Origin of the sequence: Alkalilimnicola ehrlichii (assembly GCF_003399765.1) — a bacterium.
Classification (GTDB): Bacteria; Pseudomonadota; Gammaproteobacteria; order Nitrococcales; family AK92; genus AK92.
In genome coordinates, this window is record NZ_NFZV01000001.1 from 282,459 (window position 1) to 478,257 (window position 195,799).

Here is a 195,799-nt window from a genome sequence, read left to right on the forward strand (position 1 = left end):
GCCGCCTTGCACGTACCGGGCGGCGGCGAGTTGTCGCGCAAAGCCATTGACGATTACACCCAGTTTGTCGGTCGCTATGGCGCCAAGGGTCTGGCTTATATCAAGGTCAACGACCCGGCCGCCGGTCGCGACGGTTTGCAGTCGCCGATTCTCAAGTTCCTGCCGGATGCCGCTGTCGAAGGCATCCTCCAACGCACTGGCGCGAAAGCGGGTGACTTGATCTTCTTCGGCGCGGATAAAGCCAAAGTTGTTTGCGACGCGCTGGGGGCCTTACGAATCAGGCTCGGCCATGATTTGGGGCTGATTGAAGCCGGGTGGCGGCCGCTGTGGGTCGTCGACTTCCCGATGTTCGAGTACGACGAAGGCGACAAGCGTCTTTATGCGCTGCATCATCCGTTTACCGCGCCGCGTGTGGACGACTTGCAAGCGTTGGAGGCCAACCCGGAGCAAACCTTGTCGCGCGCTTACGACATGGTGTTGAACGGTACCGAGCTGGGTGGCGGTTCGGTGCGTATTCATCAGCCGGAGATGCAGCAAACGGTCTTCAAGCTCCTCGGAATCGACGAAGAGGAGGCGCGGGAGAAATTCGGCTTCTTGCTCGATGCTTTGGAGCATGGCGCGCCCCCGCATGGCGGGATCGCGTTCGGTCTCGATCGGTTGGTGATGCTGATGACCGGCTCGCAATCGATCCGCGACGTTATGGCTTTCCCTAAAACACAGGCGGCTAGCTGCTTGCTGACCGAAGCGCCGGCCCCGGTTGCCGACCTTCAGCTGAAGGAGCTTAACCTGCGTTTGCGCAAGTTACCTCAAGCCTAAGTTCCGCTCGTTCGGCTAAGGATTGAAGCGTGGTTTCAGTTCTTAGAAAAGCATTGTCTGACGGGAGCTGAGCATTTGCTCGGCTCCCGTTTGCTTTTGCTTCCTCGCATTACGATTACCCACTGCAAAGAGCGCTGCCGCCGGGCTGCCTTCCATGACGGCGTGACGTACTGTCGTGTATCAGACTTGTTACAGTTTTATGAAGCCATAAGTAATTCCTTACGCAGCAGCGGCTAAACCGCTGCCCTGGCGGCGAGGCGGTCCGCCCTGGATGGGCTGCCCTTGGCGAAGGAGCATGCCGTTTAACGACGGCCGTGAACAGTAGTGAGTAAGGAACGTGATATAGATAATCGTGCCGATAATCCGGGTGCGGTTATTGTCGATGGCCACGGGCATACCGATTTAGGTGTGATCCGGGCGCTCGGTAAGGCAGGTGTGCCGGTCTACTTGCTCTCCGATAAGCCGCAGACTGCTGCACGCTACTCGCGTTACGTTGAGCTTTTCAGCGATTTTCCAGCCGGTAATGCCGGCGAGTTGGAGAGGGTTAAGGCATTACGCGAGTTCGGGCGCCGATTCCGACACAAGCCGGTTTTGTTCAGCACGGGGGATAGCACCCTGATGCTGTTTTCCCGCCACCGGGCGGCGCTTGAGCATTATTACCGCCACCATTTAGCCGAGACTCAACTCGTCGAGCAGTTATACGACAAGCAATTATTCGCGCGTTTGGCGGGGCAGCTCCAGTTGCCGATACCCGCGACCGTGGCGCCGCGCAGTCGCGAGGATTTGGAGGCAGCACTCTGGGGAATGCGTTTCCCGGTCATCGTGAAGCCGGCAGAGAAGCGTTGCTGGGCGATTTATCCGCAAGTTGTCGAGCTGGTGGATGGGAATCCTAAGGGAGTGCGTATCGATACGCGCCGTCAGCTGCTGCGCTTCTACGATACGGTAACATCCTATAACAATCGCTTGATTATCCAGGAGTACATCGAAGGTCGCGATGAACTTTTGTACTCCCTGTACGCGTACATCGATCGCCGGCACCATGTTAAAGCTTGGGGCTTAAGCCAGAAGATTCGGACTAACCCGCCTCATCGGGGGGTAGCAACGTTCTCCGTCACGCGCACGGAGCGGGCGATTTGTCGCATGGGCCTGAGTGTGCTGAACACCTTAGGCGTGACCGGATTAGCCATTCTGCAGGTCAAATGGAGCGCACGGCATAACGATTACTTGCTGTTGGAGATCAATCCCAGGCACGGCACCTCCATCGGTTTGTACCCGAGCGCCGGTGTCAATCTACCTTATGTCGCTTACCGTGATAGCCTCTGTCATGCCTTGCCCGACCAGCCGGAGCAGCGAGAAGGCGTCCGTTGGGCGGATTGGGCGGGCGATATGAGGGCCTTGCGCTCTTACCAAGCATTGGGGGAATGGCGTTGGCCGGGTTTCTTGCGTAGTTACTTTGGGGCTCGGACCTATGCCGTGTTCGATTGGCGCGATCCGCTCCCCTGGGTTTTGCCATTATGGCAGCGGGTTCGCCGTAAATCGGCTAAACTCGCCCACCGTAAAGGAGGGTACGCGAAGTAACGGCTGTCGATGATGCTCCTGGCATCGCGACCGATGCACGGTTTTCCGTTTCTCTCCACCCGTTTTAACCGAAAGGTGATCGGCCGCTAGTAATACGGCCGGCTTTCACTGTGCTGTAACAAAAATGTCATAAAACTGTAGCCGGACTGTAATGCTGGGGCCTCACTCTGCGCAGCTCAAACGAGCCGATGAGGGGCTTTCCTGTTGCCAGCCGAACAGGTATCCGTCTTCTAAGGTGACTGCTGATTATGTCGCAAGCAAACTCTTCTCCCCCGCGAACGCCCGCGAAGGCATTTACTCGTAACCATGCCGGGCGGGAGGTGCCGGCTTGGTTACGCGGTATCTACGCGGGGCTTTGTCTCTACTTATTCTTGGCCGCTCTCAATGTAATGAGTTCGGGCCTGGGTACGTTCGGGGAGGCAAGCGATTTTCTAACCCGGGTTTTGCGTATGGCGAAAACCCGTTTATTGCCCTACTTGGCGCCGTATTGGTGACGATGATCGTACAGAGCTCATCGTTCACTTCGGCGCTGATCGTGACCCTGGTTGCGACCGGAGAGATGACTTTAGGCACGGCCGTGTTCGCCATCATGGGCGCGAATATCGGCACCGCGGTGACCGGCGTTATCGTCGCGTTGGCCAACTTGCGCATACGCAGCAACTTTCGTCGCTCGTTCACCGCGGCGTTGATGCACGACTTCTTCAATATCCTGACCGTTGCCATTTTGTTTCCGTTGGAATGGATTACCAGCGTATTCAATGAAGCGGGAAGAGGGGTGTTGACCCGGCTTGCCGCTTGGTTGGCGCAGGTGATCGGGCTGGAGGAAGTGCCGCGGCCGGATAGCCCCGTCAAGGTGATTACCGCCCCGGTGGTGAACGGCGTCGATTGGCTGGGTGCCGTCTTCATGCCGACGCCAGGCGCAGAGGGTATTTTTGTCGCCGCTGTCGGTCTGCTGCTGATGTTTGTGTCCTTAGTGCTGATGGTGAAGAACCTGCGCGGCGCTTTATTGCGGTACATGGACGGTTTGTTCAGCACCTATTTTTTCAAAAACGATGCGCGGGCTTATGGCATAGGCGTTATTTCCACCGTGTTGGTGCAGTCGAGCACGATTACCACCAGCCTGATGGTGCCGCTGGCGGGTGCGGGTATCGTGCGTATCCGTCGGGTCTTCCCCTTCATGATCGGCGCTAATCTCGGCACCACGGTGACCAGCGTGCTGGCCGCCACGGCTAACCCCGTGGCAGCGGCCATGACAGTTGCCCTCTTTCACGTTATTTTCAACCTCGTAGGGTCGGCGATCTGGTATCCGCTACGGCGCATCCCCATCATGACGGCTACTTGGTACGGTCGTTTGGCCGGGCGACAGCCCCGTTATGCGTTTATTTTCCTGTTCGCGGTGTTTGTGGTTATTCCATTGCTTGGGGTGGCGATCACCGAATTCATCATCGGCTTGCGCTGAGCGCGGCGCGCCAGGAGGTTTCCATGTTTAGAGAGCTTTATACCGCCCTGACTTCCGCGAATACCATCGAGCAAGCCTTCGCGGACCTGACAAAGATGCTCGAGAACGGCGCGTGGATGTTCGAGCGTGCCAATGAAGTGCTACACAGTACGGTGCCGGCCGAAGATGTGCGGCAACCGATCTATGACCGCGACCAAGCCATTAATGCCTTGGAACGGTCGATACGCCGTAAGGTATTGCGTCATCTGACCGTTAATCCGGGGCATGACGTTGCCATCTGCCTGGCGCTGATGAGCGTTGCCAAGGACGCCGAGCGCATTGGCGACTACTGTAAAAATGTGTTTGAAGTCGGTTACTTCTATACCGAAGGCTTTCATGTCGCCAAGTACCAAGTGCCGCTCGACGAGATGTCGGAGCAGGTCAGCGAAATGTTCGGCAAAGTTATCAAGGCAACGCGCAGCTCGGATGAGGATCAGGCGGAACAAGCGCTAGCGCGTGCCTTAAGGATTCGTAGCCGCTGCGATCAGCTGATCGAGGCGCTATTCCGCGATCAGAATCAGATTGAGTTCCACGAAGCCGTGGCTTACTCGTTACTGGCGCGCCATTACAAACGAGTAGCGGCTCATCTGGCCAATATCGCGACGGCCGTGCTAGGACAACTGGAAGACTTGGACTTCTACCCGCAAGAGGATGAGAAGTAAAGCGCTACGGCTTTTGCCGACCGAAGTGCTCGGAACCAACGACCAGCGGATTAAAAGACAGCGAGCTGGGTTGCGGTAAGTTTTTGTTAAGCAATGAAATCCGGCAGCTTCTCTGTCTAATAGAGAAGCTGCCGGTTAGCGTCGGGAAGCCTGTGTTTAGCGGGGGGAGTGCGGTAGTTTTAGACAGGCTTTTGCCGGTTTAAGGGCTTTACCCGTTGTACCTTACGGCGCTTTATGTAGATGTCGGTCGTGGTCTTGCGGGCGTGTGCCAGCAGGCCGTGGGCGTCCAGGCCGCGCTCGTCGGCGTCGGTGCCGGCCTTGGCGCGGATATCGTGTTCGGTGAAACGCTCCTTGATAATGCCTTCGGCCAGCGCTTTGCGCATGGCCCGCTGCCAGATGGAGCGAAAGCCGTCGCCGCTGTAGGGTTGGCCATGGCGGGTGCAGAATAAGTATTCGCTGTTCGATGGCCGAGGGAGGGCCTTAGCCATTTGCACGGCCAGGCGCAGATCGTCGTCCCATTCGATCACCACGCGTTTTCCCTGTTTGGCGGTTTGCTGGTAATGGATACCGTCCTCCTTGAGCTGGTCTAGCCGGGTCGCGAGGATCTCGCCTTGACGGCGGCCGGTGCAGTACTTGTAGAGGCAATAGGCTTGCAGTAGCGGCGAGGCCGACTGCATGAAGGCGGCCAGTTCTTCGTCTTCGATGTAGCGATCGCGGGCCGCTCGGTGATGCGCTTGACGCCGCGACAGGGGTTGTAGCGGAGTACGCCCCATTGCATCGCTTTGGTGAAGACGTGCGAGAGCAGCGCGCGCTCGCGGTTGGCGCGCACCGGCGCCGTCTGGCCGCGAATTTCTAGAAATTCGTACACGTGGCGCGGTTCGACGTCTTCCGGCTTCATGTCGCCGAAGAACACTCGCAGCGCTTTGATTTCACTTTTGTTGTCCTTGTAGGTGCGCGGCGCCTTACGCGGCGCGATCTCCAGCATGTAACGGTCGAAGAGGCTTTGCATGCGGGTCGCGGTAACAGGCGCCTCGACTAACTTGGCCCACTCGGCCATGGCGTCGGGCAGGTTGGCGCCCAGGCGGTGCCATTGGCCCGCCCGGTCGACGTAGTAGTAGGCCCCGTGCTTGAAGTAGACCCGGGGCGGTAGGTGCTTGTTCTTAGTTCGCGGTCTTCCCATGGGTGAAGTCCATTAGTGCTTTGACATTGGGTTGAGTGCGCGTCGGCCTAGCATCGCCGCCGAGGACTTTCTCGATGTGCGAGCGCAGGATGCGCGGCCGACCTTCGGCGTTGAGCGTGAACTTCACGCCGTTGCGCTCGAGCCAGCGAATCTGGGCCGACTGCCGTTTTCTTGCTGTGAGCTGGTAAAGTTCGTCGTCGCTTAGGAACAGGCTCATGGTCGTGCGGCTCCCCTGTTAGTCGTGCGGTTCGGTTTCGATCATCACGTCGGCGTTGAACTGCGTCCGTAGCGCCTGAAAGCCTGGCTCCGCGAGCAGCGCGGCCAGGGCCGGCTGCTGCTCGCGAATCTCCTGCCAGTGGGCGGCTTTCTCGGCCGGCTCCAGTTGGCTCAGGTTGAGCCAGGACGTCGGCCGGTAGCGGCCGATTGCGCCGGCGGGCAGCGGGCGCGGCCAATCGCGGATGTCGCCCATGTCAGCGCCGCTCCGCCATTTCCTGACAATCGACGCAGCGCTGAACGCCGGGCAGGGTTTGCCGGCGGCGCTCGGGGATGGGCTCGTCGCAGTCGATGCAGTGGGTGCGACTCGTGCCCTGGTAGCGGACGCGAGCGGCAATGCAGGCCTCGGTAAAGCGTTCGGTGTATTCGGTGGCGATGTCGATAGCTTTGGTCATTATTATGGTCTCCGGTAATCGTTATTGGTCGCTGCTGCGGCCGAGGTGGAGCTGCGCTTCCGGCATGTCGCGGCGGACGCGGTAGCTGCAGCGGTGAGCGTCGATGGCGCGTTGCAGGGCGTTTGTGGAGTCGAACACCAGGACCAGCGCGGCGCGGTGATGGACCCGCTCGCCGTCCTGGGTGACGACGGTCAGTTCGCCGGCGTCGTGCAGCGTGCCTTGGGGTAGCGGAGTGGTGTGCTGTCGTTTCTTTGCCATGGTTTTCTCGCTCTTGTTATGGCCACAGCGCGTAGCCTTGTTATTCGGTGCCCGGCCCTCGTCGGCCAGCCGTTGCGGGCCGAGCAGGCCGATATCGCGCAGTCGGCGGATCAGGCCGGTGCGGCTCATGTCCAAGCAACTGGCTGCTGTCTTGAGGCTGTCGGTGTGCCGGGCCATGGTTAGCTCCTGTTCTTTTCTTTTTCGAAGATCCAGCACTTGACCGTCCGACTGAGGAGGGTCGAGTGCACGGCGCGGTTGGATTCGATGAAGCGGCGGACCTTGCTGGTCTTCAGGTGCCGCTTGAGGTCGGTGGACGGTGGGACGCGCAGGCCGCGGGCAGTGGCCTCCGCCTCGAAGTGCTTGAGGTTGACGGCGATGAGCTGGCCGTCGCGGCCGTCCGGGTTGTAGTGGTTTAGCGTCGAGGCCTCCCGAAGGCCCTCGATGTAGTCGAAGGCGTCCCAGAACTCCTGTACGATCGGGTGGTCGGCATTGATGGCCTGCTGGCGCTCGCGGGCCATGTGCTCGAGGAGGGCGAAGGTGTCGACGATGGCTTCGCGCGGCAGTAGGTCCAGCCCGCCGGGGCCGAGTAACTGCACCATACCCATCAGTTGCCCGTGACACTTGGCGATGCGGTGCATGCGGATCTCGGGCAGCGCGGCGAGCCGCTCGATGTATTGCGGGGCGCGGTCGCAGAACAGCTCCAGCAAATGCTTCTCGGCAGTGATGGCATCCAGCAGGAAGCGGCTGAGGTGCTCGCTGCTTAGTCGTTCGAGTTGTTCGGCCACGGCGCGGGTGTCCGGGGTTTGGTATTCGCGGGTAAAGCGCAGGTGGACGATGCGCGAGAGGATCGCCTCGCTGGCGTTTACCGGCGCGTTCTGACTGATTGCGATGGTGCCGCGGAACGGCGGTTCGTAGGTGTCGTTGCCGGCATTCTTCATGCCGCGCGCGCGGATGGAGCGGCCGTTGTAGGCGGTCTTCAGCTCGTCCCAGTCGAACTGCCGCTGGCGCAGGCCGTCCTGCTCGCGGTCGGATTCGATGAGGACCACCGGCAGGTTGGAAACCTGGGCGAAGTTACGCGCCCGGGCGGGCAGCGTGGCTTTGCTCGGGTCGAAGCCTTCGTAATCGTTGCGGCCGACCAGCTTCCAGAGAAACTCGATCAGGGTGGATTTGCCGGCGCCCGCCTCGCCGACGATTTCCAGGAAGGGAAAGCTCTTCTGCTCGGCCCGGATCTGTTCGGCGAACAAACTGCCGAGCCAGAAGGCAGCGGCAATGACGCCACGGGCGCCGTATGCCTGCCAGACTAGCCGCGCCCAGTCGTCCCGATAGCCTTCGCGGCTCTCGTTGATCTGCAAGGGGGTAGATTGCGAGAGGCTCTTGAGCGCCGTCTTGCCGAGATCGAAATAATCCTCGCTGTTGAGCTTGTGTACTTTGCCGGACTGCACAGCGAGGTCGGCGAACACCCAGGCGCGGTGCTCTTTGCTGTAGCCGACGTAGTCGATGGTGGCGACGGTTTTGATAGCCGAGAGCTGGTCGCGCAGCAGTTTGTCGAGCTGCTGGCTGCTGCCGGTCCAGATGGCGCCAGGCGCGATGCCGAGCAGGCGCTTTTTGAACTCGGAGGCGCTGGCGAGTTGGTTGCCGCTGAAGGTGTTCTTGACCGCGGCGCCGTCGTGCGGGAAGTCGACCCGGAAGTAGTACCAGCTCTCGTCGGTGACGGTATTGGCCAGGTAGTAGAGCGCGGTGACGTTGCAGTTGGCGATCTCCGCGATCGCCCCGGCCTGCTTCAGCGCTTTCTCCCGCTGCTCGGGGGTTAGCGGTGCGTCTTCGTCGCCCGCGAGATCCTTGCGCGCCTTTTCGTATTTGTCCAGGTCGAGCTTGAACCAGAACAGGCGGTTCCGGTACGCGAACGGAAACTCGCGGCGCTCGTTGTGCTGGTACATGAGCAGTGCTTTGGAGCCGGCGTTCGGCGCGACGAGCAAGGCCCCGTGGTAACGGTACTCTTTGAGGTGGGCTTTGCTGAGTTCGCCGCGCTGGTGGCAGTCGTTCCAGTCGCGTTGGCCGCGCCCGGCCGCTGGAATCTGAGCGGCGGCGCAACGCCAGCCAGCCTCGCGCGCGCGTTTGACGTGCTTTAGGGTGTAGCGCCGGCCGGCGCGATCGCTATCCAAGGCCCACACCAGCAGAGGGCGTTCTTTGCCGGCGGCGGCACAGGCGTCGGCGAGCGTGTTGAGCGCGGCGTCGGGGTAGTTGCCACTGCTGATGCTGGAGACGGCAACGAGGTCGTGATGAGTCAGCGCGATGGCGTCGAAGATGCCTTCGGTGATCCAGATTTCCTCCGCCGCGGCGAGGTCGACGCCAGGCGGTTGCCACCAGTGGCCGGCGTAGTCGGTACCGAAGCCGACGTGAGCTTTCTTTCGGCCGAAGCGGTGCGGTTTGTCGATCAGTCGCTGCCAGTAGCCGTTTGCCAGCGGAAAGCGTACGGTGGCGGTGCCGATTCGTCGCTGCGGGTCGTAATAGCTTTCCTGCGTGTACCAGCCGGCGATACGCGGTAGGTCGAAGCCGCGGCCGTAGGCGAGATAGGCGTCGGCTACCGCCGTTGGGCTGATCGTATCGGTGCTGCCGGCTTGGCTATAGCGTTCGCTCCAATCGTCGAACAGATCGGGGAACAGCTCCTTGACGTGAAACTGGGCGCCGCAGTTGTTCTCCCGGCCGCACTTCACCATCCACGGCGCATCGGCGGCGACGAATAGCTCGCGCTTCTCGCACCGGGGGCAGCGGCCTTTGCGCAGGTAGCGGCCTTCTTGCTTGAATGCCAGGTCGTGCAGCAGGCGTTCGGTGATGTCGTGGTGCAACTGTCGGTTCATGCTGACGTTTTCTTGTTTTCGGTGTTATCAGGGTGCAGGAAGCCGCACCGGCCGCTTGGCGGCGGCAGTGGTCCTGTCGGCTGGTGGAAAACGCGGTTCGGTTAGCTGGTTTCGGGTGCGAGCTCGGCCAGCAGCTGCTTACGGACGCGTGGTGAGATCGGTAGCTGGATGGCCGGGTTGGGGTTGAGGCTCGGGCTGAGGGTTTGGGTGATCTCCAGCGCCAGCGTGCCGCGCCAACCGCAATCGGCGTTCTGACATTCGAGCACCGCCTTGCGGTAAATCGGTGTCATCGACTCGCTTTTGCGGATGCGTGCGAAGCTGCCGCAGTGCGGGCAGGCGAGTCGCGGGTTGTTGGCGCGTTCGGTGCTCACGTGTTATCTCCCCTTACCTAATTGCGGCGCCCGTGGGCGGCGTGAACGGTGTGAGCAACCGCGCGATAACAAAGAATGAGCGGTGCTCGCTATAAGCAAGGGCTTGAGTATCTTGAGTGAACACGGAATGCGTAATGCGGTAAGACGTGCACTCATAGTGTATTCTTCACTGTCATTGCCTTGCACAATCTAAGTATGAACTCGAATAGAGTTTGCAGTCAACTCTTTTTAAGTTTAACCCAGGTGGATACTTAATATGAGTTCCGATATCGATGCGGCGGAAGTGATAGCCCGGTTGATGAACGCGGTTGGTGTTCGTAGTGAACGTGAGCTTTCACGCTGGTTTGGCTATGGTTTGACCACGATAACGAGCAAACGCCAGCGTGGCAGCATCCCTTACGACGAGTGCTTGCGGTTAGCGATGGAGCGGGGTATCAGCCTGGATTGGTTGATCCTCGGGCGCGGTGAGCCGCCGGCCGATGTCGCTGCACCTTTCGAGCCGCTGGCCGATGTTGAGGAGATGGCGACGCGGGCGGAAGAGTTCGTCGATGTGCCCTTGTACGATCTGGAGGCAGCGGCCGGGGCCGGTCGCTTGTTCGACGAGGAGCGGATTAAACACGTTTTGCATTTCCGCCGCGATTGGTTGGCCAGTCAGGGGCTGTTCGTGAAGGACTTGGTAGCCCTGGAAGTGGCCGGCGATTCGATGGCCGATACGCTGAACGACCGCGATACGGTGCTCGTGAACCGGGCGCTGCGCAGCGGGGACGGCGTGTATCTATTGCGCATGGGCGAGGCCTTGCGGATTAAGCGGGTGCAGTGGCTAGCCGACGGCTCGCTGCGGCTCTCCAGCGACAACGATATGTACTCGCCGGAGACCATCCATCTGGAAAACTTGTCGCAGATAGAAATTATCGGCCACTGCCACTGGCGCGGCGGGCGAGTTTACTAGTACGCCTGCTAACGCGCGCGCGGTTTCAATTCGCCTGCTCCGCATCGAAGTCGGTGACGTAACCGGCGTCGTTCAACGTGTGCGTAACCCGGAGTGCAACCCAGGGTGTTTGGTCGACGGCCGCTTTGAAGCCGCGGGCCCTGATCGGCGTTTCCACCAGCAGTTGGGGGCGGCCGACGGCTAGCGTCATGGAAAACTCCGCCGTACCGCGCTGTAGGCGCTTAAGCTCCGAACGGGCCTCGGTCAAGGCCTCTTCTTCGCTGGCGAATATCGGGCGTAGCTCTTTGGCATTGGCCTCTTCGCCAACGAGTATTTCTTTCTGTTCGCCCTCGGCGAGATCGTTCCAATAAGCGCGAACGCCGGTGTAGCTGTTGCGGTCGGCTACGCTGTAGCTGTACTGGTCGCCGTCGTGCCGATGGATTTCGGCGGTGGGAAGAGGTGTGCCGCTCGCGGTGTGGCCGGTGCCGGCGGGAATAAAGAGCAGGTGATTTCCTTTCACGGTGACCAGGGCGTCGTGGTGGTGTGCCAGGTGGCTGAGGAAGTCCATATCGGATTGCGCGGTTTGATCGCGGTGCGGCACGGCTTCGTTGGCCAGCGAGTTCCCGATCACCGGCTCTAGGCCGTGCTCGGCGGCGATGGTGCGGACGATTTCCCCCAGTGTGGTTTCGTGCCAGCTCCGGCTTTTCTGGGTCGGCAGCGAGGTGCGCATGTTGACGCTGCGGGCACGGATGGATAACTGATCCGGGCTGCCCGAGTAGCTGATCTCATCGACGGTGAACATTCCCTTGTCGATAAGCCCTTCGTGTTCCCAACCGATAGCGACTTCAATGGCGGCGCCGCGGGGCGGTAGTTGTAGGGCGTTGTCGTGATCCGTCAAGGTCAGGTTCAGCGTGTCCGCCTCCAGCCCGCGGTTCTCGGTCAGGGTCAGCGAAATTAGCCTGCCGTTGACGGTCGGACCGATGTCGATGCCGTTTACCGTTAAGCGATAACTTGGTTTGAGGCCGTCGTCGCCTTGCGTCCGCATGATTAGACTCCGAGCGCTTTGCGTAAACGGTTGCGGGCCGAGGCCAATAGTTGCGTGGCGTCGGATAGCGTGTCGTCGCTCATATCGCCGAGCAGGTCGAGGCGGTCGTCGTCGACGCGTTCGAGCTCGACGCGGAACTCGATGCGTTGCGGCGCGCGTCGCGCAGGAAGGCGCTGGCGGTTTCCTCCACGCCGGTTATCGCCCATAAGCCGTAGATGTAGCCGGTGCCTTCGATCAGCGGCCAGGCTTTGCCTTGCTCGGCCATGATGCGCAGCAAATCCAGCGACGGCCGGCCGCCGGTGAACTCCGGTAGCTGCACGCCGTTAAGGGTGAGGGTGTCTTCGCCGGGGCCGAGATACTGGTAAACCGGCCGCTCCCCTACCCGTGCCTGACTGACGTGGCGCCAAGCGGTATGCCGTTGCAACTGCTGATAAGGCACGGTGGGGACGTCGAAAACAAACTGGCCGAGAGCCATCATCATGATCGCTTACTCCATATCGTAAAGCGCGCTGCGCCGACGGGCGGCTTTTTCGCGCTCGCGCAGGGCAAGTTGCCGGGCGACTTCGCGTCCGACTTCGTCGGCGGCCATGCCCGGTGCGGCGTAGATGTTGATCGTGACGTTATCGCCGGCTGCGGCGGCCACTCCGGAGAGGCTGCCGCCGAGCGGTGCGCGCTGATCGAACTGGACGCCGGCCGCCGCCGGCAGAGCGGATACGCCCAAGGCGATGCCGGTACTGATTTGCTTGACGCGTTTGCCGAAGCCGTCGATTTGCTTCAGCGGGCCGTGTTCCGAGCGTGCCAGGCCAAGCTGATAGCCGGCGAGCGTGTCCCGCCCGGCTTCGGCAAAAACACGAGAGGGCGATCGGATCTTTAGGCGATCCCTGAACCAGCCGGCGACGCGATCGCCAATGTTGGTGATGGCATCTTTTACCCGGCTGCCCATATCGAAGATGCCCTTAATCAGGCCTTGTAGCATTTGGCGGCCGAAGTCGGTGAACTGATCGGGGAGCTCAACCCCGAACCAGCTCATCACGCCGGAGAAAGCCTTGTAGAACAACGCGAGGGGGCTGAATTCGGTGATCAAGGTGATCAAGCCGTCCAACGCCATGCTGAAGCTGTCTTTCAGCCAGGCCCAGGCGGCGGCGCCGGCATTTTTAATGTTATCCCACAAAGCTGCGAAGAGCGGGCCGAGGGTTTCCCAATTGCGCCAGATGTAGATGGCAGCGCCCACGAGTACGGCAATGAGTGCGATGATCGGATGCCCCATCGCCAACCGCCCCAACCACAGTAAGGCTTTACCCACCGCCGGTAGCACGCGCTTAGCCAGGCTGGTGAAAGTCGTTATAGCGCCCTGACCATAAATACTAAGCGCCGTTAAGCTGTAGCGCAGGATGGCTAACTGGATCGAGACGGCCGCCGCAATCTGGACCAGCGTGCCGACCGCAACAACCATGCCGGCCAGGGTGGCGCCGGCTACCGCAATACCGCCAATGAGCTTGGGGTTCGCTTCGATCCATTCGCTGACCTGCTGCAACACCTCGGTAAGGCGTTGGAACAAGGATCGCATCGGGCCGTCGATGCTCTTTTGGATGCTGGTGCCGATGCCGTCCCAGGCTTGGCGTAGCTCCTCGAAATCCTGCTTGGCTTCCTCGCTGAGGAATTGACTGCCATAGGAAAAAGCGGCGAGGCCGACGTCCTTAATGGCCCCGCCGTGGCGGGAAATGGATTGGAGGCGCTTAAGCGTTTGCTCATGCTTTTTCTGCGCCCGCTCCAGTTCGTACTGTTGCGCGGTTTGCCGCGCTTGACGCGCTCGTTGCTGATCGGTGTGGCGGCCGACCGCGGGGTACAGGTCGTTTAACTGACGCAACTGTTCGCGGCCAGCTTTGACAGCCTGAGCCGTTGAATCGACGCCGTCCCGCAGCTGTTTGAGGGCTGCGGTTGCGTCGTCAACGCCCTCTAGCAGTATTTCAAGCTTGATGTTGCTGGCCATCAGTCCTCCACGCCGCTGCGCTTACGAGCGCGTTCGCGCCATTCCATCAGTTCGGAGAGAGACAGGGTGTCCATGAAATCCGGCTGCCAGTGAAACACGACAGCCAGATCCGCCATGGCATCGTCTACGCAGTAAGGTAGGCGTTGTCCGTCTTCTCCTGCTTGAGCAAAAAACTCACCACGATGCCTCCGCACTCGACCAGGTCGGCGGGGTCCATTTGCTGGACTTCGCGTTCCTGCACGGTCGGTTGGCTGATGCGCGGCAGCACTTTGGCCAGCGCGTTCACGTCCATCTGCAACAGCTCGACCAGGGCCAGGCCGCGCAGCTCGCCGGCACCGGGTTTACGCAAGGCAAGTTCGACGATGTCGCCGCCGTTGCGCGGGATCGGCGTTTGGAGCTTGACGGTGTTGGCGTTGCTTTGCGGCTTTTGGCCTTCCGCTGCCGACTCGTTAGCGAAGTTGTCTTGATTCATGGCAATGGCGTCCTCCGGAACGAGCGTGAATTACAGGCCAAGGGCCTGACGTTTGGCGGCCAGCATGTCTTCGCCGCGAACGTTGAAGACGTAGCCCGGCACGTCGATCTCGACGATCGTGTCGCCGTCGATGCTCAGCTTGTAATAGCTGCAGCTGGTAACGACCTTGATCTCGTTATCCTCGCCGTTCTTGGCCGTGCCCATCTCGATCTCGCGGTGGCGGCCGCGTACGACGAGCTCGACCGCAACGGTCTCATCGGTGTCGTCGCGCACGTAGGCGCCGGCAAAGCGCAGCATCGCACCGTCCAGATCGACCGGACCGTAGCCGTCGAAGATCTCGGCGATCAGGCCGCCGGCGGTCCACTCCATCTCGATCTTTTCCTGACCGAGGTCGATTTCGACCGTGCCGTCCATGCCGCCGCCGCTCCATTCTTCGACTTTGCGAGACAGCGTGGGGAGAACGACTTCGGCAATCTGGCCCTGCCAGTTGTTGCCGTCGCCGAACAAATTGAAGTTCTTGAGCTTTTTAGGAAGTGCCATGGGTCAATGCTCCTTACGCGGTCATCCGGCTGGCGAAGTCGACCAGGTAGCGGTCGGTGATGCGCTGACGGAAGGTGAGGTCTTCGAGCGGCGGGACCGGCGTGTAGTCGTAGTCGATGGTGAGCTTGCCGGCCTTGAGGGTCTCGGGGGTGTTGAGCGTCTCGTCGAGCCAGCAGCTGGCGCCGATCAGGTAGCCCGCGTTCACCATCTGGCGCAACGCTGCGTTGATGCCTTCGATGATGTCTTTGGCCAGGGAGGGGTGCAGGGGTTTGTCCACCGCCCACAGATGACCGCCAGCAACAGTGTCGGCAACGACTTGCGCGGTGCGGGTGTAGTTCTCGAAGGCGAACAGCGGGTCGTCGGAGCAGGTGCGCGAGCCCCAAAAGCGGTAACCGCCCGATTGGATCAAGGTGGTAACGTCGGCGGCGTTAAGATAGCCGGCGTCGGTGGCGGGATCTTGTAAGTCCCAATGCACGTCTTTATCGATACCGCTCACGCCGTCGACCGGCATGTTGGAGATCGTCTTGTGCCAACCGATCTGGTTGTCGAGCCGAGCCCGCAGGCCCAGTGCGCGGGCGACGGTGTAACCGGAGCCTTCGGCATTGGCCTCGGTGTCGAAGCTGACGAAATCCGGCCAGATCAGCATCAGCTCGCGAGCGCCGAAGTTGTCGCGGTAGGCGGCGGCGTCTTCCTTGGTTTCGCAGCCGAAGGCACTGGCGTAGGTAAAGGCACGCAGTTTTTGCGCGATGGCGACGGTTTCTGCTGTTACATGCTGGGAGTCCAGTTCCGGTACGCCCAGCAGCCGCGGCTTGACGCCGAAGCGTTGCTCGGCGGTGAGCAGTGCTTTCAAGCCGGTTTTCTTACCGTCTTCACGGACCGTGCCGATGATGTTGCTCTGGGTTTCTTCTTCGGTCTCGCCCTCGGCCACGCGGACGATGACGGTGGCCGGGGTGGCGTGAGCCGCAATGGCTTCCAGCGACCGAGTCAGCGTGCCGCCGGTGCCGGCTTTTGCCATGTCGGCGTACAGATCGGTGCTAAGGACCGGGGTATCGAGCGGGAAGCGCTCCGAATCGGCGTCATCGGCGGTACAGACAATGCCGATAACGGACGTCGAAACGGTGCGCAGCGGGCGTACGCCTTCGTTGATTTCGAGGACGCGAACGCCGTGGTGGTATCCAGTGGGCATGAGCAGCTCCTGATTCCTGTTTGGATGATCGACACCATAGTGACGTTTACTGTGCTGGGAGGGCAGCGAGGGCGGGTGTAAGGCGAGGATGGGACACAAGGCTATAAAAAACGCGAGGCCGTCAGGTTCGGCCTCGCGCTGATGGTGTGGCTGCAAATCGCTGATTTATTAGAGGTAGGCAGTTACCTCTTCCGGCTGGTCCGGCCAAACAACTTCGAGGGGTTCTTTAAACGCTTGCGGCACATCGCGTAGCGATTGGCGGTACTGTTTCACCGCTGCCTGCTGCGCGGGTGTCAGCGGCGCATCCGGTAGTACCATCCAGTCGGTTTCCCGCATGCGGTCGTCGCGCTCGGCGCGAATCCGCTCCCAGGAGTTGAGCCAGGCCTGTTCGGCTTGTTTGCGCTCCTGTTCTAGGCGGGCCTTTTCCGCGTTCCAGGCATCCAGACACTGTCCGACCAGATTGTCGGGGTCTTCGTAAACGTGTTTCCAGACATCGCGATAGTAGATGTCGGGTTGCCCATCTTGTGAGTGAACGGACCAAATTTCGTCGGGAAGAAAATCGAGATTGACGTGCAGGAAAACGCCATCGACCCCTACGGTATTGTCGTCTTTGATTGCGTCGAATCGCTGCATGGGGTAATCCTCAGAGTTTCATGATAAAGGCAAGTGCGTAGTAGGGCGGTCGAACATCGACGGTGTGGCTGTGATCGCCGTCGCTTTCGATGTCGTGGCTGTGGGAGCCGTTCGCCTGTATACCGCCGGTTAGGCCGTGGGCGTGGGGATTACCGTTGCCCCTGCTATTAATCGGGCTTGAACTTGATGTGACTGGGTCGGAGGACAGCCCGGCAACGCCGTTAAAGGTGGAGGAGGAGCCGCTGGTGTTCCTGCCTTGTAGAACGTGGTCATGACTTGGCATCTGCCCGATACTCAGCGGATGTCCGCTAACGCTGAACGTATTGCTATGACTATGTTCGCCTGCGCTGTTCGTGCCGCCGTGGTTGTGCGAGCCGTTCGTGCTGGTCGTCTTTTCGTTAGAACCGCTTTCGTCGCCGACGGGATAGTTTAGTCCAGCGGCGACGACGAACTTGTCGCGTAAGTCTGGCGTACCGTTATTGCCATCGCACAACACCCAACCTTCCGGAATTGCGTTTGCCGGGCCGTCGTACATGGCGATGAGACGTTGTGGGATCGCTTTTCTAATGGCAGCCTGTATCTGGTCGTCGACATAATCTTGTCGTGCAAAGATCATATCGGGGGTATCGTCGACTGTTACGGTGTTGGTGTTGCTGTAACGCACCAGGATACGGAGGTGCTGATCGGTATCGGCGCCTTCGCCTTCGACGGGCTTATAGCGCTCGGGCGTGGCGGCCACCACGATTAGATCGCCTTCGCTGTCGAACGCTGCAAATTCGCGGATATACCAGCCGCCGGCTGCGCGCGGGACTACTCCCTCGATAACGAAGACTTGGTCATCCGTTTCGCTGACATAGACGCGATTCAACGTGCCGCGCCAGACTTCGTGGGTCAGTGCCGTCCAGCTCGATTCCGGGGCGACGTAATTGCCGCCGCCGTCGCCGACGGCAAACTCAACCAGTTGCAGTTTCTGACCGTCGGCTTCGGCCTGGGCTAGCTTGGCGAGGCCAATATCGGTGAGGATTGCGTAGTACTGAGACATAATTTCTCCGCCAAATGGTTAACTTGGCATCGAATCGCCGCAATTGCGTCGATAAGTGCCAATCCCATGTTGATCGCTGTTGGCGGAGGAGAGCAGTCTCTGGCCGTGTAAGCGGCGAGGCTTACACTTTGGGGGCGGCGCGATGCGGTGCCGGGGGAGGCTGACTCAGCAAGCTTACACCGGTTGCTTCCGGTGTAAGCTATTGTCGATTAAAGATATCCCAGTACTACTTCCGGTTTTCCGGCCAAACTACCTCTAGAGGTGCGCTAAAGTGCTGTGGGATGTCCCGTAGCGCTTGCCGATAGATTTTTACCTCATCACGCTCGGAATCGGACAGCGGCGAGTCGGGGAAAATCATCCAGTCCGTCTCTGTGATTAGCGCGTTGCGCTCCTCCCGCACACGACCCCAGGAGTTGAGCCAGGCTTCCTCGGCAGTTTTTCGCTGCTGTTCTAAATGGGCAAGCTCGGCATCCCATGCAGCAACGCATTGCCCGACAAGATCGTCAGGGTCTTCGCTTTTGTGCTGCCATATATCGCGCAAGTAGATGTCTGGTTCGCCGTCCACGCTGTGGACAGACCAAACCTCTATAGGTAAAAAACTAAGATCGACGCTCAATGCAACACCGTCGACCGTGATCATATTGTCGTCTCGGATAGCAGTTAACTGACGCATGGCTAATACCAGATAATAAAGTTGGTTGCTTCGTATGGCTGTCGCACGTCTACCGTTGTGTTTTGTATGCCGCCCGTTAGGCCGTGCATGTGCGATTCGCTACCGCCTCTTGAGCTCGACATGACCGCCTGCTCGGTACGACTTGTAAATGATGTTGAGTCGTCACGGCCGCTCCGCCGCGGGCCGCTCCCTCTATCACGGTTTACCCAAGGCAGATCTCTTGCGCTCTCGTGGTCATGGCTGGGCATCTGGCCCAATCTTAGCGGATGCCCCGAAACGCTCAGATTGTTCGGGTGGCTATGGTCTCGCTGGTCATTGCCACCTTTATCGCCGACTTCGTACTGGTCGCCAGCGCCTACGGCAACTCGGTTACGCCGGTCAGGCACGTTAAACGTCGTTTCGCCATTGCCCTCACCGAATTTCGTGCCGACGATGTTAAATAGACGGTCGTATTCCGTACGGCTAACTGTGCGGCCGTCGCACCAAAGCGCTCCATCTGGGAGAAAATCGCCCGTCCATTCGCTTACCGTGCCAGGAATACCTCTCTCTGGTACAAGACTGTGCCCATTGACCTTCAAGCTCGGCACATCGAGCACTGGCCCCCCGTCGCCGTTGTCTTCGTATGCGGGAAGCTCACCGACCAACTTGCCAACGGCGCGAGTAGCGGCGTCCTTCAGTCCTAGATTGTCCCGCGCAGCTTCGGTGCTTGTTAGGTCGGCGAGGTTTTCCGAGATCCGGGCATGTCCGCTGTGTGGCGCTGCTGAATCGCGGTGCTGGGCGATCGCCTCCATGAGCTGGCTGTCTGCCGCGTCAACGTAGTCCTTGCGGGCTAGGATGGTATCCGGCGTGTCGTTGACGGAAACGGCATCGGCGTTGCTGTACCTAACCAGCACGCGAATATGCTGGTCTAAATTGGCGCCGTCGCCCTCTGCCGGTTTGAATCGTTCCGGCACGGCTGCAATGACAATTAGGTCGCCGTCGCTATCGAGTGCTCCAAACTCGCGGATGTACCAGCCGCCCACTTCCCGAGGCACGACACCTTCAATGGTGAAGACCTGCTCGTCAGTTTCGCTGACATAGACGCGATTCAACGTGCCGCGCCAGACTTCGTGGGTCAGTGCCGTCCAGCTCGATTCCGGCGCCACGTAATCGCCGCCGCCGTCGCCGACGGCAAAGTCGACCAGTTGCAGCTTTTGGCCGTCGGCTTCGGCCTGGGCCAGTTTGGCCAAGCCTACTTCAGTGAGGATTGCATAATACTGAGACATGACTACTCCGCTGGTGGGTAAACGCATAAGTCGTCGCCCAGGGTGATGGCGGCGCCGACGTAAGTTGCCCCGCAGACAGGCTGATAGAGGTTGACGACGTCCAATACTTGGGATTCCCGTGCGTAGCGACCGACGACGTCGTGGATGTACAGGTGTAAATCGTCGGGGATGGCGGAGTCGGTCAGTTCGATATCAAGCTCGTAATGATGCGGGGTATCGCCGATCTCCCACCATTCGCGCACCAGAATATCCATGCCCAAAGCGGCTAGTTCGCGCCGCAGCGAGCCGAGGGTGCCGCGGTAGCGGCGGGTTTCTAGCGCGGTTTTGATCACTCGCCGTTGGCGGGCGGTGGTCCAGTTGGAGTTCCAGCCTTCCACGCCCACTGCCCAGGCGAGCCAAGGTAGTAGCGAGGCCGGGCAGCGGTCGGGGTTCCACAGGCTGTCGACCTTCGCTAGGTCGAGTTCGCTGAGTTGGGCGTCGCTGGCTTCCAGCGCGCGCTCTAACCGCGTCGCGTTGGGTGGGAGCAAACTAGTCGTCATGGCCCACCTCAAGCTCGATTGCAGCACAGTAGGCGGCTTGCGTGAGGTCGCAGTGGATATCCTCGGCAGGGCTTTCCAGTTCGACGCGCTTGACGCCCTCGACGTAGAGACGTGCAAGTAGTGCGTCGCGCACGAGGTCGCGGCCTAGTACATGCATACGGCGCACGAATTGTTCGACGCGCTGACGGGCCGCGGCCTTCACGGTGGGCTCGTCGGCGCCCTCGAACAGGACCAAGCGCGCACGGGTGGTGTATTCGGTAACAATGGCCGGGCGCGTTTCGACCTTGTCGTTGAGCGGGCGGAGGTCTTCGTCGTTGACGCGGGCGTGGACGATATCGAGAAGTTCTTGGCTGGGAACGCCGTTGCCGTCGTGGCTTAGCACGGTGATTAATATTTCGCCGCCGTTGGGGCGAGTGCAGGAGGCGTCTTTTACTTGGCCGCTGGCCGAGCGGGCGTGGTAGACGTAGGCGGGGCGTGCGCCGGCCGTGCTATAGCTATCGCCGGCCATGAGAATGCGCTCGATGTAGGCGGCGTCGCTCTCGTAGGTCGGCGGGATCGGCGGATTGGCGTCCGGATCGCCTGCGTCGATGACTAATCGCGGCGTGCGATGGAAGGTGACGCCGAGATGGTCGAGGGTGCTGCCTTGGCTGTAGGCGAGCAAGAGCAATCGAGCGCGGTCGTTGAACTCCTGGCGTAGGATCATCTCGCGGTAGGCGCTTTCCTCCAACAGGCGCGTTGCCGGCTCGGATTCCCGGTTGAGGACGTCCGCAGCTTGGGGGTGGCGGCTAAGGAAAGCGGATTTACGCTGCGCGAGGATGTCTTCGTAATCCAGCTGTTCGACGATCTCCGGCGCCGGTAATTGGGATAGATCGATGCTCGACCGACTCATGCGGTTACTCCTGTCGGCAAGTTGAATTCAAGGCGTGCCCGTTCGGGGGTGCTGGTATCGAGGCGGACGATGTCGGCTTCGAGTACAACGGAGCTGGGGCGGGCGCTATTAACCAGGCGGACGATGCGCTCGACCCGAATTCTCGGTTCCCACCGAATCAACGCGGTTACTACGGCGCTGTAGGCCAGCATGAGCGTAACGTCGTTGAGCGGTTGGTCGATCAGCTCCGGCAGTAGCGAGCCGTAGTCGCGGCGCATGACGCGGGAACCGATCGGGGTGGTGAGAATATCGGTCACGCTCTGGCGGATGTGGTCGATACCGTCGATCGCGTGGCCGGTGTGCGCGTTCATGCCTGCCATGGTTTTACCCTCCCGCGAAGACGTTGGTGCTGCCTTGGGCGACGGCGGAGCCGCAGGCGATCGGATCGCCAATGCGTCCTAGCGGCAGGCGGTTGACGAATACGGTGCTACTGCCTTCGGCCAGTGCGGATTCGTGGGCGCTGTTGCCGCAGGCATGCTCTTCGAAGGCGTCTCCTACACGGAGAGCTGCCTTCCCATTAATGGTTACATCGCCGCTCCCGCTAGTGCTTTTTCGCGGCGGAAAGCAGCCTTCGCCTGTGCAGATGTCGCCTACTCGGCTAACGGCTGGCATCGATACGCTCCTTTAGTAAGTCCCGGTTGGCGTTGTATTGCTGCAGAATTTCGATCTCGTATTCGCCGCTGGCGCTAACCGGCTGGGGGCCGTTTGGTGTATTTCGGATGCCCGTCGCTGTTACGCTCAGTGTGTACTTGCGCTTATTGGTCGGGTCTGCCTCGAACTTGACGACCTCGGCGCCGAGGGGGACATCTTCCCACCTGTTTACGGTGATGGGCGTTGTCCCGTCCAGGTAGCGAATTGCCAGGATCGGGAAAAGGTCGGGCACGATGTCGGGCCAGCCGACGAACAGAAACCCGGGAGACGCGGTAACTTCGACACTGCTGGGAAGGGCTGGCGAAGAGGACCACTCCCAGCCTGTCCAGATATCCCACCCTTTGGCTTTTATGGCCTCAACGACACCGCTCTCCAGGTCGAACTCCCGTATCAATATGGCCCCGTTGGCTGGCTCTAGCTCCATCGTCATGGGTTCAGCTCCACGCGGTTGCCTTTGAGAACGAGGTTGCCGGCCGCTTCGATAGTGATGTCGCCGCCCGCCTGAATCTCGATCCGATCAACAGTTGCGATCGCCAGCGCTTTCTCAGCGTGGTCGTAGGTGACCGTGGTTCCGTCGGGAAACTCTCGCTTCCAGACGCTTGGATCAGTGGCCGGAGGCGGCGAGGCTTCGCTGTAAATGCCCGTTAGCACGATGGCCTGGCTAAGATCGCCGCCCGGCGATAGCAGGAGAACTTGCTCGCCGGCGGTGGGTGGATCCCAGTCCCGCGTGGTTCCGGCGCGCGCGCTTAACCACGGTAGCCAGCCGGTGAGGATGGCCCCGCTTTTGATGCGCGCCCGGGCGGTGGCGGTGTCCACTTCATGGACCGTTCCCAGCCGCACCAGGTTGTTTAGCAAGCGAAGTAGTTCGGCGACGTTGTTCATGCCGTCATGGTGACAATCTTCGCCGCGGACCGATAGCGACGGGCAGTGTAAGTAGCGAGCACTACCCGAGGCGTTTCAGCGGCCTACGCATCCTCCCTTTCGGTCGGGCCACGAAGGCAGATAGTCAGCTCGGCATCGTCGTTCATGGCCGGCGGCGGCTCCGGAATAACGTGGGTGACCTCCTGTTGTCCGCTCTCGTTGCTAGCGACGATGACGCGCTCGCTCAGGGTAACCGTCAGCGTCAGGTCGATGGCGTCGTCATTCAGCCTTGGGGCGTCGACCTCGATGCCGGTCTCTGCGGCGTGGCCGGGTTCGTGTGCATGTAGCCATTCAAGGAGTGGAATTACGAGAGAGTCGAGTGAGTCCGGATAATCGCTGACGGCGATCTGCACCGGGCAGCGCCAGAGGTGGGAGAGGTTACCGCCCTGCCAGTACTCGATACGGCCTTCCTCGATGGCGAGGCTGAGCTTTTCCGGGGCTTCCTCCAGGCTTGGTACAGTCGTGACGAGGTGTTGGCGTAATGCGGTTAGTTTTTCCATGGGGGCGGCTCCTGATGAATTTGCTGATGGCAGGCAATGACGGCATCCACTTTCGCGGCGCAGAGGGCCCAGGCGCTTTCGACTTCCTCAATCAACAGGTTGAGATCGCCGTTTGTCCGTGGGCTGCTGGCCGGTAGCTGGCAGGGCGTCGGTGTCGCGCAGGCGTTGACGATAAGCGTCGGCGCCGGTGAGGGCGGGGCGCTCGCGCAGCCGTATAACAGGCTCAGGCATAACAGCGTCGGCCCAAGCGCGAAGTTTCTCGTTTTCACTGTGTAGCCTCCGGATATGGCGGGTGCGGTCGGCAAGCTCGCGCTCCAGCCGCTGCTGTTCGGCCAGCTGCTCGGCGCGTTGTCGGGCATGCTCTGCTGCGAGCTGTTGTTGCCGTTCGAGGATCTCGTTGGCTTTGGTCAGCGCGGCTTGGGCGGTGTCGCGCTGTTGCATGGCTTGTTCTTGGCGGGCGCGGGCGGTGTCCAGCCGAAGGTTTTGGATGTGCAGCGCCAGCCCCAGAAGTGCGATAAGGGCAAGAGCGGCGAGCTTAGTTTTCATGCCGCACCTTCGCGTGCTGATAGCCCCGCGGGCAGCAAAGCGCATTCATGACGCGAGCCCTGCGGTCGAATGCCGTTCCCAGGCTTGTTGTAGGCGTAGGTCGTATTGGTTCTTCGCGTAGGCCGGGCCGTTATAGAGCCGGGCAAAGCGAGCCCAGTCCCGCCCGCGGAGGGCTTGCTGGAGGCCGTTATCGGTAGCGATAAAACGGATGAAAGCGTCGAGGTGTGCCTTGTCGTCGACTTCCATGGCTGCGCGAAAGGTCTCCGCGGCTTCGTAACCCAACCGTTGCCAATGAAATCCCATAATCTGAAAACGCCCCCAGCTTGCCGACTCGATTGCCGCTTGTCGGTGGATCGCTTCGGCCGCTGCGAGGCGTTGGTATTCGGCCGCGCCGCCGCGATAGCCCCCGGTGTGGGGCGAGATCAAGTCCGGGCGTTGTTGTTGATGCGGTTGCGGGTCGATGCCATGCGCCAGCAATCGCCGCCGAAAGATATGCCGCTCGAACAGGATTTGCGGTCGTCCGTCGGGAAGAAAGCCGTTGCCGCGGCTCTCGACTTCCGCCACGGCATGGATGGAAGCAATATCAACGCCAAGCCGTTCGGCAGCATCTCGGATCGCATGTTGTCGGTGGGTACGTTCTTCGTCTGCACTGGCGAGCGCGGCGCGCGTTTGCGGGCCGGCGATGCCGTCGACCGCTAAGCCCTCCCGCTGTTGATAAGCGCGTACGGTGGCTTCGGTTGCAGGGCCGAACCGACCGTCGACGGTCAGCGCAAAGCCTTGCGATTGTAGTTGACGTTGCAGATTCGCAACCGCGTCTCCCGAATCGCCACGGCGTAGCATCATGGTTTTAACCTCCCGAGTTTTGCGACATTGCCTCCGGCCCGGAAGGTCTGAAGGGCCAACAGGCCGAGCAGGAGCGTAGCGAGCCAGGGAAAGGCGTTCTGGCTCCAAATACCCCAGACGAGCTGGGTGGCGACGATCAGGTAAACGTCGATTAACAGCCAGGCGAGCAAGGCCCAGTGGAATCGGTAGCGGCGTTCGCCGCGTCGGAATAGCAATAAGCGTCCAGCTGCGGTAAGGCAGGCAAGAAGGGCGAGTAAGTTAGAGAACCACAGCGTCATGGCTCAATTCTTAGGTCGGAACCAACGGTTGATGTCGATCTGGTCGATACCGGCGATGATTTTGTTGCCCAGCCCGACGACGCCGGCTGAAAACACAAAGGCGCTGATTGCAGGCTCGTCGAAAATGTGTCCGAGCACAGCCGGGCCGCCTACGTAACCCATCGACAAGCTGATCGCCAGATAAAGCAGGCGGGTGGCGATACCGAGATCCTTCGCGCTCATTACAAACAACGTGGCTCCGGCGCAGGCGCCGATGAGCGTTCCGGCATCGATGCCCGGGAGTAAAGAGGCAACGGTTATCGCGCCGGCCGTTGTGCTAGCGATAGCGGTGGTGCTCGGTTCAGCCATTAGGCTTTCCTACCTTGTGTACGTGTCAATTCCACAGCGCTACGGTGGAACGCGTTGTGCGCGGTCGCTGTATGGGCAGCCGAACGCGCGTGCCGATGGGAAGCACGGGGCCGAGTTGGGCCAGCCCGGAGTTTGCTTCGAGCACGGCCTCGGTCACACCGGCGGTGTAGCCGTAGTGGCGCTGGCAGATCAGATCTACCGTGTCGCCTTGCTTGGCGATGGCGATATCCATCAGGTCGTCAACTCCCGAGTAATGCAGGCACGGCCGATAAAGTGCCGTCTCTGTTTGCAGCCGGATTGCTCAACAATGTCGAGGGACGTTACTAGAGTCGTTGTTTTATCGTTCGCGGCCAATCGGATAGCTGTGTAGGCGTGCGTGCTTACCTGGCAGGACGGTCGTCGAGGTAACCGCAGTAAGGTTGCGCGATAGCTTTCGTAAGTGTTTGAAAATGAGAGGGGGAGGGCTTACCTCGGCAAGGTAATGCCGAGTAAGGCGAAGGGTAAGTTGGCACTAAGTTATTGATGTTGTTGGCGGTGGTTGAGGTAGGCTCTTACTCTTGCGAAAGGTAAGAAGTTACCGTTTTCTTACCTAATGTTTACTTTTCTTCGCTTATTATTTTTCGCGTTATATTAACGGCTTATCTCCTGTTTGCCGGCGGCTTACCGGCATTACCTATTACCGCGATGGGCGGTTATTGCGGGCGGTGGAGGGCAATAGGCTTTGTCCGTGATCGCGAGATAGAAAAACGCATGCGACATGCTTCGAGCGAAGCGAATGGAGCGTTATTAGACAGGCAGGCTTATATAAGACAAAAGGGCTTAGCGCAAAGCGCTAAGCCCTTGAATTTGGTGGGCCGTGTTGGACTCGAACCAACGACCAGCGGATTAAAAGTCCGATGCTCTACCAACTGAGCTAACGGCCCAATCAAGGCGCAGAATAATACCCTAAACTTTCGCGGTAGTAAATCAGCTTTTGGTATTTTTTTCTGGTAAGGGGTCGGGTCGGCAATGCGGGCGGCGCGGAAGCCTTCTGCGCGCAGGCGGCAGGAGTCGCAGATACCGCAGGCGCGGCCGGCTTCGTCCGCTTGGTAGCAAGACACGGTCAATCCGTAGTCTACCCCAAGGCGAGCGCCCATGCGGATGATGTCGGCTTTCGATAAGTCCATCAGCGGTGCGCGTACGTGCAGTTGCTCTTCGCCTTCCACCGCCGCTTTGGTTGCTACGTTTGCCATCTGTTCAAAGGCTTTGATGAACGCCGGCCGGCAGTCCGGGTAGCCGGAGTAGTCGACCGCGTTGACGCCGATGAAGATATCCCAGGCGCCGATAACTTCCGCATAGCCCAGCGCCAGGGAGAGAAACACGGTGTTGCGTGCCGGTACGTAGGTGATCGGTATGCCCGGTTCTTGCTTATCGGGAACGGCGAGGTCGAGATCGGTCAGCGCCGATCCGCCGAACTCGCCAAGGCCGATGGATAATACGCGGTGTTCGACGGCGCCGAGATCGCTGGCAATGCGGCGGCAGGCGTCGAGTTCGGCTTTATGCCGTTGGCCGTAATCGAAGCTTAGTGCGTAGCAGTCAAAGCCTTGACTACGCGCGATGGCGAGCACGGTGGCAGAATCTAAGCCGCCGGAGAGAAGGATGACGGCGCGAGGTTTCGACATGAGGCAATGGTCTCCTGGTCAGCGTCCGGGTTGGTCGCCCCAAAGGAATTTGTGTAGCTGGATCTGAACCCGGACGGGAAGCCGGTCGGCGACGACCCAATCGGCGAGGTCGGTAGCCGAGAGATCGTTGAAGCTAGGGGAGAATAGCACTTCCCAGCGCTCGCTTAAGCGATGTTTGTCGAGTATCCGGCGCGCCCATTCGTAGTCTTCGCGGCTGCAGAGGACGAACTTGAGCTGATCGTGCGGCTGTAGATGTTCAAGATTCTGCCAGCGGTTGCGCTCGCATTCGCCGGAGCCGGGTGTTTTGATGTCGACGACCTTGACCACTCGCGGGTCGACATGGCTCACGTCAAGTGCGCCGCTGGTTTCCAGCGAGACCTCGTAACCGGCGTCGCAAAGACGACTGAGTAACGGAAGGCAGCCACGTTGAGCGAGCGGCTCGCCGCCGGTGACGGTGACGAAGCGCGGCCGATAGACGGCCACTGCGGCTTCGATCTCTTCAAACGTCATCCGCTCCCCGCCGTGGAACGCGTATTCGGAATCGCAGTAACCGCAGCGTAGCGGGCAGCCGGTGAGGCGCACGAAAACGGTGGGGAAGCCGATTGTCCGGCTTTCGCCTTGCAGAGAATGGAATATTTCGGTGATCCGCAAGGGCTTGTCGGCCGTCGCGGTTTGGCTGTTCGCGTACATAGCGGGGGAGTTTACCGCAATTAATGCGAATTCGCTTTAGCCGCCTATAAGAAAATGATGGAAGTCGCCCCGGCGTCGGTTAGCTTTCGTCCCGACGAATGCGCTGTAGGCGTTGCTCGGCCAAGGTGGCGGCCGTGGTATCCGGATACTGGCGTCTTACCGCTTCCAGGGTTTCCCGAGCCTGCTCAAGATTATTCTGCTCATGATAGATAAAGCCGATCTTCAGCTTGGCGTCGGGTTGTTTGTCATTATTCGGCAGTTCGTCGACGATGCGTTGAAAGTGGGGCAGTGCGTTGTCGAAATCGCGCACCACGTAGTAGGACTCGCCCAACCAATAGAGTGCGTTACCGGCAAAGCGACCCTCGGGGTAGTGTTCAAGAAAACTGACAAAGGCTTCCGCTGCTTCGTCGTAGCGACCGGCACGGAGGATGGAGAATGCTTCTTGGTAGGCGTCCCACTCTCTTTCCGGGTCGGCGGCGGTAACGCCGTTCTCGCCGTCAAGCAGGTTAGGGACGGGCACCGTACCCGTTGCAGGGGTTGAGGGTGTCCGTGCTGCCGTTTCGAGTTCGCGTAAACGCCGGTCGTTATCCTGAAAGAGATCGCGCTGGCGTTGCTTAAGTTCCTCCAGCTCGTACTGGACGACTTCTAGGTCGCCGCGTACGAGCCGGAGTTCTCTTTGTAGCTGTTCCATCTGATTGACCATGTCCGCCATAGCGCCGCTATTGACGATACGCTCTAAGCGATTCACGCGGTCCTCTAGCCGATCGTTGGCTTGCGCCGCGGCAACCGGAGTCGCCGCAAGGCCGAGGATGATGCAGTGACGTACAAATGTCTTCAGATGGTTAGCCATAGTTTAATTAACGGTTGGAGTAAACCAGTTCAGCGCGACGGTTCTGTGCCCAGGCTTCTTCGTTGCTGCCCAGGGCGACCGGCTCTTCTTCGCCGAAGCTAACGCTTTCGACTTGATTTTGCCCGACGCCGTTCAGGGTCAGAATGCGTACGGCAGCGTTAGCACGGCGCTCGCCCAGAGCCAGATTATACTCTTTCGAGCCGCGCTCGTCGGTATGACCTTCGACAACTACGCGCAGATCCGGGTTGTTTGCCAGGTGGCGAGCGTGAGCTTCGAGCAGCGCGATGTCGTCGCTGCTGAGTTCGCTGCTATCGAAGGCAAAGTAAACCACGCGGTTGGCCAACGGGCTGCTCGGGTCGTCCAGCGGATCGCCTTCGAGGGCTTCCGTGTCTTCCACAGCGCGTGCTTCGGTATCGGTGGTTTCTACCTCTTGGCGAGGTGCTTCGTCTTCGACCGTTTCGGTGGCAACGTCACCGGTCGTGCTACAACCGGCCAGTACCAGGAAAGACAGTGCGGCCAAGACAAGGGACAGGCGTTTCATCGTTATTGCTCCTAGTTCCTAACAAAGGGTCGTTGAACTTCTTGATGTACTAATAATTACAGAAAGTTAGCGGGGTGACCAGGATGGATTCTGTACCCGGTCGCCGAGTACCGGCAGACCGATGTTCGCGCGTCCATACAAGGACACCGTAGCTAACTGCGATTGTGCGCCGCGAATGCGGCTATAGACGATCATCTCCCCGTTCGGTGCGAAGCTGGGAGATTCGTCGTTACTGCCGTCGGTGAGAACGCGCAGTTCGCGCGTTCTCAAGTCCATCACGGCGATGCGGAAGCCGCCATCGTCCCGATGAACCATGGCCAGGCGCCGTCCATCGGGGGAGAGGGCGGGGCGAGCGTTGTACGAGCCTTCGAAGGTGACTCGCTGTACGCGACCGCCGTTGCTGGATACACGATAGATCTGCGGCGGTCCGCCTCGGTCGGAGGTGAAATACAGCGTTTTGCCGTCGGGCGACCAGGTCGGCTCGGTGTCGATAGCGGAGCTGTTTGTTATACGCGTCATGTCTCTTGTATCGACATCATAGACGTAAATATTAGGGCTGCCGTCGCGAGACAGGGTAAGCGCCAGGCGTTTGCCGTCGGGAGACCAAGCCGGCGCGCTATTAATGCCGCGGAAACTGGCAATTCGTTCCCGTTCGCCGGTAGCGACGGTTTGAATATAAACCGCCGATCTTCTGTTCTCTTCAAAGGAGACGTAAGCGATTTGCCGCCGGTCGGGCGACCAGGCCGGCGACATAATGGGTTGGCGCGAAGTCAAAACCGTTTCGGGATTATGGCCATCGGCATCCGCCAAAATGAGCTTGTGCCGACGGGTGTTATCGTCGCGATGGTCGACCTCGATGTAAGAAATACGCGTATTGAAGGCGCCGGGAACGCCGGTAAGCGCTTCATAGATGATATCGCTAATATTGTGTGCGAGTGGGCGCAGCGATTGGGGGCTGACGCGATAGCGGCGTCCGGCTACCCGGGCTTGCGTGTAAACATCCAGGAGTTCAAAGCGCAGTTCGTAACGGCCGTCGTCGGTTTCGCGAATGGCGCCGATGATAAGGTTGTCGATGCCTAAGGCTCGCCATTGCTGAAAACGGACATCCGATAGCTGGCTGGGGCGAGCGATGAGCTCGCGATTGCTTAAGGGCTCGAACTTTCCGCTACGGCGCAAGTTGGCACCGATGATCTCGGCGATATCGTGCGCGGGCTTGGCGCTACCTTCTTCAACTTGAAAGGGCACTACGGCGATAGGTACGGCGCGTTCGACACCGCCGGTGATATCGAGCATCAGTTGCCCTTGCGCGTTGCCGGTCAACGCATAGGCGACGACCAAAGCGGCAGCGATAAAGGCCCTGAGAAACCGGGGTTGTTTGCGTTGGTCCATCATGCGTCCGGAATAAACCTCAAGTTGAAGCTACGGAATTGCTCGAAACTGTCCTGGTCGCTGGGAACCGGCAACGGGCTGGCTCGCCGCACGGCGGTAACTGCCGAGCGGTCGAACGTCGTATTGCCGCTACTTTCCCGAATATCCACATCCAGTACTTCGCCATCCGGTGCCAAACGAATCGAAAGAATGGTCGTCAATCCGGTCGGCGTACCTGGCGGCCGCGTCCAGGCGCGGCGGATAGCGCTCTGAATCTCGGCGCCGTAACGTTGTCCCGCCTGCTCGACCCGGCGCTGGCGGGCTTCCGCTTCTATTCGTCGTTGCCGCTCGGCCTCTTCCCGGCGACGTTGTTCCTCTTCGGCCTGGCGGCGTTGTTCCTCTTCGAGTTGCCGTTGTCGTTCGGCCTCTTCCTGCCGCCGCCGTTCCTCTTCTTCTTGGCGGCGGCGCTCTTCCTCGAGCCGGCGTTGCTCTTCCTCTTCTTGGCGTCGACGTTCTGCTTCCTGTTGCCGACGTTGTTCGGCTTCCAAGCGTTCGCGCTCGCGTCGCTCCGCTTCCTGGCGCTGTTGTTCTTCGATCTGTCTTTGCCGTTCAAGTTCCGCCTGGCGTTGCCGTTCTGCTTCCTCTCGCTGGCGGCGGGCGGCTTCTTCGCGCTCGCGCTGGCGTTGCAGCTCCGCATCCCTAACGGCTTGCTCGCGTTGCCGCAAGCGATCCAGTTGCGCTTCGACTTGACGCTCGTCGACGCTCACCGCTTCGATGACCGGTTCCACTGCAAGCTCCGGGCCGTCAACCATCATTTCCGGTTGCCGTGGCTGAGTGTTGATGCCAACGAACAGCATTCCGCCTGCGACAAGGTGGATGGCAGCTGACCAGGCGATGTACTTAAAGTCCTCGCGCATGCGCGTTTCTACCCCCAGCCGGCGGCTGAGTCATCAAGCCTACCTTGGGTACGCCCGCCCGCTGAAGCTGCGACATGACGGCAATTACGCGGCCGTAGGCGACTTCGGTGTCGCCGCGCACCATGACGGGGGTTTCCGGTTGCCGCTCGATAGCTGCCGCTACTGCGGTTGCAAGCTCCTCCTCGGTAATCGGCTCCGGGTTCGCGATGCCGACACTAAAGGTGAACTCGCCGTTTGCATAAACATTAACGATCAGCGGTTCGATATCGTCTTGCGGTAGCGGTTCGGCGTTAACTTGAGGCAAATCGATTTCCACTGCCTGATAAAGCAGCGGCGCCGTGACCATAAAAATCACCAACAGCACGAGCATAACGTCGATGTAGGGCACGACGTTGATCTCCGACATGGGACGGCGACGGTTACGGCGATTGGGTGCTGGCGTTGCTGTAGGCACGGCTGTTCCTCGCTACGTCGCTCAGTTTTCGTTGCCGCTAGGGCTGTTCTGCGAATGGCGGTGCAGAATACCGGTGAACTCTTCGATGAAAAGGTCGTACCGGTTGCCCAGGCGCTCGATGCGATTGGCGTAGTAGTTGTAGGCGATGACAGCCGGAATAGCCGCGAACAGCCCGAGCGCGGTGGCGATCAAAGCCTCGGCAATACCCGGTGCGACGGTCGCTAATGTGGCTTGCTGCATTTGGCCGAGCGCGAGAAAGGAGTTCATGATGCCCCATACGGTGCCGAATAAGCCGATGTAGGGGGAGACGGAGCCGACGGTGGCGAGAAAAGGCAGTTGCTGTTCTTGGCCGTCCAGTTCGCGAGAAAGGCTCACCCGCATAGCGCGCTGCGAGGCTTCTATCATTGCTTCGGGGGCGATGCCGGGTTGTTTTCGAGCGCGGGTAAACTCTTTAAAACCGGCACGGAAGATTCGCTCCATGCCACCGCCTTGTTCGTCGGATTGTTCGCCTTGCGCATAAATTTCCGCCAAATTGCCGCCGGACCAAAAGCGATCCTCGAACTGATCGGCGCCTTGACCGGCTTTTTGAAGTGCGTTCCGTTTGGCAAAAATGACCGCCCAAGAGGTCACCGAGGCCAATAGCAATACCAGCATAACGAGCTGTACTACGATGCTGGCGTCTAGGATCAGGCGGGTGATAGACATATCAACCGACATTCTGAATCTCCATTTTGATCGTGTCGGGAAGTGGAACCGGCTTCATTCGGTTAGCGTCGATACAGGCGACTTTCACGATTGCATGCACTAATTCTTCCGGTTTTGTCTCCGACCGCCGAGTAATACGTTGAGAAAATACCAGGCTCGCATGGCGCGGGCGTTCAACCTCGGTTACAACGTCGAGTTCGTCGTTGAACAGGGCCGGTTTCTTGTAATCGACCTCGATAGAACGGACCGCGAATAAGACCTGAAGTTCCTGGCGCAGTTGATCTTGTTCAAAACCAAGGTTGCGCAACCACTCGGTGCGCGCCCGTTCCATAAACTTCAGATAGTTTGCGTGGTAAACGATGCCCCCGCTATCCGTATCTTCGTAATAGACACGAATAGGCCAAATGAACTTACTCACAGTCTTTTACCCTCGTCGGCTTGGCTCGCTTCCTTGCCGGTTAACGTCCGTCACGGCGAACAAGGTTAGTGCGCCGTCGACGTGCGAGCAAGCAGAGTATTCAGAAAACGCGGGACTCCTCCTGAGTTTCGAACAGCGAGATAAGTCGGCGTTGTCTTTTAAAAAACAATGGCTATTCATAGCGCAGGGTTTTGCCGCATGCACCAGAGTCGTACAGACGCAAGGGGATTATTCAATATCGCCTTAACGATCTCACGATGTGGTTCGACGAGGTGTGGGCTGGTTGGCAAAAGTGGGGTGCGTTTCCTACCTTTAGTAATGGTTCTTACCGGATAACGAGCTTAAAAGCTCGCGCGGCATAAATTCCTTCATAGGGCCAGGCATTGATTTTGTGCTGTATTCCGTCGTTTTTCTCGCCTCGCAAATTCCGCTTTGAGCGGAAAAAAGAACCCCCGGGGGGCGGAGGGTTCTTCGGACGACAGTCCATGTCAACAATGGATACCTGTGGATAGTCCATACACATGTTCGGCATCCTTCCTTGGATGCCTGGAGGCGCCTTCCGTGGCACCCCCAAAACACTGTTTACTCTGGCTCGGCGCCTGCGGGCGCCTGGTCGTCCTGTTTTGCCGCCCATTGCTCGTATTCCGCACGATCCAGGCGACCATCCTGGTTTCTGTCTATCTCATCGAATTGACGGCTGATTTCGGCATGTTGCGCAGCCTCTTCGCGGGTTATGATGCCGTCGCCATCCTGGTCGACTTCCGCAAAAGGCGGCGCTTGCGCGAAGCTTGGGTTAGCTAGCGCTAATAATGCCGCGCCTAGCACCAGCTTCAGCCTCATCGCTCCTCCTTGAGATTGCGACTCTTAGTGAGTGCGGCACCGAGTCCCTGGCACCGCGTACAGAAGAGTATTAGCAAGGGCTGTGCCAGTTTTTGGTTATGCAATGAAAACAGTCGCTTGCAATTTGCTGACTCTGCACGGTCGATGTGAGACCTGGATTTGGTTGGCAGAACTGTCGCCAAATAGAGACAGGGTTGACGTGGATCGCTTGTAAGTATTTGTAAATAAATGATTCGTCAGTGTCGCCAATTTAAAACGTGCTAATGTGGTAAGGCCTTGGGCTGTGCGTGAATGCAGGAGGAAAAGGTTGTCTGGTGGGGTGTTTCGGGTTTGTCGCCCCGGGCAATCGATCAATCTGGTTAGCCGATTTCCGGAAGCTTATGCGACGGGACTGTGCAAGAAAAACTTGACCCCTCTAAGGGCGGTAGAGGGGTGCTCTTCAAGGTTCGACTTGCTTATAAAGGCTCGGGTTTAGTTCGTGCCGGTTGAGTAGCTTATAAAACTCGGTCCGGTTGCGTTTAGCTAAGCGGGCGGCTTGGCTCACGTTGCCTTGGGTAATCTGTAGCAGCTTAATCAGGTATTCGCGCTCGAAGTCTCGTCGAGCATCGGCGAATGCCGGTAGGTCGGAGGTGTCTCCGCGCAAGGCGCGTTGTACTAACGCATCGGTAATGATTGGCGTTGTGGTTAGGATGACGGCTTGTTCTACGAGGTTGTACAGCTGCCGGATATTGCCAGGCCAGGGGGCGCTGACCAAACGCTCCATCGCGTCGGTGGCAAAGCCGGTTACCCGTTTCTCGTACTTATCGGATAGCTGTGCGATGAAGTGGTTGACCAAGACCGGTATATCTTCGCGCCGCTCGGCAAGGGAAGGCAGTTCTAGCGAAACGACGTTCAGCCGGTAATAAAGGTCTTCGCGAAAGCGCCCCGCATTCATTTCTTCTTCGAGGTCGCGATGGGTGGCGGAGATGATGCGTACGTCTACCGGCACCGGTCGTGTGTCGCCTACCGGGCGAACTTGGCGTTCTTGTAAAACGCGCAGCAGCTTGACCTGGAGCGACAGCGGCATATCGCCGATTTCATCCAAAAACAAGGTGCCGCCGTCGGCAGACTTTACTAAGCCTTCATAGTCTTTGGTTGCGCCCGTGAACGCGCCTTTGCGATGGCCGAAAAGCTCCGATTCCAGTAGCGATTCCGGAATCGCGCCGCAGTTGACGGCAACGAACGGCTGACCTACGCGCGGGCTGGCGTTATGTACGGCCTTTGCTAGGAGCTCCTTGCCGGTGCCGGATTCGCCGTGAATAAAAACGCTGGCCTCGCTGGCTGCGACCATGCGGGCGCGGCTAAGAACCTCGTTCATTTGAGGGTTGCGGGTGATGATGTGGGCTCGCCATTCATCGTCGCCGTTTTCTTCGCCGCTGCCGCCGGATACTTCAAGCGCGCTCTCGACTTGTTTGAGCAGCGCTTGACTGTCGAACGGTTTGGTCAGAAAACTGAAGACACCGCGTTTAGTCGCGTCGACCGCATCGGGAATAGAGCCGTGGGCGGTTAAGATGATGACCGGGAGCAAGGGGTATAGGCCCCGAATCTGCTCAAACAGGCCCAAGCCATCCATGCCTCCCATTCGCAGGTCGGTAATCACCAAAGCGGGTCGTATGGCCGGTATGCTGGCTAAGGCCTGCTCCCCGCTACCCGCGGTTTCTACCCGATACCCCGCGGCTTGCAGCCGGATGGAGAGCAGTCGTAGGAGGTCGGGGTCGTCGTCGACGATGAGAATGGTCTTGTCCGTCATGATATCAGTCATCCATTGGTATCCTGCGATCCCTGCCCTGGAGGCTGCGTTCGATGGCTTTTAAACCATCGAGTTGGCGGCGAAGCTCCAGGTTTTCCCGATTTCTCTTTTCCAGTTCTTCCGCCATCAGCCCTATAGCGGCTACTTGCTCTCGGCGTGCGGTCAGTAGTTGATCGATAAACCGGGCAAATTCCTCAATGCCGGTAGGTTGCCGCTCTTCCTCGTCAAAGCAAGGCTTGAGTAAGTTTTCTGTGTTTTCGGCGGACTCTACCAGTTGCGCCACCGCCAGATGTAACAATGTGCTGTTACAGGTAGTGTTGTCCAAGTCCGCCCGCAACCGTCGCAGCTCCGTTTCGCGCTCGGTGGCGGACATGGCGTTTACTCGCTGGTGATACTCCATTAGCTCGGTGACCTCGCGGTGACCGGAGGGGCGTCCGACGTCGATGAGCGAACGTGCCCAGCCTGTCTCGGATTCGCCGCTGCCTCTGGAGGAGGGCAATGTCTCGCAAGCCGAGAGGCTCAGCAGGAGTAGGGGCAGAAGGCCCAGCTTGATTGCTATCCATTTATTCATGTCGTTTGCAGCTGCTCTACCGTGCTGGGAAGCTGTACTACGAGGCGTGCACCTTGGCCGTCGTGCTCGACGGTCCGAATGCTGCCATCGTGGGCGTTGATATACTCGCGCGCGATCGACAGACCTAGGCCGGAGCCTTTGACGTAACCTTCCGGAGGTAGCCGGCCCTGGTAAAAGGCGTCGAAGATGCGTTCCTTGTCGTCTCCCTCTATACCCGGCCCTTCGTCGGTCACGGCAAGCTCCACGGTATCGTTCCGCCGCGATAGCTCAAGCTGGATCTTGCCGCCCGGAGGCGAGTATTTGATTGCGTTCGATAGCAAATTGTCGACCACGGTCGCAAGTTTCTCACGATCGCCGACGACGTGTATGTCACCCACCTCGCACTCGAGGCGAACATGTTTGGCGAGCAGGGCGGGCTTATGATTCTGCCCGACTTCTTCAATGACTTCACGTAAGTTGACATGATCAAGGTTCAGAGCCGGGCTATGGGACTGCGCGGTTCCGAAGTTTAGCAGATCTTCGATAAGACCCTGAAGTTGTCGTGCATTAGATCGCAAAATCTGGGCAATTTCCGCTTGTTGGTCGTTCAGCGGGCCCACGATGCGGTCGCTGATGAGGTCGACGCTTTCGCGAATCGCTGTCAACGGCGTCTTCAACTCGTGCGACATGTGCTGTAAAAAGCGGGTCTTCTGGTTTTCCAGGTCGCGTAAGCGCTGCCTCAGCCAATCCAGTCGTTTACCCACGTGTTGTAGATCTAACGGGCCGGATACCTGAATGCGCTGTTCGAAGTTGCCGGCGCCAAGGTGGCGGATAGCTTGATGTACTTGGCGGATCGGTCGGGATATGAGCGTGGTAAAGACGCCTACCGATACCAGTGTCAGCGGAATGAGGGTGAATGCCAGTGCCACCAGTAGGCGCTGTGCTTCGCCTCCCGTTTCCTGCATGATCTGAACCTCTTGATCGATCAATTGGTTGCTATCCGCAAGGATGGCTTGAGCCAGCTCGTTGAGTTGATCGAATCCGGCAGCGATTTCCTCCCCGAGGCTATCGGCGTCGGTATCGGTGGTAAGAATCTGGTGAGCCAGTTGTTGCTCGGCGGCGATAAACGTGTCGACCAGCCGCCGATGAGGACTGTCCCGCGTTAACTCATGAAGTTTCGTTACCGTCGATTGCAGCTCTCGGCGGGTACTGTGGTAGGCATCAAGCAGTGCTTGGTCCTGGAGCAGGAGGTACTGGCGTCCGCGCCGCTCCATGGTAATGACTTGTTGCGTCAGTATTCGGCTGTCCTGGGTGGCTTGGACGGCTTTGTAGACCGCGTTCTGGCTTTGGTCCAGCAGCCGGTCCATATAGATGCCCGCCAGTCCCAATGCAAGGAGCAATGGAAGGGCTACTACGGCAAAGCCATAGAGAATCAGTCGCAGTGTCGATTTTGGGTAATACCGCGCCATTCCGTGAGCTCCGGTTTCTTGCTGATGCCGAGTCGGCCAGCGAATCGTGAGCGCCCTTCAATTGCCGGGCGTGTACCAGGCCGTCAGGCCTAACAGGGTGCCGCTTGCCTTTCTAGGCTTTCTCAGCATGTCAATGGTTAAACCGTTTCTGGCTAGGCCTTATTTGTCGTGAAACAGGTCGTTGATTCCGCCGGCTTGGTCCCGCGTCGGTGGCGTTAGACCAAAATGCAGATAAGTGTTACGTGTCGCGACACGCCCTCTTGGCGTTCGCATCAAATAACCTTGCTGAATTAAATAGGGTTCGAGTACGTCTTCGATGGTGCCCCGTTCTTCCCCGATGGCTGCTGCTAAGTTATCGAGGCCCACCGGGCCGCCGTCGAACTTTTCGATAATCGTCAGCAGCAGGCGACGATCTTGTATATCGAAGCCGCTGGTGTCGACATTGAACAAATCCATGGCGAGATTGGCGACCTCGCCCGTAATAATGCCCTCTGCTTTGACTTCGGCATAATCCCGAACGCGGCGCAGTAAGCGGTTGGCAATCCGTGGCGTACCGCGTGAACGGCGGGCGATTTCGAACGCGCCGCCTGGTTCGATGGCAAGGCCCAGCAAATGAGCCGAGCGGCTGACAATAGCCGCGAGATCCTCGACCGAATAATATTCCAGTCGCTGAGTAATGCCGAACCGATCCCGTAGCGGAGATGTGAGCAGGCCGGCGCGGGTCGTTGCCCCAACCAGCGTAAAGGGTGCCAGATCGAGCTTTATCGAGCGAGCCGCGGGGCCTTCTCCGATCAGGATGTCGATCTTGCAGTCTTCCATCGCCGGGTAAAGCACTTCCTCAACGACAGGGCTCAGGCGATGGATTTCATCGACGAATAGCACGTCGTTAGGTTCTAAATTCGTCAGCAAGGCCGCCAAGTCGCCGGGGCGCTCCAAAACAGGCCCGGACGTTTGCCGAAGATTGACGCCCATTTCGTAGGCAATGATGTTGGCCAGGGTCGTCTTGCCAAGCCCTGGGGGGCCGAAAATGAGCACGTGATCGAGTGCTTCGGAACGTTGCCGCGCCGCGTGGATGAAAATCTCCATCTGCTCTCGCACAACCGGCTGACCGGCATAATCGGCCAGCGATTTCGGCCGAATTGCGCGGTCCACGGCGGCATCCTCCGACGATGCTTGGCTCGCGACCAAACGGTCTGGTTCTATCATGGCAACACTCGCGTTTCGGGCAACACAGAACAATTCCCTTGGGGGAGTTGTCGGCAGTCTATCGCGATTACGGGCCTGTTGCCGGAATCCGCCGCCTCGTTAGGACGAACAGACGGCCTGCACTCCAAATTAACCTTATTATTTTAGCGCTTTCTGCAAAGCCAAACGTATGATTTGTTCACTACTCAGCCCTTCTTGCTTGATATCGCCCGCTAAGCGGCTGGCTTCGGCAGGTTTGTAACCTAGCGCAACCAAAGCGCTAATCGCCTCGCTGGTGGGGTTGTCACCGGTAACGGCTACTTGTCCGCCGGTCGGCAAGACGGTACTGGGCGCGGGCGAAAACTCGCCGATTTTGTCGCGCATTTCAATGAGCAGACGTTCGGCCGTTTTTTGCCGATCCCCGGGAGGCGCGTGAGGGCTTGTGCATCCTCCAGCTCGACGCAGCGGATAAAGTCTTCGGCGCGAATGCCGGATAGAATCGCCAGGGCCAGTTTCGGCCCTACGCCGCTGACTTTGATGAGGCTTCGAAACAGGCTGCGCTCGCGCTCGCTATTAAAACCATATAGCTTGTGGGCATCTTCCTTGATCGCTAAATGGGTCAGTAGCGTGACGGTTTCTCCCACCGGCGGAAGTTCAAAGATGGTCTGCATCGGCGCTTCGACTTCGTAGCCGACGCCTTGTACGTCCACCAGCAATAGTGGCGGTTGCTTCTCGATCAGTGTACCGCGCAGTCTTCCTATCATCGTGACCTCGTAAAGCTGGAGAGTCGGTTATCCATTACCGAGCGATGACTATGGCAGAGCGCAATGGCCAGCGCATCCGAGGCATCGACTTGTAAGTTGCCGTTCAGCCGTAGCAATGCCCGCACCATGTATTGCACCTGGTCTTTGCCCGCACCGCCGCCGCCGACAACGGCCTGCTTGATCTCGCGAGGCGTATATTCCGCCACCGGTAACCCAGCTACCACGCAAGCGCATATAGCCGCCCCCCGCGCCTGTCCGAGTTTCAGTGCGGAGTTCGGGTTGCGGTGAACAAACACTTCCTCGATAGCAGACTGTTCCGGTTGGTACGCATGTAATAACTCGGACAGTTGCTCGTAGATTTGTTTAAGCCGTTCGGGAAAAGCTTTTCCTTCCGTGCGAATGGTGCCGCTGGTGACGTAGCGGGGAGTGCCGCTAGACACGTCTATGATGCCGTAACCCGTGATGCGCGAGCCCGGATCGATGCCAAGAATGCGTTGCATGTCGATGACGCCAAGGCGTTGCTTCTACAAGCTTAGCTCTGAGCGTACGCCTCCTCGCTGATCTCGGCGTTGGAATAGACGTTTTGCACATCGTCCAAGTCTTCCAACATCTCCAGCAAACGTAATGTCTTCACCGCATCGTCGCCATCCACGTCGACCGTGTTGTCCGGCCGCATGGTTACTTCGGACTCAACCGCTTCGAGCCCGGCAGCCTCCAATGCATCCTTCACCGTGTGATAGTCGCCGGGTCCGGTTAACACCTCAAGCGAGCCGTCTTCATGATTGACGATATCTTCCGCGCCGGCCTCCAGAGCGACTTCCATAACGCGATCTTCGTCGCTACCCGGCGCGAAGGTGAAAACACCGGTCTCTTTAAACAAATAAGCGACGCAACCGTCGGTACCCAGGTTACCGCCGCACTTGCTGAACGCATGGCGTACTTCGCTGACGGTGCGGTTACGATTATCCGTCATGCAATCGACTAATACGGCAGTCCCGCCGGGGCCATAGCCCTCGTAACGAATCTGTTCGTAGTTGACGCTGGAGTCGAGGCCTGCGCCGCGTTTGATCGCGCGCTCCAGATTGTCCTTCGGCATGTTCATACCGAAAGCCTTATCGATGGCCAGCCGGAGCCGCGGGTTGGTGCTCGGATCGGGTCCGCCCATACGAGCCGCTACCGTCACCTCTCGGATGAGCTTGGTAAAGATCTTGCCGCGCTTGGCATCTTGGGCCTTTTTGCGATGTTGAATATTGGCCCACTTGCTGTGACCCGCCATAAGTTCGGACACCTCCGTATCAATTCCGGATGCGCCTTTCCTACAGCCGAAAAGGCGCGGACAATCGGTTAGCAGTGCGTAGCTTAGCATGGCGTCCGACAGGACGGGCACAACGCATCGTATTGCGACGGCCTTCGCCGCCCGACTTCCCTCAGAGATAGCGGTTCAGCGTCATGGTCGAACGCCGGCCTATATCCCCCTTGTGCGCTTCAAGCCAAGCGTCGGCTTGCTGTCGGCCCAAATCGCGCAAATGCAGCAGGAAGGACCAGTCGGCATTGATGCGGCTCGTGCGCCCCATGCCCTCGATGACCCCTTCGGTTTCCAAGTGGTGCAAACGGTAGCGAACGGGCAAGAGCCCTAACCGGGAACGGCGAATGGGGAAGCAGCCGGGAGGCCCTTCTAAAGCGGCAAGCACCTGCAACTCGTTGAGGAGGTTCGCATTGAAGGCGATCTCGTTGCTGCGATCGACGATCTCTTGCAGTCGTGTCGGGACTCGGCCGCGCCAGAGAGGCTCTAGCTGAACCAATAACAGATCGCGGCTGCGGCACTCCCGCATCAGGGGTAAAAGAGGGGGGTTTGCGGTATAACCGCCATCCCAATAGTGCGCCTCCTCGATGCGTATAGCATGAAAGAGCAGCGGTAGGCAGGCCGAGGCCAGAACCGCGTCGACGCTAAGCTCATGAGTGCGAAAAAGTTTGAGCATTCCGCTTTGCACATTGGTCGCCGCAATGAATAGTTTGATGCGCTTGTTGTTACGGAGCCGTTCGAAATCGACATGCGATTCGAGTAGGCGGCGAAGCGGATTAAAGCCCGTGGGGTTGAGTTGATAGGGGGAGGCCATCTTGGTCAGTGCCGAGAGCATGATATAGGCGGGGGACCAGTCTCGGTTCCAGCCGTGTATTAAGTACTCCAGCGGTCCGGCCTGTAATGGCCCCATGCGGGCAGTATTGCTCACCGCTCGCCAATAACCGTGGAGCGCGGTTTTGGCGCCGACGCGGCCGCCGTTGAGCCAGCCGCTGGCTAGCACTACCGCATTCATTGCGCCGGCGCTGGTGCCGCTTAAGCCGTCGAGCACCAGCCACTCCTCTTCCAGTAAACGATCCAGAACGCCCCAGGTAAATGCACCATGGGCGCCACCCCCCTGTAGCGCAAGATTAAGGTGCGCCGTCTTGGGGCGAGTGAAACGTCGAATTCGTCGCCAGGCCCGCCAGCGCCGAAAGATGCTGCGGCCGGTCGTATTTGCTGTATTACGCACTGTTATTAACCCGTTTCGCCGGTCCTGGGAGCGTATGCTATTGTTCCTGGCAGATATAGCGTCAACCAGTGATCGACAGCACAGAATGAAAATAAGCTCTTCCATCGCTCCCGCCGTTTTGGAGCATCTCATCCCGTTGCGGGAGCTAACGGCCGAGGCACTGGAGGCGCTGGCGCAGGAGGCCGAGGTCGAAGAGTATCCTGCCGACAGCGTTATCTTTCGCCAAGGCGAGCGCGATCGCTGGACGCGCTATCTGCTCTCCGGGTCACTGATGCTAACCGGTGGCGATGCTGGTCATCGGACCTTGCTCGGGACGGGAGACTTCGGCGTCGCTGTAGAGCCTATCGGTCTTCGGGATGTGCACGACGAAAACGCCATAACTAGCACGCCCGCGCGTGTTTTGCGTCTACCCAGTGCTCGAATTCGGCAGCTGCTGGCGGATTGCCGCTTACCCGAGTATCGGGTGGAGGCAGTGGCCGAGGAGGAGGCGCCGACCGGTGTCCAATTGTTTTATCGTCTCTTCGAGGACTTGCGGGAAGACCGCTTATCTTTGCCGAGTATGCCGGATATCGCGCTGCGGGTTCGGGAAGCGGTCAAGGAAGAAGACATCGCCGCCGGCGAGTTGGCGCGGATTATTCAGAACGATCCAGCCGTTGCCGCTCGCGTTGTACGTGCCGCCAATGCCGCAGCCTATGCCGGGCAAGCCCAGGTCGATAGTTTGACCGCCGCGATTCTCCGGTTAGGTCATAAGGTTACTCGCGACTTAGTTACCGCTGTCACCCTGCGCGAAGTGTTCCATAGCGTTAACCCGATGCTGAACAAGCGTATGCTGGAGCTGTGGCGGCACAGCACGCTGGTGGCTGCAACGAGTGCCGTGTTGGCGCGTAAGCTGGCGGGCTTTGCCTCCGAGCGTGCGCTGCTGGCGGGGCTGGTGCACGATATTGGCGTCGTACCGATGTTGGCGCATGCCGGCTCCTACCCCAAGCTGGTGCGAAATCCGGCGTTGCTGGAGGCAACGCTTCGCGAGTTTCGCGGGCAAGTTGGTGGTATGATTTTGCGCCGCTGGGGCTTCTCGGAGTCGCTGGCGGCGGTACCTGTTTACGCCGAAGACTGGTGGCGGGCCCATCATGGCGCGCCGGACTATGCCGATCTTGTGATGGCGGCTCAATTGCAAACGGCCGCGGCGGGTTAGGCGACCTGCCTCGCCTGGTCGAAACGCCAGTATATCGGCGTTTGGGCCTAGACCGTTTAGGTGTTACCGATGCCGCGCCTATTCTGGACGAAGCCCGCAAGGAAATTGCCGAAATACAACAAGCGCTGCTCGGTTAGGGCAGTCGTCGCGGGTCACGTTACGCTTCCTTATGCTCGTGCAACAACGTTCTCTACCTTATTACCCCGATGGTGCCCCCTTGTTCGCCGCTTTACGGCAAGCGTTGCCGTGGGCCATATGGTTAGACAGTCACGGTTCCAAGAGTAACTTAGCGCGATACGATATTTTTGTTGCTGCGCCTGCTTCTACCTTAGTGACAGCGAACGCTTGTACCACGATCAGCTCCGGTTCCGAGCGTTGGCAAACACGGACAGATCCGCTCGCGGTGCTGGCCGAGCGTTTGGCTGAGCGACGGCATGTACCGCTACCTGGCGTACCTTTCCTCGGCGGCGCGGTCGGTTACTTCGGTTACGATTTGGGGATGCGATTAGAGGGTGTGGCGGATGCTCGCCCAGGGGGGCTATGCCCGATATGGCGGTTGGGCTCTACGATTGGGCGATTATCACGGACCACCGCGAGCAATGTACTTATTGGATCGGCGAGCGCGAGGAAGATTTCCCCGCGCGGGCGCTCGCTGCGGCCGCTCTCCCTCTTGCAGCGCCTTCCTTCGACAGCGCCGCTCAATGGCGGTTGAAACCCGGGGTGGACGATTACCGTGCGGCTTTTGCCAAGGTGCAGGAGTATATACTCGCCGGGGACTGTTATCAGGTTAACCTCGCTAGGCCCTTTCGTATCGAGGCGGACTGGGAGCCGTGGGCTACATACCGATGGCTGCGTGAATTGAGCCCAGCACCGTTTGGCGCTTATTTGGACTTGCCGTTTGGACAGATTCTTAGCAATTCGCCGGAGCGTTTCGTCGAGTTACGGGAAGGGCAGGTCGAGACGCGCCCGATTAAGGGCACGCGTCCGCGTCGGTCTGACCCGGAGCAGGATCGCTATGAGCGCGAAGCGCTGGCGGCGAGCCTGAAAGACCGGGCGGAAAACGTAATGATTGTCGATTTGCTGCGCAACGACTTAGGTAAGACCTGCCTTAGCGGCAGTATTAAAGTTGAGGAATTGTGCAGTTTGGAAAGCTACGCCAGTGTCCATCACCTGGTAAGCAGTGTGCGCGGGCGGTTGCCGCCGGAGAAGAACGCCGCCGATTTATTGCGAGGGTGTTTGCCCGGCGGTTCGATTACGGGGGCGCCGAAGCGAAGGGCCATGGAGATCATCCAAGAGCTGGAGCCGGAGCGGCGCGGTGTCTATTGCGGTGCGATCGGTTATTTAGGCTACGATGGCGGGATGGATACCAACATCGCGATTCGCACCTTGGTCAGGCAAGCTAACCAGTGGACGTACTGGGCAGGCGGTGGCATCGTCGCGGATTCGACGGCCGAGGCCGAGTTCGAGGAGCTGTATCATAAAGCGGCCGCCTGCCTACGCTTATTTAAGCTATAGCGCAGCACGGAACGGCGCTATTTCCCGCCGTTTTAGCTAAGCGCCTCCCGCCAAAAGACGTGTTAAGGCTTCCAGGTGCTCTTGTTCGCGCAAGCAGTCCTTGCCGATTCGCTGTAATCGGTGGGTAGATAGCTCAGGAAAAGCGCTGTTATCGGGGCGGACGAGAAACTCCGCTTCAACCCACGTCACGCTTAGTCGTATAAGCTGGACCAACCGCTTATGCGGCCCTTGGTAGTCAGGGTCTCGGAAGGCGCCGACTACCGTTACCACCGCTTCCGGCAATTGCCATTCCCGCAATAAAAGGTGGCCCGCGGCATGGTGATCGTAGCCTAACTCGTCGTGGCAATGTTGGCTTAGCGAGCGCTCGGGGTAGCGTCTATGAGCGCTGAAGACCCGAGACATCGCCTCCGGCTCAACGCACACCAGCAGCAGCATGCCGATGTTGTGCAGCAATCCTGCGAGGTAGGCCGCATCGGCATCCGGCCCGAGCGCCACCTCGCGACCGAGGCGGGTTGCGGTGAACGCCGCCGATACGGCGTTACGCCAGTATTGCTCGGCATGGAACGAGGGGCATTTTGTGGGGTCGAATTGTTGTGCAAGCAGTGTGGAAACCGCCATAACGCGAACGCGATTCAAGCCTAGCCGGGTAATAGCCTCCTCCAGCGAGTAGGTTGGGCGTTGCTGAGCAAAATAAGCCGAGTTCGCCATGGCAATGACCCGGGCGGTGACGCTCGGCTCTTGCCCAAGTGCCGCTGCCACATGGCTGATGCTGGGCTCATGATTGTTGATCTTCAGCAATATCTCGTGCGCAACATAAGGCAGAGCTGGGAGGGTTACGAGCTGAGTAGGCGCCGATTGCGACATGGCGACGAGTTCCATTGCTAACCTAGATCAATCGCCATAGTAGCTTAGTTGCAGCGGTTGAGGCGAGCTAGTACGCCTTTAGGCAACTCTACGCCTAGAGACGGAGTAGTCGTTATGCCGCCATGGCTTGACTCGACAGCCACGAGTGCCTATCTTGCGGTGTCCGGTTTTGTTGTGGTTCTGCAAAAAAGCATTTTCTTCAATGGGTTGGCGGGTATCTGAGAGGATGCTTTCGCTGCGCGAAAAAGCGCAACAGTGCATTAGAACCGATCGAAGGGCGGTGAGTCTTTTGTAGCTTTCGACACGTCGGGGAGATCGAGAGCGCGGCACGATTCTCTCGCCTGCGTCTGAGCGCCGAGGGCTACAGTAGCGGTGTATTGGCGGCACGATCGTTTTTGCTCTCTGGTGGAGAGAGCCCGATAGGATGTATTGTGCACCATGGCAGCATGTTGAAAAATCTCCCCTGTGTTTTTGCGGCTTGCCGTCCCGTGGGTATCCGGCCGAGATACGCTTTATCGAGCAAGCGCCGAGGGGTTTGCTTGAGGTGCGGCACATCCCTGCCAGGCAGAGAGGGGCAAGAGAGTTATTCAGTATTATCCCCCAGTGGAGGAATGGTCGAATGAGCGACGTTCGAATTATTAAAAAGTATCCCAACCGTCGTCTCTACGACACGGCTATCAGCAGCTACATAACGCTGGCCGATGTGAAGGCTTTGGTTATTGACGGGGTAGATTTCCAGGTCATCGACGCAAAAACCAAGGGTGATCTAACACGTAGTATTTTGTTGCAGATCATCAGCGAAGAGGAAGAGGGTGGCGAGCCGATCTTTAGCAGCGATTTGTTAGCGCGGATTATCCGCTCTTACGGCGGCGCCGAGCAGGATATGCTCACCAGCTATCTGGAAAAGAGCATGGAGCTTTGGGTCGAACAGCAGCGCGTATTCCGCGAACGCACGCGTACCCTGATGGATAACAACCCCATTAGCATGCTGACGCAGTTTGCCGAGCACAATCTCGCGATGTGGCAAGCGATGAGCGGCATGGGGACGGAGGACCGAAGTCGTAAAGGCGGTGCTGGAAGCAAGCCTTCTTCGCCCTCAGGCGATAAGCCTGGGCAGGAAGGAAAGGACAACGAATAATATTCGAACCGCGCGGGGAGAGAAAAGCTTGTTTACGTTTTAGCGAGATTGCCCTTTGGTTGAGCGGCTGTCGTCATTGGCAACGGTTAAGCGCGGTGTGCTGCGGGCGATTGAAATGGCAGGCAGGAGCCGCCAGGAGGGCAAAACAGCGCCAATCGCTACAGACGACAGCAGGCGTGACGTAGGCCAGTAGACTGTCTCCTCCTAAAAGGCAAAGAGCCAAACAAACGCCGTCCCACACCGTTTGTTTCAGCGACATGGACGTCTGCTGGAAAGCCATGCCGACAAAGCCCCCGTAACGATACGCCATGGTCGCTTTACGTTGCGCCAAGCCCTCGGCAGTCTTGTCGAGACGGAGGCCGCAAGCGGCTTTTGTACCTGCTCTTCCGCATAAATTCTTGCCCGAGACGCAACGGCCAAACATACCCCTTTGTAAACAAAAGAGTAATTTGTCTCTCGCTCTTAAGGTGACAGTAGTCTCATTTTTTTCTCCAGGTTGTTGACAGCGTGTAAGACCCCTACCTATGATGCTGCCAGTGCATGCTGCGGTGCAGCGTTAGAGTCTGCTATTTAGCGGTGAATGAATCGCGTCAGCTCGGTCTTACCGGGAATGCTCTTGATCGGTGGTAGAGATTGACGAAGCGATGATCTCTTGCACCCTCAACTATCTGATAGAGGACAAGCTTATGGCGAAGCGAGTAGCTTTAGTTACCGGCGGTAACGGTGGTATCGGTACCGAGATCTGCAAACAGTTGGCGGCGGCTGGCTACACCGTAGTAACGACGTGTGTCGACGCGGAGAAAGAGAATATCGCCGATTGGCAAGCAGAACGCCGTAAAGAAGGCTACGAGATCGGCTACGTAGAAGCGAACGTTGCGGACTTCGACGCCTGTGCTGCCATGGCAAAGCAGGTCGAAAGCGAGTACGGCAGTGTTGACGTGCTAGTTAACGCTGCCGGCATTACGCGGGATAGCTTCTTGCACAAAATGGACCGCAGTAACTGGGAAGCGGTTATTAGCGTTAACCTCAACAGCGCCTTTAACGTCACGCGCCAGTTCATCGATAGCATGCGCGCGCGGGGTTTTGGCCGCATCGTGAATATTTCCTCGGTGAACGGCCAAACCGGACAGTTCGGGCAAGCCAACTACTCTGCTGCTAAGGCCGGCCTGCACGGGTTTAGCATGGCGATTGCGAAAGAAGGCGCTCGGAAGGGCATCACGGCCAACACGGTATCGCCTGGATACATCCAGACTGCTATGACGGATGCAATACCGGAAGAGGTTCGTAACAGCATCGTGGCACAGGTGCCGACGGGGCGGATGGGGCAGCCGGAGGAAGTTGCGCGTGTCGTGGTGTTTTTGGCGGCTGATGAGTCCGGTTACATCAACGGCGCGAATATTCCTGTGAACGGGGCCTTGTTCTGTAGCTTCTAAGCATTTTTCCGCGCCAGCGAGCGTTACCCAAAAGCCGCGCCGTATAGCGCGGCTTTTGTATTTTTATGTCTTATGACCAAAGGTCTGTATTAGCCGCCAGCGCTATGTTTGGCAGCCCTACCGGCGGTCTCCTGCCTGTTAAAACATTCCTGCGAAGCATAACCGCCATCGCCAAAGCACGATACCCTTCCGATCGCTACCTCTCGTTGTGTCGGTTGAGCGGGGCGTTTCAGATATCTTGCTGATCTAAGCCGTGCAATCGAGCTTGTGAAAAAGTGTTTATAAGGTTGGGCTGATGGCGTAGGAAAGTGCTGGCAGGAGGTTGACAGATGGACAGATCGGTCTTACTATGTTGCATAGCAGCAAGAGAAGGGCAAAAAATGGGAGACCATTTTTGGACTCCCCGGCAGGTTTGGCGCTCTTCTTATTGTTGTCGGTCGTTAGTTTTTCTGGCTCCTTTTGGGAGCAGGAGCGCTTGCTTTAAGGGCTTCTTGTTATTGTTGAGTAGACCCTCTTCTCCTCCTGGTGGTGCCTATTCTAGATGCGGTACCACCTTTTTGCCCCTCTTTCTCAGAGGGGTTTTTCTCTCCTCCGAAGCATTGTCCGATGACAGCGTTAAGCTTCGATAGTTCCGCATTGTAGCCCTCTGAACCGGCTTGGCAAGAACTTTCGTTGCTGCGACGCAGCAGTTGGCGCTGATAAGTGCTTTTTGTGAAAGAGGTTTTCGCTATGCGGACAAATGCTGCGCCGCAGCGCGAAAAGTGTGATGCTTTTCTCTGTGGTCTAGCCTCGCGGCAGAAGGTTAAGTAGGTAATGCATCTTCTTAGCCGTGTTTGTGTAACCACTCGCTTAAGGCTGGAAAAAGGCTGCGTTGGGCGCGACCGCTAATAAAAACGCTGAGATGACCGCCGGGGAATTCCAATTCGCTGTAGTCGGCTGTATCGACAAAGTTGGCAAGCGCCCGAGCGGAGGCTGGAGGAATAAGGTGGTCGGCCGCTGCGTAAACGTTGAAGACCGGCATGTTCAGCGCGCGCAAATCGATGGCCTGACGGCCGAGCTTCAAGTTGCCGTTGACAAGCTTGTTAGCTTGATAGAAGTCTCGCGCAAATTGGCGGTAGGCTTCGCCCGGATGATCCGGGCTGTCGTACATCCATTGCTCCATTCGCAGAAACTCGGCAAGCGCTGTGTGGTTATCGGCTAGGGCCGCCAGTTCTACATAGCGCTGGGACAAGAGCCGAAACGGTTTCAAGCTGACATATACCGAATTAAGCAGGTCGGCGGGAACGTTGCCGAAGCAGTCAACGACGCTATCGGGGTCGGCATGTTTTGCCAGTCGTGTCAGCACGCTATTGCCCGCGTGGAAATCCACAGGCGTAACGAGGGTCGTCAGGCTATTGACCTTTTCGGGCCAAAGTGCGGTAAAGCATAGGGAAAACGTGCCGCCTTGGCAGACGCCGAGCATGTTAATCGTATCTACAGCATGGCGCCGGCGAATCCAATCGACGCAACGCCGCAGATAACCGTCGATATAGTCTTCCAGCGTGAGAAAACGATCGATGGGCTCCGGGTTGCCCCAGTCCAGCAAATAAACCGGTATGCCTGCGTCGCACAGGTGGCGGATCATCGAACGTTGTTCGGATAAATCGAGAATATAGGGCCGATTAACGAAAGAGTAGACAATCAGCAAAGGCTTACAACGAATGTTCCTGTCGGTTGCCGGATAATAGTAGAGGCTGAGAGCGTCTTCTTGATAGACCGCTTCGCGTGGGGTGGCGCCTACACTGACCGGTTGTAGCTTTGCCGCTTGCTGAAGCGCCTTGGCGAGATCGTTGCCGAGCGCGGCAAGTTCGTTGTTCCAGTGCTGTAGCGGATCTCCTTGCCGGCTCATTCATGTTCCTCGTTATCGGCCTGTGCTCGTTTTAAGTTCTGGAGTTCTTGCCGTAACGCTTGAACCTCATTCTTGAGTGCAAGAAATTCGTCCGCTGCCACATGCTCCGCACATGCGTGTTGCTGCCGACGGATCTCGTGCAGTCGGCGTTGTGTGCTTAGCATATCGGTCCGGGTAGGTAAGCCTAAGAGCTTTAGTACGCCTTCCAGACTGTCCTGGGTGTGACGAATCAGTCGCGCCGTAGCATGGCTCAAGCGGCCAAGGCTGCGGGTGTACTCCTCGCTAAAAACATACTCTTCGTAAACGCTTTCCGTTGCCTCTAGCCAGGCCGAATAAACTTCTTGTATACCCGCTGGTTTTGGGTCTTGCTCAAGACGCGTTTTGCCAGCCGCAAGCACTCGTTCGCCAAGCTGTTGTAACAAGGCCAGGTAGTCTTGCTGAGCGGCGAGGTATTCCTGCGCGGCTTTGTTGGCATCCGCCGTTTTTTGTTGATTGTGCTGTAACGGGCCCAGATAGGGCAGTGCGAAGGGCGGAATGACTCCAGGTGCGAATAGCCCTTGCAAGGGGTTTGTGGCTTGGTCGCCGTTGTTCAGCATATGTAGCAGGGCGATCAGCGGATGCTGCTGTTGCCGCAGTTGTTCGAGTACGGCATCGAAGTGCTGTTTTGCTTCTTCCAGCAGGTGTTGAGGGTCTTCGTTTTCCTTTGCCGCGAATGCCGAGCTAAAGCGGGCGCAATCGGCAAGCAGCCGCCAGCTGTGCTCGATGGCCTTTGCACCAAGCGCAGCAAAGTCACGGTATTGTGTTTGCCTGGAGTCGCCGCTGTCCAATTCCTCACCTCGCCGTAACGCCTTGCCGGCTTAGCCTTTAGGAAACACTGAGCAAAGTGCTTTACCCACGGGGGCAGGGGATGGTTCAGCGTTTCCTTAGTTGTCGTTCTGACTGTGCGTATTCGTACAGGACGCCAATTCTAGCATTTAGGCTTACTATCGGCGTATAAATCGTGTTCTATAATTAGGGGCTTTTTCTTGAGCGCGCGATACCGCCGCCAAGAGATTTATCCGGCCTGTCCTTAATCGAAGCTTTGCCGTTGCCGAATGGCCGTTTCTATTTCGCGCGCCCGAGCAGAGGCTCTGGCCGCTAAATGCGAGCCTGCGTCAGCGCGTGCTTCCGCCTGCCGTAATTGGGTAAGCGCGGACCGTAACTCGCCTTCTTGATAATAGTGCTCGGCCATTGCCATATGTGCTTCGGCAGTGTTGCCCGCTTCGCTAGCAGCCCGCGCCAAACGCCAATAATAGCCTGGGATGCTGCCGGCAGCCGGTAGGCCGCGGTTAAGTAATCGCTGGGCTTCGCTAGCGTCGCCGGTACTAATAAGCGCTTCGGCGTAGCGCAAACGGGCTGCTTCGTGGTTAGGATATAGCGATGTAACCTCTTCAAAGAGTTCTTTACTGCGCTCAACCTCGCCCACCTCTAATGTCACGGCGGCTAGGGCAACCATGTAAATCGGCTCGTCGGGGTAGGCTTCGAGCAGTTCTTCAAAGAGTGCTTGGGCTTTCTCCGGTTGCCCGTCCGCTTGTAGCGCGAGGGCGAGTCCGTAACGGTACGCAGGGTGGGTGCCGTTGCGTTCTATGGCGCGGCGGAAACGGTTTACCGCCTGGTCGGGGCGGCGGCTATTGATGACCTGCAAGCGCGCCTGCATGAGTTCGAATTCGCCGGTTTCGAACACGTCAATGTCTTGCCGGTTGCTCAACACCCGGGCGCGCGATGCGGTATCGGAGATACGGCCTTCGGTCAGGGGGTGTGTGCTCAGCCATTCGGGCGGTTGATTTCGGTACTGAGTGGCTTGCGCTAGACGTTCGAAAAAACGAGGCATACCCATTGGGTCGAAGCCGGCGGCTGCTAGAATTCGGATGCCGACGCGGTCGGCCTCATACTCGTGTTCGCGGGAAAAACCGAGCTGCTGCTGGATAGAGCCGGCCATGCCAGCCATGGCCGCAGCGCTACCTGCTTGTGGATCTTGACTGGCAAGAATCAGCGACGCTAGAAGCATGGCGGTGGTGCGTAAGTTGATTCGTTGCGACTCAGCGAACCCTCGTGCCAAATGGCGCTGCGTGACGTGGGCGATTTCATGAGCTACGACGCCAGCCAGTTCGCTTTCCGACCGAGCGGCGAGGATTAAGCCGGTATTGATCCCAATGTAGCCGCCCGGCATCGCAAACGCGTTAATGGCCGAATTGTCGACGACAAAGAAGTGAAACTCCTGTTCAGGGGAATCGCTATGGGAAGCCAGGCGGTGGCCGAGGTCACGAATGTAGGCGTTGACTTCGGGGTCCTCCAACAGGTTGAGGTTGCGCCGGATTTCGCGCATGAGCTGCTTGCCAAGTTCTCGCTCCTGGCTTTGCGACAGGTACTGCTCGGTCGGGTCGCCGATGGTAGGTAACCGCGGCTGTTCGGTCGCCATTAGAGGCGAGATCAATACTACCGAAATCAGTAGAGCGGCGGTAACTAAATGCTTCAAAACGACCGACCTCATTGGACAGTAACTACTTTGTTAGAAATTTATTCACTGATTCCTTATGACCATAGCGGCCGGAAGCAGGTTCCTCATTGAGCGTTTCGATGGAGACGCCTGCGAATGCATACGGTAACCTACCTCTGCGCCGCGAGGATACAACAGGGTTGTTTAGTGCTTTCTTAAATTGAACATCTTGTTAATGCTGGTGTCTTTATTCAGGATGGCCACTCGTACAGACCCAGTGTGGCAGTGGCATGCCGAACGATTACCAGGCCCTTCTGTAAACTGCGATCTTTTTCACTGAACCGCTTGTTTAAAGGGCAAGGGGGGCTCCTTAACGTGCAGGCTGTCTATTGAGTCATGGGTGAACGCCTCTGCTTAAGGTGATTCTTATGCAATCGGCGGTATCGCTACAACAAGGGCGTGGGGTTTCCCAAGGGATATCGGAAGCGGACAAAACATGCTGATTATCCGTAGATGGTTTAACAGGTATTTCAATAATCCGCAGGCTGTTGGCCTAGCCATCGTGTTGTTGCTGGGTTTTGGCATCATCATCTTCTTTGGCCGAATGTTAGCGCCAGTGCTGGCGAGCTTGGTGCTCGCTTACTTGCTTGAAGGCCTGGTAAGGAAGATGGAGCGTTGGGGGTTGCCGCGGTTAACGGCGGTGGCGCTTGTATTTACCCTATTCTTTGCGGCGCTAATACTGATTCTGTTTGCTCTATTGCCGATTTTGACGCGCCAGACTGCGCAGTTGGTGGAGCAGATCCCGTCTATCGTAGCGGCCGGTCAAGAGCTGTTGATGCGTTTGCCTCAAGAATACCCCGCGTGGTTTTCGGAAGAGGAAATTAAAGCCATTTTGCAGACCTTGCGTAGCGAGCTGATGGATTTCGGGCAGCGTATTCTGGCTTCTCTATCGCTGCAATCGGTGGTCGTTCTCATTACTTTCCTCGTCTATCTGGTCCTTGTGCCTTTCTTGATATTTTTCTTCTTGAAAGACAAAGAAGTCCTGGTCAGTTGGTTTGCCGGTTACCTGCCTCGCGAAAGGACGCTGGCCGCTAGCGTTTGGCGAGAGGTCGATCAGCAGATCGGTAACTACATTCGCGGCAAGTTCATCGAGATCTTTATTGTCTGGCTGGTAACGTATGCCACCTTCGCCATTATGGGCTTGCAATTTGCTATGTTGCTGGCCGTGATGGTCGGTTTGTCGGTTATCGTGCCCTACGTGGGGGCGGCTGTGGTGACCTTGCCGATTGCTGCCGTGGCTTACTTCCAATTCGGCCTTGGGAGTCAGTTCGTCTACATCATGGTGGCCTATGCCATTATCCAAGCGCTGGACGGCAATGTGCTGGTGCCGATTTTGTTCTCGGAAGTGGTGGACCTGCACCCAGTTGCCATAATCATCGCTATTTTGGTTTTTGGCGGTATTTGGGGGTTCTGGGGCGTGTTCTTTGCAATTCCTCTGGCCACGCTGACGCAAGCTATCTTAAAGGCTTTCGCCAGTTTGCCGGATGAGACCGAGATGCAGGACACCGCGTAAACAGTTCGTGCTCGTCTCGGTTGATTGTTAGCCTGCTAGCTAATAGGATGCTATTAGAACTCTAGTGGGTGATCCGCCATGTCCGAAAGCCGCTCTGACTCCTTTGGTGTAGCTCTGCATGAAACCGCTCGTGCCTGGCGTTTGAAACTCGACCAGCGGTTACGCCCGCTGGGCCTGAGCCAAGCCAAGTGGCGGACGATTCTTATCGTTTCGCGTGAGGCTGGAGGGCTTACCCAGAAGGAACTTGCCGAACGTTTAGGCGTTGAAGGGCCGACGCTGGTGCGCTTGCTCGATCGACTCGCTGCCGATGGGTGGGTTGAGCGGCAGGATTGCCCTAATGATCGGCGTAGTAAACGTGTCGTTCTGCGAGAACGGGCAAAAGAGGGATTGCGCCAAATCGAAGAGGTGGCTGCAAGTCTTCGTCATGAGCTTCTGGAAGGTATCCCCGAGCAGGACCTGTTGCGCTGTATCGACCTCTTGGAGCGAATTAAAGCGCGCGCGGAGTCCTTGGAGTGAGCGAGCAAGAACCTGTTACTCGGCGGCGTTTAGGGCGTCGCGGTAAGCTGATTATCGCTATCGTGTTGAGTTTGCCGTTGATCGGCTACGGTGCCCATTGGGGCTACCAGCGAATGACGCATGTTCATACCTTAGATGCGCAGGTTGAAGCGGGAATGATCACGCTCAGCTCCCGCGTGCCGGGGTGGGTCACGGAGCTCGCGCTCGTGCGCGGCGACCGTGTCGAGCAGGGCCAAGTATTGGCCCTGCTGGATGCGCGCGATGCAAAGCTGAAGCTGGAGGCTTTAGTGGCGCGGCAAGCGGCATTGGCGGCCGAGATCGAAGAGCTGGATGCGCGCATCCAGCTAGTAGCGGCCCAAGCCGCCAGCCGTTATGCGAGAGCGCAGGCGCGCTTGGAGGTCTTGGAGGCTGAGCGCGCTACTCGGGCGGCGCGGTTGCGGCAAGCCGAGCGAGAGCATGCGCGCATCCAGCCGATGGCGAACGACGGCTTGATATCCGCCCAATCCCTGGACGAAGCGGTTGATCGCCTGACCGAGGCGAGAGAGGGCTTTCGCCGTGCGGAGGCCGAGTTGCGCGCTGCGCAAGCGGATATCGATGAAGCTGAAGCTTCGCTTTTAGAGCCGGAAACTTTGCAGCGTCGCCGCCAAGTGTTAAGTGCGCGCTTGCAGGAGTTGGATGCCGAGCGCAGGCGCCAGGCCTTGGAGGTGGAAGATCGGGTTATCCGTAGTCCGATCGACGGCGTAATCGATAAGGTCTTCGTCGAGCCGGGCGAATACGTCGCATCCGGCCAGAATCTCATCATGTTGCACAGCCCAGGGCAGGTGTGGGTCGAGGCCCGCGTCAAAGAAACCCATTTGGCGCCGGTGCGCGAAGGGCAGCCGGTGCGTATCCGCGTCGATGCGTTTCCTGGGCAACGTTTTTCCGGTCGGGTCGAGCGGGTCGCAAGCGCGGCAACCAATCAGTTTGCCCTGTTACCGAATCCTAATCCCAGCGGCAATTTCACCAAAATCACCCAACGCATTCCGGTGCGGATTGCATTTGACGAGCCGGACGAGCGGCTGGCACCCGGCATGATGGTCGAGGTGTACATTGACGTCCGGCGCTGAGCCCTTTTTCGACCGTTACGGGCCAGCCTACAAGTGGCTGGCAACTATAACGGTAATGTTGGGCACTTTGTCGATGGTGCTGGCCTCGACCATCGTCAATGTCGCCATACCCGACATTATGGGCTCCTTCGGCATGGATCAGTCGCAGGCACAATGGCTGGCGACCGGTTTTCTCGCGGCTATGACAGCTACCATGTTGGCCAACGCGTGGGCCGTCGAGTCTTTCGGTCAGCGCGGCACCTACATTGCGGCGATGGTCGTTTTTATCGTTGCCAGTATCATTGGCGGTATCGCACCTAACGAATACGTGCTGATCTTCTCGCGCGTGGTGCAGGGGGCGATGGCGGGAATTATCCAGCCGCTCGCCATGATCACGATTTTCCAGGTGTTTCCGGAGGAGGAGCGTGGCCGCGGCATGGGGATCTACGGCTTGGGCGTTATTATCGGCCCGGCCTTGGGGCCCGCGCTCGGCGGCGTGCTGGTGGACATCTTTTCTTGGCGCGCCGTGTTTTTCATCGCGCTGCCTTCCTGCCTGCTGGCCGTGTTTATGGGATTGCTCTTCTTGCCGGAACGGCTTGGGAGCGGGCGCCGACCGAACTTCGATTGGACAGGCTTTGCGTTGTTGACGGTGGCGCTTACAAGTTTGCTGTGGGCCTTCTCCAACGGGCAGCGCTTGGGTTGGAGCAGCGGTTTGATTTTGTTCTTGCTCTGGGGCGGCGTGGCGGCTGCGGTGGCGTTCGTTTTTGGCAGTTGCATAATCCCAAGCCATTATTGAATCTGCGTGTATACACCTCGTACGGTTTTGTCTGCGGGTCATTGCTTTCCTTTGCGCTCGGTGCGGCGTTGTTCGGTACGACGTATCTGATTCCCTTGTTCGTGCAGGAGGTTCAGGGGTTCACGGCAACCTGGGCAGGCCTAGTCATTATGCCCGCGGGCTTGGTCATGGCGGCCATTTTTCCGCTTGCGGGCTATTTGAGCGACCGTGCACCCGCGCATCAGCCTATTATCGCCGGGCTGTTGTTCCTCGCCTTGTCCTGTTTTCTGATGGCGCGCGCCGATGTTAACGCCGGTTTCTGGCTATTGGCTTTCTGGATCGTGTTGAGCCGTTTAGGCTTGGGCTTGATGATGCCTCCGATCGGTGCCGGTTCGTTGCGTACGCTGCCGATGCCGATGTTGCCGCAAGGCTCGGGCGCGATTAATTTCGCACGCCAACTCGGCGGTGCATTTGGCGTTAATTTAATGTCGGTGGCATTAGCGCGTCGTACCGAGTTTCATACCGAGGCTCTAGCCCAGGAAGTGACGGCCGCAAGCCGTATTGGTCAGGACGCTTTGACGCAGCTGGAGGCCATTTATGCCCGTACGGGTGTGCCGGAAACCTTGCAACCGGCAGCGGCATTGGAGTTTCTCGGCCGGATGATCCATTTGCAGGGTTATACCCGAGGCTTTCAAGACACGTTTATCATCCTCGGGTTCGTGTTCGTGCTGGCGTTGTTGCCAGCCTGGTTGATGGGGAAAGCGCCCCGGGCGCCCGCCCGCGGCTAATGCCGATAAGCGGCACGCTTTCCGATAATTAGTAGAAGGGGAGAGGCGATGAGCGAACAGAAACAACCGACCGTGTTGATCGTCGGTAGCGGGGCGATTGGCAGCTTTTACGGTGCGATTCTTCACCGGGCGGGGGCGGCCGTATCCGTGGTCAGCCGTTCGGACTACGAGGTGGTCCGCAGCCGCGGCTTTCAGATGAGCAGTCCTCTCGGCGATTTGTCGTATCGTCCGGCGTCGGTTCTGCCGTCGGTGGAAGCGTGCGAAGCGGCTCCCGATTATCTTGTCTTGTCGGTAAAAGTCTTGGACGACGTAGATCGGGCAGGTCTTATTCGGCGGCCGTCGGGCCGGACACGGCGATCGTGCTCATCGAAAACGGTATCGAAATCGAGCCTGAACTGAGAGCAGCGTTCCCCGCTAATCCGCTGATCAGTGGCTTGGCTTTTGTCGGTGTCAGTCGCGTCGCGCCAGGTGTTATCGAGCATAAGGCGTACGGGCAGCTGGTTTTGGGCGATTATCCCGCCGGTATCGGCGCGGCGGCGAAACGGTTCGGCGACATGCTCAACGCCGGTGGGTGGATGCTAAAGTGACCGCCGAGGTGGTTACCGAGCGCTGGCGCAAAGCCGTATGGAATGCCGCCTTCAACCCCTTGTCGGTGCTTGCCGGCGGTGCCGACACGCAGACAATGCTGCATGCCGAGGGCGGCGAGAGGTTTCTGCGCCATGTGATGGAGGAGGTGTGCGCTGTAGCAGCCGCGGCAGGCCATCCTTTACCGGCGGAGCTGCCGGAAAAGAGCTTGGCCGGAACGCATAGAATGCCCGCTTATAAAAACAGTATGGCGTTGGATTACCTAAACGGTCGTCCGATGGAGTTGGAGGCTATTCTCGGTAATGTGGTCCGGGAGGCCGAGCGTTACAACGTTGAGGTGCCGCGTCTAGAGACAGTCTACCGGGCTATGAAATGCTGATCGATCAAAAGCGCAAAGACGCAGGGCAATAGTTCTAAAGTCTCTTGCGCCGCCCGGATTCGCTGACCGGGCGGCGCAAGGAAAGTGTGCGGTCAGTCCTTGTAGCTTGGGTCCTTGCGGTCGAGTAGCCGGGTTAACGCCGGCCAGGAAACTTTGCTAGCCATCGGTAGGCCGTCGGACTGCTGGCGAGTGGTCTTAAGGGCTGCATCGGTCGGCATGTGTAACTCGGCGTTGCCGGCCGCTTGCGCTGCAACTTGTATCTCGCAGGCCTTTATCAAAAAGTACGTCATGATGAAGGCTTCCGGTATAGTGCGCCCTAAGGTCAGCGTACCGTGGTTGCGCAGCAGCATGATGCTTTTATCGCCCAAATCGCGGATTAAGCGCTCCCGTTCGTCAAGATTCAGCGCCACGCCTTCGTATTCGTGGTACGCCACATGCTTGTGCACCAGCATCGCTGTCTGGCTGATCGGTAACAAGCCTTCCTTTTGCGCCGATACGGCAACAGCCGGCGCGTAATGTAAGTGAATGACGGCGCCGGCGTCCTCGCGCGCCATGTGGACGGCGCTGTGAATGGTGAATCCTGCCGGATTAACGCGTTTAGTTTCGCCTGCATCGACAACCTGGCTGTCCTGATCGACTTTGACTAGCGATGAGGCGGTTATCTCTTCGAAGAGATAACCGAAGGGGTTGATGAGGAAGTGATGCTCTGGACCGGGCACGCGTGCCGATAAGTGCGTGAACACCATATCGTCCCAGCCGAAGTGTGCAACTAAACGATAGGCTGCGGCCAGTTCGACGCGGGCTTGCCATTCTTCAGGGCTCACCCGCTCTTTCATCGGTACCATGCTCAGTTCGGCATTTGCGCTCATGTCTCACTCCCCTTTATTAGCTTGCTTTGAAATCGTTAGCAGGCTATTTATTAGATATGTATCAAACTAGCGGAAGCGGCATGGCCCTGCAAGGTCAGAGGCCGCAAATCAGCTACTGGCTGATGTCCAGGATCAGTTTGCCGCAATGGCTGTTCGAGGCCATTACCGCATGTGCTCCGGGGGCGTCGCTAAACGGGTGAACCGCGGCGATGTCGGGTCGCAAGCGGCCGCGTTCGAACAGCGGCAGCAGTTCGTCGATAAAACGCTGAGCGATGCGAATCCGCTCCTCAAGCGGCTGACTGCGCATGGTGAATGCCCTGAGCGTCAATCTGCGGCGCAGTACGTGGCCGAAGTCGACCTGATCTTCTCGGCCGCTCATGAGGCCGATAATAATCACCCGCCCGTCGTTACGGACGCACTCGAGGGTTTGGTTCATGCGGCCGCCGCCGCCGAGCATGTCGAACACGACCGCTACGCCTTCGCCGCCAGTGGCTTGTTTTACGGCCTCGACGAAGTCGTCTCGACCGTCGACGATGCCGGCCGCCAGTCCTTGCGCTTGGGCCAGTTTCTCTTCCGAGCGACTGCTGCCGATTGCCGTACCTCCCAATGCGTGTACCAATTGCGCACCGGCCAAACCGACGCCGGAGCTTACCGGCTGAATCAGGCAGGCTTGGCCGGGCTTCAAGTCGCCTTCGATAAAAATCGCCCGGTAGGCGGTCATGAACGCCTCCGGAATCGCTGCGGCACTGGTGAGTGCCATACCCTCCGGAACCGGGATCGCTTCTCGCTCCTGGACGGTGACGTACTCGGCGTAAGCCGCTCCGGGCACCAGACCCATTACCCGATCGCCAACGCGCCGGTGTTGAACGCCGCTGCCAACCGCTTCGACGACCCCGGCATATTCCAAGCCGGGAATCTTCGGATTGGTGCCGGGCGGGGGCGGGTAGAGCCCTTTTACCTGCAGCAGATCGGCGCGATTGATTCCCACGGCGGCGACGCGAATGAGGAGTTCGCTGGGGCCGGGGATAGGGCGTTCGGCGTCGCCCAAGCGAAGCGCGTTGAAACCGTCAGAATTCGTCTCGATAAGCCATGCGCGCATGACATCCTCCCGTTATGGCTGGAATCCACCGGCGCTCGTTTAATTCGTTCGTCTTATCGACGAGAGAGCGCCCCAAGATAGAGAGCAGCGTTTCTTATGAATACACGTCTACGTTACCCGTTTCCGGAGCCGCCTGCGCCGCTGCAAACCATTTTGGTCGCGCCGGGGGTACATTGGCTACGTTTACCGTTACCGTTCGCCCTCGATCATATCAATCTCTGGCTGCTTGAGGACGATAACGGCGAATGGACTTTGGTCGATTGTGGGATAGGCTTGGACGATGTTAAAGCATTATGGCGGCGTTTGTTCGACGAAGTCCTGGCGGGTAAGCCGCTAAAACGTATTATCGTGACGCATTATCATCCGGACCACATCGGTTTAGCCGACTGGCTAAGTCAGCACTTCGCGGCGCCGGTGCTGATGACCGCGGGGGAGCATGCGATGGCTTGTTCCATCCACCGCCGCAACGGGGACGAGAGCGGTGAGCGGATCGCCGAACTTTTTCTGGCTCACGGGCTGGATGCCGAGCGTGCCGAACAGCTCCGCCGACGGGGGAATCCTTATCGTAAGGTTGTGTCAGCCATACCCACGCCCGCCCAGATTCTGCATGACGGCGACCGCCTTCGCATCGGTGCGGAGGAGTGGCAAGTTGTCGTCGGGCGCGGCCACGCGCCGGAGCACGCTTGCTTGTATTGCGAGCGCTTGGGGGTTTTGATCTCCGGCGATCAAATCCTGCCCCGTATTTCGAGCAACGTCAGTTTTCGTCCCGGTGAGGAAGGAGCCAACCCGCTTGCCGATTTTCTCGATTCCTTGGATAAGCTTATGAGCTTGCCGGCTAGGACGCGCGTGTTACCGTCGCATAACTTGGTTTTCGAGGGCTTGCATGAGCGGGCACAGGAGCTTAAAGCGCACCATGCCGAACAGCTTGCCAAGCTCGAAGCGGCTTGTCGCGAACCGCGCGCGGCGGCCGATGTGCTAGCGGTGATGTTTGAGCGCGAACTCGATACCCACTCCTTATTATTCGCAATGGGCGAGGCAATCGCCCATTTGCATTACCTGGAGCTTGCTGGCCGCCTTGAGCGCGAGCGCGGCGCCGATGGGGTCAATCGCTACTGTCAGGTCGCCGCTGTACCTGAATAACGCCAGCCTGTTCGAGACGATCAAGTGCGGCCTCATCGAGCTTAAGAAGTCGCTGTAGAGTACTCTGAGTGTGCTCGCCGAGCGTTGGGGCCGCGCTGTCGGCTTGGATCGGCGTTGCCGAATAACGGATCGGGTTGGCGACACCCGGTACGCTACGGCCGTCCGCCCGCCGTTGCGTTTGCTGTAAGCCGCGGGCTTGCACTTGCGGGTCGGCGAACACTTCGGACAGATCGTTAATAGGCCCGCAGGGTACGCCGACGGCTTCTAAATCGCTTAACCATGCCGCCCGCGGGCGTTGCTGGAAGACTTCCTCAAGCTGCGGAATCAGCTCGTCGCGACGGGCAACACGGTCGGCATTGCGCGCGTAACGCTCATCCTCCGCAAGCTCTGGACAGCCGGCGACTTGGCAGAACCGGCGGAATTGATCGTCGTTGCCGACGGCAAGGATTAAATGGCCGTCGGCAGCCGGAAAGGCTTGATAAGGAACGATGTTGGGGTGCGCGTTGCCTAGGCGCCGAGGCACTTGGCCGGAGACGAGATAATTCATGGCTTGATTGGCCAGCGTCGCAACCTGGACGTCTAACAAGGCTAAGTCGATGTGCTGGCCTGCGCCGGTTGCATCGCGGTGACGCAGAGCGCCGAGGACAGCAACGGCTGCATACATACCGGTGAAGACGTCGGTAATTGCCACCCCGACTTTCATCGGCTCGCTACCGGGGCTGCCGTCAGGTTGGCCGGTCACGCTCATCATGCCGCCCAAGGCTTGAATCAATAAATCGTAACCGGCGCGATCGCGATAGGGGCCGCTTTGGCCGAAACCGGTAATCGAGCAGTAGATCAGGCCGGGGTAGTCCTGGCGGAGTTGTTCGTACCCTAAGCCATAACGCGAGAGGGTGCCGACTTTGAAGTTCTCCAGCACAATATCGCATTCGCCGGCCAAGCGACGGACGAGCGATTGCCCTTGCTCGGTGGCGATGTCGATAGCGACCGATTGTTTGCCGCGGTTGCAGCCGTGATAGTAAGCCGCTTCGCCCTCGTCGACGAAAGGCGGCCCCCAGCTCCGGGTATCGTCGCCGCGCTCGGGTCGCTCGACTTTAATGACTTCGGCGCCGAGGTCCGCAAGCAACTGTCCAGCCCAAGGGCCGGCTAGGATGCGGGAGAGATCGAGGACACGGATACCGTTGAGGACGCCGGACATAAGCAACATTGCTCCACATGCGCAAAACAGAAGTTGCTTATTGTTGCACGAAGCATGGCGAGTGTTGAGGGAGGTTGCCGGCGGCTTCGCCGCCGGCGAGCGTGCGCTTAGAAGTAGTAAGTTGCACCGATTTGGCTGGATATGCCGTGCTGTTCGAGCTCGGTACCGTTATCGATATCCAAGTAACGGTAGCCTACCTCGAGATTCAGGCCGATTTCCGGAGCGTTCGCCAAGCGGTACTCGAAGCCGGCCAGCGGCATGACGCTAAAGCCGTCCAGGTCGTTCCAGTCTTCATACGCGGCTTCCAGGCCGACGTAGAAACGGCTATTAGGATTGACGATGGGTGCGTACATGACTTTACCGCCGAAGCGGATGACTTCATCGTCGCCGCCTTCTTCCTGACTGCCGTAGTAGCCGAACACGCCGAAACCAAGTTGCTCGTTCTGCCAGCCGCGAAGCTCGATGGCAGACAGGCGACCGTCGTCGAGCAACGGGTCGGCGAGTTGGTATTGAGCGCCAATGCCTAACTCTAGGTCTTGTGCGCTCACGGTAGCCGGTACCGCCAGGGCGGCGGCAAGGCCCAGGGAGCCGAGTACAGCAGAGGGTTTGCGAATGACGTTCAACATGGATGCCTCCTATCCTTAGGGTTACTTATTCAGGCATTGCACCGCACCAAACTCGGCGCGATTATTCGGTCGTTCGCTAGGTAAAGTGGCCGTTTGGCTGTCGCTTGGCCGGCGAACCGTTGCTGATCAGCATACCGGACGGACAGGTCTGTTCGCAACAGGATCATGAACTAATATCCGAGTCTACGGACAAACTTAAGAGTCAAGCGTGTATATAACTCCGCTCCGCGGCACCGGGAGCTTACAGGCGCTGTTACTGCCGCGTTCGCCGGACTCATTATCCGCGCACTTCGATCAGTTATTCGATATGGTTATGAGCGGTTGACTCGTTAAGGACGGACGATAAGCAGTGACCAACCCGATAAAACCAGGCGTACGATCCGACGCCGGGGCGGCGGCGGTGTGCCCGGAGGGGGACTGGACGCTGTCCCACTATGTACATCTCTCTCGCCTTATCGATACGCTCAGCCTAAACGAAGCGTGTCCTGTCGATTTGCGCCAGCTCGGCCGTTTGGACACGGCTGGTGCCGCTTTGCTGGTCAGGGCCTTAGGCCGCCGACGTTTAATACAAGCGGTGGAGGATTGTGCGGAGCTGCCGGCCGAACAGCGCGATCTTTTATTAACGCTTAGCTCCGTACTGGAGAAGGAGGAGGGGAGCGTTCCCGACCGTCGTCGTCAGGTGCCGGGGCTGGCCGCTATTGTCCAATTGGGGCGGAGCGTTGAGAACGGCGTACGGCAAAGCATAGGCCTCCTGAGCTTTATCGGTTTACTGCTGGTCAGTGCCTGCCGCGCACAAGCTTGGCGTCCGGCGCCGTTGGTTAATCAGATAGAGCAAACGGGATTGCGGGCGATTCCGATTATCGTCGTACTGACTTTCGCCGTTGGGACGGTCGTCGCCTTCTTGGGCGCTTCCGTTCTCGTCGAGTTCGGCGCAACGATCTACATTGTCGATTTGATTGGTTACGCCATGCTCCGCGAGTTTGGCGTCTTGCTGGCGGCCATCGTATTAGCCGGGCGGACGGCGAGTGCCTTTACCGTTCAGTTGGGTTCGATGAAGGCTAACGAAGAACTCGATGCAATGCGGGCCCAGGGGCTTGATCCGGTAGCCCGGCTCGTGGTGCCGAGGTTGATTGCGCTTGTGCTGGTTTTGCCGTTGCTGAGTTTTATTGCGACGCTTGCGGGTTTAGCAGGGGGTGCCGTGGTTGCGGTCTTCGTCTTGGATATCAGCCTTCCGCAGTTTCTTGCCATGCTAAACGAAATCCCGCCAGAGAATTACTGGGTCGGCTTGTTGAAAGCGCCGCTGTTCGCGTTAGTGATAGCCGCTATCGGTTGTCGCGAAGGGCTGAAGGCAGGGGCGAGTGCCCAGTCGGTGGGCGAACATACCACCTCGAGTGTCGTGCAGTCGATATTTGCCGTGATTCTATTGGATGCCGTGGCGGCATTGTTCTTCATGGAGGTCGGCTGGTGAGTCAGGGGGCGACAGTACTGACGCTACAAGAGCCGGTTGTGCAAGTTCGTGGGCTGACGACGCGGTTCGGTACCAATGTTATTCATGACGGGCTTAACCTTGATATCCGGCCAGGCGAGATCCTCGGCGTTGTTGGTGGTTCGGGCACCGGCAAATCGGTCTTGCTGCGGACTATCATCGGTTTGCTCCAACCGGCGGCCGGCGACATTCGCGTCTTGGGGCGGCGGATCAAGCCGAACGGGGAGCGGCATGGCCTAGCGCAGCGGATGGGCGTTCTTTTTCAGCAAGGCGCCCTGTACTCGTCGCTCACCGTGCTTGAGAATGTCGCGCTGGTACTGGTCGAGCACGCGAAGCTGCCGCGTCGGGAAGCCGAGCATCTGGCGGCGGTTAAGATCGCCCTGGTAGGTTTGCCGAGCATCGCCGGGGAGCGGTACCCTGCCGAGCTGTCGGGCGGAATGATCAAGCGCGCCGCCTTGGCGCGGGCGTTAGCATTGGACCCAGAGGTGTTGTTTCTCGACGAGCCCACGGCAGGGCTCGACCCTATTAGCGCTGCCGAGTTCGACCAGTTGTTGTTGACGTTACGTAACGCACTTGGGTTGACCGTCATGCTAGTGACCCACGATTTAGACACCTTGTACGCCACCTGCGACCGCGTTGCCGTATTGGCTAATAAGCGCGTGTTGACGGTGGGCCCGATAAACGACGTGGCGCAGACTAACGATGCTTGGGTGCAGGCTTATTTCCAGGGGCCGCGGGCGCGGGCCGCGAGAGGGGACGTATAGATGGAGAGTCACGCTCGCTATTTTCTCATTGGCTTGTTCGCGCTGGCGGGTTTGGCGGGAATTTTGGCGTTTGGCTGGTGGCTGGCAGGGCCTGGCGGCGAACGGGACCAGGTCTACTACGACGTTGTGTTTGCGCAGGAAGTCACCGGCCTAACGGTTGGCAGCAGTGTGCAGTACAACGGCATACAGGTCGGACAGGTCGTGCGTTTGGGCTTCGATCCTAACGATCCGACTCGTGTTGTCGCACGTATTCGGGTGGGGCGCGATACTCCGTTACGGGAATCGACCCGGGCCCAGCTGGGCGCTGCAAGCCTCGTAACCGGTAGTGCCTACGTGCGCCTCATTGGTGATACGGCGAGCGGGCGGTCGATTGTCCCGGACGGTCCGGAAGACGTGCCGCTGATTATTGCCGAGCAATCGCCGCTTTCCAAACTACAGTCGGAAGGCGAGGCGATGTTGTCCGCGTTAACGGCATTAACGCGCCAAGCTAATGAATTCTTATCGTCCGAAAATGCCGAGCGCCTGGGGGCGACTTTACAGAATTTGGAACAGGCGACGGCCTCGCTTGCCCGGTATGAAGAGCAGTTATTGCCGGAAGTGAAAGATACCCTGAACTCCTTGCATACCTCGGCTTCGGCCTTGGAGTCGCTCTTGTTGCAGAACCAGCCGGCCTTGGAAAGCGGACTGCGGGGTATGGAAGACCTGGAACTGACCATGCGCGAGTTCCAACGGACCTTGGCTTCTTTCCGTCGCCTAAGCCGTCAACTGGAAGAAGAACCTAGCCGCGTGCTCGGGCGTGGCGAGCACATCCGTGGAGTGCCGCATGAAGATCAGTAGAGCCAAGCGGTTGGTCGGTCTCGTTGCGACGAGCAGCGTAATGGCGTTAAGCGCCTGTAACGTATTGCCGCAGGCGACGCCAGTCGATGTTTACCGTTTACCGCCAGCGGCTATTGTGTCGCCGCCCGAGCAAGCTCGTATCGATTGGTCGTTAAGAGTTGCCCGACCCCAGGCTATCGACCTCCTGAACAGCTCCCGTATTGCCGTCGCCGACGGCACTCGCCTGAACGTATACGAGAGTGCGCGTTGGAGCGCTTCGGCAACCGAGTTATGGCGCGACCATGTGCTGGACGTGTTTCAGCAGGATGGACGATTTGCCGAGGTGAGTAGCGATGAAGAAGGCGTGCGCGCCGACTATGAGCTAACCGGCATTCTGCGCGCGTTTTACAGTGAACGTACGGCGGAAGGGCGAGAGGCGGTAATCGTCGTCGATGCGCGGCTCGTCGATCTTGCCCAGCGCCGGACTGTCCAGGCGCAGCGCTTCGAAGTGCGAGAGCAAGCGGCTGATGGGCGGCTTTCGAGTGTGGTCGATGCTTTTGGCGAGGCGGCCGATCGGTTGGCGTTGGAGTTGCTTGATTGGACTTTGGGGGCTGCGATGTTGCAGCGCACAACCTATTAACCACCGTCGATAACAATCAACAATAGGCCGCCCAATATAAAGTCTGAACGCAATAAAATGGCTACTCCGCTAAGGCACAAAGAGCCATAAAAAAGGGGCGCTGTGCGCCCCCTTCTCGTGTTTCGTAAAGCGGAGAATGTTCTATTACAGAACTTTCTCCAGCTCCTGCGACAGTTCCGGCACTGCCTCGAACAGATCAGCGACCAAGCCGTAGTCGGCCACTTCGAAGATCGGAGCTTCTTCGTCTTTGTTGATGGCAACAATGACTTTGGAGCCTTCCATACCGGCCAAGTGCTGAATCGCGCCGGAGATGCCCACCGCGATGTACAGATCCGGAGCGACGATCTTACCGGTCTGGCCGACCTGGTAGTCGTTCGGCACGAAGCCGGCGTCGACCGCAGCGCGGGAAGCGCCAACCGCAGCGCCGAGCTTGTCGGCTACGTCTTCCAGCAGTTTGAAATTGTCGCCGTTCTGCATGCCGCGACCGCCGGAGATAATGATGCGGGCGCTGGTCAGCTCCGGACGCTCGGAAACGGTCAGCTGCTGATCGACGAAACGAACATTGCTCGGTACTTCCGCCGCGTCGACGTTAGCGACGTCCGCGCTGCCACCTTCCGCTTCGGCACGCTCGAAAGCGGTGCCGCGAACAGTGATGACTTTTACGCTGTCGCTGGACTGAACCGTCGCCAGCGCGTTACCGGCGTAGATCGGCCGTACGAAAGTGTCTTCGGAAACGATGCCGGTGATGTCGGAAATCTGCTGTACGTCGAGGCGAGCCGCGACACGGGGCAGCAGGTTCTTGCCGAAGGTGGTCGCCGGCGCCAGCACGTGCGTGGCACCTTCGGCTTCGCGTACGACCAGCGGCGTCAGCGCTTCGGCCGTCGGGTGTTCGTAAGCAGCGTCGTCGGCAACCAGCACTTTGCTGACACCGGCAACGTTAGCTGCCTGTTGACCCACTTCGGCAACATCCTTACCAGCCACCAGGACGGTGATGTCGCCACCCAGCTGTTTGGCAGCGCCAAGGGTTGCCAGGGTGCTGCCGGCCAGTTGGCCATTCAGATGTTCGGCAATGACGAGAACGCTCATTTAGATCACCTTCGCTTCGTTGCGGAGCTTCTCGACCAGCTCCTGAACGCTTCCAACCTTGGCGCCGCCCTTACGCTTCGGCGGCTCCTCGACTTTTACGACCTTCAGGCGATGCGCGGTGTCAACGCCGAGATCGCCCGGAGTCAAGGTGTCGAGCGGTTTCTTCTTCGCCTTCATGATGTTCGGCAGCTTCGCATAGCGCGGCTCGTTCAGACGAAGGTCGGTGGTGATGACCGCCGGCATGTTCAGAGCCAAGGTTTCGGCGCCGCCGTCGATTTCGCGGGTAACCGACACTTCCGAATCGCCCAGCTCGACCTTGGAAGCAAAGGTGCCTTGCGGCCAGCCAAGTAACTCGCCCAGCATCTGACCGGTTTGGTTGCTGTCGTCGTCGATGGCCTGCTTGCCGAGAATGAGGAGGTCTGGACTCTCTTTCTCAACCACAGCCTTGAGCAGTTTTGCAACCGTCAGCGGCTCGAGGTCAGGATCGGCTTCAACCAGGATGCCCCGATCGCCACCCATCGCCAGCCCCGTACGGATGGTTTCCTGAGCCTGGCTGGGGCCGATGGAAACGACGACGACCTCGTCGGCCTTGCCAGCTTCCTTGATGCGTACCGCCTCTTCCAAAGCGATTTCATCGAAAGGGTTCATGGACATTTTGACGTTGGCGGTTTCGACACCGGTCTGGTCCGCCTTAACGCGGATCCGGACGTTGTAGTCGACGACCCGCTTTACCGCGACCAATATCTTCATGCTCTAAGCCCTATTGGTTGGTGTTTCATTGTATGTTTCACTATACGGAATAGTGTTTCGCAAACACGGACGGCAGGATAGGCATGGGCCTTGCCGGCTGTCAAGGCTACCTCAAACGAGCGTTTCGTTCAGCAGAAATTGTAAATTTTTTGCCGTTCAACAAAATTTTCGGGGATTCTAAACCCCTACTACTCCTGCTAAGAAAGCCCTTAACCTTCCCATGTCGCGCCTTGCGGGCAAGCCGCAAAGGGCGCGGCGGGGTAAGCGAAGGCGGCAGCGTTTCCCTAACTCCAGCGTCCGAGGAAGGGGAACCATACCATTAACAGCAGCAAGCAGCCGATAACAAACAGCCCGTTCCAGCGATAGCCGACCGTATAGGGCGATGTGTTGAGCAGGCGACCGACGATGAGCATCGCCGCGGTAATTGGCGATGACACCATCGATAGCGACCATCCCGCCATGAGTGCCGTTGCCAGGAGTGCCGGGGGTAAGCCTAGTGCCGCCGGGTCGGCTAATAAGGTTGCCAGGACGGTGACGCTGACAATCGGGTTTAAGCCGATTTGTGCGGCTAATACGATGACCAAGGTGACGGCGAAGGCAAGCCAGGGCCCTTTCATCCCGCTTTCGTATAATGCGGCGGCAATGGTCTCGACCGGCAATAGTTGGCCCAGTAATACGCCGAGAAATCCGGCGCCGCCGAGCACGACGATTTCCCCACGCATGCCGGGAAAGATACGGTCGGCGCGCCGGGCGATACTTAGCCCGGCTCGGCGAACGCCGGAGCCGCCGCCGAGCCGCCGTCGTTGCAAGGCGAGCCAAATCAATGCCGATAAGGGTGCGGAGAAAATGACGGCGACCGGTAGTTGTACGGCCATCAAATAAGCCAATAGGAATGTTAGTGCGACGATACCCGCGACGAGCGTGCAGAACGCAATCAATGGGCGCGGGCTTAGGCGGATGCGCTCCGGCGCAAGCCCTTTGAGGTGTTTCGGGGCCGCCAAGCGGTCGAGTAGCCAACCGAGCACGAACATAAGCGCTGCGGTAGCAAAGGCGTAAGGTGCGATGGCAAACCAGGTCAGCTGCGGCAGGGCGGAAAGAATAACCGCTAGACTGATACCGAGCGGAGAGATCAGCGGGACCATCGCGAAGCCGCGTAGCATGGCGACGAACATGCGCCGTCGGCGCGCTTGCCAGACCGCTTGGTGGCCGCCGGCGGCTGCTAGTGTGTTGCCCCGAAGGCTCATCACGCCCAGCAGGTTAAGCACCCCGATGTTGAGAATAATGCCGAACAGGCCCGATCCAGTCGATAGCGTCAGGTAGCGGCGCTGGGGTGGCTGTTGTATCAGGTATTGTCCGCACTGGCGCATCAGGGGCGAATCTTCGGCTGCTACTCGCAACAAGCCAAGGCAGGCGAGAAAGGCGCCCAGAAAAGCGAATCGGTCCAATGCTTCGATCAATGCCTCGCTGGGGGCATCGGCTAACGACACGGTCAGCAGGGCGAGCACAATGCCGAACAGAATAACGCCCTTGGCCATCGTCGCTTGGCGTCGCCATTCCGCCACGACATAAACGATCATGCCGACGCGCGCTACCCATGCCAGCGCATCGGAACCGGAGGCAAGACCGAATAAGATGGCGAGGATGACGGCGGGTAAGGCCCAGGCCCAGACGCGACCCAGCAGCGACATAGGCGGCCTCTTTAGCAGTCGGAGCGTGTTGGGCGGATTGCCTTGAGGCGAGCCCTCATTCGGGCTCGCCTTCCAGGGTTTCGCTACCGCTACGTAAGCGGAAGGTGCCTTCGCCGATGGCAATGATGTTGCCTTCTCCGTCAAGCACTTCGCCGCTAGCGGCATAAACGCGGCGACCGCCGGCGCGGCGGACGCCCACAGCACGCAAGATGCCGCCGCTTGCCTGGCCGGTGAAGCTGGTGGTCAGCGATAGTGTGATGCATTTGCGGACACGCCCGGGGTAGGGGCAGTAAATGCCCGCATGGCCAAGCGCTGTATCGAGTAGGGTGGTGATCATCCCGCCGTGTACGATACCGCTCCGGTTCAAGTGCCCGTCGGTTATCGGCATTTCGATAACGGCTCGATTCTCCTCCCATTCCGCGACTCTAAAACCTAGCGTCCGTTGCAGGCCCCAGATCACTTCGCCCGTATGTGGGTCGCGTTCTTCGTTCATGGCTGAGCCCTGTTTGTCGTGGTTATGCTGAACTAACTCGTTTGCCGTTCCTGCTGCGCTTTTGCTTTTAATTTATTCTTCAGAATCTTGCCTGTGGCCGTTGCCGGCAGCGTATCCATCAGCACAATTTCGCTGGGACGTTTGTATGCCGATAGGCGTTCGGCAGCGAACTGCCTAAGCTCGTCGGCGGTAAGTCCCGCTCCCGGCACCGGCTGCACATAGGCGACCACCTCCTCGTTGCCGGGCACTTCGCGGCCGACAACCGCGGACAAAGTGACTTGCGGATGCTCGTTAAGCACCGCTTCCACATCCGGCGGATATACATTAAAGCCAGAGCGGATAATCAATTCTTTCGAGCGGGCGACGATGTAGAGGTTACGCTCGTCGTCGAGGCGAGCCATATCGCCGGTATTCAGCCAGCCGTCGTCGGCGAGCGTGGCAGCGGTGGCTGCCGGGTTGCGGAAATAGCCCTTCATCACGTTCGGTCCGCGTACCCACAGCTCGCCTACATTGCCGGTCGGGACTTCGCGTCCGTTCTGATCGAGCAGTTTGTACTCAAGGAGGGGCAGTATTCGGCCTACGGTAACGCTGTCGTGTCGTTCGCCGATGCGCGTCTGGCTAATCGTCGGGCTGGCTTCGGTCAAGCCGTAGCCGTTGTGCAAGGTGGTGCCGAGTACCGCCTCGGTGCGCCGCTTCAGGTCCAGGTCCAGCGGAGCGCCGCCGACCGAGGTGTAAATCAGGCGCGGGGCTTCCAGCTTTAGCCCCTGTTGGCTTACGTACTCCAAGGTGCGGGCAAACATGGCAGGCACGCCTTGCAGCACTGAGATGCCTTCCTCCTTCAAGGCTTGCACCAGCGCGCCCGGTTCGAAGCGCGGCACCGGATAAAGGCAAGCGCCGTTGTATAACGAACCCAGGCACACCGAGGACAAGCCGAACACATGCGACATAGGAAGCACGCCGTAAACCCGTTGCTCGCGGTTAAGGTTGCGCATCCCACCGGAAATCGAGGCGATATATAGACAACCCCGGTGTGTCAGCATGACGCCCTTGGGGACGCCGGTAGTGCCGGAGGTATAAATCATCGCCGCGACTTGGCCGCCGTCGGCTGCGACCGGTTCCGGCGTCGATTCTAGCAAGGGGCTTATCGCCAGTTTGCCGAGGCTGGGGTGGTCGATGGCGTCTGCGCCATGCCGCTCGGCATGGCTGGCCGCTTCCGGAGAAACGGCCAGCGTATAAACAATACGGCGCGGTTCGCAGTTGCCCCGAATGAGGTCCACTTCGTTGGGGGCTAGTCGAGCGTTAATAATAGCGACCCAAACATCCAGCTCGCTGGCCGCCAGCAAGAGTGTGACCAGTGCTCGACAGTTTTCGTTGACCACCATTAAACGATCGCCCGGCCGCAGCCCCAGCTCGCGAAGCCACTCCTGCGCGGCGCGTACTTCGCGGGCCAGGTCGGCGTAAGTCCAGCGGACTTCGTCGTCCACTAAGGCTTCCGCATCCGGCGTGCGCTCCGCCCATTGCAAGGGGTGCGTGCTGATACGCGCCGGCAGCTCGGCCAGCCGTTCGGCCGCCGAGCGTCCGAAGATGTCCTCATCCGGTGCTTGCATAAGACAAACCTATCTTAGGACTGAGCTTCCCGAACCATACCGCGTGCCACCACGATCTGCTGGATCTGGGTGGTGCCCTCGTAGAGACGGAACAGGCGGACGTCGCGGTAGAAACGCTCCACCGCATATTCTTGGATGTAGCCCGAGCCGCCGTGGATTTGTACCGCCCGGTCCGCCACCTTGCCCACCATCTCGGCGCAGAACAGCTTGCAGCAAGAGGCTAAGGTGCTGACGTTCTCGCCGGCGTCTTTACGCCGCGCCGCGTCGAGAACCATGGAGCGACCGGCATAGGCTTCGGCTTTGCTGTCGGCCAGCATGGCTTGTACCAACTGATGCTCGGCAATCGGCTGGCCGAATTGCTTCCGCTCCATGGCAAAGTGCAGCGCGTCCTCGATCAGGCGCTCGGCAACGCCGACGCAGACGGCGGAGATGTGCAGGCGGCCGCGGTCGAGGACTTTCATAGCGGTTTTAAAGCCTTGGCCTTCTTTGCCGCCGATGATGTTCTCGGCCGGTACGCGGCAGTTGTCGAAGATGATGTCGCAGGTGTGAGCGCCTTTCTGTCCCATCTTCTTGTCGCGCTTGCCGCGGATCAGCCCCGGCGTATCGCCCTCCACGACGAAGGCTGAAATGCCGCCCGCGCCTTTGTTGTTCGGGTCGGTGCGCGCCATCACCGTGTAGAGACCAGCGTGCGGGCCGTTGGTGATGAAACGCTTGGTGCCGTTGAGGATGTAGTGATCGCCGTCGCGCTCGGCGCGGGTCTTCAACGAAGCGGCATCGGAACCGGCGTCGGGTTCGGTCAGGCAGAAAGAGCTCAAAATCTCGCCGGTAGCGAGCTTGGGCACGTACTTCTGCTTCTGCTCTTCGGTGCCGTCGATCAGGATGCCTTGGGCGCCGATGCCGTTATTGGTGCCGAAGATGGAGCGGAAAGCCGGCGAGGTTTTGCCGATCTCGAAGGCAACCAGCGCTTCTTCTTCCATGGTTAGGCCAAGCCCGCCGTATTCTTCCGGAATCGACAGGCCGAACAGGCCCATGTCCTTCATTTCTTGTAGGATATCTTCCGGAATGGCGTCGTCTTCGGCCACTTTCTCTTCCGCCGGAACCAAGCGCTCGCGAACGAAGCGGCTGATGGTGTCGACGAGCTGGTTGAGCGTCTCCTGATCTCTGATCACAATGATATCCCCTATCGGTTATTTTCTTACATTCGGCTAAGTGCCGTTTGAACATTGAAAACCAGTTGCTTGAGCCGTGGGCCGAGGTCTTCGTCGAGTCGCTCTTCAGGCAATAGAAAGGACGGCCCGCCGCAGTTGAAGGCGAATACGTCGCCGTTCTCCGTTTGCACCAACGGGACGCCGACGGAGTTAACGTCGCGTTCCCATTCGCCGATGGTTTTCACGTAGCCATACTGCTCGTAATGATCGAGCGAATGCTCGATGCCTTGGCGTACCTGGTTCCATTCGTTGCCGCTGCGTTTCTTGATGTAATCCATCAGGTAATCGCGTTCGCGTTCCGGAATGGCTGCCAGGAAAGCGCGCCCCATTGCCGTTGTCGCGATCGGAATACGGGAGCCGATATCCAGGCGCAGTGTGACCGCTCCGCTGCCGCGGCAGGTTTCCAGGTACACCATGGCCAAGCGCTCGCGGGAGCCCAGCGACACTGCGCAGTCGACCTCGTCGGCTAGCTCTTGCATATAGGGGCGGGCCATTTGCCGAATGCCATAATTCGACAAGGTCGCATACCCCAGTGCGAGCACGCTCGTCCCCAGCTGATAACGCTCTAGCCGCTCGGAGTAGGCAAGATAACCGAGCTTAGTCAGCGTGTACGTCAGCCGCGTAACCGTCGGTTTCGGAAGCCCGGTTCGTTTGGCAATTTCTTGATTGCCTAGAAAGCCGTCGCCTGGACGGAACGCACGCAAGACCTCCAGCCCGCGCGCGAGCGCGGTCACGAACTTGCGATCCTTTGCAGGTGTTTCTTCGTTTTGGAAGTCGTTCATAGTTCACCGCCAGTGGATGCCAGGGTCATGGAAAGACCGTTAAGGCAGGCGTTCTCCATTTGCGAAACTCGATTTCGCAATAGTTGCAAACGACTCTGTCACGACCTATCCTGGGTGTCAAGTTTGCGAAACTTGGTTCTGCACTGCGAAATGTTGCCGTTCTAACCCGCATGGTTGCTGGGTTCGTTAAGTCCGGCGGGGCTTCGTCGGTTGCTGTGTCCGGCACGGTAAGGGCGCATAGGGAGAAGAATATGGCACTCGGTATAGATCGCCGTGACTTCCGTCTCGGAATCGTCAGTAACGGCGCGCTGGGGCGCGGCATTGCTTTATTGCCGGTATCCCGGTCGCATGCGTTAAGGCGCGGTTGCCCGGGCGTTATTGCTTCGACTCGGTGCCGCTGATGAAGGCCGTTGAGCTTATCCCTGGCGGGCGCACCGTTGAGTGGGCGCTGGCCAGACGGCTGGCCCTGGGCGAACGAATAGGCCATTTTGCCGCATCTGCCACTGACACGCCGGGCTTTTTGGTCAACCATGCCGGGCAAGGCTGTGGCACCGAAACGCTGCGGATATTAGGCGAGGGTAGCGCCGGGTCCGATACGGCGGACTGCATTCGCCGCGACAGCGTGGGGTTCCGTATGAGGCCGCCGGCACTGCTCGCTCAAGTCGGATCCGACAACATCTTGCGGATTCTTGTGCGTATGTACGATTTCTCTGGCGATCCCCGCTATCGCCCCAGCCCGTGGCTCAAACGTCGCACCCGCTTGGGTGTGCCGCTGACCACACCGGAACAATAAGCTAAGGAGCCGACTCATGCTGGACGCTTATATATACGATGGATTGCGGACCCCTTTCGGCCGTCATGCCGGTAGCCTCGCTTCGGTACGGCCGGACGATTTGCTCGCGCATGTGATTCGTGCTTTGGTCGAACGCAATTCGTTCGCGCCGGAGCAATACGAAGACGTTATTGCCGGCTGTACCAATCAAGCCGGTGAGGATGCTCGTAACGTTGCGCGCCATGCTGGCCTGCTGTCCGGCCTGCCGCTCGAAGTGGGCGGGCAGACGGTGAACCGTTTATGCGGTAGCGGCCTGGCAGCCATTATCGACGCGGCGCGTTCGGTGACTGCGCGCGAAGGCGAGCTATTCGTCGCCGGCGGTGTCGAAAGCATGAGTCGGGCACCGTTCGTGATGGCGAAGAGCGAAACGGCGTATAGCCGCAACTTCCGCATGTTCGACTCTACCATCGGGGCGCGCTTCCCTAACCCGAAAGTCGAGGCCGAGTTCGGCGACGACACGATGCCGCAGACGGCGGACAACGTAGCGCGCGATTTGGGCATCAGCCGGGAAGAGGCCGATACCTTTGCCGCCGGCTCCCAGGCACGTTTCGAAGCGGCGCGCGAAGCCGGATTCTTCGACGATGAGATTCTGCCTATCGAAGTGCCGCAAGGTCGTAAGAAGCTGCCGCTCGCCGTCGACCGCGACGAGCATCCGCGACCTGGTACCGGTGTCGAGCAGCTAGCTAAGCTGCGCACCTTGTTCGACGGCGGTGTCGTCACTGCGGGCAATGCTTCCGGAGTCAACGACGCGCCGGCGCCTTGTTGATCGGTACCCGTAATGCCGGCGAGCGGGCCGGTGTCGTCCCGCGCGGCCGGATCGTTGCGGCCGCGATTGCCGGCGTGCCGCCGCGGGTCATGGGCTTGGGGCCGGTACCGGCGTCGCAGAAAGCATTGGCTCGGGCCGACCTGAGCCTGGATCAGATGGACATCATCGAGATCAACGAAGCATTCGCCTCGCAGGTGCTCGGCTGCGCCAAGCAACTGGGAATCGCCTTCGACGATCCGCGTTTGAACCCCAACGGCGGTGCGATCGCCGTAGGCCACCCGCTGGGTGCCTCGGGTGCGCGTATTGCCTTGACCGCGCTGCGCGAACTGGAGCGCCGAGGTGGTCAATACGCGTTGGTTTCGATGTGCATTGGCGTAGGCCAAGGCATTGCCGCCGTTATCGAACGGCTCTGAATAAACCCCTTCCCGGAGGATGATCGATGAAAGCCTTTGCATGGGATGACGCGTTGCGCCTTGAGGGGCAGCTCACTGAAGAAGAGCGCATGATTCGCGATACCGCACGCGATTACTGTCAGGACAACCTGATGACGCGGGTTTTGGAAGCTAACCGCCATGAGATCTTCCACCGTGAGATCATGAGCGAAATGGGCGAGCTGGGCCTGCTCGGGCCGACGATTCCCGAGCAATACGGCGGTGCTGGCGTAAACCATGTCTGTTACGGCCTGGTTGCGCGCGAAGTCGAGCGGGTCGACTCCGGCTATCGTTCGGCGATGAGCGTACAGTCGTCATTGGTCATGTTTCCGATCTATACGTTCGGCAACGAAGCCGTGCGCAATAAGTACCTGCCTAAACTGGCCAGCGGCGAATGGGTAGGTTGCTTTGGGTTGACCGAGCCGAATCATGGCTCCGACCCCGGTAGCATGGTGACGCGGGCCGAGAAGGTCGACGGCGGTTATCGCCTGACCGGCGCCAAAACCTGGATTACCAACTCGCCGATCGCCGATGTGCTGGTGGTGTGGGCCAAGCTCGACGGCAAGATCAACGGGTTCGTTCTGGAGCGTGGCATGGAAGGCCTGAAAACGCCGAAAATCGAGGGTAAGTTCTCCCTGCGGGCGTCGATTACCGGCGAAATCGTCATGGACGAGGTGTTTGTTCCTGCCGAGAACCGGTTGGACGTGGAAGGCCTGAAAGGCCCGTTTAGCTGCCTCAATAAAGCCCGCTACGGCATTTCCTGGGGGGCGCTGGGTGCTGCAGAATTTTGTTGGCACGCGGCTCGGCAGTATACTCTCGACCGGCAGCAGTTTGGCCGGCCGTTAGCCGCCAACCAGCTGATTCAGAAAAAGCTCGCCGACATGCAAACGGAAATTGCCCTAGGCTTACAGGGTTGCCTGCGCCTGGGGCGGTTGATGGACGAGGGGGATTGGGCGCCGGAAATGGTGTCCCTGCTCAAACGCAATAACTGCGGCAAAGCCCTCGACATCGCCCGTGTTTCGCGTGACATGCACGGCGGTAACGGGATTGCTGACGAGTACCACGTCATCCGACACGTAATGAACCTGGAAGCGGTGAATACCTACGAGGGTACGCATGACGTGCACGCGCTTATTCTTGGGCGGGCACAAACGGGTATTCCGGCGTTCTCCGCTTGAGAAGACAGGTTAGGAGGTTTTATTAAATGAGTGCAGAGTACGAACGCGAGTCGATGGAATACGACGTGGTCGTCGTAGGCGGCGGCCCCGCCGGTCTCGCCACCGCCATTCGTCTCAAGCAGCTCGCCGCGGAGAAAGAGCAGGAAATCTCCGTTTGTGTGCTGGAAAAAGGCTCTGAAGTGGGTGCCCACATTCTATCGGGCGCCGTGATGGACCCGATCGCGCTCAACGAGTTGATTCCGGACTGGAAGGAAAAAGGTGCGCCGCTGAATGCACCGGTTTCCGAGGACCAGGTCCTGTTCCTCACCGAAAAGAAAGCGATTGCCACGCCCAAGGCGCTGATTCCGCCGAATTTCCATAACCACGGTTGCTATGTCGTCAGCCTCGGCAACGTGTGCCGCTGGTTGGCTGAGCAGGCTGAGGCGCTGGAAGTGGAAATCTACCCCGGCTTCGCCGCCGCGGAAATCCTCTACAACGAGGACGGCTCGGTAAAAGGCGTTGCCACGGGCGACATGGGTCGCGACGTCAATGGCGAGCCGACTGACAACTTCATGCCGGGCATGGAGTTGCATGCCAAGTACACGGTGTTCTCGGAAGGTTCGCGCGGTCATTTGGGTAAACAGCTGATCGGCAAGTTTAACCTGGATGAGGGTAAAGACCCGCAAAGCTATGCCATCGGCATCAAAGAACTGTGGGAAATCGACCCCGAGAAGCACAAGGAAGGTCTGGTAATCCACACCGCCGGTTGGCCCATGGAGCCGGACACCTACGGTGGCGGCTTCCTGTATCACCTGGAAAACAACCAGGTAACGCTTGGATATGTCATCGGGCTCGATTACAAAAACCCGTGGCTGTCGACCTTCGACGAAATGCAGCGCTTCAAGACCCACCCGGCTATCCGGAAGTATCTGGAAGGTGGGCGGCGGATTAGCTACGGCGCGCGGGCAATTACCGCGGGCGGCATCCTGAGCCTGCCGAAGCTGACCTTCCCGGGCGGCGTATTGGTCGGTTGCGATGCCGGCTTCCTCAACGCGTCCCGCATCAAGGGCAGCCACGCCGCGATCAAGACCGGCATGCTGGCCGCCGATGCAGCGTTCGACGCCGTAACGGCCGGCCGTCAGTACGACGAGTTGACGGCCTATCCGGAAGCCTTCGAAGCCTCCTGGCTGTACACCGAGTTGCAGAAATCGCGCAACTTCAAACAGTGGTTCAAGAAGGGCGTCTACGTCGGCTCGTTGATGACCGGCATCGAGCAGTTGGTTTTCCGCGGCAAAATGCCGTGGACGATTCACCGCAAAGAGCCGGATCACGCGCAGCTCAAGCCGGCCAGCGAATGCAAGAAGATCGAGTATCCGAAGCCGGACGGTGAGATTACCTTCGACAAAATGTCCTCGGTGTTCATCTCCAACACCAACCACGAGGAGAACCAGCCGGTTCACCTTACGTTGAAGGACGCTTCGGTACCGGTCGATGTCAACCTCGCCAAGTACGAAGGGCCGGAGAGCCGTTACTGTCCGGCGGGCGTATATGAGTTCGTTCGCGACGACGACGGTTCTAACCCACGGTTGCAGATCAACGCGCAGAACTGTGTGCACTGCAAGACCTGCGATATTAAAGATCCGACCCAAAACATTGTCTGGGTAACGCCGGAAGGCGGCGGCGGGCCGAACTACCCGAATATGTAATTCGGCGCTTAGCAACCCCTGTGGCAAAAGGCCTCGGCATTCCAGAAATGTCGAGGCCTTTTCGTTTCCAGGCGGCATCCTGCTAGATAAACGATGGTATCGATGCGAGTACCGGAGTTTACCGTTTTTGCGGAATAACCGCCTTAGGGGATTTTTACGATCGGCCCATTGCGCATAAAGCTGCTCATACCAACGGCGATGGGGTCTTCCCGGTCGCCGTCATGGGCGGTGCAGCGGACGAAAACAATGCGCTTAGTGACCCGGTAGGCCTCCGCACAGGCATAGATGGCGGCGCCTGCTTTAGCGGGGCGCAAGTAATCGAGCCGTAGATCGAGTGTGGCCACCATGCTAGGCGGGTAAACGGCTAAGCTTGCCGCAGCGCCGCTGGTTTGATCGACCAGGGCGGTGATCGCACCGCTGTGTAAGGCGCCGGTTTCAAGGTTGCCGATCAAGGCCTCTTGATACGGCATCCGCGCGGTGAGTTCACGCCCACGGTAGCCTATCGGCTTGAGCTTAATATAGCGGCCATGCGGGATGGAGCGGAAAAAGACCCTGGCAACCCACAGGCGTAATAAATTGCTGCGACGAAGACGCTTTTGCCACCCTGGAATGGGCGGCGGCTGGGAACTCCTCATTGCTGTGCGCTCGTTGTTGTTATGAGATAAACGTCGAACCGTACACTGCGTCCCTCAAGGCTATAGTCGGGGCGCGAACCGCTGATGGCAGGTGCTTTCAGCGGTCGTTTTACCACGACTCGTTGTTTGGCTGCATGCTGCGCTGCGGCTAAAAGTTCGCTAGGGTCGGCGTCTGCGCCGAGCAAGCGGCGCAAGAGCTGCATTTCTTTCTTTACCTGGGCTCGCGTTCCGCCTTCCGGATACATGGGGTCGAGATATACGACATCGGGCCCGCGTGCGGAGATTGCTGTCGTAGTAAGGTCGTTGAGTCCGTACAGCATAGACTCATCCGCGCCGCCACTGCCGCAAGATCAGCAAGTTCCGCCGCGCGTTGCAAGCCGTCGTCTAGTAAAGCGGTAATGACGGGCGAGCGCTCAACCAAGGTCACGCGCGCGCCTAAGGCTGCGAGTATGAAGGCGTCTTTGCCTAAACCCGCGGTCGCATCCAGTACCTCAAGCGTTCGGTCGCCCTTCAAACCGCAGGCGCGTGCAATAGCTTCTTTCTTCAGGGAGCCCTGGCGGCGGCGATAGCCGAATTTACCGAAGTCGACATAGACCGCGCCGGGTGCATGCGGGCCGGTTAGGCGTAACTGGAGGCGCTTAGGCGTTAGCTCCAGGATCAAGGAGCCCGCTGCGGGGGCAGCGTCCGCAGCGGGCGTCAGGCCGTAGGCTTTGGCTAAGCCGCGGGCTTTCTCTTCCAGCGAGGGGTCCGTCCAGTGCAATGGGCAATTTTCTGAAGAAAAAGAGTTTTTCATGGTGTTCTGATAAGTAACGGATGGCTTGTCGGTCTTTGTTGCCGTGCAGTATGATCGAGAAGAGGCCGTTGCAAATCCTATTGTATCTATCGGTGCATGCGAGCGCCGATGCGTTAGGAGAGGCGATCTTCGCCGGCGGCGGCTTTCGCTACGAGACGTCTTTCGCCAAGGAATAGGCAAAACGCTCGACTCACGACACGTTCAACGCCGCCACAATTAAGGCTGCGCTCGACGGCCGGTTGTGCTGCGGTGCTATTTCAGCTTCGAGGGATAGATAATGTCTGAAAATGTAGCCGTTGACACCAAGACGGTAGAGTCTTCCGAACTGTCTCAAACGTTGGCCGAGATCGCCAGTAAAAGCCAGCAGCTCGTTCAGGACTTCCTCAAGCGTGAGCAGAATGCTCACCATATCTCCGTTCACGACGCCTTGCACATGAGTCAGCTGTTTCAACAGCTGTCTGCTCGTATGATGAGCAATCCCATGGCGCTGATGCAGGCGCAAATGACCTTTTGGCAGGATTATCTGGCGTTGGTCCAGAATGCCACCTTACGCATGCTTGGTGTACGGCCCGAGCCGGTGATCGCGCCGAAAAAGGGCGATAAGCGTTTTCAACATGAGTCGTGGGAAGAAAACCCGGTATTTGACTTTATCAAACAATCCTACCTGCTTGCGGCCGAGTATCTGCATTCGACGGTAAAGAACATCGAAGGCTTGGATCCGAAGCGAGCGCGCCAGGTAGAGTTCTACACCCGGGCGTTCGTCGACGCCATGGCGCCGAGTAATTTCATTCACACCAATCCGGAGGTGCTGCGCGCAACGCTGGAGACGCGCGGCCAGAATCTTCTAAACGGATTGAAGAACCTACTGGACGATTTGTCCCGCGGCAGCGTCAAAATGACCGATCTGGATGCCTTCGAGGTCGGCAAAAATGTGGCGATCTCGCCCGGTGAGGTGATCTACCAGAATGATCTGATTCAGCTTATTCAGTACACGCCAAGCACGGATAAAGTCTATAAGCGGCCGTTACTGTTTATCCCGCCATGGATTAACAAGTTTTACATCGCCGATCTGCAGCCGGAGAACTCGCTGGTTAAGTATATCGTCGACCAAGGTTTTACCTTATTCATGATCTCTTGGAAGGTTCCCAAGAAAGAAGATGCCGAGCGGGGCTATGAGGATTACATGACCGACGGCGTATTCAAGGCCATGGAGGTGGTGCTTGCAGAAACCGGCGAAAAAGATCTGAACGCCATTGGTTATTGCCTCGGCGGTACGCTGCTTGGAAGCGTTCTGGCGTACATGAGTGCCAAGGGCGACGACCGCATTAAGTCCGCCGCCTACTTCACCACCTTGCTGGATTTCTCCGATCCGGGCGATGTCGAGGTCTTTATCGACGAGTTGCAAGTGAAATCGCTCGAAGAGCGGATGAACCGCACCGGTTACCTTGACGGTCGTAATATCGCGGTGACCTTCAATATGCTGCGCGCTAACGACCTTATCTGGCAGTATTTCATCAATAACTACCTGCATGGTAAGGAGCCGTTCCCGTTCGATCTGCTGTACTGGAACTCAGACGCCACTAATATGCCGGCGAAGATGCACAGTTTTTATCTGCGTAACATGTACTTGCGCAATGCCTTGCGGGAGCCGGGCGGCATCACCTTGTTAGGCGAGCCGATCGATCTGCGGAAAATTAAGATTCCTACCTGTTTCGTGTCGACGAAAGAAGACCACATTGCGCCGTGGAAGACGACCTATGAAGGCGTGAATCTACACTCCGGGCCGACCAAGTTTATCCTCGGCGGCTCAGGGCATATTGCCGGTGTTATGAATCCGCCGGCAAAGAAGAAATATTTCTACTGGACTAACGACGGCGGCCGTAAAATTGCCGACCCGGATAAATGGCTGGAAAAGGCCGAGAAATATCCTGGATCTTGGTGGCCGGAGTGGTCGAAATGGGCGGCGGACAAGAGTGGTACCCAAGTGGCGGCGCGTAAGCCGGGAGCGAACAAGTTCAAACCCATTGAGCCGGCACCTGGTTCTTACGTGAAGGAACGTATCGTTTAGGTAAAATTATTGCCGTAAAATCTCGTAAAGTTATAGCGCGCCGTAGGATTCTGCGGCGCGTTTTTTTATAAGCTTTGATATCATGAGAAACTGCGGATAAGCGCTTGCGCTTCTCGCCACGCCGCGTTTCCCAAGCATGAGCGCATGTTTGAGTGTGGGGCTTTGGAGTTGACAGCAGGCATACTGCCTGTAAGCCGTAGTAGTAACGGATCGATGGCAGAGCTACAGACCATACGTTTCTATCTTTCTCTCACCGCCGACGAAATCATGGCCTATTACCGGGGGGATGCTGAGAGTATCGTCGCAACAAGCGACGACGGTCGACGCGTCAGCTTTCCGGCCCGGGTAATACGACCTTTTGTCAGCTATTCCGGCGTCCAAGGATGGTTTTTGCTGCGGTACGATGCCGAGGGGCGTTTTCATAGTATAGAAAAGATTCGTTAGCGAAACAGAGGGGAATCTTTTTTAAACCTTGCGAATAGCGGTCAATCGTCTTGATGCCTGGGTGAAACGGGTAATTGTGCGTCGATTCTACCAATAAGTATGCTTGTATAAGGCAACGCTTCTTAGTCGGTTAATTAAAGCAAGGTGATGAATAAACGGGACCACTAAGGTAAGCTGTTCCGCGAAATGAGGCGCTGGCGGGGGTGGCCGGTGCGCTGTGTCGATTCAACAGAGGCCCCTTGACGGAGCAACCGTCGAAGATTCATTCGAATGAAAATCGCATCCTCCGAAAACTCGATGTTCTGCCCGCCGTGCCGATGGTGGTGCAAGAAATACTCGAGGTTCTGAATAAGCGGGATGCCAGTGTGAGCGATGTCAGCAACGCGCTTGCACGAGATCCCGGCTTGACCGGCCGCTTAGTGGCCGCCTCCAATGCCGCTTTCTTCTCCGGTTTTCGGCCTATTTACACCATCGAAGAAGCGGTGATGCGTTTAGGCCTGAACCGGGTTCGCACCACTGCGCTGGCCGTTTTGATCGGTACCCGCTTTAACCCCCGCCGTTGCCCTCCCTTCAACACCAAATACTATTGGTTCGAAGCGATGAAGGCGGCCGATTGCGCCAACAAGCTGGCGAAGCTGTTGCCGTTGGGGGGCGTCGGGCATGCGGCTTATTTATGCGGTTTACTGCATAACATCGGGCTGCTAGTCAATGCTTACGCCTTTCCGGAACCCATGCAGAAAGTGTTGGAAGCCAAGCTCGATCGGCCGGCTTTGTCTCTGGCAGAGCTTGAGCGTCAGCACCTTGGGTTCGATCATCATCAGTCCGGTGCCGAGTTGTTGCGGCGCTGGCGGATGCCGGCTGCCGTGGTGGCCGCCGTGGAGCATTATCCGGACCCTGAGAGCGCGACAGAATTTAAAATGTTGGTGCGGCTGACGCAGTTCGCAGTTACCTGGGCGCAGTCGAGTTTTCGCGTGCGGCCCTCGACTCGCTTGGCGATTGCCGAAGATAAACTGCGCAGTGTCGGCGAGAGTTGTCAGCGCGAACGCGATCAGATGGAAACGCTAGCCTTTATGCTGTGCTCGGCAGCTTGAGAACAACGGCTTCGGCCTTGTCTCTCGGCAGAAGCAACATGGGAGGAAGGTGGCGCCGTTGCCGTCAGGCTGTGGTGTCGATGAGCGACTTCCGCGGTTGATTTCCGGTCTGGGTCTCTTCGTTAGCGCGTATTACGCCGGCGCCGGGGTGCGCTTGCTCGTCCGCAGCACGGCTGCTCACCGTTTCGGTGTCGTGGTCTTCACTGCGTGGCGTGCGCGCTCCGTGACGTGCCACCGCATGCCCATGCCGTTGTAGGCCTTCGTTAATAGCCTGGAACGCCTGCCAAGCCGGATTGAAGCCGTTGTTTATGTCCATAAGTTCCTCCTTATGTGTTGATTATAGTACAGCTTTTGCGAGCAAGCGTCATTTTCTCCGTGGCTGCGAACTAGGGACAGACCATTTTTCTCCGAAATGCTAAAATCCCCGACTTTTACGGGTATTGGAGGAACGATGGCCGAACAATCGCCGGTGGTAGGCGTGATCATGGGCAGCAAATCGGATTGGGACACCATGCGTCATGCCGCCGAGGTGTTGGAAGAGTTCGGAGTGCCGCACGAGTGCCAGATCGTCTCGGCGCACCGGACGCCCGATCGTATGCAGGCGTATGCGGCGAGCGCTGCCGAGCGTAAGTTGGAAGTCATCATTGCCGGTGCCGGCGGTGCGGCCCATTTACCCGGCATGGTGGCGGCGCAGACGACCGTCCCGGTGCTTGGCGTCCCCGTGCAGAGCAAGGCACTTAACGGGCTCGATTCGCTGCTGTCTATCGTTCAAATGCCGGGTGGGATTCCGGTTGGGACCTTGGCGATCGGCGCGGCAGGAGCGCGCAACGCCGCTTTGCTGGCGATCGCCATTCTGGCCAATCAGCGGCCGGAGCTGCGTCAGCGGTTGGAAGCATTCCGCCTTGCTCAGTCGAACCGTGTGAAAGAGGACACTTTGCCGTGAATCGCGTGATTGCGCCGGGAGCCGTATTGGGTGTGCTGGGCAGTGGGCAGTTAGGTCGCATGTTTGCCATTGCGGCGCGGCGGATGGGTTACCGCGTGCACACCTTCTCGCCGGAGCAGGCGACGCCTACCGGCCAGATTGCCGATAAAGAAGTCGTCGCGGCGTACGAAGATTTGGATGCCGTCGCGGCCTTTGCCAAAGACGTCGATGTGATCACCTTCGAGTTCGAGAACGTGCCGGCCGTCGCTTCTGAGTGCGCGGCGCAGTTCGTGCCCGTCGCCGGCGGCGAGGTGCTGCATACGACGCAGAACCGCTTGCGGGAGAAGACCTTTCTTCGCTTCAAAGGTATCCCAACGGCGCCGTTTGAGGCTATTCGTAGTCTGGCAGAACTGCGAGCGGCGTTAGCGCGGATTGGCGCTCCGGCGGTTTTGAAAACGGCGGGTTTCGGCTACGACGGTAAAGGCCAGGCTGTGATCAAACACGTCGACGATGCACTAGCGGCTTGGCAGGCGATTGGCGAAGTCGAAGCCGTGTTGGAAGGTTTCATCGACTTCGAAGGCGAAGTGTCGGTCGTTGCCGCCCGCGGTTTGAACGGCGATTTCGCCCACTTCGGCGTGGTCGAGAACATTCACCGCAACCACATCCTGGACTTATCGATCCCGGATGCGCAATTGCCTGCCTCGCTCCTGCAGGAAGCGGAGGACATCGCTCGCACGTTATTGGAAGCGTTGGACGTGATCGGGGTGCTGTGCGTCGAGTTCTTCGTTACCCGCGATGGTCGTCTGCTGGTGAATGAGTTGGCACCGCGGCCGCATAATTCCGGCCATTTCACCTTCGATGCCTGTGTATCGAGCCAGTTCGAACAACAAGTACGTGCCGCTTGCGGATTGCCTTTGGGCGGTACCGATTTGTTGCGGCCGGCGGCAATGGTTAATCTGTTGGGCGACGTTTGGGAGCAGGGCGAGCCGAATTGGGCCGCCGCCTGCGCCGAGCCGGCTGTAAAACTACACCTATACGGCAAGGCCGAGCCGCGCCCCGGTAGAAAAATGGGTCATCTGACCGCGTTCGGAGCCGATCGCGACGAGGCGGCCAAGAAAGCGCTGGCTGCGCGCGAGGCGTTGCTAAAGCGCTAGCAGTAGACCGCTGCTAAAAGCGCGAGGGTGTTGCGCACTACTTCTTCTTTTAAAGGTGCCGCTTATGTGGTTCAAGAATCTCTGTCTTTACCGCTTGCAAGAGCCGTTTCATCTGTCCGCCGAAGAACTGGAAGAAGCGCTGGCCGCGCATGCGTTCCAGGCCTGCGGCAAAATGGATATGAGCAGCCAAGGCTGGGTTTCGCCACTAGGGCGGGACGGCGAGGTTCTGGTGTGGGCCGCGGGCGGTTGCTACATGGTTTGCTTACAAGAGGAGAGCAAGCTGCTACCGCCGGCGGTGATCCGCGACACCTTGAGCGAGCGCGTCGCCGAAGTGGAAGAAAAAGAGCAGCGTAAAGTCCGTAAGCGGGAAAAGGACAACATGCGGGAAGAGATCTTCCACGAGTTGCTCCCGCGAGCGTTCTCGCGCTCCAAGCTGACCTATGGCTACATCGATACGCAGGAAGGTTGGCTGGTCATCGACAGCGCTAGCTGGAAGCAAGCGGAGACGTTCAGCGAAATTTTGCGCGAGGCGATCTCTACCTTGCCGATTACGCCGCCGGCCACTCAAAGCGCGCCGCAAAGCGTCATGACGCATTGGCTGGCGCAGGACGATATCCCGCACGATATCGAGCTCGGCGAAGAGGCGGTGTTCGAAGATCCGCAAACCGAAGGCTGCGAGATTCGTTGCAAACGGCAGGATCTTTATGCCGACGAGATCAAGGGGCACATCAAGTCCGGCAAACGTATTCGTCGCTTGGCGGTGACCTGGAACGAGCGCTTGGGGTGCGTGTTGGATGCCGATACCTCGCTTAAGCGTTTGAAGTTTCTCGACATCGTGCAGGAAGAAATGGGCGATCGCGAGATGGAGAGCGCAGCGGAGCGGTTCGATGCCGACTTCAGCTTGATGAGTCTGGAGCTCAAACGCTTCCTGCCGCGCTTGCTCGAATTGTACGGCGGCGAGGAAAAGTCGCCGAACGACCGGCTTGCCGGTTAAGTAAAAAATCTCCGGAGCGAAGCCTTAGCTTCGCTCCGGTTTAGTTTCTTTCCCGCCGATCAAAAACGATCGCAGTCGCGCCATTCGAGCTCCGCTGCGTAAGCGAACTCGATCAAATCCGGTAATACGGATAAGGCCTTGGCCTGGGTGTCGTGGAACAAGATAATCCCCTGCCGGCGCACCAGCATCAGTTTCTTGATGCGTTCCAGCATACTCTCCGAGCCGATCCGTCGGTTCCAGTCCTGCGAGTCGATATTCCACAGCACGAGCGGGTCGGCTGTCGCGTGGACGTGCGATGCGATGGCGGCATTGCGCTGCCCATAGGGAGGGCGGAAAGCAACCGTTTCCTGCTCGGGGAAGAGCTGAAGGATGAGGCGGCGCGTATCGTCGATGGAGGCTTGCCAGTCCGTCCACCGGGGGTGGGCATTATGCGCCATCCCGTGCGAGGCCAGGCAGTGATGCTCATACAGCGATGCAAGTGCTGCGGGCGAGGTCGCCTGCTTGCGCCGTTGGAGGCTTTCGCCGAGCACGAAGAACAATGCCGGGACTTTGTGCTCATTGAGTAGCGCGATATAGCGATCGGTATGACCGCCCGCCGTTGTCGGGCCATCGTCGAAACTGAGCAGGAACTGGCCGTCGTCTAACTCGTCGCCTAGCCATTCCCCGTCGTCGAAGCGCAGAATCTCGCTGCTCGGAGAGGGGAAAAGCGCTGCCAAGCGCCATTGTTCGCGAAAATACGCCGTGTAGAAGGCCTGGCTATGCGTTAACCAAGCTGCATAGTCGGGATGAGTGGCGGCGGTCTCGGCATACGATTGGCCGAACGCGACCAGCTCGTCCCAGCTTGCGCCGGAAAAACCGCAGCTTCTGTCCTGTGACGAGCAAGACGTCGATGCCTGCCGAAAGCCGTCTAGCCACTGCCGACGTGTCGCCTCCAGCCATTGTTCCACCGACGCTTCGTGAAGTCGCCGAATGCCAAGCGCGTCGGCATTCGGGTTGTGTTGAATTAGCGTATCCAGAACAGTGGCGGATACCAGCAGCTCGGCCCGTGAGGCGGCGTCGAAAGCCGTTCGACTCTCAATCGCATGGGGCCATAGCCCGGCTTTTCCCTGGGCGAGGCTCGTTGGGCCGGCCGCATTTGCCGGCCCAACGAACAGCAGCAGGCCCATCAACAACGCTAGACGAATACGCATATTACTCACCGCTCAAGCGTGCGCGCATCCGCTCAATGCCGTTGGTGTAGGCTCTATGCTCGCGTAAATCGAGTGCTTCTTGATAATGCCTGAGGGCGTCTTCCCACGCCGCGTTCGCTTCGTAAATGCGGGCGATATTGAAGTGCGAGCTTGCTTTGATGGTGGCCGCGTTGGCCCCGGAGGCCAGCGCGATGGCTTTTCGGTTGACAAATAAACCTTCCGCGCTTTTCTCTAAGCGCATATAAAGTACACCCAGATTGCTATAGGCCTGAGCGTGATCGGGGTAGTAGTCGATGGCCCTGAGGAAATGTCGCTCGGCTTCTTCCAGATCGCCGGCCTGATAGGCTGTTTCGCCCTGGCGATTGGCGGCGTCCGCTCGCATCTGCTGGGCGCGCTCGATCGTCGGCATGGAGGCGAGAGACGCCTGATCGATATAGCGCTCCATGGCCGAGCCGATTGCCTCCAGGCTGTCGAGGTTTAAGGTAAGGCCGAGGTCGTAGAACTCGCCGTCCTCGCCGATCATGAAAACCCACCATGTGTTGCCAGTCCGGTTGGGGGCGAGGGTGAACGTACGGATAAGGGTTGAACCGACGTAGACATTGACCCGCGCGTTACTGGCCGCCAAGGAGGTGCTTTCGGGCCTCGAAGTCGCGCTGTAATTGTGTACGCCGTACAAATAGCGAACGCCATGCCGACGGTTATGGATGGTGATCGTCTCGGGGCCGTATCCGTCCTGTTGGTCGATATCGAGTTGGGCGTGCTGACCGCGTGGGTTTGCGTAGTTGATGTGACCGCCTGAGCTGAATAGGTGGGCGTCGAGGTCTGCCGGCTCGCTGCCCCATTGCAGGACAATGCGCACGTCTTCCAGCTCCGTAAGAATCGGGCTCATCGCATAGGTCAGGCCGCCGCATGGGCAGTGTGCCACCAGGTTCGAGTACCCCGCCCGCCGAATGATGAGGGTGGCATCGTCGCCGGCCGAGAGCGCCGATGTCGGTATCCGCGCGATGCCGCGGCTATCGGTATAGACCCGCTCCGAGGCGGCGCCAGGCACTTGGGTGATCACTTCGGCGTCCGCAATGACTTCGCCGTCGGTGACGGCACTCAGGACTTGGAGGTAGGAGCTGTGCAGGCGACCTTGTTGAGCATGGGCAAGCGCAAACGGCAGCAGAAGGCAGGCGGCCAATAAAACGCGGAGGGTGACGGTAGCGTTCAACGTGGGACTCTCTTCATTTATTTTTCGAAATGGCCTTTTTAGCGACCACTCTGTGCCGCTGCATCACACGACGTGTGAGTAGAGATAGCTAATATTACTGTACCCGAAACAGGAATCCAGCGCCCGACGGGCGCGCTTTTTCGCAAAGGGGAGGCAAAGCTGCCTACCCCAGTGTCAGTACCTGTTTATTCCCTTGCATTTCGCGAGCGATCCGGTGTCCGGTTAAGCGCTCGATCAGGGCGCTGTTGGTCTGAGCGTGGCTCGACAGCGGGCCGCAAGAGAAGCTTCCGCCGCCGGCGGCTACCATGGGAAGCATGATCTGATCGGCCAAGTGCTCGCAAAGCGCGGCGTCGCCATCCAGGTGGCGGCTCACCCGATGGGCCAGATTCTCGGCCACTCGTTCCGCCCGCAGGCGGTGTTTGCCCAGCTCGGCAAAACACAGCTGGACATTGCGAAACTGTAGCTCGTGGCTGAGCAGGTTACCGGGGCAGGTGGCCTTCGGGTAACGGATGTCATAGGTCGTATCGGCAAGCCGGCACATTTTTCGATAGCTGTGAATTTCTCGCTCGGCCACCTCGTGACGAATATTGCTGAGATAGGCCGTTACCCGGCTATGGACTAGCTCGCCCCTATCCGTAATTTGAATAGGGTGTAGGGGGCCGGGGGAGAGGCTGGCGACCCATTGGCCGCCGCCTGCTGGAAAGTAACCCCAGCGCTCGATGTCAATTTCAAGTTTGGCGCCCATGGCCTTGAGCAGCGGCAAAAAGGCCGCGGTCAGGAAGGTCAGGGGCGGTGCCATGGGATTATGGGTGCCGCCGGTAAAACGGACCTTTGACGCCCCCGAGGCGTTTAGCAATGGCAGAAACACGGTCTGAAATACCAGCGTGGTACTGCCGGCGCTGCCGACATCGAAATGATAATTGCCGGCGGCGACCGCACCCGGCTCGAAGCGGAGCGCCTGCGAGCCAAGTTCGGCGCCGGAAACCTCGGCGTTGCAAATCGCCTGGGCGGCGTTTACGCAAGCTAAGTGTTGACGCATCAAGCCGGGCTTGGAGCGGTTGCGGCGAATGTTCGTGAGGGAGATGCTCAAGCCGTACAGCATCGCCAGCGTCAGGCTGGTGCGGAGGATTTGGCCTCCGCCTTCGCCCTCGCTACCGTCGATTTCTATTGTTCTTATCGGCACGACGGTTACCCTTTCACGCAGACAACTTGCTTAAGTGTGTAGACGATTTCCACCAGATCCTTTTGGGCCGCCATCACCGCGTCGATGTCTTTATAGGCGGCCGGCGTTTCGTCCACCACACCGGCATCTTTGCGACACTCCACGCCTTGGGTGGCCTCGGCATGTTGCTCGACGGATACCCGCTTCTTCGCTTCGGTGCGAGACATGACGCGTCCGGCACCGTGGCTGCACGTGCAGAAGCTTTCTTCGTTACCCAGCCCCTCACAATGAAAGAGCGCGCGCCCATACTGCCGGGGATAATGCCCAATTCGTCCTTTTTCGCGGAAACCGCGCCCTTACGCGTCAGAAGTACGTCTTTGCCGTAGTGGTGTTCGCGGGCAACGTAGTTGTGGTGGCAGTTTACCGCTTGCTCGACGCCGAGTACGCGACGCTCCAGCGTTTTTGCCACGGCATCGAGCGTGCGCTGCATCATGATCTCTCGGTTGATGCGGGCGTAATCTTGGGCCCAAGCGACGGCTTCGACGTAGTCGTTGAAGTGTGCGGTGCCTTCCGACAGGTACGCCAGGTCTTTATCGGGCAGATTGACGAACATACGTTCCATGTCCTTCTTCGCCAGCTCGATAAAGTGAGTGCCGATACGGTTGCCGACGCCGCGCGAGCCGGAATGCAGCATGACCCATACGGACTGGTGTTCGTCCAGGCATAGCTCTATGAAGTGGTTGCCGGTGCCCAGCGTCCCCAGATGATTCGCGTTGTTGGTTTTCTTCAGTACCCGGTGCTTTTCCGCCAGCACGTCGAAGCGTGCCGAGAGTTGCTCCTTCCAGGCATGGGAGACGACCTCGGGCAGGTCATGCCAAGCGCCGCGATCTCTTTTGCCACGGGTGCTGGAACGCCCGTGGGGAACTGCGCGCTCAATCGCAGTGCGCAGCGGGGCGAGGTTATCGGGTAGATCGCGAGCTTTCAGGTCAGTCTTCACCGCCATCATTCCGCAGCCGATATCAACGCCCACCGCTGCCGGAATCACAGCTCCGACGGTGGGGATAACGGAGCCGATAGTAGCCCCTTTGCCAAGGTGAACATCCGGCATCGCCGCGACCCATTGATGGACAAAGGGCAGCGAGGCGATGTTTTTAGTTGTTGCCGGGCCTTATCTTCAAACGGCACCCCGAGCGTCCAGCTCTTGATCGGAACGCCGTTGTCGACGTTGGTCATTTCGTAGTTCATACCGCTCTTTCCTGTCTGTGAATTCTAAACTGGGGATTACACGTATCGTGCCAACGGCTCCGTGTGGCCCTAACGTTTTGATGCGAAAGAGGATGCAGTTTTTCCAGTGCCTAGAGAGTTGTGTCTAAAGCTATCGAAAAAGATACGCTAAACGCTTTTTCGATCGGTCAGCTCTTCGAAGCTTAGGTTGAATTTGGCCAACATCTGTCGGAGACGGTGAGAGTCGTTGGTGGAACGCTTGCGGGTGCGGGAGCGGTTAAACAGCAGGCGTCCGGCGTCGGAGAGGCTGCGGCATTGGGAGCAGACATCGATGATTTTAAGCAGTTGCCATTGGTCCAGCAGATCGATCTCCTGAAGCTCCGCTTCCGGAATATAATCGGCCAGATCGATGTTTGCTTCCGGTCCATGCGTTTGACTTCGGGGCTGCCAGTGACGCTTGAGGCGGCCGATCTCGTCGTTAACGTTTTGCTCGGTGATTCTGCCGCCGTCCGCCAGGGTGCTCATCCGCTGAATCGCTGCATTCAGGTCGCGGAAGTTGCCGCGCCAGGTGGCCTCGGGGCTGAGGGCAAAGTCGAGAAAGCGCTGGCGCGCGGCTTTGTTGAGGCTCACTTTGTGGCCGTGCTGGATTTCCGCTTGCTGTAGTTCGTAATCGAGGTTTGGCTCAATATCCTCGCGACGATCTTTGAGGCCGGGGAGTCGATAAGACCACAGGTTGATGCGGGTCAGTAAGTCTTCCCGAAACTCGCCCCGCTGCACCTGCGTATGAAGGTCGCGATTGGTGCCGGCGATTAGCTGAAAGTCGCTTGCCTGCGGCGTGTCGGAGCCGACCGGATAAAACTGCTTCTCTTCTATGGCGTGCAGCAGCATGGCTTGCTCGTCCAGCCCCAGTTCACCGATTTCGTCGAGAAACAGCAGGCCGCGGTTCGCCTTGGATAGCAACCCTTGGCGGGCGTGCTGGGCGCCGGTGAAGGCGCCTCGGGTGTGGCCGAACAAGGCCGACATGGCGCCATCGCCGCGAATGGTAGCGCAGTTGACGGCGACGAACTCTCCTTCGATGAGCGAGCGTTTTCGCTTGAGTTCATAGATACGCTTGGCGAGCTGGGATTTGCCCGCCCCCGTGGGGCCAGTGATGAGGATCGGTGCCGTAGAGCGGATGGCGACCTTCTCGACCTGCTGGATGAGCTCATTGAAAGCCCGGTTGCGGGTGGCAATTCCGGACTTAAGAAATTCCGTGCCCTCCAGATGCTGGTTTCGGAAGCGGGAGTTGATGAGGTCGTATTTTGATAGATCGAGATCGATGATCTGGTGGTTGCCGGCCGCGCATCTCTCGCCCCGCGTCGGCGAGGTTTGGAGGATTTGCGCCGGTATGTAATTGGCTTCGCAGAGCAAAAACCAGCAGATCTGCGCCACGTGGGAGCCGGTGGTGATATGCAGCAGGTAGCGCTCTTCCTGAGGCTTGAAAGGATAGTTTTCGGCAAAGTCCAGCAGAGTGCTATAGACGTGCTCGAAATCCCAGGCATCGGTAAAGTTGATCTCGGTGAGCTTAACCTCGCTTCCCGGCGATACGGTTTCTATATCGGCGCCGATGTTGTTGGCTAGCCGTTCGTCCCGCCGGTCATGCAGCAACTCCAGCCGATCGACGATCAGATCCTCTTGCATGAAAATGCCTACCGTAGGTCGCCAAGCATCCCACCGTTTAACGCCTTTTCCCTTATTGTCCATGACGGAGCCGAGCAGCCCGATGACGACGGTTTTCATATTATCTATCTCGATAAAAATTATTCTAATTCGATAATTATTATCGAGCTGTTCCTCTTTTGCAATTCCAACGTTTTTTCGTGAATGAGCGTGTGATTTTTTTAAAAACAGAGGGTTAAATTTTTCTGCTGGGCTTTCTGAACAACTTGGCACGTTCATTGATACCTCTCCTGCGACTGCGGGATCGGCCACTACAGGGTTCTGATTCAAACGTCAGACCGGCATCGGTTTCCATGAAACTGGATGTTCCGCCACCCCGCAATCGCCGCGCTTGTTAGCTCAGCGGGTAGAGCAATCAGTACAGACTGATCGGTCGCAGGTTCGACTCCTGCACAAGCTCCTGGGAAGCCGCAAGGCCGGGGTTCGACTCCCCGATAAAAAGCGCAAACGGAGCATTGCTCCAAAACGGTACGAATGCCTGGGCAAGTTTGCCCAGGCCAGTAGTGCCAACGCCGATGGGCAGCGTGTGAGGCCCTGACGCTTTCGGTCCGGATGAGTATGCAGGGTGCGGGGGGCACCCTGCACGCGTTCGGTCTCGTCAACGGTCGCTCGGCGGCCCGTGTTAGCCCGTTTGTTAAAGGGGTAGCGCGGCAACCGACGAGCGGTTGATCGGGACGGCATTCGGCACCCGGAAGGGAATAGCCTCACACCCCCCATTGGCTTTTACTAAGCATTAAGCTGGATAACAGCAGGAGAGTCGCAATGTTGGGGTTTACGAAGAAAATGGTGGTTGCAGATGACGAGCGCGTGTTGCTGTTCAAACACCGTCAGTTCCAGCGGGTTCTGCAGCCTGGATGCCATCGCTTTTTCGATGGATTCAATAGGCTCTCTTTCGACGTGCTTAAGGTTCATCGGGCGGGGGTTGTGCATGAGCAATTGGATCTACTGCTTAAGAAGCCGGCATTTTCCAGCCAGGTAGAGATATACCTCATGCAGGAAAACGAAGTAGGCGTGGTGTATGTGGACGGTAAGCCGCAGCGGGTTCTAGCGCCCGGCTCGCGTTGGGTGACCTGGAAGGACGCCCTGAATGTGGAGGTCCAAAGCTATGCGCTGGAGCAACTGGCTCCGATTAACGAGGTACTGCTAGCCGGGCTGTTGCGCGAAGGCTTGGATAAGGCCGGCGGTCAGTGGTGCATTAACCATGCCCTAGTACCGGACGGCCATATCGGCTTATTGTTCGAGAACGGCAAGCTGAACACGACCCTACAGCCTGGGCGTTACGGTTATTGGGCGTTTAATCGAGACGTTCAGATCCAGATTTTCGACCTCAGGTTGCAGATGGTGGACATCTCCGGGCAGGAAATCCTGACCAAGGATCGAGTGAGCTTACGACTGAATTTAAATGCCGTTTACCAGTATGCCGACGCCGTAAAGGCCGCGGAACAGCTCAGAAACGCGGGCGATTACATCTACAAGCGCTTGCAGCTTGCGTTGCGAGAAGCAGTGGGCACCCGCACTCTGGACGAGTTATTGGCGGATAAGGATGCGATCTCCAACGTGATTCTCAAGGATTGCCGAGACGCCCTAAAGGAATACGGGATCACCTTAGACCGGGTGGGGGTAAAGGACATCATTTTGCCGGGCGAGATGAAGGAGATTTTGAATCAGGTCGTGCAGGCGCAGAAGTGTGCGGAGGCGAATCTGATCAAACGTCGGGAAGAAACAGCGGCCACCCGCTCTTTGAGCAACACCGCGAAGATGATGGAGAAAAACCCGACGCTGCTGCGACTCAAAGAGTTGGAGGCACTGGAAAAAGTGGCCGAGCGGATCGACTGCATCAATGTGTACGGCGGATTGGATACGGTAATGAACGATTTGGTTCGCCTAACGGATAAACGGGTAGCGGGATAGGTACGACTGAAAGAGAGCGGCTGCCGACAGGCAGCTCGCTCTATTAAACGTCCGATTTTTACCGCAAGAGGGTCGTGCTAAGCCTCGGGCATCGCCCCCACGTGACGTAAGATGTCTTTCGTAATCGAAAGTCGGGCGTCGGCGGAGTCTGCGTGTTCCATATCAAGGTTCAGTGCAAAAAAGTACACCTCGCCGTCGCGCTCGACGTAACCGACAAACCATCCCAGTCCAGGCGTCGCAGGATCGCCAAACCCCGCCCATCCCGTTTTGCCGCTGAGGCGGTACTCCGGCGTTTCCTCCAGCACGAAGAGGTCTTTTGCGGTCTTCGTCGTTGCCGGCGATAGGCCTAACTCATCGAAGTAAAAGCGTTGCAAAAAGTCGACCTGGGCATCGGCCGAAACGCGCAGCGCCCCCGTCAACCAAAAGCGATCGATAGCGCCGCTCATATCGCCATTGCCGTACTTAAAGGCGTCCAAGTAGGTTTGCATGTGTTCCGCACCGATACGGCGGGCCAGCTCTTGGTAATACCAAACCACAGAGTTTAAAAACGCGGTTTCAAGCGTATGCTCCTCTAACCACGCGGGTGGCCACCACGCTTGGGGCGGTGCGACGGCGTCATCGCGTTCCAGCGCAAACGCCGGCCCGTTGGCAACGCCTGTCTCCAACGCGATCAAGGTGTTCGGAATCTTGTAGGTCGATGCGGGTAGAAAGGCCGTTTGCGCCCGTTGCGGGTTATGGCGGATGACACGCTGGGCCTGCGGGTCCAGCAAAACAAAGGCTCCGTTCCGGCCTTCAAAAAGGGCGCAAGTTCCGCGGCGTCCGAATCAGCGGGCGCTGCCGCAACGGCGGGCGAGGGCGGCTCAGACGAGCAGGCCGACAAGGAAAGCGAGAACACTAATAATGGCAATAAATGTCGCAGCTGCATTCATCTAACCTGTGGTCGGTTGAGTTTGGATTAATTATTTGCCGAATTATCATAATGTAGAACGTCTTCTTTTGCTTTTGCCCCCAGGAAGAAATCAGCATCGCTTTTATGCGGTGGGTATAAGGGGCGGCCGGTTGGTCTTAAGTTGCTTCGCAGGGCTGAGCCGTCATTAGGTCGACATACGCGCCGGCAATCAAATCCTGCGGCTCGATCGCTAGTTCCGCCATCAAGCGTTGCGCAATCTTCACGCCTTCGGCTTCCGTTTGCGCCGGGGTGAGAACAACCTCCAGTTCGATAAAACGGCCAAGCTCGGCCACCTCGTCTAGATGTATTCTCGTTTGTCCGACGAGAAAAACCGTGCGGCACTTTTTGACGACGGCGCGGACGCCGAGCGCTGCCGCCAGAGCCGCTTTGAGGGAGGCCGGGTCATCGGTCGGCGAGCGAATATAGGTCGAGGTCTTCGGACCCGAGGCGTCGGGGCGGTCGTACTGGATCAACTCGCCCGTACCGTCGCCAAAGGCCCTAAGCTTCAGTCTCCCCTCGGGTACCTGAAAAAAGTGTCTTCCTGCTCAAGCCGCTGCGGCGGGCCGTCCGCGAGCCTCGCCGCTATGTGGGTTTGCCCCTCGAAGTCGCTTGAGCGGGCTTTTATCTCGATATTACGTGCCATCTTCCCTCCGCTAATGCGGTCGGCTCGATCAACGGGGTGCGCGTTTGCGTCGTTGCCGACCTGGTTCGTTAACCACACCTTAGCGCATTTTCCCGCCGCTTCGGTTTGCCCGCGCACCGGTAAATGGCTCTTCCACGAGTACGCCTTCGCGTTTCGTTTTGCCGGTTCAGCGTGTCGGCCAAGCGAAAGATGATCGGCCACTAGGCGCTGGGGAAGCATTCGTCCCCAGGCGACATTCCGCTGGTTATTTGACAATTAATGCAGTTGAGACTTATTCTCAATTAAAATCTAAAACCCATAACTTCTATTCCGGGTGTCACAACTAAACGCCTGTACCGCGGGAAGGATATCCCATGGGAGCGAATTCCCAAGCAAGGAAAGATCTACTGGCGGTTCTTTATAACAATCATCATCGCTGGCTGGTGCATTGGCTGCGCAAGAAGATCGGCTGCTCGGAGCAGGCCGCCGACCTGGCGCAAGATAGTTTCGTCAGGGTGATGGCCAGCCAGACCAATTTACACGCACTCTGCGAGCCTCGGGCTTATCTCACCAGAATCGCCACCCGTCTGCTGATCGACAGCGTTCGTCGCCGCCAAGTCGAACAGGCTTGGTACGAGAGCTGGGTGGGACTCTACGGTAACGACGCCAGCATGGAACCCGCAACCGAGGCCTTAGTAGAAATGCTCGATTTGCTGGTGGCTATAACACGCATGCTCGAAGGCCTGCCGGAGAAGCCTCGCAAAGCCTTTCTCTGGAGCCGTCTGAAGGGCATGCCCTATGCCGAGATTGCCGCCCGTTTGGGCGTCTCGGTGGTCAGGGTAAAACAGTACATCGCCCGCGCCCTGCTGCATTGTCACGACATCCTTGAAGGTGAGGCAAACGGTGAAGGTCCCCGCCACTGAATCTGCTACTACGCCCAGCCGCACCATGATCGAGCAAGCTGCCCACTGGCATGCAACGCTTGGCTCGGAAACCGTGACCGAGGAGGAAAAGCAGGCGTGTGCAGCATGGCGGGCGGCGCATCCCAGCCATGAAGCAGCCTTTCAGCGCTTGCTGCGTGTGTGGGCGCCGCTGGAATCGCTAAACGACGAACTCAAGGAGCCGGCCCTGTCTACCGTTCAGGCGGTGGCGGGGCGCAAACTGCGTCGGCGCGGCGCACGGTTGGCATCGCTAGCGGGGGCGGTGTTACTAAGCGGTTGGCTGAGCTTTCAGTGGCTGTTACCGGCAGGGATGGGCGCCGATCATGCCACGCTCGCCGGAGAGCGTCGCGAGCTATTGCTTGACGATGGCAGTCGTCTGTTACTAAACAGCAGAACGGCGATTGATGTCCGCTATAGCGATCGAGAGCGCCGCATCGTGCTGCATCGCGGAGAGCTGCTGATCGATGTCGGCCGGGATGCTGCGCGCCCATTTATCGTTGCGACCCGCTACGGTACCGCGGAAGCGCTGGGTACCCGCTATGCCGTCAGGCAGACCGCCGACGATGCGGCGGTGGTGACGGTGGCGCACTCCCGCGTCAGGTTTTGCCCGGCACCGGAGGCGAGCGCCGAGCGTTGTCGGCTTTTGCGGGAGGGGGAGCAAAGCCGGGCCGGCGCCGACGGCGCAGCGACGTCCGCGATCGAGGTGGATGTCGAAGCGGCCACCGCCTGGACGAGGGGGCGGCTGGTTGTCGACGACTGGCCGTTGCCGCAAGTGCTCTCAGAGCTTGGTTACCATCGCCGCGGTTGGTTGATTTTCCACGCGGATTCACTGCAAGACTTGCGCGTGTCCGGCGTTTTCCCTATCGACGATACCGACTTGGCCCTGGCCATTCTGGAGGCGAACTTACCGCTCACTATCTCCCGCTATGGGCCTGTCACCCGAATCGCCCGCCACTAGCGGGCTCTTATAAGCAGAAAAGCCTGCTCGACTCTATACCTTTTGCTCCGGCGCTCGTCATAACCCATAGGTAAACGAGAATGGGAATTATTTTTATTTATGGGGTGCAACAAACTCATCCGCCGGACTGTCGGGTGGTGCGTGCTGTTGGCTGGGGGGCTGCTGGCGCTGACGCTTCACGCCGCCGAATCCGCGCATCGCTTCGACATACCGCCAGGCGGTCTTGACCAAACGCTGACGCAGTTTGCCTTGCAGGCAGGGCTTGTTCTGTATCTCGATCCTGCCTTGGCTCAGGGGCAAACCAGCCCGGGCCTGCAAGGCGAGTATCGGCCCCGGCACGGCCTGTCGCTCTTGCTAAGCGGTACCGGCCTCACCTATCGAGAGGATGCCGACAGCGGCGCCATCGCTATCGTACCTCGCGCCGCTATCGCCGCCAGCGAGCGGCAGTCGCTGCCGGCGCTACTGATCGAGGCGCGGCCCTGGAGTCCGGGAGACGACGCCTACACCGGTTCGGGCTCGGCCAATGTGCTCACACAGCGGGATATCGAGCTTTTTCGGGGTAGCTCCGTGGGCGATATCTTCCAGGGCACGCCCGGCGTGCTGGTGGGGGAGAACCGCAACAGCGGCGGCCTGGACCTCAACATCCGCGGCATGCAGGGGCAGGGGCGGGTGCCGGTGCTGATTGACGGCAGCCGGCAGGAAACGACGGTACACCGCGGCTATGCCGGCGTCGCTTCCCGTAGTTATGTGGACCCGGATCTGATCGGCGGCATTCGTATCGACAAAGGGCCGAGCATGACGGCCGAAGGCAGCGGCGCGGTCGGTGGGCTGGTCAGCATGCGCACCCTGGAGCCCAACGACATCATCAAGGACGGCAAGGATTTCGGCGTCCGGCTTCGAGGTACCGCCATCGGCAATAACAGCGGTCGCACTCCTAGCCCCGGCACGCCGGCGGGTTATAACACAGGCAATCCGTTTGCCGGCGCAGCGGTCTACCGCACGGACTGTATCGTTGCGAGCCTGTGCCAGGGCGAGTACGCACTGCCCGAACGCTTCGCCCCGGAGGCCGGTATGGATCGCCCCGGCCTGCTGGAGCCGAAAAGCCATGCCGCCAGCGTGGCCGTTGCCGGGCGCTTGGCCTGGGCGGATCTGCTCGCCGCTTATGCGGAGCGCCGCCAGGGCAATTATTACGCCGGCAGGCACGGTCGCACGCCGTCCATCGACCTCTCCGATGTACGCGAATTGCCCTTCTACACCGAGGTGCGGCCGGTACTGCGCGGCGCTTCCCGATTCCGAGGCGGGGAGCGCATCGTTAACAGCAACTACGAGAGCCAGTCGGTTCTACTCAAGGGCCAGCTCTGGCTGCCGCGCGAGCAAAACCTGGAATTAAGCTACCTGAATTACCGCAGTACCTACGGCGAGTTGATGCCCTCGCAACTCATGTGGTTCGACCAAGTCCGGCAGACGGCCTCAAGCGAGGTAACGGCAAACACCTACACCGCCCGTTACCGCTGGGATCCGTTCGCCTCCGATTATTTCGACCTACGCGCCAATCTTTGGCATACCGATACGCGTAGCAGTAACGACCCCTACTTCGTGCCGGGCGCCGATGGCGAGCCGATGGAAATGGGCGGAACCGGCTCCGAACACTATCGCCGCTGGGGAGCGGACCTTAGCAACAGCATGCGCTTTGAGGGCTTCGGCCGGCTGGAGGCCCGCTACGGCGGTTCCGCGCAATTAGAAAAGCTCCGCCCCCGCGGCGAGATCGCCGAGGACACCCCGAGCGACAACCGCGACGGCGATCGCCATGAGCTTAGCGCGTTTGCCGCGCTGGAATATCAACCGCTACCTAGCGTCACCTTAGAAGCCGGTATCCGGCACACCCGCTTCCGCTCCAAAGACAACACGCCCATGGCGATCGACCCGGGCAACGAATACTGCCCCGAGCCCGACGGCGACGGCGGCTGCCTCCCCTTTACCTACCGAAGCCGCAATCACGGCACCGTGCCTATGGCCGGCCTTACCTGGGAGCCCGTCGCCGGCATTCGGCTCTATGCCCGCTACGCCGAGGCGCTCCGCATGCCCAGTTTGTTCGAAACCACCCAAGGATTCTCGGTGGCGCCGACCCCCGGCCTGGACCTAAAACCGGAGCACGCTTACCACCGCGAAGTGGGCATCAATATGCTGCGCCATGGGTTGCTCGGCGAAAGCGACCGACTTGGGTTACGCATCGCCTACTTCCGCAACCGCGTTAAAGACTATATCACCCGCACGCCGCGCAACCTGTGGGAGGAGGAAACCGACAACTTCCAGCAAAACATGTTCCGCATCCGCAACATCGAAAGCGCAAGCTTTCATGGCTACGAAGTGTCGGCGGAGTATGACGCAGGGTGGTTGTTCGGAGAGTTCGGCGGCACCTGGTACAGCAACATCGAAACCTGCCACGAAGGTAGCTATCGTCGTCAAAGCTGCACCGATTACGGCGTGCCGCGCAGCTACATCAATAACATGATCCCCCCAACTGGCATAGCAGCGCCACCCTCGGCACACGGCTATTCCAGCAGCAGCTGGAGCTTGGCGCTCGCGGCACCTTCATGGGGCAGCGCACCCCGCTTCCTCCCACTGACAGCTCGCAATTCCAGAGCTTTGCCGCGCCGGTGTCCTGGCACCGCTATCGCGTGTACGACGTGTTCGCCAGCTACCGGCCCAACGACACCGTCAGCGTCGATTTCAACATCGACAACGTCACGGACCGTTACTACATCGACGCGCTCAGCCTAGGGCTGGTGCCTGCTCCCGGGCGCACGGCCCGGTTGAGCCTGACGCTTCATTACTAACCCAAGAAGGAGACGCTTTGCATGAATAGGCCCTTACCGCTGTTTGCCCTAGGCTGCTGCCTGCTATGGCTGAGTGCCTGCGGCGGCAGTAGCAGCACGTCCCGCCCCACGGCCGACGCCGGTCCCGACCGGACGGTGGAGATGGGGGATACCGTCGTGCTCGATGCCGGCGGCAGCAGCACGCCTAACGGCGACGGCTCATTAAGTTACACGTGGTCCTTGATCGCGCAACCGGAGTTCAGCAAAGCCGAGCTGGAGGGGAGCGATACGATCGCCACCCGCTTCGTCGCCGACTTACCCGGCCGCTACGTGGCCAATTTGACCGTCGACGACGGCACTCGGCAAAGCCAGCCCAGCCGCGTCACGATAACGGCGACCAACCCCTACCCGGTGGCCGTGGTGCGGCCGATCTACAACGAACTGCTGGGGGCCCAGGTCACGCTGGACGGTACCCGCAGCGTGCCGCCCAGCGGCGCCGACTCAGCCGAGCTGAGCTTTCGCTGGACGCTGACCGAGCGGCCGGAGGAGAGCAACGCCACCTTGTTCGACGCCACCACCGCAACACCCTGGCTGGAAGCCGACGCCGTCGGCACCTACAGCGCCGAGCTGGTGGTGAGCCACGCCGGGCAGAGCAGCGAACCGGCCGTCGTCACCGTCACGGTCACCCCGCTCAACACCGTGCCGGTGGCCGACGCCGGCGGCGACCGCAGCGTGCCCTTCGGCCGTGTGCACCTGGACGGCAGCGGTAGCTACGACGCCGACGGCGACCCGCTCAGCTACCGCTGGCGCTTCGCCAAAGCCGTCCACCAGCCGGCGGTGCGCTACAAGAACATCCCCATCGGCTCGCAGACCGAGCTGGCGGACGCGGATACCGCCACCCCGTACTTCGACCCGGACCTTCCCGGCGACTACGAAGTCACCCTGTACGTGTTCGACGGCACCTCTCGCAGCGCAGTCTCCCGCGCCACCATTACCGTGGAAGCGCCGGAGAGGGACGAGAACACGCCCCCGGTGGCGGTGCTCCAGTACGACGGCCCGGACAATGCCGAGCCCTACGAAGTGGAGCCGGGCGTCGGCTGGCAGGCTTACGTCTACCCCGCCAGCGGCTCCTACGACGTGGACGGCGATCCGCTGGCCCACCATTGGGAATGGATCAGCTACCCCAACGGCTTCGACCCGGACGGGCCGCACGTGAACCTGCGCCGCGACAACCCCGGTCACCGGAGTGCGTACTTCACCCCCACCGAGCAGGGCGAGTACGTGTTGCAGCTCACCGTCAACGACGGCAGCGTGGACAGCGAACCGGCGCAAATCGTCTTCAACGCCCGCCTCGGCGCCAACCGCCCGCCGGTCGCTGTCGCCGATGCCGACAGCATCACCGCGCTGGTGGGCAGCTCGGTGGGGTTGGACGGCACCGGTAGCTACGACCCCAACGACGATCCGCTGAGCTACCACTGGCGCCTGATCGACCGGCCCGACCACAGCCAGGCCTCGCTGTCCGACCCCGACAGCGCCCGCCCCAGCTTCGTGCCCGACGAACCGGGCGCCTACATCGCCGAGCTTACCGTCCGAGACCATCACGGATTGGTCAGCTATCCGCCGGACGAGGTCACCGTCATGGCCAAGACCCACAACACGCCGCCGGTGGTGAACCCTGCCATGAGTCGAGGCTTAAGCACCGAGCAGCCGTTTACTCTCGGCCAACCCTTTGGAGCGCAAAGCTTTGGGGTGCGTGCCAATGCCTACGACGTGGACGGCGACCCGCTGTACTACCTGTTCGTTCTCGCCCAGCAGCCGGCGGGCAGCAACCTGCCGGAGGCCTCAGACGGCAACGGCCGCGTCTTCTGGAACCTCACGCCGGAGGTGCCGGGTACCTACGTCTTTGAGGTGGCGGTCAGCGACGGTATCGACACCACGTCCGGGGTCGTCAAGGTCGGCGTGGTGGAGCGGGAGGATTATCCCGGGCTGTTGCTGGAAAACGCACACTGCGCGGTCGGCAGCTATCGCCAGCAGACCTTCCCATTCAGTCGGTATCCTACCTTTAGTGCAGAGGATCGCTGCCACAGTCTCTACCGCCTGACCGCCGTCGACCGCGATTACACCATCGTCAACCTACACACGGCCTCCGATCATTTCGGCTACGTCCCCTGGTTCGATGGCCTGGAGGACGGCCAGGTCATCGCCCAGGGCGAGGAGGTCGTGTTTTCGGTTTGGACCCCCGCCGTTCCTGAACATGAGCCTGTCTCTGCAATGAGCCTGGGTTTCAGCGTGGCGGAAAAGCCGGGCTGGGATTTCCAGTACCGGGTGCGGCCTCCTCTCGATTGATGCCGGAGGGAGCGAAGGCGATGAGGGAGCCGGGCTATGTCCTTTACCAGCAAACAAACAAGGAGGTGATGCCGACACGATCGATCCGGTACGCCAGTACCCAAACACGCAAACGTAATGCTTTCGTTAATGTGAAACACAGGAGATACATCATGAAATACGTAAATCTGAACCTGCTGGCCGTGGCGATCATGGCTGTAAGCGGCGCCGCCCAGGCTACGGTGGTGGGCACCCAGAGCGACGACACCTATATCGAAGTCGGTGCGGCCACCGTCTTCGGCGGCCCCCATACCCCCGGCGGCCCCGGTGTCGGGGTTTACACCATGGGCAAGGCCAATAAGGTCGACTTTGCCGGCCTGCAAGGCGTGGTGCCGCCTAACGCGGACGGTGTGACTACAATCCACAACCCCATCGCGGACAACCATGGCGGCATGGGCGTGTTCGACTTCGCCAAGGTGGCGGGCCACGAGGTCTACTTCGGCGAGTGGAGCACGGCAGGGGACGTTACCGACGGCACCCACACCGTCTACTACGCCGGTGAAGGGGCCACCGCCAGCATGCCCACCTCCGGGACGGCGGAGTATTCCGTCGCGGGCCTCAGCGACTATGCCAGCAACGGGTTGCTGAGCGGGACGCTCACCGCTGACTTTGGTGCCAATACCTTGTCCGGGGGCATGCAAAACGGCGATACCGGATACTCCATCGACATCGGAACGGCCACGATAAGCGGCAATACCTTTGTCGGTGGTGGTGCTAGGGCTGAGCTCTCCGGAGTAGAGCTGGCCCGAGACGGTAATGTGGAAGGCCACTTCTTCGGCGCCAACGCCGCGGCTCTGGCCGGCATCGCCACCTTTGCCGACAGCCAGTACGACGCCGCCTTCGGCGGCTCCCGAGACTAATGGCGGCCGTTTAACGGTCGGTGTCTTTAGTCGTAACAGCGAGCGCCGCTCTGCGGGCGCTCGTTTCTCGTTTGTTCCGATTCCGCCAGAGTTCCAGCGATGACGATTGCAATCCCTCTACGCCGGCTGCTGGTTGTGGCGCTGTGTGTGTATAGCCTGGCCGTCGCGGCCGACCCGGATACGCCCCTGCGGCTCGAACAGCGCCTGGAGCACAGTGCCGCCGATCAAGAGCGCGAACTGCTACGAGAGGCGCTCGATGCCGACGGCGAACACCCCCAGCTTTTGATCGACGGTCGTCACTATCGGGTTGAGAACACATTGGATGATCTGGGCCGGGCCTTGTATTTATCCGTGCGCGCCCAGCAGTGGTCGGCGGTGCGGCATTTTCTCGCGGCGTACCGAAGCCTGTCCGGGCACGACCCGATGCTGGTGCACTACGCGCAAGGCGGACTTGCCCGGGCGGAGGGCCGCTTAGTCGAGGCGGAGCGTGAGTATGAGGCGCTGCTAGCCATCCAGCCCGAGTTCCTGCCTGGTCGGTTGGAATTGGCGCGGGTGCTGTTCGAGAACCACAAGGATCGCGAGGCGGCTGACCGCTTCCGCGATATTCGCGCCTCGCTGGACCCCGCCGACCGCCGCGTGGACGGCTTGCGCCGCAGCGTCGAGTTGTTCCTGGAAGCGCTGGAGCGCCGGCGCCGCTGGCAAGGCTCGCTGGCGGTGGGCGGCGTCTGGGACGACAACCTAAACCGCTCCTCCGAGGATCGCACCTGCCTGGCGGCCGATGCCGCCGGCAACTGCATCATCGAGCGCCGCATTCCCGAGGCGATTACCGCCCACGGCCTGGATTTCGAGATGGCGGCGAACCGGCGCCTGCCGCTACGGGGGCAGCATGGCCTGTACCTGCGCTCGCTGTTGTTCGGCGCCGTCTATAAGAAGCAGACACCCTACAACGAAATGACCAGCATCACGCACGCCGGCTACCACTACCGCACCGCGCGCGGGCATTACGCCGTCGCGCCCTTATTCGAAATCCATCGCTTGGGCAACCAGACTCAGCACGGCGCCTGGGGCGCCCATGCCGAATGGCAGCGCCACCTATCGCCCAACAGTTCGCTGAGGGTGGAAGGTCATCACAAGACGCTGCGCTATCGGCCCGATCTGTATGCGCATCATGACGGCAGCCAGCGGGCGGTATACGCCACCCTCTGGCATGCCAGGCCTTCGGGGTGGATGCTGTTGGGCGGGGTGGACCAGCTGGAGCGTTCGACCGAGTATCGGGCGGACAGCTATCGCCAGTATGGGGCGCGGCTGGGGGTGATACGGCAATTTGACGCCGGTTTCGAAACCAGCCTGTTCACCGCTTTTCGCCAACGGCAATATCAGGCCGACAACCCTTTGCTCGAACAGCGGCGCCGAGACGAGGAACAAACATACACCCTGACCCTCCGCGCTCAACGCTTCAGCACCTTGGGCCTGACGCCGGCCTTGAGCTTACGGCATCAGCGCGTCGACAGCTCGGTCGACTGGTTATACAGCTACCAGCGCAACACCGCCAGCTTAAAGCTGGAACGCCGCTTTTAGGAAATGCCGCATCATTTTCCTTCACCCCCCTGGCCGCGCGAGGGGGCGGCGTCTCCTGGCGCCCGCCGTACCGTCCCGTAAGCTCTCTACGGTCGCCGAGGCTGCCTCTTGCAAATGTCGCCGATTATCTATATGTTGTTCTTCGTCTTCAATGCTTGCACCATATGTTGTGGTGCTGCAAGCAGGGAATCCGGTGCGAATCCGGAACTGTCGCGCAGCGGTGTAGGGGAGCGAAGGTCGCCGGGCGTAAAGCGCCAGGCACTGTCCGATCAGGATGGGAAGCCGCGACCGTAGGTGCTCGTTACGAGCGTGCCCCTGAGTCCGAATACCTGCCGAAGACGGCCGCCACCACCGGCGGTTAGCCCGAGCCTTCGCGTCAAAGGCGGCGGGAGCGGTGTTGCGTCTGTGCGATGACGAACACCGTCCTCCTGTGCTTGTGCGATGGCCGGTTGTGGAACCACACGCGCAGATGGGATGCAACATGTCGAACCTCTTTCTGTCCCCACACGATAACGTCTCGCCGTCGAACGCCGGCTATCGCATCGACGTTTCCAATACCATCAACGAGTACCTGCAACGGCAGGATTGGCGAGTTAACGCCAATGCCAATCAAGGCTATTCGCTGGGCGGTTTGATTCTGAATAGCGCCGGCAAGATGGTGGCCAATTATTGGCTTGAGCAGGTTTACCCGGCCGCCATCGGGCAAGCGCACCGCGACGGCGATATACATATTCACGATCTGGATATGCTCTCGGGTTACTGCGCCGGCTGGTCGCTGCGGACGTTGCTGCATGAAGGGCTCAACGGGGTGCCGGGCAAAGTCGAAGCCGCGCCGCCCAAGCATTTGTCCTCGGCGGTGGGGCAGATCGTTAATTTCCTCGGCACGCTGCAGAACGAATGGGCCGGCGCCCAAGCCTTCAGCTCCTTCGATACCTATCTCGCGCCCTTCATTCGCAAGGATAAGCTCGCCTACGCCGAGGTCCGGCAATGCATACAGGAGCTGATCTACAACCTCAACGTGCCGTCGCGGTGGGGGACGCAAACGCCGTTTACGAATCTTACCTTCGATTGGACGTGCCCGGAGGATTTAAAAGATCAGGTGCCTATCGTCGGCGGCGAGGAAATGCCGTTTAGCTACGGCGAGCTGCAAACCGAAATGGACATGATCAATCGCGCCTACATCGAGGTCATGACCGAGGGCGATGCCAAGGGCAGGGTGTTTACCTTTCCCATTCCGACTTACAACATCACGGCGGATTTTCCCTGGGACAGCGAGAACGCCGAGCGGCTGTTCGCGATGACGGCCAAATACGGGCTGCCGTATTTCCAGAACTTCGTGAATTCGGATCTTGAGCCGCATATGGTTCGCAGCATGTGCTGCCGCCTGCAATTGGATTTGCGCGAGCTACTCAAACGCGGCAACGGGCTATTCGGCAGCGCCGAGCAAACCGGCTCGCTGGGTGTCGTCACCGTCAATTGCGCGCGGTTGGGCTACCTATATCGAGGCGACGAGGCCGGATTATTTGCCCGGCTGGATACGCTGCTGGCGCTTGGCCGCGACAGTCTGGAGATCAAGCGGCGGACTATTCAGGCGTTAATGGACAACGGTCTCTTTCCCTATACCAAGCGCTACCTGGGCACCCTGCGCAATCATTTCTCGACGCTGGGCGTTAACGGCATTAACGAGATGATCCGCAACTTCAGCGCCGACGCCGACGACCTTACCACCGCGCACGGCCATGCGCTTGCGGTTCGCTTGCTCGATCGCATCCGTGCGCGTATGACGGAGTTTCAAGAGGCGACGGGGCATCTTTACAACCTGGAAGCGACGCCCGCCGAAGGGACGACCTACCGCTTCGCCAAGGAAGACCGCAAGCGTTACCCGGACATTATCCAGGCAGGCACGCCCGAGAATCCTTATTACACCAATTCGTCACAGCTGCCTGTGGGTTTCACGGACGACCCGTTCGAGGCGCTTGAGCGGCAGGAAGCGCTACAGACTCGCTATACCGGCGGCACCGTGCTGCATCTTTATATGGGCGAGCGGATATCGAGCACCGATGCCTGTCGCCGCTTGGTGCGGCGCGCGTTGGAGCGTTTTCGCCTGCCCTACATCACGGTGACGCCAACCTTTTCCATTTGCCCTATTCACGGCTACCTGAGCGGAGAGCACGAATTCTGCCCCCGCTGCGACGAAAACTTAATCGCTAACCAACAAAAGGAGGCGCACGATGCCTAATACGGCCGTCGAACTGAAGACTGAAGAACGCACTCGTTGCGAGGTATGGACGCGAGTGATGGGCTATCACCGCCCGGTCGCGAGCTGGAATGTCGGCAAGCAAGGAGAGCACAAAGAGCGGCAATTCTTTCGGGAGCACCATGACTCGGCCTGAGCTTCGGGTAGGGGGCGTTAGCCCCCTTACGACGATCGATTATCCCGGCGAGCTTGCCGCCGTTGTGTTCTGCCAGGGGTGTCCGTGGCGTTGTCATTACTGCCATAACCCGGAACTGTTGCCGGCTCGCGGTGTGGCCGGTATTGCGTGGGGCCGGGTGCTGGATTTCTTGCAGCGGCGGCGCGGTTTGCTGGATGCGGTGGTGTTCTCCGGCGGCGAGCCGACGTTGCAGCCGGCGCTGGCGCCGGCGATCCTCCAAGTTCGTGAGCTGGGGTTTCGCATCGGCTTGCACACCGCCGGTATGTATCCCAAACGTCTTAAAGCGCTGCTGCCGTTACTGGATTGGGTCGGCTTGGATATCAAAGCCTTACCCGATCGCTATGCGGAGATCACTCAGGTGCGGCGCAGCGGTGGCGCGGCTTGGCGGAGCGCGGAGATCATAGCCGCCAGCGGCGTTGCCCACGAGGTTCGGATTACCCAGTATCGACCGGCTATCGACGCCGAGCACCTGAATGCGTTGCAGCGAAAGCTGCGGGCGCTTGGCGTTGAGAACATGCGGGTTCAACCCTGTCGCGTTCCGGAGGTGCGGCTATCATGAAGGACGTGTATCCAAGAAACTTCTCCCATATTGGGATCTCTGTGCCCGACCTGGAGAAGGCCGTCGAGTTTTATACCGATGTGATGGGGTGGTACCTCATCATGAAACCGACCGAGATCGTCGAGGACGACAGCCCCATCGGCCAGATGTGCACCGACGTTTTCGGCCACGGTTGGGGGAGCTTCCGTATAGCTCACCTTGCAACCGGCGATCGCATCGGGGTCGAATTGTTTCAGTTTCGAAACCAAACGAACCCCGAGGACAACTTCGAATACTGGAAAACGGGCGTGTTCCACTTTTGCGTTCAAGATCCGAACGTGGAAGCCCTGGCCGAGAAAATCGTGGCCGCCGGCGGCAAAAAGCGCATGCCGCGGCCGCGTTATTATTATCCTGGGGAAAAGCCCTATCGCATGATCTACATGGAAGACCCGTTCGGGAATATCGTCGAGATATACAGCCACAGCTACGAGTTGATCTATAGCGAGGGCGCATACTGACGCGCGTGCTCGCCGCCGCACCGGCTCCTCTTGAACAAAGAGCCGGTGCGCGTTGTTCATAGCGCTAAGTGCTGGGCGTGAAAGCGCAGATGATCGTCAATGAAACTGGCGATGAAGTAATAGCTGTGGTCGTAGCCTTCCTGCATCCGCAGCGTCAGCGGATAGCCGCTGGTTTGCGCGGCGGCGGTAAGCGCCTCCGGCTTGAGTTGTTCGGCGAGGAAGTTATCGCGATCGCCTTGGTCGACGAGCGCCGGTAAAAACTGCGCCGCCTCCGCCGCGCGCATGAGCTCGGCGCTGTCGTACTCCCGCCAAGCGTCACGATCCTCTCCCAGGTAGCGGCTTAACGCCTTCTCGCCCCAGGGGCATCGGCTTGGGTTGGCAATGGGGCTGAAGGCCGACACCGAGCGGTAGCGCTGGGGGTTCTTCAGCGCAATGGTCAATGCCCCGTGGCCGCCCATGGAGTGCCCGCTGATAGCGCGCTCGGCGGTCACCGGAAAATGCGCCTCGATAAGCGCCGGCAACTCCTCGACGATGTAATCGTACATGCGGTAATGGCGATTCCAGGGCGCCTGGGTCGCGTTGACGTAAAACCCGGCGCCGTGGCCGAAGTCGTACGCGCCGTCGGGATCGTCGGGCACGTCCTCGCCGCGCGGGCTGGTATCCGGCGCTACTAACGCGATACCTAGCTCGGCGGCGAGACGCTGTGCGCCGGCCTTCTGCATGAAGTTCTCGTCCGTGCAGGTAAGGCCCGAGAGCCAGTACAACACGGGGGCGGGGCGGTCGCCGGTGGCTTGCGGCGGTAAGAAGATAGCGAAGCGCATGCTGCCGTTGAGCGCTTCGGAGCGGTGCCGATACTGCTTGTGCCAGCCACCGAAGCTTTTGTTGGCGCCGACGTTTTCTAGCGTCATAAAGCGGCCTCCTGCTGACGGCGGGCCGGGCACCCGCCGCGTGTGTGCGTTAGCGATCGAAATGAATGACCGAGCGAATGCTCTCGCCTTGGTGCATGAGTTCAAAGGCCCGGTTGATGTCTTCCAGCCCCATGGTATGGGTAATGAAGTCGTTGAGCGGGAATTTCCCGGCGAGGTAATCCTCGACAAGGCCGGGTAACTCGGAGCGACCCTTCACGCCGCCGAAGGCACTGCCGCGCCAGACGCGGCCGGTAACGAGCTGGAACGGGCGGGTGGAAATCTCTTGCCCCGCACCGGCTACGCCGATGATGACGGACTCGCCCCAGCCCTTATGGCAGCACTCCAATGCCGAGCGCATGACGTTAACATTGCCGATGCATTCGAACGAATAGTCGACGCCGCCGTCGGTAATGTCGACGATCACCTCCTGAATCGGTCGATCGAAATCCTTGGGATTGATCAGATCGGTCGCGCCCAGTTTTTTCGCTAACTCGAATTTTGTGGGGTTAATGTCGATGCCGATAATGCGGCCGGCTTTTGCCATGGTCGCGCCGATGATCGCCGATAAGCCGATCCCGCCCAGGCCGAAAATCGCCACCGTGTCGCCCGGCTGTACCTTCGCGGTTTTCATCACCGCGCCCATGCCGGTCGTCACGCCGCAACCGAGCAGGCAGACCTCTTCTAACGGCGCGGACTTGTTAACTTTGGCCAGGGCGATTTCCGGCACCACGGTGTACTCGGAAAAGGTCGACGTGCCCATGTAATGGTGAATCGGCTTGCCGTCCTGGTAAAAGCGGCTGGTGCCGTCGGGCATCACGCCCTTGCCTTGTGTGGCGCGAATGGATTGGCAGAGGTTGGTTTTGCCGGAGAGGCAGAATTTACATTTGCCGCATTCAGGCGTGTAAAGCGGTATGACGTGATCGCCCACGGCAACGCTGCGCACGCCATCCCCCACAGCTTCCACGATGCCGCCGCCTTCGTGGCCGAGAATGGCCGGCCAGTTGCCTTCCGGGTCTTCGCCCGAGAGGGTAAAGGCATCGGTATGGCAAACGCCGGTGGCGACTAGCCGCACCAGGACTTCGCCTTGCTTTGGCAGCATAACGTCGACTTCCTCGACCGATAGCGGCTGCCCCGGTTCGCGGGCAATGGCAGCACGAGATTTGATGAATTGCTCGGACATAGCGCTCCCTTCTGGTTGTGGTCGTGACGTAATAAGCCCCGGAGGGGAGTGGATCGGCGCCAGTGTAGTTGTTTACGAAACGCGTATAATCGGGTTTTCTGGCAAATGACTTTTGCGGCTGGGCAATAATGTACGTGTGGGAAGGTGTGTCGGAGTTTGTCGCGGTGGCGGAAGCCAATAGCTTTACAGCGGCCGCGGAGCGCTTGGGGTTATCCACGGCTTTGGTTAGTCGGCGGGTTCAAGGCTTGGAGCGCCGACTTAGCCTGCGTCTGTTCTATCGCACGACGCGCAAAGTCTCGCTGACGGCCGAAGGGGCGCTGTATTACGGCCACTGCCGTCAAGCTCTGAACGCGTTGGCGGATGCCGAGCGGGCAATGGGGCGGCTTAAGGATACGCCGCAGGGGCTGGTGAAGCTGACCGCCCCCGTTACTTACGGCGAGAAGTATGTGCTGCCCCTGGTTAACGAGTTTTTGGTCCGCTACCCGGAGGTTAGCGTGACCGCGAACTTGACCAATCAACCTATCGATCTGATCGAAGGCGGTTACGATTTGGCGATCCGCCTTGGAAAATTAAGCAGCTCCAGTCTAATCGCGAAGCGCTTGTCCAGCCGTACCCACTATGTGTGCGCGGCACCGGCCTACCTGGAGCGGCATGGCGCGCCGCATACGCTTGCCGAGCTCGCGCACCATAATTGCCTGCGCGGCAACTACAATTACTGGCGCTTTCAGGACCAGGGGCGGGAGACGACGGTGCGGGTGCGAGGCCGCGTTACTTACAACAGCGGCATCGGTCTTCTGGAAGCTGCCTTGAAGGGGATCGGGCTGGTGCAATTGCCCAACTATTACGTTGAGCCCTACTTGCGCAGCGGCGAGTTGGTTTCCGTGCTGGAGCCGTTTCAGGAAGCGGACGAGGGCGTTTGGGCCGTCTACCCGCAGAGTCAGCACCTATCGCCGAAAATCCGCCGCTTGGTTGACTACCTCGCCGAGCACCTTCCGAAACAAGAGGCGTCCTAAGACAGAGGCTATCAGAGTGCGTCAGTAGGCTATGGCTAATCGCAGCCTGTCTTGATGCTGGATGCCGTTCTCGTAGATGGGATCTCGATAGTGTTGCAGAAAGTAATCGACTTCCAACGCATAGGGTCTAAAGCCTACCCTTTGGTAATACGTTAGCTGGTAACCGAAGGTTCCCGTGCCGACCTCGAAACGGCTAGCGCCTTTCTCCCGCACCGTATCGATAGCATGGCGAAGCAGTGCCGAACCGATGCCTTGGCGCTGATACTCGGGTGCAACCGCGATACTCATTAGCTCATAGGTATCGCCAGCGATCGCTTTGATCGCATAGGCGCCGACGGTTTCGCCCGCGAGCAAGGCGATAAAGCAGACCGATTCGTCAAGATAACGCTTGATGTTCTCAGTCGAGGGGTCTGCTTCGAGAAGAAGGTTTATCGGAACTTCCGACGGCGCAACCTGCGTTATGTCCATGAGGTGATTGGCTCTCTAATCTTGCCGCGAGTTTAAACGTGCTTTTCCTCGGCCCGTTTGTTTTCAACGTGCCTTGCCCAAGCTTTCGTGGTGATGCGCTCAAGAAACGAAGCACCTAACATGAGCAACAAACAGCAGACGGCGAGCACGAGCGACAGCAAAGGGCTCATAAACAGCGTCATCAAGTTGAGGTTCGGTAGGTCGCGCAATGCCAGATATTCTTGATTTAACGTCAGCCACACAACCAACAAGGTCGCGGCACCGGCAGGAAACAGGGCGGCAGCGCTCACCGCTTTCGTTTTGTATAACAAGATCCCTCCGGCGGCCAAATATCCCGCGTAGGGCGCAAGAGGGAACACGAGTAAAGGGCCGCCGGCCTGATAGCCGGCGCCAACGAGCAGTTGATACGCCGTTATCGATGCCGCTATCGGATAAACCAATATCATGCAGGCGGCTACGCTGCATAGTATGTATAGGATGGTTCGGCCGGGCACGATTAGCCTTACTCCTGCTTGTCGTTATGAGGATGCCGGCCGCGTTGTCCCCTCGCCTGGGCGCTGAACAGGCAAATCTATGCGTGACGGCATACCCGCTAGGGGCCAACTCAGCCGAGAAGCATCTATTAGCCGGACATTAGCGTATCCGCTCCCAAAATGTCATGTCGACGGATGTTTCGTCCAACAGTTCGATATACTTTAGCGCTACGGCGTTCGAGGTCCACTTTGCGCAAACCGCTTCTGCCCGCGCCTGCGAATCGGCTAGGGCGAGGTCGCGTAAACGCCATCTGGTCCTTTGAGCAAAACGTGGCCAAGAAGGCCTTCCTCGTGCGCTAGGAACTCGCGGTCTACGTTCTCGGAAGCTTCGAGTAGCGTTTTCTCGTCGACACCCTCGCGTAGTCTGAAGGTGGCGAATTCGACGCCGCCGAAGCGAAGCGCATCGTCTTTCATTAGAGTGAATCGAGCCATTGTCTACTCCCCGTTTGTGTGGAGTAGGAAGATTATTCTTCGCCTACTGACAGCGTGGTGTCAGTAGAGCGACGGACCTTGGTCCAGGCCTTCGCCTGCTGCGACATATAACGGTCGAGGTTTATTGCGTCCGTTAATTCGAACCGATGAGGGAGTAGCTTTACCTCGCTCATACGATCGAGGCGGAAATCTCTGAATGCGTTTCGGAGTACGCACCAGGCGCCCAGCGTCCATTTTCCGCCCCAGTAAAATAGACCCAGCGGCCATACTTCCCGTTGCGAGCGTTCCTGGCTTGGGGTTACGTACCGAAAGTGCAGCACTCGCCGCGAACAGACGGCATCGTGAAGCATATCCCAGCGTGCCGATAAGCCGCTGCGCTCCGTAACCGTTAACGCGTAGGCCCACCGGTTGGTTTCTAGTCCGCTTTGTTCGGGTAGGGATGCGCAGATCTTGCTGAGGAGGGTACGCGCACTGGCGGTTAGCATAGTCCCCGTCGATGCCGATACCATCTGTGTCCCTAGAAGGAGGGCATCGAGTTCGCCGGGCGTCAGGGTGAGAGGCCGCAGTTCGAATGCCTCATCGAGCCGATAACCGACGCCGGGTTCGCCATAGATTGGGATGCCGCTGACGGATAAGTCATCGATATAGCGATAGATGGAGCGTACGGATACGCCAAGCTCGCTTGCCAAGGACTGTGCCGTCACGGGTTGCTTCGCCCGTAGCGCGTTAACCAACTGAAATAGCCGCTCCGCTTTTCTCATCGCCTTAGCATAGCGCGCCTCCTGTCGCTCTGTTATATACCTAAGGCCACGATAAGCCGGGTTTATGCGCACGTCTTGGCCGTTCTCCCCCCGTCTTGTCCGGGGAATGCCATGCGTTGGGGGCGGAAGCGCTCGGGCGCCGACGGAGGCTACCTGTCCGCCGTCGCCCGTAAGCTGGGTTCCAGCACCGGCCAAACCTTATCGAGCAGCAGAGGCTGAGCTTGCGCTGTCGGGTGGATGCCGTCGTCTTGGACCAGTTCGGCGTGCTCGTCCAGGTCGTCGGGAATAAACGGTACTAAAGCAATGCTATGCTCAGCGGTCAAGTCGCGGAACATGGCCTCGAAACGCTCGCTAAAGGCGGCTCCGTAATTTGGCGGTAAGCGGATCTCGGCGAGTAACACTTCGGCGCCCGCGGTTCGCCCGAGTTCGATCATGCGGGCTAGGTTGCGTTCGGTTTCCTGTGGCGGAATGCCGCGCAGACCGTCGTTGCCGCCAAGTTCGATGAACAGCACGTCCGGCTGGTGCCTTTCCAAGGCGCGCGGTAGCCTGGCTAAGCCGCCGGCGGTGGTATCGCCGCTAATGCTGGCGTTTACCACGCGGTGCGGATAGCCTTGTTCCTGTAGTCGCTCCTCTAATAGTGCGACCCAACCGGCCTCGGTAGGCATACCGTAGCTGGCGCTAAGACTATCGCCCAACACCATGAGGACGGGCCTGTCTGCCCAGGCGGGCCCGGTACCGAATAGCAATAGCAAGACAAGAAGGAAGCGTTTGCGCATGTCTGATGCCGTTCCTCGCGAACTGTTGGTTGCCGAAGGTTTGGAAATGCGGTTTCGCGGCCCCGATGCCGAGATCGCGCTGTTTAATAACCTCGATCTTAGCATCTCGGCCGGCGAGACGGTCGCGATTTTAGGCGCGTCCGGTTCGGGTAAGTCGACGTTGCTGGGCTTGCTAGCCGGCTTAGATGTACCGAGCGGCGGCCGTGTGTTTATAGACGGTACCGAACTCACCGCACTCGACGAAGACGGCCGCGCCCGGGTGCGGGCGGAAAAGCTCGGTTTTGTCTTTCAAGCCTTTCATTTGTTAAACGGCCTGACCGCCATCGAGAATGTGATGCTGCCGTTGGAGTTGGAAGGTGCTGCCGAGGCCCTGGCGCGGGCGGAGGCGGCATTGCAGCAGGTCGGTCTAGGGCATCGGCTGCGGCATTATCCGCAGCACCTCTCCGGCGGGGAGCAGCAACGAGTGGCGCTGGCGCGCGCTTTTGTCACCCGGCCGCAATTGCTGTTGGCCGACGAGCCGACCGGTAACCTGGACCAGGCCACCGGACAGAAGGCGGCCGATCTTATGTTTCGGATGAACGCCGAGCAGAACACGACCTTAGTGCTCGTGACGCACGATCGCGAATTGGCAGGCCATTGTCAGCGTGTTTTGCAGTTGGTCGAAGGGAGGCTACAGCCGGTATGAGGGCGGGGGCATGGCGTTTGGGTTTGCGCTTCCTGCGCCGCGATTGGCGCGCCGGCGAGTTGCGATTGCTAGCGGCGGCTTTGGTGATTTCGGTCGCCGCGGTGAGTTCGGTTGCGTGGTTAGCCGAGCGGGTGAGCGCTGCCGGTACCGGGCGAGCGGCGGAATTGCTGGCCGCCGACGGTGTGGCGCGTAGCTCCGACCCTATCCCCGCAGCGTGGCGCGAGGAGGCCGCCGCGCGCGGGCTTTTACATGCGGTGACGCTGGAGTTTCCAAGTGTGGTGCTGGCCGGCGAGCGGAGTCAGCTGGTATCGGTGAAGGCCGTGGAAGCGCCCTACCCCTTGCGCGGGATGTTACGGGTACAAGCCGGTCGCGATGCACCGGAAGAGGAGGTGCGGGCGGTGCCGGAGCCGGGTACGGTCTGGTTGGAGCCGCGCTTGATGTTGCAGCTCGACCTGGTGGTGGGCGATGCGCTGGAGCTGGGCGCGGAGACGTTCACGGTAAGCCGTATGCTGACGCTGGAGCCGGATCAAGGCGGCTTTTTCGGCAGCCTTGCGCCGCGTTTAATGTTGAACATCGAGGATATACCGGCCACCGGCTTGGTACAGCCGGCAAGCCGGGTGCGTTACAACCTGATGGTGGCGGGGGATGCTCAAGCAGTTGAGCGTTATCGAGGGTGGCTGGAAGCCGCGACCGAAGAGCCGCTGGACTGGGCGCGGCCGGGCGATCAGCCGGGGGTGGAGCAAGTGCTGAGCAACGCTCAGCGTTTCTTAGGCCTCGGTGCTTTGCTTACCGTGGTCATTGCCGGTGTGGCGATTTTGCTCACGGTTCGGCGTTACGCGGCAAGCCAATTGGATCGGGTAGCCATTATGCGCTGCTTGGGCGCAAGGCAGCGCCAAGTGAGCGCTATTTTGACCTGGAAGCTGGTGTGGCTGGGGCTGGCCGCCGGTTTTGTTGGCTTAGGCGCCGGCTTTGCTTTGCAGCATCTAATGTTGCTACTGGTGGCCGATTTGCTGCCGCCGGAGTTGCCCGCGCCGGGGCTGCGCCCGGCCTTGAGCGGGTGGTTGGTAGCGTTGGCGGCTTTGCTCGGATTCGCTTTGCCGACGGTATTGCGCTTGCGGCAAGTGCCGCCGATGCGGGTATTGCGGCGCGATATCGGCGGCGATGTGTTCCGTGGTAGCGGCCTGTATGTCATTCCGCTGGCGATCATTTTCCTCATGATGTGGTGGCAAGCGGGCGATCCGCGCCTGGCTGTGGTGGTGTTTGGCGCTGTGCTCGGCACGCTGTTCGTGCTCGGGTTGGCCGGGCTCGGTCTGGTTGTGGCCGTGCGCCTGTTGCGGCGTGTCAGCGGTGCCGGTTTGCTGTGGTTTTCCGGCATTGGCCGGCGGCCGGTGGCGGCTGTAGTGCAGGTGGTCGGCGTCGGCTTAGGGCTGATGGCCTTGTTTTTGCTGGGTTTGGTGCGCGGCGATTTGCTGGATACCTGGCAGGGGCGAATTGCCGAGGATGCGCCTAATTACTTCTTGATCAATGTGCAGCCGACGGAAGTGGACGCCTTGCGCACCTTTTTGGCTGAGCGGGGCGAGGTGGTGCCGACCTTTTATCCCATGGTTCGTGGGCGATTGACGGCGATTAACGAGCAACGTGTGCAGCCGGACGATTTCGAAGATCCCTCCACCCAACGTTTGCTGGCGCGCGAGTTCAATTTATCGTGGGCGGAAGATCTGTACCCGGATAATCGCATTCGTTCCGGCCGCTGGTGGACGGGAGCCGAGCCCGATCCGGAGCAGTTTTCGGTCGAGGTGGGCTTGGCCGAGCAGTTAGGTGTCGGTTTAGGCGATACGCTGACCTTTTCGGTGGCGGGCGAGTCGGTGGAGGCGACGGTAACCAGCTTGCGAGAAGTGCATTGGGATAGCTTCAATGTGAATTTCTTTGTCACCGCACCGAGCGGTTTGCTGGACGACTTTCCGGCGACGTATATCAGTAGCTTTTATCTGCCGCCGGAGCATGAGGATATTATGCCGGCACTGGTGCGCAACTTTCCTAGCGCCACGGTGATCGATATCAACAGCATTCTCGCCACCGTGCGCGATATCATCGAGCAGGGCAGCCGTATCGTGGAGTTGATGGCGGGGCTGACGTTGCTAGCCGGGCTGCTAGTGTTGTTGGCGGCCTTGCAGATCACCGGCGAAGAGCGTCGCTTCGAAAGCGCGCTGCTACGCTCGTTGGGGGCGAGTCGCGCGCGTATTCGTTGGTTGGCGCGCAGCGAGTTCTGGTTGCTTGGCGCGGCGGCAGGTTTCCTGGCGGCGGTGATTGCGGTTTTTGCCGGTCGGATCGCCGCGCGGGAGTTGTTTCAGCTTTACTATCCGGTGAATCTGGAGCTTATCGCGCTCGGCACGCTTATCGGCGTTTTGGTGGTATGGAGTGCCGGAGCCTGGGGTTCCGTGCAAGCCTATCGCGTCTCGCCGATGCGTTTGTTGCGTGAAACCCGAGATGTTTGAGTTGTCGAGGAGATATTGATGGATTCCACCCAAGGTTGTTTTCTGGAAGATCTTAGCGAAGGCATGGAAGCGACGTTTACCAAAACGGTGACGGAGACGGACGTGACCCTGTTTGCCGGCATTACCGGCGATTTGAACCCGATGCACGTTAACGAAGAGTATGCGGCCGCGACGCCTTTCAAGGGGCGGATCGCGCACGGTATGTTAACGGCGAGTCTGATCTCCAATCTGCTGGGGACGAAGCTGCCGGGGCCGGGCACTATTTATATGAGCCAGCAGGTGCGGTTTAAGGCGCCGGTGCGGATTAACGATACCGTCACAGCGCGGGTGAGGGTGACGAATATCCGTGAGGATAAGGCCATTGTGACCTTGGCAACGGATTGTCTGGTGGGCGGCAAGGCGGTATTGACCGGCGAAGCGGTGGTGATGGTGCCGCGACGCGAGGCAGTGTCCTAAGGTGGATCGGTTGCTGACGGCAGAGGCGGCGCTTGCCGACTGGTATGGCGAGTTCGAATTGCCGGAAGGCGCTGTGGCCGAATGGCGGATTGGTCCGGCGCGGTTTCAGGTGGTGCATCGGTTTGGCGAATGGCGGGTGTCTCAGCAGCGAGACGAAGGTTTGCCGTTGCACGCCGAAGTCGCTTTCGACGATGTCGAGCCGATGCCGGAAGACAAGGTAGAGCGGTTCGTGTATGCCGATCAAAGCGGCGTTTTCCACGTGCAACCGCTGTTGCCGGACCGCTCCGTCGTATCGCGTCCGGCAGCGCCGCTGTTCGTACCGGCTGGCGAGGCGGTGCGGTTGTACGTAACCGTACCGCTGTGGTTGCAATTGTCGGTCGGTAAGCAGCGGAAACGTTTGTTGGAGGTGCCGAGCTATCGGCCCTCCGATACCTGGTTCGGCCCGACAACCATGACCGGCGAACTCTGCTACGCGCTGCGTAGCCGGTGTCGGTTGTATCTTGAGGATGCCGAGTTCGTACCTTATCGGGCGCATATCCCCGTGCAGATCCGCAACCAGGCGAGTAAACAATTGAGTTTGGAAAGAGTCTGCGTGCCGGTGCGGCAGTTGAGCTTATATGTCACGCGCGACGGCCGGTTCTGGACCGACGAGGTCGGTCTTGAGCAGCGAGACGAAGGCGGCAGTCTAGCGGCCTTGCGGCTGGGGGGAAAGGCGCCGAAAGAAGCGGTCGATGCGCAGCGCATCGCTACCTCGCGCGATGCGCCGGGTCGACGTACGGCTATACATGCGTTCAGCGCTTTGTTTAATCTATGAATCTTCGTTATCGATAGCTTATCCGCCAACGAGCGTATGTTCTGTCTGAGGCTAAACGAGGTGTTTCGTGGCTGACTTTTGGGCGCCGATGGGGGCGTTTTTCTCGGCGGGCGGTTGGTTGAACGTCTTGCAAGCGGCGCTGATCCTCGTGCTGGGGCTACTGCTTGGGCGGATACTTGGCAGTGCGGTCGCGCGCGTGCTGCACGGCAAGCTCGACGCGCACGGGGTTATGATTGCCCGGCGGGTCGTCTTTTATTTCATTTTGGGTTTAGCCGTTGCTTCGGCGTTGCATCAGCTCGGTTTCCGCTTAGGGGTTTTGTTGGGAGCTGCCGGCGTCGTCTCGGTTGCGCTCGGCTTTGCCTCGCAGACCTCCGTATCCAACCTGATCAGCGGCTTGTTCTTAGTCGGCGAGCGTCCGTTCGGCGTTGGCGATGTGGTACGTATCGGCTCTACGACGGGCGAGGTTTTATCCATCGATTTGCTGTCGGTGAAACTGCGTACCTTCGATAACCTCTATGTCCGCATTCCGAACGAGACGCTGATTAAAAGCGAGATGACGAATATGTCTCGCTTTCCCATCCGTCGCGCCGATCTGCAAATCGGCGTGGCGTATAAAGAGAGCATCAAACGGGTGCGCGAGGTGTTGCTTGAGGTCGCGGAGCGCAATCCGGTATGCCTGGAAGAGCCGAAACCTGTGTTCATGGTTTTGGGCTTCGGCGATTCGTCGATTAATCTGCAATTTTCGGTATGGGCCAAGCGCGAGAACTTTCTCGAGCTTCGTAACAGTATGCAGGAGCAGATCAAAGAAGCGTTCGACGAGCACGGGATCGAGATTCCTTTCCCCCACCTTAGTCTTTATGCCGGTAGCGTAACCGACCCTATCCCTGTGCGCTATGTCGACCCCGACCCGACAACGAGCGATAAGCTTTAATCAGGTTTATCGCTGATATAGATCAAGCGCTCACCCGTACTCCCGACATACAGTGAAGGTGTGGAAGGTGTGCCGGCAGGCGGCGATTTGCCGTGGTCATGCCAACGTTCTCTGTCGCACTTTAGTGTCGATACGCCTGCCGAGCCCTTGCCAGATCGTGCTGGCGTCCATAAGAACAGGATGCGCAAGGCAGCTCGTCAACGCCAGGAGGTGGCGAAATGCTCCATAAGCTGATGGCACCCCGCGATACCGGAGAAGGCGTTCACGCGCTGGACCGTATTAATCATATGATCATGGGCCGTTTAACGCGGGGTATCTCGCCGGCTGGTCTGTCGCTGGCATACTACGACTGGCTGGTGCATTTGGCCATGTATCCGGGAAAGCAAATCGATTTGATGCAGGATGCGACGGAAAAATATCTTCGCCTGATAAGCTATGCAGGTAACTGCGCCTCCGAAAATAGCATCGAACCTTGTATCACGCCCGAGCCGGGCGATAACCGGTTTCGCGCGCCGGAATGGCAGCAGTGGCCGTTTAATCTGATCCAGCAGAATTTTCTGCTGGTGCAAGATTGGTGGAGTAGGGCGACCAGCGAGGTCCGCGGTATCGAGCCGCATCATCAGGATGTGGTCCATTTTGTCGGGCGGCAACTCCTCGATGTGCTGTCGCCGTCGAACTACCTGCCGACTAATCCGGAAGTGTTGCGTCGTACTTTCGAAGAAAACGGCGAGAATCTCTTGCGTGGCTGGCGCAATTTCATCGACGACGTTTATCGTCGTGTCCATGGCCAGCCGCCCGCCGGGGTAGAAGATTGGCAGGTCGGCGAGAACATGGCATTGACGCCCGGCAAAGTCATCTACCGCAATCGCTTGATCGAGCTGATCCAGTACGAGCCGACCACCAAAAATGTGTACGCCGAGCCGGTTCTTTTCGTGCCGGCGTGGATTATGAAGTACTACATTTTGGATCTGGTGCCCGGTAAATCCTTAGTGGAGTATCTGAGGGATCAGGGGCACACGGTATTCATGATTTCCTGGAAAACCCTGGGCCGACAGACCGCGACATGGGCATGGTCGATTACCGTAAGCTCGGTATTCTGGCCGCCTTGGATGTTATAAATGCGGTGGTGCCGAATCAGAAGGTGCATGCGGTAGGTTATTGTCTCGGCGGAACCTTGTTATCGCTTACCGCCGCGGCGATGGCTCGCGATGGCGACGAGCGTTTGGCAAGTATGAGTTTATTTGCGGCTCAGGTGGATTTTACCGAGCCTGGAGAGTTGGATCTTTTCATCGACGAAAGCCAGATTACCTATCTCGAAGATAATATGTGGCAAAAGGGCTATCTGGACGCCTATCAGATGGCCGGCGCGTTTCAGCTGTTGCGCAGTAACGACCTCATCTGGTCGGCCGTGGTTAAGGATTATTTAATGGGCGAGCGGACGCCCATTTTGATCTCATGGCCTGGAATGCCGATGCTACCCGCCTGCCCTACCGAATGCACAGCGAATACCTCCGCAGTTTATTCCTTAATAATGATTTCGTCGAAGGGCGTTACGATGTCGAAGGGCAGCCCATTCATTTCGGCGATATTCGAGCGCCGATTTTGCAGTTGGCACCGTTAAGGACCATGTGGCACCCTGGCTGTCTGTCTACAAGATAAACCGCCTGGCGCGAACCGAAACGACGTTTTTACTGACCACGGGTGGGCATAACGCAGGGATCGTTACGCCGCCGGGCCATCCGCGGCGTAAGTATCAGGTACATACTCGCGACGTGCATGATCGCTACCTCGGGCCGCGTCGGTTCCACCTGGAAACGCCCTATCAGGACGGTTCCTGGTGGCCGGAGTGGGAGGCGTGGCTGGCGAAGCGTTCCGGCAACCGGGTTAAACCACCGGCGATGGGAGCGCCCAAAGCGGGTTATAAACCCCTTCTGGATGCGCCGGGCGAGTATGTACTTATGAAATGATCAGGAGGATCGTTCGATGGGGGAATTCGCAAGCCTGAAAGGAAAGAAAGGGCTGGTGGTCGGGATCGCTAACGATCGCAGTATTGCTTACGCTTGCGCGCGCGATTTTCGGGCGCAGGGAGCTGAGTTAGCTGTTACCTATTTGAACGAGAAGGCCAAGAGTTACGTCGAGCCTTTGGCTAGGGATTTGGATTGTTCGTTGTTTATCCCTTGCGATGTGCGCGAGCCGGGCCAGTTAGAGGCCGTTTTCGAGCGCATCGGGGCGGAGTGGGGCGAACTCGACTTTCTGCTGCACTCCATCGCCTTCGCCCCGCGCGAGGATTTGCATGGGCGGGTCGTCGATTGCTCGCAGGCGGGATTTGCGCAGGCGATGGATGTGTCCTGCCATTCGTTTATCCGGATGGCGCGTTTGGCCGAGCCGTTGATGAAAAATGGCGGTTGCCTGCTGACCGTGAGCTTTTACGGCGCTGAAAAGGTGGTCGAGCACTACAACCTGATGGGGCCGGTAAAAGCGGCTTTAGAGGCCTCGGTACGCTATCTTGCCGCCGAGCTGGGGCCGCAAGGCATCCGTGTGCATGCCTTATCGCCGGGGCCTTTGAAAACTCGGGCCGCCTCCGGCATCGATCGTTTTGACGAATTGATGGAAAACGCCGCTGCGCGCGCACCTCAACATCAATTGGCCGATATCCGCGATGTCGGTGCAACCGCTGCCTTATTGGTGAGCGATCGCTCCCGTACCTTAACGGGCAATATCATCCGTATCGACGCTGGCTACCACATCGTCGGCTAGCCAACAAAGTAAAAGAAGGAAATCATGGTGGGATTTATCGAGAATTTTCCCTATGAGGAATTGCACGTCGGGCAGCAGGCGATGCTTAAGCGCCGCTTGGTCTTGGATGAGCTGAAGCTGTATGCGGAGAGTGCGGCGGAGGCCGTGCCCACGCGTATGGACGAGACCCTCGCCACTAGCGACTTGTTCCATCAGTTGATCGCTCATGGAATGTGGGGCAATGCCTTAGTGGCGATTGTAATCGCGACCGAGTTGCCGGGGCCGGGCACGCGCTTATTAGAGCAGCGGTTGAACTATAAGGATCAAGTCTCGCTTGGCGAGTGTGTCACCGTTACCGTGACGGTGAAGGAAAAACTCAACGAGCGGCGGGTGCTGTTGGAGTGTCTTTGCGTTGCCGACGACGAGCGCGTCGCGTTGGCTGGCGATATCCTGGTGGAGGTGCCCAAAGACAAGATTAAACGCCCCTTGAAAGAAGTGAAGGGTATCAACGGTAGCGGCCGCCATCGGCAGCTGGAACGTATGTTGGCGATGGCGGAAGGCTTGGAGCCGGTGAAAACGGCTGTGGTTCACCCGGTCGACGATGCCTCGTTGCGCGGTGTGGTCGAGGCGGCGCGACATCGCCTGATTGCGCCGATTCTGGTCGGTCCGCCGCAGAAAATCAACGCGGCAGCCGATGCGGCCGAGCTCGATATTGCCGGTTTCGAGATCGTTGCTACCGAGCATAGTCATGAGGCCGCCGAGCGAGCGATGGACATGGTGCGCGCCACCGAGGTCGAGCTGGTGATGAAGGGCGCCCTGCATACCGACGAACTCATGGGCGCCGCCGTTCACAAGGAAAAAGGCGTGCGTACCGAGCGACGCATGAGTCATGTTTGGGTGATGGATGTGCCGACCTACCCGCGGCCTTTGTTCATCACCGATGCCGCCATTAACATTAATCCAAACCTGGTGGTAAAGCGCGACATCGTACAAAACGCCATCGAGCTGGCGCATGCCTTGGGCATCGAAGAGCCGAAAGTGGCGATTCTGTCGGCAACCGAATCGGTTAATCCCTTAATGCCGTCGACGTTGGATGCCGCGGCGCTATGTAAAATGGCCGATCGCGGGCAGATAAGAGGCGGTCTTCTCGATGGTCCGCTGGCGTTCGATAACGCGATTTCGGAAGCGGCCGCTCGCACCAAGAATATCCGCTCGAAGGTGGCGGGGCACGCCGATATTCTGCTCGCCCCCGATATGGAAGCCGGCAACATGATCGGTAAGCAGTTGAACTATTTGGCCGATGCCGATGCGGCCGGTATTGTGCTCGGCGCTCGGGTGCCGATTATTTTGACCAGCCGGGCCGACGATACCGTCTCCCGCTTGGCTTCCTGCGCCATCGCTCGCCTGCTGGCCGAGAAAAAGCGCCGGGAAGTGCAGGATGCAGCCGCGGCAGCATTGAGGTAAGCCGATGCAGGAAGCCATTCTCGTCCTTAACGCCGGTTCTTCCAGCATCAAGTTCGCCATCTATGCCTTGGGAGAGGGCGATAGCCTGACGCTACGCGTCGCCGGGCAGGCTCAGGGCATTCCCGAGCGGCCAGGGATTGTGATGTATTCGGGCGACGGCGAGAAGCTGCAAACGATGCAGTTGCCTCGCGGTGCGGATCACGAGCACGCGTTAAGTATGCTGACCGACTTCGCGAGTCTGTACGTGGAGGACTTGGAGTTTATTGCCTGCGGGCACCGGGTGGTGCACGGGGGTACGGACTATGCCGAGCCGGTGTTGATCGACCACGAAGTCTACCGGCGTTTGGAGCGTTTAATACCGTTAGCTCCCTTGCACCAGCCGCACAATTTGCGGGCCGTTAAAGCCTTCGAGCAATTGTATCCGACAACGCCGCAGATCGCCTGTTTCGACACGGCATTTCATCGGACTCAGCCGGCTGTGGCGCAAGCTTTTGCTCTGCCCCATAAGTATACGGAGCAGGGTGTGCTACGTTACGGTTTTCACGGTTTGTCGTACGAGTACATCGCGCAGGCGTTGCATGGCTACGACAAGCTGGCAGCGACAGGCCGCGTCGTTGTTGCGCACCTAGGCAACGGCGCCAGCATGTGCGCCATTTCCCGCGGGCAGAGCATTGCCACAAGTATGGGGTTTACCGCACTCGACGGCCTGCCGATGGGGCAGCGCTGCGGTAACATCGACCCCGGCGTTGTGCTGTATCTCATGCAAAACGAAGGAATGTCGGTCGAGGAAGTCGAGGAACTGCTTTACCGGCGCTCCGGTCTGTTGGGAATGTCCGGCATTAGCTCCGACATGCGCGAGCTACTCGACAAGGAAGACGACCCCCGTGCGTGTCGGGCATTGGATGTATACACCTACCGCGCGCAACGTGAGATCGGCTCTTTGGTCGCCGCGTTGCGCGGTATGGATGCCTTGGTGTTCACCGCGGGCGTGGGCGAGAACGCCCCCGCGATCCGTGAGTGGATCTGTCAGGATCTTACCTGGCTCGGCGTGTACCTGGACCACGAAGCGAACGATGCCGGCGAGGCGCGCATCAGCACCGAAGATAGTCCGGTATCGGTGTGGGTGATTCCAACCGACGAAGAGCTGATGATCGCCCGCCACACTTTAAAGCTTGTGCGACAACTGCCCCGCCGTTAGAAACGGCGGGCGAAACTTGCTTGGAAGGCGGTGTAGGCGCCGCCCTCCGCTCGTAACGATATGCTGCCGGTCGGGTCGGTCCAATAATGGAGTTCGGCGTAGGCGCCGATGTCGTTATCCTGCTCGAAGTTCCGCGTCCAGGTCAGGTCGCCGGTGGCGAACTCTTCGCCGTCGATATCTCGATAGTACGCGCCGATGTCGAGCTGAACCCGCTCGAAGTTAAGGCTTGGGCCGCCGGCGACCTCGGCTTCGTACCAACGCAGGCGAGTTTCTTGCTCGTCGATGTCGTCTTTCGCTTCCATGTAGGTATAGCTGGCGTGGAAGTGGAGCCCGAGCCAGGAGCGTTCGAATAAGCGCGATTTGAGGTTTATGCCGAAATACTGCCCCTGTAGATCGAGCCCGCTCACGGCTTCGTTGTCCGATTGCGACGCCCAAAGATAGCCGAAGTGAATCCCCGGCTGAAAGGCGGAGATAGACGGCTCGAACAAGGTTACGCCGGCTTGGGTCGTACGTGTCTCGACCTCTCCCGTCGTATAGGCCATATCGGTAGCGGCACGGCGTACATCCGCGGACACGGCGATATCGTGTCCCCAACCGAATGCGGTCGACGGCAAGCTGAAGGCGCCGAGTAAGGCAGTAATTGTCGAGACACGCCGCATGCTCTTACCGCTCCTCTCCTTCGATGCCGGTAAGGTGGCTGGCCCAATCGTGGTTGGGGTCGCCGATGACCAAAAAGTCCGGGTTCAGAATCGATTCTTTGGCGTTATAGCGCAGCGGACTCAGGTCCGCCTTGCAAACAAGACCTCCAGCAGCCTCTACCACGCAATGGGCAGCGCCGGTATCCCATTCCGACGTCGGTCCGAAACGCGGGTAGAGGTCGGCTTCGCCTTCCGCCACCAAGCAGAATTTCAAAGAGCTGCCGACGGAGGTGGTGGTGGTTTCCGGTAACCGCTCAAGTAGGGTGTCGACCCGTTCGCCGCGATGAGAGCGGCTGACCACGGCGGTAAGCGGCGAGCCTAGCGGGCGGGTGCGAATGGTTTCCGTCACGCCGTCGCGTTTTCGTTGCGCGCCGGTTGGGCTACCGACGTACGTCGTGCCGAGCGCCGGCGCATGGACGACGCCCAGCACCGGCTTATGGTTCTCTATGAGCGCGATGTTGACGGTAAATTCGTCGTTGCGCTTGATGAATTCTTTGGTGCCGTCGAGCGGATCGATCAACCAGTAACGCTCCCATTGGCGGCGCTCTTCGAACCCGGCCAGTTGGCCTTCTTCCGACAGCTGAGGGATAGTCGGCGTTAGCTCTTGTAGGCCTGCGCTGATAACGGCGTGAGCGGCTCGATCCGCGGCGGTGAGGGGGAGTCGTCCGCTTTGTGTTCGACTTCGAAACGGCTTTCGTCCCGGTAGATCTCCATGATTTCGTCGCCGGCTGCCTCGGTAATCGCGATCAGTTTCGGCAGCCAAGCATCGTAGTCAGAGGCACTCATGTTTGATTTTTCTCTCTTGCTAGGTGTTCCCGCACCATGAACAGCGCAGCCACGCTTCGGGCTTCGCTGAACTCGTCCTTCTCAAGTAGCAGATGGATGTCCGCTAACTTCCAAGGTACCACATCTATCGGTTCCGGTTCGTCACCTTCGAGCCGTTGAGGGTATAGATTCTGCGCGAGAACGATATTGGTTCGGTGTTGCAGATAACCGGGCGCGGTGGTCAACAAGCGTAGGCGTGTTAGTTTTTCCGCGCCGTGGCCGATTTCTTCCATTAGCTCTCGGTTAGCGGCGTCGCATACGTCCTCGTTCGGTTCGACTCGCCCTTTCGGCAGGGCCAGCTCGTAGCGGTCGGTACCGACGGCATATTCGCTGATCAGAATAACGGTTTCGTCGTCGATCATCGGAACCACCAGTACCGCGCCGCCGCCGGTCCCTGAGCTGGCGATACGTTCGTATTCCATTTCCACACCGTTGCTGAAGCGCAGCCCGACCGCCTCGATGTGAAATAAGCGGGAGCGGGCGACACTACGGCGATGGCGTATTTCGGGTTTTTTACGCATAAATCTTCTCGCTTGCAGACCGTCTATTCTACACCGTTAGACGGTACGGCCGAGGCCATGGCGTGAGCGCTTGGGTGAATGTAGCAGACCCGGCGCATTTGGGCATCTCGCGTTGGCTCCGGCGGCCCGTGTATAGTGAGGGCCGTTCCGGCGGTACGCTGCAAAGCCGCTTGTGAGGCCTCCTTTCGAGAGAGAGCGTTATGATTGACTGGCATAGGATCGATACGGTGCTGCTCGATATGGACGGCACCTTGCTCGATTTGCATTTCGATAATCACTTTTGGCTGGAGTTCCTTCCGGCCCGCTGTGCGGAAGTCCGCGGTGTTGACATGGACGACTTTTTAGCCGATATCCTGCCGCATATGCGTGCTCTCGAAGGCACGATGGACTGGTATTGCATCGATTACTGGAGCCGGCTGTTGGATATCGATGTGCTGGCTTTAAAACGGGAAGTCAGTCATTTGATCCGGTTTCGCCCGCATGCGCAAGCTTTTCTGAAGGCTTTGCAAAGTAGCGACAAACGTAGTCTGTTGGTAACCAACGCACACCAGAATACTTTAGCGTTAAAAGTCGAGCACACGGCGCTGGATCGCTATCTCGACGAACTGATCTCGACGCACGATTTCCGGCGGCCGAAGGAAGATCCTTTGTTCTGGGATCAGTTGCGGGAAGCGTATCCGTTCGATCCGGCAAGGACGTTGTTGATCGACGATAATCTGTCCGTCTTGCGCACCGCGCGCGATTACGGCATCGGCCAACTATTAGGTGTGGCGCAGCCGGATAGTCGGCAGGCGGCGAAGATTTGGGAAGAATTTCCGGCGGTTGGGGCGTTCACCGATATCATGCCGCGCGTGGGGCGGTAAATGCTCTGCGCCCGGCGGGCGGGCCGCAACGGGCGCAGAGGAAGCGAGGTTTTTCCCTTAAAGCTCGGTTAACTGAATGTTCGTGCCGTCGAGGTTGCCGCTCAGGCGCGAGCGTACCGGTGTGCCGTCGGCCGGTATACCAAGTAAGCCCATGGCCGGTCCGATGGCGTCCTCGGCGCCTTCCAGAGCCCGTACGGTCATCTCCAGGTCGAAGTCGCCGTCGGGGCGAATGCGTAAATCGCCGCTTAAATCGATAGGGCCGCCCTGGCTTATCAGGGTGCCGTTGATCATGCCGTCCTCGCCCGGCTCCAGGCGTAAGTTCAAGCTACCCATTTGCAACGGCCGACCTAAGTTCAGGGTGGCCTGATGCCAAGTCAGCATGCCGTCGGCCTCGGTTAACCGCTCGTTCTCGATGCGCAGCGAGCGCATGCTGATGTCGAAACGGCCGCCGATGCGAGCCGGTAGGGTGACATCGGCCATGTTCAGTAGCTGATCTACCGGCATGTCGAGGCGTAGATCTCGCGCTCGCAGGCTGTTACCGCTGACATTGACGTAGCCGCTCACCGAGCCGTTCGGTAGTCGTGCTTGGACATCGCTGGCAAGTCGCCCCGTCAGTAAGTGGCTAGGGCGTAGTTTCCACTGTACGGCCTCCAAGCGTTGGCCTTCGATGGTGGCTACCGCAGCTTGTCCTGACCAGATGCTGCCGCTTAGCCCGTAGGCCTGCACCGGCAGTCGATCACCGAACAAGGTATAGGCTTGGCTGGCGGGAAAGGTGATCGCCAGGAATAGTAAGTAGCTGGCGAGGCCCAGCGTGCCGAGCAGCAGTGCGCGCTTGGTCAACTTCATGATGCCGGTGCCTCCAGCTGTAGCTGCGCGTTTACCCGCCCGGTGCTGCTGCCGGTACGGATCGTAACGGTATGGGCTTCGATTCCGTGGCGCGTTTTCAGGTTACCGAGCCAGAGCACCATGTCGTCAAAGCTGGCTTCTTCGAGATTGACCCGAACGCGATTGTTGCCGGAGGGTTCGACCCGGCGGATCGCATTGCCAAGGCCCGCCTGGCGAGCGCTTTGATCGGCCAAGGCAAACAAGGCTTGATTGCTGTTGCCGCGGTTGACCGGCTGCGGGTGGCTGCCGCGAAGCGCTTGCGCCTCTTGGGCGGCCTGCTGCATCCAGGAGAGCAGAACGCGCTGCTCGGCCACGGTTTGCTCGAGTTCTGCCGCCCGCTGATGGCCGGGCAGCCAGATCATGAAGTAAAACAATATGATGGCTAAGGCTATGCCGCCCCAGCTCAGCGTCCGTCGCTCGCGTGCCTCAAGGCTTTCCCACCACTGTTTCATGAGGAGGCTCCAATCCGTAGTCGACCTTGCACGCGCTCGCCCTCGGCCCGCGCGGTGCGTACTTCGGCCGATACGCCGCTGAGGTTATCCAGTTTTTGCTTGAGTTCGTCGACGTCTTGCAGGTTGTCGGCGAAGAACTCCAAATCGATTTCGCCATTGCGGTAGTTCAAGGCGTTGAGTTCGATCTGCCCGTTCTCCTTTAGGGTCGGGGCGATGGCCGTCAGCAGTTCGAGCATGCCTTCGCTATCGCCACCGCCCCCGCGCAAGGCCTGGAGCCGGGTTTCGACTTGTTGCCGCGGATTGACCAAGCGGCCCGCGCCGGGGAAACCTTCTTGATAGGTTTGCTCTATCTGGGTGTTAAGTACTGCCAGTTCCCGGCTATATTGCCACTGCTGGAGGTAGGCGGCGCTAACGTCGACAACAATCCAGGCTAAGAGTAATACCGCTGCGGTTTGCCAGCGGAGCCATTGGCCGCTCATGCCGCGCTTGTGCGCAAAAGTGCCGACCCGTAGGTTGATGCTGTGTTTGGGCGAGAAGTTCGCCGCCATACTGAGCAGCGGTTGCTCCAATGGCTGGCGGTCGACAGTCAGGCCCAGCTCGTTAAAACCGTCCAATTCGCCACTGCCGTATACGATCAGCTTGGTTGGGGCGCGTTCGCCGGCTTCTTCCAGTGCCGCTTCCAGTAGCGGTAGGGCGTTGAAGGTGTCGCCGGCAAAGCCGCTGTTGGTCCCGGTTCGGACGAGAAAGACCGGCCCGTCGACGAAGACGGTCCAAGCGTCCTCTCGTTGGGGAAGGGCTAGGATCTCCGAGTGCGCCTGTTCGACGTCAAGCCCGGCTTCATTGCAGGCAGCGAGCCATTCGGCTAATACCGTGTTGCTAACGACGGCCACCGCCAGGCGGCCTTGTTCGTCCCGCTGGCCAGGAACGAAGTGTAGCTCCTCGATATCGTCGGCGAGTTGGTCTTCAAGCGCGAAGGGAATGGCGCGCATGAGCTTTTGCCGGCTTTGGGTCGGCATGTGGGCCGACAATAACAGCACGTCGAAGCCGGGCAGCAGAGCCACCACGGGTTTGCCGTCGCTGGCTTTTGCGGCCTCTTCCAAGCTCCCCGTGGCGACACCGCCCTGCGGGCGGCCTTCGGCGTTGAGCCGGACCCATTGAACCGGCTCGTCGGGAGCGGAGCCGAAGCGAATGATTAAACGTGCTCGCATAATATTATCTGTTCGACCGTGAGTTCCTTTCCATTTCCGCGACCGCTACCAAAGCGGCTACAACGGCCCTTGGCTACGGCTGATTACGCGTAGCTCGCCTGTCGCCGATCGCTGGATTAGGCTGCGTAGTCTGACCCGCGAGGGGCCAAGCTCCACGCGGATGTCCGCGATGTAGAAATCACTGCTTACGCCGACCGCCTCGTCGATGTTGTCCGGCAGGCTTTGTGGGGGCAATAGTTGCAGTAATTCGTTAGGATCGGTTAACCCATCCTCCCGCGCATTGCGCTGTTCTATGATCTGTTCCGCCAATTGCTGATTAAGGCCGGGGAACAACCCCATCAATACCCCGGCTTGGGCCGTATTGAGGTTTACCGCAGTAACGGCCGGCAGCGCGATGATATAGGGCTCGATTTGCTGATAAATCTCCGGCGTCATACCGTATACCAGACGCAGCTCGGATACGCTCGCCATAGGTTGGTTAGCCGTACGGTATGGCTGCTCCAGTTGAGTATAGGTGCCGTCTTCGGCACCGCCAGGGCGTTCTTCCATATCCGGATCGAGCCAGTCCATCGTGGCATTAGCGATTTGCGGCGGATCTTCGGCGCCGGCCAATTCCAATAAACGGATGAACTGCTGTACATAAACGTTGTTTGTATCGCCAGGCTGTACGTCGTGCAAGTTGTTCAGGTTGAAGCGCGCTTGGGCGTCGTAGATCTGCATTTGTAACTGAGCGCCGTCGAACTCGGGGAGTACGATCGGCTGGGCCCAGGCTTGTTGCAGATGATCGCTGTCGGGGCCGTCCTGCTCGAGCTTTTCTTTGAGCGTATGCATGGCCCAAAGTTCGGCGCCAATGGCGTACGAGTAGGCTTGCTCCCGTGCCAGCACGTTCTGTACCCGGCGTATATCCAGTTGCTGTCGGCTAACCATCTCCACAGCGGCTATCGTCGCTAGCGCAACGACAAGTAGTGCCGTGACCAGTGCTATGCCTTGCTGCCTGTTTTTTGCGGGAAATCTACGCATAGCTTAATTGGGCAGTAAGAACATTCGGGTAACGGTGCCGATATCGCCCAGCTCCAGTTCCATTTCGACGGCACGCGGCAGGCGGCGGGCTTCCGGGTCTGCCGGAGGCCAATCTTCCAGCCACTCTTTATCGTCGGTCAAAAAACGAAAGCTTAGGCTTTGACATTATCCAGTAATACCGTGTCGCGGATATTTGGCTCGTAGGGTTGGTCCAGAGCCATCCACTGCTGGCGGATCAGTTCGCCGTCCTCCATCAGGTAGGCGACGCGCTGCATACTGCTGCGTGTTTGACCTAACGGGTTGGGATGGCCGCCGCGCGTCCATTCCAGCACGTCCAGCTCGGTCAACATCGGTTCGCGCGGATCGCCGAAGCGATCGCGGATACTGCGATCGATCGCTTGTGTCATATCCTGCTGCACGATCGTAAAGGCGCGTTGCATTTGCGTGAGCCGTGCGGCCTGCGTTTGCACCTGATCGCGCGTGGTCAGCGTAGTCTGCAGGCCGCTATAGGCGACGACCGATATCAACGCAAAAATGGATAGCGAGATCATTAGCTCGAGCAGGGTAAACCCGCGCTGGCGATACCGGCTCATTGCAGTTGTCCTTCCCGCACCGCCGGGTCCAACAGCAAACCGTCTAACACCGTCAGCGGATGCTCGCTTCCTTCATGCTCATAGACGCGGACCGTTACCTGCCGCATGCGCGGAATGGGGGAGTTGCTGATTTCCGTTTCCCAATGCCATTCGCGGCCGGCCATTTCGCGTCGACCGCTGTCGCGTCCGCTACCCCAGTATTCCATAGCCTGCATTTCTACCAAGCGATCGTTCGCCACCCACTGGGCAAAGGTTCGGTCGCGCAGGTAGTTGAGGTTGTAACCGCTCTCCGCGCTGACCTTGATGATCGCCGCTAGCGCCGTACCGACAACGATAACGGCGACAAGCACCTCCACTAAGGTAAACCCGCGGCTTTGGCTCGGCGCTTGGCGTTTAATCATCCCTTTGGAACTCCAGCCTGCCATCCAAAGAACCCACGATGAGATACCGCTCGTCCAAATCGGGGTGGCTGACTACCAGTTCGAAAGGCGTCATCTCGCCGCTGGTTAGCAGAAGGATTTGCGGTTGATCGCGGCTGCCTTCCTCATTGTTTGCCGCGAGCCCATCGACCACTAAGTCGAGCTGCAAAGGTTCGGGAAGCGTGTGCGGCCGTAGAAAGCGGTCGTGCTCGGCATCGGTCCATCGCTCGCCGTCCAAGAACTTGAAGGCGTAGCGGTCGTAGTCGAAGCGAATGCCGATAGGCTGGCTGCGGAGAATGGCCTCCTCGGCAGCCAGCTCGATAACCGCGTTCAAACGACGCGCTTCTCGCTGCAACTCTTCGCCGCGGTTATCGCCGATCGACATGATCGTGAGGCTGACAATCACACCGATGATGATCAGCACGACCAATAATTCGATCAGCGTAAATCCGCGGTGTCGGCGCATCCTGCAGTTCGTTCCGGTTAGGGCAAGTTGGTATTGCGGATTTCCGCGTTAACGCCGTCGCCGCCCGGTTGGCCGTCGGCGCCGTAGGAGAGGATAACCGGGCGGCCGCCAGTATCGTCGGGACCTAGGTAGACGTAGGCGTTGCCCCAGGGGTCTTGCGGTAACTGCCGCATGTAACCGCCCGAACGCCAATTGCGCGGCTCCGGAGAGCTGGTCGGGCGCTCGACCAACGCTTGCAGGCCCTGGTCGCTGGAGGGGTAGACGAAATTATCCATCCGATACATCTCCAGCGCGCTTTCCAGCGTCCGGATGTCGTGCTGCGCTTTGGTCAGGCGAGCCTGATCCGGGCGGTCGAAAATATTCGACACCGCAAAGGTGCCGAGAATAGCCAGAATAACGACCACCACCATGATCTCGATGAGGGTGAAGCCGCGCATGCGGGCCGGTCTGGATCGATTGTTCGTCATCGTCCGTCTCTCTTCCGGTTGAGGTTAACTACGTTTCACAATAATACGAGCTTGGTGCCGGGCTGTTGCCCGGCTTCGTTAGCCGGCGGGGGCTGCGGCCTTAACCGCCGGCTTTGCGTAAGAATCTGCATCCCCTTAGGAGACAGCGAGCCACCCCTTCGGTTGCCGATGTCTTGTTTGTTTTGTGATCGCCTCGACGATCTGCGGGCGTTAGCCTACCATTTGGTTAAGTTCGAATATCGGCATAAGGATCGATAACACGATCACCAAGACAATGCCGCCCATCGTCAAAATCAACATAGGCTCGAAGATCGCTAATATGGACTGAATAGTGCCTTCGGTCTCCCGCTCCTGGTTGATGGCTGCCCGTTCAAGCATCGCCTCCAGCTTACCGCTGGCCTCGCCGCTATTGATTAAGTGCAGCATCATGGCCGGGAACTGTCCACTCCGTTCCAGGGAACGGCTAATACTCGTGCCTTCGCGCACTTGCGAGGCGGCGTCTTCCACGGCTTCCCGCATCGCTACGTTGGAAATAACCTGCGCGCTGATTCGTAAAGCTTCCAGCACCGGTACGCCGCTACCGGCAAGAATGCTGAAGGTGCGGGCAAAGCGGCCGGCGTTCACGCCGCGGGTCAGGCGGCCGATGAGGGGAAGCTTTAGCACCAGATGATGGATGCGGCGTCGGAATTTAAGCCCGCGCATCGCGTAGCTGAAGGCGAAAATGCCGCCGACAATGGCCAGCGCTAACCAGATGCCGTGGTGACGCAGGAAATCGCTGGTGGCGATAACGGCTTGCGTCAGCGTGGGTAGCTCCTGATTGAGATCGGTGAAGACCTCGGTGATCTTGGGGACGACATAGGTTAGCAGCAGAATGATGACCAGCACGGCAACGATGAGCAGCCCGGCGGGGTAAAACAGTGCCAGCTGGATCTTCTGCCGCATATGTTGGCGGCCTTCCGTGTAATCCGCTAAGCGCTCCAGAACAACGTCCAGATGCCCGGTTTGTTCGCCGGCCGCCACGGTGGCGCGGTACATTTCGTTAAAAGCTCGCGGATAGAGGGCTAAACCGTCGGCAAGCGGGTGGCCCTCCATGACCTTGGAGCGGACGGCGGCCATCATCGTGCCCAAGCGGGGTTTTTCGGCCTGCTGGGCTATGGCTTGCAGGGCTTCCTCCAGCGGTAGCCCTGAGCCGATGAGGGTCGCAAGCTGCCGGGTGAGCAAGGCAACCTCTGCCGGCGAGGCGCCGCCGCCGCCCAGGCTGATGGTGCTGCGCTTCTTCTCCTTCTCGGCAACTTCATTGACTTCGAGCGGAATCCAGCCGCGTTCGCGCAGTTTAGCCCGTACTTGACGGGCGGTATCCCCCTCAAGAACTCCGTTCTGAGATTTGCCGCCCCCGTCGAGGGCTTGGAATTCAAACGCAGCCATAGTTGCTCGGTGTCTATCCCTGTAGCGGCCGGCTCTCGTTAGCCGGCCGCTGTTAAGTTTTTAATGCTGACAGAAGGTTTAACGTAATGTCGTCGTGTGGTCTGACAGGCCGTTAATGGCCTTCGTCGGTGCTAACCCGCATGACTTCCTCCAGCGTCGTTTCTCCTTTGAGTACGCGTTGGATGCCGTCGTGCCGCAGCGATGGGGTTTTTGCCGGGCGTGCGCTTCGATGGACTGTTCGCCCACACCGTCGTGAATCATAGTGCGCATTTGCTCGTCGATAACGATCAGCTCGAATACGCCCGCACGGCCGCTATAGCCGATGTTGTTGCAGTGCTCGCAGCCTTTAGGCGCGTATAGGGTCGGCGGATTGTTGGGGTCGACGCCCATGACATCGCAGTCGGCCCGGCCGGCCTGATACGGACTGCGGCAGTGCGGGCAGAGCTTGCGTACCAGGCGTTGGGCAAGAACGCCGACCAGACTCGACGACAAGAGAAAGGGCTCGACGCCCATGTCGCGCAAGCGCGTCACGGCACCTGCCGCGGTGTTGGTATGCAAGGTCGATAATACCAAGTGGCCAGTCAACGAAGCCTGTACCGCGATTTCGGCCGTTTCCAAGTCGCGAATCTCGCCGACCATGACGACATCGGGGTCTTGCCGGAGGATGGCGCGGAGGCCGCGAGCAAAACTCATATCGACTTTGGTATTAACCTGGGTCTGGCCGATGCCGTCGATGTAATACTCGATCGGGTCTTCGACCGTAAGAATACTGCGGCTCTTATCGTTGAGCCGGGCCAGAGCCGCGTACAGGGTGGTCGTTTTACCGGAGCCGGTGGGGCCGGTAACGAGGATGATGCCGTGTGGCTTGTGGATAATATCGTCGATGTGATCCTGCAAGCCCTGCGGCATCCCGAGGTGGTTCAGGTCGAGGCGGCCGGCTTGTTTGTCCAGCAAACGCATGACGACCCGCTCGCCATGGCCGGAGGGCAGGGTGGAGACACGGACATCGACCGCACGGCCGGCGATTTTCAGGGAAATGCGGCCATCTTGCGGCAGGCGTTTCTCGGCAATGTCGAGTTTCGCCATGACCTTAATACGCGAGACCAGTAGCGGCGCCATGACCCGCGGGGGCTGGAGGATTTCGCGCAGCACGCCGTCAATCCGAAAGCGTACCGTCAAGCGCGTTTCGAACGGTTCGATATGAACGTCCGACGCGTTGTTCTTGATCGCCTCGGTAAGCAGAGCGTTAATCAGGCGGATGATGGGCGCGTCGTCCTGGCTCTCGAGCAGGTCTTCGGGTTCGGGCAGCGTCTGGGCTATCCGCGATAAATCCATATCGCCGCCCAGATCTTCCATCATTTGCATGGTATCGCCGGACTGCGTTTCGTAGGTTTGCTGTAGCAGACGGTCGAATTCGCCTTCTTCTACCTGCGTCAGGTGCAACGGTATTTTCAGCGTGCGTCGCAGCTCTAGCAGCGCGGCCGGGCGTGGCCGGCCGCGGGTCATTACTTGAGCGATCCCTTTGTCGATATCGGTAACCAATACTCCGTGGCGCTTGGCGAAGCCGAAAGACGGGCGCAGGCCGGGGGTGGTCGGTTCCTGCTCGCGCACGTCGTGTTGCTGCAGAACTTCGGTCGTGGCGTTCACGGTTCGTTCCCTCACTTTTTACTCAAACGGCGCTGGTAATACGGGCTCCCCGAAAGGAGGAAGGACCGGCGCATTTTCCTTCGGCTGCATGAATATGCCGCGCTCACGCTGCCCTAGCTGTTCGGCCCGCATGAAGTTGTACTTCCGTTGGCTGAAACGGTTGGCATCGTTGATGTCGCGTATGATGGTCGGTTGCAGGAAAAGCATCAGGTTGCGCTTTCGAGTCTCCGATACGCGAGAGCGGAATAGGTTGCCGAGTACTGGAATGTCGCCAAGTAACGGCACGCGCTGTTCGCGCTCGGTGACGAAGTCGTCAATGAGGCCGCCGAGCGCTATAAGCTGACCGTCTTCGACCAGAATGCTCGTTTGAATCGACCGTTTGTTGGTCTCAATGCCTAACTCGCCGCGCGCAGCCACGTCCGAGACCTCCTGCTCGATGTCCATCAATACCGCATCGCCTTCGTTAATCTGAGGCTTGATTTTCAGGATTACACCAACGTCCTCCCGCTGTACGGTTTGGAACGGGTTGGTGATATCGTCGGTGCCGACGCCGGTGTAGCTGCCGGTGACGAAGGGTACGTTCTGCGCGACGCGAATTTCCGCTTCCTGGTTGTCCAGCGTGACGATCGAAGGCGTCGACAGAATATTGGTCTGACTATCCTCCGCCAGCGCTCGAATGAAAGCCCCGAATCGATATCGGGAACTTATATCGCCCAGCACCATGCTCATGCCCGAGCCGATATTGCCAGGCGTGATCTGGCCTCCCTGGCCGACGTTGATGGCACTACGCGTACCGCCGCCATGGGCGCTAAAAAAGGAAGCGAATGCCGGCAGATCGTTCTGAGAGTCGAAAGCACCCGTCTCGATACCCAATTCGCGGTTATGGTTGCCGGAGATCTCCGCAATGGCCGCTTCCACCAGAATTTGTGCACGCCGCACGTCAAGCTGCCGAATAATAGACTCCAACGAGCGCTGAACGTTCGGTGGTGCGGTAATCACGAGTGCGTTGGTGGCCTCGTCGGCCTGAATATTCACTTCGCTGCGGCGCCGCGTGGTGCCTTCGCCGCCTTGTTGCTGCGCCTCCGGCAGGTTCTCGCTGACCCCGGCAATAACCGGCGCTAAGTCGGCCGCTCGCGCATAGCGCAGGTAAATCACCCGTGTGTCGCCGGTATCCTCCAGCGGGGTGTCAAGGTGCGCAATCAACGCTCGAATTCGGGTGCGGGAGGCTTGATCGCCGCTAATGAGCAGGCTGTTCGAACGCTCGTCGGCGACAATCCGTGCCGGCGCCCGGGCGCCATCGCCAAGGCCCTGCTGCTGTTGTTGCTGAAGGCTGGCGATCATGCGTGCCAGCTCGCCGGCGGAAGCATGTTCAAGCCGTACGACTTCGACTTCGTCGTCGCTGGCGCGGTCGATGCGACGAACCAACTGTGTCATCCGGCTAATGTTGGCCGCGCGATCGGAGATGATCAGGGCGTTGGTCGGCGGATACGCGGCCAAGTGGCCTTGCTGGGGAACCAGGGGCCGTAAGATAGGGACCAGTTGTGCCACCGGGACGTTTTCGACGGTAATGACCTGGGTTACAACCTCGTCGCCTTCGCCTCCCCCAATCGGGGCGCCCATTTGCTTGGCATTGACGTCCGGGATGATCTTGGTGATTTCGCCCTCGTCGATGGCCGAGAAACCATGCACCTGTAAAATGGAAAGGAAGACGCGGTAGAGTTCGTCGGCCTCCATCGGCCTGCGCGATACAACCGTGACTTGGGCGCGTACGCGCGGATCGACAATAAAGTTCCGGCCCGTTACTTCCGAAACGGTGTTGATCAACGCACTGATATCCGCCCCTTTTAGGTTCAGCGTGATTTCTTCCTGAGCCTGGCTCGGGCTGGCTACCACGATCGCAAACGCCAAGAGAGTGGCGATAAGCACACGCGTAGGGCGCAGCGCGGCCTCCTTAAAGTAGCGCTGAAAGGTCATCGGTTACTGCCTTGTGATTGTTTACCGGTTGCCCGGAATTGCTCAACAACTCCCATCGGGTCAGACTGACGATAAGCTTCGGTGCGATGCCGCCGCGTCACGCCGCAGCAACTGCCGCCTAAGCTACTCGTGGCGCTATGCATTATGCTCTCCTCGCTTATAGTTCAACCACCCCTGGGTGGACTGATTCTTCAACTTCATCGCGCAATGTCGTTGTCAGCCGTGTCACAAACTATAAAAGTAGCTTATTGCACCACTTTAGTATTTTGTTTTGCCGAAATCTGCTCCCAGGCTGCTGTATAAGCGCTATCGCATTTTGCGCCGAGGAGGATGACAGGGAGATATTACGCGATTGAGTACGGCACCTATAGCATGTAATTCCGTCGGTACATAATGCCTGTGCAGGTGTCGGTATGGCGCTGCGCTTAATGAGGCACGACTATAAGGCCGTGCGGTTTCGCTAACGCCGCATATCGCCTTCGATAAGGCTTCCCCCCACATATACGCCATGGTGAATAGGTGCCGCTTCTGACGGCGGCCCGTCGCAACTGCCGCCGCCGCGTTAGAACTGGATGCGGACCGTTTGTTCCCGGCCGCCCCTATTAACTCGCAAGGTTATGTCACCGGAGCCTGCCAGTTCTTCCAAGGCTAGAAAAGCCTTGTCCATCTGATCTAGCTGTACGTCATTGATGGCGGTAACCACATCGCCGGGTTCCAGGCCGGCCATTTCGAACAAGCGAGCGTCTGAGCCGGGCTGAATACGAAAGCCTTGCATGCCGCTGTCGGTGTTAACCGGCTCGGCGCGCAGGTAGCGCTGAGCTTGGTCCGGGCGCTCCAGTAGCTCGCGTCGGTAGCGGTTCAGGTCTTGGGTATCGGCGGTCGACGCTTGCGAAGGCGAACGCGACTGGGCGCGGCTGGGTTGCCTCGGCGTCGGGGGGGCGCTCGCCACGTCATCGAGTCGATCCTCCGGCAGGCGGAGCGTTTCGTATTGACCGTCGCGTCGGAGAATGACGCGGTCGGCTAAAATCCGATCGATCTGTACGCCGCGGCTAATCTCCTGCCCGACCCGATAATGCTCGTCCGCGCGTCCTGGGGCGGCGATGATGGCGCGCGCTTGGTCGGGGTTGGAATTAAACAATATGCCGCGCAGGGTGAGGTTTAGCCGCGTGTCCGGCGCCTCGATAGGGGCGGTCGCCACGTCGTCCGGGCTCGCCTCGCCGAACAGGCTGATCGAGGCAAGCCGCCGGTAGTCGTTCCCTGCCGGGCGCTGTTCGGTCGCAGAGGCGGCTATCGGCTGCGGTGGCGGTGCGGCTTCCCGCGACTGCGGAATAACCGACCAGGTAAAGTTGGCGAGGCCGTGGCCAAGAAGAATCACTAACAACACGGCGGCAGCAAGTGCCAGCCGGTCGAGCACCTGGGGCTGTAATGCTTGATTGAGAGTCGCAATACTATATTTCACGTGATACAACCGGCCGGCCAAAAAGTAGATGTTGAGCTTCGTGATTTGCTTATAAATGTTTGTCTATAAAGCTTAATGAAGGACATGAAGCACTTGCAACCGCAACTTTTGTAGGAGCATAGACAAGTGTAGGCATTGACAGTTCCCCGTCGTATCGCTAATGTTTGTCCTAATTATGCGCGTTGCGCTCGCCCTCACGCTTCCCCACAGTTGTTTCCGCTGATAGCGAGCCTAAAAAGTTCATCGCACTCTGGTCATATCCGTTACCCACCTTTAGTTTAGACACTATTGAGCTTTAAGATAGTTGGAGGCACAAAATCGTGAGCGACAACATCGTCCACGCCAGCGACGCCACGTTTGAGAACGAAGTCCTAAAGGCCAGCGAGCCTGTGTTGGTCGATTATTGGGCTGAGTGGTGTGGCCCTTGCAAAATGATCTCGCCGATCCTCGATGAGGTATCGAAAGATTATGCAGGTCGGTTGAAAGTTGTTAAATTGAACATTGACGAGAATCCGGAAACGCCGCCTAAGTACGGTATCCGCGGTATCCCAACCTTGATGCTGTTTAAAAACGGCGGGGTTGAAGCCACTAAAGTGGGGGCGCTGTCAAAGTCGCAGCTTGCGGCATTTATCGACAGCAACCTATAACGGTCGGTGCGGCCGCCGGTCAATTGGCTGTGCGGTCGCCTTGCTTTTTGTTATTGAGACCCAAAGCTAGCTAATTGATCCTTGATCCTAATAAGTAGTAGGCGCACACCCTCCAATCGGCTGTATGGTCGGACTGAGGCGATCGCCGCGCTATTCCCTCTTTATATTCCATCCTGACGAAACCTACGAACATGAACCTGACGGAACTAAAACAGAAGCCTGCCTCGGAGCTTATCGAGATCGCTCAATCCTTCAAGATCGAAGGCATGGCGAGATCGCGTAAGCAGGATGTCATCTTTGCCATCCTGAAGGCGCATGCGAAAAACGGTGAAGATATTTACGGCGACGGCGTGCTGGAGATCCTCCAGGACGGTTTCGGCTTCCTCCGCTCGGCGGACAGCTCGTACTTGGCCGGTCCGGACGATATCTACGTCTCGCCCAGTCAGATCCGTCGTTTCAGTTTGCGCACCGGCGACACAGTGGCCGGCAAGATTCGGCCGCCGAAAGAAGGCGAGCGCTACTTTGCGCTGCTGAAAGTCAACGAGATTAACTACGAAAAGCCGGAGCAGGCGAAAAATAAGGTTCTGTTCGAAAACCTGACGCCGCTGTTTACCCGCGAGCGCCTGATGATGGAGCGCGGTAACGGCAGTACGGAAGACATTACCGCACGGGTCATCGACCTTACCTCGCCGATCGGTAAGGGCCAGCGCGGCCTGATCGTTTCGCCGCCCAAGGCGGGTAAAACGATGATGCTGCAAAATATCGCGCAAAGCATTACGGCGAACCATCCTGAGTGTTATCTCATCGTGCTGCTGATTGACGAGCGGCCAGAGGAAGTCACCGAGATGGCGCGCTCCGTGCGCGGCGAGGTTGTCTCCAGTACGTTCGACGAGCCCGCCAGCCGCCACGTGCAGGTTGCCGAGATGGTGATCGAGAAGGCCAAGCGCTTGGTAGAGCACAAGCGCGATGTGGTGATTCTGCTGGATTCCATCACGCGCCTTGCGCGGGCTTACAACACGGTGGTGCCGTCTTCCGGTAAGGTGCTGACCGGCGGCGTCGACGCTAACGCTCTGCATCGGCCGAAGCGCTTTTTCGGCGCGGCGCGTAACATCGAGGAAGGCGGAAGTCTTACCATTCTAGCAACCGCGCTGGTGGAAACCGGCTCGCGGATGGACGATGTGATTTACGAGGAATTCAAGGGCACTGGTAACATGGAGCTGCACTTGGATCGTCGCATCGCCGAGAAGCGGATTTATCCGGCGATTAACATTAATCGCTCTGGTACCCGTCGCGAAGAGCTGTTGATGAAGCCCGACGAGTTGCAGAAGGTGTGGATTCTCCGCAAGCTGCTGCACCCGATGGACGAATTGGCCGCGATCGAGTTCCTGCTCGACAAGCTGAAAGACACCAAGACCAACAACGAGTTCTTCGACTCGATGAAGCGCTAAGCGCGACAGGCTGCCGTGAGGCGTGGCGGCATTGCCGTTACGCCTGCGGGTGTCGGTTCTTCTTTCCTTGTTTTCCCGGTTAGGCTGTCTTCCACGAGACGTGGGCCTGTTGGGCCGTCAGGCCCAGCGATTCCCCAACAAGCGGCTGCCCTTCGAAAATAGGGCCGAGTAGGCTTTCGCTGGCCGCGTTATTTCTCTTTTGCTTATCCCACACCAACAAGGTGCAGGCATAAAAAAGGGCGCCGAAGCGCCCTTTTGGTATCTAAACGTTAAGACCGCCTTAGAAGGTGGTGCGAACGTTCAGGGTAGCGCCGATCACGTCTTCGTCACCGTCGTCAGCCCAGCCGAAGGTGGCCCAGGTGGAGGTGGACGGGGTCAGCTGATAGTGCGCCTGCAGGTCGAAGAAGGTGACGTCGTCGTCAAGCGCATCGAAGTCATACAGACCGGCAGCGGCAACGAGCCTGAATCCGTCAGCGACTTCCGTGGAAACGCGAGCGGCGAACCCAACGACTTCATCGCCAAGCGGGTCTAAGCTGGCGAAGCTAACCGGGTTGACGTTGCCGCGCGGGCTGTTGTTGATCAGGCTGGAGAAGCTATCGAAGCCGGAATTTGCCGAGTACTGATCAGCCCAGTAAACCTGGCCTTCAATGTTGGCAACACCGAGATCGTAACCGGCGCGCACAAAGGCGGCCATACGGTCGTCGTCGATAAAGTCGGAGCTGAAGGTCTGGAACACGAAAGCTGCTTTCAGGTCAACGCCACCGACGTTGCCGTCAATGTACGGCGTGATCGTGTTTACATCTTCTCCAGCGAGTGCGGGGTTAGCGAAGTCGTCCCCGTAGCGGGAGTGGATAAAGAGCAGGCCGCCAAGGAGGTTGCCCGGCAGCATGCCGATGACAGCTAGTTGATAGTTGTCCTGGTCGCCATCTACGTTAACGTCCTCTATGGAAGCTTTGTCGTAGAATGCATTGACCTGGAAGCCGCCAACGCGGGTGCTGTACAGGATGCGGTCGCGGCGCTCGTCGCAGGCGACCAAGCAGTGGGCCCAGCTGGTTTCCTGGCGACCGACGCGCAGGAGGCCATTGGCGAGCGGGATCTGAACGTAGCCGAGGTCGAGGCTAACTTGGTTGTTGCTTTGCGAGGCAACCTGGTTGTCGTCAACGTTGCCGGTGCCTTCGTGGCCGCTCCAGGTGTTGTTGGCCAGGTTCATGCGGGTCACGACCTGCACGCCGTCTTCGTTCTGGAAGTTGGCGCTCAGGCGCAACAACTGTTGGAACCCGCCGTAGTCGTCCCAGTCGTCCTGGCCAGCAGCGGCGAAGCCTTCGCCGTTAGCGGTGAAACCGGTAACTTGCAGGTCGCCACCGAATTCTACTTGGCTGGCATGAATGCCAGGAGCGGCCAACAGGGCAGCCAGCGCCAGTGCGGAAGTCGCTTTCTTCATGGACTTTGATCCCCTTTAGGAAAAGCTTCGTTATTGTTGTGCGAAGGGTGATCCTATTGAGATGGTCTCCTCCGGATCTCGGCCTTCGCAAGCCGATGGCAGTCTACTGCCTTTTTCTCTCAGCTGTTGTTTTTATGCAACATCGTGGTATGCGACGCTGCATTTTCGTTACAGCTAGTGCTGTTCTACTACAGGTGTTTAGCGAAATCAACCGCTGGAGAGCCGGCTTGCTACAGTTGTTGTCTTCGTGCAACGCAGCATTTTACGGGCTGCTTATTGAGTGTGGGGGACGATATCGGCAGGTGTTACATTCCGTGTCTGTGCTTCGGAAGCTTGGGGTTCGCCCTTTGGTGTTGCGCATGCTCTTGTTCTTATTAATATTATCAACTTGTTTTCGCACGCTTGTAGGTGATGAAGCTCAGCGGGTGCGGTGAGCCGGGGCCCGGGCCGTGCTCATTCCGATCCATTTCCAGCCATTCTTCCTCATTGAGACGGGGAAAGAAGGTGTCGCCTTCTATTTCGGCGTGCACAATGGTCAAATACAGTTGGTCGGCGAGTGGTAGAAAGGCTTCAAACATCCCCGAACCGCCGATCACCATGACCTCGTCGACATCGCCGGCGGCAAACAGAGCGCTTTCCGGCGTGTGGACGATGGTGCAACCGTCGGCATGAAATTGCGGGTCGCGGGTGACGACAATGTTATGTCGCTTCGGTAAAGGGCGGCCGATGGAGTCATAGGTACGGCGCCCCATGATGATAGGCTTGCCCAAGGTGATGCGTTTGAAGTGCGCCAAATCGTCGGGAATGTGCCAGGGCAGATCGTTACCGCGGCCGATCACGCGATCGTCGGTCATCGCGACGATGAAGGAGACTGTCGGTTGTTTGGCCATCGAATTTGTCCCTATGCATCAAGCATTGCGCAATACAACGCGAGCCGGAGCCGGTTAAGCCTGCTAGACGGCGACCGGCGCTTTGATATGAGGATGATATTGGTAGTCGACCAGCTCAAAGTCTTCGTAACGAAAATCGAAGATATCCCTTACCTGGGGATTCAACCGCATCGTAGGTAGCGGTAAAGGCTCCCGGCTAAGCTGTAAGTCGGCTTGTTCGAGGTGGTTGAGGTAGAGGTGGGCATCGCCAAGCGTGTGAACGAACTCGCCCGGTTGCAGATTCGTGACTTGGGCGATCATTAGTGTCAGAAGCGCGTAGGAGGCGATGTTGAACGGCACGCCTAAAAAGATATCGCCGCTGCGCTGATACAACTGGCACGAGAGTTTGCCCTCGGCGACGTAAAACTGGAACAGCGTATGGCATGGCGGCAGTGCCATGCGCTCGATGTCGGCGACGTTCCAGGCGCTGACGATCAGGCGGCGGCTATCCGGGTTGCGCTTGATCTGCTCGATAAGCTCGCTTATCTGGTCGATGCTGTTGCCATCGGGGCGCGGCCAGGAGCGCCATTGAACGCCGTAGACCGGGCCCAGCTCGCCATCGGCCGCGGCCCATTCGTCCCAGATGCTGACGCCGTTTTCCTTTAAATAGCGAATGTTGCTCTCGCCCTGTAGGAACCAGAGTAATTCGTGAATAATCGAGCGCAGGTGGAGTTTCTTGGTGGTGACCACCGGGAACCCCTCGCTCAAATCGAAGCGCATTTGATGCCCGAATACGGATAGGGTGCCGGTGCCGGTGCGGTCTTCCTTGCGTACGCCGTTTTCGCGCACGTGCCGCATCAGGTCGAGATATTGCTGCATCGATTAGCCTCTATCCTTTGCTCTCTGTTCCTGCCGTGCCGCCGCTGAGCTTATCGCGATAGGCCCATGCGATCAGTGCTACCCCGGCGATAATCATCGGTAGCGACAAAATCTGCCCCATGGTCAGCCAGCCGAAGGCGAGATAGCCGATATGGGCATCCGGCATGCGGGCAAATTCGACGAGGAAGCGGAAGCTGCCGTAGCCGGCAAGGAACAGGCCGGCCACCGAGCCACGGGCGCGCGGTTTGCTGGAGAACCACCAGACGGCGCCGAATAAGATCACCCCCTCCAGTACCATTTGGTAAAGCTGCGAAGGGTGGCGGGCCATCTCGCCAAGCGGCGGATAAACCATGCCCCAGGGCAGATCGGTCGGTTTGCCCCAGAGCTCTCCGTTAATGAAGTTGCCCAGGCGCCCGGCCCCGAGTCCGAACGGAGCCAGGGGGGCAACGAAGTCGAGCAGGGATAGGTAATTCAACTTGTGGCGGTGGGCAAACAGCCAAAACGCCAGTAAGCCGCCGATCAGTCCGCCGTGGAAGGACATGCCGCCTTGCCAGATCTGGAAGAGATACAACGGATTGGCTAGGAAGGCCGCAAAGTCGTAGACGAACACGTAACCGACCCGGCCGCCGATGATCGCGCCCAGTGCGCCATAGAGGACGAGGTCGTCCATCTGCTGGACGGCGATCGGGGTATCGGCGCGGCGCGCTCGTATTCGGCCCAAAAACCAGGCGGCAAAAAAGCCGACCGCGTACATGAGGCCGTACCAATGGACCGCGAACGGGCCGATTTGAAAGGCAACAGGATCGATATCGGGATATGTCAGCATAGCCAGCGACTATAAACGGGGTTGGAGAAGACTTCCACTTTACCTTTTACAAGAACAACGCGATAGCCGTAGTTTGTGAAGCGTTGCCATTGCCGCGCTCCCTTCCTCGCTTCGAGGAAGGGAGCGCGGTGCGCTAAAAGCTGGCCGGAAGGATTCGGGCCGTCACGCTCTTTAGGTACCGCGTTTCCGGAATTGCCGGGTGAATGGGGTGGTCCGGCCCTTGGTGGCCGATTTCGATTAGCTGTGCGCTGCGGTCGAGATGGCGGGCGCTTGAGAGAACCGCCTGTATCAGATCCTTTTCGCCGAGGTGAGCCGAGCAGGATGCCGATACCAGTATGCCGTCTTTGTTGAGAAGTTGGATGGCGAGCTGGTTGAGTTGGTGATAAGCACGTAGGCCGGCTTTGAAGTCGCGCCGCCGTTTGATAAAAGCCGGAGGGTCGACGACGACAACGTCGAAGCGTTCGCGCGCTTCGCGCAGCTCCTTAAGTGCGGCGAAGGCGTCGCCCTCCACCGTTGCGAAGCGTTCGCTTACCTCGTTTAATTCCGCGTTGCGATGTGCGTAATCTAACGCTTGTTCCGAGCTGTCGATGCACATGGCACTGTCGGCGCCGGCGAGCAGCGCCTGTATGCCCCAGGCGCCGACGTAGCTAAACACGTCTAGCACCCGGGCGCGCGCACGTACTTGGCGAGGGCGGCGCGGTTGGCGCGGTGGTCGAAATACCAGCCGGTTTTTTGGCCGCCGGTGGTGGGGGCAACGAAGCGGCCGCCGTTTTCGTTGACGTTTAACGTTTCGGGGCCTGCGCCGCCTATCCATTCCGCATAGCGTTCAAGCCCCTCCAGCTCACGCATGCTGCTATCGGCACGGATTAAAATGTGGGAGGGCTTTACGACCCGTTGCAGCGCGACCACGAGTTCGTCTTTAACCGCTTCCATGCCGGCGGTGTTGATTTGCACGACGCACAGATTATCGAAACGGTCGATCACCAGCCCCGGCAAGCCGTCGCTTTCGCCGTAGACCAGGCGGTAATAAGGTTCGGGGTAAAGGCGCTCCCGCAGCGCCAGCGCCACCTTGAGTCGGTGAACCAGAAGCGATTCGTTCAGCAGGTGGCGGCTATCGCGGCTTACCAGGCGGGCACAAATCAAAGAGTGCGGATTAGCGTATGCCGAGCCGATCGTTTTGCCGCGGCTGTCGCACAATATCACGGCCTGACCGGGTTGAAGGGGCTTTAGCGGGGTTTTCTCCGTGTCCACTTCGTTGCTGAATACCCACAGATGGCCTCCGCGCAGACGGCGTTCTTCGCCTCGTTTTAGCTGGAGGTGGGGTATTGGGTCGTGCATTTGTCTCATCTCCCGAATCGTAATATTCCGCGATAGTGGCGCTTGGGCTACAATCAATCGTTTATCGAACTCTTGATTGTACCTGAATGAGCCTGGCGGGGGCGCCGCCTGACGAACAGGTCGCGCGAGGCCGCCGGGTATGATCGAGTTGCCTTTCGAGCTGCAAGCGGAGTCTTCTTCAGGTGAGATATTGGATTGTTTTATTAGTCTTGCTGTTTTCGGCACAACCATTGTTTGCCCAGCAAACCAGGTACGTCTCGGACGAGCTGCAAGTCGATCTGCGTTCGGGGCCGACCATGCAGCACCGGATCGTCCGTTTCATCAATGCGGGGACGCCGTTGCAAGTTGTCGAGTCGCAAGGCGATTGGGCTTTTGTACGGTTGAGCACCGGCGACGAAGGCTGGTTGCAGTCCCGCTATGTTGTTAACACGCCAAGCGCTCGCCAGCGCCTTCAGCAGGCCACCAGTCAGCGCGATCAAGCACGCCAGCAGTTAGCCGATCTGCGCCAACAGCTCTCGGGCGAAAGCGATGCGTTGGCGACCGCGCAGGAGCAGATTGCCGAGTTGACCCGCGAGAATGAGCGCCTGACGGAGCAATTAGGCGATGCGGCGCGGGGGCTTGAGCTGTTCGACGAGAACCGCGAGCTGAAGAAAGACATCGTCGATCTGCGGCGGGAGATCCAGGATCGCGATGCCGAGATTAACCGCTTGTCCGATCGGAGTCGCCAGGATTGGTTTGTCGCCGGGGCCGGCGTGTTGGTGGGCGGTATGCTGCTCGGCATCATTCTGCCGCGTATTCGTTGGCGACGCCGTTCCAGTTGGGACCGCCTGTAAGCGAAAGCCAAGCAAATAGTTTTAACATGCCGGCTTTTGCCGGCATGTTTGTTTTGAGAACCTGGTTTTTGGATGATGAGGGCGGATAAGTCCGCGTCTTTTTGAGATTTGCCGGCACGGTTAACGAGGAAAGCCTATGTCCAAGCAGCCGCCAGCGTTGATGCAGATGATCGCCGAGCTGATTGCGATTCCTTCGGTTAGCAGCGTGAGTCCGAAGTTCGACCAGGGGAATCGAGCCGTCGTCGAGCGCTTGGCGGAGTGGTTGGAAGGGCTTGGCTTCGGTTGCGAGATACAGCCGGTGCCCGGCGCTTCCGATAAGGCGAACTTAATCGCTGTATTAGGGCGTGGCGAGGGTGGTTTGGTATTGGCTGGGCACACCGACACCGTCCCCTACGATGAGCAAGGGTGGCGTTCGGACCCTTTCCGGTTGAGCGAGCGGGACGGTCGTTTATATGGGCTCGGTACCAGCGACATGAAAAGCTTCTTAGCGCTGGCGATCGATGCTGTACGAGATCTGCGCGCCGAGGACTTGCAGCAACCGCTAGTCATTCTAGCCACCGCGGATGAAGAAAGCGGTATGACGGGCGCCAAAGCCCTGATCGACGCCGGGCGGCGCTTCGGCCGCCACGCGGTGATCGGGGAGCCGACCGGTTTGCGGCCGCAACGTATGCATAAAGGCGTGATGATGGAGGCAATCCGAGTCGTCGGTCGCTCGGGGCATTCTAGCGATCCTGCGCTGGGCGTTAATGCGCTGGAGGGGATGACGCGCGTATTGAATATGCTGCAAGCGTGGCGCAGCGAGTTGGTCGAGCGTTACCAGGAGCCTGCTTTTGCGGTACCTCAGCCGACGTTGAATCTTGGGCACATACATGGCGGCGATAATCCAAACCGGATTTGTGCCGAGGCCGAGTTGCATATCGATATCCGTCCGTTGCCGGGTATGTCGCTAGAGGAATTGCGAGCCGAACTTCGCCAGCGTTTACAGCAAGCCCTGGGCGACGGGCCGTGGCAGGTGGAGTTGCGTTCCTTATTCCCTGGTTTACCGCCGATGCGGACGGCAGCCGACGCCGATATCGTGCGGGCTGCCGAGCGCTTGACGGGCAGCGCCGCCGGCGCCGTTGCGTTCGGCACCGAAGCGCCTTTTTTCAACAATTAGGCATGGATACGATTGTGCTTGGGCCGGGCGATATCGAGCAGGCCCATCAGCCCGACGAGTTCTTGCGCGTGGACCGACTAAGGCCTACCGTCGACCTGCTGCGAGCATTGGTGCGGGAGTTTTGTCTGAGGCCCGAAAGTGACGGTGCGCGATAAGAAGCGACTCTTCGATAGCGCGGTTATAACGAATAACGATACGGCAGCGACGACGCCGTTTGAATAAGGGGAATCGTGTTGGATAGTAGCGATTACGTGCGGTGGTTTCGGCAGAGTTCGCCGTATATTAATGCCCACCGCGAACGCACCTTTGTGGTCGCTTTCAGCGGCGAGGCGGTGGCCGCGCCGAGTTTTCCCAACCTCGTGCATGATCTGGCCTTGTTATCCAGCCTGGGCGTGCGCCTGGTCCTGGTGCCGGGCGCGCGTCCGCAGGTCGAGCGCCGTTTGCAGGAGCGCGGGGCCGAAATTCGCTACGTTAATGGCTTGCGCATCACCGACGAAGCGGCACTGGCTTGCGTGAAAGAAGCGGTCGGCAGCGTCCGTGTGGAGATTGAGGCGCTGTTGTCGATGGGCGTGGCGAACTCTCCGATGGCAGGGTTTCGTATGCAGGTGGCGTCCGGTAATTTTGTCGCCGCTCGGCCCTTGGGGGTGCGCGACGGCGTCGATTACGAGCATACCGGCGAAGTCCGTCGCGTCGATGAGCAGGCGATTCGCGAACGCTTGGACAGCGGGGCTGTGGTGTTGGTATCGCCATTAGGCTATTCGCCTACCGGCGAGGTATTTAATCTTTACGCGGAAGATGTTGCTTTCGCCGTCGCGCGCGAATTGAACGCCGACAAGCTTTTGTTCCTGCTAGAAAGAGAGCCGCTGAAAGACGATCGCGGCGAGCCTTGGCGGGAGTTGACCGTGGCGGAGGCGGAAGCGCAGTTGGCGCGACTGCGGGATGCGCTACCCGCGGAGCTTGGGCGTTTATGGCAAGGTGCGATCGATGCGTGTAGGGGCGGCGTGCCGCGGGTGCACCTCCTCGACGGCAGGCAAGACGGCGCCTTGTTGTTGGAGCTGTTTACTCGCGACGGCGTAGGTACTTTGCTTACTGCCAACCCGTTCGAAACCACTCGGCGAGCGACCTTGGACGATGTCGGCGGGGTGCTGGAGCTGATTCGGCCGTTAGAGCAAGATGGCGTATTAGTGCGCCGCTCCCGGGAGCTGCTGGAAACCGAGATCGAGCACTTCACCGTGCTCGAGCGCGACGGAATGATCGTTGCCTGTGCCGCCCTTTATCCGCACCGGGCGGAGATGATGGGGGAGGTGGCTTGCGTGGCCGTGCACCCGGATTATCAGCGCCACGGCCGCGCCGAGTTACTGCTTAAACAGGTCGAGCGGCAGGCGCGTAGCCAGGGCTTGGCGCAAGTATTCGTGTTAACGACGCGGACCGCGCACTGGTTCCAAGAGCGGGGCTACAGCACGACGGGCTTGGATCAATTACCCGTCGCCCGCCGCGAGCTGTATAACTACAAGCGTAATTCGAAAGCTTTTCTCAAGAACCTGTAGCGTCGTCTTCAGGTTCCTGCGGGCGATCCTCGGCGGTCGTCGGCTTGCGGGCTCCGATGGCAGCCAATTGTGTCAGCGCCTCTAGTGCCGGGCGGTGTCCTTGTTCGGCTGCCCGGCGAATCCACTCCATGGCTTCGTCCAAGTCCGGTTCGACGCCTTGGCCGTTGAAGTACATATAGCCAAGCGCGTACTGCGCGTCCGGGTTGCCCTCCTGCGCCTCGGCGCGCATCAAAGGCAAGGCGCGCTCGTAATCGGCGGCCAGCCAAGCATTGCGGGCTTCATCGAATTGTGGCGACGTTCGATCGCCAAAACTTGCGCAACCGCTGGCTAGGGCCGCCGTTGCTATGACGGCTATAAGTAGCGTGCGCTTGAATTTGCGTAACAACACAAAGCCTCCTGCTTATGCGGAATGGGTTTCTCGCTTGCGGGCCAAGGTAAGCCCGTCGGCGATCGGCACCATGCTTAAATCGACCCGTGCATCGTCTTTTAAGCGGGCGTTAAAGTCGCGAATAGCCCGTGTTCCCGGCTTTTGGTCCTCAGGATCGGCCACTTGCCCCGACCATAGCACGTTGTCTATGGCTATCAGGCCGCCGGGTCGCAGCAGCTTCAGGGCGTAATCATAGTACGTAGTGTAGTTCTGTTTGTCCGCATCGATGAACACAAAATCGAAACTATCCGCCTCTCCTTGTACAAGCAGCTTGTCCAGCGTCTCGGTGGCCGGCGCGAGACGCAGGTCGATGCGGTCGCGAACGCCGGCTTCCTGCCAATAGCGTTGGGCGATAGCGGTCCATTCTTCGCTGGTATCGCAGGCGATAAGGCGGCCGTTGCTGGGCATGGCGAGCACGGTGCACAACGCGCTGTAACCCGTAAACGAGCCGATCTCCAAAGCCTTGCGGGCGCCGATGAGGCGTACCAGCAGCGCCATGAACTGGCCCTGTTCCGGGGCGATCTGCATTCGCGCTTGCGGCAGCGTCGCCGTTTCGGCTCGAAGCCGGGCCAATAATTCCGGCTCGCGCAGCGAATGAGCCAGTAGATACTCTTGTACTTCCGGTGCTAATTGTAAGGTTTTGTTCGTCATCGTATTCACTGCTCTGAGTCGGATGATGAAGGTGTGACTGTGCCGGCAGAAATTGGTGCTATGTTAGGGCATACTAGCCATCCGTAACAGGGGGGATTGGACTGCATTTTCAGCCTGCATTAGCGGTGTGAAAAGGGCTATTCGCTTTTCGCTCCGTACATTTGCCGAATTGATGCGGTTCAGTCGCCAGCGTACCAATATCGGAACATCTTACGCTTCCTTTACCTCTTCATTGACGTTGCGGGCTTATCAATGTGTGTGGGGCACAGCGCTCTGTGCGGAAGGGTAAAGAGGCGTTCGTTGGTTCGTTAAATATGGTGAATCCCTGCGGCGGTAATCGGAACCGTTGAATCGTAACCGAATGACAACAAATTTACTTCGCCGAAGCATACCAAAAACTTAGGGGGCCGGGTGGCTGCCGGGGCTTTTATTAACGTTCTTCAGATCACGGACATGCACCTTTACGAGGGAGCTGGGCATGCGTTGGCGGGCGTCGACACCCAGCTTACTTACGAGGAAGTGCTGGCGAAGTTGTTGGAGGATCAGGCCTGGCCGGCAGACCTGATTTTAGCTACCGGCGACCTAAGCCAAGACGGCTCGTTTGCCGCGTACGATCGTTTTAAGGCACGTTTCGAAATGTTCGGCGTGCCGACATTGGTCATACCGGGTAATCACGACGATACTGCGGTTATGCGAGACGTGTTTCGCAGCGGCTTGGTGAGCTGGCGTCGAAATTATCTGCTCGGCGATTGGCAGTTTATTATGCTGGATTCGACGATTGCAGGTAGCCCTGGAGGCCATCTAGCCGAACGCGAGCTGGTCGCTTTGGAAGAGTGTTTGGCTGCGCATCCCGAGCATCATGCCGTTGTGTGTCTGCATCATCACCCGGTGTCGGTAGCTTGCCGCTGGATCGATCCTATCGGCGTAGATAATGCCGAGGCTTTTTTCGCTGTGCTGGACCGCTTTCCTCACGTGAGAGCCGTCGTCTGGGGGCATATTCACCAGGATTTTGCATCCGAAAGAAAAGGCGTGCATTTATTGGCCAGCCCTTCCACGTGTATTCAGTTTAAGCCGCGGCAACAGGACTTTGCGCTTGACGATGTGCCGCCGGGTTATCGGTGGTTGCGTCTGTATGCCGACGGCCGTATGGAAACCGCGGTAGAACGCCTTGCCGGACTTCCCTCTAGCATAGACTTGCAATGTAGCGGCTATTAAGGGCTACCGTTCAAGCGATCGTTGTTGCTTGCTTGGCCCGTCAATGGCCGCCCCCTTCCTTAGGCGTCGCTGTCCCCTTCTCGGTCCGTAGAGGGTGGGTGTATAAGTTCGCCCTTTTTTCTGGTGTTTTTCTTGTGACGGTTGGTTATCCTAGTCACGCTGCCTGTAATAGTCCAACAGGGCTAATGAGCTGGTTTTGCTAGAAAAATCAGACGATACTGTGGGGCGGGCGGATCGTTTGGCCGAACGTCCGGCGTGCCAGGGGGCGTGTCGGCGCTTTCTCAGGTTTTGTGAATTCTCTTTGTGTGCAAGTCTGCGGCACGAATGCTGAGGTTTTGTCGCGTTTTAGTCCGGAAGGCTAGCAGTAAGAGGGCGGGGGTTATGGCGGTAGCAAAAGGCCTTGGGGCGCGGGAAGGTGTCCACAGTATGGACGTGATCAAACTCCGGCGTGAGCTGGATGCTCTGCGCCAGCAATTGGAGGATGAGCGCGCGTACTGGAACGGCCGCTTAGACACGGCCCGTCAACAGGCGAAGCAAGACCAGCTACGGCAAGAGGCCGAAGCTTCGGCGCAGCGACGGCGGGCCGATGAGAAAATTGCCGAGCTGATGCGCGAGCTGGAGAGCGCGCGTTCGGAAGCCGAACGGGTGAGGCGCAAATATCAGGAAGCCGGTCGGCACTTAAAGCGGCTGGAAGAGGCCGGGCGGGAGAAAACCCGCAGCGAGGTCGACCGTGTGCTCGCGGCTGCCAAATCCTCCTGGCGGATGGCTGAGGAGGAGCTTGCGCGTACCGAGGAGGAACTCAATAAAAGTCGTCGTCTGTTGGCGTCTGAGCGCGAGCGGAATTTGCGGCTGACAGAGACTGTCAGCCAATTGCGGCGGGAGTTGCAGGCCCAGCGGCCCGCGTCCTCGCCGCGCTCAACTCGCTCAGGGGTGCAAGAGGCGGGCACCGCTGTCGCGAAAAAGCCGGAAACGTCTGTAGGTAACAGGTCGGGTAAAGATCGCAGTGTCGGTCTGCTCGATAGTAGTCCGCCTTCTTTGCATGCGGCTCAGATCGAAGGCCAGTTATCGGACGAGTTTCTGTTATTGGAGGGCGATAGTTCTTTCGGTTTGGGGGCTGTGGCCGCTACCCAAGCGTCGCCGAAGAAGGAAGCCCTGCCTGCCGCACCTAAGGCGGCGGCCGCGATCGCTCCGAAAACTACCGCCGAGCCGAAACTTAGGAAATCTGCACCGGTACGGGACGAATTGCCCGTCTTGAAAGCGCCGGTGCGGGAAAGGCCCGTTAAGGCGCAGTCGGGCCGTTTTAAGCGGTCGCTTCTCATCGCGGTAGGTGCGGTAGTGGCTGCGGTGGCTCTATCGACGGTGGCGCTGGTTATCTTATAGCGGCTGTTTTGTCGCTTCCGGCTCTTTGCTAGCGCGGCCCGCCCTGGCTAGTCGTTAGTCGCCTAGGGGCGGGCCGCGCCCAGCCGGAAAGACGCTCCGTCTCGCCGCGCCCTAAATTTCGATCATTTCGAAGTCTTCTTTTCCTGCGTCGCACTCTGGGCAAACGAAATTGGCCGGGATGTCTTCCCAGCGGGTGCCTGGTGCGATGCCTTCCTCCGGCAACCCCTGTTCCTCCTCGTAAATCCAACCGCAGATGACGCACATGTAAGACTTATATTCCATTATCTTCACCGCTTCATTTGACGCTGTCGCGACCGTATAGTGGGGCAACTTTACCGACTCAAGGGGAGTCGGGAAAGGGATGCTATGCAACGGGGAGCGTAATGGCAAACACGATTCGCCGGTCTACCATCGCCGGTTTGTACGTTTTGACTGACGCCGCGGTGGGCGATCACCGTGCTTTGGCCGCCTTTGTCGAGGCCGTTATCGGAGGCGGTGCGCAGCTTATCCAGTATCGGGATAAGGGCGACGACCGTACTCGGCGTCAACGTGAGGCAAAGGCCATTCTTGCCGTGTGCCGCTCTCACGGGGTGCCGCTTTTGATTAACGACGACGTCGAGTTGGCGGCTGTCGTGGGCGCCGATGGTGTGCATGTGGGTAAGGGCGATGCCTCGTTAGCGCAAGCCCGCACGCTGTTAGGGCCTGAAGCCATCGTCGGCGTTTCCTGCTATGACTCCTTGGCGCGGGCTCAAGAAGCGGCGGCTGGGGGGCCGACTATGTTGCGTTCGGGAGTTTCTTCCCTTCCCAGGTAAAGCCGTACGCGCCGAAGCCCCCGCCGGAACTGTTGACAGAGGCTAGGCGGCACCTTGCATTGCCCCTGGTCGCCATCGGCGGGATTAACGCCGATAACGCCGCCCTTTTGATAGAGGCCGGCGCCGATGCGGTGGCTGTCATCAGTGCCGTCTGCAGCGCGCGCGAGAGCGCTGCGGCGGCGAGGATGATCGCGCAGGCGGTGGCGGGCGCGAACAAGGCACGGCCTTGATACAATGTTCGGCGAGTAAATTGTCAAGAGAAGGACACGGGTTGGTCATGACAGTATCACAGCGATTATTTGAACAGGCTCAGTTCTCCATTGCCGGCGGAGTGAATTCGCCGGTAAGAGCGTTTGGTTCGGTAGGCGGCAGCCCGGTGTTCTTCGAACGTGGCGAAGGCCCTTACCTGTACGATGCCGACGGACGGCGCTATATCGATTACGTCAACACCTGGGGGCCGGCTGTGCTGGGGCATGCACGGCAGGAAGTCGTCGAGGCGGTTCAGCAGGCTGCTGCCAAGGGGTTAAGCTTCGGCGCCCCGACGGAGATCGAAATCCGTATGGCCGAACTGCTGAAGGAGCTTGTTCCCTCGCTTGAACTGGTTCGGATGGTTAATTCCGGGACGGAAGCGACAATGAGCGCATTGCGCGTCGCTCGGGGCTATACCGGCCGCGACAAAATACTGAAATTCGAAGGCTGTTATCACGGTCATGCCGATCCGTTGTTGGTGAAGGCGGGTTCCGGCGCATTGACGCTCGGGGTGCCGAGTTCCGCCGGTGTTCCGGCAGCGGCAACGGCTGATACGCTCACCGCTGTTTACAACGATTTAGATTCGGTACGCGAGGCGTTTAACGAGCTGGGCGATCAAATTGCTGCGGTTATCGTCGAGCCGGTCGCCGGTAATATGAATTGCATTCCACCGGCGCCGGGTTTTCTCGAAGGTTTGCGCGCGTTGTGTGATCAGTATGGTAGCGTGTTGATCTTTGACGAGGTGATGAGCGGTTTTCGGGCTGCTTTGGGAGGCGCCCAGGCTCGCTACAACGTCAAGCCCGACTTGACGTGCTTGGGTAAAGTTGTCGGCGGCGGCATGCCGGTCGGTGCTTTCGGAGGGCGGCGGGAGATTATGGAGCAGCTCGCGCCTTTAGGCCCGGTGTACCAGGCCGGCACCTTGTCGGGAAATCCGCTCGCGATGGCTGCCGGATTGACCACGCTACAGTTACTATCCGAGCCGGGTGTTTTCGAAGCTTTGGAGAGTCGTACCCATAAGCTGGCCGAAGGCTTGCGGATGGCGGCGGCCAAGGCGGGTGTTTCGGTGGTGGTGAACGAAGTCGGTAGCATGTTCGGTTTGTTCTTCACCAACGAAGTTACCGTTAGCAGTTATCGGCAGGTCGTTGCCAGCGATACCGATGCCTTCAAGCGTTTTTTCCACGCCATGCTGGAAGCCGGCGTTTACCTCGCGCCGTCGGCTTTCGAGGCCGGGTTCGTATCGACCGCTCACGATGCCGAAGCCATTGACTATACCTTGGCGGCAGCCGAGAAGGCTTTTTCGGCGCTGAATGGCTGAGCTTCTATTCGCGATGGATCAAGCGCTCGACCTGCTCCAAGCGTTGGAGCGGGTCGTCCAGCTCTAGCAGCGTTTGTTTCGCCTCCAGCGGGAACGGAAGTATTTCGGCCAGTCGGTAGCCGACCCAGACCGCATCTTCATAGCGAGCTTGAACGAGCGAGTAAGGCTCGCCTAATTGTTCCAGGATCCGCTTAAGTAAGCCCACTAAGGACTGATGCTGGGCGGGCAGAGCAACGGTTTCCGGCTCGGCGAGCGTTTCCACCTCGGCAACGGCTAACTGCGAAGGTTTGATTTCCCGGCGTAATATGCGAAAGCGGCGCGTTCCAAGGATGGTGATGCCAAGCAAACCGTCGTCGCGCTTTTCCCAATCGACGATACGGGCGAGGGTGCCGATCGCTTGCGGAGTGGCTGCTTGCCCGACTTCTTCCCCCTCTCGGATCAAGCATACGCCGAATTCGCTATCCTGTCGTAGACAGTTGCTGACCATTTCCAGGTAACGCTGCTCGAAGACCCGCAACTTTAGCGGCCCGCCGGGAAACAGTACGGTATTAAGAGGGAATAGCGGTATCTGCATTAAGCAGACGGCTCCTCGTCTGGGTGCCCCCAGCGGGGCAGCAGTGAATGGGGTACTTCTAAGTGATCCAGAATGCGGGCGACCACGAAATCAACCAAGTCCTCCACCCGTTGAGGGCGGTGATAAAAGCCGGGGTTAGGCGGCAAAATGACAGCGCCCAGGCGGGCGAGGCGGAGCATATTCTCCAAATGAATCTCGGAGAAGGGCGACTCGCGAGGCACCAATATCAGTTGCCCGCGCTCCTTGAGTACCACATCGGCAGCCCGCTCGATCAGATTGTCGCTGCTCCCCATGGCGATCGCGGCTAAGCTGCCCGTTGTGCAAGGACAGACCACCATCCTGCGGGGGGCGCCGGAACCGGAGGCGACGGACGCTGTCCATTCCGCTCCCCCAAAAACCTGTAATTGCGATTCGCAAGCACCAAACTGCGTGGCGAGTGCGCGCGCGGCTTCTTTGTTGCGGGCAGGTAAGCGCAGGTCGGTTTCCATCTTTATCACAACGCGAGCGGCATCGGATATGAGGAGCTTGACCGGGCGGCCTGCGCCGAGCAGGCACTCTAGCAGTCGAATACCATATTGGGCACCGGATGCGCCGGTCCAGGCAAGAGTGACAGGCAGCTGCGCGGCGTTCATGAGCTGACCTCTGCCGGGGTCGATTGTGCCAGTTGCTCCAGTAAGCGCTCATGAATACCGCCGAAGGCGCCGTTGCTCATCACAAGCACGCTGTCCCCAGGCCGGGCCGTCTTGGCAATCGCCCCAATCAGTTCTTCCAAATCGGCGCTTACGATCGCACTGCCTTTCAGGTCGGAAACCGAATCGGCGATTTGCCAGTCCACGCCCGGAGCTTGAAAGAGAAAGCTACGATCCGCGCCGACCAAGGCGTGGCTTAAAGTGTCCTTATGCACCCCAAGCCGCATCGTGTTCGAGCGCGGCTCCAATACGGCCAATATGCGGCCGCTAGGTTCGCGCGCCCTCAACGCCGTAACGGTGGCGCTGATAGCCGTCGGGTGATGGGCGAAGTCATCGAACACCTTAACGCCCGCGGCTTCGCCGCGAAGTTCCAGCCGACGTTTAACGCCGCGGAATTCGCGTAACGCTTCGATACCAACCGCGACAGGCACGCCAACATGGCGGGCAGCCAAGAGTGCCGCAAGAGCGTTATGCGCATTGTGCATGCCGGCTTGGCTCCACTCCACGCGGCCCTGCTCCCGGCCTTCGCCAAGAATGGTGAAGGCACAGCCATCGTCGCTTAACTCGGTAATTCGCCAATCGTTATCAACGCCTGTACCGAAACGTTGCACCGGGGTCCAGGCGCCTTGCGCTAATGCAGCGTCGATATTGCTCTCGTCGCCGTTGGCGATGATTTGGCCGCTTCCGGGGACGGTTCTGACCAAGTGATGAAATTGGCGCTGTATGGCGGCGAGATCGGGGAAGATATCGGCGTGATCAAACTCGAGATTGTTAATGACTAACGTCCGCGGGCGAAAATGGACGAATTTTGAGCGCTTATCGAAGAAGGCGCAGTCGTATTCGTCGGCTTCGATGACAAAGAAGTCGCTGCCGCCGAGCCTTGCCGAGCGTCCAAAGTTACTCGGGACACCGCCGATTAAAAAGCCCGGCTGCATGCCGGCGTACTCTAAAATCCAGGCCAGAATACTTGCGGTGGTTGTTTTCCCGTGCGTGCCGCTGACCGCTAGCACCCACTTGTCCCGCAGTAGCTCTTCGGCTAACCATTGCGGCCCCGAGCGATAGTCGAGGCCGCGGTCGAGAACGGCTTCGACCGCCGGTATGCCTCGGCGCAAAGCGTTGCCGACGATTACGCAATCGGGAGAGGGAGTTAACGGTTCCGGCCCGTAACCCTCATGCAAGTCCACGCCATGCTCGGCTAGCATGGTGCTCATGGGAGGGTAAATGCCTTGATCCGAGCCGGTCACCGTGTGGCCGGCCTCGCGGGCTATTAGCGCAAGGCCACCCATAAACGTGCCGCAGATGCCTAAGATGTGAACGTGCATAATAAAAGCGTCCTAACTCGGTCTTCGTTGCGCGAACTGCGGGGCGATAAGCGCGCTAACCCCGACAGGCAGTTGGCCACATTTTCCACTTTTTTTGCGAAACTTCAGTGCGTGCTAGCGCATTTCGATGCGTGCCGGTGAGTCTTTTATCCTATTGCATCCTCTTTAGGTGGCGCTATCTTAACTTAGGAAAGCATCGGAAGCGGCTTGGTAAACACTGAAATAACGCTCATGGAAGCTTTTTCTTGCGCTGCTTCTGCCTCAGGTTAAGAAGCGCTGAACAAGGACGGGGCGCCTCTGGGCGAAGTGCTGCGGCGCCATCGTGTGGCTCGTTGTCCTCATGCGATTCTCAACAGCCCATTCGCGCTCCGCAAGAGGGCGGTTTGAAGAAAGCTTGCCGGAATCCGGTTGACTGGTAGAAGGAGGTGGGGATGCAGATCGAGCGATTGCTTGCCGGAAAAATTCGTAAGGGCTCGTTGCTGTTGAGCTTCCCTGACGGTCGGCAGCGCCAGTTCGGCGATGGCGAGCCACAGGCCGAATGGCGTTTCCACGATCCCAAAGCGCTTGCCAAAATTGCTGCCGATCCTGAATTTATGCTGGGCCAGACTTATATGGATGGGGCCTGGGACGCCGGCGAGCAGGGCTTGCTGCCGCTGCTAAAGGTTCTTATGCAAAACTTTCCCGCCGCTGGTGATGCCAAAGCTCGCGCTTGGTGGCAGCTATTGCTGAAACCGATTCAGCAATGGAACCGTCTTGCCGCCAGCCGACGTAACGTTGCGCGGCATTATGACTTAGACGAGTCTTTGTTTCGCCATTTTCTCGACCGGGACATGCAGTATTCCTGCGCTTATTTTCGCTCTGCCGCTATGGAGCTAGAAGCGGCGCAGCAGGCAAAGTGCGAGCATATCCGGCGAAAACTGCTGTTATCGCACGATATGAAAGTATTGGATATCGGTTGCGGATGGGGCGGCTTGGCAATTTTCCTCGCGCGTGAGGCGGGCGTGCGTGTAACCGGCTTGACGCTTTCTCGCGAGCAGTATCGCGTCGCCAGCGAGCGCGTACAGCGCGCGGGGCTGGAAGGGCAGGTGGAAATCCGCTTGGAAGACTATCGCGAGCACAGCGGGCGGTACGACCGGATTGTTAGCGTCGGGATGTTCGAGCATGTGGGAGCGCCGTATTTCCGCACCTATTTCGATCATGTATACGGGCTAATGCGTAGCGATGGCGTGGCGTTGATCCACACCATCGGCCGAACCAGCCCGCCGACCACAACTAACCCTTGGATTCGACGCTACATTTTTCCAGGCGGCTATATCCCTGCCATGTCCGAAGCGATGGAGGCGGTCGAAAAGAGCGGATTGATAACGGCGGATATTGAGGTGCTTCGGCTGCATTATGCGCGTACACTTGCCGCCTGGCAGCAACGCTTTCAGCTTGTTCGGGATCGGATTGCGATGGAAAAAGGCGAACGTTTCTGTCGCATGTGGGAATTCTACTTAGCCAGTTCGGAAGCCTCTTTTCGCTGGCGCGACCTAGTGGTCTTTCAGCTTCAATTAAGTAACGCGCTGACGGCTGTCCCAACGACTCGCGATTATCTCTACCGGCCGCTTCGTGGCGATGCGGATGGCGGTAGCGTTGTCTCGACAATGCGGGTTGTTTAAGAAGCAAGGTGTGAGCGGCGAGCCTTTCTGGTGGTTGTGTGGCCGACGGATGGCCTGGTGCAAGCGCTTTTTGTAGAAGTTCTCGATTAGCTGTGTCATCCGACCCCCTATTTCCGCTATCCTTGCACGCCGTTGGCAGCATCGGCTTAGGGTACTACTCTTTATGGCAACTAAAAACGCATTCTATGCACAGTCGGGTGGCGTGACCGCCGTTATCAACGCAAGCGCCTGCGGGCTGATCGAGGCCGCGCGCGAACACAAGGACGTTATCGGAACCGTATACGCCGGCCGTAACGGCATCATCGGCGCTTTACAGGAAGAGTTGATCGATACCTCCCATGCATCCGATGCAGCGATTGCGGCTCTGCGGCATACCCCGGCCGGTGCTTTCGGCTCCTGCCGATACAAATTGAAGGGGTTGGAAGAAAACAAGGCTCAGTACGAACGGCTGATCGAGGTGTTCGAGGCGCACAATATCGGTTATTTCTTCTATAACGGTGGCGGCGACTCCCAGGATACCGCGCATAAGGTTTCCCAGCTTGGCGAGAAGATGGGGTACCCCATTACCTGTATCGGTATACCCAAGACTGTCGATAACGACCTGCCGATTACCGACTGCTGTCCTGGTTTTGGCTCTGTCGCCAAATATGTGGCCGTCTCGACGCGCGAAGCGGGGCTTGATGTCGCATCGATGGCGGAAACCTCCACGAAGGTCTTCGTTTTGGAAGTCATGGGACGCCATGCGGGTTGGATTGCGGCCGCAGCCGGGTTGGCGAGCGAACAGGCGGGCGACCCGCCGCACATTATTTTATTACCCGAAGTGCCTTTGGACGAGCAGCGCTTTCTCGCTCAGGTCAAAGAATGCGTTCAGACCTACGGCTATTGTGTCGTTGTCGTCTCCGAGGGGGTTCGTAACCAGCAAGGGCAATTCTTGTCCGACCTCGGCTGCGTCGATGCTTTCGGGCATAAACAGTTGGGCGGTGTGGCTCAAGTCATCGCGCAGAAGGTTAAAGACGCGCATGGCTACAAGTACCATTATGCGATCGCCGATTACCTGCAACGCTCCGCGCGCCATATAGCGTCGAAGACGGACGTCGATCAAGCCTACGCATTGGGGCGTGCAGCGCTAAAATTGGCGCTGGAAGGGCGAAACGCAGTCATGCCCACCATCGTTCGCACCTCCGATGAGCCTTATCGGTGGGAGATTGGCGTTGCCGACCTCGGCGATGTCGCCAATATCGAGCGCAAGCTTCCGGCCGAGTATATTCGCCCGGATGGTATGGGGATTACCGAGGCTTGTCGGCGTTATTTGCAGCCTTTGATTCAAGGGGAAGACTACCCGCCTTACCGAAACGGATTGCCGGAGTACGTGCGGTTGGAAGGCCATATGGCCGCAAAGAAGCTGGCGCCGTTCCCTATGAAATAAAGCTCGGGCGCTTATCGCTAGCGGGGCGGAATGCATCCGGCTCTCGTAAGTCGTGATTTTGCTTTATAATCCGCCCCGCCATCCGGTTTGCCTAGTAGTCTGCTAGACCGCAAGCCGGCACACTTCTTTCGCAATTCGATTCAGCACTGGAGGATCACCATGAGCCTGGAAAAGGTTACGCCCGGCAAAGCCGTTCCCGACGACATCAACGTCATCATCGAAATTCCGCTGCGTGGCGAACCGATCAAGTACGAGGTCGATAAAGACACCGGCACCATGATGGTCGATCGTTTTATGGCGACGGCTATGCACTACCCGTGCAACTACGGCTACATTCCGCACACTCTGTGCGAAGATGGTGACCCTGCCGACGTTTTGGTCATCACCCCCGTGCCGGTAATTACGGGCTCTGTGATCCGCTGCCGCCCGATCGGTGTGTTGGAAATGACGGACGAATCCGGCGGCGACGCCAAAATTCTAGCTGTCCCGGTCGGTAAGCTGACCACGATGTACGACGACGTTCAGTCTATTGACGACCTGCCCCGCCTGGTGCTGGACCAAATCAGCCACTTCTTCGAGCACTATAAAGACCTTGAGAAAGGTAAATGGGTGAAGATCGAAGGCTGGAAGGGCGTTGAGGCGGCCAAAGCCGAAATTCAAAGCTCGGTCGAACGTTATGAGAGCGCCGCTGTAAAGCCTAATTTCTAGTAGGCGCCGAGCAAGCTTCTCCAGCAGGGGCTTTTGCTGATCGCTGTCCTGCTAAGCTTTTAGCCTCCGGACAGGAGGCTTGCATTGGGGGGTTGGTCGATGTGTGACTTACCCCCATTTTTCGGCACGGACACAAGGCAATCTTATAGATACAAGCGGTCGTCTCTCCCTGTTTTGCAATCTTGAGGAGTACGTTCGTTTGGACTACTGGACATTGGGTTGAAGAGCCCCGATAATCCGGCAATCTTGCGTCGTACCAGGGAAGGCCGAGTGAGCGTCGCTCAGCCTGAACGAATTCTATGCCGCCACTGGTTGGAGGTAGGTCGTATGCCAAGGGTCATGACGACGAGGCAACTCGCCCGAGAAAACCGGCGTTATGCATCCACTGGCGGAGTCAGTGAATGTAACAGCGGGCAAGGGTTTCGTCCGGCCTTTCGTGATAGCGCAACCGGGGTGTTATACCTCTCCAGAAGTCAAAATGGTTCGTTAGCACCGTTTCATTGTCTGGACGGTTTGCCCACCGAGTTAGTTGAAGCCCGCGACCCGACAGGCCGGGTCGTTGCCGTCAAGCCGACCATCGAGGCTGGCTTTGAGCGGAACGGGCGCTTCTATACGCGAGCGGAAGCTGCTGCTGTTGTTAGCCAAGAAAGCTGAGCGGCGTCGCGACAACATCAACAATAACGACTGAAGGGGTCAGTGCTGTGCAGCTTCGCTGCTAGCTGCGACTGGCTTTGTTCGGCAGCTTGGCAGGCGTATACATGGGCTTCTTACAAGTCGCATTCCAGATCGATTCCCAAGCATCCCTCCTTATCGAGCCTTTGTTGGAGGAACTCGGCGCGCAGGCGATTACCTTCGAAGACCCGGGCGGGGAACCTGTGCTGGAGCCAGGCGTAGGCGAAAATCCGCTGTGGAGCGAGGTTAGGTTGCTGGCGCTATTCGACGAAAACATGAGCGCGGACCTCGTTCATGCTGCGGTACAGGAAGCGCTGGACGGCAAAGCGCCGCAGGCCTGGAGCGTTGAACGGTTGGGAGATCGCTGCTGGGAACGCGCCTGGATGGATGACTTCAAGCCGATGCGGTTCGGAGAGCGCTTGTGGGTTTGCCCGACGACAGTATCGCCACCCGCACCGGAAGCGGTGAACCTGCGCCTTGACCCCGGCTTGGCGTTCGGAACCGGAACGCATGCGACTACGGCGTTATGCCTGCGTTGGCTCGACCGTATGCCTTTAGAAGGTGCTCACGTCATAGATTTTGGCTGCGGCTCCGGTATTCTTGGGGTCGCGTCCCTCTTGCTTGGCGCAAAACATTGTGTCGCTATCGATAACGACCCTCAGGCTCTCTTAGCGACCGGCGAGAACGCTGAGCGCAACGGCGTTAGTCCGTACATCGAAACTTTTTTGCCGGAGGCAGCGCCTGAGGTCGAGGCGGACTATGTGGTCGCTAATATATTGGCTGGGACATTAATCGAGCTGGCGCCTGTTATTGAAACAAAGGTCCGCAGTGGCGGGAGGCTCGCCTTGTCGGGGATATTGGAAGAACAGGCTGAGGCCGTTAGCCATGTTTATAAAGCCTGGTTTGATCTGAATGCGCCCGAAGTGGAAGACGGCTGGGTGCTTTTACAGGGTGTGAAACGCTAAAGTATCGGCATGTACACGCAATGCAGCCATTGCCTGACACTGTTTCGTGTCTCGCCGCGACAGCTCGACGTCGCTGGTGGGCAGGTTCGTTGTTGTCTGTGCAATCGTCCCTTCGATGCGCATGACACCTTGTGCGAGCGTTTGCCGCCGGGTTTGGCCGCGGAATATAGTCCCGCGCGCGAACATGAGGCGACAGCGGTTGTAGAAACCCCAACGAAGGACGCTAACGAGGCAGGGGAGGGGCTTGTCGGCCCTGAGGGCAGCGAGTCCGAACGGTACGATCCTGAACTCGGAGCGCTGCCGGAACTTAATATCGAAGCCGAGCCGCTGCCTGCATTGGAGCCGGAGCTAAACGATGCGGTAGAGGTGGGGGAGAGTGCGGTTGCCGACGAAGATCCGCCTGCTAGAGGGGGAGCGCAAGCGCCGAGCGCGGTCGACGCAGTACCTGCGGATGCGATTGCAAGCGAGGCTCGGGCCGACTTCTCTACCGAGTTGGATTTACGCTTCGAGCCGGAGCTGGAGGCCGCCGAAAAGGCGGCTGTGCACGCTCAGCCCGCCGGGCGTACGGCTTTATGGGCGAGCGGGATCTTGCTGCTCATTGCTGCTTTGGTCCTGCAATACGCCTATTTTGCCCGCGACGACCTTGCGCGACATACCGAATTAAGGCCGCTGTTGGAGCGGATGTGCACTCTGGTGGGGTGTGAGCTGGCATTGCCGCGCGCTGCGGACCGCTTTCGCATCGTTCACCGGCAAGTCGCGCCTCATCCCGAGGTGGGCGGAGCCTTATTGGTCGAGGCCCGGTTCCGCAATGAAGCGGGCTTTAAACAGGCTTATCCCCAGTTGGGCCTTACATTGTTCGATGCGAACGGGCGACGCACAGGCTATCGCTGGTTTGCGCCGGAGGAATATTTGGCCGCCGATGCGGTGCCGGCTATAGCCGAGGGAATGCCTGCCCAAGCGACGGTGGCGGTGCGGCTGGAGATTGAGGACCCTGGTAACGGTAGCGAGAATTTCGAGTTCGGGTTCCGGTGATCTCCTTTCTCGACTGTGCCGGCTAATAATCGGGTTGTTTTTCGTCACCCTCTTTAAACTGGCAGCGCTTTAGAGTTATGATCATCTGCCGCGCAACGCGAACCGGCTGACTGTGCTATGGGATTTTTATGTCCGCCCGCTGCGCATAGTGGCGCCGTTTGATAGCGAAAGGGGGCGGAGACAAGCAAGACAGCAGCTCGGTTTGGCCGAGTCTTATGTCCCTCCGTGGCGCTATTTGCGGTCAGCGCCGAAACGATACGAACCTGAGGGAGGCAAGGCGGCGATTGCGTTGTGTCTGCCATCCCGTTTGTCTTTATTTCAGCCGTTAACGGCTACCCGGTTGCCAGCACGTACGAGATATGGAAGAACAAGCGACGACAAGAGAAGTCTCATCTCCGGTGCGTCTCGACTCGCAGTCGAACGCCGCCGTAGGGCCGATCCGCGCGTGTGTCAGTGACGCCTTGGCAACGTACTTCGAGCAGCTTAACGGCCACGATTGCGAAGGTTTGTACCGCTTAGTGCTGGCGGAGGTCGAGATCCCTATGCTGGAAGCCGTTATGCAGTATTGCGGCGGCAATCAGACCAAAGCGGCTCAAGTCTTGGGTATTAACCGCGGCACATTGCGGAAAAAGCTACAGCAGTACGACCTCGACGACTGAGTGCGGATATCTTCATTGCCCTGACGTGTGCGAGCGTATCGCTCGGTGGTGAATCGGTCTAGCGTCAGAGGATAAAATCGATCGTAAAGTGATTAACCTCGGCTTCGTGACCCAGTGCGATTTCAAACCGATAGAGCTTACGTCATTTCGATCGTTAATACTTTCTATCCCGCAGCGCTCCAAAGGCGGGCGCAATCGGCTATAATGCCGGCCCTTTAATTAGTCATATACTACTGTAACGAAGGGAAGCCGCCATATGTCATCTTCAGACTCACGGCCCATTCAACGTGCGCTTATCAGTGTTTCCGATAAAACCGGCATTGTTGAGTTCGCTCAGGCGCTGCAGCGTCAAAATGTAGAAATCCTATCTACCGGCGGTACCGCTAAATTGCTGAGCGACAATGGTGTGCCTGTGGTCGAAGTTTCCGATTACACGGGTTTTCCCGAGATGATGGCCGGACGTGTCAAAACGCTGCACCCGAAAGTGCATGGCGGCCTATTAGGGCGCCGCGGTCTCGATGACGACGTTATGGTGGAGCATGACATCCAACCCATCGACTTGCTCGTCGTCAATCTTTATCCCTTCGAAGCCACTATCGCCCGCGAAGGGTGTACGTTGGCCGACGCGATCGAGAACATCGACATCGGTGGGCCGGCGATGGTGCGTTCGGCGGCGAAGAATCACGCTGCCGTAGCGGTGGTAACGGACGTTGAGGATTACCCGTTAATTGCAGATGAATTGGCGAGTCAAGGCGGCTTGAGACGGGAAACCCGCTTTCGGCTTGCGGTAAAGGCTTTCGAGCACACCGCGCGTTACGATGGGGCGATTGCCAATTATCTTGGCAGCGTCCGCCAGGAGGGTGAGCGGGAGCGGTTTCCGAATACGTATAATATTCAGCTGGTTAAAGCGGCCGATATGCGTTACGGGGAGAACCCTCATCAGGCTGCGGCTTTCTATCGGGAGCATGGATGGCAGGAGCCTTCTGTCGCGACTGCACGGCAGTTGCAGGGGAAAGCCTTGTCTTTCAACAATGTTGCCGACACCGATGCGGCGCTTGAGTGCGTGAAAACGTTCTCCGAGCCGGCCTGTGTTATCGTAAAACACGCCAATCCTTGTGGCGTCGCGATCGGTGCTAGCTTGGAAGATGCTTACGATGGCGCGTTCGCGACCGATCCGACTTCGGCGTTTGGCGGGATTATCGCATTCAACAGTCCTTTGGACGCGGCCACTGCCAAGGCCGTTATCGAGCGACAGTTCGTCGAAGTGATCATCGCGCCGGAAGTGACCGATGAGGCGTTGGCCGTTACTGCCACCAAGCCTAACGTCCGAGTGCTTGCCTGCGGCAACTGGGAGCGCAAGCGCGACGAGGCGTTCGATTACAAACGCGTCAACGGTGGCCTCTTAGTGCAGCAGCGCGATATTGCCACGATCGATCCGGCTAACTTGAGAGTAGTTACCCGCCGCAAGCCGACCGAAGCCGAACTCGACGACCTGTTATTTGCTTGGAATGTTGTTCGATTTGTTAAATCCAACGCCATTGTGTATGCCGGCGGCGGTCGTACCGTTGGCATTGGAGCGGGCCAAATGAGTCGGGTTTTCAGCGCGCATATCGCTGCGACCAAAGCCATTGAAGCAGGTCTGTCGGTGGCCGGCTCGGTGATGGCCTCCGATGCATTCTTCCCCTTCCGCGACGGACTTGATCAAGCTGGCGAAGCCGGTGTGAAGGCCGTGATCCAACCGGGAGGTTCGGTCAGGGATGAAGAAGTAATCGCAGCGGCGGACGAGCATGGCATGGCTATGCTCTTTACCGGAATGCGTCATTTCCGTCATTAAGCCATCGGTCCGTCGATGTCGGCGGCAGATTTTACTGAACTAGGGAGCAATGCGATGAAGGTGCTCATTATCGGCGGAGGAGGTCGAGAACACGCGCTTGCGTGGAAGGCCGCCCAGTCGGCGCGGGTAGAGTCGGTCTATGTAGCCCCGGGTAACGCCGGTACCGCGCTGGAGCCGAAAGTGCATAACATCCAAGTCGGCGCTGAGGATATTCCGGCTTTGGTCGGATTTGCTAGCAGCAACGGAGTGGATCTCTGCATCGTCGGGCCGGAAGCTCCGCTGGTAGCGGGTGTAGTCGATGCCTTTCAGGAGGCAGGTATCCGTTGTTTCGGCCCCTCGCGCGCTGCTGCCGAACTGGAGGGTTCGAAGGCATTTACCAAAGAGTTCCTGTCGCGGCACGAGATTCCGACCGCAGAGTATCGGACATTCACTGACTTAGACGAAGCTCGCGATTATATCCGCGAGCGGGGTGCGCCTATCGTCGTGAAAGCGGACGGTTTAGCGGCTGGCAAAGGCGTTGTTGTCGCACGCAGTATCGATGAGGCTATCGTCGCGGCTGAAGACATGCTTTCCGGCAATGCGTTCGGCGAGGCCGGTGCCAGGGTTGTGGTTGAAGACTTCCTGGAAGGCGAGGAAGTCAGCTTCATCGTCATGGTCGATGGGGAGCATATTCTGCCGCTGGCTTCGAGCCAGGACCATAAGGCGCGCGATAACGGCGACCAAGGCCCGAATACGGGTGGAATGGGCGCGTACTCGCCGGCGCCGGCTTTGACCCCGGCGCTGCACGAGAGAGTGATGCGTGAAATCGTCGAGCCTACTGTGCGCGGTATGGCTGCCGACGGACGCCGTTATACGGGCTTTCTGTATGCCGGTTTGATGATTGGCGCTGATGGTACGCCACGGGTGCTGGAGTATAACTGCCGTATGGGCGACCCTGAAACCCAGCCCATTATGCTTCGTTTGCGCACGGATCTGATCGATCTATGCGAAGCGGCGGTTGACGGCCAGCTTCATAAAGTTAGCGTTGACTGGGACCCGCGGACCAGTGTCGGCGTCGTAATGGCGGCGGGTGGATATCCGGGCTCCTACCGCAAAGGGCAAGTCATTAGCGGTTTGCCCCAAGGGGAGTATGAGGATCGCAAGGTTTTTCATGCCGGAACGGCCTTGAACGAGGAAGGCCAGGTTGTAAGCAGCGGTGGGCGCGTCTTGTGTGTCTGTGCGCTTGGAACGACGGTTTCGGTTGCGCAGCGCAATGCTTATGAGCTAGTTAAGCAAATCGATTGGGACGATGCGTTTTACCGAACCGACATCGGTTACCGTGCGATAGCCAGGGAGCAGGCGGAATAAACGGCTTGTTCTTTTCTGTGGACGACGCATTATACAAAAAGCCGGCATAAACGCCGGCTTTTTAGTCTTTCGGATACCTGTGACGGTAGCCGGTTTTCAATGGGCTCTCAACAAATGCCAGAATGGCCCCAAGGTTTCTCGGAGAGCGCGACGCGTTGCTGGGTTGGATGTCGCTCAGCTTCTCGATGGTTCAGGTAGATCTTCTATCTGAAGGCTTATCTAGGTGAGACGCATATGAAAGCGAAGGATATGTTCAAGCATCAACTGAAGTGGGCACTATTAGCTTATGCAGTTGGCGTGCTTGTGCTCGCTCTCGCGGTGGCTTTGCGCTCGCTAAGCGTTGGGATGGCCGCGGCGTTGTTTATTCTTAGTATTAGCCTCGGCGCTAGAGCCACGATGCGCTGCCCGTTTTGTCAGCGCTCGGTAGCGAGCGACATTATCCGCTGGCCGTTAGTGTGGGAAAGTCGGGTGCCTGAGCGGTGTCCGCATTGCAACACAGAGCTGGATAAGAATATTTATTAGGTTTGCGGTTGCTTTGTTGGAATTAGTTTTAAACTAACTCCAACAAAGCAACCGCCTCACCGAGCCCCGATGAACCTTTTGTTGCCCGCAGCTTAAAGATACTCTCCCCAGCAAGCGAATTGCATGCGTTCACTCAACAAAACAGGAACTCACCGATGGGTAATCGTCTATCCCGCATATACACCCGCACTGGCGATAAAGGTACAACCGGCTTGGCCGATGGCAGCCGTGTCGGCAAAGACGATCTCCGCGTTGAATGCATGGGCGCTGTCGATGAACTCAATAGCGCTCTCGGGCTTGCTTTGAGTCACCCTCTTCCGTCGCCGCTCGGGGAGATATTAAGCCCCATTCAACACCGTTTATTCGATATTGGGGCTGAGCTGTCGATGCCTGAATACAGCGCGACACGCTCGGAAGACATCACACAACTCGAACAAGGCTTGGACGCGCTAAACGAAGAACTGCCGCCATTGAAGGAGTTCGTCCTACCCGGCGGAACGCCGGCAGCGGCCTATTGCCATATTGCCCGCGCCACTTGTCGCAGAGCCGAACGTGTACTGGTGGCATTAAACAAGCGCGACAGCGGCATTAATCCGGAAAGTTTGCGTTATCTCAATCGCTTATCCGATTTGCTCTTCGTTGCCGCCCGCTACGCGGCCCGTAGCGGGGGAAATCAAGAAGTGCTCTGGCAGCCGCGACCGATGTAGCTCTGTTGCGGCGCAGCATAGCGCCTGCTATGCTGTATAGCAGGCTTTAATAGTCGCTGTCCAATGCGGCGATACAAATAGCAACAGGCCCATCAAGCGACAAGGAGGTTCGCTATGTACCAAGTACCCTTCTCTCCCTATCAAACGTCGATAAAGCAATTCTTACAACCGGCAGAGCACCTTAATAAGGTTTGGCTGGAGCAGGTTGGAGAAATGACTAAACGGCAATTTGCGTCCGCCCGCGACTATGCCGAATTAGGTTGGGATCAAGTACGTCGAGCGACAGAGGTGAGAGACCCCGAAAGCTTCCAATCCTACCTCCGACAGCAGAACAAGACGGCTAAGACATTGAGCCGACGGTTCAACGAAGATGCCAAGTCGCTCCTCGCACTTGGCGAGCAGATTGCCATTGAACTGGAAAAGCTCGCCAAAGAAAGCATGAGCCACTGGAGCCAAGCGAAAGGGTAGCGACCAAGAATAATCGCTATCTACCGATATAGTTATTGCGGTGCAACAAAGCCTTTGCTATGCTGCAATGCAGCAGCTCAAAAAAGACATCAGTCAAAATAAACGGACTGGAAGCGGAGGACACTTTATGTTTCAAGATGTGCTAGACCGGACCCACGCGCAGTTTGCCGAACTACTTGCTCCCGCACGTAAACTTAACGGCTTGCTACTCGACAACATCGAAAAGCTGACCCAGTTTCAACTAGAGGCCGTTCGGGCCTATAGCAGCCTTGGGTTTCAGCAGTTACGCGCTTCATGCGATATCAGTAGTGCACAAGGCTTTCAGGAGTATCTCAGCAATCAAACGAAAGTTGCAGAGACACTGAGCAAAAAGCTAGCCGACGATGCTAATACGCTAACGAATCTGAGCAAAAACTTCGGCGAAGAACTACAGAAGTTTGCTCAAGAGAATGTGACGGTCTTGCATCCGGTTGCCCAGCCGACGACTAAGCCGGCCTCGACTAAGGCCTCCCGCAAGTCGGCTTAAGCTAAGACCGCTCCGGGTCCGGGCGAGTATCGAACGGCTGAGCCGTTCGCGGATTCGAAGATAAAGGTCAACGTATTAAGAAAAGAAAGCCCTCTCTGAGGGCTTTTTTGTGTTCATATCGAAAGAGACCCGCCAAGTGGCGGGTCTTCGTCGTGGCGTCGCTTTTATTGGTTATCCGACCGCGCGACGTTCACCGTCCAGGCGCGCTTCCAGCATCTGCAGGCGTTGTTGTAAGGCTTGTTTTTCTGCCTCTACGTGGCGAAGACGGCAGGCATCGCTGAGAACCTGCGAGAGCGCGTCTCTGGGGTCCCGGCAGCCGGTTAGCTGCTGGTGTAAGTCTGGGGCGGGGTTCTCTTCGGCTTCGCTGAGCTGGCGGAGGCCGTCCTCCAGAGCGCGGCGCAGACCCCGCTCTAAGATGGCTTCTTTCTCCTTACTCGTGAGCTTGGCCATAGCCTTGTCATAGTGTCTGCTCATCGCGTTCATCCCTTGTTAAAGTCCAAGGAAAGTCGACGCTGTTGGTCGACGAGCCGCAGGTCTCTACCTGCGGCCCATCTCTCAGCATGGCACAAGGCGGGCTGAATTTCCTCTTTATTTTTACCAGCTCAGTGCACCGCCGGTCTGGTATTCGGTGACGCGAGTCTCAAAGAAATTCTTTTCTTTTTCAAGTCGATAATCTCGCTCATCCAGGGGAAGGGGTTGCCTGCTCCAGCGAAGGCTTCGGTCAACCCGATCTGTTGCAAACGGCGGTTGGTAATGAACCTAAGGTATTCTTCCATCCGCTCGGCGTTTAACCCTAATACGCCGCGCGGCATCGTGTCGCGCGCGTACGCGACTTCGAGTTCCATACCTTCCAGAATGATCTTGCGTGCCTCGGCTTGGAATGCGTCCGTCCACAGGTGGGGGTTTTCCAACTTGATCTGATTGATGATGTCGATGCCGAAGTTTAAGTGCATCGACTCGTCTCGCAGAATGTATTGGAATTGCTCCGCGGTTCCCGTCATCTTGTTTCGCCGCCCCATGGAGAGCACTTGAGCGAAGCCGGTATAAAAGAAAATACCTTCGAAGACGACGTAGAAGGCAATCAGGTCGCGCAACAAGCGCTGATCGGACTCCGGTGTGCCGGTACGGAACTGCGGGTCGCCCAGGCTCTGGGTGTACGGCAGTGCCCATTCCGCCTTGGCGGCGACCGAAGGTACCTCCCGATACATGTTGAAGATTTCCGCCTCGTCGAGGCCCAGCGACTCGATGACATATTGATAGGCGTGGGTGTGCACCGCTTCTTCAAACGCCTGCCGGAGTAGATATTGGCGGCATTCCGGGTTGGTGATATGGCGATAGACCGCCAGTACCAGATTATTAGCAACCAGCGAGTCGGCGGTGGAGAAAAAGCCCAGGCTGCGTTTGACAATAACGCGCTCGTCCTCCGTCAGGCCATCCGCGCTCTTCCAGAGTTCGATGTCGCGCCCCATGGCGATTTCCTGCGGCATCCAGTGATTTGCCGAGCCGGCTAAATACTTCTCCCAGGCCCATTGGTACTTGAAGGGCACGAGTTGATTGAGGTCCGCGCGACAGTTAATGATGCGCTTATCGTCAACTTGAATTCGGCCGGCACCGCGCTCGACTTGCTCAAGCCCGGTCGCTCCGCCGCTTTCTACTGAGGTGTTGCCGTTGTTCCAGCTCAACATGATTAAGTACTCCGTATTTGGGGGCGATGACCGCTGACGTTACTGGCAGGCTTCGCAATCGGGATCGTCGATGCTACAGGCCTGGGGCGCCATCGGTACGGCATTGAGCTGACCGTCGGTGACGGTGCTCTTCTCCACGTGCGTGCGGCCCATCGTGCGGAGGTAATAAGTGGTTTTCAGGCCGCGCTCCCAGGCCAATCGATAGAGGGCGTCGAGTTTCGGTCCGGACGGCTCGCTCATGTACAGATTCAGCGACTGCGACTGATCCAGCCATTTCTGCCGCCGGGCGGCGGCCTCGACCAGCCAGCGCGGGTCGAGTTCGAAGGCCTGGCGGTAGCGCGCTTTCAAGTCGGCGGGAATGCGCTCGATAGGCTGCACGGAACCGTCGTAGTATTTAAGGTCGTTCACCATGACTTCGTCCCATAGGCCCAGTGCCTTGAGTTCGCGGGCCAGGGCAGGGTTGACGATAGTGAACTCGCCGGACAGGTTGGATTTGACGTAAAGGTTTTGATACGTCGGCTCGATACTCTGCGACACTCCGGTAATATTGGCGATGGTTGCCGTGGGTGCGATTGCCAAGCAGTTCGAGTTGCGCATGCCGCGCCGGACCCGTTCCCGTAAGCTGTCCCAATCCAGCGTGGCGGAACGGTCCAATTCCAAAGCGCCGCCTCGGCTATCGGCCAGCAGCTCAAGCGAATCCAGCGGTAAGATGCCCTGGCTCCAGAGCGAGCCTTGGAAGGTGGAGTAGGCACCCCGCTCTTCGGCAAGTTCGGTCGAAGCCCAGATTGCGTGATAGCTGACTAATTCCATCGAGCGATCGGCGAAAGCCACCGCTTGCTCCGAACCATAGGCAATGCCTAAAGCATATAAAGCGTCTTGAAAGCCCATGATGCCGAGCCCGACCGGTCGATGGCGCAGGTTGGCGTTACGCGAGGCCGGTACGCTGTAGTAGTTGATGTCGATGACATTATCCAGCATGCGCATCGCGGTGCGCACGGTGCGCGCGAGCTTGTCCTGGTCCAGGCCGTCGTCAGTCAAGTGTCGGACGAGATTAACCGAACCCAGGTTACAGACCGCGATTTCCTGATCGGACGTGTTCAGCGTGATCTCGGTGCACAGGTTCGACGAGTGCACCACACCGCAGTGTTGCTGCGGCGAGCGAAGGTTGCAGGGGTCTTTGAAGGTCAACCAGGGATGGCCGGTTTCGAACAGCAGTCCGAGCATTTTTCGCCATAGGTCGACAGCGCCGACCCGCTTGAAGTTGCGAATCTTGCCGGCATCTGCCAGCGCTTCGTACTCACGGTACTTCTCGGCAAAGGCCTTGCCGTAGAGGTCGTGCAGTTCCGGTGCTTCTTCCGGCGAGAACAGTGTCCATTCGGCTTCGTCGCGCACGCGTTCCATGAACAGGTCGGGAATCCAGTTCGCCGTGTTCATATCGTGGGTGCGGCGGCGGTCGTCGCCGGTGTTCTTGCGCAACTCAAGAAATTCTTCGATGTCGAGATGCCAGGTTTCCAGATAAGCGCATACCGCGCCCTTGCGTTTGCCGCCTTGGTTGACCGCCACGGCAGTGTCGTTAGCGACTTTTAGAAACGGCACCACACCTTGAGACTTGCCGTTTGTGCCCTTGATATGGGCACCCAAGGCGCGGACTCGGGTCCAGTCGTTGCCCAGGCCGCCGGCGAATTTCGAGAGCAGCGCGTTATCCCGAATACTGCCGTAGATACCGGACAGGTCGTCCGGTACGGTGGTCAGGTAGCAACTGGAAAGTTGTGGGCGTAGGGTACCGGCGTTGAACAGGGTCGGCGTCGAGCTCATAAAATCGAACGACGAGAGCAGCTCATAGAATTCCACTGCCCGCGCTTCGCGGTCGATTTCGTTCAGCGCCAGGCCCATGGCAACCCGCATGAAAAAGGCTTGCGGCAGCTCGAAGCGGGTGTCTTCCCAATGCTGAAAATAGCGGTCGTATAGCGTTTGTAAGCCGAGGTAGCCGAATTGCAGATCGCGCTTGCCGTCCAGCGCTTGTCCCAAACGTTCCAGGTCGAATTCCAGCAAGCGCGGATCGAGCAGCTCAAGGTCAACGCCACAGCGAATATAGGCTTGAAAATAATCGGTGTAGGCTGCTTCCATCTCCGCCTGCGAGGCGGCACGGTGCTCGTTAAATACAAAGCCCAGCGCTTCGCTACGCAGCTCGCGCAGCAGTAGACGGGCGCATACTTCGCTGTAGTTGGGTTCCCGTTCGATCAAGGGGCGGGCGCACATAATGAGTGCCTGCCCCAGCTCTTTTTCCGGTACGCCGTCATAGAGATTGCGGAGGGTGTCTTCAACAATAAGCCGTGGCTCGACGTCGTCCAGTCCCGCGCAGGCTTCGTGGACCGCTTGCGCTAACGCGCGAACATCCAGGGCTTTGCGACTGCCGTCGTCTAACGTAACGTGGATCTGTGGTTCGGCCTGCTTCTGCGGTTGCGCCGCTGCTCGTTCGCGTGCCCGCTCGGCGCGGTAAAGCACATAGGCGCGGGCGACCTTGTGATGCTCGCCGCGCATCAAGGCAAGCTCCACCTGGTCTTGGATATCCTCAATGTGGATGCTGCCATTGGCCGGTTGGCGCCGGCTGAGCGCGGCAACGACCTGCTCGGTGAGCGTATCGACCAGCTCGTGAATACGCTGTGACCCGGTGGCCGAGTCGCCTTCTACGGCGAGAAAGGCTTTGGTCGTCGCCACCCGAATTTTATTCGGATCGAAGTCGGTGACGCTGCCGTCCCGGCGTACGACGCGAAGTCCGACCGCAAGGGACGTGTTCGATTCCTGAACATTAACTGCGAGCATAGATTCCTCCGAACAACTACGTGCGGGGAATCGCCGCGTTGGAAACCGGAGGGAGAACGAATCCCGACCAGCAAGGCAGGCGCAGCTGGTGGGCAGGGTTCTGCCGCCGGGAACCTTTGACGCGAAGATTCCGGCCAGGGCCTTGGAGGTACTCGGACTCGACGGACGACGCCGTCACACCGTTGCGCGACAGTTCCGGACTCTCACCGGATTCCCCTCCCGAGGCCCTATGGGTTGGGCCTCATTTAAGGCGCTACACAATATATGGTATGTGACGGTCGGGATCAACAACCGCTTGTTGTGCTTGTAATGGCATCGGCGCCGGCCAGGTAAGTGGGTGCGACGGTTGCTATAGCGCCTGAATTCCTTTCAAGGTATTGATCGAGGTGGCTTTTGCCTGCTCGATGAATGCGTCGATGTAAGGCTTATTACGATCCTCTTCCCGAACGGCCACGTAGAGTGTGCTCCAAAGGCCTTCCTCGCCCAAGGCGAGGGTTTTCACTTGGGCTGGATCCATCGCTTCGTGTAAGGCCCAATTGGGCAGGGCGGCGACTCCGCGGCCGCTGGCCACCAGTTGCAGCAGCATCACCGTCAGTTCCGCAGAGCGTACTTGCGCCGGCTCTACGCCGGCAGGTGTTAAGAAACGGCTGAACACATCCAGCCGACTGCGGCAAACTGGATAGGTCAGGAGGGTTTCGTCGCTCAAGTCTTGCGGCGTAATCGAGCCGCCCTCGGCGAGCCGGTGTTGGTGCGGGACGGCGAGCAATACCTCGTAGCGGAACAAAGGGCTATAGCTGACGCCGCCGAAGTCTTCCTCGGGATCGGAGGTGATCACGGCATCGATATCGCCGCGATAGAGTGCGGGCAAGGGGTGGAAGCTAAAGCCCATGGACAGATCCAGCTCCACGTCCGGCCACTGGCCACGGTAGCGATTCAATGTCGGTAGCAACCAGTCAAAGCAACTATGGCATTCCAAGGCAACATGGAGTCGGCCACGCTCGCCGGCACCCATGCGGCGCAGGTTGTGCTCAAGGGTTTCGACCCGAGGCAGAACCTCGTCGGCAAGCGTGAGCAGTCGCTCGCCGGCAGGGGTGAAACGCAAGGGGCGGGTCTTGCGGAAGAACAACATGGTGTCGAAGTAGTTTTCTAGCGATTTGATTTGGTGCGAGAGCGCCGACTGCGTCAGATGTAAGCGATCGGCGGCCGCGGCGAGACTGCCCGCTTCGCGGATTGCTTGTAGGCTTTTCAGATGGCGGAGTTCTAGGAACATGAATTTCGCTCAAGTAATCATTGAGAAACTGTAAATTGTTTCATCATAACCCGGGCCTCACACTTCATGCCATTGCTGAACAAGAAGGAGGCGGCATGAGTAAGGTTCATAATCTGGGTTTCCCTCGTATTGGTGCGCAACGGGAATTGAAAAAGGCCTTAGAAGCCTATTGGCGCGGAGATAGCGATCAGGCCGCGTTGCTTGCGGTTGGAAAAGCGCTGCGCGAGAAGCATTGGCGGCAGCAAGCCGAGGCGGGCCTCGATCTTATCTCGGTAGGCGATTTCTCTTGGTACGACCATGTGCTCGACATGTCCTGCCTGCTCGGCGTCGTGCCGGAGCGGTTCGAGCACGCCGGCGGCCCTGTTTCGCTCGACACATACTTCCGCATGGCGCGGGGTCGTGCGCCGAGCGGAAAAGACGTAGCCGCTTGCGAACTGACCAAGTGGTTCGACACCAATTATCATTATCTCGTACCTGAACTGGCGCCGGGGCAGCAATTTGTCGTGTCCAGCGACGCTTTGTTCGACCAAGTTGCCGAATGCACGGCGCTGGGCCTGAGTCCTAAGCCGGTGCTGGTGGGGCCGCTGAGTTTTTTGTGGCTTAGTAAGCTGGAAGGGGGCGATAAACTTACGCTGCTGGACGGTTTGCTCTCGGTCTACGGCGAGATTCTGCAGCGCTTGCAGTCGCAAGGGGTCGAGTGGGTTCAGCTGGATGAGCCTATCTTGGCAACCGACTTGGACGAAGCTTGGCAGAATGCTTTCGAGTATGCCTACAACCGATTGCAAACACCGGGCATTAATCTCTTGCTGGCCACCTATTTCGGCGGTTTAGAAGGGAATCTTGCCACGGCGGCGCGTTTGCCTGTGGCGGGTTTGCATGTCGATTTGGTGCGTGCCCCGGAACAGCTGGTTCGGGTGTTGGACCAATTGCCGCCGTATAAAGTGCTCTCGGCCGGTGTGATCGATGGGCGTAATGTCTGGCGTACTGACCTACAGGCTTGCCTGGACACTTTAGAGCCGGTTGCCTCGCGGTTGGGCGAGCGCTTATGGCTGGCACCGTCCTGCTCCTTATTGCATTGCCCGGTCGATCTGGCAGCAGAAACCGGGCTTGACCCTGAATTGCGCAGTTGGTTGTCTTTTGCGGCGCAGAAGCTAAACGAGCTGGACGTGTTGCGGAGGGCGCTCGATGAGGGGCGTGCCAGCGTCGCTTCTGCCTTAGCCGAGAGTCAGGCGGCGGTAGAGGGGCGGCGGCATTCCGCGCGCTGTCATGACCCTTCGGTTCGGGCACGTTTGGCCGCGGTTCCGCAGGATGCTGCCAAGCGCGGTGTCGCTTATAACGATCGGGCGGTGCGTCAACGCAGTAGTCTGAGCCTGCCGCTATTTCCCACCACGACCATTGGTTCTTTTCCTCAGACTCAGGCGATCCGTCAGGCACGTGCCGACTGGCGGCAGCAACGGATCAGCGACGAGGAATATCAGGCGCGGATGCGGGCCGAGATAGAAATCGCCATACGGCGCCAGGAAGAACTCGGCCTGGATGTCTTGGTCCATGGCGAGCCGGAACGCAATGACATGGTGGAGTATTTTGGCGAACTGTTAGAAGGCTGCGTGGTGACTCGCAACGGTTGGGTGCAGAGCTACGGTTCCCGCTGCGTGAAACCGCCGATCATCTTCGGCGATGTGAATCGTCCGCAACCGATGACGGTGCAGTGGGCAGAGTACGCCCAATCGCTGACCGATAAACCGGTGAAAGGGATGTTGACCGGGCCTGTCACCATTCTGCAATGGTCCTTTGTGCGGGACGACCAACCCCGGGAAGAAACCGCGCGCCAAGTGGCGCTCGCGTTGCGCGACGAGGTGGCGGACCTGGAGCGTGTCGGGGTTAAGGTCATTCAGATCGACGAGCCGGCTTTCCGCGAAGGTTTGCCGTTGCGAGAGTCGGCGCGGGCGCATTACCTCAACTGGGCGGTGGAGTCCTTCCGGCTTGCTGCGGCGGGCGCGACGCCCGATGCGCAGGTGCACACTCACATGTGCTATTCGGAGTTTAACGACATCGTCGAGCATATTGCAGCCATGGATGCCGACGTGATCACGATCGAAACCGCTCGTTCGGCGATGGAGTTATTGCACGCGTTCGTCGATTTCGATTACCCCAACGAAATCGGGCCGGGTATCTACGACATCCACTCGCCGCGAGTGCCTTCGGTAGAAGAAATGGTCGAACGTTTACAGTTGGCCGCCGAGCGAGTTGCGCCCGAGCGGTTATGGGTTAATCCCGATTGCGGATTAAAGACGCGAGCCTGGCCGGAAGTCGAAGCGTCTCTGGCGAATATGGTCGAAGCGGCGCGTCTGATGAGAGAGCGAGCCGTTTCCGGCGCTGCCTGAACTCGCACGTCAAAGGCCCAAAAGGCGGACCAGCAAGGGAAGCAAAAAGGCGGTTAATAAACCCGCCATTCCCAGCGCCAGGCCGGCGAAGGCGCCGGCCTGGTGGCTGATACCAAAAGATTGTGCGGTGCCAAAACCATGCGCGGCCAAGCCCATGGTGAAGCCTTGTACTTCATGTTCGCGGATTTTAAACAGGCGGAACAATATCGGGCCGAGAATGCAGCCGATGGCGCCGGCGATGAGTACCATGCCGGCCGCCACGCTTGGAATGCCACCGATTTGTTCGCTGATCCCGATAGCAATCGGGGTGGTGACCGACTTCGGCGCCAGCGAAAGCATCGTTTCGACGCGGGCGCCGAGCAGCCACGCAAGTAGTAGCGTAGAGCCGACTGCGGTGACGACGCCAACCGTGCAAGCAACCAATAACGGCAAGGCCAAGCGCCGAATCTGCTCTTTGTGATCGAATAGCGGAACGGCTAAGGCCACGGTTGCCGGGCCGAGCAGAAAGTGGATGAACTGCGCGCCGGCAAAATAATCGCGGTAGGGTATATCGGCAAGCAGAAGTAGCCCGATCAGGAGTGCGATAGCAATTATTACCGGGTGCAACACGGGCGTGCCGCCAGCGCACCGATTGATCCAGAGCCCAAGCTGATAAGCCAGCACCGTAAGCAGGATGCCGAGTAGCGGGCCGTCCTGTAGCCAAAGCCAGAAGTCGAGTGCCGAATCAATCATCGTTTCGTTGAGCCCGCCGCAGTAAATAGCGGAATGTAAGTGCGGTGGCGAGCATCGTTAGTGCGGTGCTCACGACGAGGACGATCGCCATTATTTGCCAGTCGGCGCGTATTAGATCGCCATAAACCATCAGCCCCACACCGGCGGGAACGAAAAGCAAAGCCAAGTAGCGTAGTAACGTTTCCGCAACGGTACGTATGCCGGCCGGGACTTCGCCGCGTATCAGTAGTATCGTCAGCAGTATGACCAAGCCTAGAACGGGGCCAGGAATAGGAAGGTTTAGCAAACGAGCGAGAAGCTCGCCGGCAAGTTGGCATATCAGTAGCGTTATAATTCCGGCCAGCATCGATGAGCCTACGTGGTATTAGTTTCTCGGCTGTGCTCTGTCGCCGTCGCGCAGGCTGATAATAGGCCACCCGTTACGTTCGGCATAAGCTTTAAGCACCATGTCGGGGTCCACCGCAACGGGGTTGCTGACCCGTTCTAGTAAGGGAATATCGTTGCGAGAATCGCTATAGAACCAGCTACCCTCCAGGTTTCCTCCGTGTTGCTTCAGCCACGCCTCCAGCGCCTGAACTTTACCGTGCTGGAACGTAGGGATGCCGGTCGCCCGGCCGGTGTAGCGCCCGTTAATCTGTTCCGGCTCGCTTGCCAGCAAATGCTCGATCTCCAACAGCTGCGCAATCGGTTCGGTGACAAAACGATTAGTCGCTGTGATGATCAAGAGCGTATCGCCTTGAGCACGATGATGCTCCAGTAGCGATTTGGCCGCCGGTAGCATCAAAGGGAGAATCTTTTGTGCGATGAATTCGCGCCGAATCTCAAGAAGACGCTCAGGCGGGTGCTGGCGCAAAGGTTGCAGAGAAAACTCAAGAAATGTGTAGATATCCAGCGTTCCATCCAAGTAATCCTGGTAGAATTGTTTACTGGATACTTCGTAGTCGTTGGCGTCGACAAGCCCCCGCTCAACCAAATGCCGGCCCCAGAGAAAGTCGCTGTCGCCGGCAATGAGGGTGTTGTCCAGGTCGAAGATGGCAAGCGCCAAACCGGATTCTCCTTAAAGAGGGGCTGAGTATACAATTCGTACGGCATGTGAAAACGACTGTTTTTACAGTCGTAAACGTGTTTCGATGGTAAGAGATTCTAGCGAAGTGGTGGCATCAGCCCAACTGGAAAGGCTTGTCTACCGCTTGGCGTTTGCGGCGATGGAACGCATTGTGGAACAATACCTGTATAGCGCGGTTACAATGGCAAGGCCTGCAAGTGATTGATTCCGACGGCTTTCGTCCTAATGTTGGCATTATTCTGACGAACCGGAAGCGGCAGCTCTTCTGGGGGCGTCGTATTGGCCAAAATGCCTGGCAGTTTCCTCAAGGCGGCATTAAGAGGAACGAGAGCCCGGAAGAAGCGCTTTATCGGGAGCTGGCGGAAGAAGTTGGCCTGCGAGCCGACCATGTCGAAGTGATGGGGTTCACCCAGGGGTGGTTACGGTACCGCTTGCCCGAACATTTGATTCGGCATAATCGCAATCCTGTCTGTATCGGCCAAAAGCAGGTCTGGTTCATGTTGCGCTTCGTCGGTGCGGAAGAGGATGTCCAGCTGAATGCATCCGGGGAGCCTGAGTTCGACCATTGGTGTTGGGTGGATTACTGGCATCCTTTGTCCGAAGTTGTTTTTTTTAAACGTGCGGTGTACGACCGTGCGTTAAGCGAACTTGCACCTCTGCTTTTTCCCCGTGGCGTGCCGGCAAGGCCGCAGAATGCTTACCGTCGTCGAGGCTCGTCGCGGCGACGGCCGACTGTGCGGTAGCGAGTGGGCTGCGCTATCCATCGATAAGGAAATTCTTAGCGTTGTAATCGCGGGCGGATGGCTGAGAATGGGGCCTTCAGTGGCTCCATCGATGCGCAAAATTTCAAGGAAGGCGCGGTGTCCATCCGCATATCGAATAAAGAACTTAATGAGCGTCTAAGCGCCATTTGTGATGGGCGAGCGGCTAAGCAAGGGTCGCTCGCCGAAAGGTGCCTAGCGCGATTAATCGGAGTAATGCCTGAATGCTGGATTCGCTTCACCGGATTGTGCAGGAGGTCAACGCGGCTCGGGGTTTGAGCCATGCGCTTAATATCATTGTCCAGCGTGTCGCCGAGGCAACCGGTGTTGACGTCTGCTCCGTGTATCTGGTGGACCAAGAGGTGCAGGAGTATGTCCTGATGGCCACCTTGGGGCTTAATCCAGGGGCCGTCGGGCAGGTGCGATTAGGGAAGTCGGAGGGGCTTGTAAGTTTGGTGGGCGAGCGGGAAGAGCCTATCAACTTAGAACATGCCGATAAGCACCCGCGCTTTCGTTATTTCCCCGAAACTGGGGAAGAGCGTTTTCACTCCTTCCTCGGAGTCCCCATTATCCACTTTCGCAAGATGCTGGGCGTTCTTGTCGTTCAGCAGCAGACACCGCGCCGGTTCGACGATGCCGAGGTTGCATTCTTGGTGACCGTGGCGGCGCAGTTAGCGGGAGCGATTGCGCATGGGGAAGCGAGTGGCGGTATCGACGGATTAAGCGAAGGCGATACACGCCGTACGAGTGCGCTGCTTGGCGTGCCGGCGCGCCCGGCGTCACGATGGGTAAGGCCATGGTGGCATACTCGCCTGCCGATCTTAATGCTATTCCCGATCGCGAGCCAGACAATATCGAGCTGGAAGTGGCGGCGTTTGAAGCCGCGGTGCAAGCGGTCCGAGAAGAGTTCAAACAACTATCTAATCGGTTATCGGATGCGGTGTCCAGCGAAGAGCATCATTTGTTCGATGCTTATTTGCGGATGTTGGATAGCGACAGCCTCATTAATGGCGCGATCAATCGCATTCGCGACGGCAACTGGGCGCCGGGTGCACTGCGCGAAGTTGTTAACAAGCACGTGCAGATCTTTAGCGAAATGGAAGATCCTTATCTTCGCGAGCGTGCTAGCGACGTACGTGATATTGGTCGCCGTATTCTCATGCGTTTGCAGCTTGACAGTGGCGATACGCGCACACTGCCGGATAAGGTGGTCCTGGTGGGGCAGGAGATTACTGCGTCGCAGCTGGCCGAAATTCCCCCAGAGCGTCTTGTCGGCGTGCTTGCCGCGAGAGGTTCGGGTAACTCCCATGCTGCTATTCTGGCCCGTGCGCTGGGGGTTCCCGCCATTATGGGCGTGAGCGAACTGCCCGTAGGTCGGATGGAGGGAAAATCCGTCATCGTCGACGGCTATTCAGGGCGGGTTTATATCGAACCGACGGCGGCTGTAAAGCGCGAGTACAAGCGCCTGATGCGAGAAGAGGCCGAGTTGTCGGCGGGGCTGAACAGTTTACGCGACTTGCCGGCTGAGACATCCGACGGGTTGCGAGTGAAACTCTATGCCAATACGGGCTTGCTCTCCGATATTAACTCATCGCTGGAAAGCGGGTGTGACGGTATCGGCCTGCATCGCACCGAGTTTCCTTTTATGGTGCGCGATCGCTTTCCCGGAGAGGAAGAGCAAGCCGAGATCTACCGCAGCGTATTATCCCCGTTTAAGGGGCGGCCGGTTGTCTTGCGTACCCTCGATGTCGGCGGCGATAAGAACTTAACGTATTTTCCCGTGCGGGAAGAAAACCCGTTTTGGGCTGGCGCGGTATCCGCTTAACGCTGGATCACCCGGAAATCTTCTTGAGTCAGCTACGGGCGATGCTGCGCGCCAATGTCGGGATCGGCAATATGCGCGTCATGTTTCCGATGGTGAGCGGTGTTGCCGAGGTCGATCAAGCCTTGGCCTTGTTGAAGCGCGCGCAAAGCGAGTTGCTGGAGGAAGGGCTGAACGTCCGGATGCCGAAGGTTGGCGTCATGATCGAAGTGCCGTCGGCCCTTTATCAAGCCGCCGCGATCGCCAAGCGTGTCGATTTCTTATCGGTCGGCACCAATGACCTTACGCAGTATTTACTGGCTGTAGATCGTAATAATCCGCATGTCGCTAACCTCTACGATGAATTGCATCCGTCGGTGTTGTGTGCGCTGCGCTCGGTGGTCGATTGTGCCCGCCGCCATGAAAAGCCCATCACTGTTTGCGGCAGTATGGCGGGCGATCCCGCTGCGGTGATTGCGCTGCTTGGATTGGGCGTTGACGGTCTAAGTATGAGCGTTGCCAGTCTTCTTCGGGTTAAGTGGGTCGTACGGAGTATCAGCTTCGAACAATCCCAGCGCTTGCTCGCCGAGGCTTTTGAGCTTGAGGAAGCCTCGGAAATTCGTTCCTTGTTCAACCATGCGCTGGAAGATGCGGGGCTTGGCGGCTTGGTGCGTGCCGGTAAGTGATTTCCCGGCGCGTCGCCTTCCTGGCCAGGCCTTAATACCGCAGTGACACGCGAGGGGTGTTCCCGAAGAAGGGGGCACCTCGTTCCATCCCATCTAAAACTAGCCCTCCCTTGACGCGAGCACCGGCAAATTGCGTTGCTTTGACGCAGGTATTGAGAAGCGACTTTATGGCCGGCACTGTGGAAATGAGAATGGTGCCGCAAATGCGAAGTGTTCCTAATTGACATTGAGTCGCATTCAGGGCACTCTCTTAACGAAGAGTTCAAGAGGGTTTTCGCATGTACGTCTGTGTCTGCCGAGCCATTAGCGATCGCCACATTCGAGAGGCCGTTCAGTCCGGTGCTCGGACCATGCGCGAGTTGCGACAACAGCTTGGCTTATGTAGCGACTGCGGAAAGTGTGGCCCCTGTGCTCGCGATGTACTGGTGAAAGAGCTGGAGGTGGCGGTTCCTGTTAAATCGGTAGCCTGACCGACTACTATCAATCCTCTTCTTCCTTCCTGCATGAGGCTCCAGTCTCATGCGGCGATTCTCTATTGCCTGCTTCAAGGCTTTGATAGACTACCCGGCAACGAGTGTTCGAGAGAAATGGTCTGCGTTTTTCTCGGCGTGCTGTTAGGCGCTGAATGATTCCCATAGGGCGGCCGGTTTCTATGTCGCTTACCCGTATGGGAACCGTTCGGTATCGTCCTACCCGGATCAGTCGTCCGCCATGTAGAGAGCGAGAAACGAATATGAAAGGCGACCCGAAAGTTATCGGCTACCTGAACAAGGTGCTGACTAACGAGCTAACTGCTATTAATCAGTATTTTCTGCATGCTCGTATTCTGAAAAACTGGGGCTTGGAAAAGCTGGGCAAAAAGAGTATGAAGAATCGATCGACGAGATGAAGCATGCGGATCGTTTGATCGAGCGGGTGCTGTTTCTGGAAGGTTTGCCCAACCTACAAGATCTCGGCAAGTTGTTGATTGGTGAGAACGTAAAAGAAATTCTTGAGTGCGACCTCAAGGCCGAGCATGACGGCCACAGCTTGTTAAAAGAGGCGATCGCTTATTGCGAGTCGGTGCGAGACTATGTCAGCCGCGATCTCTTGCAAGGCATTCTCGAGGACGAAGAAGAACATATCGATTGGCTGGAAACCCAGTTGGAGCTGATCGGTCGGCTCGGCTTGGAGAATTATCAACAGTCTCAGCTGTAGTAATAAAAAGGGCGAGCCAACGGCTCGCCCTTTCCGTTTGCTTCTCTATGCGACCTTCTCGTCAAAAAGGTTTCACGATCGCCAGTACGACAACCGCAACTAAGATCAGCACCGGAAACTCGTTAAACCAGCGATACCAAACGTGAGAGTGCCGATTCTCCCCTTGCGCGAAACGCCGCATCAGAACCCAGCAGTACCCGTGATAGCCAATCAGTATCGCAACCAGGGCAAGCTTGGCATGCATCCAGCCTTGGCTTAGCCAAGCCGGTTGCATTGCCAATAACCACACCCCCAACGCTATGGTGACGATGGCGCCCGGAGTCGTAATGCCGTACAGCAGCTTACGCTCCATGACCTGGAAACGCTCCTGACTGGTCTTATCGTCGCTCATGGCGTGGTAGACGAATAACCGGGGTAGATAAAACAAGCCGGCAAACCACGTCACCATGAATACGATATGAAACGCCTTAACCCAAAGGTACGCCATTGGAGCCTCTTAATGTGTTAAAGCATGGACTGAATTTGATTCCGCACCTGCTCCATGTTCAGTTCGCCGAGCCGCCGCCAAACGACTCGCCCCTCCGGATTGATGAGAATGGAGGTCGGCGTTAGACGGATGCCGCCGAAGCTTTGCGCAATGGCGTCGTCTCGATCCATAACGATGGTGTAGGACATGTTCCGGTCTTCCACCATGGCCGCCACCTGATTTGGCGGGTCGTAATGCATCGCGACCCCTATAACCTCAAGACCTTCCGGACCGAGGTCTTGATACAGCGCGCGCAGGTGAGGAACCTCGGCGATGCAGCTCGGACAAGTGGTGGCCCAAAACGTAATCAGAACGGGCTTGCCACGCAACTCGTGGAGGTCGAACGTGCGTCCGTCCAGGGTTTCAAAGCTCACATTGGCGGCGCGCTCCCCTTGCCAGGGGCCAACCCATACCAATGCTGCGGTGGCTACGACTAAGACAAGGGCGAGTACCCCGAGAATCTCTTTCCGCTTCATGTCCTTCTACGCCCGTAAGTGGCCTGCTGCGATTTTAACCATCGGCGTCATCCCTTTCCATGAGTTCTTAAGCGTTTTTTGGGGCTCAGTGGCGATAAGAGAGAGTCAGGTGGAGACCCGAAATGACACGAAACGGCTAACGCTTTCGATAATCGATGATGGCAAGCTTAAATAGAGTGCGTAGAATAGCATTTTTGCACAGGCTTAGATGAGGGTCGCGATGTACAAGGTCGGTATCGTCGGAGGAACAGGTTATACGGGCGTAGAGCTATTGCGCCTACTAACGCGCCATCCGGACGTCAGCCTAGAGGTCATTACCTCGCGAGGTAATGCCGGGACGGCGGTGGCGGACATGTTCCCGAGCTTACGAGGCCGCTTGGACTTGCGCTTTAGCGAGCCCGACCGCGATACGCTGGCGGCTTGCGACTTGGTTTTCTTTGCCACCCCTAACGGCACCGCCATGAAATTGGTGCCGGATCTACTGGCCTCGAATACGCGAGTAATCGATCTTGGTGCCGATTTCCGTCTCAAAGACCTTAGCGTTTGGAGCGACTGGTACAAGCTAGAGCATGCGTGTCCGGAATGGGTGGAGCAGGCGGTCTACGGCTTACCCGAGTTGAATCGAGCCGCAATCGCAGAAGCTCGGCTGGTGGCTAACCCTGGTTGCTACCCAACAGCAGTTATTCTCGGTTATTTGCCGCTGCTTGAAAGCCAGTTGATCGACCCGGAGCACCTGATCGCCGACGCCAAATCCGGCGTTTCCGGGGCTGGTAGGCAGCCTCAGCAGCATACCTTGTTATGCGAAGCGAACGATAATTTTAAAGCTTACGGAGCGTCGGGGCATCGCCACTTACCGGAAATAAAGCAGGGGCTGAGCCAGATTGCCGGCGGGGAGGTCGGACTGGTGTTCGTTCCGCACTTGGTGCCGATGACTCGCGGTATGCAGGCTACCGTATATGGCCGGCTACGGACCTCCGATACGGACTTGCAAGCATTGTATGAACGTCGATATGCCGATGAGCCTTTCGTCGACGTCATGCCGGCGGGTAGTCACCCTGAAACCCGCACCGTGCGGGGCACCAACATGTGTCGGGTAGGCGTACACCGACAGCCCGGCAGCGACACCGCCATCGTCCTGTCCGTGATCGACAACCTCGACAAAGGCGCTGCCAGCCAAGCGGTGCAGAATATGAATCTGATGCTTGGTTTGCCGGAAACCGCAGGGCTCGACGATATTGCTGTGTTACCCTGACCGGATCGCCTTCTACGAAGAAGGCGGCACTTTATCCGTGCGAAGTTGACTAAACGGATAGGGAAAACCGACAATTTAAGTTGGTGGGCGGTGAAACACTGGACGGTTTTTTGTGCGTCGGGCGTCGGTTGTCTTGAGTTGGCGGTAAGGCAATATAAGTGTTCGATGTTTCCTCAAATTCCTCGGAGGCCACGTAGTAATGAGCGAAGCGGCTGTTGAACAATTTACCAATGTGATTTTTACCGATAGTGCTGCGAACAAGGTGCGGTCGCTGATCGAGGAAGAGCAGAATGACGACCTCAAGCTGCGGGTGTACATCACCGGCGGAGGCTGCTCCGGTTTTCAGTACGGATTTACTTTTGACGAAAATGTCGAAGACGGCGATACGATTGTCGAAAAGAATGGCGTCACTCTGCTGATCGATCCCATGAGCGGGCAGTATTTGATGGGAGCCGAGATCGACTATGTGGAAGGCGTCGAAGGCGAGCAGTTCGTCATCCGCAATCCGAATGCCTCGACGACGTGTGGTTGCGGTTCGTCGTTCTCGGTCTAACTAGGGACCGTGTATCTTTATAGCCGGGGGGAGTAATCCCCTCGGCTCACTCCGGCGTTGGGGGCGAAACCTGCCCCCGAAATATCCCGCCTAATACGCGATAGTCGTTAGCGCCCGTTACTCTGGGTTCGTTGCCCGCCGCTCCATGAAGGGTTTTCATCGCTAGCCAAGCGAATGCGGACGCTTCGACGTAATCCGGGTCAAGGCCGAAGGCTGCCGTCGTCTCAAGCCGAACGGGCTGGAGCCGCTGGGCTAGTCGTTCCATCAAATAGCGATTATGCGCTCCGCCGCCGCAAACCAGCACCCGCGTTGCCGCCGGGGACGCCAGGGCAATAGCATCGGCAACCGTTTGAGCGGTTAGTTCGACGAGCGTTGCCTGGACATCGACCGGAGGGATGCGCCCTCCTAGTCGAGCAAGTGCGGCTTCGATGAAGCCTACATTGAAATACTCAAGGCCTGTGCTCTTCGGTGCGGGCATGCGGAAATAGTCGGCGTCGAGCAGACTTGCCAGCAGGTCAGGGACGACAGTGCCTTGAGCAGCCCAGGTTCCTCCCGGGTCGTAAGGTTTGCCCTGGTGTCGCAGGCACCAGCGGTCCAAAAGGGCGTTGGCCGGTCCGGTATCGAAACCGCTTGCCACCTCTCCTGGCAGCAGGAGAGTAATGTTGGCGATGCCGCCCAGGTTTAGTACGACGCGAGCCTCATTGTCGTCGCCGAACAGCGCCTGATGAAACACTGGTACTAGCGGTGCGCCTTGCCCGCCCGCTGCGAGATCGCGGCGGCGGAAGTCGGCAACCGTGGTTATGCCAGTGCGTTCGGCGATGACGTTGGGGTCGCCGATCTGGCAGGTAAAAGCCGGGTTGCCATCGGGTTCGTGCCAAACGGTTTGGCCGTGGCTACCGATAGCTGTCACATCCTCTGCCTTGAGGCTCTCTTGCAATAGCAATCGGTTAGCCGCTTCTGCGAACAGTTCTCCGACTTCAACGTCCAGTTGAGCAATCTGATAAAACGGAGAGTCGCGTCGGGCAGCTGCTATACGCTGTTTAAGCAAGGAAGGAATGGGGTGGGATAGACTCGCTTCGACCTTCAGCGTCGGAGAAAAGCTAACCAGTGCCGCGTCTACGGCGTCGGCACTGGTTCCCGATATCAAGCCTAGGAACAGCTCGTCCATGGCTGTTTAGTCATCCTGTAGTGCGAAATCGCTACGGATAATTGTGTCGAGTTTTGCGACCAGCGGTGCGGTTTGTGCCTCAAACTGCGCGCGGTACTCTTGCGCAATCGGCTCCGCATCCGGTAGCTCAACCGTCACCGGATTGCGATGTACCCCGTCGACCAGAAACTCATAGTGAAGGTGAGGGCCGGTGGCGAGTCCGGACTGGCCCACGTAGCCAATGACTTGACCCTGCCGTACCCGGCTGCCCGCACTTAAGTTATTGGCATAACGCGACATATGGGCATACAGCGTACTATAGCGCGTGCCGTGCTGGATCACGATCGTCCGACCGTAGCCGCCTTTCCAGCCTAAATGAACAATGCGTCCATCGCCTGCCGCTTTAATAGGAGTGCCGGTTGGAGCCGCATAATCGACGCCCCGATGGGGACGGCGCGTACCATGGATCGGATGTAGTCGGTTGGGATTAAAGCCCGAGCTGATCCGCCGGAAATCCACCGGCGAGCGAATAAATGCCTTTCGCATGCTGCGGCCGTCGGGCGAAAAATAATCTGCTCGCCCATCGGGGTATTCAAAGCGTACAGCGCGGACCGTACGGCCGCGGTTAACGAATTCCGCCGCAATAATATTGCCCGTGCGGACCTTTTCGCCGTCCCGATGTAGCTCCTCGTAGACAACCGAAAAACGATCGCCTGCCCGGATATCTAACGCGAAGTCGATGTCCCAGCCGAATATGCCGGCAAGTTCCATGATCAAACGATCGTTCAAGCCGGCGCTACGACCGGCGAGAAACAGCGACGAGTTGATCACGGCGGAAGCATGCGTCACATGCGTTTCCAGCGGGTTCGCTACCAAGTTGGTAGTAAACCCTGCCTCTTCTTCCCAATCGACGTGTAAGGTTACGCTTTCGTCAACGGCGTAGCGAATGCCTAACAGGTCGCCGTCGACGATGCGGAATCTTATTTCGTCGCCAGGAAAGATTCGGCGCAGCGACTTTGCCGGCTCGCCCGTTGCCATGATGTTGTGAAGCGTACGCGGGCTTAAGCCCATGCGGTTGAAAATAGCCGCGAGACTATCGCCAGAGCGAACGGTGATGACCTCCCACGACTCATCCAGCTCTCCGGCAACAGCAGGTTCTATTGCGAGCTCAGGTTCGGCGTCGATAGCGGCCGATTCCGGCTCGTCCGCTGCCGGGGGCAGCGCGACGACAGCACCTTCCGTGGCTTGTTGAATGCCGGGAAGGGCCAGCGGCGATTCAACTCGTTGCCCTTCGGCGACCGCAAGCGTGCGCTCCCCAAGTGCTTCGGCCTTGTCGTTGCTGAGCAGCAAAAAGCTGGCTCCGGTGAAGCCCGATACCGCCAGCATGATCCAATGCAGCTTCTTCAGGCGCAGGACACGCCCCTTCGACCGCTCACGCCAGCCAGCACTCGATTTGAAATCTCTATTTGTAAAGCGTGTGTATGCCACAGTAATCCCATCCCTCTTGAGCGGGAACCATAGCTAGAACCGTGTAGCGGGGTCAACGAATTCTTAACTATGTCGTTTAAGGTGTGACCGTTTGTGCATGTTGTACCGGAAAATTCGCCTGCAACGTGTGCGACCGTTCGCGTTTCCGGTAGAATCCCGCCTCTTGCGGTACATTCCGGGAGGCGATGATGAGTTCGGTAAAAGAGGCGCTGGCAATAATCCGGCGTGGCACGGAAGAGATATTAGTAGAAGGTGAGCTAAAGGAGCGTCTGGAAAGCGGCCGTCCGCTGCGTATTAAGGCAGGGTTCGACCCGACGGCGCCCGATCTTCATCTCGGCCATACCGTGCTTATTAATAAGCTGCGCCAGTTCCAGCTCTTGGGGCACAAGATCTTATTCCTCATCGGCGACTTCACCGGCATGATCGGCGATCCCACCGGCAAGAACGTGACGCGCAAGCCGTTGACGCCGGAAGAGGTTGCCGAGAATGCGCGCACCTATAAAGAGCAAATCTTCAAAATCCTAGACCCCGAGTCGACAGAAATCGTATTTAACTCCGACTGGATGGGTAAGCTGTCCGCTGCCGACCTCATACAGCTCGCATCGCGGCATACGGTGGCTCGGATGCTAGAGCGCGACGATTTCCATAAGCGCTATACCAATAACCAGTCGATCGCCATCCACGAATTTCTCTACCCGCTGATTCAAGGCTACGACTCCGTTGTGCTTAAGTCCGATGTCGAACTCGGCGGGACCGATCAGAAGTTCAACCTTCTTGTCGGGCGCGAGTTGCAAAAGGCCTATGGTCAGGCACCGCAAACCATTATCACCGTGCCCATCCTGGAAGGTCTGGATGGCGTGCAGAAAATGTCTAAGTCGTTAAATAACTATATCGGCATCCAAGAGCCCGCCGGAGAAATGTTCGGTAAAGTGATGTCGGTGAGCGACGACCTTATGTGGCGCTACTTCGAGCTGCTGAGCTTTAAGAGCGAACAAGAGGTGGAAGCGCTGAGGCGGGATGTCGTGCAAGGCCGCAATCCGCGCGATGTGAAATTCTTGCTTGCTCATGAAATCGTCGAGCGCTTTCATGACCGGGACGCCGCCGATCAAGCGCAACAGGAATTTGTCGCAAGGTTCCAAAAGGGGGCCATGCCGAGCGAAATGCCGGAGCACACCGTTAGCGTCGGCCAAGACGGGGTCGGTTTGCCGCAGTTGTTGAAGCAGGTTGAGTTAACCGCCAGTACGTCCGAAGCCATCCGCATGATCAAGCAAGGAGCTGTGCGTATAGATGGCGAACGTAGCGAGTCGCCCGCGCTTGTGCTTGCAGCGCCGGCGGAGCTGGTTGTGCAAGTCGGTAAGCGCCGGTTCGCTCGCGTCACCTTGGTGGCGTGAGCGCGGCGCACCGTCGCCGTCGAAATATTAGTGCGGAATTAAGTTGACAAGGAGAGGGTCTAGATGTAAATTCTCGACCCTCGTTTCGCGAGACGCGGAACGGCCCGCAACCCACCGCAAATTGGGGGTTGACAGGGGAGAGGGAAAGCGTAAAATGCGCGTCCCTGCTGAGGCGAAAGGCCTTGGCGCTGAGGCGGAGCCGAAGGGTTCTGCGCTCTTTAACAAGA

At 58.6% G+C, this 195,799-nt stretch carries 197 protein-coding genes, 2 tRNA genes, 14 pseudogenes and 2 riboswitches (1 of these 215 running past the window's edge); of the genes and pseudogenes, 90 read left to right on the forward strand and 123 right to left on the reverse strand.

All coding sequences use genetic code 11. The features are described 5' to 3' along the window. From aspS to CAI21_RS01400, 5 genes and pseudogenes are all read left to right on the forward strand, one after another. Nucleotides 1-816, forward strand: a pseudogene (gene aspS, locus CAI21_RS01385) (aspartate--tRNA ligase); it begins 958 nt to the left of the window's first position. A gap of 324 nt (nt 817-1,140) precedes the next feature. Continuing rightward, a complete protein-coding gene (locus tag CAI21_RS01390) occupies nt 1,141-2,394 on the forward strand; it encodes a carboxylate--amine ligase (RefSeq protein WP_116300629.1) in 1,254 nt (417 codons plus the stop codon). A gap of 248 nt (nt 2,395-2,642) precedes the next feature. Then, nucleotides 2,643-2,888, forward strand: coding sequence for a hypothetical protein (locus tag CAI21_RS24505; protein ID WP_258867922.1), 246 nt, complete (start codon nt 2,643-2,645; stop codon nt 2,886-2,888). 2 nt (nt 2,889-2,890) lie between these two features. Continuing rightward, a complete protein-coding gene (locus CAI21_RS01395; RefSeq protein ID WP_258867921.1) occupies nt 2,891-3,853 on the forward strand; it encodes a Na/Pi symporter in 963 nt (320 codons plus the stop codon). 23 nt (nt 3,854-3,876) lie between these two features. Next, entirely contained in the window at nt 3,877-4,554 is a 678-nt protein-coding gene (locus CAI21_RS01400; RefSeq protein ID WP_116300630.1) for a phosphate signaling complex PhoU family protein, read from the forward strand. 179 nt (nt 4,555-4,733) lie between these two features. On the opposite strand, the gene CAI21_RS01405 is transcribed toward CAI21_RS01400, so the two are convergent. The 8 genes from CAI21_RS01405 to CAI21_RS01435 form a co-directional block, all read right to left on the reverse strand. Then, nucleotides 4,734-5,231, reverse strand: coding sequence for a tyrosine-type recombinase/integrase (locus CAI21_RS01405; protein WP_181919208.1), 498 nt, complete (start codon nt 5,229-5,231; stop codon nt 4,734-4,736). Next, a complete protein-coding gene (locus CAI21_RS23045; protein ID WP_181919209.1) occupies nt 5,141-5,734 on the reverse strand; it encodes a hypothetical protein in 594 nt (197 codons plus the stop codon). Before CAI21_RS23045 ends, CAI21_RS01405 begins: the two co-directional genes overlap by 91 nt. After that, complete coding sequence (locus CAI21_RS01410; protein WP_116300632.1) at nt 5,715-5,951, reverse strand: DUF4224 domain-containing protein; 237 nt, start codon at nt 5,949-5,951, stop codon at nt 5,715-5,717. Before CAI21_RS01410 ends, CAI21_RS23045 begins: the two co-directional genes overlap by 20 nt. Before the next feature lie 18 nt (nt 5,952-5,969). Continuing rightward, the gene (locus CAI21_RS01415) at nt 5,970-6,203 is read right to left on the reverse strand and encodes a hypothetical protein (protein WP_116300633.1); all 234 of its coding nucleotides are present in this window, start codon (nt 6,201-6,203) and stop codon (nt 5,970-5,972) included. Between the two features lies 1 nt (nt 6,204). Then, nucleotides 6,205-6,402: a TraR/DksA C4-type zinc finger protein gene (locus tag CAI21_RS01420; protein WP_116300634.1), complete on the reverse strand. Its 198-nt coding sequence runs from the start codon at nt 6,400-6,402 to the stop codon at nt 6,205-6,207. Between the two features lie 21 nt (nt 6,403-6,423). Then, nucleotides 6,424-6,837: a hypothetical protein gene (locus CAI21_RS01425; protein ID WP_116300635.1), complete on the reverse strand. Its 414-nt coding sequence runs from the start codon at nt 6,835-6,837 to the stop codon at nt 6,424-6,426. Between the two features lie 2 nt (nt 6,838-6,839). Further along, nucleotides 6,840-9,518, reverse strand: coding sequence for a toprim domain-containing protein (locus tag CAI21_RS01430; protein ID WP_116300636.1), 2,679 nt, complete (start codon nt 9,516-9,518; stop codon nt 6,840-6,842). Between the two features lie 101 nt (nt 9,519-9,619). Further along, nucleotides 9,620-9,889 carry an ogr/Delta-like zinc finger family protein gene (locus tag CAI21_RS01435; RefSeq protein WP_220347710.1) on the reverse strand — a complete coding sequence of 90 codons (270 nt, stop codon included), beginning with the start codon at nt 9,887-9,889 and terminating at the stop codon, nt 9,620-9,622. A gap of 256 nt (nt 9,890-10,145) precedes the next feature. Between CAI21_RS01435 and CAI21_RS01440 the strand changes: the two genes are divergently transcribed. Beyond that, nucleotides 10,146-10,838, forward strand: a complete 693-nt coding sequence (locus CAI21_RS01440; protein WP_116300637.1) for a LexA family transcriptional regulator — start codon at nt 10,146-10,148, stop codon at nt 10,836-10,838. Between the two features lie 25 nt (nt 10,839-10,863). Here CAI21_RS01440 and CAI21_RS01445 read toward each other — a convergent pair whose 3' ends face one another. The 43 genes and pseudogenes from CAI21_RS01445 to CAI21_RS01650 form a co-directional block, all read right to left on the reverse strand. Then, entirely contained in the window at nt 10,864-11,862 is a 999-nt protein-coding gene (locus CAI21_RS01445; RefSeq protein WP_116300638.1) for a contractile injection system protein, VgrG/Pvc8 family, read from the reverse strand. Between the two features lie 79 nt (nt 11,863-11,941). Beyond that, nucleotides 11,942-12,343, reverse strand: a complete 402-nt coding sequence (locus tag CAI21_RS01450; RefSeq protein ID WP_258867920.1) for a phage tail protein — start codon at nt 12,341-12,343, stop codon at nt 11,942-11,944. Nucleotides 12,344-12,349: 6 nt separating this feature from the next. Further along, nucleotides 12,350-13,852 carry a phage tail tape measure protein gene (locus CAI21_RS01455; RefSeq protein ID WP_116300639.1) on the reverse strand — a complete coding sequence of 501 codons (1,503 nt, stop codon included), beginning with the start codon at nt 13,850-13,852 and terminating at the stop codon, nt 12,350-12,352. Then, nucleotides 13,852-13,968 carry a GpE family phage tail protein gene (locus CAI21_RS01460; RefSeq protein ID WP_116300640.1) on the reverse strand — a complete coding sequence of 39 codons (117 nt, stop codon included), beginning with the start codon at nt 13,966-13,968 and terminating at the stop codon, nt 13,852-13,854. Before CAI21_RS01460 ends, CAI21_RS01455 begins: the two co-directional genes overlap by 1 nt. 8 nt (nt 13,969-13,976) lie before the next feature. Further along, nucleotides 13,977-14,324 (reverse strand): phage tail assembly protein, encoded by a 348-nt coding sequence (locus CAI21_RS01465; RefSeq protein WP_116300641.1) that lies wholly within the window; start codon nt 14,322-14,324, stop codon nt 13,977-13,979. A 30-nt stretch (nt 14,325-14,354) separates the two neighbouring features. Then, nucleotides 14,355-14,864, reverse strand: coding sequence for a phage major tail tube protein (locus tag CAI21_RS01470; protein WP_116300642.1), 510 nt, complete (start codon nt 14,862-14,864; stop codon nt 14,355-14,357). A gap of 13 nt (nt 14,865-14,877) precedes the next feature. Beyond that, nucleotides 14,878-16,050, reverse strand: coding sequence for a phage tail sheath protein (locus CAI21_RS01475; protein WP_116300643.1), 1,173 nt, complete (start codon nt 16,048-16,050; stop codon nt 14,878-14,880). 168 nt (nt 16,051-16,218) lie between these two features. Further along, nucleotides 16,219-16,683: a tail fiber assembly protein gene (locus CAI21_RS01480; RefSeq protein ID WP_116300644.1), complete on the reverse strand. Its 465-nt coding sequence runs from the start codon at nt 16,681-16,683 to the stop codon at nt 16,219-16,221. 10 nt (nt 16,684-16,693) lie between these two features. Beyond that, complete coding sequence (locus CAI21_RS01485; protein WP_116300645.1) at nt 16,694-17,725, reverse strand: phage tail-collar fiber domain-containing protein; 1,032 nt, start codon at nt 17,723-17,725, stop codon at nt 16,694-16,696. Nucleotides 17,726-17,951: 226 nt separating this feature from the next. Further along, nucleotides 17,952-18,398, reverse strand: coding sequence for a tail fiber assembly protein (locus CAI21_RS01490; RefSeq protein ID WP_220347711.1), 447 nt, complete (start codon nt 18,396-18,398; stop codon nt 17,952-17,954). 2 nt (nt 18,399-18,400) lie between these two features. Beyond that, nucleotides 18,401-19,663 carry a phage tail-collar fiber domain-containing protein gene (locus CAI21_RS01495; protein WP_181919210.1) on the reverse strand — a complete coding sequence of 421 codons (1,263 nt, stop codon included), beginning with the start codon at nt 19,661-19,663 and terminating at the stop codon, nt 18,401-18,403. A 2-nt stretch (nt 19,664-19,665) separates the two neighbouring features. Next, nucleotides 19,666-20,202, reverse strand: a complete 537-nt coding sequence (locus CAI21_RS01500) for a phage tail protein I (RefSeq protein ID WP_116300647.1) — start codon at nt 20,200-20,202, stop codon at nt 19,666-19,668. Next, complete coding sequence (locus CAI21_RS01505; protein WP_116300648.1) at nt 20,192-21,091, reverse strand: baseplate assembly protein; 900 nt, start codon at nt 21,089-21,091, stop codon at nt 20,192-20,194. The genes CAI21_RS01500 and CAI21_RS01505 overlap by 11 nt, the downstream gene beginning before the upstream one ends. Next, nucleotides 21,088-21,450 carry a GPW/gp25 family protein gene (locus tag CAI21_RS01510; RefSeq protein ID WP_116300649.1) on the reverse strand — a complete coding sequence of 121 codons (363 nt, stop codon included), beginning with the start codon at nt 21,448-21,450 and terminating at the stop codon, nt 21,088-21,090. Before CAI21_RS01510 ends, CAI21_RS01505 begins: the two co-directional genes overlap by 4 nt. Before the next feature lie 4 nt (nt 21,451-21,454). Next, nucleotides 21,455-21,742, reverse strand: a complete 288-nt coding sequence (locus CAI21_RS01515) for a PAAR domain-containing protein (protein ID WP_116300650.1) — start codon at nt 21,740-21,742, stop codon at nt 21,455-21,457. Further along, nucleotides 21,729-22,211: a hypothetical protein gene (locus tag CAI21_RS01520; protein ID WP_116300651.1), complete on the reverse strand. Its 483-nt coding sequence runs from the start codon at nt 22,209-22,211 to the stop codon at nt 21,729-21,731. Before CAI21_RS01520 ends, CAI21_RS01515 begins: the two co-directional genes overlap by 14 nt. After that, entirely contained in the window at nt 22,208-22,663 is a 456-nt protein-coding gene (locus CAI21_RS01525; protein ID WP_116300652.1) for a phage baseplate assembly protein V, read from the reverse strand. Before CAI21_RS01525 ends, CAI21_RS01520 begins: the two co-directional genes overlap by 4 nt. Nucleotides 22,664-22,746: 83 nt before the next feature. After that, entirely contained in the window at nt 22,747-23,202 is a 456-nt protein-coding gene (locus CAI21_RS01530; RefSeq protein WP_116300653.1) for a phage tail protein, read from the reverse strand. Next, a complete protein-coding gene (gene lysC / locus CAI21_RS25775) occupies nt 23,190-23,438 on the reverse strand; it encodes an Rz1-like lysis system protein LysC (RefSeq protein ID WP_404840846.1) in 249 nt (82 codons plus the stop codon). Before lysC ends, CAI21_RS01530 begins: the two co-directional genes overlap by 13 nt. Beyond that, nucleotides 23,344-23,793, reverse strand: a pseudogene (gene lysB, locus CAI21_RS24510) (Rz-like lysis system protein LysB); the annotation flags it as partial. The pseudogene lysB and the gene lysC, both read right to left, overlap by 95 nt. After that, a complete protein-coding gene (locus CAI21_RS01540) occupies nt 23,794-24,591 on the reverse strand; it encodes an N-acetylmuramidase domain-containing protein (protein WP_116300655.1) in 798 nt (265 codons plus the stop codon). Beyond that, nucleotides 24,588-24,869: a phage holin family protein gene (locus tag CAI21_RS01545; RefSeq protein WP_116300656.1), complete on the reverse strand. Its 282-nt coding sequence runs from the start codon at nt 24,867-24,869 to the stop codon at nt 24,588-24,590. The genes CAI21_RS01540 and CAI21_RS01545 overlap by 4 nt, the downstream gene beginning before the upstream one ends. 3 nt (nt 24,870-24,872) lie before the next feature. Then, on the reverse strand, nt 24,873-25,217 hold the full coding sequence (locus CAI21_RS01550; RefSeq protein ID WP_116300657.1) for a putative holin: 345 nt from the start codon (nt 25,215-25,217) through the stop codon (nt 24,873-24,875). Between the two features lie 25 nt (nt 25,218-25,242). Then, on the reverse strand, nt 25,243-25,449 hold the full coding sequence (locus tag CAI21_RS01555) for a tail protein X (RefSeq protein ID WP_116300658.1): 207 nt from the start codon (nt 25,447-25,449) through the stop codon (nt 25,243-25,245). Between the two features lie 615 nt (nt 25,450-26,064). Continuing rightward, nucleotides 26,065-26,140, reverse strand: a tRNA-Lys gene (locus CAI21_RS01560). A gap of 153 nt (nt 26,141-26,293) precedes the next feature. Continuing rightward, nucleotides 26,294-26,878 (reverse strand): annotated as a pseudogene (gene queC, locus CAI21_RS25780) (7-cyano-7-deazaguanine synthase QueC); the annotation flags it as partial. A gap of 18 nt (nt 26,879-26,896) precedes the next feature. Then, entirely contained in the window at nt 26,897-27,568 is a 672-nt protein-coding gene (queE, locus tag CAI21_RS01570) for a 7-carboxy-7-deazaguanine synthase QueE (RefSeq protein WP_116300659.1), read from the reverse strand. Between the two features lie 79 nt (nt 27,569-27,647). Further along, complete coding sequence (ybgF, locus tag CAI21_RS01575) at nt 27,648-28,418, reverse strand: tol-pal system protein YbgF (protein WP_116300660.1); 771 nt, start codon at nt 28,416-28,418, stop codon at nt 27,648-27,650. A gap of 7 nt (nt 28,419-28,425) precedes the next feature. Further along, complete coding sequence (gene pal, locus CAI21_RS01580; protein WP_116300661.1) at nt 28,426-28,959, reverse strand: peptidoglycan-associated lipoprotein Pal; 534 nt, start codon at nt 28,957-28,959, stop codon at nt 28,426-28,428. Between the two features lie 66 nt (nt 28,960-29,025). Further along, on the reverse strand, nt 29,026-30,351 hold the full coding sequence (gene tolB / locus CAI21_RS01585; RefSeq protein ID WP_258867919.1) for a Tol-Pal system beta propeller repeat protein TolB: 1,326 nt from the start codon (nt 30,349-30,351) through the stop codon (nt 29,026-29,028). Further along, nucleotides 30,348-31,244 carry a cell envelope integrity protein TolA gene (tolA, locus tag CAI21_RS01590; protein ID WP_116300663.1) on the reverse strand — a complete coding sequence of 299 codons (897 nt, stop codon included), beginning with the start codon at nt 31,242-31,244 and terminating at the stop codon, nt 30,348-30,350. Before tolA ends, tolB begins: the two co-directional genes overlap by 4 nt. Continuing rightward, on the reverse strand, nt 31,228-31,650 hold the full coding sequence (tolR, locus tag CAI21_RS01595; protein ID WP_116300664.1) for a protein TolR: 423 nt from the start codon (nt 31,648-31,650) through the stop codon (nt 31,228-31,230). Before tolR ends, tolA begins: the two co-directional genes overlap by 17 nt. Nucleotides 31,651-31,719: 69 nt before the next feature. Beyond that, complete coding sequence (tolQ, locus tag CAI21_RS01600; RefSeq protein ID WP_116300665.1) at nt 31,720-32,415, reverse strand: protein TolQ; 696 nt, start codon at nt 32,413-32,415, stop codon at nt 31,720-31,722. After that, nucleotides 32,405-32,821, reverse strand: coding sequence for a tol-pal system-associated acyl-CoA thioesterase (gene ybgC / locus CAI21_RS01605; protein WP_116300666.1), 417 nt, complete (start codon nt 32,819-32,821; stop codon nt 32,405-32,407). The genes tolQ and ybgC overlap by 11 nt, the downstream gene beginning before the upstream one ends. A gap of 582 nt (nt 32,822-33,403) precedes the next feature. Beyond that, nucleotides 33,404-33,661, reverse strand: coding sequence for an EF-hand domain-containing protein (locus CAI21_RS01610; RefSeq protein ID WP_116300667.1), 258 nt, complete (start codon nt 33,659-33,661; stop codon nt 33,404-33,406). A 439-nt stretch (nt 33,662-34,100) separates the two neighbouring features. Then, on the reverse strand, nt 34,101-35,462 hold the full coding sequence (locus CAI21_RS01615) for a sigma 54-interacting transcriptional regulator (RefSeq protein WP_116300668.1): 1,362 nt from the start codon (nt 35,460-35,462) through the stop codon (nt 34,101-34,103). Next, nucleotides 35,455-36,021 (reverse strand): hypothetical protein, encoded by a 567-nt coding sequence (locus tag CAI21_RS01620; protein ID WP_116300669.1) that lies wholly within the window; start codon nt 36,019-36,021, stop codon nt 35,455-35,457. The genes CAI21_RS01615 and CAI21_RS01620 overlap by 8 nt, the downstream gene beginning before the upstream one ends. Next, nucleotides 36,018-37,469, reverse strand: coding sequence for a HAMP domain-containing sensor histidine kinase (locus tag CAI21_RS01625; RefSeq protein ID WP_116300670.1), 1,452 nt, complete (start codon nt 37,467-37,469; stop codon nt 36,018-36,020). The genes CAI21_RS01620 and CAI21_RS01625 overlap by 4 nt, the downstream gene beginning before the upstream one ends. A gap of 159 nt (nt 37,470-37,628) precedes the next feature. Then, a complete protein-coding gene (gene ruvB / locus CAI21_RS01630; protein ID WP_116300671.1) occupies nt 37,629-38,675 on the reverse strand; it encodes a Holliday junction branch migration DNA helicase RuvB in 1,047 nt (348 codons plus the stop codon). Nucleotides 38,676-38,813: 138 nt separating this feature from the next. Beyond that, nucleotides 38,814-39,418 (reverse strand): annotated as a pseudogene (gene ruvA, locus CAI21_RS01635) (Holliday junction branch migration protein RuvA). Continuing rightward, nucleotides 39,415-39,918 carry a crossover junction endodeoxyribonuclease RuvC gene (gene ruvC, locus CAI21_RS01640; protein WP_116300672.1) on the reverse strand — a complete coding sequence of 168 codons (504 nt, stop codon included), beginning with the start codon at nt 39,916-39,918 and terminating at the stop codon, nt 39,415-39,417. The pseudogene ruvA and the gene ruvC overlap by 4 nt, the downstream one beginning before the upstream one ends. A 32-nt stretch (nt 39,919-39,950) precedes the next feature. After that, the gene (locus CAI21_RS01645; RefSeq protein WP_116300812.1) at nt 39,951-40,694 is read right to left on the reverse strand and encodes a YebC/PmpR family DNA-binding transcriptional regulator; all 744 of its coding nucleotides are present in this window, start codon (nt 40,692-40,694) and stop codon (nt 39,951-39,953) included. A 151-nt stretch (nt 40,695-40,845) separates the two neighbouring features. Next, entirely contained in the window at nt 40,846-41,949 is a 1,104-nt protein-coding gene (locus CAI21_RS01650; protein ID WP_258867918.1) for a patatin-like phospholipase family protein, read from the reverse strand. Between the two features lie 85 nt (nt 41,950-42,034). Between CAI21_RS01650 and CAI21_RS01655 the strand changes: the two genes are divergently transcribed. The 3 genes and pseudogenes from CAI21_RS01655 to pabB all read left to right on the forward strand — a co-directional run bounded on the left by CAI21_RS01655 (nt 42,035) and on the right by pabB (nt 44,656). After that, a complete protein-coding gene (locus CAI21_RS01655) occupies nt 42,035-43,141 on the forward strand; it encodes an HDOD domain-containing protein (protein ID WP_181919212.1) in 1,107 nt (368 codons plus the stop codon). Nucleotides 43,142-43,310: 169 nt separating this feature from the next. Further along, nucleotides 43,311-43,607 (forward strand): annotated as a pseudogene (locus tag CAI21_RS24520) (aminodeoxychorismate synthase component I); the annotation flags it as partial. Nucleotides 43,608-43,690: 83 nt separating this feature from the next. Next, entirely contained in the window at nt 43,691-44,656 is a 966-nt protein-coding gene (pabB, locus tag CAI21_RS01660; RefSeq protein WP_258867917.1) for an aminodeoxychorismate synthase component I, read from the forward strand. A 36-nt stretch (nt 44,657-44,692) separates the two neighbouring features. On the opposite strand, the gene CAI21_RS01665 is transcribed toward pabB, so the two are convergent. After that, nucleotides 44,693-45,520 (reverse strand): HDOD domain-containing protein, encoded by an 828-nt coding sequence (locus tag CAI21_RS01665; protein ID WP_116300814.1) that lies wholly within the window; start codon nt 45,518-45,520, stop codon nt 44,693-44,695. A 619-nt stretch (nt 45,521-46,139) separates the two neighbouring features. On the opposite strand from CAI21_RS01665, the gene phaR reads away from it, so the two are divergent. Next, nucleotides 46,140-46,658: a polyhydroxyalkanoate synthesis repressor PhaR gene (phaR, locus tag CAI21_RS01670; RefSeq protein ID WP_116300674.1), complete on the forward strand. Its 519-nt coding sequence runs from the start codon at nt 46,140-46,142 to the stop codon at nt 46,656-46,658. A 73-nt stretch (nt 46,659-46,731) separates the two neighbouring features. Here phaR and CAI21_RS01675 read toward each other — a convergent pair whose 3' ends face one another. Further along, on the reverse strand, nt 46,732-46,968 hold the full coding sequence (locus CAI21_RS01675; protein ID WP_220347714.1) for a hypothetical protein: 237 nt from the start codon (nt 46,966-46,968) through the stop codon (nt 46,732-46,734). A 376-nt stretch (nt 46,969-47,344) separates the two neighbouring features. Between CAI21_RS01675 and phbB the strand changes: the two genes are divergently transcribed. Next, nucleotides 47,345-48,091 carry an acetoacetyl-CoA reductase gene (gene phbB / locus CAI21_RS01680; protein ID WP_116300815.1) on the forward strand — a complete coding sequence of 249 codons (747 nt, stop codon included), beginning with the start codon at nt 47,345-47,347 and terminating at the stop codon, nt 48,089-48,091. An 823-nt stretch (nt 48,092-48,914) separates the two neighbouring features. Here the strand turns inward: phbB and phaC are convergent. The 3 genes from phaC to CAI21_RS01695 all read right to left on the reverse strand — a co-directional run bounded on the left by phaC (nt 48,915) and on the right by CAI21_RS01695 (nt 52,509). Continuing rightward, nucleotides 48,915-49,979 carry a class III poly(R)-hydroxyalkanoic acid synthase subunit PhaC gene (phaC, locus tag CAI21_RS01685; protein ID WP_116300676.1) on the reverse strand — a complete coding sequence of 355 codons (1,065 nt, stop codon included), beginning with the start codon at nt 49,977-49,979 and terminating at the stop codon, nt 48,915-48,917. Further along, nucleotides 49,976-50,806, reverse strand: a complete 831-nt coding sequence (locus CAI21_RS01690) for a poly(R)-hydroxyalkanoic acid synthase subunit PhaE (protein WP_116300677.1) — start codon at nt 50,804-50,806, stop codon at nt 49,976-49,978. Before CAI21_RS01690 ends, phaC begins: the two co-directional genes overlap by 4 nt. 242 nt (nt 50,807-51,048) lie before the next feature. Further along, complete coding sequence (locus tag CAI21_RS01695; protein WP_116300678.1) at nt 51,049-52,509, reverse strand: M48 family metalloprotease; 1,461 nt, start codon at nt 52,507-52,509, stop codon at nt 51,049-51,051. Nucleotides 52,510-52,951: 442 nt separating this feature from the next. Here CAI21_RS01695 and CAI21_RS01700 point away from each other — a divergent pair, with 442 nt between their 5' ends. The 7 genes and pseudogenes from CAI21_RS01700 (at nt 52,952) to CAI21_RS23595 (ending at nt 58,156) form a co-directional block, all read left to right on the forward strand. Continuing rightward, the gene (locus CAI21_RS01700) at nt 52,952-54,028 is read left to right on the forward strand and encodes an AI-2E family transporter (RefSeq protein WP_116300679.1); all 1,077 of its coding nucleotides are present in this window, start codon (nt 52,952-52,954) and stop codon (nt 54,026-54,028) included. A gap of 78 nt (nt 54,029-54,106) precedes the next feature. Next, a complete protein-coding gene (locus CAI21_RS01705; RefSeq protein WP_116300680.1) occupies nt 54,107-54,544 on the forward strand; it encodes a MarR family winged helix-turn-helix transcriptional regulator in 438 nt (145 codons plus the stop codon). Next, the gene (locus tag CAI21_RS01710; RefSeq protein ID WP_116300681.1) at nt 54,541-55,650 is read left to right on the forward strand and encodes an HlyD family secretion protein; all 1,110 of its coding nucleotides are present in this window, start codon (nt 54,541-54,543) and stop codon (nt 55,648-55,650) included. Before CAI21_RS01705 ends, CAI21_RS01710 begins: the two co-directional genes overlap by 4 nt. Continuing rightward, nucleotides 55,634-56,425, forward strand: coding sequence for an MFS transporter (locus tag CAI21_RS23575; protein WP_220347715.1), 792 nt, complete (start codon nt 55,634-55,636; stop codon nt 56,423-56,425). Before CAI21_RS01710 ends, CAI21_RS23575 begins: the two co-directional genes overlap by 17 nt. After that, nucleotides 56,422-57,192, forward strand: coding sequence for an MFS transporter (locus tag CAI21_RS23580; protein WP_220347716.1), 771 nt, complete (start codon nt 56,422-56,424; stop codon nt 57,190-57,192). The genes CAI21_RS23575 and CAI21_RS23580 overlap by 4 nt, the downstream gene beginning before the upstream one ends. A 48-nt stretch (nt 57,193-57,240) precedes the next feature. Beyond that, nucleotides 57,241-57,779, forward strand: a pseudogene (locus tag CAI21_RS23585) (ketopantoate reductase family protein). Beyond that, nucleotides 57,776-58,156 (forward strand): ketopantoate reductase family protein, encoded by a 381-nt coding sequence (locus tag CAI21_RS23595; RefSeq protein WP_220347718.1) that lies wholly within the window; start codon nt 57,776-57,778, stop codon nt 58,154-58,156. Before CAI21_RS23585 ends, CAI21_RS23595 begins: the two are co-directional and overlap by 4 nt. A gap of 92 nt (nt 58,157-58,248) precedes the next feature. On the opposite strand, the gene CAI21_RS01725 is transcribed toward CAI21_RS23595, so the two are convergent. Together CAI21_RS01725 and CAI21_RS01730 are read right to left on the reverse strand one after the other, a co-directional pair. Continuing rightward, entirely contained in the window at nt 58,249-59,025 is a 777-nt protein-coding gene (locus CAI21_RS01725) for a class II aldolase/adducin family protein (RefSeq protein WP_220347719.1), read from the reverse strand. A 112-nt stretch (nt 59,026-59,137) separates the two neighbouring features. Next, entirely contained in the window at nt 59,138-60,124 is a 987-nt protein-coding gene (locus CAI21_RS01730; protein ID WP_116300682.1) for an NAD(P)H-quinone oxidoreductase, read from the reverse strand. A gap of 96 nt (nt 60,125-60,220) precedes the next feature. On the opposite strand from CAI21_RS01730, the gene CAI21_RS01735 reads away from it, so the two are divergent. Next, the gene (locus tag CAI21_RS01735) at nt 60,221-61,264 is read left to right on the forward strand and encodes an MBL fold metallo-hydrolase (RefSeq protein WP_116300683.1); all 1,044 of its coding nucleotides are present in this window, start codon (nt 60,221-60,223) and stop codon (nt 61,262-61,264) included. Here CAI21_RS01735 and CAI21_RS01740 read toward each other — a convergent pair. Together CAI21_RS01740 and CAI21_RS01745 are read right to left on the reverse strand one after the other, a co-directional pair. Continuing rightward, entirely contained in the window at nt 61,227-62,462 is a 1,236-nt protein-coding gene (locus CAI21_RS01740; RefSeq protein WP_116300817.1) for a CaiB/BaiF CoA transferase family protein, read from the reverse strand. The genes CAI21_RS01735 and CAI21_RS01740 overlap by 38 nt on opposite strands. Nucleotides 62,463-62,569: 107 nt before the next feature. Continuing rightward, the gene (locus CAI21_RS01745; RefSeq protein WP_116300684.1) at nt 62,570-63,088 is read right to left on the reverse strand and encodes a porin family protein; all 519 of its coding nucleotides are present in this window, start codon (nt 63,086-63,088) and stop codon (nt 62,570-62,572) included. Nucleotides 63,089-63,437: 349 nt separating this feature from the next. On the opposite strand from CAI21_RS01745, the gene CAI21_RS01750 reads away from it, so the two are divergent. From CAI21_RS01750 to CAI21_RS01765, 4 genes are read left to right on the forward strand one after another with little or no spacing between them, the layout of a single operon-like run. Continuing rightward, nucleotides 63,438-64,556 (forward strand): MlaE family ABC transporter permease, encoded by a 1,119-nt coding sequence (locus CAI21_RS01750; RefSeq protein ID WP_220347720.1) that lies wholly within the window; start codon nt 63,438-63,440, stop codon nt 64,554-64,556. Beyond that, complete coding sequence (locus tag CAI21_RS01755) at nt 64,553-65,338, forward strand: ABC transporter ATP-binding protein (RefSeq protein WP_258867916.1); 786 nt, start codon at nt 64,553-64,555, stop codon at nt 65,336-65,338. Before CAI21_RS01750 ends, CAI21_RS01755 begins: the two co-directional genes overlap by 4 nt. After that, entirely contained in the window at nt 65,339-66,175 is an 837-nt protein-coding gene (locus tag CAI21_RS01760) for an MlaD family protein (RefSeq protein WP_116300685.1), read from the forward strand. Beyond that, a complete protein-coding gene (locus CAI21_RS01765; protein WP_116300686.1) occupies nt 66,162-66,794 on the forward strand; it encodes an ABC-type transport auxiliary lipoprotein family protein in 633 nt (210 codons plus the stop codon). The genes CAI21_RS01760 and CAI21_RS01765 overlap by 14 nt, the downstream gene beginning before the upstream one ends. Before the next feature lie 144 nt (nt 66,795-66,938). Here CAI21_RS01765 and CAI21_RS01770 read toward each other — a convergent pair whose 3' ends face one another. From CAI21_RS01770 to CAI21_RS01800, 7 genes are all read right to left on the reverse strand, one after another. Then, nucleotides 66,939-67,880, reverse strand: coding sequence for an electron transfer flavoprotein subunit alpha/FixB family protein (locus tag CAI21_RS01770; protein ID WP_116300687.1), 942 nt, complete (start codon nt 67,878-67,880; stop codon nt 66,939-66,941). Continuing rightward, a complete protein-coding gene (locus CAI21_RS01775; protein WP_116300688.1) occupies nt 67,881-68,630 on the reverse strand; it encodes an electron transfer flavoprotein subunit beta/FixA family protein in 750 nt (249 codons plus the stop codon). A 284-nt stretch (nt 68,631-68,914) separates the two neighbouring features. Next, the gene (locus tag CAI21_RS01780; RefSeq protein ID WP_116300689.1) at nt 68,915-70,318 is read right to left on the reverse strand and encodes a hypothetical protein; all 1,404 of its coding nucleotides are present in this window, start codon (nt 70,316-70,318) and stop codon (nt 68,915-68,917) included. Nucleotides 70,319-70,373: 55 nt separating this feature from the next. Beyond that, nucleotides 70,374-70,811, reverse strand: coding sequence for a PaaI family thioesterase (locus CAI21_RS01785; RefSeq protein ID WP_116300690.1), 438 nt, complete (start codon nt 70,809-70,811; stop codon nt 70,374-70,376). Nucleotides 70,812-70,843: 32 nt separating this feature from the next. Then, entirely contained in the window at nt 70,844-72,418 is a 1,575-nt protein-coding gene (locus CAI21_RS01790) for a class I adenylate-forming enzyme family protein (protein ID WP_116300691.1), read from the reverse strand. A 14-nt stretch (nt 72,419-72,432) separates the two neighbouring features. Beyond that, nucleotides 72,433-73,587, reverse strand: coding sequence for an acyl-CoA dehydrogenase family protein (locus CAI21_RS01795; protein WP_116300692.1), 1,155 nt, complete (start codon nt 73,585-73,587; stop codon nt 72,433-72,435). A 26-nt stretch (nt 73,588-73,613) separates the two neighbouring features. Continuing rightward, a complete protein-coding gene (locus CAI21_RS01800) occupies nt 73,614-74,408 on the reverse strand; it encodes an IclR family transcriptional regulator (protein WP_116300693.1) in 795 nt (264 codons plus the stop codon). A 400-nt stretch (nt 74,409-74,808) separates the two neighbouring features. Between CAI21_RS01800 and CAI21_RS01805 the strand changes: the two genes are divergently transcribed. The 5 genes from CAI21_RS01805 to CAI21_RS01820 are packed head-to-tail and all read left to right on the forward strand — an operon-like array spanning nt 74,809 to nt 79,300. Further along, entirely contained in the window at nt 74,809-75,201 is a 393-nt protein-coding gene (locus CAI21_RS01805) for a 3-hydroxyacyl-CoA dehydrogenase family protein (RefSeq protein ID WP_116300820.1), read from the forward strand. A gap of 16 nt (nt 75,202-75,217) precedes the next feature. After that, on the forward strand, nt 75,218-76,006 hold the full coding sequence (locus CAI21_RS01810) for a thiolase family protein (RefSeq protein ID WP_258868879.1): 789 nt from the start codon (nt 75,218-75,220) through the stop codon (nt 76,004-76,006). Further along, nucleotides 76,000-76,419: a hypothetical protein gene (locus tag CAI21_RS24525; protein WP_258867913.1), complete on the forward strand. Its 420-nt coding sequence runs from the start codon at nt 76,000-76,002 to the stop codon at nt 76,417-76,419. Before CAI21_RS01810 ends, CAI21_RS24525 begins: the two co-directional genes overlap by 7 nt. 26 nt (nt 76,420-76,445) lie before the next feature. Beyond that, nucleotides 76,446-77,615, forward strand: a complete 1,170-nt coding sequence (locus CAI21_RS01815; RefSeq protein ID WP_116300694.1) for an acyl-CoA dehydrogenase — start codon at nt 76,446-76,448, stop codon at nt 77,613-77,615. 26 nt (nt 77,616-77,641) lie between these two features. After that, nucleotides 77,642-79,300 (forward strand): electron transfer flavoprotein-ubiquinone oxidoreductase, encoded by a 1,659-nt coding sequence (locus CAI21_RS01820; protein ID WP_116300695.1) that lies wholly within the window; start codon nt 77,642-77,644, stop codon nt 79,298-79,300. Between the two features lie 143 nt (nt 79,301-79,443). Here the strand turns inward: CAI21_RS01820 and CAI21_RS01825 are convergent, their stop codons facing one another. From CAI21_RS01825 to CAI21_RS01835, 3 genes are read right to left on the reverse strand one after another with little or no spacing between them, the layout of a single operon-like run. After that, nucleotides 79,444-79,935: a PaaI family thioesterase gene (locus tag CAI21_RS01825; RefSeq protein WP_116300696.1), complete on the reverse strand. Its 492-nt coding sequence runs from the start codon at nt 79,933-79,935 to the stop codon at nt 79,444-79,446. Beyond that, nucleotides 79,932-80,255, reverse strand: coding sequence for a class I SAM-dependent methyltransferase (locus CAI21_RS25785; protein ID WP_116300697.1), 324 nt, complete (start codon nt 80,253-80,255; stop codon nt 79,932-79,934). Before CAI21_RS25785 ends, CAI21_RS01825 begins: the two co-directional genes overlap by 4 nt. Continuing rightward, nucleotides 80,147-80,695, reverse strand: a complete 549-nt coding sequence (locus tag CAI21_RS01835) for a class I SAM-dependent methyltransferase (protein ID WP_181919214.1) — start codon at nt 80,693-80,695, stop codon at nt 80,147-80,149. The genes CAI21_RS25785 and CAI21_RS01835 overlap by 109 nt, the downstream gene beginning before the upstream one ends. A 310-nt stretch (nt 80,696-81,005) precedes the next feature. Between CAI21_RS01835 and CAI21_RS01840 the strand changes: the two genes are divergently transcribed. The 3 genes from CAI21_RS01840 (at nt 81,006) to CAI21_RS01850 (ending at nt 84,331) form a co-directional block, all read left to right on the forward strand. Further along, entirely contained in the window at nt 81,006-82,796 is a 1,791-nt protein-coding gene (locus CAI21_RS01840; protein ID WP_116300699.1) for a PHA/PHB synthase family protein, read from the forward strand. A gap of 213 nt (nt 82,797-83,009) precedes the next feature. Continuing rightward, a complete protein-coding gene (locus tag CAI21_RS01845) occupies nt 83,010-83,240 on the forward strand; it encodes a DUF2835 domain-containing protein (RefSeq protein ID WP_181919215.1) in 231 nt (76 codons plus the stop codon). A 239-nt stretch (nt 83,241-83,479) separates the two neighbouring features. Continuing rightward, nucleotides 83,480-84,331 (forward strand): HDOD domain-containing protein, encoded by an 852-nt coding sequence (locus CAI21_RS01850; RefSeq protein ID WP_116300701.1) that lies wholly within the window; start codon nt 83,480-83,482, stop codon nt 84,329-84,331. 64 nt (nt 84,332-84,395) lie between these two features. Here the strand turns inward: CAI21_RS01850 and CAI21_RS01855 are convergent, their stop codons facing one another. Next, nucleotides 84,396-84,647, reverse strand: coding sequence for a hypothetical protein (locus tag CAI21_RS01855; RefSeq protein WP_116300702.1), 252 nt, complete (start codon nt 84,645-84,647; stop codon nt 84,396-84,398). A gap of 135 nt (nt 84,648-84,782) precedes the next feature. Between CAI21_RS01855 and purE the strand changes: the two genes are divergently transcribed. From purE to rdgC, 3 genes are all read left to right on the forward strand, one after another. Further along, nucleotides 84,783-85,274, forward strand: a complete 492-nt coding sequence (purE, locus tag CAI21_RS01860) for a 5-(carboxyamino)imidazole ribonucleotide mutase (protein WP_116300703.1) — start codon at nt 84,783-84,785, stop codon at nt 85,272-85,274. Continuing rightward, complete coding sequence (locus CAI21_RS01865; RefSeq protein ID WP_116300704.1) at nt 85,271-86,407, forward strand: 5-(carboxyamino)imidazole ribonucleotide synthase; 1,137 nt, start codon at nt 85,271-85,273, stop codon at nt 86,405-86,407. Before purE ends, CAI21_RS01865 begins: the two co-directional genes overlap by 4 nt. A gap of 64 nt (nt 86,408-86,471) precedes the next feature. Beyond that, nucleotides 86,472-87,401, forward strand: a complete 930-nt coding sequence (rdgC, locus tag CAI21_RS01870) for a recombination-associated protein RdgC (RefSeq protein WP_116300705.1) — start codon at nt 86,472-86,474, stop codon at nt 87,399-87,401. Between the two features lie 59 nt (nt 87,402-87,460). Here the strand turns inward: rdgC and CAI21_RS01875 are convergent, their stop codons facing one another. The 5 genes and pseudogenes from CAI21_RS01875 to rtcR form a co-directional block, all read right to left on the reverse strand. Then, nucleotides 87,461-88,591: a polysaccharide deacetylase family protein gene (locus CAI21_RS01875; protein ID WP_116300706.1), complete on the reverse strand. Its 1,131-nt coding sequence runs from the start codon at nt 88,589-88,591 to the stop codon at nt 87,461-87,463. Between the two features lies 1 nt (nt 88,592). After that, nucleotides 88,593-89,804, reverse strand: a complete 1,212-nt coding sequence (locus CAI21_RS01880) for a tetratricopeptide repeat protein (RefSeq protein WP_116300707.1) — start codon at nt 89,802-89,804, stop codon at nt 88,593-88,595. A gap of 163 nt (nt 89,805-89,967) precedes the next feature. Next, nucleotides 89,968-90,987, reverse strand: coding sequence for an RNA 3'-terminal phosphate cyclase (gene rtcA / locus CAI21_RS01885; RefSeq protein WP_220347721.1), 1,020 nt, complete (start codon nt 90,985-90,987; stop codon nt 89,968-89,970). 5 nt (nt 90,988-90,992) lie between these two features. Then, nucleotides 90,993-92,074, reverse strand: a pseudogene (locus CAI21_RS25455) (RtcB family protein). A gap of 284 nt (nt 92,075-92,358) precedes the next feature. Continuing rightward, entirely contained in the window at nt 92,359-93,969 is a 1,611-nt protein-coding gene (rtcR, locus tag CAI21_RS01895) for an RNA repair transcriptional activator RtcR (protein ID WP_116300708.1), read from the reverse strand. A 268-nt stretch (nt 93,970-94,237) separates the two neighbouring features. Here rtcR and CAI21_RS01900 point away from each other — a divergent pair. Then, nucleotides 94,238-94,309 (forward strand) — tRNA-OTHER (locus CAI21_RS01900). Between the two features lie 362 nt (nt 94,310-94,671). Further along, nucleotides 94,672-95,820: a slipin family protein gene (locus CAI21_RS01905; protein WP_116300709.1), complete on the forward strand. Its 1,149-nt coding sequence runs from the start codon at nt 94,672-94,674 to the stop codon at nt 95,818-95,820. Nucleotides 95,821-95,897: 77 nt separating this feature from the next. Here the strand turns inward: CAI21_RS01905 and CAI21_RS01910 are convergent, their stop codons facing one another. Together CAI21_RS01910 and CAI21_RS01915 are read right to left on the reverse strand one after the other, a co-directional pair. Continuing rightward, the gene (locus tag CAI21_RS01910; RefSeq protein ID WP_116300710.1) at nt 95,898-96,590 is read right to left on the reverse strand and encodes a class D beta-lactamase; all 693 of its coding nucleotides are present in this window, start codon (nt 96,588-96,590) and stop codon (nt 95,898-95,900) included. 295 nt (nt 96,591-96,885) lie between these two features. Next, nucleotides 96,886-97,290 (reverse strand): annotated as a pseudogene (locus CAI21_RS01915) (class IV adenylate cyclase); the annotation flags it as partial. A 475-nt stretch (nt 97,291-97,765) separates the two neighbouring features. Here CAI21_RS01915 and CAI21_RS01920 point away from each other — a divergent pair. The 10 genes from CAI21_RS01920 to CAI21_RS01965 all read left to right on the forward strand — a co-directional run bounded on the left by CAI21_RS01920 (nt 97,766) and on the right by CAI21_RS01965 (nt 110,417). Continuing rightward, nucleotides 97,766-98,314 (forward strand): sigma-70 family RNA polymerase sigma factor, encoded by a 549-nt coding sequence (locus CAI21_RS01920; protein ID WP_116300711.1) that lies wholly within the window; start codon nt 97,766-97,768, stop codon nt 98,312-98,314. After that, entirely contained in the window at nt 98,295-99,290 is a 996-nt protein-coding gene (locus CAI21_RS01925; protein WP_147305017.1) for a FecR family protein, read from the forward strand. The genes CAI21_RS01920 and CAI21_RS01925 overlap by 20 nt, the downstream gene beginning before the upstream one ends. Nucleotides 99,291-99,389: 99 nt before the next feature. Further along, nucleotides 99,390-102,071, forward strand: a complete 2,682-nt coding sequence (locus tag CAI21_RS01930) for a TonB-dependent receptor domain-containing protein (RefSeq protein ID WP_116300713.1) — start codon at nt 99,390-99,392, stop codon at nt 102,069-102,071. Nucleotides 102,072-102,148: 77 nt separating this feature from the next. After that, a complete protein-coding gene (locus CAI21_RS01935; RefSeq protein ID WP_116300714.1) occupies nt 102,149-104,452 on the forward strand; it encodes a PKD domain-containing protein in 2,304 nt (767 codons plus the stop codon). A gap of 152 nt (nt 104,453-104,604) precedes the next feature. Then, entirely contained in the window at nt 104,605-105,351 is a 747-nt protein-coding gene (locus CAI21_RS01940) for a Slam-dependent surface lipoprotein (protein ID WP_116300715.1), read from the forward strand. Nucleotides 105,352-105,450: 99 nt separating this feature from the next. Further along, a complete protein-coding gene (locus CAI21_RS01945; RefSeq protein WP_116300716.1) occupies nt 105,451-106,929 on the forward strand; it encodes a surface lipoprotein assembly modifier in 1,479 nt (492 codons plus the stop codon). 135 nt (nt 106,930-107,064) lie between these two features. Further along, nucleotides 107,065-107,280, forward strand: a riboswitch (cobalamin riboswitch). 130 nt (nt 107,281-107,410) lie between these two features. Beyond that, a complete protein-coding gene (locus CAI21_RS01950; protein WP_116300717.1) occupies nt 107,411-109,168 on the forward strand; it encodes a ribonucleoside triphosphate reductase in 1,758 nt (585 codons plus the stop codon). Continuing rightward, nucleotides 109,161-109,322, forward strand: a complete 162-nt coding sequence (gene nrdD, locus CAI21_RS01955) for an anaerobic ribonucleoside-triphosphate reductase (protein ID WP_116300718.1) — start codon at nt 109,161-109,163, stop codon at nt 109,320-109,322. Before CAI21_RS01950 ends, nrdD begins: the two co-directional genes overlap by 8 nt. Continuing rightward, nucleotides 109,309-109,920, forward strand: a complete 612-nt coding sequence (locus tag CAI21_RS01960) for an anaerobic ribonucleoside-triphosphate reductase activating protein (RefSeq protein ID WP_116300719.1) — start codon at nt 109,309-109,311, stop codon at nt 109,918-109,920. Before nrdD ends, CAI21_RS01960 begins: the two co-directional genes overlap by 14 nt. Continuing rightward, nucleotides 109,917-110,417, forward strand: coding sequence for a lactoylglutathione lyase family protein (locus CAI21_RS01965; protein ID WP_116300720.1), 501 nt, complete (start codon nt 109,917-109,919; stop codon nt 110,415-110,417). The genes CAI21_RS01960 and CAI21_RS01965 overlap by 4 nt, the downstream gene beginning before the upstream one ends. Nucleotides 110,418-110,473: 56 nt before the next feature. Here the strand turns inward: CAI21_RS01965 and fghA are convergent, their stop codons facing one another. Beyond that, the gene (gene fghA, locus CAI21_RS01970) at nt 110,474-111,325 is read right to left on the reverse strand and encodes an S-formylglutathione hydrolase (protein ID WP_116300721.1); all 852 of its coding nucleotides are present in this window, start codon (nt 111,323-111,325) and stop codon (nt 110,474-110,476) included. 49 nt (nt 111,326-111,374) lie between these two features. Next, a complete protein-coding gene (locus CAI21_RS01975) occupies nt 111,375-112,490 on the reverse strand; it encodes an S-(hydroxymethyl)glutathione dehydrogenase/class III alcohol dehydrogenase (RefSeq protein ID WP_181919226.1) in 1,116 nt (371 codons plus the stop codon). A gap of 143 nt (nt 112,491-112,633) precedes the next feature. On the opposite strand from CAI21_RS01975, the gene CAI21_RS01980 reads away from it, so the two are divergent. Then, complete coding sequence (locus CAI21_RS01980; RefSeq protein WP_116300723.1) at nt 112,634-113,518, forward strand: LysR family transcriptional regulator; 885 nt, start codon at nt 112,634-112,636, stop codon at nt 113,516-113,518. A gap of 21 nt (nt 113,519-113,539) precedes the next feature. On the opposite strand, the gene CAI21_RS01985 is transcribed toward CAI21_RS01980, so the two are convergent. From CAI21_RS01985 to CAI21_RS02005, 5 genes are all read right to left on the reverse strand, one after another. Next, on the reverse strand, nt 113,540-113,986 hold the full coding sequence (locus CAI21_RS01985; RefSeq protein WP_116300724.1) for a GNAT family N-acetyltransferase: 447 nt from the start codon (nt 113,984-113,986) through the stop codon (nt 113,540-113,542). A gap of 32 nt (nt 113,987-114,018) precedes the next feature. After that, entirely contained in the window at nt 114,019-114,432 is a 414-nt protein-coding gene (locus CAI21_RS01990) for a hypothetical protein (RefSeq protein ID WP_147305018.1), read from the reverse strand. Nucleotides 114,433-114,744: 312 nt separating this feature from the next. Continuing rightward, nucleotides 114,745-114,951: a hypothetical protein gene (locus CAI21_RS23600; RefSeq protein ID WP_220347722.1), complete on the reverse strand. Its 207-nt coding sequence runs from the start codon at nt 114,949-114,951 to the stop codon at nt 114,745-114,747. A 32-nt stretch (nt 114,952-114,983) separates the two neighbouring features. Further along, entirely contained in the window at nt 114,984-115,712 is a 729-nt protein-coding gene (locus tag CAI21_RS02000; protein WP_116300726.1) for a helix-turn-helix transcriptional regulator, read from the reverse strand. A gap of 149 nt (nt 115,713-115,861) precedes the next feature. Then, entirely contained in the window at nt 115,862-116,488 is a 627-nt protein-coding gene (locus CAI21_RS02005) for an arylesterase (RefSeq protein WP_116300727.1), read from the reverse strand. Here CAI21_RS02005 and CAI21_RS02010 point away from each other — a divergent pair. From CAI21_RS02010 to CAI21_RS02050, 11 genes are all read left to right on the forward strand, one after another. Continuing rightward, the gene (locus CAI21_RS02010) at nt 116,487-117,173 is read left to right on the forward strand and encodes an ABC transporter ATP-binding protein (protein WP_116300728.1); all 687 of its coding nucleotides are present in this window, start codon (nt 116,487-116,489) and stop codon (nt 117,171-117,173) included. The genes CAI21_RS02005 and CAI21_RS02010 overlap by 2 nt on opposite strands. Next, nucleotides 117,170-119,668: an ABC transporter permease gene (locus CAI21_RS02015; RefSeq protein WP_116300729.1), complete on the forward strand. Its 2,499-nt coding sequence runs from the start codon at nt 117,170-117,172 to the stop codon at nt 119,666-119,668. The genes CAI21_RS02010 and CAI21_RS02015 overlap by 4 nt, the downstream gene beginning before the upstream one ends. An 18-nt stretch (nt 119,669-119,686) precedes the next feature. Beyond that, complete coding sequence (locus tag CAI21_RS02020; protein WP_181919217.1) at nt 119,687-120,124, forward strand: MaoC family dehydratase; 438 nt, start codon at nt 119,687-119,689, stop codon at nt 120,122-120,124. 10 nt (nt 120,125-120,134) lie between these two features. Next, nucleotides 120,135-120,938, forward strand: a complete 804-nt coding sequence (locus tag CAI21_RS02025; RefSeq protein WP_220347723.1) for a hypothetical protein — start codon at nt 120,135-120,137, stop codon at nt 120,936-120,938. Between the two features lie 88 nt (nt 120,939-121,026). Then, nucleotides 121,027-121,869 carry a mechanosensitive ion channel family protein gene (locus CAI21_RS02030; RefSeq protein WP_116300732.1) on the forward strand — a complete coding sequence of 281 codons (843 nt, stop codon included), beginning with the start codon at nt 121,027-121,029 and terminating at the stop codon, nt 121,867-121,869. A gap of 218 nt (nt 121,870-122,087) precedes the next feature. Beyond that, nucleotides 122,088-122,987 carry a poly-beta-hydroxybutyrate polymerase N-terminal domain-containing protein gene (locus tag CAI21_RS24530; RefSeq protein ID WP_258867908.1) on the forward strand — a complete coding sequence of 300 codons (900 nt, stop codon included), beginning with the start codon at nt 122,088-122,090 and terminating at the stop codon, nt 122,985-122,987. Next, entirely contained in the window at nt 122,933-123,490 is a 558-nt protein-coding gene (locus CAI21_RS24535; RefSeq protein ID WP_258868880.1) for a hypothetical protein, read from the forward strand. The genes CAI21_RS24530 and CAI21_RS24535 overlap by 55 nt, the downstream gene beginning before the upstream one ends. 7 nt (nt 123,491-123,497) lie before the next feature. Continuing rightward, the gene (locus CAI21_RS24540; protein WP_258868881.1) at nt 123,498-123,836 is read left to right on the forward strand and encodes a hypothetical protein; all 339 of its coding nucleotides are present in this window, start codon (nt 123,498-123,500) and stop codon (nt 123,834-123,836) included. Between the two features lie 16 nt (nt 123,837-123,852). Continuing rightward, complete coding sequence (gene fabI / locus CAI21_RS02040) at nt 123,853-124,626, forward strand: enoyl-ACP reductase FabI (RefSeq protein ID WP_116300733.1); 774 nt, start codon at nt 123,853-123,855, stop codon at nt 124,624-124,626. Nucleotides 124,627-124,650: 24 nt separating this feature from the next. Beyond that, the gene (locus CAI21_RS02045; protein ID WP_181919218.1) at nt 124,651-126,069 is read left to right on the forward strand and encodes a bifunctional enoyl-CoA hydratase/phosphate acetyltransferase; all 1,419 of its coding nucleotides are present in this window, start codon (nt 124,651-124,653) and stop codon (nt 126,067-126,069) included. 4 nt (nt 126,070-126,073) lie between these two features. Continuing rightward, nucleotides 126,074-127,267, forward strand: coding sequence for an acetate/propionate family kinase (locus tag CAI21_RS02050; RefSeq protein WP_116300734.1), 1,194 nt, complete (start codon nt 126,074-126,076; stop codon nt 127,265-127,267). On the opposite strand, the gene CAI21_RS02055 is transcribed toward CAI21_RS02050, so the two are convergent. Genes CAI21_RS02055 through nudE form a run of 3 tightly spaced genes read right to left on the reverse strand, consistent with a single transcriptional unit; the run spans nt 127,264 to nt 129,311 of the window. After that, entirely contained in the window at nt 127,264-127,926 is a 663-nt protein-coding gene (locus CAI21_RS02055) for a hypothetical protein (RefSeq protein WP_116300735.1), read from the reverse strand. The genes CAI21_RS02050 and CAI21_RS02055 overlap by 4 nt on opposite strands. Before the next feature lie 4 nt (nt 127,927-127,930). Beyond that, on the reverse strand, nt 127,931-128,728 hold the full coding sequence (gene cysQ, locus CAI21_RS02060) for a 3'(2'),5'-bisphosphate nucleotidase CysQ (protein WP_404840844.1): 798 nt from the start codon (nt 128,726-128,728) through the stop codon (nt 127,931-127,933). A 19-nt stretch (nt 128,729-128,747) separates the two neighbouring features. Continuing rightward, entirely contained in the window at nt 128,748-129,311 is a 564-nt protein-coding gene (nudE, locus tag CAI21_RS02065) for an ADP compounds hydrolase NudE (RefSeq protein WP_116300736.1), read from the reverse strand. A gap of 200 nt (nt 129,312-129,511) precedes the next feature. On the opposite strand from nudE, the gene yrfG reads away from it, so the two are divergent. After that, complete coding sequence (yrfG, locus tag CAI21_RS02070) at nt 129,512-130,174, forward strand: GMP/IMP nucleotidase (protein WP_116300737.1); 663 nt, start codon at nt 129,512-129,514, stop codon at nt 130,172-130,174. Nucleotides 130,175-130,231: 57 nt separating this feature from the next. Here the strand turns inward: yrfG and CAI21_RS02075 are convergent, their stop codons facing one another. The 12 genes and pseudogenes from CAI21_RS02075 to gspC form a co-directional block, all read right to left on the reverse strand. Beyond that, nucleotides 130,232-131,020 (reverse strand): type II secretion system protein N, encoded by a 789-nt coding sequence (locus CAI21_RS02075; protein ID WP_116300738.1) that lies wholly within the window; start codon nt 131,018-131,020, stop codon nt 130,232-130,234. Then, nucleotides 131,017-131,511: a type II secretion system protein GspM gene (gspM, locus tag CAI21_RS02080; RefSeq protein WP_116300739.1), complete on the reverse strand. Its 495-nt coding sequence runs from the start codon at nt 131,509-131,511 to the stop codon at nt 131,017-131,019. The genes CAI21_RS02075 and gspM overlap by 4 nt, the downstream gene beginning before the upstream one ends. Continuing rightward, the gene (gene gspL, locus CAI21_RS02085; protein WP_116300740.1) at nt 131,508-132,719 is read right to left on the reverse strand and encodes a type II secretion system protein GspL; all 1,212 of its coding nucleotides are present in this window, start codon (nt 132,717-132,719) and stop codon (nt 131,508-131,510) included. The genes gspM and gspL overlap by 4 nt, the downstream gene beginning before the upstream one ends. Nucleotides 132,720-132,776: 57 nt before the next feature. Next, nucleotides 132,777-133,739: a type II secretion system minor pseudopilin GspK gene (gene gspK, locus CAI21_RS02090; protein WP_116300741.1), complete on the reverse strand. Its 963-nt coding sequence runs from the start codon at nt 133,737-133,739 to the stop codon at nt 132,777-132,779. 3 nt (nt 133,740-133,742) lie between these two features. Beyond that, a pseudogene (gene gspJ, locus CAI21_RS02100) lies at nt 133,743-134,332 on the reverse strand (type II secretion system minor pseudopilin GspJ). Beyond that, the gene (gspI, locus tag CAI21_RS02105) at nt 134,329-134,733 is read right to left on the reverse strand and encodes a type II secretion system minor pseudopilin GspI (RefSeq protein ID WP_181919219.1); all 405 of its coding nucleotides are present in this window, start codon (nt 134,731-134,733) and stop codon (nt 134,329-134,331) included. The pseudogene gspJ and the gene gspI overlap by 4 nt, the downstream one beginning before the upstream one ends. Then, nucleotides 134,726-135,217, reverse strand: coding sequence for a type II secretion system minor pseudopilin GspH (gspH, locus tag CAI21_RS02110; protein ID WP_116300745.1), 492 nt, complete (start codon nt 135,215-135,217; stop codon nt 134,726-134,728). Before gspH ends, gspI begins: the two co-directional genes overlap by 8 nt. A 17-nt stretch (nt 135,218-135,234) precedes the next feature. Continuing rightward, entirely contained in the window at nt 135,235-135,684 is a 450-nt protein-coding gene (gene gspG / locus CAI21_RS02115) for a type II secretion system major pseudopilin GspG (protein ID WP_116300746.1), read from the reverse strand. A 210-nt stretch (nt 135,685-135,894) separates the two neighbouring features. Then, nucleotides 135,895-137,109 (reverse strand): type II secretion system inner membrane protein GspF, encoded by a 1,215-nt coding sequence (gspF, locus tag CAI21_RS02120; RefSeq protein WP_116300747.1) that lies wholly within the window; start codon nt 137,107-137,109, stop codon nt 135,895-135,897. Between the two features lie 112 nt (nt 137,110-137,221). Further along, a pseudogene (gspE, locus tag CAI21_RS02125) lies at nt 137,222-138,735 on the reverse strand (type II secretion system ATPase GspE). A 39-nt stretch (nt 138,736-138,774) separates the two neighbouring features. Beyond that, on the reverse strand, nt 138,775-140,730 hold the full coding sequence (gene gspD / locus CAI21_RS02130) for a type II secretion system secretin GspD (protein WP_116300748.1): 1,956 nt from the start codon (nt 140,728-140,730) through the stop codon (nt 138,775-138,777). 562 nt (nt 140,731-141,292) lie between these two features. Then, the gene (gene gspC, locus CAI21_RS02135) at nt 141,293-142,189 is read right to left on the reverse strand and encodes a type II secretion system protein GspC (RefSeq protein ID WP_181919220.1); all 897 of its coding nucleotides are present in this window, start codon (nt 142,187-142,189) and stop codon (nt 141,293-141,295) included. 320 nt (nt 142,190-142,509) lie between these two features. Here gspC and trxA point away from each other — a divergent pair, with 320 nt between their 5' ends. Together trxA and rho are read left to right on the forward strand one after the other, a co-directional pair. Continuing rightward, nucleotides 142,510-142,836 carry a thioredoxin TrxA gene (gene trxA, locus CAI21_RS02140; RefSeq protein ID WP_116300750.1) on the forward strand — a complete coding sequence of 109 codons (327 nt, stop codon included), beginning with the start codon at nt 142,510-142,512 and terminating at the stop codon, nt 142,834-142,836. Between the two features lie 191 nt (nt 142,837-143,027). Then, nucleotides 143,028-144,284, forward strand: coding sequence for a transcription termination factor Rho (gene rho / locus CAI21_RS02145; protein WP_116300751.1), 1,257 nt, complete (start codon nt 143,028-143,030; stop codon nt 144,282-144,284). A 280-nt stretch (nt 144,285-144,564) separates the two neighbouring features. Here the strand turns inward: rho and CAI21_RS02150 are convergent, their stop codons facing one another. The 6 genes from CAI21_RS02150 to CAI21_RS26225 form a co-directional block, all read right to left on the reverse strand. Further along, nucleotides 144,565-145,725, reverse strand: coding sequence for a porin (locus CAI21_RS02150; RefSeq protein ID WP_116300752.1), 1,161 nt, complete (start codon nt 145,723-145,725; stop codon nt 144,565-144,567). 383 nt (nt 145,726-146,108) lie between these two features. Further along, a complete protein-coding gene (locus CAI21_RS02155) occupies nt 146,109-146,615 on the reverse strand; it encodes a dihydrofolate reductase (RefSeq protein WP_116300753.1) in 507 nt (168 codons plus the stop codon). 63 nt (nt 146,616-146,678) lie between these two features. Beyond that, complete coding sequence (locus tag CAI21_RS02160) at nt 146,679-147,473, reverse strand: thymidylate synthase (protein ID WP_116300754.1); 795 nt, start codon at nt 147,471-147,473, stop codon at nt 146,679-146,681. A 10-nt stretch (nt 147,474-147,483) separates the two neighbouring features. Then, nucleotides 147,484-148,299: a prolipoprotein diacylglyceryl transferase gene (lgt, locus tag CAI21_RS02165; protein WP_116300755.1), complete on the reverse strand. Its 816-nt coding sequence runs from the start codon at nt 148,297-148,299 to the stop codon at nt 147,484-147,486. Between the two features lie 133 nt (nt 148,300-148,432). Continuing rightward, a complete protein-coding gene (locus tag CAI21_RS26220) occupies nt 148,433-149,023 on the reverse strand; it encodes a class I SAM-dependent rRNA methyltransferase (RefSeq protein ID WP_472974022.1) in 591 nt (196 codons plus the stop codon). After that, on the reverse strand, nt 148,957-149,637 hold the full coding sequence (locus CAI21_RS26225; RefSeq protein WP_472974020.1) for a class I SAM-dependent rRNA methyltransferase: 681 nt from the start codon (nt 149,635-149,637) through the stop codon (nt 148,957-148,959). Before CAI21_RS26225 ends, CAI21_RS26220 begins: the two co-directional genes overlap by 67 nt. 182 nt (nt 149,638-149,819) lie before the next feature. Between CAI21_RS26225 and CAI21_RS02175 the strand changes: the two genes are divergently transcribed. The 4 genes from CAI21_RS02175 to argA all read left to right on the forward strand — a co-directional run bounded on the left by CAI21_RS02175 (nt 149,820) and on the right by argA (nt 153,173). Next, nucleotides 149,820-150,470 (forward strand): TIGR04211 family SH3 domain-containing protein, encoded by a 651-nt coding sequence (locus CAI21_RS02175; RefSeq protein WP_116300756.1) that lies wholly within the window; start codon nt 149,820-149,822, stop codon nt 150,468-150,470. A gap of 136 nt (nt 150,471-150,606) precedes the next feature. Further along, entirely contained in the window at nt 150,607-151,626 is a 1,020-nt protein-coding gene (gene argE / locus CAI21_RS02180; RefSeq protein ID WP_309544614.1) for an acetylornithine deacetylase, read from the forward strand. Nucleotides 151,627-151,628: 2 nt separating this feature from the next. Next, nucleotides 151,629-151,781, forward strand: a complete 153-nt coding sequence (locus tag CAI21_RS25465; protein WP_309544613.1) for a hypothetical protein — start codon at nt 151,629-151,631, stop codon at nt 151,779-151,781. A gap of 72 nt (nt 151,782-151,853) precedes the next feature. Beyond that, complete coding sequence (gene argA / locus CAI21_RS02185; protein WP_116300757.1) at nt 151,854-153,173, forward strand: amino-acid N-acetyltransferase; 1,320 nt, start codon at nt 151,854-151,856, stop codon at nt 153,171-153,173. Here argA and CAI21_RS24545 read toward each other — a convergent pair. Together CAI21_RS24545 and CAI21_RS02195 are read right to left on the reverse strand one after the other, a co-directional pair. After that, nucleotides 153,160-153,561 carry a tetratricopeptide repeat protein gene (locus CAI21_RS24545; protein WP_258867905.1) on the reverse strand — a complete coding sequence of 134 codons (402 nt, stop codon included), beginning with the start codon at nt 153,559-153,561 and terminating at the stop codon, nt 153,160-153,162. The genes argA and CAI21_RS24545 overlap by 14 nt on opposite strands. 12 nt (nt 153,562-153,573) lie before the next feature. Continuing rightward, nucleotides 153,574-154,251, reverse strand: a complete 678-nt coding sequence (locus tag CAI21_RS02195) for an O-methyltransferase (RefSeq protein WP_116300758.1) — start codon at nt 154,249-154,251, stop codon at nt 153,574-153,576. Nucleotides 154,252-154,662: 411 nt separating this feature from the next. On the opposite strand from CAI21_RS02195, the gene cpdA reads away from it, so the two are divergent. Together cpdA and CAI21_RS02205 are read left to right on the forward strand one after the other, a co-directional pair. After that, on the forward strand, nt 154,663-155,466 hold the full coding sequence (gene cpdA, locus CAI21_RS02200; RefSeq protein WP_220347724.1) for a 3',5'-cyclic-AMP phosphodiesterase: 804 nt from the start codon (nt 154,663-154,665) through the stop codon (nt 155,464-155,466). A 381-nt stretch (nt 155,467-155,847) separates the two neighbouring features. Further along, nucleotides 155,848-156,846, forward strand: coding sequence for a hypothetical protein (locus CAI21_RS02205; RefSeq protein WP_116300759.1), 999 nt, complete (start codon nt 155,848-155,850; stop codon nt 156,844-156,846). 111 nt (nt 156,847-156,957) lie between these two features. Here CAI21_RS02205 and CAI21_RS02210 read toward each other — a convergent pair whose 3' ends face one another. Then, nucleotides 156,958-157,128 (reverse strand): rubredoxin, encoded by a 171-nt coding sequence (locus CAI21_RS02210; protein WP_116300760.1) that lies wholly within the window; start codon nt 157,126-157,128, stop codon nt 156,958-156,960. Nucleotides 157,129-157,229: 101 nt separating this feature from the next. Between CAI21_RS02210 and thiE the strand changes: the two are divergent. Then, nucleotides 157,230-157,888: pseudogene (gene thiE / locus CAI21_RS02215) on the forward strand (thiamine phosphate synthase). 41 nt (nt 157,889-157,929) lie between these two features. Further along, nucleotides 157,930-159,222 (forward strand): glutamate-1-semialdehyde 2,1-aminomutase, encoded by a 1,293-nt coding sequence (hemL, locus tag CAI21_RS02220; protein WP_404840845.1) that lies wholly within the window; start codon nt 157,930-157,932, stop codon nt 159,220-159,222. 4 nt (nt 159,223-159,226) lie between these two features. On the opposite strand, the gene CAI21_RS02225 is transcribed toward hemL, so the two are convergent. From CAI21_RS02225 to mpl, 3 genes are read right to left on the reverse strand one after another with little or no spacing between them, the layout of a single operon-like run. After that, nucleotides 159,227-159,796 (reverse strand): LON peptidase substrate-binding domain-containing protein, encoded by a 570-nt coding sequence (locus tag CAI21_RS02225; protein ID WP_116300762.1) that lies wholly within the window; start codon nt 159,794-159,796, stop codon nt 159,227-159,229. Then, nucleotides 159,796-160,428 (reverse strand): flavin prenyltransferase UbiX, encoded by a 633-nt coding sequence (locus CAI21_RS02230; protein WP_116300763.1) that lies wholly within the window; start codon nt 160,426-160,428, stop codon nt 159,796-159,798. The genes CAI21_RS02225 and CAI21_RS02230 overlap by 1 nt, the downstream gene beginning before the upstream one ends. Continuing rightward, the gene (mpl, locus tag CAI21_RS02235; protein WP_116300764.1) at nt 160,425-161,807 is read right to left on the reverse strand and encodes a UDP-N-acetylmuramate:L-alanyl-gamma-D-glutamyl-meso-diaminopimelate ligase; all 1,383 of its coding nucleotides are present in this window, start codon (nt 161,805-161,807) and stop codon (nt 160,425-160,427) included. Before mpl ends, CAI21_RS02230 begins: the two co-directional genes overlap by 4 nt. Nucleotides 161,808-162,238: 431 nt before the next feature. Here mpl and CAI21_RS02240 point away from each other — a divergent pair, with 431 nt between their 5' ends. The 12 genes from CAI21_RS02240 to CAI21_RS02300 all read left to right on the forward strand — a co-directional run bounded on the left by CAI21_RS02240 (nt 162,239) and on the right by CAI21_RS02300 (nt 174,334). Then, entirely contained in the window at nt 162,239-163,468 is a 1,230-nt protein-coding gene (locus CAI21_RS02240; RefSeq protein ID WP_116300765.1) for an SAM-dependent methyltransferase, read from the forward strand. 163 nt (nt 163,469-163,631) lie between these two features. Further along, nucleotides 163,632-164,894 carry a 6-phosphofructokinase gene (locus tag CAI21_RS02245; RefSeq protein WP_116300766.1) on the forward strand — a complete coding sequence of 421 codons (1,263 nt, stop codon included), beginning with the start codon at nt 163,632-163,634 and terminating at the stop codon, nt 164,892-164,894. 159 nt (nt 164,895-165,053) lie between these two features. Next, nucleotides 165,054-165,602, forward strand: a complete 549-nt coding sequence (ppa, locus tag CAI21_RS02250; protein WP_116300767.1) for an inorganic diphosphatase — start codon at nt 165,054-165,056, stop codon at nt 165,600-165,602. Nucleotides 165,603-166,360: 758 nt separating this feature from the next. Then, a complete protein-coding gene (gene prmA, locus CAI21_RS02260) occupies nt 166,361-167,239 on the forward strand; it encodes a 50S ribosomal protein L11 methyltransferase (RefSeq protein WP_116300769.1) in 879 nt (292 codons plus the stop codon). A 9-nt stretch (nt 167,240-167,248) separates the two neighbouring features. Further along, nucleotides 167,249-168,271 (forward strand): DUF3426 domain-containing protein, encoded by a 1,023-nt coding sequence (locus CAI21_RS02265; protein ID WP_116300825.1) that lies wholly within the window; start codon nt 167,249-167,251, stop codon nt 168,269-168,271. Between the two features lie 359 nt (nt 168,272-168,630). Next, nucleotides 168,631-168,930 carry a DNA-binding transcriptional regulator Fis gene (gene fis / locus CAI21_RS02270; protein WP_116300770.1) on the forward strand — a complete coding sequence of 100 codons (300 nt, stop codon included), beginning with the start codon at nt 168,631-168,633 and terminating at the stop codon, nt 168,928-168,930. A gap of 256 nt (nt 168,931-169,186) precedes the next feature. Then, nucleotides 169,187-170,764, forward strand: coding sequence for a bifunctional phosphoribosylaminoimidazolecarboxamide formyltransferase/IMP cyclohydrolase (gene purH, locus CAI21_RS02275; RefSeq protein ID WP_116300771.1), 1,578 nt, complete (start codon nt 169,187-169,189; stop codon nt 170,762-170,764). Nucleotides 170,765-170,818: 54 nt separating this feature from the next. Continuing rightward, nucleotides 170,819-172,111, forward strand: a complete 1,293-nt coding sequence (gene purD, locus CAI21_RS02280; protein ID WP_116300772.1) for a phosphoribosylamine--glycine ligase — start codon at nt 170,819-170,821, stop codon at nt 172,109-172,111. 234 nt (nt 172,112-172,345) lie between these two features. Beyond that, nucleotides 172,346-172,633: a hypothetical protein gene (locus CAI21_RS02285; protein WP_116300773.1), complete on the forward strand. Its 288-nt coding sequence runs from the start codon at nt 172,346-172,348 to the stop codon at nt 172,631-172,633. A gap of 155 nt (nt 172,634-172,788) precedes the next feature. Then, nucleotides 172,789-173,340 (forward strand): cob(I)yrinic acid a,c-diamide adenosyltransferase, encoded by a 552-nt coding sequence (locus CAI21_RS02290; protein ID WP_116300774.1) that lies wholly within the window; start codon nt 172,789-172,791, stop codon nt 173,338-173,340. Nucleotides 173,341-173,454: 114 nt separating this feature from the next. Then, complete coding sequence (locus CAI21_RS02295) at nt 173,455-173,808, forward strand: phasin family protein (protein WP_116300775.1); 354 nt, start codon at nt 173,455-173,457, stop codon at nt 173,806-173,808. 127 nt (nt 173,809-173,935) lie between these two features. Continuing rightward, a complete protein-coding gene (locus CAI21_RS02300) occupies nt 173,936-174,334 on the forward strand; it encodes a phasin family protein (RefSeq protein WP_181919221.1) in 399 nt (132 codons plus the stop codon). Between the two features lie 171 nt (nt 174,335-174,505). Here CAI21_RS02300 and CAI21_RS02305 read toward each other — a convergent pair whose 3' ends face one another. The 4 genes and pseudogenes from CAI21_RS02305 to CAI21_RS02320 all read right to left on the reverse strand — a co-directional run bounded on the left by CAI21_RS02305 (nt 174,506) and on the right by CAI21_RS02320 (nt 180,112). Continuing rightward, the gene (locus CAI21_RS02305; protein ID WP_116300777.1) at nt 174,506-174,808 is read right to left on the reverse strand and encodes a hypothetical protein; all 303 of its coding nucleotides are present in this window, start codon (nt 174,806-174,808) and stop codon (nt 174,506-174,508) included. Between the two features lie 120 nt (nt 174,809-174,928). Continuing rightward, nucleotides 174,929-176,019: pseudogene (locus CAI21_RS02310) on the reverse strand (ribonucleotide-diphosphate reductase subunit beta). Between the two features lie 39 nt (nt 176,020-176,058). Further along, a complete protein-coding gene (locus CAI21_RS02315; RefSeq protein WP_116300778.1) occupies nt 176,059-178,842 on the reverse strand; it encodes a ribonucleoside-diphosphate reductase subunit alpha in 2,784 nt (927 codons plus the stop codon). 128 nt (nt 178,843-178,970) lie between these two features. Continuing rightward, nucleotides 178,971-179,106, reverse strand: a riboswitch (cobalamin riboswitch). A gap of 85 nt (nt 179,107-179,191) precedes the next feature. Then, entirely contained in the window at nt 179,192-180,112 is a 921-nt protein-coding gene (locus CAI21_RS02320; protein WP_116300779.1) for a LysR family transcriptional regulator, read from the reverse strand. 95 nt (nt 180,113-180,207) lie between these two features. Between CAI21_RS02320 and metE the strand changes: the two genes are divergently transcribed. Continuing rightward, a complete protein-coding gene (metE, locus tag CAI21_RS02325) occupies nt 180,208-182,496 on the forward strand; it encodes a 5-methyltetrahydropteroyltriglutamate--homocysteine S-methyltransferase (RefSeq protein ID WP_116300780.1) in 2,289 nt (762 codons plus the stop codon). Between the two features lie 9 nt (nt 182,497-182,505). Here the strand turns inward: metE and CAI21_RS02330 are convergent, their stop codons facing one another. Genes CAI21_RS02330 through CAI21_RS02340 form a run of 3 tightly spaced genes read right to left on the reverse strand, consistent with a single transcriptional unit; the run spans nt 182,506 to nt 184,273 of the window. After that, nucleotides 182,506-183,228: an LrgB family protein gene (locus tag CAI21_RS02330; protein ID WP_116300781.1), complete on the reverse strand. Its 723-nt coding sequence runs from the start codon at nt 183,226-183,228 to the stop codon at nt 182,506-182,508. Further along, nucleotides 183,221-183,574, reverse strand: a complete 354-nt coding sequence (locus CAI21_RS02335) for a CidA/LrgA family protein (RefSeq protein WP_116300782.1) — start codon at nt 183,572-183,574, stop codon at nt 183,221-183,223. Before CAI21_RS02335 ends, CAI21_RS02330 begins: the two co-directional genes overlap by 8 nt. An 18-nt stretch (nt 183,575-183,592) precedes the next feature. After that, nucleotides 183,593-184,273: a histidinol-phosphatase gene (locus CAI21_RS02340; RefSeq protein WP_116300783.1), complete on the reverse strand. Its 681-nt coding sequence runs from the start codon at nt 184,271-184,273 to the stop codon at nt 183,593-183,595. A gap of 218 nt (nt 184,274-184,491) precedes the next feature. On the opposite strand from CAI21_RS02340, the gene CAI21_RS02345 reads away from it, so the two are divergent. From CAI21_RS02345 to bfr, 5 genes and pseudogenes are all read left to right on the forward strand, one after another. Continuing rightward, nucleotides 184,492-185,037 (forward strand): RNA pyrophosphohydrolase, encoded by a 546-nt coding sequence (locus CAI21_RS02345; RefSeq protein ID WP_116300826.1) that lies wholly within the window; start codon nt 184,492-184,494, stop codon nt 185,035-185,037. Between the two features lie 242 nt (nt 185,038-185,279). Further along, nucleotides 185,280-187,542: pseudogene (gene ptsP / locus CAI21_RS02350) on the forward strand (phosphoenolpyruvate--protein phosphotransferase). A 278-nt stretch (nt 187,543-187,820) separates the two neighbouring features. After that, nucleotides 187,821-188,012 (forward strand): (2Fe-2S)-binding protein, encoded by a 192-nt coding sequence (locus tag CAI21_RS02355; RefSeq protein WP_116300784.1) that lies wholly within the window; start codon nt 187,821-187,823, stop codon nt 188,010-188,012. Nucleotides 188,013-188,275: 263 nt separating this feature from the next. Then, nucleotides 188,276-188,431 carry a ferritin-like domain-containing protein gene (locus CAI21_RS24550; protein WP_258868882.1) on the forward strand — a complete coding sequence of 52 codons (156 nt, stop codon included), beginning with the start codon at nt 188,276-188,278 and terminating at the stop codon, nt 188,429-188,431. After that, nucleotides 188,363-188,739 (forward strand): annotated as a pseudogene (gene bfr, locus CAI21_RS02360) (bacterioferritin); the annotation flags it as partial. The gene CAI21_RS24550 and the pseudogene bfr, both read left to right, overlap by 69 nt. Nucleotides 188,740-188,800: 61 nt before the next feature. On the opposite strand, the gene hemJ reads toward bfr, so the two are convergent. Both hemJ and CAI21_RS02370 read right to left on the reverse strand, forming a co-directional pair. Beyond that, complete coding sequence (hemJ, locus tag CAI21_RS02365) at nt 188,801-189,226, reverse strand: protoporphyrinogen oxidase HemJ (RefSeq protein WP_116300785.1); 426 nt, start codon at nt 189,224-189,226, stop codon at nt 188,801-188,803. Between the two features lie 17 nt (nt 189,227-189,243). Then, nucleotides 189,244-189,741, reverse strand: a complete 498-nt coding sequence (locus CAI21_RS02370; RefSeq protein WP_116300786.1) for a TlpA family protein disulfide reductase — start codon at nt 189,739-189,741, stop codon at nt 189,244-189,246. Between the two features lie 220 nt (nt 189,742-189,961). Here CAI21_RS02370 and argC point away from each other — a divergent pair, with 220 nt between their 5' ends. Both argC and erpA read left to right on the forward strand, forming a co-directional pair. Further along, on the forward strand, nt 189,962-190,993 hold the full coding sequence (argC, locus tag CAI21_RS02375) for an N-acetyl-gamma-glutamyl-phosphate reductase (protein ID WP_181919222.1): 1,032 nt from the start codon (nt 189,962-189,964) through the stop codon (nt 190,991-190,993). A gap of 199 nt (nt 190,994-191,192) precedes the next feature. After that, complete coding sequence (gene erpA / locus CAI21_RS02380) at nt 191,193-191,546, forward strand: iron-sulfur cluster insertion protein ErpA (protein WP_116300788.1); 354 nt, start codon at nt 191,193-191,195, stop codon at nt 191,544-191,546. 46 nt (nt 191,547-191,592) lie between these two features. Here the strand turns inward: erpA and CAI21_RS02385 are convergent, their stop codons facing one another. Continuing rightward, complete coding sequence (locus CAI21_RS02385) at nt 191,593-192,714, reverse strand: anhydro-N-acetylmuramic acid kinase (protein WP_116300789.1); 1,122 nt, start codon at nt 192,712-192,714, stop codon at nt 191,593-191,595. A 6-nt stretch (nt 192,715-192,720) separates the two neighbouring features. Then, nucleotides 192,721-194,181 carry an OapA family protein gene (locus tag CAI21_RS02390; RefSeq protein ID WP_258868883.1) on the reverse strand — a complete coding sequence of 487 codons (1,461 nt, stop codon included), beginning with the start codon at nt 194,179-194,181 and terminating at the stop codon, nt 192,721-192,723. Nucleotides 194,182-194,369: 188 nt separating this feature from the next. Here CAI21_RS02390 and tyrS point away from each other — a divergent pair, with 188 nt between their 5' ends. Next, nucleotides 194,370-195,572: a tyrosine--tRNA ligase gene (gene tyrS, locus CAI21_RS02395; RefSeq protein ID WP_220347725.1), complete on the forward strand. Its 1,203-nt coding sequence runs from the start codon at nt 194,370-194,372 to the stop codon at nt 195,570-195,572. Nucleotides 195,573-195,799: the final 227 nt, after the last annotated feature.

Bases quoted from the DNA above. Each gene is read 5' to 3' on its own strand.
- CAI21_RS01480 (WP_116300644.1), bottom strand. From the start codon at position 16,683: ATGCAGCGATTCGACGCAATCAAAGACGACAATACCGTAGGGGTCGAT.
- CAI21_RS01530 (WP_116300653.1), bottom strand. From the start codon at position 23,202: ATGGAAAAACTAACCGCATTACGCCAACACCTCGTCACGACTGTACCA.
- CAI21_RS24530 (WP_258867908.1), top strand. From the start codon at position 122,088: ATGCTCCATAAGCTGATGGCACCCCGCGATACCGGAGAAGGCGTTCAC.
- CAI21_RS02315 (WP_116300778.1), bottom strand. From the start codon at position 178,842: ATGCTCGCAGTTAATGTTCAGGAATCGAACACGTCCCTTGCGGTCGGA.
- CAI21_RS01540 (WP_116300655.1), bottom strand. From the start codon at position 24,591: ATGATGCTACGCCGTGGCGATTCGGGAGACGCGGTTGCGAATCTGCAA.
- CAI21_RS01505 (WP_116300648.1), bottom strand. From the start codon at position 21,091: ATGAGTCGGTCGAGCATCGATCTATCCCAATTACCGGCGCCGGAGATC.
- CAI21_RS01990 (WP_147305018.1), bottom strand. From the start codon at position 114,432: ATGATATTGGTTTATCCGATAGCGGCATCGATAACGGCGTATCAACTG.
- ruvC (WP_116300672.1), bottom strand. From the start codon at position 39,918: ATGCAACGCATTCTTGGCATCGATCCGGGCTCGCGCATCACGGGTTAC.
- CAI21_RS24505 (WP_258867922.1), top strand. From the start codon at position 2,643: ATGTCGCAAGCAAACTCTTCTCCCCCGCGAACGCCCGCGAAGGCATTT.
- CAI21_RS02230 (WP_116300763.1), bottom strand. From the start codon at position 160,428: ATGAACGCCGCGCAGCTGCCTGTCACTCTTGCCTGGACCGGCGCATCC.
- CAI21_RS02210 (WP_116300760.1), bottom strand. From the start codon at position 157,128: ATGGAATATAAGTCTTACATGTGCGTCATCTGCGGTTGGATTTACGAG.
- CAI21_RS01695 (WP_116300678.1), bottom strand. From the start codon at position 52,509: ATGAGGTCGGTCGTTTTGAAGCATTTAGTTACCGCCGCTCTACTGATT.
- fis (WP_116300770.1), top strand. From the start codon at position 168,631: ATGGAAGAACAAGCGACGACAAGAGAAGTCTCATCTCCGGTGCGTCTC.
- CAI21_RS01455 (WP_116300639.1), bottom strand. From the start codon at position 13,852: ATGGCCAGCAACATCAAGCTTGAAATACTGCTAGAGGGCGTTGACGAC.
- CAI21_RS01675 (WP_220347714.1), bottom strand. From the start codon at position 46,968: ATGGCGTATCGTTACGGGGGCTTTGTCGGCATGGCTTTCCAGCAGACG.
- rho (WP_116300751.1), top strand. From the start codon at position 143,028: ATGAACCTGACGGAACTAAAACAGAAGCCTGCCTCGGAGCTTATCGAG.
- mpl (WP_116300764.1), bottom strand. From the start codon at position 161,807: ATGCACGTTCACATCTTAGGCATCTGCGGCACGTTTATGGGTGGCCTT.
- CAI21_RS02305 (WP_116300777.1), bottom strand. From the start codon at position 174,808: ATGAGCAGACACTATGACAAGGCTATGGCCAAGCTCACGAGTAAGGAG.
- phaR (WP_116300674.1), top strand. From the start codon at position 46,140: ATGAGCGACGTTCGAATTATTAAAAAGTATCCCAACCGTCGTCTCTAC.
- CAI21_RS24535 (WP_258868880.1), top strand. From the start codon at position 122,933: ATGGGCATGGTCGATTACCGTAAGCTCGGTATTCTGGCCGCCTTGGAT.
- CAI21_RS01790 (WP_116300691.1), bottom strand. From the start codon at position 72,418: ATGCAAGCACCGGATGAGGACATCTTCGGACGCTCGGCGGCCGAACGG.
- CAI21_RS01440 (WP_116300637.1), top strand. From the start codon at position 10,146: ATGAGTTCCGATATCGATGCGGCGGAAGTGATAGCCCGGTTGATGAAC.
- CAI21_RS01760 (WP_116300685.1), top strand. From the start codon at position 65,339: ATGGAGAGTCACGCTCGCTATTTTCTCATTGGCTTGTTCGCGCTGGCG.
- CAI21_RS02000 (WP_116300726.1), bottom strand. From the start codon at position 115,712: ATGAGAAAAGCGGAGCGGCTATTTCAGTTGGTTAACGCGCTACGGGCG.
- CAI21_RS01550 (WP_116300657.1), bottom strand. From the start codon at position 25,217: ATGGCTGAACCGAGCACCACCGCTATCGCTAGCACAACGGCCGGCGCG.
- CAI21_RS01960 (WP_116300719.1), top strand. From the start codon at position 109,309: ATGACTCGGCCTGAGCTTCGGGTAGGGGGCGTTAGCCCCCTTACGACG.
- CAI21_RS01940 (WP_116300715.1), top strand. From the start codon at position 104,605: ATGAAATACGTAAATCTGAACCTGCTGGCCGTGGCGATCATGGCTGTA.
- gspD (WP_116300748.1), bottom strand. From the start codon at position 140,730: ATGACCTTTCAGCGCTACTTTAAGGAGGCCGCGCTGCGCCCTACGCGT.
- CAI21_RS01945 (WP_116300716.1), top strand. From the start codon at position 105,451: ATGACGATTGCAATCCCTCTACGCCGGCTGCTGGTTGTGGCGCTGTGT.
- CAI21_RS02225 (WP_116300762.1), bottom strand. From the start codon at position 159,796: ATGCAGATACCGCTATTCCCTCTTAATACCGTACTGTTTCCCGGCGGG.
- CAI21_RS01655 (WP_181919212.1), top strand. From the start codon at position 42,035: ATGAAAATAAGCTCTTCCATCGCTCCCGCCGTTTTGGAGCATCTCATC.
- CAI21_RS02075 (WP_116300738.1), bottom strand. From the start codon at position 131,020: ATGAAGTTGACCAAGCGCGCACTGCTGCTCGGCACGCTGGGCCTCGCC.
- CAI21_RS25465 (WP_309544613.1), top strand. From the start codon at position 151,629: ATGGATACGATTGTGCTTGGGCCGGGCGATATCGAGCAGGCCCATCAG.
- CAI21_RS01520 (WP_116300651.1), bottom strand. From the start codon at position 22,211: ATGACGATGGAGCTAGAGCCAGCCAACGGGGCCATATTGATACGGGAG.
- CAI21_RS02045 (WP_181919218.1), top strand. From the start codon at position 124,651: ATGGTGGGATTTATCGAGAATTTTCCCTATGAGGAATTGCACGTCGGG.
- CAI21_RS01545 (WP_116300656.1), bottom strand. From the start codon at position 24,869: ATGACGCTGTGGTTCTCTAACTTACTCGCCCTTCTTGCCTGCCTTACC.
- CAI21_RS02150 (WP_116300752.1), bottom strand. From the start codon at position 145,725: ATGAAGAAAGCGACTTCCGCACTGGCGCTGGCTGCCCTGTTGGCCGCT.
- purE (WP_116300703.1), top strand. From the start codon at position 84,783: ATGGCCGAACAATCGCCGGTGGTAGGCGTGATCATGGGCAGCAAATCG.
- yrfG (WP_116300737.1), top strand. From the start codon at position 129,512: ATGATTGACTGGCATAGGATCGATACGGTGCTGCTCGATATGGACGGC.
- CAI21_RS23600 (WP_220347722.1), bottom strand. From the start codon at position 114,951: ATGGCTCGATTCACTCTAATGAAAGACGATGCGCTTCGCTTCGGCGGC.
- CAI21_RS01450 (WP_258867920.1), bottom strand. From the start codon at position 12,343: ATGATGATGGCTCTCGGCCAGTTTGTTTTCGACGTCCCCACCGTGCCT.
- CAI21_RS01840 (WP_116300699.1), top strand. From the start codon at position 81,006: ATGTCTGAAAATGTAGCCGTTGACACCAAGACGGTAGAGTCTTCCGAA.
- CAI21_RS01785 (WP_116300690.1), bottom strand. From the start codon at position 70,811: ATGAACGAAGAACGCGACCCACATACGGGCGAAGTGATCTGGGGCCTG.
- CAI21_RS01705 (WP_116300680.1), top strand. From the start codon at position 54,107: ATGTCCGAAAGCCGCTCTGACTCCTTTGGTGTAGCTCTGCATGAAACC.
- CAI21_RS01775 (WP_116300688.1), bottom strand. From the start codon at position 68,630: ATGAAGATATTGGTCGCGGTAAAGCGGGTCGTCGACTACAACGTCCGG.
- gspM (WP_116300739.1), bottom strand. From the start codon at position 131,511: ATGAAACAGTGGTGGGAAAGCCTTGAGGCACGCGAGCGACGGACGCTG.
- metE (WP_116300780.1), top strand. From the start codon at position 180,208: ATGAGTAAGGTTCATAATCTGGGTTTCCCTCGTATTGGTGCGCAACGG.
- ppa (WP_116300767.1), top strand. From the start codon at position 165,054: ATGAGCCTGGAAAAGGTTACGCCCGGCAAAGCCGTTCCCGACGACATC.
- CAI21_RS02030 (WP_116300732.1), top strand. From the start codon at position 121,027: ATGGGGGCGTTTTTCTCGGCGGGCGGTTGGTTGAACGTCTTGCAAGCG.
- CAI21_RS02285 (WP_116300773.1), top strand. From the start codon at position 172,346: ATGAAAGCGAAGGATATGTTCAAGCATCAACTGAAGTGGGCACTATTA.
- gspG (WP_116300746.1), bottom strand. From the start codon at position 135,684: ATGACGAACAATCGATCCAGACCGGCCCGCATGCGCGGCTTCACCCTC.
- CAI21_RS01430 (WP_116300636.1), bottom strand. From the start codon at position 9,518: ATGAACCGACAGTTGCACCACGACATCACCGAACGCCTGCTGCACGAC.
- CAI21_RS02290 (WP_116300774.1), top strand. From the start codon at position 172,789: ATGGGTAATCGTCTATCCCGCATATACACCCGCACTGGCGATAAAGGT.
- CAI21_RS26225 (WP_472974020.1), bottom strand. From the start codon at position 149,637: ATGCACGACCCAATACCCCACCTCCAGCTAAAACGAGGCGAAGAACGC.
- phaC (WP_116300676.1), bottom strand. From the start codon at position 49,979: ATGAGCCGGCAAGGAGATCCGCTACAGCACTGGAACAACGAACTTGCC.
- CAI21_RS25785 (WP_116300697.1), bottom strand. From the start codon at position 80,255: ATGCTGTACGGACTCAACGACCTTACTACGACAGCAATCTCCGCACGC.
- purH (WP_116300771.1), top strand. From the start codon at position 169,187: ATGTCATCTTCAGACTCACGGCCCATTCAACGTGCGCTTATCAGTGTT.
- CAI21_RS02245 (WP_116300766.1), top strand. From the start codon at position 163,632: ATGGCAACTAAAAACGCATTCTATGCACAGTCGGGTGGCGTGACCGCC.
- CAI21_RS01905 (WP_116300709.1), top strand. From the start codon at position 94,672: ATGTTGGGGTTTACGAAGAAAATGGTGGTTGCAGATGACGAGCGCGTG.
- CAI21_RS02300 (WP_181919221.1), top strand. From the start codon at position 173,936: ATGTTTCAAGATGTGCTAGACCGGACCCACGCGCAGTTTGCCGAACTA.
- nudE (WP_116300736.1), bottom strand. From the start codon at position 129,311: ATGCGTAAAAAACCCGAAATACGCCATCGCCGTAGTGTCGCCCGCTCC.
- lgt (WP_116300755.1), bottom strand. From the start codon at position 148,299: ATGCTGACATATCCCGATATCGATCCTGTTGCCTTTCAAATCGGCCCG.
- CAI21_RS02240 (WP_116300765.1), top strand. From the start codon at position 162,239: ATGCAGATCGAGCGATTGCTTGCCGGAAAAATTCGTAAGGGCTCGTTG.
- CAI21_RS01400 (WP_116300630.1), top strand. From the start codon at position 3,877: ATGTTTAGAGAGCTTTATACCGCCCTGACTTCCGCGAATACCATCGAG.
- CAI21_RS01730 (WP_116300682.1), bottom strand. From the start codon at position 60,124: ATGCGCGCATGGCTTATCGAGACGAATTCTGACGGTTTCAACGCGCTT.
- CAI21_RS01625 (WP_116300670.1), bottom strand. From the start codon at position 37,469: ATGGCGCGGTATTACCCAAAATCGACACTGCGACTGATTCTCTATGGC.
- CAI21_RS01665 (WP_116300814.1), bottom strand. From the start codon at position 45,520: ATGTCGCAATCGGCGCCTACTCAGCTCGTAACCCTCCCAGCTCTGCCT.
- fghA (WP_116300721.1), bottom strand. From the start codon at position 111,325: ATGACGCTAGAAAACGTCGGCGCCAACAAAAGCTTCGGTGGCTGGCAC.
- purD (WP_116300772.1), top strand. From the start codon at position 170,819: ATGAAGGTGCTCATTATCGGCGGAGGAGGTCGAGAACACGCGCTTGCG.
- CAI21_RS01855 (WP_116300702.1), bottom strand. From the start codon at position 84,647: ATGGACATAAACAACGGCTTCAATCCGGCTTGGCAGGCGTTCCAGGCT.
- CAI21_RS01820 (WP_116300695.1), top strand. From the start codon at position 77,642: ATGAGTGCAGAGTACGAACGCGAGTCGATGGAATACGACGTGGTCGTC.
- CAI21_RS02265 (WP_116300825.1), top strand. From the start codon at position 167,249: ATGTACACGCAATGCAGCCATTGCCTGACACTGTTTCGTGTCTCGCCG.
- CAI21_RS01735 (WP_116300683.1), top strand. From the start codon at position 60,221: ATGAATACACGTCTACGTTACCCGTTTCCGGAGCCGCCTGCGCCGCTG.
- CAI21_RS01950 (WP_116300717.1), top strand. From the start codon at position 107,411: ATGTCGAACCTCTTTCTGTCCCCACACGATAACGTCTCGCCGTCGAAC.
- CAI21_RS01395 (WP_258867921.1), top strand. From the start codon at position 2,891: ATGATCGTACAGAGCTCATCGTTCACTTCGGCGCTGATCGTGACCCTG.
- CAI21_RS24550 (WP_258868882.1), top strand. From the start codon at position 188,276: ATGAAAGGCGACCCGAAAGTTATCGGCTACCTGAACAAGGTGCTGACT.
- CAI21_RS02015 (WP_116300729.1), top strand. From the start codon at position 117,170: ATGAGGGCGGGGGCATGGCGTTTGGGTTTGCGCTTCCTGCGCCGCGAT.
- CAI21_RS02330 (WP_116300781.1), bottom strand. From the start codon at position 183,228: ATGATTGATTCGGCACTCGACTTCTGGCTTTGGCTACAGGACGGCCCG.
- phbB (WP_116300815.1), top strand. From the start codon at position 47,345: ATGGCGAAGCGAGTAGCTTTAGTTACCGGCGGTAACGGTGGTATCGGT.
- CAI21_RS01405 (WP_181919208.1), bottom strand. From the start codon at position 5,231: ATGCAGTCGGCCTCGCCGCTACTGCAAGCCTATTGCCTCTACAAGTAC.
- tolR (WP_116300664.1), bottom strand. From the start codon at position 31,650: ATGTCGGAGATCAACGTCGTGCCCTACATCGACGTTATGCTCGTGCTG.
- CAI21_RS01765 (WP_116300686.1), top strand. From the start codon at position 66,162: ATGAAGATCAGTAGAGCCAAGCGGTTGGTCGGTCTCGTTGCGACGAGC.
- CAI21_RS01965 (WP_116300720.1), top strand. From the start codon at position 109,917: ATGAAGGACGTGTATCCAAGAAACTTCTCCCATATTGGGATCTCTGTG.
- CAI21_RS01425 (WP_116300635.1), bottom strand. From the start codon at position 6,837: ATGGCCCGGCACACCGACAGCCTCAAGACAGCAGCCAGTTGCTTGGAC.
- CAI21_RS01920 (WP_116300711.1), top strand. From the start codon at position 97,766: ATGGGAGCGAATTCCCAAGCAAGGAAAGATCTACTGGCGGTTCTTTAT.
- CAI21_RS01825 (WP_116300696.1), bottom strand. From the start codon at position 79,935: ATGAGGAGTTCCCAGCCGCCGCCCATTCCAGGGTGGCAAAAGCGTCTT.
- CAI21_RS01470 (WP_116300642.1), bottom strand. From the start codon at position 14,864: ATGGCACTTCCTAAAAAGCTCAAGAACTTCAATTTGTTCGGCGACGGC.
- CAI21_RS01485 (WP_116300645.1), bottom strand. From the start codon at position 17,725: ATGTCTCAGTACTACGCAATCCTCACCGATATTGGCCTCGCCAAGCTA.
- CAI21_RS01780 (WP_116300689.1), bottom strand. From the start codon at position 70,318: ATGTCGCTGCTGGGTCGCGTCTGGGCCTGGGCCTTACCCGCCGTCATC.
- tyrS (WP_220347725.1), top strand. From the start codon at position 194,370: ATGAGTTCGGTAAAAGAGGCGCTGGCAATAATCCGGCGTGGCACGGAA.
- CAI21_RS01980 (WP_116300723.1), top strand. From the start codon at position 112,634: ATGTACGTGTGGGAAGGTGTGTCGGAGTTTGTCGCGGTGGCGGAAGCC.
- CAI21_RS01475 (WP_116300643.1), bottom strand. From the start codon at position 16,050: ATGCCCACTGGATACCACCACGGCGTTCGCGTCCTCGAAATCAACGAA.
- CAI21_RS01985 (WP_116300724.1), bottom strand. From the start codon at position 113,986: ATGGACATAACGCAGGTTGCGCCGTCGGAAGTTCCGATAAACCTTCTT.
- CAI21_RS01815 (WP_116300694.1), top strand. From the start codon at position 76,446: ATGAAAGCCTTTGCATGGGATGACGCGTTGCGCCTTGAGGGGCAGCTC.
- CAI21_RS01500 (WP_116300647.1), bottom strand. From the start codon at position 20,202: ATGACGACTAGTTTGCTCCCACCCAACGCGACGCGGTTAGAGCGCGCG.
- CAI21_RS01935 (WP_116300714.1), top strand. From the start codon at position 102,149: ATGAATAGGCCCTTACCGCTGTTTGCCCTAGGCTGCTGCCTGCTATGG.
- CAI21_RS01770 (WP_116300687.1), bottom strand. From the start codon at position 67,880: ATGAGCGTTCTCGTCATTGCCGAACATCTGAATGGCCAACTGGCCGGC.
- CAI21_RS02335 (WP_116300782.1), bottom strand. From the start codon at position 183,574: ATGCTGGCCGGAATTATAACGCTACTGATATGCCAACTTGCCGGCGAG.
- CAI21_RS01410 (WP_116300632.1), bottom strand. From the start codon at position 5,951: ATGAGCCTGTTCCTAAGCGACGACGAACTTTACCAGCTCACAGCAAGA.
- rdgC (WP_116300705.1), top strand. From the start codon at position 86,472: ATGTGGTTCAAGAATCTCTGTCTTTACCGCTTGCAAGAGCCGTTTCAT.
- CAI21_RS01725 (WP_220347719.1), bottom strand. From the start codon at position 59,025: ATGAGCGCAAATGCCGAACTGAGCATGGTACCGATGAAAGAGCGGGTG.
- tolA (WP_116300663.1), bottom strand. From the start codon at position 31,244: ATGCGCGAGGACTTTAAGTACATCGCCTGGTCAGCTGCCATCCACCTT.
- gspK (WP_116300741.1), bottom strand. From the start codon at position 133,739: ATGCGTAGATTTCCCGCAAAAAACAGGCAGCAAGGCATAGCACTGGTC.
- erpA (WP_116300788.1), top strand. From the start codon at position 191,193: ATGAGCGAAGCGGCTGTTGAACAATTTACCAATGTGATTTTTACCGAT.
- gspI (WP_181919219.1), bottom strand. From the start codon at position 134,733: ATGATTAAACGCCAAGCGCCGAGCCAAAGCCGCGGGTTTACCTTAGTG.
- CAI21_RS01740 (WP_116300817.1), bottom strand. From the start codon at position 62,462: ATGTCCGGCGTCCTCAACGGTATCCGTGTCCTCGATCTCTCCCGCATC.
- CAI21_RS02055 (WP_116300735.1), bottom strand. From the start codon at position 127,926: ATGCGGCGTGTCTCGACAATTACTGCCTTACTCGGCGCCTTCAGCTTG.
- gspH (WP_116300745.1), bottom strand. From the start codon at position 135,217: ATGCGCCGACACCGCGGATTTACGCTGATCGAATTATTGGTCGTGCTG.
- tolQ (WP_116300665.1), bottom strand. From the start codon at position 32,415: ATGTCGGTTGATATGTCTATCACCCGCCTGATCCTAGACGCCAGCATC.
- fabI (WP_116300733.1), top strand. From the start codon at position 123,853: ATGGGGGAATTCGCAAGCCTGAAAGGAAAGAAAGGGCTGGTGGTCGGG.
- rtcR (WP_116300708.1), bottom strand. From the start codon at position 93,969: ATGAAAACCGTCGTCATCGGGCTGCTCGGCTCCGTCATGGACAATAAG.
- CAI21_RS02385 (WP_116300789.1), bottom strand. From the start codon at position 192,714: ATGGACGAGCTGTTCCTAGGCTTGATATCGGGAACCAGTGCCGACGCC.
- CAI21_RS01700 (WP_116300679.1), top strand. From the start codon at position 52,952: ATGCTGATTATCCGTAGATGGTTTAACAGGTATTTCAATAATCCGCAG.
- CAI21_RS01810 (WP_258868879.1), top strand. From the start codon at position 75,218: ATGCTGGACGCTTATATATACGATGGATTGCGGACCCCTTTCGGCCGT.
- prmA (WP_116300769.1), top strand. From the start codon at position 166,361: ATGGGCTTCTTACAAGTCGCATTCCAGATCGATTCCCAAGCATCCCTC.
- CAI21_RS01490 (WP_220347711.1), bottom strand. From the start codon at position 18,398: ATGCGTCAGTTAACTGCTATCCGAGACGACAATATGATCACGGTCGAC.
- CAI21_RS01615 (WP_116300668.1), bottom strand. From the start codon at position 35,462: ATGACTGATATCATGACGGACAAGACCATTCTCATCGTCGACGACGAC.
- CAI21_RS01495 (WP_181919210.1), bottom strand. From the start codon at position 19,663: ATGTCTCAGTATTATGCAATCCTCACTGAAGTAGGCTTGGCCAAACTG.
- CAI21_RS02370 (WP_116300786.1), bottom strand. From the start codon at position 189,741: ATGAAGCGGAAAGAGATTCTCGGGGTACTCGCCCTTGTCTTAGTCGTA.
- argE (WP_309544614.1), top strand. From the start codon at position 150,607: ATGTCCAAGCAGCCGCCAGCGTTGATGCAGATGATCGCCGAGCTGATT.
- pabB (WP_258867917.1), top strand. From the start codon at position 43,691: ATGGCGGTTGGGCTCTACGATTGGGCGATTATCACGGACCACCGCGAG.
- CAI21_RS02320 (WP_116300779.1), bottom strand. From the start codon at position 180,112: ATGTTCCTAGAACTCCGCCATCTGAAAAGCCTACAAGCAATCCGCGAA.
- CAI21_RS01460 (WP_116300640.1), bottom strand. From the start codon at position 13,968: ATGGCGGATCTGGCTGTCGTGTTTCACTGGCAGCCGGATTTCATGGAC.
- CAI21_RS02005 (WP_116300727.1), bottom strand. From the start codon at position 116,488: ATGCGCAAACGCTTCCTTCTTGTCTTGCTATTGCTATTCGGTACCGGG.
- CAI21_RS01510 (WP_116300649.1), bottom strand. From the start codon at position 21,450: ATGGCAGGCATGAACGCGCACACCGGCCACGCGATCGACGGTATCGAC.
- CAI21_RS01555 (WP_116300658.1), bottom strand. From the start codon at position 25,449: ATGGATATCGCCATCGCCAAGCAAGGCGACACGGTAGATCTGATCTGC.
- tolB (WP_258867919.1), bottom strand. From the start codon at position 30,351: ATGATGGACCAACGCAAACAACCCCGGTTTCTCAGGGCCTTTATCGCT.
- CAI21_RS02355 (WP_116300784.1), top strand. From the start codon at position 187,821: ATGTACGTCTGTGTCTGCCGAGCCATTAGCGATCGCCACATTCGAGAG.
- CAI21_RS01875 (WP_116300706.1), bottom strand. From the start codon at position 88,591: ATGCGTATTCGTCTAGCGTTGTTGATGGGCCTGCTGCTGTTCGTTGGG.
- argC (WP_181919222.1), top strand. From the start codon at position 189,962: ATGTACAAGGTCGGTATCGTCGGAGGAACAGGTTATACGGGCGTAGAG.
- CAI21_RS01525 (WP_116300652.1), bottom strand. From the start codon at position 22,663: ATGAACAACGTCGCCGAACTACTTCGCTTGCTAAACAACCTGGTGCGG.
- CAI21_RS01620 (WP_116300669.1), bottom strand. From the start codon at position 36,021: ATGAATAAATGGATAGCAATCAAGCTGGGCCTTCTGCCCCTACTCCTG.
- CAI21_RS02050 (WP_116300734.1), top strand. From the start codon at position 126,074: ATGCAGGAAGCCATTCTCGTCCTTAACGCCGGTTCTTCCAGCATCAAG.
- CAI21_RS01465 (WP_116300641.1), bottom strand. From the start codon at position 14,324: ATGAATCAAGACAACTTCGCTAACGAGTCGGCAGCGGAAGGCCAAAAG.
- gspL (WP_116300740.1), bottom strand. From the start codon at position 132,719: ATGCGAGCACGTTTAATCATTCGCTTCGGCTCCGCTCCCGACGAGCCG.
- pal (WP_116300661.1), bottom strand. From the start codon at position 28,959: ATGAAACGCCTGTCCCTTGTCTTGGCCGCACTGTCTTTCCTGGTACTG.
- CAI21_RS01515 (WP_116300650.1), bottom strand. From the start codon at position 21,742: ATGCCAGCCGTTAGCCGAGTAGGCGACATCTGCACAGGCGAAGGCTGC.
- CAI21_RS01415 (WP_116300633.1), bottom strand. From the start codon at position 6,203: ATGGGCGACATCCGCGATTGGCCGCGCCCGCTGCCCGCCGGCGCAATC.
- CAI21_RS01805 (WP_116300820.1), top strand. From the start codon at position 74,809: ATGAAGGCCGTTGAGCTTATCCCTGGCGGGCGCACCGTTGAGTGGGCG.
- CAI21_RS02155 (WP_116300753.1), bottom strand. From the start codon at position 146,615: ATGGCCAAACAACCGACAGTCTCCTTCATCGTCGCGATGACCGACGAT.
- CAI21_RS23045 (WP_181919209.1), bottom strand. From the start codon at position 5,734: ATGGGAAGACCGCGAACTAAGAACAAGCACCTACCGCCCCGGGTCTAC.
- CAI21_RS02160 (WP_116300754.1), bottom strand. From the start codon at position 147,473: ATGCAGCAATATCTCGACCTGATGCGGCACGTGCGCGAAAACGGCGTA.
- ruvB (WP_116300671.1), bottom strand. From the start codon at position 38,675: ATGATAGAACCAGACCGTTTGGTCGCGAGCCAAGCATCGTCGGAGGAT.
- CAI21_RS01445 (WP_116300638.1), bottom strand. From the start codon at position 11,862: ATGCGGACGCAAGGCGACGACGGCCTCAAACCAAGTTATCGCTTAACG.
- CAI21_RS01845 (WP_181919215.1), top strand. From the start codon at position 83,010: ATGGCAGAGCTACAGACCATACGTTTCTATCTTTCTCTCACCGCCGAC.
- ybgF (WP_116300660.1), bottom strand. From the start codon at position 28,418: ATGGCTAACCATCTGAAGACATTTGTACGTCACTGCATCATCCTCGGC.
- hemJ (WP_116300785.1), bottom strand. From the start codon at position 189,226: ATGGCGTACCTTTGGGTTAAGGCGTTTCATATCGTATTCATGGTGACG.
- CAI21_RS02195 (WP_116300758.1), bottom strand. From the start codon at position 154,251: ATGACGAACAAAACCTTACAATTAGCACCGGAAGTACAAGAGTATCTA.
- CAI21_RS01645 (WP_116300812.1), bottom strand. From the start codon at position 40,694: ATGGCGGGTCACAGCAAGTGGGCCAATATTCAACATCGCAAAAAGGCC.
- CAI21_RS01745 (WP_116300684.1), bottom strand. From the start codon at position 63,088: ATGTTGAACGTCATTCGCAAACCCTCTGCTGTACTCGGCTCCCTGGGC.
- CAI21_RS01930 (WP_116300713.1), top strand. From the start codon at position 99,390: ATGGGGTGCAACAAACTCATCCGCCGGACTGTCGGGTGGTGCGTGCTG.
- CAI21_RS01800 (WP_116300693.1), bottom strand. From the start codon at position 74,408: ATGAACGACTTCCAAAACGAAGAAACACCTGCAAAGGATCGCAAGTTC.
- gspF (WP_116300747.1), bottom strand. From the start codon at position 137,109: ATGGCTGCGTTTGAATTCCAAGCCCTCGACGGGGGCGGCAAATCTCAG.
- CAI21_RS02020 (WP_181919217.1), top strand. From the start codon at position 119,687: ATGGATTCCACCCAAGGTTGTTTTCTGGAAGATCTTAGCGAAGGCATG.
- queE (WP_116300659.1), bottom strand. From the start codon at position 27,568: ATGTACGCGAACAGCCAAACCGCGACGGCCGACAAGCCCTTGCGGATC.
- CAI21_RS02295 (WP_116300775.1), top strand. From the start codon at position 173,455: ATGTACCAAGTACCCTTCTCTCCCTATCAAACGTCGATAAAGCAATTC.
- CAI21_RS02010 (WP_116300728.1), top strand. From the start codon at position 116,487: ATGTCTGATGCCGTTCCTCGCGAACTGTTGGTTGCCGAAGGTTTGGAA.
- CAI21_RS02205 (WP_116300759.1), top strand. From the start codon at position 155,848: ATGGCGGTAGCAAAAGGCCTTGGGGCGCGGGAAGGTGTCCACAGTATG.
- nrdD (WP_116300718.1), top strand. From the start codon at position 109,161: ATGCCTAATACGGCCGTCGAACTGAAGACTGAAGAACGCACTCGTTGC.
- CAI21_RS01420 (WP_116300634.1), bottom strand. From the start codon at position 6,402: ATGACCAAAGCTATCGACATCGCCACCGAATACACCGAACGCTTTACC.
- CAI21_RS01610 (WP_116300667.1), bottom strand. From the start codon at position 33,661: ATGAGGCTGAAGCTGGTGCTAGGCGCGGCATTATTAGCGCTAGCTAAC.